This is a genomic window from Bacillus sp. S14(2024) (genome assembly GCF_050473785.1).
GTDB lineage: Bacteria > Bacillota > Bacilli > Bacillales > Bacillaceae_G > Bacillus_A > Bacillus_A yunxiaonensis.
In genome coordinates this window covers 5,001-235,686 of sequence record NZ_JBFLUP010000006.1, presented here as the reverse complement: position 1 = coordinate 235,686, position 230,686 = coordinate 5,001, and the positions used below count along the sequence as shown (strand labels likewise).

219 protein-coding genes, 4 tRNA genes, 2 pseudogenes and 1 riboswitch (2 of these 226 only partly in view) are annotated in these 230,686 nt (G+C 37.2%); of the genes and pseudogenes, 49 read left to right on the top strand and 176 right to left on the bottom strand.

Annotated elements, in window-relative coordinates:
* The 5 genes from AB1279_RS01420 to AB1279_RS01400 all read right to left on the bottom strand — a co-directional run.
* On the bottom strand, positions 1–215 hold the beginning of the coding sequence (locus tag AB1279_RS01420; RefSeq protein WP_429753065.1) for a sigma-70 family RNA polymerase sigma factor. The gene continues 262 nt to the left of window position 1, outside the view; only the first 215 of its 477 coding nucleotides appear in the window; the start codon lies at positions 213–215; its stop codon lies off the left edge, out of view.
* A gap of 241 nt (positions 216–456) precedes the next feature.
* The gene (locus AB1279_RS01415; RefSeq protein ID WP_429757587.1) at positions 457–1,137 is read right to left on the bottom strand and encodes a Yip1 family protein; all 681 of its coding nucleotides are present in this window, start codon (positions 1,135–1,137) and stop codon (positions 457–459) included.
* A gap of 267 nt (positions 1,138–1,404) precedes the next feature.
* Positions 1,405–2,604: an ABC transporter permease gene (locus tag AB1279_RS01410; RefSeq protein ID WP_429757586.1), complete on the bottom strand. Its 1,200-nt coding sequence runs from the start codon at positions 2,602–2,604 to the stop codon at positions 1,405–1,407.
* Positions 2,601–3,281 carry an ABC transporter ATP-binding protein gene (locus AB1279_RS01405; protein ID WP_429753059.1) on the bottom strand — a complete coding sequence of 227 codons (681 nt, stop codon included), beginning with the start codon at positions 3,279–3,281 and terminating at the stop codon, positions 2,601–2,603. The genes AB1279_RS01410 and AB1279_RS01405 overlap by 4 nt, the downstream gene beginning before the upstream one ends.
* On the bottom strand, positions 3,278–4,468 hold the full coding sequence (locus AB1279_RS01400) for an efflux RND transporter periplasmic adaptor subunit (protein ID WP_429757585.1): 1,191 nt from the start codon (positions 4,466–4,468) through the stop codon (positions 3,278–3,280). The genes AB1279_RS01405 and AB1279_RS01400 overlap by 4 nt, the downstream gene beginning before the upstream one ends.
* A 383-nt stretch (positions 4,469–4,851) precedes the next feature.
* On the opposite strand from AB1279_RS01400, the gene AB1279_RS01395 reads away from it, so the two are divergent.
* Positions 4,852–5,613 (top strand): LicD family protein, encoded by a 762-nt coding sequence (locus AB1279_RS01395; RefSeq protein WP_429757584.1) that lies wholly within the window; start codon positions 4,852–4,854, stop codon positions 5,611–5,613.
* Positions 5,614–5,654: 41 nt separating this feature from the next.
* On the opposite strand, the gene AB1279_RS01390 is transcribed toward AB1279_RS01395, so the two are convergent.
* The 5 genes from AB1279_RS01390 to AB1279_RS01370 all read right to left on the bottom strand — a co-directional run bounded on the left by AB1279_RS01390 (position 5,655) and on the right by AB1279_RS01370 (position 11,300).
* Entirely contained in the window at positions 5,655–6,347 is a 693-nt protein-coding gene (locus AB1279_RS01390) for a sugar phosphate nucleotidyltransferase (protein WP_429753056.1), read from the bottom strand.
* Positions 6,344–7,318, bottom strand: a complete 975-nt coding sequence (locus AB1279_RS01385) for a DMT family transporter (protein ID WP_429757583.1) — start codon at positions 7,316–7,318, stop codon at positions 6,344–6,346. The genes AB1279_RS01390 and AB1279_RS01385 overlap by 4 nt, the downstream gene beginning before the upstream one ends.
* 15 nt (positions 7,319–7,333) lie before the next feature.
* Positions 7,334–9,184 (bottom strand): NTP transferase domain-containing protein, encoded by a 1,851-nt coding sequence (locus AB1279_RS01380; protein WP_429757582.1) that lies wholly within the window; start codon positions 9,182–9,184, stop codon positions 7,334–7,336.
* A 324-nt stretch (positions 9,185–9,508) separates the two neighbouring features.
* A complete protein-coding gene (locus tag AB1279_RS01375; protein WP_429757581.1) occupies positions 9,509–10,297 on the bottom strand; it encodes an SGNH/GDSL hydrolase family protein in 789 nt (262 codons plus the stop codon).
* An 85-nt stretch (positions 10,298–10,382) separates the two neighbouring features.
* Positions 10,383–11,300 (bottom strand): LytR family transcriptional regulator, encoded by a 918-nt coding sequence (locus AB1279_RS01370; RefSeq protein WP_429757580.1) that lies wholly within the window; start codon positions 11,298–11,300, stop codon positions 10,383–10,385.
* 567 nt (positions 11,301–11,867) lie between these two features.
* On the opposite strand from AB1279_RS01370, the gene AB1279_RS01365 reads away from it, so the two are divergent.
* Entirely contained in the window at positions 11,868–12,851 is a 984-nt protein-coding gene (locus AB1279_RS01365; RefSeq protein ID WP_429757579.1) for an LCP family protein, read from the top strand.
* 173 nt (positions 12,852–13,024) lie between these two features.
* On the opposite strand, the gene galE is transcribed toward AB1279_RS01365, so the two are convergent.
* The 40 genes from galE to AB1279_RS01165 form a co-directional block, all read right to left on the bottom strand.
* Entirely contained in the window at positions 13,025–14,062 is a 1,038-nt protein-coding gene (gene galE, locus AB1279_RS01360) for a UDP-glucose 4-epimerase GalE (RefSeq protein ID WP_429757578.1), read from the bottom strand.
* Positions 14,063–14,128: 66 nt separating this feature from the next.
* Complete coding sequence (gene manA / locus AB1279_RS01355; RefSeq protein WP_429757577.1) at positions 14,129–15,073, bottom strand: mannose-6-phosphate isomerase, class I; 945 nt, start codon at positions 15,071–15,073, stop codon at positions 14,129–14,131.
* An 80-nt stretch (positions 15,074–15,153) separates the two neighbouring features.
* Complete coding sequence (locus tag AB1279_RS01350; protein ID WP_429757576.1) at positions 15,154–16,539, bottom strand: sugar phosphate nucleotidyltransferase; 1,386 nt, start codon at positions 16,537–16,539, stop codon at positions 15,154–15,156.
* A gap of 48 nt (positions 16,540–16,587) precedes the next feature.
* Positions 16,588–17,910, bottom strand: coding sequence for a UDP-glucose dehydrogenase family protein (locus AB1279_RS01345; RefSeq protein ID WP_429757575.1), 1,323 nt, complete (start codon positions 17,908–17,910; stop codon positions 16,588–16,590).
* 39 nt (positions 17,911–17,949) lie between these two features.
* Positions 17,950–19,191 (bottom strand): glycosyltransferase family 4 protein, encoded by a 1,242-nt coding sequence (locus tag AB1279_RS01340; RefSeq protein WP_429757574.1) that lies wholly within the window; start codon positions 19,189–19,191, stop codon positions 17,950–17,952.
* 98 nt (positions 19,192–19,289) lie between these two features.
* Positions 19,290–20,471, bottom strand: a complete 1,182-nt coding sequence (locus tag AB1279_RS01335; protein WP_429757573.1) for a glycosyltransferase — start codon at positions 20,469–20,471, stop codon at positions 19,290–19,292.
* A 133-nt stretch (positions 20,472–20,604) separates the two neighbouring features.
* Positions 20,605–22,155, bottom strand: a complete 1,551-nt coding sequence (murJ, locus tag AB1279_RS01330) for a murein biosynthesis integral membrane protein MurJ (protein ID WP_429757572.1) — start codon at positions 22,153–22,155, stop codon at positions 20,605–20,607.
* A gap of 1,512 nt (positions 22,156–23,667) precedes the next feature.
* Positions 23,668–24,816 carry a hypothetical protein gene (locus AB1279_RS01325; RefSeq protein ID WP_429757571.1) on the bottom strand — a complete coding sequence of 383 codons (1,149 nt, stop codon included), beginning with the start codon at positions 24,814–24,816 and terminating at the stop codon, positions 23,668–23,670.
* A gap of 33 nt (positions 24,817–24,849) precedes the next feature.
* Positions 24,850–25,974: a glycosyltransferase family 4 protein gene (locus AB1279_RS01320; protein WP_429757570.1), complete on the bottom strand. Its 1,125-nt coding sequence runs from the start codon at positions 25,972–25,974 to the stop codon at positions 24,850–24,852.
* 458 nt (positions 25,975–26,432) lie between these two features.
* Positions 26,433–27,509 (bottom strand): GDP-mannose 4,6-dehydratase, encoded by a 1,077-nt coding sequence (gmd, locus tag AB1279_RS01315; RefSeq protein ID WP_429757569.1) that lies wholly within the window; start codon positions 27,507–27,509, stop codon positions 26,433–26,435.
* Positions 27,510–27,539: 30 nt separating this feature from the next.
* Entirely contained in the window at positions 27,540–28,484 is a 945-nt protein-coding gene (gene fcl / locus AB1279_RS01310) for a GDP-L-fucose synthase (protein ID WP_429761268.1), read from the bottom strand.
* Between the two features lie 18 nt (positions 28,485–28,502).
* A complete protein-coding gene (locus AB1279_RS01305; protein WP_429757568.1) occupies positions 28,503–29,189 on the bottom strand; it encodes a sugar transferase in 687 nt (228 codons plus the stop codon).
* A 19-nt stretch (positions 29,190–29,208) separates the two neighbouring features.
* Positions 29,209–30,090 carry a UTP--glucose-1-phosphate uridylyltransferase GalU gene (gene galU / locus AB1279_RS01300; protein ID WP_429757567.1) on the bottom strand — a complete coding sequence of 294 codons (882 nt, stop codon included), beginning with the start codon at positions 30,088–30,090 and terminating at the stop codon, positions 29,209–29,211.
* 215 nt (positions 30,091–30,305) lie between these two features.
* Positions 30,306–31,073, bottom strand: coding sequence for a tyrosine-protein phosphatase (locus tag AB1279_RS01295; RefSeq protein WP_429757566.1), 768 nt, complete (start codon positions 31,071–31,073; stop codon positions 30,306–30,308).
* A 174-nt stretch (positions 31,074–31,247) separates the two neighbouring features.
* Positions 31,248–31,991, bottom strand: coding sequence for a YveK family protein (locus AB1279_RS01290; protein WP_429757565.1), 744 nt, complete (start codon positions 31,989–31,991; stop codon positions 31,248–31,250).
* 60 nt (positions 31,992–32,051) lie between these two features.
* Positions 32,052–32,726, bottom strand: a complete 675-nt coding sequence (locus AB1279_RS01285; RefSeq protein WP_429757564.1) for a CpsD/CapB family tyrosine-protein kinase — start codon at positions 32,724–32,726, stop codon at positions 32,052–32,054.
* A 370-nt stretch (positions 32,727–33,096) separates the two neighbouring features.
* Entirely contained in the window at positions 33,097–33,531 is a 435-nt protein-coding gene (fabZ, locus tag AB1279_RS01280) for a 3-hydroxyacyl-ACP dehydratase FabZ (protein WP_020061470.1), read from the bottom strand.
* Positions 33,532–34,070: 539 nt separating this feature from the next.
* Entirely contained in the window at positions 34,071–35,072 is a 1,002-nt protein-coding gene (locus tag AB1279_RS01275) for a rod shape-determining protein (RefSeq protein ID WP_336482203.1), read from the bottom strand.
* Between the two features lie 158 nt (positions 35,073–35,230).
* A complete protein-coding gene (gene spoIIID, locus AB1279_RS01270; RefSeq protein ID WP_020061467.1) occupies positions 35,231–35,503 on the bottom strand; it encodes a sporulation transcriptional regulator SpoIIID in 273 nt (90 codons plus the stop codon).
* 327 nt (positions 35,504–35,830) lie between these two features.
* Positions 35,831–35,965, bottom strand: a complete 135-nt coding sequence (locus tag AB1279_RS01265; RefSeq protein WP_195933967.1) for an ABC transporter ATP-binding protein — start codon at positions 35,963–35,965, stop codon at positions 35,831–35,833.
* A gap of 141 nt (positions 35,966–36,106) precedes the next feature.
* Complete coding sequence (locus tag AB1279_RS01260; protein ID WP_429757563.1) at positions 36,107–37,036, bottom strand: peptidoglycan DD-metalloendopeptidase family protein; 930 nt, start codon at positions 37,034–37,036, stop codon at positions 36,107–36,109.
* Between the two features lie 162 nt (positions 37,037–37,198).
* Positions 37,199–37,906, bottom strand: coding sequence for an ABC transporter permease (locus AB1279_RS01255; RefSeq protein WP_429754399.1), 708 nt, complete (start codon positions 37,904–37,906; stop codon positions 37,199–37,201).
* Positions 37,906–38,748: an ATP-binding cassette domain-containing protein gene (locus AB1279_RS01250; RefSeq protein ID WP_429757562.1), complete on the bottom strand. Its 843-nt coding sequence runs from the start codon at positions 38,746–38,748 to the stop codon at positions 37,906–37,908. Before AB1279_RS01250 ends, AB1279_RS01255 begins: the two co-directional genes overlap by 1 nt.
* A 233-nt stretch (positions 38,749–38,981) precedes the next feature.
* Positions 38,982–39,989, bottom strand: a complete 1,008-nt coding sequence (locus AB1279_RS01245) for a LytTR family transcriptional regulator DNA-binding domain-containing protein (protein WP_429757560.1) — start codon at positions 39,987–39,989, stop codon at positions 38,982–38,984.
* Positions 39,990–40,170: 181 nt separating this feature from the next.
* A complete protein-coding gene (gene spoIID, locus AB1279_RS01240) occupies positions 40,171–41,184 on the bottom strand; it encodes a stage II sporulation protein D (RefSeq protein WP_429753042.1) in 1,014 nt (337 codons plus the stop codon).
* A gap of 212 nt (positions 41,185–41,396) precedes the next feature.
* Positions 41,397–42,701, bottom strand: a complete 1,305-nt coding sequence (murA, locus tag AB1279_RS01235) for a UDP-N-acetylglucosamine 1-carboxyvinyltransferase (RefSeq protein WP_429757559.1) — start codon at positions 42,699–42,701, stop codon at positions 41,397–41,399.
* Positions 42,702–42,735: 34 nt separating this feature from the next.
* Positions 42,736–43,434 carry a YwmB family TATA-box binding protein gene (locus tag AB1279_RS01230; RefSeq protein ID WP_429754398.1) on the bottom strand — a complete coding sequence of 233 codons (699 nt, stop codon included), beginning with the start codon at positions 43,432–43,434 and terminating at the stop codon, positions 42,736–42,738.
* 69 nt (positions 43,435–43,503) lie between these two features.
* The gene (locus tag AB1279_RS01225) at positions 43,504–43,740 is read right to left on the bottom strand and encodes a DUF1146 family protein (protein WP_336482194.1); all 237 of its coding nucleotides are present in this window, start codon (positions 43,738–43,740) and stop codon (positions 43,504–43,506) included.
* Between the two features lie 286 nt (positions 43,741–44,026).
* Positions 44,027–45,547, bottom strand: coding sequence for an NADH-quinone oxidoreductase subunit NuoN (nuoN, locus tag AB1279_RS01220; RefSeq protein WP_429761266.1), 1,521 nt, complete (start codon positions 45,545–45,547; stop codon positions 44,027–44,029).
* Between the two features lie 9 nt (positions 45,548–45,556).
* Positions 45,557–47,062, bottom strand: coding sequence for an NADH-quinone oxidoreductase subunit M (locus AB1279_RS01215; protein WP_429757558.1), 1,506 nt, complete (start codon positions 47,060–47,062; stop codon positions 45,557–45,559).
* Positions 47,059–48,924, bottom strand: coding sequence for an NADH-quinone oxidoreductase subunit L (gene nuoL, locus AB1279_RS01210; RefSeq protein ID WP_429757557.1), 1,866 nt, complete (start codon positions 48,922–48,924; stop codon positions 47,059–47,061). The genes AB1279_RS01215 and nuoL overlap by 4 nt, the downstream gene beginning before the upstream one ends.
* Positions 48,925–48,953: 29 nt before the next feature.
* Entirely contained in the window at positions 48,954–49,268 is a 315-nt protein-coding gene (gene nuoK / locus AB1279_RS01205) for an NADH-quinone oxidoreductase subunit NuoK (protein WP_336482191.1), read from the bottom strand.
* Positions 49,261–49,785 carry an NADH-quinone oxidoreductase subunit J gene (locus AB1279_RS01200; RefSeq protein WP_429757556.1) on the bottom strand — a complete coding sequence of 175 codons (525 nt, stop codon included), beginning with the start codon at positions 49,783–49,785 and terminating at the stop codon, positions 49,261–49,263. The genes nuoK and AB1279_RS01200 overlap by 8 nt, the downstream gene beginning before the upstream one ends.
* Positions 49,782–50,201: an NADH-quinone oxidoreductase subunit NuoI gene (gene nuoI, locus AB1279_RS01195; RefSeq protein ID WP_336482189.1), complete on the bottom strand. Its 420-nt coding sequence runs from the start codon at positions 50,199–50,201 to the stop codon at positions 49,782–49,784. The genes AB1279_RS01200 and nuoI overlap by 4 nt, the downstream gene beginning before the upstream one ends.
* 24 nt (positions 50,202–50,225) lie before the next feature.
* Positions 50,226–51,227, bottom strand: a complete 1,002-nt coding sequence (nuoH, locus tag AB1279_RS01190; protein WP_336482508.1) for an NADH-quinone oxidoreductase subunit NuoH — start codon at positions 51,225–51,227, stop codon at positions 50,226–50,228.
* Positions 51,227–52,327: an NADH-quinone oxidoreductase subunit NuoD gene (gene nuoD / locus AB1279_RS01185; protein WP_429757555.1), complete on the bottom strand. Its 1,101-nt coding sequence runs from the start codon at positions 52,325–52,327 to the stop codon at positions 51,227–51,229. The genes nuoH and nuoD overlap by 1 nt, the downstream gene beginning before the upstream one ends.
* 5 nt (positions 52,328–52,332) lie before the next feature.
* Complete coding sequence (locus tag AB1279_RS01180) at positions 52,333–53,853, bottom strand: NADH-quinone oxidoreductase subunit C (protein WP_429757554.1); 1,521 nt, start codon at positions 53,851–53,853, stop codon at positions 52,333–52,335.
* The gene (gene nuoB, locus AB1279_RS01175) at positions 53,850–54,368 is read right to left on the bottom strand and encodes an NADH-quinone oxidoreductase subunit NuoB (protein ID WP_020061447.1); all 519 of its coding nucleotides are present in this window, start codon (positions 54,366–54,368) and stop codon (positions 53,850–53,852) included. Before nuoB ends, AB1279_RS01180 begins: the two co-directional genes overlap by 4 nt.
* On the bottom strand, positions 54,359–54,727 hold the full coding sequence (locus AB1279_RS01170) for an NADH-quinone oxidoreductase subunit A (protein ID WP_154710224.1): 369 nt from the start codon (positions 54,725–54,727) through the stop codon (positions 54,359–54,361). The genes nuoB and AB1279_RS01170 overlap by 10 nt, the downstream gene beginning before the upstream one ends.
* A gap of 247 nt (positions 54,728–54,974) precedes the next feature.
* Positions 54,975–56,183, bottom strand: a complete 1,209-nt coding sequence (locus tag AB1279_RS01165) for a methyl-accepting chemotaxis protein (RefSeq protein ID WP_429761264.1) — start codon at positions 56,181–56,183, stop codon at positions 54,975–54,977.
* An 858-nt stretch (positions 56,184–57,041) separates the two neighbouring features.
* On the opposite strand from AB1279_RS01165, the gene AB1279_RS01160 reads away from it, so the two are divergent.
* The gene (locus AB1279_RS01160; RefSeq protein ID WP_429757553.1) at positions 57,042–58,973 is read left to right on the top strand and encodes a diguanylate cyclase domain-containing protein; all 1,932 of its coding nucleotides are present in this window, start codon (positions 57,042–57,044) and stop codon (positions 58,971–58,973) included.
* A 104-nt stretch (positions 58,974–59,077) separates the two neighbouring features.
* On the opposite strand, the gene AB1279_RS01155 is transcribed toward AB1279_RS01160, so the two are convergent.
* The 16 genes from AB1279_RS01155 to AB1279_RS01080 form a co-directional block, all read right to left on the bottom strand.
* Entirely contained in the window at positions 59,078–59,479 is a 402-nt protein-coding gene (locus AB1279_RS01155; protein ID WP_429757552.1) for a F0F1 ATP synthase subunit epsilon, read from the bottom strand.
* A gap of 20 nt (positions 59,480–59,499) precedes the next feature.
* A complete protein-coding gene (atpD, locus tag AB1279_RS01150; RefSeq protein WP_429757551.1) occupies positions 59,500–60,894 on the bottom strand; it encodes a F0F1 ATP synthase subunit beta in 1,395 nt (464 codons plus the stop codon).
* A gap of 104 nt (positions 60,895–60,998) precedes the next feature.
* On the bottom strand, positions 60,999–61,856 hold the full coding sequence (gene atpG, locus AB1279_RS01145) for an ATP synthase F1 subunit gamma (RefSeq protein ID WP_429757550.1): 858 nt from the start codon (positions 61,854–61,856) through the stop codon (positions 60,999–61,001).
* A gap of 219 nt (positions 61,857–62,075) precedes the next feature.
* A complete protein-coding gene (gene atpA / locus AB1279_RS01140; RefSeq protein ID WP_429757549.1) occupies positions 62,076–63,584 on the bottom strand; it encodes a F0F1 ATP synthase subunit alpha in 1,509 nt (502 codons plus the stop codon).
* Between the two features lie 11 nt (positions 63,585–63,595).
* A complete protein-coding gene (locus AB1279_RS01135; protein ID WP_429753030.1) occupies positions 63,596–64,138 on the bottom strand; it encodes a F0F1 ATP synthase subunit delta in 543 nt (180 codons plus the stop codon).
* On the bottom strand, positions 64,135–64,644 hold the full coding sequence (gene atpF, locus AB1279_RS01130; protein WP_429753029.1) for a F0F1 ATP synthase subunit B: 510 nt from the start codon (positions 64,642–64,644) through the stop codon (positions 64,135–64,137). Before atpF ends, AB1279_RS01135 begins: the two co-directional genes overlap by 4 nt.
* 125 nt (positions 64,645–64,769) lie before the next feature.
* Positions 64,770–64,988, bottom strand: coding sequence for a F0F1 ATP synthase subunit C (gene atpE / locus AB1279_RS01125; RefSeq protein WP_251226953.1), 219 nt, complete (start codon positions 64,986–64,988; stop codon positions 64,770–64,772).
* A gap of 57 nt (positions 64,989–65,045) precedes the next feature.
* The gene (atpB, locus tag AB1279_RS01120; RefSeq protein ID WP_429757548.1) at positions 65,046–65,765 is read right to left on the bottom strand and encodes a F0F1 ATP synthase subunit A; all 720 of its coding nucleotides are present in this window, start codon (positions 65,763–65,765) and stop codon (positions 65,046–65,048) included.
* A 7-nt stretch (positions 65,766–65,772) separates the two neighbouring features.
* Positions 65,773–66,165: an ATP synthase subunit I gene (locus AB1279_RS01115; RefSeq protein WP_336482177.1), complete on the bottom strand. Its 393-nt coding sequence runs from the start codon at positions 66,163–66,165 to the stop codon at positions 65,773–65,775.
* Positions 66,165–66,389, bottom strand: coding sequence for an AtpZ/AtpI family protein (locus tag AB1279_RS01110; protein ID WP_429753027.1), 225 nt, complete (start codon positions 66,387–66,389; stop codon positions 66,165–66,167). The genes AB1279_RS01115 and AB1279_RS01110 overlap by 1 nt, the downstream gene beginning before the upstream one ends.
* Positions 66,390–66,860: 471 nt before the next feature.
* Positions 66,861–67,490 (bottom strand): uracil phosphoribosyltransferase, encoded by a 630-nt coding sequence (gene upp / locus AB1279_RS01105; protein WP_020061432.1) that lies wholly within the window; start codon positions 67,488–67,490, stop codon positions 66,861–66,863.
* A 515-nt stretch (positions 67,491–68,005) separates the two neighbouring features.
* Positions 68,006–69,247: a serine hydroxymethyltransferase gene (glyA, locus tag AB1279_RS01100; protein ID WP_429753026.1), complete on the bottom strand. Its 1,242-nt coding sequence runs from the start codon at positions 69,245–69,247 to the stop codon at positions 68,006–68,008.
* A gap of 192 nt (positions 69,248–69,439) precedes the next feature.
* Positions 69,440–70,012, bottom strand: coding sequence for a TIGR01440 family protein (locus AB1279_RS01095; RefSeq protein WP_429757547.1), 573 nt, complete (start codon positions 70,010–70,012; stop codon positions 69,440–69,442).
* 66 nt (positions 70,013–70,078) lie between these two features.
* A complete protein-coding gene (gene rpiB / locus AB1279_RS01090; protein ID WP_429757546.1) occupies positions 70,079–70,522 on the bottom strand; it encodes a ribose 5-phosphate isomerase B in 444 nt (147 codons plus the stop codon).
* 113 nt (positions 70,523–70,635) lie between these two features.
* Positions 70,636–71,076: a low molecular weight protein arginine phosphatase gene (locus AB1279_RS01085; RefSeq protein WP_429757545.1), complete on the bottom strand. Its 441-nt coding sequence runs from the start codon at positions 71,074–71,076 to the stop codon at positions 70,636–70,638.
* 279 nt (positions 71,077–71,355) lie between these two features.
* A complete protein-coding gene (locus tag AB1279_RS01080) occupies positions 71,356–71,853 on the bottom strand; it encodes a PTS sugar transporter subunit IIA (RefSeq protein ID WP_429757544.1) in 498 nt (165 codons plus the stop codon).
* A gap of 350 nt (positions 71,854–72,203) precedes the next feature.
* On the opposite strand from AB1279_RS01080, the gene AB1279_RS01075 reads away from it, so the two are divergent.
* Together AB1279_RS01075 and AB1279_RS01070 are read left to right on the top strand one after the other, a co-directional pair.
* A complete protein-coding gene (locus tag AB1279_RS01075; RefSeq protein ID WP_377880416.1) occupies positions 72,204–72,590 on the top strand; it encodes a DoxX family protein in 387 nt (128 codons plus the stop codon).
* Positions 72,591–72,767: 177 nt separating this feature from the next.
* Positions 72,768–73,376, top strand: a complete 609-nt coding sequence (locus tag AB1279_RS01070) for a flavin reductase family protein (protein ID WP_429753021.1) — start codon at positions 72,768–72,770, stop codon at positions 73,374–73,376.
* Between the two features lie 353 nt (positions 73,377–73,729).
* On the opposite strand, the gene AB1279_RS01065 is transcribed toward AB1279_RS01070, so the two are convergent.
* The 13 genes from AB1279_RS01065 to AB1279_RS01005 form a co-directional block, all read right to left on the bottom strand.
* Positions 73,730–74,290, bottom strand: a complete 561-nt coding sequence (locus tag AB1279_RS01065) for a manganese efflux pump MntP family protein (protein ID WP_429757543.1) — start codon at positions 74,288–74,290, stop codon at positions 73,730–73,732.
* Positions 74,291–74,347: 57 nt separating this feature from the next.
* Positions 74,348–75,391, bottom strand: coding sequence for an L-threonylcarbamoyladenylate synthase (locus tag AB1279_RS01060; protein ID WP_429757542.1), 1,044 nt, complete (start codon positions 75,389–75,391; stop codon positions 74,348–74,350).
* Positions 75,392–75,498: 107 nt separating this feature from the next.
* The gene (locus AB1279_RS01055; RefSeq protein WP_429757541.1) at positions 75,499–75,957 is read right to left on the bottom strand and encodes a mechanosensitive ion channel protein; all 459 of its coding nucleotides are present in this window, start codon (positions 75,955–75,957) and stop codon (positions 75,499–75,501) included.
* A gap of 52 nt (positions 75,958–76,009) precedes the next feature.
* A complete protein-coding gene (gene spoIIR / locus AB1279_RS01050) occupies positions 76,010–76,843 on the bottom strand; it encodes a stage II sporulation protein R (RefSeq protein WP_429757540.1) in 834 nt (277 codons plus the stop codon).
* Between the two features lie 184 nt (positions 76,844–77,027).
* Positions 77,028–77,876 carry a peptide chain release factor N(5)-glutamine methyltransferase gene (prmC, locus tag AB1279_RS01045; RefSeq protein ID WP_429757539.1) on the bottom strand — a complete coding sequence of 283 codons (849 nt, stop codon included), beginning with the start codon at positions 77,874–77,876 and terminating at the stop codon, positions 77,028–77,030.
* Complete coding sequence (gene prfA / locus AB1279_RS01040) at positions 77,876–78,943, bottom strand: peptide chain release factor 1 (protein ID WP_272189929.1); 1,068 nt, start codon at positions 78,941–78,943, stop codon at positions 77,876–77,878. The genes prmC and prfA overlap by 1 nt, the downstream gene beginning before the upstream one ends.
* 271 nt (positions 78,944–79,214) lie before the next feature.
* Positions 79,215–79,799, bottom strand: coding sequence for a thymidine kinase (locus AB1279_RS01035; protein WP_377880409.1), 585 nt, complete (start codon positions 79,797–79,799; stop codon positions 79,215–79,217).
* A 111-nt stretch (positions 79,800–79,910) separates the two neighbouring features.
* Complete coding sequence (locus AB1279_RS01030; RefSeq protein ID WP_000643433.1) at positions 79,911–80,156, bottom strand: type B 50S ribosomal protein L31; 246 nt, start codon at positions 80,154–80,156, stop codon at positions 79,911–79,913.
* A gap of 141 nt (positions 80,157–80,297) precedes the next feature.
* Entirely contained in the window at positions 80,298–81,569 is a 1,272-nt protein-coding gene (gene rho / locus AB1279_RS01025; RefSeq protein ID WP_154710256.1) for a transcription termination factor Rho, read from the bottom strand.
* A gap of 212 nt (positions 81,570–81,781) precedes the next feature.
* Positions 81,782–82,747 carry a class II fructose-bisphosphatase gene (gene glpX, locus AB1279_RS01020; RefSeq protein WP_377880407.1) on the bottom strand — a complete coding sequence of 322 codons (966 nt, stop codon included), beginning with the start codon at positions 82,745–82,747 and terminating at the stop codon, positions 81,782–81,784.
* 265 nt (positions 82,748–83,012) lie between these two features.
* Positions 83,013–84,302: a UDP-N-acetylglucosamine 1-carboxyvinyltransferase gene (locus tag AB1279_RS01015; protein ID WP_429757538.1), complete on the bottom strand. Its 1,290-nt coding sequence runs from the start codon at positions 84,300–84,302 to the stop codon at positions 83,013–83,015.
* Positions 84,303–84,564: 262 nt separating this feature from the next.
* Positions 84,565–85,422 (bottom strand): class II fructose-bisphosphate aldolase, encoded by an 858-nt coding sequence (locus tag AB1279_RS01010; protein ID WP_429753013.1) that lies wholly within the window; start codon positions 85,420–85,422, stop codon positions 84,565–84,567.
* 211 nt (positions 85,423–85,633) lie between these two features.
* Positions 85,634–86,002 carry a response regulator gene (locus tag AB1279_RS01005; protein WP_429753012.1) on the bottom strand — a complete coding sequence of 123 codons (369 nt, stop codon included), beginning with the start codon at positions 86,000–86,002 and terminating at the stop codon, positions 85,634–85,636.
* A 190-nt stretch (positions 86,003–86,192) separates the two neighbouring features.
* Between AB1279_RS01005 and AB1279_RS01000 the strand changes: the two genes are divergently transcribed.
* Positions 86,193–86,720, top strand: coding sequence for a DUF2529 domain-containing protein (locus AB1279_RS01000; protein WP_429757537.1), 528 nt, complete (start codon positions 86,193–86,195; stop codon positions 86,718–86,720).
* Between the two features lie 36 nt (positions 86,721–86,756).
* On the opposite strand, the gene pyrG is transcribed toward AB1279_RS01000, so the two are convergent.
* The 10 genes from pyrG to AB1279_RS00950 all read right to left on the bottom strand — a co-directional run bounded on the left by pyrG (position 86,757) and on the right by AB1279_RS00950 (position 99,085).
* Positions 86,757–88,364: a CTP synthase gene (gene pyrG, locus AB1279_RS00995; protein ID WP_429757536.1), complete on the bottom strand. Its 1,608-nt coding sequence runs from the start codon at positions 88,362–88,364 to the stop codon at positions 86,757–86,759.
* Positions 88,365–88,620: 256 nt separating this feature from the next.
* The gene (rpoE, locus tag AB1279_RS00990) at positions 88,621–89,160 is read right to left on the bottom strand and encodes a DNA-directed RNA polymerase subunit delta (protein WP_429757535.1); all 540 of its coding nucleotides are present in this window, start codon (positions 89,158–89,160) and stop codon (positions 88,621–88,623) included.
* A gap of 338 nt (positions 89,161–89,498) precedes the next feature.
* Complete coding sequence (locus AB1279_RS00985) at positions 89,499–90,143, bottom strand: TetR/AcrR family transcriptional regulator (RefSeq protein WP_429753008.1); 645 nt, start codon at positions 90,141–90,143, stop codon at positions 89,499–89,501.
* A 69-nt stretch (positions 90,144–90,212) separates the two neighbouring features.
* Positions 90,213–91,352, bottom strand: a complete 1,140-nt coding sequence (locus AB1279_RS00980) for an acyl-CoA dehydrogenase (protein WP_429757534.1) — start codon at positions 91,350–91,352, stop codon at positions 90,213–90,215.
* A gap of 14 nt (positions 91,353–91,366) precedes the next feature.
* A complete protein-coding gene (locus AB1279_RS00975) occupies positions 91,367–92,497 on the bottom strand; it encodes an acyl-CoA dehydrogenase (protein ID WP_429757533.1) in 1,131 nt (376 codons plus the stop codon).
* Positions 92,498–92,584: 87 nt separating this feature from the next.
* Entirely contained in the window at positions 92,585–93,436 is an 852-nt protein-coding gene (locus AB1279_RS00970; RefSeq protein ID WP_429757532.1) for a 3-hydroxybutyryl-CoA dehydrogenase, read from the bottom strand.
* A 17-nt stretch (positions 93,437–93,453) separates the two neighbouring features.
* Positions 93,454–94,650, bottom strand: a complete 1,197-nt coding sequence (locus AB1279_RS00965; protein WP_429753004.1) for an acetyl-CoA C-acetyltransferase — start codon at positions 94,648–94,650, stop codon at positions 93,454–93,456.
* Positions 94,651–94,758: 108 nt separating this feature from the next.
* Complete coding sequence (locus AB1279_RS00960) at positions 94,759–96,867, bottom strand: heterodisulfide reductase-related iron-sulfur binding cluster (RefSeq protein ID WP_429757531.1); 2,109 nt, start codon at positions 96,865–96,867, stop codon at positions 94,759–94,761.
* Between the two features lie 615 nt (positions 96,868–97,482).
* On the bottom strand, positions 97,483–97,617 hold the full coding sequence (locus tag AB1279_RS00955; protein ID WP_429757530.1) for a hypothetical protein: 135 nt from the start codon (positions 97,615–97,617) through the stop codon (positions 97,483–97,485).
* A gap of 49 nt (positions 97,618–97,666) precedes the next feature.
* Complete coding sequence (locus AB1279_RS00950) at positions 97,667–99,085, bottom strand: PepSY-associated TM helix domain-containing protein (RefSeq protein WP_429757529.1); 1,419 nt, start codon at positions 99,083–99,085, stop codon at positions 97,667–97,669.
* A 592-nt stretch (positions 99,086–99,677) separates the two neighbouring features.
* Between AB1279_RS00950 and cls the strand changes: the two genes are divergently transcribed.
* From cls to AB1279_RS00935, 3 genes are all read left to right on the top strand, one after another.
* On the top strand, positions 99,678–100,871 hold the full coding sequence (cls, locus tag AB1279_RS00945) for a cardiolipin synthase (protein WP_429757528.1): 1,194 nt from the start codon (positions 99,678–99,680) through the stop codon (positions 100,869–100,871).
* 22 nt (positions 100,872–100,893) lie between these two features.
* Entirely contained in the window at positions 100,894–101,847 is a 954-nt protein-coding gene (uvsE, locus tag AB1279_RS00940; protein ID WP_429757527.1) for a UV DNA damage repair endonuclease UvsE, read from the top strand.
* 85 nt (positions 101,848–101,932) lie between these two features.
* Complete coding sequence (locus tag AB1279_RS00935) at positions 101,933–104,623, top strand: DUF4084 domain-containing protein (protein WP_429757526.1); 2,691 nt, start codon at positions 101,933–101,935, stop codon at positions 104,621–104,623.
* 48 nt (positions 104,624–104,671) lie between these two features.
* Here the strand turns inward: AB1279_RS00935 and AB1279_RS00930 are convergent, their stop codons facing one another.
* Positions 104,672–104,818, bottom strand: a complete 147-nt coding sequence (locus AB1279_RS00930; protein WP_336482146.1) for a quorum-sensing peptide PapR — start codon at positions 104,816–104,818, stop codon at positions 104,672–104,674.
* A gap of 97 nt (positions 104,819–104,915) precedes the next feature.
* The gene (locus AB1279_RS00925) at positions 104,916–105,773 is read right to left on the bottom strand and encodes a helix-turn-helix domain-containing protein (RefSeq protein ID WP_429757525.1); all 858 of its coding nucleotides are present in this window, start codon (positions 105,771–105,773) and stop codon (positions 104,916–104,918) included.
* Positions 105,774–105,942: 169 nt separating this feature from the next.
* On the opposite strand from AB1279_RS00925, the gene AB1279_RS00920 reads away from it, so the two are divergent.
* The gene (locus AB1279_RS00920) at positions 105,943–107,703 is read left to right on the top strand and encodes a M4 family metallopeptidase (RefSeq protein ID WP_429757524.1); all 1,761 of its coding nucleotides are present in this window, start codon (positions 105,943–105,945) and stop codon (positions 107,701–107,703) included.
* A gap of 91 nt (positions 107,704–107,794) precedes the next feature.
* Here the strand turns inward: AB1279_RS00920 and AB1279_RS00915 are convergent, their stop codons facing one another.
* From AB1279_RS00915 to AB1279_RS00900, 4 genes are read right to left on the bottom strand one after another with little or no spacing between them, the layout of a single operon-like run.
* Positions 107,795–108,397: a response regulator transcription factor gene (locus AB1279_RS00915; RefSeq protein ID WP_429752992.1), complete on the bottom strand. Its 603-nt coding sequence runs from the start codon at positions 108,395–108,397 to the stop codon at positions 107,795–107,797.
* Positions 108,394–109,521 (bottom strand): sensor histidine kinase, encoded by a 1,128-nt coding sequence (locus AB1279_RS00910; protein WP_429757523.1) that lies wholly within the window; start codon positions 109,519–109,521, stop codon positions 108,394–108,396. Before AB1279_RS00910 ends, AB1279_RS00915 begins: the two co-directional genes overlap by 4 nt.
* A 1-nt stretch (position 109,522) precedes the next feature.
* Complete coding sequence (locus AB1279_RS00905; RefSeq protein ID WP_429757522.1) at positions 109,523–110,257, bottom strand: ABC transporter permease; 735 nt, start codon at positions 110,255–110,257, stop codon at positions 109,523–109,525.
* The gene (locus AB1279_RS00900; protein WP_429757521.1) at positions 110,254–111,156 is read right to left on the bottom strand and encodes an ABC transporter ATP-binding protein; all 903 of its coding nucleotides are present in this window, start codon (positions 111,154–111,156) and stop codon (positions 110,254–110,256) included. Before AB1279_RS00900 ends, AB1279_RS00905 begins: the two co-directional genes overlap by 4 nt.
* A 147-nt stretch (positions 111,157–111,303) precedes the next feature.
* On the opposite strand from AB1279_RS00900, the gene map reads away from it, so the two are divergent.
* Positions 111,304–112,098 carry a type I methionyl aminopeptidase gene (gene map, locus AB1279_RS00895; RefSeq protein ID WP_336482139.1) on the top strand — a complete coding sequence of 265 codons (795 nt, stop codon included), beginning with the start codon at positions 111,304–111,306 and terminating at the stop codon, positions 112,096–112,098.
* A gap of 131 nt (positions 112,099–112,229) precedes the next feature.
* On the opposite strand, the gene argS is transcribed toward map, so the two are convergent.
* From argS to AB1279_RS00865, 6 genes and pseudogenes are all read right to left on the bottom strand, one after another.
* On the bottom strand, positions 112,230–113,900 hold the full coding sequence (argS, locus tag AB1279_RS00890) for an arginine--tRNA ligase (protein ID WP_336482138.1): 1,671 nt from the start codon (positions 113,898–113,900) through the stop codon (positions 112,230–112,232).
* Complete coding sequence (locus tag AB1279_RS00885) at positions 113,900–114,337, bottom strand: DUF1934 domain-containing protein (protein ID WP_336482137.1); 438 nt, start codon at positions 114,335–114,337, stop codon at positions 113,900–113,902. The genes argS and AB1279_RS00885 overlap by 1 nt, the downstream gene beginning before the upstream one ends.
* 206 nt (positions 114,338–114,543) lie before the next feature.
* Positions 114,544–114,903, bottom strand: coding sequence for a YxeA family protein (locus tag AB1279_RS00880; RefSeq protein ID WP_429757520.1), 360 nt, complete (start codon positions 114,901–114,903; stop codon positions 114,544–114,546).
* 231 nt (positions 114,904–115,134) lie between these two features.
* Entirely contained in the window at positions 115,135–116,010 is an 876-nt protein-coding gene (speB, locus tag AB1279_RS00875; protein WP_429752986.1) for an agmatinase, read from the bottom strand.
* A 325-nt stretch (positions 116,011–116,335) separates the two neighbouring features.
* Positions 116,336–117,163 (bottom strand): spermidine synthase, encoded by an 828-nt coding sequence (gene speE, locus AB1279_RS00870; RefSeq protein WP_377880385.1) that lies wholly within the window; start codon positions 117,161–117,163, stop codon positions 116,336–116,338.
* Positions 117,164–117,348: 185 nt separating this feature from the next.
* Positions 117,349–117,573: pseudogene (locus AB1279_RS00865) on the bottom strand (MFS transporter); the annotation flags it as partial.
* Between the two features lie 191 nt (positions 117,574–117,764).
* On the opposite strand from AB1279_RS00865, the gene AB1279_RS00860 reads away from it, so the two are divergent.
* Together AB1279_RS00860 and AB1279_RS00855 are read left to right on the top strand one after the other, a co-directional pair.
* A complete protein-coding gene (locus AB1279_RS00860; protein WP_429757519.1) occupies positions 117,765–118,490 on the top strand; it encodes a glycerophosphodiester phosphodiesterase in 726 nt (241 codons plus the stop codon).
* A 79-nt stretch (positions 118,491–118,569) separates the two neighbouring features.
* Positions 118,570–120,627: a transglycosylase domain-containing protein gene (locus AB1279_RS00855; protein WP_429757518.1), complete on the top strand. Its 2,058-nt coding sequence runs from the start codon at positions 118,570–118,572 to the stop codon at positions 120,625–120,627.
* 76 nt (positions 120,628–120,703) lie between these two features.
* Here the strand turns inward: AB1279_RS00855 and AB1279_RS00850 are convergent, their stop codons facing one another.
* The 3 genes from AB1279_RS00850 to AB1279_RS00840 all read right to left on the bottom strand — a co-directional run bounded on the left by AB1279_RS00850 (position 120,704) and on the right by AB1279_RS00840 (position 122,908).
* Entirely contained in the window at positions 120,704–121,249 is a 546-nt protein-coding gene (locus tag AB1279_RS00850; RefSeq protein WP_429757517.1) for a GNAT family N-acetyltransferase, read from the bottom strand.
* A 458-nt stretch (positions 121,250–121,707) separates the two neighbouring features.
* A complete protein-coding gene (locus AB1279_RS00845) occupies positions 121,708–122,217 on the bottom strand; it encodes a YwhD family protein (protein WP_429757516.1) in 510 nt (169 codons plus the stop codon).
* A gap of 16 nt (positions 122,218–122,233) precedes the next feature.
* A complete protein-coding gene (locus AB1279_RS00840) occupies positions 122,234–122,908 on the bottom strand; it encodes a site-2 protease family protein (RefSeq protein WP_429752981.1) in 675 nt (224 codons plus the stop codon).
* 112 nt (positions 122,909–123,020) lie between these two features.
* Between AB1279_RS00840 and AB1279_RS00835 the strand changes: the two genes are divergently transcribed.
* Positions 123,021–123,209: a 2-hydroxymuconate tautomerase gene (locus AB1279_RS00835; RefSeq protein WP_336482126.1), complete on the top strand. Its 189-nt coding sequence runs from the start codon at positions 123,021–123,023 to the stop codon at positions 123,207–123,209.
* Positions 123,210–123,244: 35 nt separating this feature from the next.
* Here the strand turns inward: AB1279_RS00835 and AB1279_RS00830 are convergent, their stop codons facing one another.
* The 6 genes from AB1279_RS00830 to AB1279_RS00805 form a co-directional block, all read right to left on the bottom strand.
* On the bottom strand, positions 123,245–124,549 hold the full coding sequence (locus AB1279_RS00830; protein WP_336482125.1) for an HD domain-containing protein: 1,305 nt from the start codon (positions 124,547–124,549) through the stop codon (positions 123,245–123,247).
* A 139-nt stretch (positions 124,550–124,688) separates the two neighbouring features.
* Positions 124,689–125,630 (bottom strand): ABC transporter substrate-binding protein, encoded by a 942-nt coding sequence (locus AB1279_RS00825; RefSeq protein ID WP_429752980.1) that lies wholly within the window; start codon positions 125,628–125,630, stop codon positions 124,689–124,691.
* A 450-nt stretch (positions 125,631–126,080) separates the two neighbouring features.
* On the bottom strand, positions 126,081–126,869 hold the full coding sequence (locus tag AB1279_RS00820) for an ABC transporter ATP-binding protein (RefSeq protein ID WP_429757515.1): 789 nt from the start codon (positions 126,867–126,869) through the stop codon (positions 126,081–126,083).
* Positions 126,870–126,883: 14 nt separating this feature from the next.
* Positions 126,884–127,900, bottom strand: a complete 1,017-nt coding sequence (locus AB1279_RS00815) for a FecCD family ABC transporter permease (RefSeq protein WP_429757514.1) — start codon at positions 127,898–127,900, stop codon at positions 126,884–126,886.
* On the bottom strand, positions 127,897–128,943 hold the full coding sequence (locus tag AB1279_RS00810) for a FecCD family ABC transporter permease (RefSeq protein WP_413789183.1): 1,047 nt from the start codon (positions 128,941–128,943) through the stop codon (positions 127,897–127,899). Before AB1279_RS00810 ends, AB1279_RS00815 begins: the two co-directional genes overlap by 4 nt.
* Before the next feature lie 234 nt (positions 128,944–129,177).
* Positions 129,178–129,402, bottom strand: a complete 225-nt coding sequence (locus AB1279_RS00805) for a DUF1450 domain-containing protein (RefSeq protein ID WP_336482120.1) — start codon at positions 129,400–129,402, stop codon at positions 129,178–129,180.
* Between the two features lie 270 nt (positions 129,403–129,672).
* Between AB1279_RS00805 and AB1279_RS00800 the strand changes: the two genes are divergently transcribed.
* Together AB1279_RS00800 and AB1279_RS00795 are read left to right on the top strand one after the other, a co-directional pair.
* Positions 129,673–130,362: an RsfA family transcriptional regulator gene (locus AB1279_RS00800; protein WP_429757513.1), complete on the top strand. Its 690-nt coding sequence runs from the start codon at positions 129,673–129,675 to the stop codon at positions 130,360–130,362.
* Positions 130,363–130,691: 329 nt separating this feature from the next.
* A complete protein-coding gene (locus AB1279_RS00795; RefSeq protein WP_429757512.1) occupies positions 130,692–131,537 on the top strand; it encodes a lipoate--protein ligase family protein in 846 nt (281 codons plus the stop codon).
* 32 nt (positions 131,538–131,569) lie between these two features.
* On the opposite strand, the gene pta is transcribed toward AB1279_RS00795, so the two are convergent.
* On the bottom strand, positions 131,570–132,541 hold the full coding sequence (gene pta, locus AB1279_RS00790; RefSeq protein WP_336482117.1) for a phosphate acetyltransferase: 972 nt from the start codon (positions 132,539–132,541) through the stop codon (positions 131,570–131,572).
* A gap of 224 nt (positions 132,542–132,765) precedes the next feature.
* Between pta and hemQ the strand changes: the two genes are divergently transcribed.
* The 3 genes from hemQ to gerQ all read left to right on the top strand — a co-directional run bounded on the left by hemQ (position 132,766) and on the right by gerQ (position 134,577).
* Positions 132,766–133,509: a hydrogen peroxide-dependent heme synthase gene (gene hemQ, locus AB1279_RS00785; RefSeq protein ID WP_336482116.1), complete on the top strand. Its 744-nt coding sequence runs from the start codon at positions 132,766–132,768 to the stop codon at positions 133,507–133,509.
* A gap of 202 nt (positions 133,510–133,711) precedes the next feature.
* The gene (locus AB1279_RS00780) at positions 133,712–134,134 is read left to right on the top strand and encodes a cell wall hydrolase (protein WP_336482115.1); all 423 of its coding nucleotides are present in this window, start codon (positions 133,712–133,714) and stop codon (positions 134,132–134,134) included.
* Between the two features lie 26 nt (positions 134,135–134,160).
* Positions 134,161–134,577 (top strand): spore coat protein GerQ, encoded by a 417-nt coding sequence (gerQ, locus tag AB1279_RS00775; protein ID WP_429752972.1) that lies wholly within the window; start codon positions 134,161–134,163, stop codon positions 134,575–134,577.
* Between the two features lie 87 nt (positions 134,578–134,664).
* Here gerQ and AB1279_RS00770 read toward each other — a convergent pair whose 3' ends face one another.
* The 3 genes from AB1279_RS00770 to AB1279_RS00760 form a co-directional block, all read right to left on the bottom strand.
* A complete protein-coding gene (locus AB1279_RS00770; protein WP_429752971.1) occupies positions 134,665–135,033 on the bottom strand; it encodes a DUF423 domain-containing protein in 369 nt (122 codons plus the stop codon).
* Between the two features lie 62 nt (positions 135,034–135,095).
* Positions 135,096–135,377, bottom strand: coding sequence for a YwdI family protein (locus AB1279_RS00765; RefSeq protein WP_429757511.1), 282 nt, complete (start codon positions 135,375–135,377; stop codon positions 135,096–135,098).
* A gap of 6 nt (positions 135,378–135,383) precedes the next feature.
* Positions 135,384–136,376 carry a potassium channel family protein gene (locus tag AB1279_RS00760; protein WP_429757510.1) on the bottom strand — a complete coding sequence of 331 codons (993 nt, stop codon included), beginning with the start codon at positions 136,374–136,376 and terminating at the stop codon, positions 135,384–135,386.
* A 96-nt stretch (positions 136,377–136,472) separates the two neighbouring features.
* On the opposite strand from AB1279_RS00760, the gene AB1279_RS00755 reads away from it, so the two are divergent.
* The 3 genes from AB1279_RS00755 to AB1279_RS00745 all read left to right on the top strand — a co-directional run bounded on the left by AB1279_RS00755 (position 136,473) and on the right by AB1279_RS00745 (position 139,348).
* Positions 136,473–137,756 carry a purine/pyrimidine permease gene (locus AB1279_RS00755; RefSeq protein ID WP_429757509.1) on the top strand — a complete coding sequence of 428 codons (1,284 nt, stop codon included), beginning with the start codon at positions 136,473–136,475 and terminating at the stop codon, positions 137,754–137,756.
* 237 nt (positions 137,757–137,993) lie between these two features.
* Positions 137,994–138,815: a Cof-type HAD-IIB family hydrolase gene (locus AB1279_RS00750; protein WP_429757508.1), complete on the top strand. Its 822-nt coding sequence runs from the start codon at positions 137,994–137,996 to the stop codon at positions 138,813–138,815.
* A gap of 233 nt (positions 138,816–139,048) precedes the next feature.
* Positions 139,049–139,348, top strand: a complete 300-nt coding sequence (locus tag AB1279_RS00745) for a DUF3817 domain-containing protein (protein WP_429757507.1) — start codon at positions 139,049–139,051, stop codon at positions 139,346–139,348.
* A gap of 69 nt (positions 139,349–139,417) precedes the next feature.
* On the opposite strand, the gene AB1279_RS00740 is transcribed toward AB1279_RS00745, so the two are convergent.
* The 5 genes from AB1279_RS00740 to AB1279_RS00720 all read right to left on the bottom strand — a co-directional run bounded on the left by AB1279_RS00740 (position 139,418) and on the right by AB1279_RS00720 (position 143,920).
* Entirely contained in the window at positions 139,418–140,095 is a 678-nt protein-coding gene (locus tag AB1279_RS00740; protein WP_429757506.1) for a uracil-DNA glycosylase, read from the bottom strand.
* An 18-nt stretch (positions 140,096–140,113) separates the two neighbouring features.
* Positions 140,114–141,106, bottom strand: coding sequence for an ABC transporter permease (locus AB1279_RS00735; protein ID WP_429757505.1), 993 nt, complete (start codon positions 141,104–141,106; stop codon positions 140,114–140,116).
* Positions 141,099–142,016, bottom strand: a complete 918-nt coding sequence (locus AB1279_RS00730; RefSeq protein ID WP_429757504.1) for an ABC transporter ATP-binding protein — start codon at positions 142,014–142,016, stop codon at positions 141,099–141,101. Before AB1279_RS00730 ends, AB1279_RS00735 begins: the two co-directional genes overlap by 8 nt.
* Complete coding sequence (locus tag AB1279_RS00725; RefSeq protein WP_429757503.1) at positions 142,013–142,822, bottom strand: SGNH/GDSL hydrolase family protein; 810 nt, start codon at positions 142,820–142,822, stop codon at positions 142,013–142,015. The genes AB1279_RS00730 and AB1279_RS00725 overlap by 4 nt, the downstream gene beginning before the upstream one ends.
* A 120-nt stretch (positions 142,823–142,942) precedes the next feature.
* The gene (locus tag AB1279_RS00720; RefSeq protein WP_429757502.1) at positions 142,943–143,920 is read right to left on the bottom strand and encodes a LacI family DNA-binding transcriptional regulator; all 978 of its coding nucleotides are present in this window, start codon (positions 143,918–143,920) and stop codon (positions 142,943–142,945) included.
* A gap of 129 nt (positions 143,921–144,049) precedes the next feature.
* Here AB1279_RS00720 and AB1279_RS00715 point away from each other — a divergent pair, with 129 nt between their 5' ends.
* The gene (locus AB1279_RS00715) at positions 144,050–144,670 is read left to right on the top strand and encodes a YczE/YyaS/YitT family protein (RefSeq protein ID WP_429757501.1); all 621 of its coding nucleotides are present in this window, start codon (positions 144,050–144,052) and stop codon (positions 144,668–144,670) included.
* 3 nt (positions 144,671–144,673) lie between these two features.
* On the opposite strand, the gene thrB is transcribed toward AB1279_RS00715, so the two are convergent.
* The 5 genes from thrB to AB1279_RS00690 form a co-directional block, all read right to left on the bottom strand.
* The gene (thrB, locus tag AB1279_RS00710; protein WP_429757500.1) at positions 144,674–145,597 is read right to left on the bottom strand and encodes a homoserine kinase; all 924 of its coding nucleotides are present in this window, start codon (positions 145,595–145,597) and stop codon (positions 144,674–144,676) included.
* The gene (thrC, locus tag AB1279_RS00705) at positions 145,594–146,652 is read right to left on the bottom strand and encodes a threonine synthase (protein ID WP_429757499.1); all 1,059 of its coding nucleotides are present in this window, start codon (positions 146,650–146,652) and stop codon (positions 145,594–145,596) included. The genes thrB and thrC overlap by 4 nt, the downstream gene beginning before the upstream one ends.
* On the bottom strand, positions 146,652–147,947 hold the full coding sequence (locus AB1279_RS00700) for a homoserine dehydrogenase (protein WP_429757498.1): 1,296 nt from the start codon (positions 147,945–147,947) through the stop codon (positions 146,652–146,654). The genes thrC and AB1279_RS00700 overlap by 1 nt, the downstream gene beginning before the upstream one ends.
* Before the next feature lie 140 nt (positions 147,948–148,087).
* Positions 148,088–148,993, bottom strand: a complete 906-nt coding sequence (gene metA / locus AB1279_RS00695) for a homoserine O-acetyltransferase MetA (protein WP_429757497.1) — start codon at positions 148,991–148,993, stop codon at positions 148,088–148,090.
* Positions 148,974–150,269, bottom strand: a complete 1,296-nt coding sequence (locus AB1279_RS00690) for a bifunctional O-acetylhomoserine aminocarboxypropyltransferase/cysteine synthase (protein ID WP_429757496.1) — start codon at positions 150,267–150,269, stop codon at positions 148,974–148,976. Before AB1279_RS00690 ends, metA begins: the two co-directional genes overlap by 20 nt.
* 87 nt (positions 150,270–150,356) lie before the next feature.
* Positions 150,357–150,460, bottom strand: a riboswitch (SAM riboswitch).
* A gap of 414 nt (positions 150,461–150,874) precedes the next feature.
* Here AB1279_RS00690 and AB1279_RS00685 point away from each other — a divergent pair.
* A complete protein-coding gene (locus AB1279_RS00685) occupies positions 150,875–152,119 on the top strand; it encodes a chloride channel protein (protein WP_429752954.1) in 1,245 nt (414 codons plus the stop codon).
* A gap of 185 nt (positions 152,120–152,304) precedes the next feature.
* Positions 152,305–153,129: a pyridoxine/pyridoxal/pyridoxamine kinase gene (pdxK, locus tag AB1279_RS00680; protein WP_429757495.1), complete on the top strand. Its 825-nt coding sequence runs from the start codon at positions 152,305–152,307 to the stop codon at positions 153,127–153,129.
* Positions 153,130–153,220: 91 nt separating this feature from the next.
* Here pdxK and AB1279_RS00675 read toward each other — a convergent pair whose 3' ends face one another.
* The 8 genes from AB1279_RS00675 to AB1279_RS00640 all read right to left on the bottom strand — a co-directional run bounded on the left by AB1279_RS00675 (position 153,221) and on the right by AB1279_RS00640 (position 162,758).
* Positions 153,221–154,276, bottom strand: coding sequence for a diguanylate cyclase (locus AB1279_RS00675; protein ID WP_429757494.1), 1,056 nt, complete (start codon positions 154,274–154,276; stop codon positions 153,221–153,223).
* 195 nt (positions 154,277–154,471) lie between these two features.
* Positions 154,472–154,675, bottom strand: a complete 204-nt coding sequence (locus AB1279_RS00670; protein ID WP_336482094.1) for a YbdD/YjiX family protein — start codon at positions 154,673–154,675, stop codon at positions 154,472–154,474.
* Positions 154,668–156,743 carry a carbon starvation CstA family protein gene (locus AB1279_RS00665; RefSeq protein ID WP_429757493.1) on the bottom strand — a complete coding sequence of 692 codons (2,076 nt, stop codon included), beginning with the start codon at positions 156,741–156,743 and terminating at the stop codon, positions 154,668–154,670. The genes AB1279_RS00670 and AB1279_RS00665 overlap by 8 nt, the downstream gene beginning before the upstream one ends.
* Before the next feature lie 123 nt (positions 156,744–156,866).
* A complete protein-coding gene (locus AB1279_RS00660) occupies positions 156,867–157,583 on the bottom strand; it encodes a LytR/AlgR family response regulator transcription factor (RefSeq protein ID WP_429757492.1) in 717 nt (238 codons plus the stop codon).
* A gap of 155 nt (positions 157,584–157,738) precedes the next feature.
* Positions 157,739–158,938: an MFS transporter gene (locus AB1279_RS00655; RefSeq protein WP_429752949.1), complete on the bottom strand. Its 1,200-nt coding sequence runs from the start codon at positions 158,936–158,938 to the stop codon at positions 157,739–157,741.
* Between the two features lie 213 nt (positions 158,939–159,151).
* A complete protein-coding gene (locus AB1279_RS00650) occupies positions 159,152–159,892 on the bottom strand; it encodes a WecB/TagA/CpsF family glycosyltransferase (protein ID WP_429757491.1) in 741 nt (246 codons plus the stop codon).
* 274 nt (positions 159,893–160,166) lie between these two features.
* Entirely contained in the window at positions 160,167–161,282 is a 1,116-nt protein-coding gene (locus AB1279_RS00645; protein WP_429757490.1) for a glycosyltransferase family 4 protein, read from the bottom strand.
* Between the two features lie 87 nt (positions 161,283–161,369).
* Entirely contained in the window at positions 161,370–162,758 is a 1,389-nt protein-coding gene (locus AB1279_RS00640) for an O-antigen ligase family protein (RefSeq protein WP_429752946.1), read from the bottom strand.
* Between the two features lie 368 nt (positions 162,759–163,126).
* On the opposite strand from AB1279_RS00640, the gene AB1279_RS00635 reads away from it, so the two are divergent.
* The 3 genes and pseudogenes from AB1279_RS00635 to AB1279_RS00625 all read left to right on the top strand — a co-directional run bounded on the left by AB1279_RS00635 (position 163,127) and on the right by AB1279_RS00625 (position 165,305).
* A complete protein-coding gene (locus tag AB1279_RS00635; protein ID WP_429752945.1) occupies positions 163,127–163,759 on the top strand; it encodes a trimeric intracellular cation channel family protein in 633 nt (210 codons plus the stop codon).
* Between the two features lie 241 nt (positions 163,760–164,000).
* Positions 164,001–164,549: pseudogene (locus AB1279_RS00630) on the top strand (protoglobin domain-containing protein); the annotation flags it as partial.
* Between the two features lie 54 nt (positions 164,550–164,603).
* Positions 164,604–165,305 carry a methyl-accepting chemotaxis protein gene (locus AB1279_RS00625; RefSeq protein ID WP_429761262.1) on the top strand — a complete coding sequence of 234 codons (702 nt, stop codon included), beginning with the start codon at positions 164,604–164,606 and terminating at the stop codon, positions 165,303–165,305.
* A 64-nt stretch (positions 165,306–165,369) separates the two neighbouring features.
* On the opposite strand, the gene AB1279_RS00620 is transcribed toward AB1279_RS00625, so the two are convergent.
* On the bottom strand, positions 165,370–166,638 hold the full coding sequence (locus AB1279_RS00620) for a glycosyltransferase family 39 protein (RefSeq protein ID WP_429757489.1): 1,269 nt from the start codon (positions 166,636–166,638) through the stop codon (positions 165,370–165,372).
* 346 nt (positions 166,639–166,984) lie between these two features.
* On the opposite strand from AB1279_RS00620, the gene AB1279_RS00615 reads away from it, so the two are divergent.
* From AB1279_RS00615 to AB1279_RS00580, 8 genes are all read left to right on the top strand, one after another.
* Positions 166,985–167,497, top strand: coding sequence for an acyl-CoA thioesterase (locus AB1279_RS00615; protein ID WP_429752943.1), 513 nt, complete (start codon positions 166,985–166,987; stop codon positions 167,495–167,497).
* A gap of 217 nt (positions 167,498–167,714) precedes the next feature.
* Positions 167,715–168,443, top strand: coding sequence for a glycosyltransferase family 2 protein (locus tag AB1279_RS00610; RefSeq protein WP_429761261.1), 729 nt, complete (start codon positions 167,715–167,717; stop codon positions 168,441–168,443).
* A gap of 6 nt (positions 168,444–168,449) precedes the next feature.
* A complete protein-coding gene (locus AB1279_RS00605; RefSeq protein ID WP_429757488.1) occupies positions 168,450–168,800 on the top strand; it encodes a DUF2304 domain-containing protein in 351 nt (116 codons plus the stop codon).
* A gap of 1 nt (position 168,801) precedes the next feature.
* The gene (locus tag AB1279_RS00600; RefSeq protein ID WP_429752940.1) at positions 168,802–169,143 is read left to right on the top strand and encodes an EamA family transporter; all 342 of its coding nucleotides are present in this window, start codon (positions 168,802–168,804) and stop codon (positions 169,141–169,143) included.
* A gap of 34 nt (positions 169,144–169,177) precedes the next feature.
* Positions 169,178–170,461, top strand: coding sequence for an ArnT family glycosyltransferase (locus AB1279_RS00595; protein ID WP_429752939.1), 1,284 nt, complete (start codon positions 169,178–169,180; stop codon positions 170,459–170,461).
* 253 nt (positions 170,462–170,714) lie between these two features.
* Positions 170,715–172,169, top strand: coding sequence for an oligosaccharide flippase family protein (locus tag AB1279_RS00590; protein WP_429757487.1), 1,455 nt, complete (start codon positions 170,715–170,717; stop codon positions 172,167–172,169).
* A 226-nt stretch (positions 172,170–172,395) separates the two neighbouring features.
* Complete coding sequence (locus AB1279_RS00585; RefSeq protein WP_429757486.1) at positions 172,396–173,217, top strand: glycosyltransferase family 2 protein; 822 nt, start codon at positions 172,396–172,398, stop codon at positions 173,215–173,217.
* A gap of 668 nt (positions 173,218–173,885) precedes the next feature.
* On the top strand, positions 173,886–175,484 hold the full coding sequence (locus AB1279_RS00580) for an ABC-F family ATP-binding cassette domain-containing protein (protein WP_429757485.1): 1,599 nt from the start codon (positions 173,886–173,888) through the stop codon (positions 175,482–175,484).
* A gap of 272 nt (positions 175,485–175,756) precedes the next feature.
* On the opposite strand, the gene AB1279_RS00575 is transcribed toward AB1279_RS00580, so the two are convergent.
* Positions 175,757–176,449 (bottom strand): N-acetylmuramoyl-L-alanine amidase family protein, encoded by a 693-nt coding sequence (locus AB1279_RS00575; RefSeq protein ID WP_429757484.1) that lies wholly within the window; start codon positions 176,447–176,449, stop codon positions 175,757–175,759.
* Between the two features lie 160 nt (positions 176,450–176,609).
* Here AB1279_RS00575 and AB1279_RS00570 point away from each other — a divergent pair, with 160 nt between their 5' ends.
* Both AB1279_RS00570 and AB1279_RS00565 read left to right on the top strand, forming a co-directional pair.
* The gene (locus tag AB1279_RS00570) at positions 176,610–177,647 is read left to right on the top strand and encodes an acyltransferase (protein ID WP_429752934.1); all 1,038 of its coding nucleotides are present in this window, start codon (positions 176,610–176,612) and stop codon (positions 177,645–177,647) included.
* 293 nt (positions 177,648–177,940) lie between these two features.
* Positions 177,941–179,383 carry an ArnT family glycosyltransferase gene (locus AB1279_RS00565; RefSeq protein ID WP_429757483.1) on the top strand — a complete coding sequence of 481 codons (1,443 nt, stop codon included), beginning with the start codon at positions 177,941–177,943 and terminating at the stop codon, positions 179,381–179,383.
* A gap of 140 nt (positions 179,384–179,523) precedes the next feature.
* Here AB1279_RS00565 and AB1279_RS00560 read toward each other — a convergent pair whose 3' ends face one another.
* The 7 genes from AB1279_RS00560 to trhA all read right to left on the bottom strand — a co-directional run bounded on the left by AB1279_RS00560 (position 179,524) and on the right by trhA (position 186,712).
* Positions 179,524–179,619 (bottom strand): hypothetical protein, encoded by a 96-nt coding sequence (locus AB1279_RS00560; protein WP_429757482.1) that lies wholly within the window; start codon positions 179,617–179,619, stop codon positions 179,524–179,526.
* 53 nt (positions 179,620–179,672) lie between these two features.
* Positions 179,673–180,638: a peptide-methionine (R)-S-oxide reductase MsrB gene (msrB, locus tag AB1279_RS00555; RefSeq protein ID WP_429757481.1), complete on the bottom strand. Its 966-nt coding sequence runs from the start codon at positions 180,636–180,638 to the stop codon at positions 179,673–179,675.
* Positions 180,639–180,884: 246 nt separating this feature from the next.
* Positions 180,885–181,919 (bottom strand): AI-2E family transporter, encoded by a 1,035-nt coding sequence (locus AB1279_RS00550; protein ID WP_429757480.1) that lies wholly within the window; start codon positions 181,917–181,919, stop codon positions 180,885–180,887.
* Positions 181,920–182,268: 349 nt separating this feature from the next.
* Complete coding sequence (locus AB1279_RS00545; RefSeq protein WP_429757479.1) at positions 182,269–182,418, bottom strand: hypothetical protein; 150 nt, start codon at positions 182,416–182,418, stop codon at positions 182,269–182,271.
* A 245-nt stretch (positions 182,419–182,663) separates the two neighbouring features.
* Positions 182,664–184,697 (bottom strand): fibronectin type III domain-containing protein, encoded by a 2,034-nt coding sequence (locus AB1279_RS00540; RefSeq protein ID WP_429757478.1) that lies wholly within the window; start codon positions 184,695–184,697, stop codon positions 182,664–182,666.
* Between the two features lie 223 nt (positions 184,698–184,920).
* A complete protein-coding gene (locus AB1279_RS00535) occupies positions 184,921–185,553 on the bottom strand; it encodes an AmiS/UreI family transporter (protein ID WP_429757477.1) in 633 nt (210 codons plus the stop codon).
* A gap of 511 nt (positions 185,554–186,064) precedes the next feature.
* Positions 186,065–186,712, bottom strand: coding sequence for a PAQR family membrane homeostasis protein TrhA (gene trhA, locus AB1279_RS00530; RefSeq protein ID WP_429757476.1), 648 nt, complete (start codon positions 186,710–186,712; stop codon positions 186,065–186,067).
* 304 nt (positions 186,713–187,016) lie between these two features.
* Between trhA and AB1279_RS00525 the strand changes: the two genes are divergently transcribed.
* On the top strand, positions 187,017–187,577 hold the full coding sequence (locus AB1279_RS00525) for a DUF1836 domain-containing protein (RefSeq protein WP_429757475.1): 561 nt from the start codon (positions 187,017–187,019) through the stop codon (positions 187,575–187,577).
* A gap of 112 nt (positions 187,578–187,689) precedes the next feature.
* Here the strand turns inward: AB1279_RS00525 and AB1279_RS00520 are convergent, their stop codons facing one another.
* Together AB1279_RS00520 and AB1279_RS00515 are read right to left on the bottom strand one after the other, a co-directional pair.
* Positions 187,690–187,857, bottom strand: a complete 168-nt coding sequence (locus AB1279_RS00520) for a hypothetical protein (RefSeq protein ID WP_429761259.1) — start codon at positions 187,855–187,857, stop codon at positions 187,690–187,692.
* Positions 187,854–188,180, bottom strand: a complete 327-nt coding sequence (locus AB1279_RS00515; RefSeq protein ID WP_429761258.1) for a hypothetical protein — start codon at positions 188,178–188,180, stop codon at positions 187,854–187,856. The genes AB1279_RS00520 and AB1279_RS00515 overlap by 4 nt, the downstream gene beginning before the upstream one ends.
* A gap of 150 nt (positions 188,181–188,330) precedes the next feature.
* Here AB1279_RS00515 and AB1279_RS00510 point away from each other — a divergent pair, with 150 nt between their 5' ends.
* The 3 genes from AB1279_RS00510 (at position 188,331) to AB1279_RS00500 (ending at position 193,671) form a co-directional block, all read left to right on the top strand.
* The gene (locus AB1279_RS00510) at positions 188,331–190,223 is read left to right on the top strand and encodes a PhoX family protein (protein ID WP_429757474.1); all 1,893 of its coding nucleotides are present in this window, start codon (positions 188,331–188,333) and stop codon (positions 190,221–190,223) included.
* A gap of 300 nt (positions 190,224–190,523) precedes the next feature.
* Positions 190,524–191,879, top strand: a complete 1,356-nt coding sequence (locus tag AB1279_RS00505; protein WP_429757473.1) for a glycosyltransferase family 2 protein — start codon at positions 190,524–190,526, stop codon at positions 191,877–191,879.
* A gap of 136 nt (positions 191,880–192,015) precedes the next feature.
* Complete coding sequence (locus tag AB1279_RS00500; RefSeq protein WP_429757472.1) at positions 192,016–193,671, top strand: multicopper oxidase family protein; 1,656 nt, start codon at positions 192,016–192,018, stop codon at positions 193,669–193,671.
* A gap of 192 nt (positions 193,672–193,863) precedes the next feature.
* Here AB1279_RS00500 and rlmH read toward each other — a convergent pair whose 3' ends face one another.
* The 23 genes from rlmH to AB1279_RS00385 all read right to left on the bottom strand — a co-directional run bounded on the left by rlmH (position 193,864) and on the right by AB1279_RS00385 (position 212,540).
* A complete protein-coding gene (gene rlmH / locus AB1279_RS00495; RefSeq protein ID WP_336482056.1) occupies positions 193,864–194,343 on the bottom strand; it encodes a 23S rRNA (pseudouridine(1915)-N(3))-methyltransferase RlmH in 480 nt (159 codons plus the stop codon).
* A 59-nt stretch (positions 194,344–194,402) separates the two neighbouring features.
* Complete coding sequence (locus AB1279_RS00490; protein WP_098310129.1) at positions 194,403–194,588, bottom strand: CxxH/CxxC protein; 186 nt, start codon at positions 194,586–194,588, stop codon at positions 194,403–194,405.
* Between the two features lie 51 nt (positions 194,589–194,639).
* Entirely contained in the window at positions 194,640–195,833 is a 1,194-nt protein-coding gene (locus AB1279_RS00485; RefSeq protein WP_429757471.1) for a S1C family serine protease, read from the bottom strand.
* A 63-nt stretch (positions 195,834–195,896) separates the two neighbouring features.
* Positions 195,897–196,691 (bottom strand): MBL fold metallo-hydrolase, encoded by a 795-nt coding sequence (locus AB1279_RS00480; protein WP_336482054.1) that lies wholly within the window; start codon positions 196,689–196,691, stop codon positions 195,897–195,899.
* The gene (locus tag AB1279_RS00475) at positions 196,688–197,497 is read right to left on the bottom strand and encodes a two-component system regulatory protein YycI (RefSeq protein ID WP_429757470.1); all 810 of its coding nucleotides are present in this window, start codon (positions 197,495–197,497) and stop codon (positions 196,688–196,690) included. The genes AB1279_RS00480 and AB1279_RS00475 overlap by 4 nt, the downstream gene beginning before the upstream one ends.
* A complete protein-coding gene (locus AB1279_RS00470; protein WP_429757469.1) occupies positions 197,484–198,830 on the bottom strand; it encodes a YycH family regulatory protein in 1,347 nt (448 codons plus the stop codon). Before AB1279_RS00470 ends, AB1279_RS00475 begins: the two co-directional genes overlap by 14 nt.
* Positions 198,827–200,662: a cell wall metabolism sensor histidine kinase WalK gene (walK, locus tag AB1279_RS00465; protein ID WP_429757468.1), complete on the bottom strand. Its 1,836-nt coding sequence runs from the start codon at positions 200,660–200,662 to the stop codon at positions 198,827–198,829. Before walK ends, AB1279_RS00470 begins: the two co-directional genes overlap by 4 nt.
* Before the next feature lie 3 nt (positions 200,663–200,665).
* A complete protein-coding gene (gene walR, locus AB1279_RS00460) occupies positions 200,666–201,373 on the bottom strand; it encodes a cell wall metabolism DNA-binding response regulator WalR (protein WP_336482051.1) in 708 nt (235 codons plus the stop codon).
* Positions 201,374–201,531: 158 nt separating this feature from the next.
* Positions 201,532–201,604, bottom strand: a tRNA-Phe gene (locus AB1279_RS00455).
* 43 nt (positions 201,605–201,647) lie between these two features.
* Positions 201,648–201,723: transfer RNA gene (locus AB1279_RS00450), tRNA-Asp, on the bottom strand.
* 19 nt (positions 201,724–201,742) lie between these two features.
* Positions 201,743–201,814 (bottom strand) — tRNA-Glu (locus tag AB1279_RS00445).
* 12 nt (positions 201,815–201,826) lie between these two features.
* Positions 201,827–201,902 (bottom strand) — tRNA-Lys (locus tag AB1279_RS00440).
* Positions 201,903–202,065: 163 nt separating this feature from the next.
* Entirely contained in the window at positions 202,066–203,355 is a 1,290-nt protein-coding gene (locus tag AB1279_RS00435) for an adenylosuccinate synthase (protein WP_336482050.1), read from the bottom strand.
* A gap of 190 nt (positions 203,356–203,545) precedes the next feature.
* The gene (gene dnaB, locus AB1279_RS00430; protein ID WP_429752911.1) at positions 203,546–204,907 is read right to left on the bottom strand and encodes a replicative DNA helicase; all 1,362 of its coding nucleotides are present in this window, start codon (positions 204,905–204,907) and stop codon (positions 203,546–203,548) included.
* A gap of 27 nt (positions 204,908–204,934) precedes the next feature.
* Positions 204,935–205,381 carry a 50S ribosomal protein L9 gene (gene rplI, locus AB1279_RS00425; RefSeq protein ID WP_098310138.1) on the bottom strand — a complete coding sequence of 149 codons (447 nt, stop codon included), beginning with the start codon at positions 205,379–205,381 and terminating at the stop codon, positions 204,935–204,937.
* The gene (locus AB1279_RS00420) at positions 205,378–207,351 is read right to left on the bottom strand and encodes a DHH family phosphoesterase (protein ID WP_429757467.1); all 1,974 of its coding nucleotides are present in this window, start codon (positions 207,349–207,351) and stop codon (positions 205,378–205,380) included. Before AB1279_RS00420 ends, rplI begins: the two co-directional genes overlap by 4 nt.
* A 187-nt stretch (positions 207,352–207,538) precedes the next feature.
* Positions 207,539–208,477 carry a YybS family protein gene (locus AB1279_RS00415; RefSeq protein ID WP_429757466.1) on the bottom strand — a complete coding sequence of 313 codons (939 nt, stop codon included), beginning with the start codon at positions 208,475–208,477 and terminating at the stop codon, positions 207,539–207,541.
* Between the two features lie 202 nt (positions 208,478–208,679).
* Entirely contained in the window at positions 208,680–208,916 is a 237-nt protein-coding gene (gene rpsR, locus AB1279_RS00410) for a 30S ribosomal protein S18 (RefSeq protein ID WP_098310141.1), read from the bottom strand.
* Between the two features lie 44 nt (positions 208,917–208,960).
* Entirely contained in the window at positions 208,961–209,470 is a 510-nt protein-coding gene (ssb, locus tag AB1279_RS00405; RefSeq protein WP_336482046.1) for a single-stranded DNA-binding protein, read from the bottom strand.
* 31 nt (positions 209,471–209,501) lie between these two features.
* The gene (rpsF, locus tag AB1279_RS00400) at positions 209,502–209,789 is read right to left on the bottom strand and encodes a 30S ribosomal protein S6 (RefSeq protein WP_336482045.1); all 288 of its coding nucleotides are present in this window, start codon (positions 209,787–209,789) and stop codon (positions 209,502–209,504) included.
* Between the two features lie 342 nt (positions 209,790–210,131).
* Positions 210,132–211,232 carry a redox-regulated ATPase YchF gene (ychF, locus tag AB1279_RS00395; RefSeq protein WP_429757465.1) on the bottom strand — a complete coding sequence of 367 codons (1,101 nt, stop codon included), beginning with the start codon at positions 211,230–211,232 and terminating at the stop codon, positions 210,132–210,134.
* Between the two features lie 208 nt (positions 211,233–211,440).
* Positions 211,441–211,638 carry a DUF951 domain-containing protein gene (locus AB1279_RS00390; RefSeq protein ID WP_336482043.1) on the bottom strand — a complete coding sequence of 66 codons (198 nt, stop codon included), beginning with the start codon at positions 211,636–211,638 and terminating at the stop codon, positions 211,441–211,443.
* A gap of 20 nt (positions 211,639–211,658) precedes the next feature.
* Positions 211,659–212,540 (bottom strand): mechanosensitive ion channel family protein, encoded by an 882-nt coding sequence (locus AB1279_RS00385; RefSeq protein WP_429757464.1) that lies wholly within the window; start codon positions 212,538–212,540, stop codon positions 211,659–211,661.
* Between the two features lie 437 nt (positions 212,541–212,977).
* Here AB1279_RS00385 and yyaC point away from each other — a divergent pair, with 437 nt between their 5' ends.
* Complete coding sequence (gene yyaC, locus AB1279_RS00380) at positions 212,978–213,574, top strand: spore protease YyaC (RefSeq protein ID WP_429757463.1); 597 nt, start codon at positions 212,978–212,980, stop codon at positions 213,572–213,574.
* 17 nt (positions 213,575–213,591) lie between these two features.
* On the opposite strand, the gene AB1279_RS00375 is transcribed toward yyaC, so the two are convergent.
* From AB1279_RS00375 to rpmH, 10 genes are all read right to left on the bottom strand, one after another.
* A complete protein-coding gene (locus tag AB1279_RS00375) occupies positions 213,592–214,443 on the bottom strand; it encodes a ParB/RepB/Spo0J family partition protein (RefSeq protein WP_429752904.1) in 852 nt (283 codons plus the stop codon).
* Positions 214,436–215,197: a sporulation initiation inhibitor protein Soj gene (gene soj, locus AB1279_RS00370; RefSeq protein WP_429752903.1), complete on the bottom strand. Its 762-nt coding sequence runs from the start codon at positions 215,195–215,197 to the stop codon at positions 214,436–214,438. Before soj ends, AB1279_RS00375 begins: the two co-directional genes overlap by 8 nt.
* A gap of 251 nt (positions 215,198–215,448) precedes the next feature.
* Positions 215,449–216,297 carry a nucleoid occlusion protein gene (gene noc / locus AB1279_RS00365; RefSeq protein WP_429752902.1) on the bottom strand — a complete coding sequence of 283 codons (849 nt, stop codon included), beginning with the start codon at positions 216,295–216,297 and terminating at the stop codon, positions 215,449–215,451.
* Positions 216,298–216,543: 246 nt separating this feature from the next.
* On the bottom strand, positions 216,544–217,263 hold the full coding sequence (gene rsmG, locus AB1279_RS00360; RefSeq protein WP_429752901.1) for a 16S rRNA (guanine(527)-N(7))-methyltransferase RsmG: 720 nt from the start codon (positions 217,261–217,263) through the stop codon (positions 216,544–216,546).
* Between the two features lie 21 nt (positions 217,264–217,284).
* Positions 217,285–219,174 (bottom strand): tRNA uridine-5-carboxymethylaminomethyl(34) synthesis enzyme MnmG, encoded by a 1,890-nt coding sequence (gene mnmG, locus AB1279_RS00355; protein WP_429752900.1) that lies wholly within the window; start codon positions 219,172–219,174, stop codon positions 217,285–217,287.
* Positions 219,175–219,193: 19 nt separating this feature from the next.
* The gene (gene mnmE / locus AB1279_RS00350; RefSeq protein ID WP_429757462.1) at positions 219,194–220,570 is read right to left on the bottom strand and encodes a tRNA uridine-5-carboxymethylaminomethyl(34) synthesis GTPase MnmE; all 1,377 of its coding nucleotides are present in this window, start codon (positions 220,568–220,570) and stop codon (positions 219,194–219,196) included.
* Between the two features lie 505 nt (positions 220,571–221,075).
* Positions 221,076–221,693 (bottom strand): RNA-binding cell elongation regulator Jag/EloR, encoded by a 618-nt coding sequence (gene jag / locus AB1279_RS00345; protein WP_429752898.1) that lies wholly within the window; start codon positions 221,691–221,693, stop codon positions 221,076–221,078.
* On the bottom strand, positions 221,690–222,457 hold the full coding sequence (gene spoIIIJ / locus AB1279_RS00340) for a YidC family membrane integrase SpoIIIJ (RefSeq protein ID WP_429752897.1): 768 nt from the start codon (positions 222,455–222,457) through the stop codon (positions 221,690–221,692). The genes jag and spoIIIJ overlap by 4 nt, the downstream gene beginning before the upstream one ends.
* 39 nt (positions 222,458–222,496) lie before the next feature.
* Positions 222,497–222,862 (bottom strand): ribonuclease P protein component, encoded by a 366-nt coding sequence (rnpA, locus tag AB1279_RS00335; protein ID WP_429752896.1) that lies wholly within the window; start codon positions 222,860–222,862, stop codon positions 222,497–222,499.
* A gap of 77 nt (positions 222,863–222,939) precedes the next feature.
* The gene (gene rpmH, locus AB1279_RS00330) at positions 222,940–223,074 is read right to left on the bottom strand and encodes a 50S ribosomal protein L34 (protein ID WP_000831901.1); all 135 of its coding nucleotides are present in this window, start codon (positions 223,072–223,074) and stop codon (positions 222,940–222,942) included.
* A gap of 562 nt (positions 223,075–223,636) precedes the next feature.
* Here rpmH and dnaA point away from each other — a divergent pair.
* The 6 genes from dnaA to gyrA all read left to right on the top strand — a co-directional run.
* Positions 223,637–224,980 (top strand): chromosomal replication initiator protein DnaA, encoded by a 1,344-nt coding sequence (dnaA, locus tag AB1279_RS00325; RefSeq protein ID WP_429752895.1) that lies wholly within the window; start codon positions 223,637–223,639, stop codon positions 224,978–224,980.
* Between the two features lie 180 nt (positions 224,981–225,160).
* Entirely contained in the window at positions 225,161–226,306 is a 1,146-nt protein-coding gene (dnaN, locus tag AB1279_RS00320) for a DNA polymerase III subunit beta (RefSeq protein ID WP_429757459.1), read from the top strand.
* Between the two features lie 122 nt (positions 226,307–226,428).
* On the top strand, positions 226,429–226,641 hold the full coding sequence (gene yaaA, locus AB1279_RS00315; RefSeq protein ID WP_098310159.1) for a S4 domain-containing protein YaaA: 213 nt from the start codon (positions 226,429–226,431) through the stop codon (positions 226,639–226,641).
* Positions 226,642–226,653: 12 nt separating this feature from the next.
* Positions 226,654–227,781, top strand: coding sequence for a DNA replication/repair protein RecF (recF, locus tag AB1279_RS00310; RefSeq protein WP_429757461.1), 1,128 nt, complete (start codon positions 226,654–226,656; stop codon positions 227,779–227,781).
* A 38-nt stretch (positions 227,782–227,819) separates the two neighbouring features.
* Positions 227,820–229,742, top strand: a complete 1,923-nt coding sequence (gene gyrB / locus AB1279_RS00305) for a DNA topoisomerase (ATP-hydrolyzing) subunit B (RefSeq protein ID WP_429757458.1) — start codon at positions 227,820–227,822, stop codon at positions 229,740–229,742.
* 91 nt (positions 229,743–229,833) lie between these two features.
* Positions 229,834–230,686, top strand: partial view of a DNA gyrase subunit A gene (gene gyrA, locus AB1279_RS00300; RefSeq protein WP_429757457.1) — the start only. Its footprint extends 1,613 nt past the window's final position; only the first 853 of its 2,466 coding nucleotides appear in the window; it begins with the start codon at positions 229,834–229,836; the stop codon falls past the right edge of the window.

Here is a 230,686-nt window from a genome sequence, read left to right as displayed (position 1 = left end):
TTTAACCGTTCTAGCAAATAACCACGCACTGTTACAAGCGCATATGCTGGAAAACTTCCCTTCTCTTCATCATATTTGTCATACGCCCGCCAAAGCGCAATAAGCCCGCATTGGTAATACTCTTCATAATCTCGGTAAATACAAAGCTTCTTCATTTGATTTCTAATCATCTTCTCATACAATGCTACTGCCTCTGTAAAGGTAACTGGCTTCATGTTCAGCCCATTTCTAAAAGGCATGCCTCTTTGTTATTCCGCGGTACCTTTACCTTATAAGAAAATGGTATAACCTTCACCGCACTGCATTTCATGATAGGAAAATAGAATTTCAAATTTACCTACGTAGTATTTGAAATTCTGCTTAGATAAATTTGAAATTCATAGTAATTTTATCTTCGGCACCAATATACGACAAAAAAACGGCTCTAGATGAGCCGTTTCCGCTAATATTACTTATTTACTTCATCGTTGGAACTAAACCGCCAAGCGCTCCAAATCCCAATGATAGAATAAAGAAAATAATAACAAGAATCGTAGCTTGTTTCTTGCTTAAACCAGCTGTAATCTGTAATCCTAAGCCTGTTACAACCAATCCCCAAATCGTGAAGACTTCAAATGATTTTGCAATGCCGTGCACAACACCGCCGGCAGAAGAAAATATTGGTCCTAAACCTGTATACATTTCTTTACCCGTTCCACCAAGCACCAAAGCTAAAATATAATTTACAAGTAAACCCAGCAATGTAATAAAGCTTGTATACACAACAATTGTTAATAATTTCTTATAAGATGTATCATTGCCCATAAACATCATCAATACTTTATACACGGCTGCACTAATAAAGAATCCAATTATCATACCAATTAAGCCAAAAACAAATCCCATACCTAAACTTACAGCTAGTGGCGGAGCCGCAGCACCGAGCTTTGCATTCGTTTCAATTCCCTCTGGAGTTAGAGAATAAATATACACACCAAGTACAGCAACAATCCCAGCTAATACAGCTAATAGCCAAAATGCACCCCAAACCGCATTGCTGTGCTTCATTTTTTCAAACTGCAGTGCTGGTGATGTAATGATTCCAAATAATGATGGCTTCTCGCCGCTTACCTTTTGCGTATTTATATTTGGTTCCATAAAAAAACCTCCTTTATTTTCATACCCGTTCTAACGGGTGGGTAATCCCTACTTTTATCCCGCATTAACGGGCAGTGAGACCCCCACTCTAAGATTGAGAACAGCGATGAAGATAGGCGGGGGATAACTGCTGGCATGCGCCCGATTGGTGAGAGCTTTCCATCAGTGGGAGATAAAGCCCCCCACTGACGGAAGTTTCACTTTATAAATAGGAATTAACCACCCACCAGAACTGGGGGTTATAAAGAAATATCCAAGAGTCTTCTGTTATTCATAACGCAGCGCTTCGATTGGATCGAGTTTTGCTGCTTTGTTTGCCGGAATTAATCCGAAAATAATACCGAGCGTCATCGAGAATAGAACGCCGCCAAGCACGACTTCCCATGACACAAGCGGCGGCCATTTCGCAAAGCTAGAAACGATATAAGCGCCTCCATATCCAAGTCCAATTCCAATCAAACCGCCAAGAAGTGTTAACATCACAGCCTCGATTAAGAATTGAAGCAAGATTTTCCCGCGCGTTGCACCGAGCGCTTTACGAACACCAATTTCACGCGTACGCTCTGTAACAGATACGAGCATAATATTCATAACGCCAATACCGCCAACGACTAATGAAATACCAGCAATACCACCGATAATCATTGTCATGATACTTGTTACTTTCGAGATGCTTTCTTTCATTTTCTCAATATCGACAACTTCATACTTCCCTGGAATATCATCTGATTTTCGGTCATTTAAAACGCCAGCAGCTTTTTTTCCTACCGCTTCCATTTGATCAACATTTTTTACTTGTACTGCGATATTTTGAATTTCACTTTTCCCATATAGTGTTGGCCAAAGCGAAATCGGAATTAATATTTCCGACGGTCCCATGCCCATAAAGCTATTATCTGATTTATACACCCCGATAATTTGCAAGGGCTGGCCTTTTACCTCGATAATTTTCCCAACAGGATTTTCTTTCGGATAGAACGTATCCTTTGCTTTCGTACTAATCATCACAACGTTATTACCACGTTCAACATCTGATTCATTTAAAGAGCGGCCTTCAGTCAATTTGATTTTATTCACCGCAAAATATTCACTATCAAGTCCAATAATACTAGTCATGTCCTTTTTATCATTAATATCAAGTGGTTCCATACCCGTATTCGTCGTAACAACATGACTAATCTCTGGCACTTCTTTCAGTGCAAGAATATCTTCATCTTTTAATTCTGGACGTTGGCCAATCCCCATCGAATATGGATTATCGATATCCGCTTGAAACTGAAGTGGAATCACATTATTACCTATACCCGCAAATTGCGACTTCAGCATCGCTTCCCCGCCTTGCCCAATCGCAACGACAGTAATAATAGAACCAACACCGATAATAATCCCAAGCATCGTCAGTGCCGAGCGTAACTTATGAGCTAGAATAGAAGAAAGTGCAATTTTTATACTATCTAGTAAACTCATACGGCACACCTTCTATCTTCTGTAATTCTTCCGTCTCTAAGCACAATGCGGCGGGATGAATACGCTGCTACTTCCTCTTCATGCGTAACCATTACAATCGTGGTACCTTCTTTGTTTAGCTGGGTGAAAATATTCATAACTTGTTCACCCGATTTTGTATCAAGCGCACCTGTTGGTTCATCGGCCATAATAAATGTTGGACTATTGGCAATCGCACGTGCAATTGCCACGCGCTGCTTTTGCCCGCCTGACAATTCATTTGGCAAGTGATGCACGCGATCTGCTAATCCAACCTTTCCTAATGCCTCTAATGCTCTTTCGCGGCGCTCTGCTTTCTTCACACCGCCATATATAAGAGGCAGCTCCACATTTTCTACCGCCGAAAGACGAGGTAATAAATTAAAATGCTGAAACACAAAGCCGATATATTCATTTCGAATGAGTGCCAACTTTGACTCATCTGCTGTTAAAATATTCACGTCATTCAGGATATATTCGCCTTCTGTTGGACGATCGAGACAACCGATAATATTCATAAGCGTCGATTTCCCCGATCCAGACGGACCCATAATAGAAACGAACTCACCGCTATCAATCTTCAAGCCAATATCATGTAAAATGGGTACAGCTAAGCTCCCCTGATAATACGTTTTAGAAATATTGTTTAAAGTAATCATTTTTTCTTCACTTCCATTCCGTCAAACACTTTATCGGAAGGATTTTCAACCACCTTTTGTCCTACTGTTACGCCTTCAAGCACTTCCACCCAATCTCCGTCACTTGAACCTTTCTTCACCATTTGCTTGCGAAGCTTTCCTTTATCTTCTACATACACAAATGCATCATCTTTTTCCGCTACGATACTTTTACTAGGAACTGCAACCATTTTCTTATTCTCTAAATTTACTTGCAGTGATACATGATATCCTGGTGATAATCCATCTTGTGTATCGAGCGTTGCTTTATATGTATAATAAGACATATTTTGTCCTGCTTCTCCGCCTGCCATAGCTTGTGCATTGACGTCAGCACTTGTTGGATATTCGCTTACTTCAATAATTTTTCCAGTCCACTTTTTCTTTGGCGCTGCTTTTGCTGTCACTGTAATAGTTTGATCTTTTTGAATTTGTGATTTTTGCAGTTCAGTTAATGTTCCTTGGACTTGGAACGGATCTTTAGAGGCGATTTGTAAAAATGGCTTTCCTTGGCCACCCATTGCTTGCGTGGAACCTTGCGTTGCATCTTTATCAAGCTTTTGTACAACACCAGCAAAATTACTGTAAATCGTAAGTTCACCTTGTTTTTTCTTCAGCTCTTCCATGTGGAGGCTTCCTTTTTCTTTTTCAAGGTCTGCTGTTTTTTGCGTCATTTCAAGTTCACTTAATTGCGATTCTAACGGCTCAAGTACTGCTTTCCCTGCTCCGCTATCCTTCGCTTTTTTAATATCTTGTTTCAATGAATCTATTTTTTTCTTTCCTTGATCAGAGCGCATAGAAGCCATTTTTTGATCAATTTCTGCTTGTTGCATTTGCAGGTTAATTTCTTCATTATCGTAAGAGAACAACTTGTCCCCTTTTTTCACTTCTTGCCCTTCTTTTACAGCAATATCTTTTACTTTTCCTTTTGTCATATCAGCATAGAAACTTTCAATATTCCCTGGTTTCACTTGACCAGAAACTAATTTTGTATTATTCAGCTGACGTTCTGATACTTGTGCAAACTTAATATCTGATGCACTGCCTTTTTTCTTACTCTGTATAATGAAAATATTTGCAGCAGCAACGATTACAATAAGGGCAATAACTCCTATCACAATCCACTTTTTCTTTTTATTCGGGGTATGAACGGTGGTATCTGGTAACATATCTCTTCTCCTTTAATTTAATTTATTTATATAATAAAATTATATAAATTTTTCCAAAAACTATCAACAGACATCTGACGTTTTGCAAATTTCTATTACATAGTTTGACATTTCCATTATAATTGTAACAAATACTTTAATTTTTTGAAATTTTTATTTTACCATATTTTTGCACAAGATAAACCTTCCATCAAAGTTTCTTACATTCCCTCTCTTATTTTCTTAAACAAACGTTTGATTAATGACAAAATAACACAAAAATCTGCAATTTCTTCTTTCTGTTGCACAAGAATTTGCATTTGCGTTACACTTCTTATAGATATAAACTAGATTTTTGTCGAAACATATATAGAGAGAGCTTTCGGATAATGGAGGGACATAGGTTGAATACAGTTGAAAAAGATCCGCTGAAACAAGCGCAAGGTCTTATGCTTGAGATGATGGTCGCACTTCACGGTATTTGCGAAGCACATCAAATTCCGTACTGGCTGACAGACGGCACACTGCTTGGATCAGCAAGACATAAAGGATTTATCCCGTGGGACGATGATGCAGATATTGCTATGCTGCGCGAAGACTATGAGCGCTTTGTGAACGTTGTTGCCGCAAACCTGCCTGAGCCGTTCAAAGTAGAAACCGTAGAAGAAAACACGCAAGGAAAACATAACTGGCTGAAACTTATTTATTTAGATGGATTTGAATGGATTGATTGGGACGGTGTAAAGCGAAAAGGTCTTTCCATTGATATTTTCCCGTTTGATTACGTACATGAAACGAGTAAAGTTCAAAAATTTGTTCATCGCTTAGCGCGACTTGAATATCCAATGAAAATAAACGGCGTCAAAGACTTCATTTGCCGCACAATTAACAACATGCAAGTTCAAAAAATATATGCGAAATTCACCAAGAAATCCAACATCGTCACATACGGCGTAGAAACTCCATTCTTTGGCTGGGCCTATTTCGAGGTGGATAAAATCTTTCCGCTTCAAAAAGGAATCTTTGAAGAAAAATGGTTCCAAGTACCAAGCGATACGCATCAATACTTAACACTGTTGTATGGTGATTATATGAAGCCGCCAGCAGAAAGCGAGCGCCGCATTCATATGGGGAACCTGCAATTTACAGAAGAAAATACAAAATAAGCCGATTTCTCCTTGTGAGAAACCGGCTTTTCTTTCCTATACTATACTAAACAAGCAATCGCTTCTTCTACTTTCTCTAAATCCTGCACAGAATCAATTTCAAAGCTGTCATTGCTGCCAATTTTGTATAAGTGAACATTTAAGCTTTGAATATTATCTTTCACGATATTATCCCAGTACAGCTCGCTGAAATCGCCGTGCGCAACTACTTCTTCTAATTTCTTCACAATATATGCGCCGTCTTCTTCTGACCAATAGGAAATACCACATAAGATGTAGTCATTATCACCATCGCCAATTTCAATGTCATATACTTTGCGATCTTTATCGTGCTTAATAATCCATTCATTATGGAATTCACTCTTCTTCGCACTAAAGTACAAGGATGACTCTGGGTTTTCAATAAAGATATTGCGATGTAAATACACATCTGCATCCATCACATATGCATCTGCTAAATAGTCACGTACTAAGTACATTGTATAAATATTATTGTACACATCGTACTTATCATTATGCACAAGCTTGACGTTATATTTCTCCACAAGATAATCGAACTTCTCTGCTAAATAACCTGTTACAACAATAATCTCTTCTACGCCTTTTTCTTGTAAATACTCAATTTGTCTCTCTAGCATTGGTTTTCCGTTCACCTCTACTAGCGACTTTGGCGTTGTTAATGTTAATGGGCGCAGGCGCGTCCCCATGCCAGCAGCTAAAAGAATCGCTCTCATGCTGTTTCACCTCTATATTTCTTTGATTTCATAAATTCATCTGGATTTGCTACCGTTAAGATTGATCCGATCAAAATCGCTACGCAGCAAATAATAAGCTTCCACGAAAACGGTGATCCAAGCGCTACCATTGAAATGACAACTGCCCAGGCAGAATACGTAATATTCAGCGCCATCGCTCTTGTTGGACCAATTTCATGAATCGCTTTGTAATAGAACACGTATGATGCTGTTCCGACTAATGCAATGAACAGAATTAAAATAAACTCTGCACTCATGATGACTCCCTTTGTTAAGAAATGACCGCCAAATGCCGGTAAAATTACAAGACCGTACGTCGTTGCTGACACAAGCTGACGAATTTGCAGCGCTTCTTCTGGTGATACTTCTTCATCTTTCATACCGTATGCACAAATGACACACTCAAGGCCCCAGCCAACGGTACAAATTAATGCAAAGATAAATCCTAGCATATAATTGTCTGACGTAAAGCCATCACCAGTAAACCCAAGAATAATAATAAATACGATACTAATTAACAATCCAAACCAGTTCGATAAACGAAGGCGATCCTTCAAGAAAATAAACGCTAAAAATGCACCAATAGCTGGATAGATAGCCGAGATCGCTGCCGTATAGGAAGCACCAATATATTTAACAGCTAATACATAAAACGTCATCCCAATCGGTCCGCCCATAAGTGCGCCAAGTATAACGAAGCGGCCGCTTCTCGTTTTCAATTTCGAAAGGGCTGTCTTCAATTGTCCTTTCATCGCCATATACAGCATCATCCAAAGACTGGACATAAAATCATGTAAAAACGTACTTACCAGCGGCGCAAGAAAAATCACTTGCTCCGTTGCCATCATCAATTGTGATGATAACACAATTCCAATTAAAACTGTATCTAAAGCCCAAGCGAACCCAGAAAACAATCCATAAAATGCGCCTTTACTTCGCTTTATCCCCATGATGTTCCCCCTCCATTATGCTCCATAAAAGATTTGTATATGTTTCTTCGCACGGTTATAGCGGTCGATACCATACGTACCGAAATCGCTGCCCTTCGCTTCTTTAATATTCGTCCAAATGCTCCATAAGAAATCTTGGAAGATTTTATTCATTAAAATACGCGTCTTATGCTCTTCTTCTACATTTCCATTAAAATAGTAATCTAAAAATAACTCTTCCTCTTCTGGTGAGAAATCGCACTCTAAACTATGCGCTGCTAAATCCCACATTGGATCGTTCATACCGCCGTATTCCCAGTCAATTAAATAAATCTTCTCTTCCCCGCTCTTCACGAAGTTCTCAGGAACCGTATCATTATGACAAGCTGTCAATGTAACATTCATCTCTTCATACATCGCTTTTAGCTTCATCACAGCGCGCTTTACTTCTTCATAATCATCGAAATTACGACCATTTACTTTCTGTAATAAACCTTCATAATGTGCCATCTTCTCAAATACATTGAATGTATTGTGCATCACAGCACCAGATGTATGTAGCTGTTTTAGCACAGCCGCTGTTAACTGCATATTATCACTGCGCTTCGCTGTTTTCGGATTTAACGTTTCCGCATTCGGAATTAACTCCGCTACTTTTACGCCTGTTTCTTCATTAAAGTAAAGAAGCGCCGCATCGATGCCAAGTTCACTTGCTACATTCGAGTTCACCATCTCATCATGGCGACTAATCATCTCTTCCGTGCCGCTTCCTGGAATACGAAGTACATACTCCTTCTCCAATGCCCGCACTTTAAAGTTTGTATTTGTCATCCCGCCAAACGGCTGAATATCCGACACCTCTTCTGGTGAAATTTGAAGCGCTTCTGCAACGTGACGTTTAATTTGTTTCTCCTTAAACTCCGCTTCCTTTCGCTTCAACTGATGGTACACCTTATTTTGCACATGTTCATATTGCTCATTCGTATCAATTTCTGCCCACACAACACTTTGCAGCTTCACATATCCGATATCATACGTTCTCGCAACATCAAGAAGTAAATACTCATAGTTCACATACGAGTTTTTATTATGACGAAATGTCTCTAACATCTTCGCGAACACATCATAAGAAATTTTCGAAACACCAATCATCTCGCCATCAATACGGTTTAACTGATGAATATCCTTTGAAATCTTATACAAATGTCCGTTCTGAATCTCAACAAACGCCTCATCACCAGAGCCGCTTTCACTTGTAATTAATACGCAATCACGTTCTGGGTATTGCAGCACTTGTGAAATCGCGCGCTCTTCAATAACAATATCATCTTCAATTAATAAGAAATCATCTGTAATCAATTCACTCACACAAGCAAGCGATGCCATCGATCCCGTCCACTTATACTTATGGTTCTCTGTGAAATGCACACCACTATGATTCACCCAGTTCTCAAATGCTTCTGGCTGATACCCTGTCACAATAACAACCTTTTCAATTCCGTTATTTTGCAGTACATCCAAATGACGATCAAGAAGGATTTGCTCCCCAACCTCTAACAAACAAGATGGTTTACCAATTTCTTTTCGATTCCCAGCTGCCAAAATAACCGCTTGCGTCACTTTCTTATGACCTTGCTGCTGATGCATGCGAATCTTCTTTCCTTGAAACGCTGCAAGCTCCTTCTGTAAAAGCGCAATCCCTTTCTCATGCAAATAATAGCTCATACGCTTACCAGACTTCTTGCTATAAATCATCTCTTTTTCCGTTAAATCATTCATAATATAATTCACTTTACCAACCGAAATATGACAACGCTCCGCGATCTTCTTCTGACTCATCTGCGGCTCTTTATTAATAATCTCTAATATATTTAACACATGTTGCATACCGATAGCCTCCAACATTAAAAATGCGTTCAATTTTTGAATACATTAATTATATTATCACCGATGGGATACTATGTAAATCTTTTGTAAAGGAAATATTAGGATTGTAAAAACATTGAAAATACTTAATATAACGAGGAATTTATATAGAAGATATATAGTTTAAACAAACGTTTGATTAAAATGAGGAATTCCAGAAAAGCCCTCTATCCACTATTGGTTCTCCCTAAAATTTATAATATAAATTAGCATTCGCTCTTAAATTTTAGATTTTTGAAACAAAAAAAGTCACTTTAGCTACACTAAAATGACTTTCCCCACTTTCTATGATTTTGCAACAAAATAATTCGTCACATACTGTGCCCAAAGCTCTTGACCTTTCGCATTTGGGAAACCAAGCTCATCTTGTAAATATGGTAAAATGTCCTTTGTCATTGAATCAGGCCATACTTCCCAATGATTAATATACGTATAACCACCTTGCTCCGCAAACTGTTTCAAAGCAGCAACAAATGTCGGATACTCCTTCGCATTATACACTGGATTTGGCGGTTGAATTATAATCGTTGCATCCTTTGCACTCGCTTGCAATGCCCCTATAAAATTTTGTGCATTCGCGACAGAATTACCATTACCAATCTTCTTATTATCTGTAATAAAAGGCGGCTCAAATAGTACAACATCTGGCTTTAGATCAGCAATTTCTTTCGCTCGGCTCTTTGCAATGAGGTCTTCTGTACTTTCTCCCTTATACTCTTGAACTGTTACATTCCAAAGGCCTTGACCATAATTTGCATTTAAATTCGCCTTTACCTTCTCTGGCCAAGCATCCGGACTTGCAGAAGACGCTTCATCTCCAACAATCACAAGATTCACTGCTTTCTTCTCGCTAGCTGCTTTCTTCAACTTCTCTTTCACCGCAGTTGGTAAATTCTTCGCATACCCTTCATTAAAAGACACCTTTGTCTCTGTTTTCTTCGCAGCTTCCTCTTTCAGACTCACTTCTTGCTTCGTCGCCTTCGCAACCTTCTTATTCCAATACACCTTACCACTCACAACAGAAGCAATAAACAATATAAAAATCAAAAACACAAGCCAAACTCTCTTATCCATACATTCACCCCATTATTCATCTTATGCTACCTAATATTGGTGCAAAAATAAGCCCAACTACTATGTGAGTAGTTGGGCTTAAAATTTACTTCTTTGGTAATTCAAGATTTTCTCTTAATTTGTTAGAGATATCTTTACGTGTTTGATCTGTTACAAAATAGTACCAGATTCCATCCTCAGCCTTGTGGCCATCACCAGGAATTTGGACCTCTTCAACATTTTGACGAACATCTTTATAATTCTTTTGAATATCAAACATTTGCTCTTGCGTTAAGCTTGTCTTTACATTCTTTTGAATGGCTTGTAAGACACTGCCATAGTTTGCAAGGGAAGAAACATTTGCACCTTTTTTAATTACAGCTTGAATGACTTGACGTTGACGCATTTGACGACCAAAATCACCGCGCGGGTCTTCGTAGCGCATACGCGTATATTTTAAAGCCATATCACCATTTAGATGAATATCACCTTTTGCAAAATGTGTACCATCTGATGTAAAGTCTAAGTCATTATAAACATCTACACCATCAACAGCATCAACAATGTCTTTAAATCCAGCCATATTTACTTCAATATAATAATCAACCGGAACATCAAGAAAACTTTCTACTGTTTTCACAGCCATGTCAACTCCGCCAAATGCATATGCATGGTTAATCTTATCTTTCTTCCCCTTACCAATGATTTCTGTATACGAATCACGCGGAATACTTACGATTTTCATCGACTTTGTCTTTGGGTTTAAAGTAAATAGCATTAAAGAATCTGAACGTCCAACCTCATCTGTTCGTTGATCACTGCCCAGTAGCAGAATAGAAATAGGCTTGTGATCTACTACATCTACTTTTTCTTCACGCTTTTCTGATTTATCATGGTCTAGCGGCTTATGTACTTGCTCTAACGTACTAGAAACAGAAGAATAAATATGATAAGCGTATGCCCCGCCTGCAACTACTAGAACACCTACGATACCAAAAATCCAGAATAGAATTTTCTTTTTCATCTTTTGTGCCTTCTCCCCTTTCAATTGACAGGCTATTATAAATCCTCATTCGTCATAACATGTCACATTTTAGTATTTTATTACGCCACTTTTGCACCAATAAATTGGATGCTATTGATTTCCTACATAAAGCCTTCAGCCTATCAATCATGTTCCTTAACGAGTTGTTTGATGAATACGTTCTTTACAATCAACTCATTTATTTCAAGCAAGCAACGTGCCCTGTATCAAGGCTATTCTCTCTCTTGTATAATTGACTAAAATAACCATAAGCATACCGCTATTTGACTCCGTAATTCAGCATATGTAAACAAGCATGTATCAAATTCTAAATTTCATAAAATCATCTAAAATGTTTCAGATTCTCATCGCAACCTATTTGTTATTGCTAGAATATGTATGCGTGATTTTATATACAAAGGCAGGCTATTCTCTCATACATCGATAATAGTTTAAAAAATCAGAAAATTATATAGAAAAATCCCTTCATTATATAGTAAAATTATTTTATATACATCCTGCAATTTTTTTACATATCTAGATAACGAAAAAATAATGGGGGATTCTATGAAAACGGGAAAGAAACTAGGCAAAATTATTGGATTCAGCTTACTGGCAGTAATCATTATTGCTGTAGGAACAGGTGCTTATGCCTACAAACAATTGCAGCCTAAGAACCATTTCAAAACTGTTCCTGTAATAAATTCCAATCCTACTAAAAAAGCAGATTCAAGTCAAAACACAAAAGCACAAAACGTTGCCTTTAACATTTTATTAATGGGTTCGGATGAACGAAAAGGTGAAAATATTGGTCATTCCGATTCCATGATGATCGTCCATGTTGATTTAAATAAAAAAGAATACCATGCAATGAGCATTCCGCGTGATACACGCGTGCACCTTGACGACTACGGCTATACAAAATTAACAAGCGTTCAATACATCAAGCAAGCAACAGAAGGTCCGCAAAAAGGTGTAGAAGCTGCAATAAAAGCCATCACCGAATTAACAAACGTACCCATTAATTACTACGTAGAAACAAACTACGAAGGCTTGCAAGGAATGGTAGATGCTATTGGCGGCATTGAAATGAACGTGCCATTTGATGTGAAACTTACACATCCTTGGTACCCAGAAGATTACAATAAAGTAGTAAATGCCGGTACACAAGCAGCGGATGGCAAATTGGTAACAGAAGTTGTGCATGAACGCTACTCTCTTAAAAATGGCGAATATGACCGCCAAAGATTACAAGAAGAAGCATTGGTAGGAATCGCAAAGAAGGTTCTGCAACCATCAAACGTGACAAAAATCCCATCACTTGTAAAGCAAATTCCAAACTTCTTAATCGCATCCAATATGACGACAACAGATATGTTGAGCTTAGGACTGGCTGTAAAAGACTTTGATCCAGCCAAACAATTGCAATATCATCAAATTGGCGGAGAGTGGAAGACCATGTATGATGATATTTTAAAGAATAATAACGATGAATTGGTAATAGACAAAGGACAACTGAACCAAGTTGTTTCACAGTATTTTATGAATTAAATCACAAAAAAGAAGCTGCCTAAAAGCAAAGCTTTTGAGCAGCTTCTTTTCATATTACTTCTTAGACAGGCTAAGTTGTTCTCTTAATTCATTAAATAAAACTGGGTGAGTCTGGTATTTTACATAGTAGTACCATAAATAATAATCGTATTAAAAAAGAGCAATTTGCTAGATCACATATTTCCCCTAACAAACTGCTCTTCTTTATAACCGTTCTCGTTATTCGACTGCCATCTCCATGAATCCGCACACATTTCTTCAAGCCCCCGCTTTGCTTTCCAGCCTAATTCCCTTTCCGCTTTTGAAGAATCCGCAAAACATACCGCAACATCTCCAGGCCGGCGCTCTGTAAACTTATAAGGAATTGTTTTTCCTGACACTTTCTCAAATGCTTGTACCATCTCTAACACACTATAGCCATTACCTGTACCAAGATTATACGCCTCTACTCCCGTTGTCCGTAAAACCTTTTCAAGAGCTTTTACGTGTCCATTTGCAAGATCAACAACATGAATATAGTCACGTACACCTGTACCATCTTTTGTTGGATAGTCGCTACCAAATATACTTAACTCTTCTAACTTCCCAACCGCAACTTGCGTTACATACGGCATTAAATTGTTTGGAATTCCATTTGGATTTTCTCCAATACGGCCGCTTTCATGTGCTCCAAATGGATTAAAGTAACGAAGTAATGCAATGCTCCACTCAGAATCAGCTGCAGCAACATCGCGCAAAATCTGTTCAATCATTACTTTCGTTTGACCATATGGATTTGTAGCACTTAAAGGAAACTCTTCTGTAATTGGTGATGTTTCCGGCACACCATACACCGTTGCAGATGAACTGAAAATCATGTTTTTTACATTATGCTTCTGCATCACATCACATAGAATTAACGTACTTGTTATGTTGTTATGATAATATGTAAGCGGAATTGCGACTGACTCTCCTACAGCTTTTAGACCAGCAAAATGGATCACTGCTTCAATATCATTCTCCTTAAAAATCTCATCAATGGCCTCACGATTTAACAGGTTCTCATTATAAACCTTAAATGGTTTTTCTGTTATTTCTTTGACCCGCTTTAACGACTCTACTGAACTATTAGAAAGATTGTCCACCACTACAATTTCATATCCACTATTTAATAGCTCTACGCATGTATGACTACCAATGTACCCCGCTCCGCCTGTTACAAGTATTGCCATAACAATCTCCCCTTTCAAAATATTGCTCCACAAAAGCTAATACATGAAAAACTAATACGTTATATTCTATGGATGAGATGCGATAACTGTTATATTCCCTTTCAGCACAAAATTCCCTATCTCAGCAGGAAGAATAAAATGATTTCCCTTTTTCAGTAGAAATTCACCCTCTACTGTCGTCATAACAGCTTCACCTTCAATCACACTCACAAGTTGAAATGGTTTATCTTGTTGAAACGAAGCTTCTTCTTGCACTTCCCATTTATAAACAGAGAAATATTGTTCTTGTACAAACGTTGTAATCATCGCGCCATTGTTCTCGGCTACTTTCACTTCTACTTCATAATCTTGATGTGGAATCATAGATACTGAAACAGCCTTTTCAAGATGAAGTTCTCGTTTTTGACCATTAGAATCATTTCGGTCGTAATCATACACTCGATATGTCGTATCTGAGCTTTGCTGCGTCTCTAACACAATTGTTCCTTCACAAAGCGCATGAATGGTACCGCTTGGCACATAAAAAAAATCACCTGGCTTGATTGCCACGCGACGCAATAATTCATTCCACCTTCCTTCTGCAACAAGGCGCCGGAACTCTTCCTTCGTTCTTGCATAATGACCGTACACAAGCTCCGCATTCTCTTTACAATTAATAATGTACCAACACTCAGTCTTTCCAAGTTCCCCATTTTCGTACGCATGAGCAAACTTATCATCTGGATGCACTTGAACGGACAAATCAGTATTGGCATCTAATATTTTCGTTAAAAGCGGAAATTGTGTAGAGGAGTAATTGCCGAATAAATGACGATGTTCATTCCATAACTGTTCAAGTGTTGCTCCTTTATATATACCGTCTTTCACAACACTTAAACCATTTGGATGTGCGGAAATACCCCAGCATTCTCCAGTGAACTCAGAAGACAATTCATAATTAAATTGCTCTAATGACGTTCCTCCCCAGATTCTTTCTTGGAGAACAGGTTGTAAAAATAACGGTGATTTCATCGCTGCATACTACCTTCTTTCTGAATAATGGTTTCATTCCTTGATCCTTAAAAGAAAAAACCGCTAGAATACTCTAGCGGTTACATAATAACCTGTGCTTGTGATTGGTAATAATGCGTTAAAATATCATCCCAATTTGTATAAAGACGAACAAAATCAGTATCGACTACTTCTTTTCCTGTTTGCACCTCAATAAATTCTAACTCACTAATTGCACGAATCGCATGCTGCCGATTAACAGGGATATGAACAATATCTCCAGCTTTCACACGGCGAATATTCCCATCTAAAATAAGCTCACCTTCACCGCGAATAATTGTCCATACTTCATTTCGTAAATTGTGGTAATGATAGGTAGAGTTTTTATTTTCTTCAATACAAATGCGTTTCGTTACCATTTCTTCGTTTTCATATTTTGCATAGTCTAGTACCTTCGACCAACCCCAAATCCGTTCTTCATACATAGGTGGTTGATCAAAAGTACCAATTAAATCTTTAATCTTTGGGCTAGATGCTTTATCAGAAACAAGAATCCCATCTGGACTCGCCGCAACAACTACATCAGAAAGTCCGACTACAGTAATAGGAATCTCTAACTCATTTACAACATGAGTATTTTGAGAGTCTTCACTCATAATTCCCTTTCCCATTTGGTTCGTTGCCATTTCCTCCGTAAGAGTATTCCACGTACCAAGGTCTTTCCAGTATCCCTTATAAGGCAGCGCAACAATATGATTTACCTTTTCTACGACTTCATAATCAAAACTGATTTTCGGAAGCTGATTATACTGATTAGAGAGTTCGTGATAAAGAACGGAAAGGTTCTTCTCTTCTAATATATCGATTAAATATCTTAATTTGAACGCAAACACACCACAGTTCCATAATGCTTTTTGTTCCATTAATGTTACTGCTTTTTCTTCACTCGGTTTCTCAGTGAAACGTGCCACATTGAAGTGCTCTTGCGAAACATTCTCTCCTGTCGGCACAATATATCCATACTTAGAAGATGGATACGTTGGTTCAACCCCCATCAGAGCTAGGTCAGCACCCGAATCCTGCAGGGCAGCCTCTAAATCTTTCACTCGTTCAAAAAAGCTATCTTCTACATAAGGATCAACTGGCAACACAATAACCGTTTCATCTAAACTGGTATGTTGTTCAGAAAATAAAAAAGAACCGGCAAGTGCGATCGCTGGGAATGTATCCCTCCGCTCCGGTTCTACAATTAACGGTACATCTGTACCTAATTGATTATAAATCATTTCTGTTTGTGTTTTTGATGTAGCAATAACAGCTGAATCACTTAAACCAACTGATTTCAATTGGCCCCATACACGTTGCACCATAGATTGACGTGTGCCTTCTTTGTTTTCTAATACTTTTAGAAATTGTTTGGAACGTGTGTCATTTGATAGTGGCCATAGGCGTTTTCCTGATCCGCCTGATAAAAGAACTAACTTCACTATTCTATCTCTCCCTTCTGTAACAAATAAAAACTCTATATGAAATCCCTAAACTAACTGTCTTAAATTTTGTACACTATTTCGTCCAATTGAATAGTACTCTATTTCATGTTTCTTTACTTCTTTCAAGTCGAAGCAATTTCGTCCATCAAACACAATTGGTTGCTTCATAAACTGAGAGAAAGAAGCTACATCCAATTCCTTTACTTGCTGCCATTCGGTTACAATGAAAGCTACATCTTTATCTACTAAAGCTTCTTGAAGATGATCTGTAAATTGTACTGTGCTAGGAAGCAATTTCTTAGCATTTTCAATCGCAACTGGATCATATGCAGTTACTTTGGCACCCTCGCCAATCAATTCTTTAATAAGAACAACAGAAGCCGCTTCACGCATATCATCTGTATTTGGCTTAAATGCCAACCCTAATACAGCAACCTTCTTATCACGCAATGATCCTAATCTTGATTGTGCACTCTTTACTAGTTTATGCTGCTGTTTATTGTTAACTTGGACAACAGCTTTTAGAAGTGTAAAATCAAGATCAACATTAGATGCAATTTTGGTTAATGCTTTCGTATCTTTCGGGAAGCAAGATCCTCCGTAACCAATACCAGCATTTAAAAACATCGAGCCAATACGCTTATCTAGTCCCATACCATGTGCTACATCTTCAATATTTGCCCCAACTTTTTCACAAATATTTGCAATTTCATTAACAAAGCTAATTTTTGTAGCTAAAAATGCGTTAGAAGCATATTTAATCATCTCGGCACTGCGAATATCAGTCTTATAAACTGAAATCCCAAACGGTTTATTAATTTCTTCTATAACATTAGCTGCCTCTTCACTATCAGCACCAATGACAATACGATCACCGTTGAATGTATCATAAACAGAAGAACCTTCTCGTAAAAACTCTGGATTAGATACAACTTCTACCTTTATATCCTTCTTAAGGTTTTCTGTAATCAACTGTTTGATGTAATGGTTTGTTCCAACAGGAACTGTACTCTTCGTTACGACAATAATGTCATGATTTACATTAGGCGCAATATCTTTTGCAACTTGCTCAATATACGATAGATTAGCTGAACCATCTTCACGTTCTGGTGTACCTACCGCAATATAAATAACGTCAGCATTCACGAATCCTTCTTGATGACTTGTAGTAAAAAAGAGCCTATTCTCTTCAATATTTTGAAGCATAAGCTCTTCTAATCCTGGTTCATATATAGGAGAAATTCCTTTTTGCATACTTTCTACTTTTTTTGTGTCAATATCAATACAGGTAACTTCATGACCGATATGAGATAACGCTACACCTGTAACAAGACCTACATATCCTGTACCTACTACAGCAATCTTCATACTTTAAGCATCCCTTTCTTATTCATTATTAAAGTAACATTAGGATTCTGATATCTGCTTTAATAAGTTACGATATTTATTAATGGAAATCTCACGTTTTAGATTCTCATCTAAATACTCACGACCATTGAGTCCTAACTCTTTTATCTTATCCTTATCCATTTGATAAAATTGGTCGATTGTTTGAATAATCCCTTCATAATCTTGCGGTTCTACTACAATTCCAGAATTACTTTTCTCAATCAGCATTTGCGCTTCACTACCTTGCTCTAAAACACCTAAAATTGGTTTCCCAGCAGCCATTACTCCATAAATCTTACTTGGAACGGAAACACCTTTAATTCCTTTTTGATTAACAACTAAATGAACATCGGCAGCATTTAAAGAGTACTTGATGAACTCTTTCGGTTGATATGGTAAGAAGAACGCATTTGAAATTTTGTTGTTATGTACATATTCTTGCATGTCCTTCTTTACTGCACCCTCACCAATAAATACAAAAGCTAGATCTTTATGCTCCCTAAAATGCTCCGTGACTTTAATGATATTTTCAAGATCATAATATAAACCTACATTCCCTGAATACATAATAATAAACTTATCTTCTAAGTTATTCTCTTTCAAAAATTGTTGAACATGCTCATTCGTTTTATTCAAAGGAACAACTTCTTGCTCATTTGTCCAGTTATTAATAACAGCATAATTTGGGGCTTTCTTTCCACCAAATCTTTGTTTTAAAGTCTCACTCATATCATTACCAACAACAATGACACAATCTGCACAGTTACAATTTAACATGTCTATCTTTTTAGCAATCTTAAATATAGATTGTTTATCTGTATAACTTACCGCAGCTGCTTGTTCAGGATTAAAATCTTGAACATTATAAACATGCTTTGTTCTCTTTAGAAATTTACCAATTGTACCAATTAATCCACCTAAAACTGGCGGTTGTGAAATCGTATAAATAAGGTCTACGCCTTTTTCTTTTAAAAGTGCAATATTAGCTAGAATAAAATAAGAGAATATGTATTTCATTCGGCTCAGTTTAGAAGTTTTATCAACTTCAGGTAAACGAATTCGAATGATTTTCATATTCTCTAAACGATCTTCTTCAAATAATTTTTTTGTATTTACTTCCTCACCTGCATAATTAGGCTGAGCCGCAATAACAGTTATATCAAAATCATTTTGTAAATCTAGACAAAGCTCAGTCATTAGTTGGCCTGTAGAGGCGAAATCAGGGTAGAAATAATTAATTACAAAAACTATTTTTCTCATTTAATGTATCCCTCTTTATTCATGTAAAAGTATCTTGCTTATTCTAATTAAAATATTAAACAAATAATTTAAATTAACCGAAAAAACAATAGAAAGCTTTAATTACATATAATCGGGTTCATTTTGTCTTCCCACTGTAAATTTTGTTCAGCATATATCTTCATATTTCTCCTAAAATTTAATTCATCTAAATTATGATAAAATGCTATTAATTCTTCTATATTAACTGCAGATTCATCCGCTTTTATACGATGTACAAATTCCAGTTCATCAGGAAAATCTAAATCTTTTGCAGCAATAACAAAAGGAATACCCCTAGCACAGTATTCTCTATTTTTCAATGAAGAATCACCATATAACTCTTTCCGATGATTCCCTAAAATCCCTATGCCTATATCACTATGATTTAATATTACATCTAACTCTTGACCATTTTTTGATCCATGGAAAACTACATACTCTTTCAAATTATAGTAATTAACCATTTGTTCTAACTGCTCTTTTCCTTTCCCATCACCCACAATGTGGAACTTTACTTTCACTTGGTTAGAATTTTTATGATAATACTCATATAATCCTTTAATTACCCTATCATAGGCATGCCAAAAACCTATATTAGCAACACCCACTAGGTTGATTTCACTTTCTTGTTTTTCTCTCATAGTCATTGGGATATTATTAATATCAATTCCATTACGAATATATATTATCTCTATATGTTCATCTGTTATTGACTCATCTACAGATATAGCAACAAGCTTATACAGATATTTTTTTAATTTTGCAACCTGCTTTTTTTCAAAAATATATTTCACCTGATTAGAAATAGTTTTTTTCTCGGGTCTTATCCACGGTATATCAGGAAAATCTGGATATTCATAAAAAGTTTTAATCCCTTGTTGATCTAGATATTTTACTAATTTTACAAGGCTATTGGTCACTGGGATAATTCTCCGAATATAAACCTTATTAGGTTCAATAAGGTTTATAACTTTGTACAAGCCCAATAAATATTCACGAAATCGTAATAAATTTTTAGCTTTCATTAAAAGGAAGTTTGTTTCTTTAAAGCAAGAAAAATCAGAATATTTAAGAGAATATACTTTCTCTACCTTTTCTACACTAAATTCATATAATTCAGCGCTATCTTTACGTGAAATGTACAGATAGCTTTTACTCCCTAATTTAGATAACGCCCTACATTGAGCATACACTTTTTTTACAAAACCTAAACTCTCCGAATCCTCCCTAATAAAGGCAACATAAAGAATTTTTTCCATTTCCACCTATCCTTATCTAGTATGTAAGATTGAACTAATACACCAGTGTACTTTTAAACCTTATAATTAAACAAAAATTCATAGAACTTCTTAGATCATCTTAAATTTGTAATAACAGTAATCTATTAAACAACTAACTAACTGAAGATTCCGCTATATTTCTTTTATTTTTCGATATCTCAAAAATAATAGAAACCTCTCGTATTTCTAACTTTAATAAAATGAATACATAACATACACAAGCTATGCATATACTAATAATCAAAGCTATTATTGAATTAAATAAGTGAATAAAAATTAGACTTTCAAGACTAATACTAATGATAATTAACAAAACAGACGCTATTGTTATTTTAAAAACACTTTTTAACAAAAATCTATTTTCAAAGCCCGAAAGTTTTTTAGAAATGGATTTATGTAATAAACAAGTTGTCACTATAGACGAGACTGTTGTAGAAATCGCTAACCCTGCTATACCCACTCTCTCAACAATAAGTATGTTTATTACTATACAAGTAAAAACCCCTATTATACCATTGATCATAGGAGTTTTGCTGTCATTAAACGTATAAAAGACTCTATTGTATATGTCTCTTATGCCCCAAAAAATAATTCCGACAGAAAGATACGTTAAAGCTGTTGAAGTCATATGCACAGCTTTATCATCAAAAGCCCCTCTTTTAAAGATTAATGTTATCATCTCCTGACTATAAACCATCATAATTAGAGCAGAAGGGATCGTAATGATATTAATGATATTTATACCCTTATACACAAATTCGTTTAATTTTTGAGAATCTTGTTGTACTTTTATCGATGATAATAGCGGATAAATAACTGTAACAACAGCATAAGCAAAAATAGCATAAATACTAGTACTCAACTTAGTCGCAAAATCCATAGCAGCTATACTTCCTGCCGGAAGATAAGAGGCCATATATCTATCAACAAATGTATTAATTTGATTAACCCCACTTCCAATTAGAACAGGAAAAATTAATTGGAGTAGTTTTTTAAAGTTCCCATCTTTAAAACCAAAGTGAAACTGTATTCTATATCCCATCTTGATTAATGAAGGCATTTGTACGATAATTTGCAAACCGAAACCAATAACGGTGACTATCATTAATTCTTCAATATTAGCCTGGTTATTAAAAAGCAAATATACTATTATTGGTAGGTTAACAATAAACCCTACTAACGCAGGCACTCCAAACTTATTAAAAGTTTGAAGCAGTGCAGTATATGCACTATTTAAACTCATAAATAAAATATTCACTAAGCTATATTTTGTAAGATATAGCGTTAAAAAGTATTCATCTCCTGAGAAATTTGGAACTAATACCCTAACTATTTCCTCTGTATATGCAAATGCTAATAAACATAACACAATCATAATTATTAATAACGAAAAAATTGTTTGATTTGTAAATTTAAATACAGCTTCTTTACCCTTTTGTTTATAAATTGAAGTTAAAATAGGAATCATAGCAGTCGAAACTGCTATTCCTATAATGTTAAAAAAGATATTCGGTATAGTTAAAGCTACATTATAAGCATCTGTTAAATACGTGGCTCCAAACTTACTAGCAATCAATGCATCCCTAAAAAATCCACTAATTCTACTAAGTATGGTTATAATTACAATTACTAATGTAGATTTTATAACTTTTTCTTTTTTCATAATTTACTCCATTAAATTATTCAATTTGATAATTTTTCCATTTAATAAACCTATATCTTAAACAACTATATAAAATGTATTTATAAAACTATATTTCCTTCTATTTCGCTCGTTTTTTATACATATTCTTCATCGTACCTATAGCCATATTGTAAAAAAAAGTATATATACGTGTACGTTACTATACAATATAGGCCACTTAAATTTAAAAGATTATTTTCAAAAAAACAAATGAAGAGAAAAATCAAGAAGTACGTTGACATATAAATCTTATCTTTATAATCAAGAATATACTTATTTAATAAAAAGTAAATTGTAATCAGTAATGATACTAATATTAAAAGAGAGATCAACCCGTTTTGATACAGCGTGTAAATATACCCGTTGTCAATCACTCTAATACCTAAAACATCTATCTGTGAGTTTAAGTAAGCTCCATTACCAGTTAACACAGAGTCATTAATAACTAGTTGTTTCAACGCTAACTTAAAATAATCTAATCTAAAACTTAGAATATAATTTAGTTCATCATAACTATAATTCATGTAAATATACACACCGATACATGCTGTTATTACAATTGCAAATAAGTACTTTATTGGCTTAAAATATTTATTTTTAAAAGTCACTTTATAGATAAGAATTACAACAAATGCTATTAAAGCATATATAGACGTCCTGGTATCTGACTTTATTAAAAATGTTATAAAAAAAACTGAACAAACCAGATATCGCATATTAAATTTAAAATTATTCTTATATAGACTATAGAATACTAACATTAATCCTAAACAACTAAATGACCCTAATGTATTCGGTGTATCAAAAAAGAGTTTTAACCGCTCATCAACTCCATACCTAGCACCACCGCTATCCGTATATCCATATGGATTAATAATAAATGAAACTAGTATAGATAAAAATATGCTTATAATTAGTATTCTTGTATTAGATTTTAAACCAATAAAACTAATTAAATACGGCAATATAAAGAATGTAAGTATGAACAAGTATACTAATGACAAGTATTTAACTATGGAAACTGACTGATATTGTGAAAAAAACAACATTACAGCAAGTGTTACATACAAAATAAAATTCATAAAAATTACCGGTCGTACACTCACTCTATTAATCGTCAATTCCTTTTTGTTACAAACATACATTGCTATATAAATTAGAAGAAAAATAAAACTAATAAACCCTATACTTACATACCTCAAATTCCCCAGCAATGGACTATCATAAGATGACATTAAGAACAAGAGATAAAATATAAACAAAGCTGTTTTAACAAAAATATTCCTCATAGAGCCCACTCTCTTTAAACACATGTAATATAGACAAACTCTTTTTTAGTTAATAGTTGTCTCGAATAACTTTTTAAAATTTTTTGTGATTCAAATGCACATTCTACTTTTGTATGTATACTATTTTTTCTAAATTAGGATAATAATCATAAATTTTTGGGCATATGTTTTTTCCAACACTAAATTAAAAATTAAAAGTCGACTATACCCTTTTTAAAATTTTTTGTAATGAAGTTGCTAAGTCCATTTTAAATATTTCCAAATTATAATTTTCTTTTACATACTTATAATTTTTATCATATAAATTCATAATTTCATTTTTATCAATTTCTTGTGAGAGGTGTATCGCCTTTTCTATTTCTCCCATTGTAACGTCGTTCATTAAAACTCCTAGTTCCTTAACATTATTATCCGCTGCATACCTACTCACTATAGGAATTAAGCCTAATCTCATCATATTAATCACACTACCGGGTAATCCACCCTCACTACCTGATGGAAAGATAATAAATGCACACTTATTAGCAATCTCCAAAAGCTTTAGGCCATTTATAGGAATATATCCATGAAAATGTATATTTTTTGTTTCATGTAATTCTCTATGGAATACTTGTTCAAATTCCCTATCAACATTACCAATAACATGAAGATTCAAACTAGGATTATTCGAGAAAAATTCAAGTACTAGATCTAATCCTTTTAATATTGAACCATGGCTACCAAACCACAAATAATTTTGATTAGAACTGACTTGAGACTTTTGAGCAAAATCTAAATTTAAAAATTCAAAAGAAGATTGCCTGATTGGAAATATTTTCTCTTTGTATTGTTCTGGGTAAGTATCAATGGTTAAATCTGACCCAATTTGAATTACATAATCAGCTATATCTATACTATTATGTTCTCCTACTAATCGCTTATATGGAATATTCGATTGTTTCCTCTCATTTACATCATCCGTCCTAGAAATAACCATATGATTTTGATGAGAGTAATACGCTCCGGTTGCATAGTAAATTTTCAAAGCACTCTTACAAGATTGAGCCATTTCCCTAAAATTAGGTTCTATACCAAAGACAATTTTACATTGCTTTTGATATAGAGTTTCCTCAGAAAATTTTTTATCGAAACGCATATTTAAAGTATTATATCCTAATTCATTAAACGTCTCCCCTATTAGAATTGCTTCACGTCTATTTTGATGTTTTAACATATACTTACTATTTGATTTCTTCATATAAGGCTCAGGAATATACGATAAAAAAGCCCATAGTTTAGTAGGATCAATTTCATTAATGTGGTCTTTAACTTGATTAATATATATTCTTTTTAAATACGATGCTATGCTCATAAATTAACCCTCACTCAAGTAACAAAATAGTTTCTATTTTTTAAATTCTAAAAATCTATCTATATATTGCTTTGAAATAGTTTCAATACTATAATTTTCCCCTGAAAATTCTTGTGGTGGTTTAGCCATAGCTATATAAATTTTTTCAACCCATTCTTCAAGTGAAAAAGGGTCTTCTACATAAGTAGCCTGCATCTTCGAAACCTCAGGAATTGAAGTTACATTAGTTGTTATGACAGGGATACCTTGCATCAAGCCTTCTATAACAGGCATACCAAATCCCTCAAATAAACTTGGGAACAAAAATGCGAAAGCATTTGCATATAAACTATCTCTTTCCTCGTTACTGATAAATCCAGTCAGTATTACGTTACGTTCAATCCCTAACTCTTTAATCAATTCTATAAGATCTCTTTCTTGGCTTCCACCAACCCCAGAAAGCACAAGCTTTTTAGGTAATCTATCCATATCATCATCTACTATTTTTTTTATTAAATAAATAAGAGTTTTTAAGTTTTTATGAGGTAACATCGAAGAAACTGCATAAAAATATTCTTTATTTTTAATATTATATTTATCAATCCCAATTACAGTATCGTTGTGACTATTACTTATTTTAATTGGATTATAAATAACATCTATCTTAGAAGGATTAATATGCAATTTATCAACAATATCACCTTTTACAAATTTTGATATGGCAATTATTTTATTAGATGTTTGAGCTGCCCTTTTCCACGCAAATTTTAACCAAAGTAATTTCTTTTTAGTAAAGTATTCCGGATAGTGCAACGCTTGTAAATCATGAATCACTGTTATATACGCACATGACCCTTTATGTAATAAAGGTTTGCTATATACAGGAATAAACATACAATCTAATTCATTCTTTTTTGCATATTTGTCTAAAAATAAATTCTCCCATATTATCCTTTTAGCAACATCACTACTTTTAATATTACATATTACTTTTATAAATTTCTTATCATCTATATATGTTTCAAACGTCTCATGATTATCTAAAGATACAAATAGTACAAATTGATTAATCTCTTTAAATTCACCATTACTAAAACCATCCAATAGATTTCTAATATATGATTCAATTCCACCACTTTTACCAGGTTTAACCCAAAGTAAATTAATTCCTACTCTCATATATACCCCTTCTAATCATTTAACTTTTTGATATCTATTATCATATATACCAACTATTCAAAATTACCCTCTCTTTACCATTAGAACTTACTACTAAAAAATTAAATTTTGTTGAGCAACCTTCCTAATTAGTGAAGTTGTGTTAAATTTCTCATCAAACTACTTTTATCTAATCATCAACAAACTCCCAATCACAATATAAAAAATCACACCTATATAAAATATAAAACAAGCAAAGTCCTTATAACTTTAATGAATGTAAATAATAATCCATTGACTATATCATCTAGTATGGAAATAAACTTTTAAAAATCTTGGCGCTGGATACAAACTTTTATCAATTATAGCTGTTACACTTAAAATTGTGATTGAGTGTAATTACTAAGCTTCACCTCTAATCCGACTATGCAATTTGTACCAATGTAATAACCTATTAAATCTCTATCACTCTATCTAGATCAATCAAACATGGTCTTCAATTTATTTTCCTTCTCAATTTTCCCCATATCTTCCTCAACCATAATACGAACAAGCTCCTCAAAAGAAGTCTTCGTTGGATTCCAACCTAATAACGTTTTCGCTTTTGTTGGATCTCCTAATAATTGTTCTACTTCTGCTGGGCGGAAGAATTTAGGATCAACTGCTACAACTACTTTACCAGTTGCTTTGTTGATGCCTTTTTCTTCTATACCTTCTCCCACCCATTCCAGTTCAATGCCCACATGTTTGAATGCTAATGTTGTAAATTCACGAACGGTGTGCATTTCGCCTGTAGCAATGACGAAGTCTTCTGGTGTGTGATGTTGTAGAATTAACCACATGCATTCTACGTAATCTTTTGCATAGCCCCAGTCACGAAGGGAATCTAAGTTTCCTAAATATAATGTTTCTTGTTTTTCTTGTGCAATGCGTGCTGCTGCGAGTGTAATTTTTCTTGTGACGAATGTTTCTCCGCGGCGTTCTGATTCGTGGTTGAATAAAATACCGTTTACTGCGAACATGTTATAGGATTCACGGTAGTTTTTCGTAATCCAGAAACCGTAAATTTTCGCTACGCCGTACGGAGAGCGTGGATAAAATGGTGTTGTTTCTGTTTGCGGTACTTCTTGTACTTTACCGTATAACTCAGACGTTGAAGCTTGGTAAATACGCGTTGTTTCTGTTAATCCTAAGATGCGTACTGCTTCTAAAATACGCAATGTTCCTACACCGTCTACATCTGCTGTATATTCTGGTACATCAAATGATACTTTTACGTGTGATTGTGCACCTAAGTTATAAATTTCATCTGGGCGAATTTCACTAATTAAACGAATGACGTTTGATGTATCTGTAATATCACCATAATGAAGGTGGAAGTTTTCTTGATTATTTAATCCTTCCATTTCTTCATTTACTAACTGTTCAATACGCTCCATATTATAGGAAGAACTACGGCGAATGATGCCGTGTACTTCGTATCCTTTTTCTAGTAAGAACTCTGCTAAGTAAGATCCATCTTGTCCTGTTACGCCTGTAATAAGTGCTCTTTTCATACTGTCTGTTCCCCCAAGTAATGTAATTTATTATTTTCTTACGAGTTCTTTTTCAGTTTGTAAAAACCACTCATAAGCTTTCTTCAATCCTTCATCTAAAGAAGTCGTTGCTTTCCAGCCTAAAGAATTAAGTTTCGAAATATCTACTAATTTACGAGGTGTACCATCTGGTTTAGAGATATCAAAGCGAAGTTCACCTTCAAAGCTCACTGTTGCTTTTACTTTTTCCGCAAGTTCTCTAATCGATAAATCTTCACCTACACCAATATTTACAATTTCATTGCCTTCATAGTGGTTCATTAAGTAGACGCACGCATCTGCTAGATCATCAGAATACAAGAATTCACGAAGTGGTGTGCCTGTTCCCCATACTTCTACAAATTCAGCGTTGTTTTCTTTTGCTTCGTGGAACTTACGAATAAGTGCTGGCAATACATGTGATGTATGTAAATCAAAGTTATCGTTAGGTCCATATAAGTTTGTTGGCATGACAGAAATATATTTCGTTCCGTATTGGCGATTATACGATTGACACATTTTAATGCCCGCAATTTTTGCGATTGCATATGGTTCATTTGTTGGCTCTAATTCACCAGTTAATAAATATTCTTCTTTTAACGGCTGTGGAGCCATTTTTGGATAAATGCATGTACTTCCTAGAAATAGTAGCTTTTTCACGTCTGAGCGATATGCGGAATCAATTACGTTCGTTTGAATCATTAAATTATCACGAATAAAATCAGCAGGATATTCGTTGTTTGCGACAATTCCGCCTACTTTTGCAGCTGCTAGAAATACATAATCGATCTTTTCTTCTTTAAAGAACGTATCTACCTGTTGCGGATTACGTAAGTCTAGCTCTTTACTCGTTTTATATACTAGATTTGTATATCCTTGCTCTTGTAGTTTACGTAAAATGGCTGAACCGACTAAACCACGATGACCTGCTACGTAAATGTTAGAGTCTTTTTCCATCATTTATCTGACCCCTTTTCAAAAGGCATTATTTGATCCTAACAATACCTTTACTGTTTTTAAAACGATTTTGACATCATATAAAATGCTTCTATTTCGTATATACTCTAAATCTAGTTCCACCATCTCTTTAAACCCGACACTATTTCTCTCCGTCGCTTGCCAAAGCCCAGTACATCCTGGTGTAACCAGTAACCTCTGTTTATCGTAAGCAGTATATTCTTTCACTTCTCTCGGCAGCGGTGGACGTGGTCCTACTAAACTCATTTCACCTTTTAATACATTTAATAACTGAGGCAGCTCATCTATACTCGTTTTTCGAATGAATTTTCCAATCTTCGTCACACGCGGATCTTCTTTCATCTTAAACATCGCACCTGATACTTCATTATGTTTTAACAAATCCTTTAACTGCTCTTCCGCGTCTGTTACCATAGAGCGGAATTTATACATGTAAAATTCTTTTCCGTCTTTTCCAACACGAATTTGTTTGAAAAATACCGGACCTTTTGAGTCTTCATATTTAATAAGTAGCGGTATAATCACAAAAATAGGAAATAATAGTATAAGTCCAAATAAAGCTCCTATGAAATCGATGCAACGTTTCATGATTAAGTATCCTTTGCGAGCATTTACTTCTTCTCGAGTTAGCAATCTTTCTTTTTTTTTCGCCACATTCCCACTTGATACTTCCATCAAGTCCAATGCTCTCCCACCTCACTCCTTATGCATGCACGCTGCCTTCCCGCACCAATTCATTCATATATTTCATCAATTCTTCTTTTAATTCCTCATGCTGAAGCGCCATTTCAATTGTTGTCTTAATAAATCCAAATTTCTCTCCAACATCATAGCGAGTACCTTCAAAATCATAAGCAAACACCCGCTGAATTTCATTTAGGCGCCCAATTGCGTCGGTTAACTGAATTTCTCCGCCCGCACCTGTTTGCTGGTCTTCTAGGAACATGAAGATTTCTGGTGTTAAGACGTAGCGGCCCATAATGGCTAGATTCGATGGTGCTGTTCCTTGCGCTGGTTTTTCTACGAAGGTACGAACTTGATAGCGGCGGTCATTTTGCTGGATTGGATCAATGATGCCGTAGCGGTGCGTTTCGTTTTCAGGTACTGTTTGCACTCCGATGACAGAAGATTTTGTTACGTCATATTCGTTTATTAATTGACGTAAACACGGTGTTTCTGCTTGGACGATGTCATCGCCGAGTAATACAGCAAAGGGCTCATTCCCAATGAATTTGCGGGCACACCATACTGCATGTCCAAGTCCTTTCGGTTCTTTTTGACGTATGTAGTGAATATTAATCTTCGAAGATTCTTGTACTTTTTCAAGTACGTCATACTTTCCTTTTTCTAATAAGTTTTGCTCTAGCTCAAAGGAGTGATCGAAGTGATCTTCAATGGCACGCTTCCCTTTCCCTGTGACGATAATGATATCTTCAATTCCCGAAACAATAGCTTCTTCTACGATGTATTGAATGGTTGGTTTATCAACGATGGGTAACATTTCTTTTGGCATTGCTTTTGTCGCTGGTAAGAATCGTGTTCCAAGCCCAGCTGCTGGAATAATGGCTTTTCTTACTTGCTTCATTCTTAATCCCCCTAGCTTATATATCTAAATCACAAAAACTCTAGCTATAGCGTCCCCCTAAACAACCCCATAGCTAGAGCTTTTATTTAAAAATATTGGGCATCTAACCCACCCTCACATCATGCTCTCGACGACACGCGTCTAAGGTATTTTTACCCACAGCACAACCGAGTGCCTCCGTTGATAATGGTTAGGAGACATCACCAAACGATACGTTAAAACATGCCGAATAGTTTTTTACGGCGAATGCGTTCTGGACTTTCTTTATAAATAGAATTACCACTGATAATCAAATATGGATTTTCTTTGAAGTGCATGAGTATACTGGTGCCAAATTCTTTTCCGATGACATCATAGCCATCTTGGAGATGAAACGCTCTTGTTGTTGTGTTATGAGCATCAGATGCGATCATATGCGTTAAGTTGTGTTCGATGAGTTGCAGTGAAAATTTTTTGATTTTCTTTCCGAAGTTCCCAAGTAAGCTCCCTGCCGTTACTTGGGTGAGCACTCCTTTGCTGACGAAATTGTATAACTGATCAGGTCGCTCAATGAACTGTGCATTGCGCTCTGGGTGAACAATGATAGGGATTAATCCCTTCATTCGTAATTCGTACAGCATTTGTTCTGCATAACGTGGTACGTGATTGGATGGAAATTCAATAAAAATGTATGTATTCGTTTCATTTAATGTGACGATTTGATGCATTTCATAGTCTGTTAACAAATCACCGTATAAACGAATTTCTTGGCCTGGTAAAACCTTCAATGCCACATCACTTTCTCTCAATATCCCATTAAAATGTTTTACCAGGTTAAGAATCCCTATCCGTTCGTTGACATATACTCCATTTTGATGATGGGGAGTGGCGACAATGGTATGAATTCCTTCTGCGACAGCTTGCTTTGCCATTGCGATGCTTTCTGTTACGGTCTGTGGTCCGTCATCAACACCCGGTAAAATGTGACAATGCAAATCAATCATGCTTTTCTTCCTTTCCGAATTTATACATTCTTATATTCACATTTATATATGTAAATATGTTTAATCAGCTTGGAAGAGATGTGTACAGAGCACACACCTCTTTTGTTTGTACTGTAGTAAGAAGCCCCTTCATTCTTTTTGCTCTGACTGGCTATATGCGATGCGTTGATAGCATTAAGAACCAATGGAATGTCCCCTTACTTTCTTCGCTGCTGCTCCATATGCTTTTGGTTCTTTTCCTTCTTCATCCATACGAGCTATAATCCCTAATACAGGTAAGCCAAGTAAATCCTCAATATCCTCTTCTTTTTTCAATGTGTTATCTAAGTATTCTAGTAAGAATGCAAGACCGATAGAAGCCATGAATCCAACAACAAAGGCAATTGCAATGTTTAACGTTGGGCGCGGCTTAATTGGTGATTGATGCTCTACTACTTCTGCTTTCGATAATACAGTTACGTTATCGACACTCATAATTTTTGCTACTTCAGTTTGAAACACTTCTGCTGTTGTGTTCGCAATATCGCGTGCTACTTTCGGATCTTTATCTTGCGCTGTAACAGAAATGACTTGTGAATCTTTCTCATTTGTAACGTCAATCTTCTGTGTTAAATCTTGCGCTCCTGTATTTAACTTCAGTTTGTCTTTCACTTGATCTAAAATAACTGGACTTTTAATGATTACCTTATATGTATTTGTTAATTGAACATTGGTTTGTACGTCACTGATTTGCAGAGCTGCTCCTTCTTGCTTCTTCTGGTTCACAAGAATTTGCGTTGAAGATTGATAAATTGGCGTCATAAAGAAATAGCTTATAATTGCACTAATGATGGCTGCGCTAAATGTGATTGAAAGGATCATTACTAAACGTTTTCGTAAAATTTGAAATAACTCTTTTAAACTAATCGTTTCCTCCATAAGTTCCTCCATCTTTCAGTTTTTTACGTACAAAAGAAATCATTTTATGAAAATATGATATTAATAGTAGCCATATTTACTTTTCGATTCTTCTTTGGCATTTAAGATAACGCCTAATACCTTTCCAGATGCATGCTCAAGCACTTGTTTCGCTTTTACAGCTTTCTCTTTCTCTGTCGATTCGCTGCGCACGACAAGGATAATACCATCACATTGATTAGCAAGGATATGTGCATCTGTTACAGCAAGAACAGGTGGTGTATCGACTAAAATAAGATCAAATTGTTGATACGCCTTTTGCAGCACATCTTCTATCATCCGAAATCCTAATAACTCTGCTGGATTCGGCGGAAGAGGACCAGATGATAAAAACGAGACATTTTCCATATCCGTCTCTTGTACACATTTTTCTAAAGATGCTTGTCCGGATAAGACACTTGTTAAACCATAATAAGTATCTACTTGAAAAAGCTCGTGCAACGTTGGTTTTCGCATATCTGCATCAATGACGAGTACTTTTTTTCCTTGTTGTCCAAATACAACCGCTAAATTGGCAATTGTCGTTGTTTTTCCCTCTCCTGCACTTGGAGATGTAACAAGAATGGAACGGATGTCACTTCCAACTGTAGAAAAATGAATATTAGTTCGAATGTTACGATATTGTTCAGCAATTTGCGATTTTGGTTTTATATGTGTAATTAACTGACGAACTGCTTTTCCTCTTTTCGTGAACATAAACATCCTCTCTTCCTCTAGAACATTATTTACATTTTAAAATCCATCACCCTTAATGTTCTTATATAAGAACATTGTGTTATAAAAGTCCTTGTACATCACTCGTTCATAACCCAAAAAGCCTATTTTTCTTTTCTTATGAGAATATCGTTCTTTATAATGAATCGGATATACAAATCATACATAAAATATAATTATTTATCAACACGTTTATTTTTATATTTTCAGTATATTCTTTAAATTGTTGAGAAAACGCATTAAGATGTTATGTACAGCAGGTTTTATTCCATGAACTATTCTCACTTTAAAATATACACATAGTGAAATTTTTTCATAAAAAAGAACACTCTGCCGAGTGTTCTTTTTCAAATTATTCCTTTTTATCTCCAAGCGCAAATGTAATTTCCGCTTCACAAGCAATCTCGCCATTTACTGTTGCGACTGCTTTTCCTTTTCCAATCGGACCGCGTACGCGCGTCATTTCTACTTCTAAGCGAAGCTGATCCCCTGGGCGTACTTGTCTTTTGAAGCGGCAGTTGTCAATACCAGCAAAGAAAGCAAGACGGCCGCGGTTTTCTTCTTTCTTTAAAACAGCAATTGCTCCGACTTGTGCTAGTGCCTCAACGATTAATACTCCCGGCATTACTGCATAATCAGGAAAATGACCGTTAAAGTATTCTTCATTTGCAGATACGTTTTTAATACCAACCGCACGTTTTCCTTCTTCTACTTCAAGAACTTGATCAACAAGTAGAAATGGATAGCGATGCGGGATAATTTCTTTAATTTGCTCTATGTTCAACATTATGTATCGCTCCTTTTTTAGAAATTAGTCTTAGTACTTGGTTATATATTATTATCCCACTTTATTCATTGTTTGTCATTATGAAAAAAACGAAGCAGTCCTTCCTGCTTCGTGTCGCTTTAAAAAAATGCATATACTCTTTCTTTCCTACAAATTTTAGTATAACAGAAATAACTACGGTTGACATGGAGGCAGAAAAGAGCATATGCCCAAGTTAGGGGAAGGTAATATGCCGGGAGGCACATTACCTCATGTGTCGTATTCGGCTTCATTATAGTATAAGCGCTTCCAATATGGGAAATGGCAAATTTGCTAAAATATATCAGTAAAGGCTTATTTTTCTCCAATTTCCTTTATATTTCTACATTTTTCGCAAAAACTATATATTTTTAGAGATAAATATATAGTAAATCTTCTATCAGTGGTTTTTTCTTCATCTATCTTCTTCATTTCTCTTTGAATCTTGAGGCGGAGGGCTTGCTTTCCGTAACTAGCGAAATAAAAAAACGTTAGGCATATTGCCTAACGTTCGTTGTTACTTATAGTAAAGCGCGGCGTGGTAACTTGTCGATGTTCTCAAGCATGATACCCGTTCCAACTGCTACACAGTGCATTGGATTTTCCGCGATCAATACAGGTACTTTTAATTCTTCTGCAAGAAGCATGTCAATGCCGTGCAGTAGTGCGCCGCCGCCCGTTAAAATAACGCCGCGGTCGATAATATCAGCAGATAATTCAGGCGGTGTACGTTCTAATACACCTTTTGCAGCTTGTACAATAACAGCTGCGTTTTCTTTCAATGCCTCTGTAATTTCTTCAGAGCATACTGTAATTGTGCGAGGCAGACCTGTTACCATGTCACGGCCGCGAATTTCAAGTTCTTCACTGCGTGCACCTGGGAACACTGTACCTACTTTAATTTTAATATCTTCTGCTGTACGTTCTCCAATTAATAGCTTATACTTACGTTTAATATAGTTTAGGATCTCCATATCAAACTTATCGCCTGCCATTTTAATGGAAGAGGAGGTAACGATATCGCCCATAGAAAGTACCGCAATATCAGTTGTACCTCCACCAATATCCACAACCATATTTCCGCTTGGTTGGAAGATTTCCATACCAGCACCAACAGCAGCTACTTTTGGTTCTTCTTCTAAGTATACTTTTTTACCGCCCGATCTCTCAGCAGCTTCACGAATCGCTTTTTGTTCTACAGATGTGATGTTTGTTGGACAACAAATTAAAATGCGAGGTTTTGACAAGAAGCCTTTTACGTCTAGTTTGTTAATGAAATGTTTTAACATCGCTTCTGTAATTTCGAAATCAGCAATTACACCATCTTTTAGCGGACGAATCGCTACAATGTTTCCAGGTGTACGCCCTACCATGCGTCTTGCTTCTTCACCTACCGCTAATACTTTTCCCGTATTGCGGTCAATTGCCACAACAGACGGTTCATTTAATACAATCCCTTTACCTTTTACATGAATCAATACGTTGGCCGTGCCAAGGTCAATTCCGATATCTCTCGCAAACATTCCTGTGTTTTCCTCCTCAATATATAAATCAGGCTAAACCCGAATACTTTACACCTAATTTCTAATTTTAGCATACTCTTTGTAGAAACGTAATATTGAAGAAATGAATTCTACCTAATTTTTTCACCTTTTATTAGGAATGTTTGCTGATTGTCAGATTATTGACGCACGATTTTTTCTGTATCCTCTTTTTGATACTTTTGCTTCGTTGCTTCGCCGCCGCGGAGGTGGCGAATTGACTTATGATAATCAAGAATTTCCTTCACTTCATTTGCGAGCTCTGGATTAATTTCTGGTAAGCGTTCTGTTAAATCTTTATGCACAGTACTTTTTGATACACCAAATTCCTTTGCAATCACACGAACTGTTTTTCTTGTCTCCACGATATACTTCCCAATCTTGATTGTTCTCTCTTTGATGTAATCGTGCACACCACTCGCCTCCCTAAATTGGATGTGAGAAGGGTGAAATGAGACTCGCTGCATATGACTAGGCTGTACGTTCGAATGCTGTTTGTAAGCGTTATACTTCCTGGGATTTATAATAAAATGATCCACGATTTCTCACCTCAAACACTCTCTTTGCTTTGGTTTATACCATTCTATTGCCCGCATTGTATTTATATGCTACAAGTTCTGTATTTTTGCGGACTACATTGACAAAAATTACATTTTTTCATGAGAAATCTGTGAAAATGAAAGTTTTTCTTCCTATATAGGCCCTTTAAGGGGCAAAAAAAATGACGCCTGATGAAAGCGTCATTCTTCTTGATCTATATTTTCTTCCCAAAGGCTTTGACGGGGGACTTCTCTTTTGCTCGTAATTAAATAATATAATGAAAATAAAACAAACAATAAAATAAGTGCAATCGACAGAACAAATAGCAATGACACAGTAATCCCCTCCTTTTAGTAATATATATTCGAGAATTCTGTCCAATTTCCTTGCTGTTACAGGTTTTTTAAAGATATTAATTATTTTTATATAAAAATAAAACCATCAATCCTCGTATAGAGGGCTGATGGTTTCGTATATTACTCTCCTTGGTCAGCAGAAGAGCTATCATCTTGACTTGATGAGCTATTTGTAGACTTCTCGTCTTTTTGCTTGTCATTAGCTGAACCGTTTGTTGATTTTTCTTCTTTTTGCTTGTCATCAGCTGAGCCGTTTGTAGACTTCTCGTCTTTTTGCTTATCATTCGTTGCGCCGTTTGTTGATTTCTCTTCTTTTTGCTTATCATCAGTTGCGCCATTTGTTGATTTTTCTTCTTTTTTCTTTTCTTGCTTTTCAACTTTAATATCCGCAATAGACTTGTCGAAGTAATTCTCTGGGTTTACTGCAACGTTTTCTTTACGAACTTCGAAATGAACGTGATAGCCTGCTTCTTTGTTCATTTCACTTTGCCCTGCTTTTCCTAACACTTCACCTTGATTGATTTTCGCGCCTTTTTCCACTTTTGCACTGCCTAAGCTTTGATAAAACGTTGTAACGCCATTGCCGCTGTCAACTGTTACAACATAGCCAAGAAGTGGATCTTTTTCCGCTTTTGTAACGGTACCGCTTAATGCCGCTATGACATCAAACTCTTTCCCATTTTTTGCTGCGATATCAATTCCTTTATTCGCAGAGTATGTGTTGTTATAAAAGACAAGTGCTTGTTCTTGCTCTTCGGCTGCTGCTTTATCTTCGTAAAACTTCTTCTTTACAACAACGTCGGCTGCATTTGCAGCTGGCATCTTCACAACTTCTGAAGATTTTGTAACTGGCATTGTAGGAATTTCACTTACGTTTTGCGGCGCTGCTTGATTTTTATCAGGCGTCTTTTTCGTATTCGTTGCCTGATACCATAATGCAACTGTTAAAATTACCGCTGCACACACAATGTATAGTGTCGGGAATACCCAACGCTTTTGAAATAAATGCACTACTTTTCGAGAAGACTTCTTGTTTTCCCTCTCTCTCATTCTATCATCACCTCAGCAATCATTTTGAACAAGATTCATCCATCCTATACAATCTAAAACTGATTACTTTTCGACAAAATTTGTAAAATTATGCATCTGAATTACAAAATTTCCGAGGAAATGATAAAAAAAAGAAAAAACTGAGCCAAAATGCTCAGTTTTTTAGTCTAGTTGTTTCTTTTTGTAGACGAAGAAGCAAATCACCATCAGCGCTGCCATCCAAATGGCGTTATTAATTAAATGCTCTTGAATAGCGAAGAATTCCTTTCCACGCATTGCTTTATCGAGACCCTCTGTAATATGATTTGTCGGAAGAAGCCTAACCGTTTTTATTACAACTTCATTTTTTACAAACCCTTGTAACATCGGTCCCATCATAAACAATAAGAATACCGGCAGACCTATAATGGATGTCTGTGCAATATTTTGTGATAATAACCCAACAATTGTACCTAATACAATACATAACAATGTACCAAATAGAATAATTAGAACTAACATTCCAATGTTTCCTTTTAAAGTTCCTAAAATTAATAAACTAACGAAGCTTGCTGCTATGACGAATACTATCGTTAATATACTTTTCCCTAAAATAACTTCCAATGGATTTGCCGGTGATAACATCAAGACACGTAATGTATGCTTTTCCTTTTCTTCAGCAATAATAATAGCTTGCACATAACATCCTACCATTGTAAGCGTCATTGAAATCGTAAAACTAGCTAAAAACTCTTTCTGTGAACCCATATTACTATAGAAAAGAGAGAGTAGAATTGGCAGCAGCGCCATAATTAAAACTTGTGAATTCTTCCCTGCATCATATATTTCCTTCCGAACAATCGCCGAAAACCTCTTCATAGAAAATGTCATCATAATCCCCTCCCAGTTACTTCAATAAAAATGTCCCCTAACGTCGGCTCATAAGAATGAATTGATAGTAATTCACCTTTTCTCATCCATTCTGAAATACGTTTCGCTCCTAATTCATCTTTTTGCACTGTTTCTTTTTTCTTATCTTTTAACACAACTTCAATTTTATCTTTCGCATATTGCAGTCGTAAGTTTTCTGGCGTATCCAGTGCGACAATTTCCCCGCCGCATAAGAACGCGATGCGGCCGCAAAGTGTTTCTGCTTCATCCATATTGTGAGTCGTTAAGAAGATTGTCGTTCCTTCTTTATTTAAATCCCTTAAGATATTATGAATGTTTTGAACATTCACCGGATCAAGCGCTGATGTTGGTTCATCTAAGAAAAGAATATCGGGTTTATGCAAAATGGCCCTCGCTAGCGTCACGCGCTGCTTCATTCCTTTTGAGAGCTTTTTCACCTGCGTCTTTTTATCATCTAATAAGTTCACTTGTGCTAATACTTCATCGATTCGTTCTTTTTTACAATCGTATAAGTCACAAAATAATAGTAAGTTATCATAAATGCTAAGTCTTTCATATAAACCGCTATTATCTGTTAAAATACCAATTCGTTTATAATCAATGCTGCCTGGCCCTGTAATATCTTGTCCTAGCACTTTTACCGTTCCTACACTATGAAGTAACTGCGCAGTTAATATTTTTACAGTTGTTGTTTTTCCAGATCCACTCGGACCAAGAAACCCGAAGATTTCTCCTTTCTTTACTTCAATATTTACATTGCGAAGCGCTGTTTTGCTATCGAAGTTTTTCATCACATCTTTCATTTCAATTGCCAACGTCATTTCGTCATCCCCTTTGCTTTTCATTTATAGATAAAATGCGCTTTGGCGACTGGCTAGCCGCCTCCGCTTGTTTGTTTACGCTTTTCTTGAGTCAATCATATGAAAAACAAAAGGGTTTTGCAGTAAAATACCGGTAAAAGGAGTATTTTTACCGGTGAATGGCGCATAATTTCAGCTCATTGAAACACCATAAGAGGCGAGTGAAGTAATATCAGGGTTAACGCAACATACATTTACAGTCCAATTACATCTTTCAATTCATCCATTCTTCCTTTTGACAGCGGAATTGATGTTTTTCGTTCATCATCTAGGATTAAACTATAGCTGTTTCGCGTCCATGTAATCACTTCTCGTACACGTTGTAAGTTCACAAGGTAAGAGCGATGACACCTGAAGAATCCGAAGCCTTTTAATCGCTCCTCTAATTCACTTAACGTAAGTGCACAAGTAAAATCACCATCACGCACATGAATATGTGTAATTCCATTTTGTGTTTCAATAAATTGCATTTCCATTGGATCTAATAAAATAATTTTATCGTTTACTTTTGCCGGGATGCGTTCTAATTTCATTTGCGGAATCATTTCGATTACCTTTTCGTCTTCAGACTCTATCTGTTCTTCTTGTTCAATTTCCACTTTTTTCACGCCATCTGGATGTAATACGTACACGTCCTCCGTTAAAGATAAAGCATCTGAAAGAAAGGCAGAAGTAATAAAAACAGCTTTTCCCTGTTCTTTTAACTTCGTAATGACATTTCGAATAATAATTGTACTTTCAATATCTACGTTTTGTTCCGGTTCTTCCAAAATAACAAGCTCCGGATTATGTACCATACTTCTCCCAATATGAAGGCGGCGCTTTTCAGAAAAGGTTAGCTCCCTTATTCTTACCTCTTTTTTATCCAAAAGGCCCACAAACTGGACAACTTCATCTACCGATAATCCATTACCATACAATCCTCGCCAAAAAGTAAAGTAATCTTTTACCGTGAGTCGTTCGTACGCCTCATCATCTAAAAAACAAAAACCGATTCGAGAAAAAGAATGTTTCCCAAGCGGCTGGCCATCAAACAATACTGTCCCCGTCGATGCTTCTTCTTCTCCCATGATAATGCGGTGCAGCGTTTTACCAATATGATTATTGCATTGCAGCACAACACACTGCCCATTCTCAATTTCTAACTGAATAGATGGCAAAACATTCGTCTTTGCCAATTGGTTCAGTTCTAATAACGCCATCCTCTCACCTCTACTTTGGTTTTTTATTCCATTATATCAAACATCATTTGGAAAATTATGATTCTTTTATGCGGATTTTACATCACTTATCGGCGCTTTGATACCATTTAAAGACCATTCGACAAAATTAGAACTCCTCAGTCACGCACGAAAAAAAGCATAACGCTTCTGCGCTATGCTTTTACTTCTTCGCCGTTAATTTTCCCTCATACTGATTCAATGCTGAAATTGCCACGCCTTTATAATAATGTTCAACAATATCTGTATACGTCTTACCTTCCTTGGCCATTCCATTGGCACCATATTGGCTCATCCCAACGCCGTGACCATAACCTTTCGTTGTGACAATAACTTGGTCTCCTTGCTGCTTCCACGTAAAGTCAGAAGAACGTAAACCTAACTTATCTCGTACGTCTCTTCCCGTTAACATTTTCCCTTGAAATTCAACTTCCTTTACGCGCTTTCCTTCTGTACGTTCTTTAATGTTGCCAACATTACCATTTGCTAATACTTTCACGCCAAGGCGCTTTTGAAAGTCAGCAACAGTAAAGGTTTGTTCTTTTGGTGCTTGTTGATCCCACGGACTACTTACACTTTTTAAGTATGGATAGTCGCTGCCCCAATAATCTACGGCATTTTCTGTATAGCCATTACTTGTCGAGAAGAATGACGCTGTAATTGGACTCCCTTCATACGTTAAAACTTGTCCGGCTGTTTTCGATACCGCTTCTTCAATACGCTGCATTTTGCCTTCATACTCTTTTCCCCATTGTTCTTTTAGCTCTTCTTTATTTCTGTACACTTGATTGTCTACTGTATCTGTTACATCTGCTTTATTTTGAAGCTTTTGCCCGCTTAACATCCGCTTCACAACGAATGTACGTGCCGCTAATGCCTGTGCTTTTAATGCTTCTATTTCAAAACTTGCTGGCATTTCTGCAGCGACAACTCCGGCAACATAGTCTTCAATTCCAACAGTTTCAACCTTCTTTTGTTTGCTGCGATACACAGATACTTGCACATTTGTTTTTGTAGGAGAAGGAGCTTGCGCACTTTGCGCTGCTGGAGGAGCAGAAGGCGTATTATGCTTTTCCTCTTTCGCTTTTGCAAACGGAAAAACAAGCATGCTTGGTACGATAATCACTAACGCTACTAATAGCGTTACGATGACCATAATTGGTTTCGTAGTTTTCATTGCTTTCCTCCACTATGAAATTAGACTCATTTCATTCTTATGGAGTAAGACAAGCATTTAGAACAAGTTCTTTTTCTTCTTCCTAACATGACACGAATTTAAATTTTTAGAATATTTGTAATGAAACAGGCATAAATATTCTGTTTTCTGACTATAACAGTAACAATACATAAAAAAATAGCTTCCATGCCAAAGCATAGAAGCTATCCCTATTAAGCGTGAAGATCAGATACTTGTTGTTCTGCTACTTCTTCCACTTGTTCAGTTACACGTTCAATATCTGCACCTAATGCAGCTAACTTGCCATGGAAATTTACATATCCGCGGTCAAGATGTTTTAATTCTGTTACGCGCGTATGACCTTCAGATACTAAACCAGCTAAGATTAATGCTGCTGCAGCACGTAAATCTGTTGCTGCTACTTCAGCACCTTGCAGGTTACCTGGTCCATTCATAATTACAGAACGGCCTTCGATTTTAATATCCGCATTCATACGGCGGAATTCTTCCACATGCATGAAGCGGTTTTCGAATACTGTTTCCGTAATCATGCTTGTGCCGTTCGCTTTTAATAATAATGCCATCATTTGTGATTGCATATCTGTTGGGAATCCTGGGTGTGGCATCGTTTTAATATCAGCCGCTTTTAACTCATCTGGGCCAATAACGCGTACACCTTCGTTTTCCTCAATAATTGTAACGCCCATTTCTTCCATTTTCGCTGTAATAGAGCGTAAATGTTCTGGTACAGCATTTTCAATTAACACGTTTCCACCTGTAATTGCTGCTGCCACCATAAATGTTCCTGCTTCAACGCGGTCAGGAATAATTGAATGGTTTGCACCATATAATTTATCGACACCTTCAATACGAATTGTGCCAGTTCCAGCGCCGCGTACTTTTGCGCCCATTGCGTTTAAGAAGTTCGCTAAGTCTACGATTTCTGGCTCTTTTGCTGCGTTTTCAAGCACTGTTGTCCCTTCTGCTAATACAGCAGCAGACATAATGTTTTCTGTTGCCCCTACGCTCGGGAAATCTAAGTAAATTTTCGCACCTGTTAATCTACCGTCTACATACGCTTCAACAAACCCGTTACCAACTTTTACTTTTGCTCCCATAGCTTCAAAGCCTTTTAAATGTTGGTCAATTGGACGTGAACCGATTGCACAACCACCAGGAAGCGCAATGCGTGCACGACCATTACGTGCTAAAAGCGGTCCCATTACAAGAACGGACGCGCGCATCTTACGTACATATTCAAATGGTGCCTCGATGTTTAGTTCTTTGGATGCATCAATTGTTACCTCATTGTTTGCAAAAGATACTTCTGCATTCAAATGACGTAATACTTCATTAATTGTGTATACATCTGAAAGTTCTGGTACTTCAGATAGTACATTCTTTCCATCACTCGCTAATAGGGCTGCAGCGATTATAGGTAATACAGCGTTTTTTGCGCCCTCTACGCGCACTGTGCCGTTCAACCGCTTTCCGCCACGGACGATGATCTTTTCCAAGTTATTCCCCTCCGTGTCCTTTTTTCACATATATTCAATACTCAGAAGTTATGATCGGTGTGCCAACCACAATTGTATTCTTGTTGTTCGTAGAACGTATTGCTATTTGCACATTGATTTTCTCTTTATTTGTTGAAAGAGCGTCATTCCATTTTTTATTATATGCGGAGACTGACACAAATGCTCTTTCTTCTACTTTTTCAATCATTCTTGCTGAAAGATCTTTCAAAACTTCATTGGCTTTATCTTGCAAAACACCTTCAATCTTATCACTGAGCGCACCTTGAATACAAGTATAAATTTTTGGTTTTGTATTAAAAATTTTATTCGTTTTATCAATATATTTTGGGTCCCAATTTGCCCCGCTCACTTCATATATAATGAAAGTGTTTTCTTTAGTATTTTCCATTGTCCACGTAACTACTAGCCTTTCTTCATGAGAAGAAAAACTTTTTTGTGCTGTTGCTTTATAACCGTCCCTAGAGTGTTCAATTTTCCATTCTTCTACATTTGCACGTTGCTTAATTTGACTAAGTAACTCTTCAAACGTATGTATATTTGAAATTGTCTTTGTTTCCCGCGCTAACCAAGACCAATGCTCAACATCTGCACCATGTTTCTCTAAAGCTGCGATCATACTTTCCATTTTTTCCTGATCGCTAACAGGTTTCATTTCTCTATACCCAGCTAAAAATATAACAGCACTCACAACAATCAAAAGCACGGCTTGCATCTTTTTCACGTTCATCCCCTCCTAGTCCCCATTGTTGACGGAGAAGGATGGTTCTATACGTTGTACTTTTTACTTTACAAGGTACGTTAAACTCTTTGAATACCCTAAATAATCAAGGAAAAAGTTACTCACAGATGCACCGATGGCAATCGTTACAAGGATCATGAATACTCTCATTTGCAGTACTTTTCCTGATTTCATCAGGCGTTCTACGTGAAGGCCCTGCAGCGCCCACCACGTAATGGTAATAAACAGTAAATGCGACACAATCGCAATGAGTGCTTGTTGCCCTAAAATTTGCGCCATAGAAAATCGACCCCTTCATCCCGCTCTAACGGGCAGTAACTTTCGTATATCTTGATGCATAACTGCCCGTATGAACCCGATTGGTTCAACTAATCTTTTTGGAAAAAATCGTTCCCAAAAGATAGTTTCACTTTATCCCGCTCTAACAGGCAGTAATTTTCGCATATCCTGATGCATAACTGCTCGTATGAACTCGATTGGTTCCATCCACTTACTACTTGTATAGTAAACAAAAAATAACCAAAATAAAAAGTGTAGAGTACATGCTCTACACTTTCAATTTTTACTATTGTACCACGTTCCCAACAAAGAAGAAATCCTTCATAAGTGGAAAATAATCGTAAAAGAAATGGTATCCGATTGCTGGCAATATACCAAGCACGACTGTTGCAATTGCACAAAGGCTTACAACTATTTTCAAGTTAACCGGAAGAACGATACGCTCTTCACTTTCTGCGCGGCGGAAAAATATTTGCTGCAAAATGCGGAAATAATAGACGAACGAGATTACCGTTGTCCCCATCATAATTGATGCTAGTACGTAATGAGCCGGCTGGACGATAAAGGCTCCTAAAAAGATGTTAATCTTCCCAATAAATCCCGCTGTCCCCGGAATACCAGCAAGTGACAACATAAAAATTGTCATCATGACCGCTGCAAACGGTGATCGTTTATATAAACCTGCAAAAGCAGATACATTTTCTTGTCCCGTTTGTAAGATTATTCCGTGAATAATCGCAAATGCTCCGATATTCATCAGTACATAAGCAAGCATGTAAAACCACATGCTATCCATAAGGAATGGTGACAACGCTACGAACGGTACAAGTAAATAACCAGCATGCGCCACTCCTGAATACGCAAGCATTCGTTTTATATTGTACTGCTTTAAGGCAACACTATTTCCAATAATCATTGTGATACCAGCAAGAACTGCAATATAGATGCCCATATTACTTAATAGTGATGTTGTTTCATTTTGAACAGGAATTGCTGCGAAAATAACTAAGAAAATGCGAATAATCATCACAAATCCAGCAATTTTTGATACTGTTCCTAACAACGCTGTAACAGGCGTTGCTGCTCCTTCATACACGTCAGGCGCCCACATGTGAAATGGGACGGTCGCAATTTTAAAAGACAAACCGACAAAGAGCAGGATAAACGCAAGTGCCAGCAAAAGTTGTATATCACCGCTCACTCCTTGTATAAACAAACCCTGCATATCTAAAATATTTGTTGAACCTGTCAGTCCGTACAAATAACTCATTCCAAACAGCGTGATTGCTGTAGAAATACCACCATTAATTACGTACTTCATTGCCGCCTCATTCGAAGCTTTATTGTTCTTACGAATGCCGACTAAAATGTACGAAGACAATGATAATAATTCAAGGCCGATGAACAATGTAATAAAATCGCTGCTAGACGCCATAACCATCGCACCAAGAAGCGCCGTTAAAAATAAGTAATAATATTCTCCCAGGTCTTCAATCGGCTGCTTGGCATCGTCGCTCATTGCAATGAATAAAACGAGAAGACCGCCAAGCAATAAGAGTGTTTTAAATGCCTTTGAAAATCCGTCTAGTATAAATGATCCATCTAAAATCTCTCCGGCCGGTGCACCGTACAAAGTAACGAGCGCAACAAGTGCGAGTATAACAGTTCCAATTGCTCCGTACGATAAATTCCGGCGATGAAACGTTTGTTTCGCGAACAGATCAAGAAGAGATAGAAGAATAGCGCCGCCAATGAGGATGAACTCCGGCGTCATTAAATGCCATGATAATCCTAGTAATGTTTTCATATCCATCTTCTATCTACCCCCTAACGATTGTAATGTATCGCGAAGCGGTTCACCAAGTACATCTGGCAGAATACCAATAATGAGAATACACGCTAGCAAGATTACAACAGGAATATACTCCAATCCACGCATATCGCTTTTCGCTTCGCATTCCCTTTTTCCGAATGTAACTTGCATAACTGCCCGAAGTACATACACCGCTGTTAAAATAATGCCGATTGCTCCGGCCGCCGCTAAGATTGGATGTGCTTGAAACAAACCAAGAAACGCTAGAAATTCGCTCACAAACCCAGACATTCCAGGAAGTCCGAGCGAAGCCATGCTTCCTGCCAATAAGAAACCACTAAGGATTGGTACTCGCTTCGCTAAGCCGCCAAGTTTTGTAATGTCAGAAGTACCAAAGCGCTGCTCGATGATGCCAAGAAGGAAAAAGAGAAGCGCCGCGATTAAACCGTGGGAAACGACTTGAAACAATGCCCCCTTCATCCCCGCCGCGTTCAGCGCGGATAAACCGATCAGCACAATTCCCATATGTGAAATACTTGAATATGCGAGCACTTTTCGGAAATCTGTCTGAACAAGCGCCAGCAAAGCACCGTACAGTAGGTTGATAACCCCTAAAATCCCTAAGGCAAACGCAAACTTTTCAAACTGCTCTGGGAAAAGACCCATTCCAAAGCGGACAATCCCGTATGCCCCAATCTTTAAAAGAACACCTGCATGCAGCATAACAATTGCCGGGTGCGCTTGAACGTGAACATTTACCATCCAGCGGTGAAGCGGAAAGACCGGAAGTTTAATCATAAATGCAACCATAATGGCTAGAAATAACCCAATTTGCAAGGAATCTGGCAACAATTCACCGAATGCTGTCAATTTTCCTCTTACTAAAACGTCCTGTAGCTCTGCTATATTCGTTGTACCTGCCCTTGCAAATAAAATTGAAAAGGCAATGAGTAAAATCGCAGAACCAATGCCGTTATAAATTAAATAGCTGTACGCTGCTTTTTCACTGCTGAATTTGCCCCATTTACCAACGAGTAAAAACATAGCTGGCAATGTAATTTCAAAGAAAACGAAGAACAGCAGCAAGTTTTCCGCAGCGAAGACACCAAGCATTCCGATTTCAAGCATAAGCAGCAGCATGTAGAAACCTTTTACATGCTTTGTAATAGAAAACGCCGTAATGGCAGCTAATGTTGCTAACAATGCTGTCAAAAGCATCATAACGAGTGAGAAGCCATCAATACCCAGTTCATAATAGATCATAAACAATTCTTTCTCTATACCTGGAAAGTTTCCAAATTGAATCCACTTTACCTTTTCAGCAAACATCGTTAAGCTTTTTCCCGATGCATATGTACTCGCGATAAAGAGCGCGGAACCGAGGGGAAGTAATGTGCCAAGCAGACCGACAATCCTTGCCGCTCTCTCCTTCGTCTTCGGTACAAATGCCAACAGTATAATACATAACAGCGGGGAGAAAATGAAGAAAGATAATAGAAAGGAATTCATTGTCCATGCCCCCCTGTCAATAGCAGAATCATTACTAATGCAGCTAAACAAATAGCTGTAACTGTGCCGTACATTTGCACTTGCCCGTTTTGCAATTTCGAGAGGGCCGCGCTCACACCTCTTACAACACCAGCGATTAGCTTCGCGATTCCTTCGACAATGTACGTTTCAAAGAGGTTCAAAACATAGGCAATTCCTTTCACGAGCGGAAGCACTGTTACGCTATACAATTCATCAATATAATATTTCTCCTTCAGCAAGCTGTACATTGGAGTCTGCTCGCCGCCAATCCAATCACGGGAAATTGTGCGTTTTCCATATATTAAATACGCTAAGAAAATCCCTGCTAATGAAACGAACGTTGCCACAATCATGATCCAGGCCGGGCCATGAACTTCCCTCACCTGAAACGCTGCATCTTTTGTGAGCCAATCCCCAAGAAATGTTCCGAACCAAGGTGTATTCACATAACCTGCCACAACTGCCAAGACGCCAAGAACCATCATCGGCACTGTCATGACGCCCGGAGATTCATGCACATTTTTCTGCTCCCCGCGCGCCTCTCCCGTAAAGACAAGGAAGTAAAGACGGAACATATAGAAGGCAGTAAAGAAAGCTGCGATCACCGCAAGGACAAATAAAACGTAATTGCCGCGTTCCCACGTCGCCGCTAAAATTTCATCCTTACTAAAGAATCCAGAAAATAGGGGGACACCGCTAATTGCAAGCGTACCAATTAAAAATAATGAGCCTGTTATTTTCATCTTCTTAAACAAGCCGCCCATTTCTTCGATGTTTTGCGTATGTACGGCATGAATGACGCTTCCGGCTGCTAAGAATAATAACGCCTTAAAGAATGCGTGCGTCGTTAAATGAAAAACACCAGCCACGTATCCTGCTGAACCTAGTGCAAGCATCATATAACCAAGCTGACTCACCGTGGAATACGCTAACACACGCTTAATATCTGTTTGTACTAAACCAATGGATGCCGCAAAGATTGCCGTAACGCCGCCAACGATTGCCACAGTTTGCATCGCTGCTTCGCTCGCTGAGAAAAGCGGAAACATGGTAGCCACTAAATATACCCCAGCTGCAACCATCGTTGCTGCGTGGATAAGCGCCGATACTGGCGTTGGTCCTTCCATCGCATCTGGAAGCCACGAATGCAGAGGAAACTGACCGGACTTCCCAATGGCGCCGACAAAAATTAAAATCGCCGTTAGTGTAATCATCGTTCCTGAAATCTCTCCAGCTTGTACCGCCTTGAAGATTGCATCGTAGTCAAAGCTGCCAACTTGCCAGAATAATAGAATCATCCCGATAAACAAGCCGACATCCCCAATACGCGTCATAATAAACGCCTTTTTTGCAGCTGCCTTTGCCTCTTCTTTAAAGAAATAGAAACCAATTAGCAAGAAGGAGCCGAGCCCTACTAACTCCCAGAATATATAAAGCTGTAATAAGTTAGTTGAAATCACAAGCCCAAGCATCGCAAACGTAAATAACCCTAAGTATGCATAAAAAATATGGAACCTTTCATCGCCATGCATATACCCTTTCGAATACACATGAACGAGCAAGCTCACAAGTGTGACAATAAAGAGCATCAATGCGTTTAATGCATTTACTTCAAAGCCGAAGGAAATGTTCACATCTCCTATTTGTAGCCACGTCCATTGCTGTTTTACCGTTTCTGCCGATAGCCGTTCTATTAATACAAGTACCGCGCCCGCAAATGAAAGAAAAACGAGAAAGGTGCCAAGTAAGCCGCTTCCTTCTTTCAGCTTCTTGCCAAACATCACGAGTAAAACGAAAGATACAAGCGGGAAAAGCGGTATTATCCATGCATAATCCATCATTAGTTTCTCCCCCCTTTTCGGTCACAACATTAATGCTTTAATGAATCCATTTCGTCTGTATTCACCGTTGCGCGGTTTCTGTATAAAGCGATTAAAATTGCCAAGCCAACCGCAGCTTCTGCTGCAGCGACGGACATTGTAAACAGTGAGAAAATTTGTCCCTTTAAATTTGGAAACATCCCTAATTTACTAAAGGCAACTAAATTTAAATTCGCCGCGTTCAACATCAATTCAATGCAAACTAATACAATTACTGTATTACGCTTCGTTAATGCTCCAAATAAACCGATGCAAAACAGTATAATTGCAAGCGTCAGGTACGCAGAAGCTGGAATACTACTCATGCGAATCCCCCTCTTTCTCATCCTTCTTCGCAAGTACAATGGCGCCAACAAGTGCAACAAGTAACAAAATAGATGTTAATTCGAACGTTATTATATATTTCGAATACAACAATTTTCCAATCTGAAGTGTATTTTGCTCATGAAGTGCGATCCCATCTTGTACACGCCCATTCTCAAAATCCACATTATTCACTGCAAAATACATCACGGCACCGAATACCACAACTGCAAGAAAGACAAACAATTTCCGCCATCCAAAACGTATTTCTTCTTCATCATTATGCTTCGTTAACATAATGCCAAAAATCATAATGATCGTAATCGCACCGGAGTAAATCAAAATTTGGACAACCCCGACAAATTCTGCTGATAGCATAAAATACAGCCCAGCAATACTAAGGAACGTAAACACTAGAGCGAGCATCATATGCATCACTTTCGTTAAGTTCAGCATAAGTACACCGCCCATCACCGCAAGCAGGCCTAATGCTAAAAATGCTACTAACTCGCCATTCATGCTTTATTCTCCCTTCTCACGTTTTGATCATTTTCATCCAGCCACTGTAAATTTTTAAATAAATCATCACGCGAATATTCCGCCAGCTCAAAGTTATTCGTCATCACAATTGCTTCTGTCGGACAAACTTCTGTACAAAGATCACAAAGAATACAAATTTCAAAGTTAATATCATACGTATCTATGATCTTCCCTTTCTTCTCTGGATCCGGATGCTTTTTCCCTGTTAGTTGAATACAGTCTGTGGGGCAAATATTTGCGCATTGATTGCAGACAATACATTTTTCTGGATAAAACTTTTGAATACCGCGAAAGCGATCTGGAAGTGGTAGTGGCTGATTTGGATAGTCATACGTTACTTTCTTCTTACTTAAGTTACTAAGCGTATACTTTAAACCTTTAAATAATCCTTTCATTGTACTCCTACCCCCCTTTTTAGATTAGAAGAACAATTCTTTTATAAATGCAGCTAAGAAAATATTTGCAAGCGCTACTGGCAATAGTACTTTCCAGCCAAACTCCATTAATTGATCGCCTCGTATACGCGGAAACGTCACGCGGAACCATATTAACAGAAACACAACAGCGCTAAATTTCAACGCAAACCAAACGGCACCTGGAATAAAAGATAGAAACGGAATTGGCTGCCAGCCCCCTAAGAATAGTACCGTCATAAGCGATGCCATTCCAAAGAAATACACGTACTCAGAGAGCATGAAGAACGCCCAGCGGAATCCTGAATATTCCGTATGATATCCAGAAACAAGTTCCGATTCAGCTTCCGGTAAATCAAACGGCGTCCGGTTCAATTCGGCAACAGCTGCAATTAAGAATACGACAAAACCAACTGGCTGCACGAAAATGTACCAAACCCCTTTTTGCGCCTCGACAATTTCATTTAAATTCAAGCTGCCTGTTAGAAGAACTACTCCAATTACGCTCATAACCAGTGGAATTTCATAGGAAATCATTTGTGCTGCGGCGCGCATTCCTCCTAGTAAGGAGTATTTATTGTTAGACGCCCATCCCCCAGTAACAACGCCAATTGTGGTAATACCGGAGATGGCAATGTAGTACAGTAAGCCAACGCCAATATCAGCAAACTGCAATTTATCTGTAAACGGAATGACCGCTAGTACCATAAATGCCGGCGCAAACGCAATGACAGGTGCTAATATGAAGAGTGGTTTATCGGCAGCTTTCGGAATCGTATCTTCTTTTAATAGAAGCTTTAATACGTCCGCTACTGTTTGCAGGAGACCAAAACGGCCGCCTACTTGGTTTGGCCCTATGCGCCCTTGCATAAATCCCATTACTTTTCTCTCTGCTAAAATCCCATATGTAACAAAACCGAGAACGACAAACAATAGCAGCGTTGCTAATCCGAAAAAAATAAGAAAGTTGGTCCAGCTTGCGGGTGACGCTAAGAGGTTTTGTATCATCATCCATCAACCTCCCCAAGTACAATATCAATGCCGCCTAAGATTGTAATTAAGTTTGCGATATTCTCGCCTTTCAAAAGTTTCGGTAAGATTTGTAGATTATAGAAGGATGGACGGCGGAACTTTAAGCGGTACGGCTCTTTCTTTCCATCGCTCGCAATGTAACAGCCAATCTCTCCGCGCGGTGATTCAATTCGAACGAACGCCTCACCTTTTGGTGCTTTAATAATCTTCGGTACCTTCGCTAAAGTAGCTCCTTCTTTTGGAAACTGCTCTACCGCTTGCTCAATGATTTTCAGCGATTCTTCAATTTCCTCCATCCGGCAAATGTAACGATCCCAAGCATCGCCTACCTTACCAACCGGAACATCAAAGTCAAAGCGGTCATAAATCGAGTACGGTTCATCTTTGCGAAGATCCCATTTGACCCCAGTGCAGCGCAGATTCGCTCCGCTTAATGAATATTGCAATGCATCCTCTGCCAAGTAAATACCGACTCCCCTTACGCGGTTTAAGAAAATTTCATTGCCGCTCACAAGGTCGTGATATCCCTTTAGCTGCTCTCTCATATACGGAACAAACTCGCGCACTTTTTCAATCCAGCCATCCGGGGCATCCCACTTCACCCCGCCAACGCGCATATAGTTAAATGTTAAACGAGCTCCACATAATTCGTTCAGTAGGTTAATAATCATCTCCCGTTCGCGGAATGCATATAAGAACGGACTCACCGCTCCAATATCAAGTAAATTTGTCCCCCACCAAACGAGGTGGCTTGCTACGCGCCCGAGCTCCATTGCAAGTACGCGTAAATATTCAGCACGCTCTGGTATTTCTAATCCCATCATCGTCTCAACCGCGTGACAAATGACGTAGTTATTTGTCATCGCTGATAAATAATCCATTCTGTCTGTGTACGGAATTATTTGCGTATACTGCAAGCTTTCCGCAATTTTCTCTGTGCCGCGGTGCAAATATCCAATGACAGGCGTAGCTTCTTTAATGATCTCCCCGTCAATTTTAATAACGAGCCGAAATACACCGTGCGTACTCGGATGCTGCGGCCCTACATTTAAAAGCATTTCTTCTGTACGAATCATATTTGCTACACCTCCACATCAAACGGCTCATAATCTTTTCGCAGCGGATAGCCAATCCAATCGTCCGGCATCAAAATACGCTTTAAATTTGGATGCCCTTCAAACACAACACCAAGTAAATCATACGCCTCACGCTCCGGCCAATCAGCCCCGTTCCATAACGGTGCAATGGAAGACACTTTCGGCTCATCCCGGTCCAGCTTTACTTTTACCGCTACAGATTGCTTCTTACCATAAGAATATAAATGCACGTACACTTCCATATGCACCGTAAAATCTGTCGCATGCAATTCTGACATATAATCGAATGCAAATTCAGGATCCATCTTTAAAAACTCCATCACTTTATAGTAATGCTTCGGTTTCACAATGAGCGTTGGCACATCCTTGGACAATGTATTAATATAAAAATCTTCTAACACATCTTCACCAAATTTCGCTGTAATTGCCTGAACGTACGCATCTAAATATGGCTGGTTTCGTGATGTCTCTTCTACCTTCGGTTCTTCTTCCTCTTTCTTTCCTCCAGCCGCCCGGGCCTTTGCCGCTGCCGCCGCTTTCGCCTTTGCTGCCGCAATTGCTTTGGCCTTCTCATCACCTTCCGGAACTTCTTCTTGTCCCTTTTGCTTCGCTAACGCTGCCGCCTTCGCTTTTGCTGCTGCCACTGCCTTTGCCTTCGCTGCCGCAATCGCTTTTGCTTTCTCATCATCTTCCGAAGCCTCTTCTTTTCCCTTTTGCTTTGCTAGCGCCGCCGCTTTTGCTTTTGCTGCGGCTGCTGCTTTTGCCTTCGCCTCTGCGATTGCTTTTGCTTTCTCGTCACCTTCTGGTAGTTCTTCTTCCTTTTCTTTCTGCTTCGCTAATGCCGCCGCTTTTGCTTTTGCTGCGGCTGCTGCTTTTGCCTTCGCCTCTGCGATTGCTTTTGCTTTCTCGTCACCTTCTGGTAGTTCTTCTTCCTTTTCTTTCTGCTTCGCTAATGCCGCCGCTTTTGCTTTTGCTGCGGCTGCTGCTTTTGCCTTCGCCTCTGCGATTGCTTTTGCTTTTTCGTCACCTTCTGGTAGTTCTTCTTCCTTTTCTTTCTGCTTCGCTAATGCCGCCGCTTTTGCTTTTGCTGCGGCTGCTGCTTTTGCCTTCGCCTCTGCGATTGCTTTTGCTTTTTCGTCACCTTCTGGTAGTTCTTCTTCCTTTTCTTTCTGCTTCGCTAATGCCGCCGCTTTTGCTTTTGCTGCGGCTGCTGCTTTTGCCTTCGCCTCTGCGATTGCTTTTGCTTTTTCATCATCACTAGATGCTTGTCTTTCCGCTGCCTTTTGCGCCGCTAGTTCCTTCGCCCTTTCTTTCGCTTCTTCTGCCGCGCGGCGCTTTGCTTCTGCTGCATCTATTTCGCCCTCATTTGACAGCGCTTTCTCTTTTTCTTCTACAATAGGAATCTCATTTTCCTGACGTGCCGCCAGTCGCTTCTGCGCTTCTTCCTTTGCACGTTTTGCCGCTTCTTTTTTCGCATCATCTATATTTTTATCTTGGTCGCTCATTTATTCGTCACCTGCTTTCCTGTCTTTGCTTCGTAACGAATTTTCTCTTTTAATTTATTAATACCGTAAATTAACGCTGCTGGATTTGGCGGACAGCCAGGAATGTATACATCCACCGGTACGATTTGATCGACTCCTTTTACAACAGCATACGAATTCACATATGGTCCTCCCGCTGTTGCACAAGATCCCATCGCAATGACCCACTTTGGTTCTGGCATTTGATCATATAAACGACGAACGATTGGTGCCATTTTCTTCGTTACTGTTCCAGATACAATCATGACATCTGATTGACGCGGTGATGTACGGAAGAAAGAGCCAAATCGATCTAAATCATAATGCGAAGAGCCTACTCCCATCATCTCAATCGCACAGCATGCCAGTCCAAATGTCATTGGCCATAGCGAATTACTGCGAGCCCATCCCTTTACTTGTTCCAGTGTCGTAAAAAATATATTTCTTTCTAATTCAGCGCGTTCTTGTGGATGAATATCTTCAAAGTTTATAGCCATTGTAACACCTTCTTTTTCCAAGCATATGCAAGACCAATGAGTAACATAATAACAAAAATGAGCATCTCCACTAATGCAAATAACCCCAGCTTGTCATACGCTACCGCCCACGGATATAAAAATACAGTTTCTACATCAAAAATGACAAAAAGCAATGCAAAAATATAATAACGGGCATGGAAGCGGACGTTCGCATCATGAAACGGCTCAATTCCACTTTCATATGTTGTTTCCTTCGCCGCACTCGGTTTATGTGGACGCAGCAGCTTCCCCAATGTGAGTGCTACAATCGGCAGTAATATACCCAATAGCAAAAAAATGACGACAATCATATAACTATTTTCATATACATTTGCCATTGTAAAACTCTCTCCCCCCTCACAAATACAAGTTCACTTAGTAAACGTTATGATTGATTTGCACTATTTATTATTTTTTAATTTTTCTAAATAATGCGATTATAATTATTATATCAAATTTCAAATTCTTATGTCGATATATTGGAAAAAGGTAGAAAAGAAATACGGAAAAAGCCTGTTTCAGCACCCTGTGAACAGACTTTTTCCGTATTCATCCACACTATAACAATTACCCTAACTAATAAGGTTAAAATAAAATAAATTGATTTGTTTTTTGAACAAGCTCTTTTACATCCCGATCAATAACATTCACTTCAGTTACAAAGTCATTGATTTTTTCAGCTGTTGTTTGAATAATTTCATTTACTTGTTCTGTCGCCACAGCAGTTTCTTCACTCGCAGACATGACAGATAATGTTTCATTTTGAATAGATGTTTGTTGCTGCTGAATGGAATGAACACGATTTGTTACATTTTGGAGCGCTTCATTCAATTCATTCGTTACATTCTTTAATCCCTGCATTTGATTTTTTACTTCCTTGACCTGGTTATTTTGTTCGGCATATTTTTTTAAAGCGACAGTCAGTTCTAAATTAGCCTCTTCTGTTTCAGTACGGATATCTTGCGTTATTTTCTGGATACGGTCAGTGTGCTCTGCTGTTTTTTCAGCCAGCTTGCGAACTTCTTCTGCGACAACCGCAAATCCTCTTCCGCTTTCCCCCGCACGTGCTGCTTCAATGGAGGCATTTAAGGCAAGCAAGTTTGTTTGTATTGCAATATCGTCAATGGTTTGTACAATTTCTTCGGTCCCCTTAACACGCTCTAACAAGATATTCATTGTATTCCAGAATGCCTCAAAGCTCTTTCCAGTCACTTCACTCCGGTTCAGTGACTCTTGCAGAGATTGCTCCCCCTCATGGCCGGCTTTTTTCACAACTCCTGAAATAACATCCATCTGTTCAACAGCTTCTGCGACTCCCTTGACTTCTTGTTCAAAACTTTGAATATTTTCAGTCGTACGTTCCATAGACTGAACCGTATGGGTATTACTAGATGCTATTTCATCACTTGCAGCCAGTATCATATTATTCTGCTCTTGAAGATAGCGAGAAGAAGATACAAGATTACCGGATGCTTGTTTGACTGTCTGCGCCGTTGTCTGCACGTCATTGACTAAAGATCGCAAGTAGACCGTCATATGTTGAAATGCTCCTACAATACGCCCTATTTCATCCTCTCTTGTATATACAATGTTTGTATCCCGTAAATCCCCCTGTGCTATACGTGCGGCTGCTTGTTCTACTGCGCCGAGCGGCTTTAAGATACGACGAATAAATACAGTTAAGATAATAAGAGAGAAAACAAAAATCACTACGATAAATAAAAGTAATTTTGGAACATGTTCCTTGGCAACCTCTCCTGCAATATCTTTAACTTTAGACGCATCTATATCCATCCCAAGAGCACCAAGTACTTTGCCGCTTTTATCCTTAATAGGTACAATGACAGTCATATAATCTCCATACGTTTGGTCTTTAATAATACCAGTATGAATTGCTGTGCCCGACAATACTTGGTCTATATCGGGATAGTTCATGCTTGTCGCTTCTCCAATGGCAACTTGTATCTTTGAATCCTTTGGTTGTCCATCAATAATCATATATGTCTTGCCATTCTTAATTTCTAATGTATAAAGGTATAAAGCTCCATTGTTTTCACGAATCGTATTTAAACGATCGCGAATTTTCCAGTAAGTGTCATCTTTCTTTGGATTCTGCAGCCATTCTTTATAGGAATCTACGTCAAAATTCTTGGTAATTGCTTGTTCAATATTTATCCCAAATGTAGCAATACTGCTTTCAACACCACTTCTCAATATCACATTCGTAAAAATTCCAAATCCAATTACAAGAGATAACATAAGAACAACAGCTAAACTTATAATGCGACCTCGAATACTCATTTTTTGAAACATATTGTTCCCCCTTTTTCTGTTGACCGTGGATATTCATGAATTTTAGTCTAAACAAATCCCATTATTTTTATTTTACTATTTGTATATATAAAAATATACAATATAGGGAACGGAAAAGTATTAGCAATTTACTAAAAAAGCTTCACAGGTATGAGTCCTGTGAAGCTTTACTGCCTCTTTAAAGGTTGCTTATCTTTCATTTCACATCACAACCTCTAATTGAATGTATGTCTTAAAAAGACTATTCCTTTTAAAAGAAAATGGCATACTATAAATAAGAGAAAAAATGTTGTATGTTTATAACAAAAGCATGACATCTAACATCACAGGTGACTGATTATGACAAAAAATGAAAAAAACCATTTGTTTTTTCTTTTGGGTTCTTTATTAATTTATATAACTTCGCATTATATAGCTTTACAAATATGGGACGAGTCCTCGTTTCTTTTTCAAATGGAAACAAATATAACTACTCTCATCATTGATCTAGTGATATGTAGTTCTTTATTTTATTCTACTTCCCGCAAAAAAGGACACGCCTACAAGTTTTGGATGCTATTAGCAACCGGTTCGTTTTTTTATTTTATTGGCGATACAATTGTTGCGTATCAACGTTTAATTTTGCACGAATACAAAACATTTGCAGATTCATCAGATGCATTCTATTTATTATTTTTACTTTTCTATACGCTAGCTTTTTTCTATAAATGTATGCATGACCGCAAAAATTGGAAAAGAATGTTTATTTTATGTGATATCTGTATCCTCATTACAGCAATATTTACTTTAAACTATTATCTGTTCATCAAAAACGCTGTGAACCAAAATAAAATCTCTTTCATTTCTGAATTTGTTCAACTTGCGTATCCAGTTGCGAATTTACTATTTTTATTGATGGGAATTTGTTTATTATTTCGACCCGTAGCGATTACTTCCAAGCTAGTTATTTCATTGCTAAGTTGTTCGCTCATCTTATATGCATTAATTGACTCTACCTATGCGTACATTAAATATTTTTTACCACATGGTTCTACGTTTACCGTAGCACCCCTCTATCAAGTTATATTAGGGATAGTTGCAATCGCTTGTCTGCTTCATACAAACGAACAAAACAAATCTATGCAAGCTCTTTTACCTACCAAAATGGGCGAGATAATTCGGTTATCAATTCCTTATCTATCAGTTGCTGCATTAATTCTATTTACTTTATATGAAAACACCTTTTCACCCATTTTAGTGAAAGGAGTTTTCATAATGTTTTTCTTCGTACTCATTCGCCACCTGTTAGTGCGAAGCCAAAATGCACAACTATTACAAAAAGAGCAGCAGTTTAATCTGGAGTTAGAAAAACAAATTGAACTGCGGACAGAAGACTTAGTAAACAAAACAAACGCATTATTTCAAAGCCAACAAATGTTTAAATCATTATACGAACATCATCCCGATCCAATTTTCACATTAGATTTACAAGGGACATTTTTAAATATAAATAACGCTGGAATCACATTGCTTGGCTATCCAGCAGATGAAATTTTGCACAAATCTTACCATTCCCTTGTGTATGAAAAAGATTTGGAAACTATTGTGGACGTTTTTCGTTATGTGAAAAAGGGACATTCCGCAGCTTTAGATATACGCGCATATCATCAAAATAGAGATATTTATTATTTACATGTAACAGCGGTACCAATCATATTTAAAGAACAAATTATGGGTATTTATGTAATGGTAAAAGATATTACCGAAAGCAAAAAGCAGCAAGAACAAATTAATTTTTTAGCGTATCATGATACATTAACACAGCTTGCTAACCGTCGTGCATTTGAAGAGCAGCTGAATCATGCAATCATTCAAGCCAACAAAGAAAAAGCTCAATTCGCAATTATGTTTCTCGATTTAGATCGATTCAAAATGATTAACGATACACTGGGTCATAAAATTGGGGATCTTCTCTTAGTCGAAGTTGCAAAGCGATTGCAATATGCCGCTGGACAAAATAGCAAAGTGGCTCGGCTTGCCGGAGACGAATTTACGGTTCTAATCGAAAACTACGACAGTTTCTCAGAAGTTGAGACAATCGCAAATAACATTTTACAAGTTATAAATGAACCAATTCAAATAGAAAGTCACACATTACAAATTACACCAAGCATCGGGATCGCTGCTTATCCAGACGCGGGAGATGACGCTATATCACTTCTGCAGCATGCTGATATGGCGATGTATGAAGCAAAAAATAAAGGAAAAAACGGTATTTCAGTTTATCGGTGAATTGGCAAGAAAACCCAGCTGATAGGAAGCTTTCTTCACTAAGTTTCTTACTGCTAATAACTACAAAAAAGCCGCAAAGGTTTATCCCTTTACGGCTTTTTTCTTTACTTCATATTTGAAACGTTCAAACGGTTCACTGCACGTTGTAATGCCATTTCTGCACGTTTGAAGTCAACATGTGCTTGTTTATCTTGCAGACGTTGCTCAGCGCGGCGCTTCGCTTCATTTGCACGATGAATGTCGATATGACTTGCTGTTTCAGCAGATGGTGCTAATACTGTTACTTTCTCAGGGCGAACTTCGATAAAGCCACCGCTAACTGCCACGTAATCCGTATGTCCACCATTTTTCAAGCGAATTGCACTAATCTTAAGAGGTGCAACAGTCGGAATGTGACCTGGCAAGATCCCCATTTCCCCGCTCTCTGCTTTTACGCTTACCATCTCAACTTCATTTTCATAAACCGGTCCATCAGGAGTTACAATACTGACTGGAAATGTCTTCATAATTCGTCCCTCCTAAGGCCTTACGCCATCATTTTCTTCGCGTTTTCAACAACTTCTTCAATACCACCAACAAGACGGAATGCGTCTTCTGGAAGGTCATCATATTTTCCTTCTAGAATTTCTTTGAATCCACGAACTGTTTCTTTTACAGGTACATAAGATCCTTTTTGACCTGTAAATTGCTCTGCTACGTGGAAGTTTTGTGATAAGAAGAACTGAACGCGACGAGCGCGATGTACAACTAATTTATCTTCTTCAGATAACTCGTCCATACCTAAGATAGCGATGATATCTTGAAGCTCTTTATAACGTTGTAATGTTTGCTGAATTTTACGAGCAACTTCATAATGCTCTTCTCCAACGATTTCTGGAGAAAGTGCACGAGATGTAGACGCTAATGGGTCTACCGCTGGGTAAATACCCATTTGTGTTAAACGACGCTCTAAGTTTGTTGTTGCATCTAAGTGAGCGAATGTTGTTGCTGGTGCTGGGTCAGTGTAGTCATCGGCTGGTACATATACCGCTTGGATAGACGTGATAGACCCTTTATTTGTTGATGTAATACGCTCTTGTAATTGACCCATTTCTGTTGCAAGTGTTGGTTGGTAACCTACCGCAGATGGCATACGACCAAGAAGGGCAGATACTTCAGAACCAGCTTGCGTGAAACGGAAGATATTATCGATGAACAAAAGTACGTCTTGTCCTTGCTCATCACGGAAATGCTCAGCCATTGTTAAACCTGTTAGTGCAACACGTTGACGTGCTCCAGGCGGCTCGTTCATTTGTCCGAATACCATCGCTGTTTTCTTAATTACGCCAGAATCGCTCATTTCATGGTATAAGTCGTTACCTTCACGAGTACGCTCACCTACACCAGCGAATACAGAGATACCGCCGTGCTCTTGTGCGATGTTGTTAATTAATTCTTGGATTAATACTGTTTTACCTACACCGGCACCACCGAATAGACCGATTTTACCACCTTTAATATAAGGAGCTAATAAGTCTACTACTTTAATACCAGTTTCAAGAATTTCTACTTTTGTAGATAACTCTTCAAATGCAGGTGCTTGACGGTGAATTGGATCACGGCGTACATCCGCTGCTACCTCTTCACCTAAGTCAATTGCATCACCTAATACGTTAAATACACGGCCAAGTGTTGCATCACCAACTGGAACTGAGATTGCTTTACCAGTATCCTCTACTTCTACACCACGAACAAGTCCGTCTGTAGAAGACATTGCTACTGTACGAACTGTATTATCACCAAGATGAATTGCAACTTCTAAAGTTAAGTTAATTGCATCTTGTTTAATCTTAAGGGCATTGTAGATTTCAGGTAGCTTTCCGCCGTCAAACTTAACGTCTACAACCGGACCCATGATTTGCGTAACGCGCCCTTTATTCATCGGGTTCCCTCCTAGCTTTCTTTAAATTAGCCAGCTTTTCTACGAGCAGTCGGCTTTAATTTTTTTATATTTCACATCAAGACTATCGGTTCCGCTGTTTCTTTCTATTCTAACGCTGCTGCACCGCCGACGATTTCCGTAATTTCTTGCGTAATCGCTGCTTGACGAGCGCGGTTGAAAGAAAGTGTAAGTGTATCGATAACTTCCATTGCGTTGTCTGTAGCACTTTTCATCGCTGTCATACGCGCTGCGTGCTCACTTGCTTTGCCGTCTAGCAATGCACCGTACACTAAGCTTTCTGCGTATTGAGGCAATAATACTTTTAAAATATCTTCTTCAGACGGTTCAAACTCATATGAAGTTGTTGCTTTTTCAGATGCCACATCAGTAAGCGGTAAAATTTTCTTCTCCGTTACTTCTTGTGAAATCTTACTTACATAATGATTGTAGTAAATATACAATTCATCATACGCACCATCTGTAAACATAGAAATTGCTCTTGAAGCAACTTCTTTAATATCAGCAAATGACGGTTGATCAGATAATCCAATTACTTCATCAATGATATTAAAACCACGACGTTTTAAATAATCACGGCCTAGACGTCCTAGTACAATAATCGCGTACTGGTTTGCATCCATGTTATGACGCTCTTTCACTACATTGCTTACTGCACGTAAAACGTTACTATTATATCCACCTGCTAGTCCGCGATCCGATGTAATAACGATGTATCCTGTTCGCTTCACAGGACGCGCTGTTAACATTGGGTGATTTACCCCGCTACCTTGCGCTATGTCCGCTACTACTTCTTGAATCTTATTCATATACGGAACGAAAGATTTAGCATTTTGCTCTGCACGGCTTAATTTTGATGCAGATACCATCTCCATCGCCTTCGTAATTTGACTCGTTTTCTTTGTCGAGTTAATTTTTGCTTTTATATCGCGTAAAGATGCCACAGGTTTTCACCACCTTTTTTCCGGAAGTTGGCATGATTAGAAAGGCTCTCCGTTTGTTCATCTTTCTAATCTAATTAACAAGCTATACTTGTTCATGATTGAAGGAAAAGAATAGGTGCACCTACTCTTTTCCTCTACATATCCGTTAGCACTCTATGTAAGAGTTACCTGTTTATATAGAAGTGGAGCGGCCTAAAGAGCCGGCTCCGCTTTTTATTATTATTCAGATGCTACGAAAACTTTTTTGAAGCCGTTAATAGCTGCTGCCATTTTTTCGTCTTCAGCAAGTTTTGTTGTTGTACGAATTTCAGTTAATAATTCAGCAGCATTTGAATCTAACCAAGCATGGAACTCGTCTTCGAAACGAGTGATATCTGCTACTGGGATATCATCTAAGAATCCGCGTGTTAATGCGTAAAGAATCATAACTTGCTTCTCTACTTTTAATGGCTTATGTAAGCCTTGTTTTAATACTTCTACTGTACGTGCACCACGGTTTAATTTCGCTTGTGTTGCTTTATCAAGGTCAGAACCGAACTGAGCGAACGCTTCTAATTCACGATAAGATGCAAGGTCAAGACGAAGTGTACCAGATACTTTGCTCATCGCTTTGATCTGAGCCGCACCACCAACACGAGATACAGAAGTACCTGCGTCGATCGCTGGACGTACACCAGAGAAGAATAGATCAGATTGTAAGAAAATCTGTCCATCTGTGATAGAGATTACGTTTGTTGGGATGTAAGCTGATACGTCCCCTGCTTGTGTTTCGATGAAAGGTAATGCTGTTAAAGAACCAGCGCCTTTTGCATCACTTAATTTTGCCGCACGCTCTAGTAAGCGGGAGTGTAAGTAGAATACATCCCCTGGATATGCTTCACGACCTGGAGGACGACGTAATAGTAATGACAGCTCACGGTATGCAGCTGCTTGCTTAGATAAGTCATCATATACAACTAATACGTGTTTGCCATTGTACATGAACTCTTCGCCCATTGTTACACCAGCATATGGAGCTAAGTATAATAATGGAGCTGGTTGAGAAGCTGATGCAGTTACAACGATTGTGTACTCTAATGCACCATGCTTACGTAATGTTTCAACTACGTTACGAACGGTAGATTCTTTTTGTCCGATTGCTACATAGATACAAACCATATCTTGATCTTTTTGGTTCAAGATTGTATCAAGTGCAACAGCTGTTTTACCAGTTTGGCGGTCACCGATGATTAACTCACGTTGTCCGCGGCCAATTGGTACAAGAGCGTCAATCGCTTTAATACCAGTTTGAAGTGGCTCATGAACAGATTTACGGTCCATTACACCTGGTGCTGGGCTTTCGATTGGACGAGTTTTTGTTGTATGAATTGGACCTAAACCATCTACTGGTTGCCCTAATGGGTTTACAACACGACCGATTAATTCTTCCCCTACTGGTACTTGCATGATGCGACCTGTACGACGTACTTCGTCACCTTCACGAATTTCAGTATAAGGTCCTAAAATAATGATACCTACGTTATTTTCCTCTAAGTTTTGTGCTAGTCCCATAACGCCGTTAGCGAACTCAACAAGTTCACCAGCCATAACGTTATCAAGACCATGAGCACGTGCAATACCGTCACCAACTTGAATAACTGTACCAACATCGCTAACTTCGATCTCAGATTGATAGTTTTCAATTTGTTGCTTTATCAGTGCGCTAATTTCTTCAGCTCTGATGCTCATGCGCTTCACCCCTATCTATTCTTCATAAGTTCACGCTGGATACGTGCTAACTTTCTTTGTAAACTGCCGTCGTAAATGCGGTTTCCAATGCGTACTTTAATACCGCCTAGTAAATCTTCATCTACAACATTTTGAACGCGAATCGCATCTTTTCCTGTTTTCTTTGCAAATACTTCTGCAATGCTAAGCTTCTCATCTTCTGATAAAGAACGAGTAGAGTAAACAATTGCATCAGCTACGTTACGCTCTTCATTTGCAAGTGCAACATACGCATCTACAATTTCAGGTACTAATGTTTCGCGATGATTATCGATTAAAATATATAAAGTGTTTAAAATTGGTTGAGAAACAGTAGAAAACACGTTAGAAAGGAATTGTTTTTTCATTTCTTTTGAAATGCTTGGTTGTCCTAAAAAAGTATGTAGTTCGTTACTACTTACAAAAACACTTTGTACAAGGCGCAGTTCTTCCTCAAACATTTCTAGTACGTGTTTGTCTTTTGCGATTTGAAAAAGAGCGACAGCATAACGTTTAGCTACAATTTCATTGCTCATCGCGCTTCTCCTACCTCTTTAATATAATCGCGAATTAATTGAACTTGGTCTTCTTCTTTTAGTTCTTTTTGCATTACTTTAGAAGCAATTTGTACAGATAAAGAAGCAACCTGTTCTTGCAGAGCAGCAATCGCATGCTCTTTTTCGCGTTGGATTTCTTGTACAGCAGATTCTTTAATAGATACTGCTTCTTCTTTTGCAGCAGCAATGATACTTTCTTTTTGATCCTCTGCTTGCTTTTTCGCTCTCTCAATCAATTCTTGCGCTTCAACACGTGATTGTTTTAACATTTCACGTTGTTCTTCTACTAACTTTTTCGCCTCTGCATGGTTCTTTTCCGCAGCGTCGATTTCGCTAGAAATATGATTTTCACGTTCCTTCATAATTCCCATTAAAGGTCCAAACGCATATTTACGAAGCAATGCTAATAGAATTAGGAAAACGACTAATGTATAAAGCATTGTTCCGTATGGAACAGCAGCAGCTCCTAATAATAGAGTTGGCACAAGGATTCACTCCCTTCAAAATCTAAATTAAATAAATGAACAGACAAGTAATGTTTCATTCATAAAGCAATGGCGAAGAAGGTCCCAAAACGATCTTCGCCACTTATTGTAAGGGGAGCTATCCCTTATTTGTTTAATACGATGAATGCGATTACTACACCGATGATTGGAAGCGCCTCAACTAACGCTACCCCGATGAACATAATTGTTTGAAGAGTACCACGTAATTCTGGTTGACGAGCAACACCCTCAACTGTACGAGATACGATAAGACCGTTACCAATACCAGCACCTAGTGCAGATAAACCAATTGCAATTGCAGCTGCGATTACACCTAAACTCATTTTAAAAGTCCTCCTTTTTATCAATAAAAAATAAATTTTGTACTTACATTAAATATATTAATGGTCGTGGCTTACTTTATGAGCCATGTATACCATCGTTAACATTGTAAAGATAAATGCTTGGATAGCACCTACGAAAATACTGAAGCCCATCCATGCTAACATCGGCAGGACAGCACCTAACGCGCCAAACACACCGCTTGCACCTAACTGAGCAAGTAATGTTAATAAAATCTCACCGGCATAGATGTTACCAAATAAACGAAGACCTAACGTCAATGTATTAGCAAATTCCTCAATTACCTTTAGCGGGAATAAGAATTTCATTGGTTGAATATAGCCTTTTAAATATTCCTTCGTACCCTTCATCTTAATTCCATAGTAATGGGTGAGGATAACTACCATCACGGCCAATGTTAGAGTAACTGCTGGGTCAGACGTTGGAGATCTCCAACCTGCAAGGTGCTCACCACCCTCAGCAATCGTAATCATGAGCGGCAAACCGAGCATGTTTGCTACAAATATGTACATAATGAGCGTAACTCCAAGCGTTAAAAAGCGTCCGCCTGTTTGCCAATCCATCGTACTGCTAATCATACCCTTCACAAAGTCCATAATCCATTCAAGGAAATTTTGCATTCCTGTTGGACGCAAAGCTAAGCTACGTGTACCAATAACAGCGATAATAAATACGATTACTGCCGCAACAGTCGTCATCATAACAGCGGACAAGTCGAACGTTAAACCTAGAAATTCAACTAATTTACCGTGTTCCACTAGTAATTCACCTCTCTTCCCTGCTCTTATACTGTAAATAAAGAAAATCTATGATCATGACAAGATACCCTGTCAGCAATCCTACTCCTAAGCTCCACATCGCCATTAAATGTTGATATTTCGCTGCAAATAAAATTAATAGCCCTATCGCGGCTAATCTCGAATATGTACTCACTGCGGTCGCTTTATACTTTACATTCTCTCCTTGTGTAACGCGATCTAACAGCCTGTCCGTCTTGTGTGCAACAATGCGCAAACTAAGAAAACCGAAAATCGTTCCGATAATCAGCCCCAGAAAGACATCTTTGTATGAGGTAAAGCCCCATCCTAATACAAAGAGTGCGAGAAGGTTGTACATATATTTCTTTTGTCTTCGGACAAGTTCATGTACCTCTATCATCATTGCTCTCCTGAATAAAAGTGTCGAATGAGTCGAATCATAGCATAAACCCCTGTTCCAAGACCTAATAATAAACCGATTACTAGGAATAAAGGAAATGTTCCAAGCTTACTATCAATCCACTGCCCGCCAAAAATACCAACTAAAATAGCACCAACGAGCTGAGAAAGAATTCCAGTCATTAAAGCATATGCCTTAAATGGACTACGCTTGTTTTCTCCCAAGGATTCATCCCTCCATATGTAAAGCCTCATTCACTATGCGTTAATAATAACTCATGATTCTGTATAAATTCTACTCAAATAAGAAACTTAACTTTTTTGTCAAAGAATAGACGAAAAATTGTCAATGAAAACCCTATCATCTATCCCCGTTGTTAGCATACAATAGGGTATTAAACAGTGTCAACGTCAAATCGAAAAAAATCAAAAAATTTGAGTATTAGTCATTTATTGGCAGAAATGAAAACGTTCCCCTTCAAAATACTGTTAATAAATATCTAATTTCTAAACCTTCTCTCTTTATAATGGAAGAAAAAAGTTCACATTTTTGTCACCATTGTTTTTTCCTAATATAACGTTTAACTTCTGTAGTATAACTTTCTCAAGTAGGAAGTTTCTATATTATATGCAATTCGACTGTATGTTATGTTGCATATAAAAACAGACGAGAAGGCTTTCTTCTCGTCTGTTGTCTTACTTCGTTCCGAATAAACGGTCACCAGCATCTCCAAGGCCTGGCACAACATATCCATGGTCGTTTAACTTTTCATCTAATGCAGCAACGTAAATATCCACATCAGGATGGTCTTCTTGTATAACTTTTACCCCTTCTGGAGCACCAACGATACACATTAATTTAATATGTTTCGCACCGCGTTTCTTTAAAGAAGTAATCGCTTCTGATGCAGATCCGCCTGTCGCTAACATTGGATCAAGTACAATAAAATCACGTTCTTCTACATCAGTTGGAAGTTTCACATAGTATTCTACAGGTTGTAATGTTTCTGGGTCGCGATATAAACCGATATGACCTACTTTCGCCGCTGGAATTAATTTTAAAATTCCATCTACCATCCCTAAGCCCGCACGTAAAATAGGGATTAAACCAAGTTTCTTACCTGCAATCACTTTTGTTTTCGCTTTACTTACAGGTGTTTCAATTTCAATTTCTTCAAGTGGAAGATCGCGTGTAATTTCAAACGCCATTAAGCTTGCCACTTCATCTACTAGTTCACGAAATTCTTTCGTACCTGTATTCTTATCGCGAATATATGTAATCTTATGCTGAATTAAAGGGTGATCAAAAACATACAGTTTTCCCATGTGAATCTCTCCTTCAGATGATATTAATGCGTGAGGACACGCCTTTTTTTACACTATGTACGATTGTAAAGAAAACGCTACTAATATTCAAGGGTGAATTTGGTAAAATTTCAAACGTTTCTTCCTTATACAAGAATAGCTTTACCAATTATGGAAATGACATCCTTCATTATATTTTTAAAATGTATTCATGATTTGTATACATACATAGAACAATTTATATGTCCTTTTTCTTACATGTAATATTTTTGTAGAATAACTGTTGAATAATGTTTTTTATTTTCCTATTCAACTTAAACACATATGAAAGGTTTACCTTGTAAACGATGTTGTTCTTCTGAATTTAAATTTTTAATCTCCTCTATTAATTCTTTCAATGCCATTTCAAATCCTCTAAGCAATTGTATTCTCTTATTAAGATTACGAAACGTTTGTTTCTATTAAATATCAACAAAGTAATTAAACATAACCTAAAAAAAGCTGCTGAAACAATACGTTTCAACAGCTTTTTTCTATTATAGTTCTGTATACATTGGGAATTTATCTGTTAAAGCATTTACACGCACGCGTGCTTCTTCTAGTGCTGCTTCATTGTCATGATTTTTTAATGTGTAAGCGATAATGGATGCAATTTCATCCATTTCAGCAAGTCCAAAGCCTCTTGATGTTACAGCTGCAGTTCCAATACGAAGTCCGCTTGTTACAAATGGGCTCGCTGGGTCAAATGGAATTGTATTTTTGTTTGTTGTGATACCAACTTCATCTAATACATGCTCTGCAACTTTTCCAGTAATGTTTAAACTGCGAACATCAATTAAGATTAAGTGGTTATCCGTTCCACCAGAAACAAGTGTAATACCTTCTTTTTGCAAACCTTCTGCTAAGCGACTTGCGTTATTGATAATGTTTTGTGCATATGTTTTGAAGTCATCCTGCAATGCTTCTCCAAATGCAACTGCCTTTGCAGCGATTACGTGCATAAGCGGTCCACCTTGAATACCTGGGAAGATTGACTTATCAATTTGTTTTGCAAATTGTTCTTTACATAAAATCATACCACCGCGTGGTCCGCGTAATGTTTTATGAGTTGTTGTTGTTACAAAATCAGCGTATGGTACTGGATTTGGATGTAAGCCAGCTGCTACAAGCCCCGCAATATGTGCCATATCTACCATTAAATATGCGCCAACTTCATCAGCGATTTCACGGAATTTTTTGAAATCGATCACACGAGGATATGCGCTAGCACCCGCAACGATTAATTTCGGTTTATGCTCTTTCGCTTTTTCTAATACATCTTCATAATTGATGTGATGTGTATCAGGATCTACACCGTATTCGATGAAGTTGTATTGTACACCACTAAAGTTAACAGGGCTTCCGTGTGTTAAGTGACCACCGTGAGATAAGTTCATACCAAGCACTGTGTCACCTTGCTCTAGAATTGTGAAGTATACAGCCATATTTGCTTGTGCACCAGAATGCGGTTGAACGTTTACGTGCTCTGCACCAAAAATTTCTTTTGCGCGGTCACGTGCGATATCTTCTACGATATCTACATGCTCACAACCACCGTAATAACGTTTCCCTGGATAACCTTCTGCATACTTGTTCGTTAATACAGAACCTTGTGCTTCCATTACAGCTTGGCTTACGAAGTTTTCAGATGCAATAAGTTCAATTTTTGAACGTTGTCTTCCTAATTCTAATTCAATTGCAGCAAACACCTTTTCATCTTGACGTTTTAAATGCTCCATCAAAATCCCCCTTTTCTGAACGAATTACATCTATTCTTGACATTTTCTCTTTATTTTCAAAGAAAAAACGAAAATTCCAGTTGCAATTCTTATAAACCTTCATGTTTTCAACTACATTCTAACACGACTCTACACATGATAAAAGAAAAAAAAGACCGAATCCGGTCTTTTTTTTTACTGTAAATTTATGACTTAACTACAAGTAAACGTTTCCTCTTTTACCGCATATACTGCACGTGCCCCGCCAATTAACTTCGGACGTGTTTTTGCCATCGTTACATGCGCATGCCCAATTTCTTTTACACGTGTACGTACAGGAACCGCTACATGTTTTAAATGCATACCAATGAACGTATCCCCAATATCAATCCCCGCATCTGCTTTTACGAACTCTACGATAACAGGATCTTTCATATTATGATATGCATATGTTCCAAGAGCCCCACCTGCTGATCTGACAGGCGTAACATTTACAATTTCGAACTGGTGTTTCTCTGCGACTTCTCTTTCGATAACTAACGCACGGTTTAAATGTTCACAGCATTGAAACGCTAGTGTAATACCACACTGCTCTTGAAATTGTTTTAACGCAGAAAAAATCGCTTCCGCCACTTCCATCGTTCCCGATGTTCCAATTCTTTCGCCTAGCACTTCACTTGTACTGCAGCCCACAACAAAGATGTTTCCATTTCGCAGTGAAGCTTGCTCTTGAAACTCAGAAAGCGCTGTTTGCAGCTGCTCTTTTAATTGTAATATTTCATTCATTACGCTCTTCCTTTCGCAGGTAGGTTCAACAAATTATATTAACTCTTACTAGAAGTTAGAATACGATTACTTCGCTTCGTATGCTTTAATTTTCCCTACACGGTTCTCGTGACGGCCACCTTCATACTCCGTTGTTAACCAAATTTTCGCGATGTCACGTGCTAACCCAGCTCCGATTACACGCTCACCCATTGCTAACATGTTCGTATCGTTATGTTCTCTCGTTGCTTTTGCACTAAATGTATCATGTACTAATGCGCAGCGAATGCCATGTACTTTATTTGCTGCAATCGACATACCGATACCTGTTCCGCAAATTAAAATACCACGGTCCACTTCACCATTTGCAACCATTTCTGCCGCAGGGAATGCAAAATCAGGGTAATCTACAGAACCAGCTTCGCACTCACAACCTAAATCAATATATTCAATATTTAACTCTTCTAATAGACTTACGATTTCTTTACGAATATTCATTCCGCCATGATCAGATGCTACTACTACTTTCATTCTAAACCCCTCCAAATATAAAATGAACCGAACAGTTAACTCTATCTCAAACCTTTGAGATACAAGATCCGTTAAATCGAGATAATCTCCAATATCGTATTATACACGAAACATTAACTTTCTGAATGGTTTTTCAGCAAAGTTTGGACAAGTTGTTCCATTTCTTCCAGCGTTGCTTTATAAACAACAAGCGAACCACCAAAAGGATCAGAAATGTCCTTATTTGTACCTTCTACAAATTCATATAATGTATGCACTTTTCCGTTTACTCCTGGATGATGCGCTAGTAAAAGCTGCTTATGTCCCGTTGTCATTGTTAATACAACATCAGACCACTCTAACAACTCTTCCGTTACTTGCTGAGAAGCATGTGCAATTGAAATCCCTTTTTCTTCTAACGCACTTTTAGCATGCGCAGATGCATCGCTGCCTACCGCGGCAAATACACCCGCAGATTGCACTTCAAAATGCCTTTCTCCGTAATGCCGTAATAACGCCTCTGCCATCGGACTGCGGCATGTATTGCCTGTACAAACGAATAATACTCTCTTCACCAAACATCAACTCCTTATGATGAATATCTATGTTCATCATAACTCACAATGATGATGAAAAAAAGAAATGTATATACAGAAAAGCGCATTTCTTCTAGAAGAAATGCGCTCTCATTATGTATGTGAAACCCTATTTTCAAGTGACTACAATATAGTAACATAGAACAGGAAAAAATCTACTGCTATTCTTTCATTTTAATACCAGCCATTCCATCAGTAGAGGATGTAAAAAAGGAATCCACTTCAAATATGAAATGGATTCCTTATGAATCAAAACGATTATTTCATTGTTACTTTCATTACTGATGTTGAACCTTTTGTAGCTGCTACGCCGATAGTTGTTTCAATAGACTCTGTTGCATCTGTGTTTGTAATAACGATTGGTGTAATTGTGCTTTTTGCTTTTTCACGAATTAAGTCTAAGTCGAAAGAGATTAATTTATCGCCAGCTTTAACGGCTTGTCCTTCAGCTACATGTGCTTCGAAACCTTCGCCTGCCATTGTTACAGTTTCTAATCCAACGTGGATTAAGATCTCTGCACCGTTTTTCGATTTAATACCTACAGCATGTTTTGTATGGAATAATTGTACGATTTCACCGTCTACTGGAGATACTACTACACCTTCAGTTGGATCAATTGCAACACCATTTCCCATCATACGTCCAGCGAATACTGGATCTGGTACTTCTTCAATATTTTTCACTTCTCCAGTTAATGGAGCTACGATTGTTTCTGCATTTGTTTTAGAACCAAGGCCAAATAATTTTTTAAACATAGGATAATCCTCCTTATAATCCTTACTTATAATACATTTCATAGAACTCATTAGTTACAACTCAAATCTTTACTGGCGTAAGAACACTTTCGTTGTCAATCAGAACCCTATTGTATCGCCTTGCAAAATTCCAGTCAATTCAGACAGTCTGAATTTAAACGGAAAGAAGTTAACTTCTTCATTTCTATTTAAGCCTTTTTTCTTCAAGTTGTCTAGAGGTCTTAACAACATAATAATTTTTTACTTATCGTTTGTAAAATTTTTTGTTAAAGTTACTTGACTAAAGTAAGTAACTGTTTTATTATAACTTACATAAGATAAGTAAATAACTTTTTAGGAGGTATTATAAAATGATGAACATTGGTCTTCTTATTATTCGTCTTATTATCGGGGTTACATTCATGGGGCATGGTACTCAAAAATTATTCGGCTGGTTTGGCGGCTATGGTTTAAAAGGCACTGGCGGCTGGATGGAATCAATTGGCTTACGACCAGGAGTGTTTATGGCGTTTATGGCCGGAGCAACTGAATTATTAGGCGGTTTCTTATTCGCTGCTGGTATTTTCACTTGGGTAGGTGCTCTATTTATTGTTGGTACAATGTTAATAGCTATCTTCACAGTTCATGGTAAAAATGGTTACTGGGTTACACAAAACGGTTTTGAATATAACCTTATCTTAATCGCAGTTGCAGTTGGCGTTGCTCTTATTGGACCTGGCGCTTACACTTTAATTTAACCAAATACCTCGAATTCGAGATATTTATCAATTCAATCCCTCACAAATCATTGTGAGGGATTTTTTCATGACCTTTACAAAAATCGGCAGAAAAATATTTTTTCAGCAGGAGTTTTCCTCCTTTATCTTGTAAACAAACAAAGAAGCGTTATCGATATTAGAAGGGAGATTACATACATGCTGTCTATTAATCCAAATGAACAAACTGAAAGAGACAATTACAAATTATTAACAGGAAGCATTATTCCGCGCCCAGTTGCCTTCGTCACAACTGTTACCAATGATGGAGTACTAAACGGAGCGCCATTTAGCTACTTTAATATCGTTGCTGCTAATCCGCCTCTTATCTCCGTTTCTGTGCAGCGAAAAAATGGAGAGCCAAAAGATACAGCAAGAAATGCGATGGAAAAAGAAGAATTTGTCGTGCATATTTCTGATGAATCGTACGCGGAGGCTATCAATGAAACAGCAGCTAGCCTCCCGCCTAATGAAAGTGAAATTGAACTTGCAAAACTAACGCCAATTGACAGCGATGTCATTTCTGTACCAGGAGTAAAAGAAGCGAGCATCCGTATGGAATGCGTACTAGAGCGCTCTATTCAGCTAGGCGGAACAGAAGATTCCCCAGCATGCGATCTATTAATCGGACGCATCGTACGTTTCCATATTGCTGAGCACTTATACGAAAATGGACGTATTCATGCTGAAGGTTTAAAACCAATAAGCCGTCTAGCAGGACATAACTATGCAAAACTTGGAGAGCAGTTTGAACTTGTACGACCTTAATTAAAAGCGAAAGCGGCTTGCTTAGAACAGGAGGGGGATGGAGCTTCTGACATAGAGGCGCTATTTGCCTCGGCGGAAGACGCGAAGCCACCGACTGTTCTAGCCGCTGGAGCTGGATAGAATTAAAAGCGAAAGCGGCTTGCTTAGAACAAGAGGGGGATGGAGCTTCTGACATGGAGGCGCTATTTGCCTCGCCGGAAGACGCGAAGCCACCGACTGTTCTAGCCGCTAGGGCTAAATAGAACGAAAAGTGGAAGCACCGATATATTGATGTAACATCGACAAGTTTATTTATAAAGTAAAAGTCCAGCCAAAATAAATGGCTGGGCTTTCTTACATTGAATTCTCTTTATTTATAACGAAAATAATAATTTGATTCCAAATCCAACAAGTATAATCCCGCCAAGCACTTCCCCATACGTTCCAAGAACGCTTTGTGCTCTGCGGCCAATTAACAATCCGCCCCAAGTGAGCAGCATACTTACAACGCCGAATATAAGGATGGTTACAAACGTACGTGCTCCGTAAATACCAAGGCTTAAACCGACAGAAAAACTATCTACACTCACACTAAAAGCAAATAACAGTAAACTCCCGCCGGCAGGAACGCTCCTATACTCATCATCATGAGAGATTGAGCTATATACAATGTGAAATCCCAATCCCATTAATAAAATACTACCTATAATTGTAGTAATGGAGCCAAATTGCTCTGATAAAAAGCGGCCGAGCATGATGCCGATAAAAGGCATGATTATATGAAATATACCTATTATAATGCCTATATAAAAGATTTGACGCGGCTTAAGTGTAATCATCCCCATACCGAGGCTAACAGAAAACGCATCAAGCCCTAGCGCAAATGCCATAATAAAAAGCGGCAACAACTCGCTTAGAATATGTTCCATCGTCATAATGTCCCTCCTCGGACTTGCTACTTCAAAATATGCACGTCCGAGGAGAGATAGAATTTATTTTTCGAAGATGATTTGATGACCTGCAGCTTTCGTTAAACGATTCATGATTGCACTACCAATTCCATCGCTTGGGAACGACTCGCTAAAAATAATATCAACATCGTTCGCATCAAATGTACGCAATACGTCATAAAGCTTTGTCGCAACTGTCGCTAAATCACTGCGCTTTCCACAAGCGAGGACAACCTCCGCTTTATACACATGCTGATATTCCTCTGTTGTTAATACACCTACTTTATAACCCTCTTGCTCTTTGTTATCCACAAGTTGTTGAATAAATGCACGCGAACCTTCAACAATGCTAAGCGGCGCTTTCGGTGCATAATGTGTATATTTCATTCCTGGAGATTTTGGTTTTTCCGTTTCATCCTTTAATGCTGGATCTAACAAAACAGGTCCAATCACTTCTTCTAATTGCTCTTTCGTAATACCGCCTGGGCGCAAAATCGTCGGTATTTCACTCGTACAATCTACTACAGTAGATTCAACACCAACACCAGTTGCCCCGCCATCAACAATACCCGCAATTTTTCCATTTAAATCTTCATATACATGAGAAGCGAGCGTCGGACTAGGGCGGCCGGAACGATTCGCACTTGGAGCTGCTACCGGTACATTCGCCGCTTCAATAAGCGCCAATGCTACCGGATGATCCGGCATTCGAACTGCCACTGTATGTAATCCAGCTGTTACCTTTTCAGAAATGCCTTCTTTTTTCGGAAAAATAAGTGTTAATGGCCCTGGCCAGAAATGTTCCATCAATACATTCGCCACTGGCGGAATATGAGCCACAATGCCATCTAATTGTTCTTCCGTACCAATATGTACAATAAGTGGATTATCACTTGGTCTTCCTTTTGCTTCAAAAATTTTCGCAACAGCTTCGTCATTTAATGCATTCGCACCGAGTCCGTATACTGTTTCAGTCGGGAACGCTACTGCTTCATTTTCTCGTAATAAATGCGCTGCTTCTTGCAACTGTGGATAATCTTTTTTTATTTCCACAACATTATCCACAACCCACATTTTTGTATTCATTTCTTTCCACGTCCTTTTCTACCATGAAATACTTGTTATTTGTAGTTTACTATGAGATTTATCCAAAAGACAAATAAGATTTATCCACAAAATGTGGATAAATCAATTTAATCGGTGGATAACTTTGTGAATAGCTGACAATTTAGTATAATTACATTCGGCTGTTTTATATTTTCACAAAAATGTTCTAATGTCTGAATTCCCTCTGATACAGCATCCCTTTCCACAGCTTCAAATTGAAAAAACTGAAATATTGCAACTGACAGCGGACTGTTTGTGAGCAAATATAATTGCTCAATACTTCTCTCTTTAATATACTGCAAAAGTGTTTCGAAAAAATGCAAGAATGTAACGTTATCCACAGCGGGTGTGAACAAACAAGAACGAAGAAGTGCATCGTTTCCAATTTGCTCATATCCAATAGCTGCTTGAATTTGTCCCTCTTCTTCTAATATCATAAAGTTCTCATATAATTGATCTAATCGTTCTTCCTTCATATGAGCTTGTCCAAAAAAGGCCTGCAATCTTTCTACATCTGTTTTTGTAGCAAAACGTATTTGCTTCATACATAATCCCTCCCCATACTTTTATATATGAGGAGGGATTACCTTTTAGAACTTATTTGGAAAATAAAGATGTAAATGCTTCAACGATAAACAATTTTACCTTTGGTTTTTCTTCCGTTTCTTCCACTACCTTCACGTGCTCTTCTTTTTGAACTGTATGCGGTTCATCTTGCTTTACTTCTTCTTGTTCCTGTAATTCTTTCTCAACGCTGTTTTCGCGTACAGGTTTTGCTTTCACTTTTTGTTTAGGTGCAAGATTCGTCTCTTTCTTAGCTTTAAGAGATTGCTTTACTTCTTCTCTTACAACTTCCTTTTGCACATAATTTTCTTCTATATCGTCCTCATCAATTGTTTCTGCCTTTACAACCTTCTCTTCTTTCTTCACAGCTGTACCACTAGAGAAATCTAAGAAACACATTGGAGGAAATAATACGCACCACCAATTTGCACCTTCACCTTTACCAATTGTCACAAGTACTGCTTCATACTCTCCAGCCGGATAAATAAAGTTCCCATACAATTTCGTTGGAAATTTTATATGTTTATTAAACTGAACTGTAAAAGTTTCCTTACTTCCTTCTCGTTTCAACGTGTTCGCTACTGTTTTTTCAAGTTCTGGAATACGGCTTCGGATGATACGACGTGCGTCTTCAAACGATTTTAAATCTGCCACCCAGCTATCGATTTGTGCTTTCACTTCATCGCGCACTTTACGTTTCAACTCTTGATCTTCCTTCGAATCACTATTAGCCAAAATACGTAATCGAATCGCTTCTTTAGGAATCACGACAGGTTCCTTTGCATCAGCTTTCATATATCCAAAGTGCGCAATCATTTGTGCACCGATTAATAATAAAAGTAGATAAGCAATCGCTTGTTTTTTCATCCTATCTCCACCGCCCCTTCAGTAAAACAGTGTAGACAAGTTTTTTTCTTTCTAAACTACTAAATTCAGAATCTATTCAATTTTTAGGTCATGTCTACTGATATATCGGCCGTTATTTTCGATATATCAGTGGACCTAGAAGGAGCTGACAAAAGTCCATTTTCAGGTCAGCCCCTTGTTAAAATTACATTTCCGCAAAAACCATACGATCTTTTCCATTAATATCAAAGACAACCTCGACATGTGCATGCGGGAATGTTTCTTGCAGCAGGGCACGCACATCCTCCCCTTGCCCTACACCTACTTCAAAGGCAACAATCGCTTCTTCTTGTAGAACTTTTGGCAGCTCTTCCATAAAGCGTCTATAGAAATCAAGTCCATCTTCACCGCCAACAAGCGCACGCTTTGGCTCATGCTCTTTCACAACAGAAGAAAGCCCTCTCCAATCTTCTTCTGGAATATAAGGAGGATTCGAAACAACAACATCAAGCTTTTGCTTCGTTTCTTGAAACGGCGACAATAAATCACCGTGGTAGAACGTTACTTTTGCCTCTAATTCTGCTGCATTTTTCTGTGCCACTTCAATCGACTCCGGAGCAATATCCACTGTGTACACATGTAAGTGTGGATTTTCTAAAGCAAGGGTAATCGAAATCGCTCCGCTGCCAGTACCAATGTCCGCCACATGCACACGTTTATCTCCAAATTTACGTTGAATGCGTGTTAATACGCCTAGTACAAGCTCTTCTGTTTCCGGTCTTGGTATTAGTACCTCTTCATTTACGAAAAATGGCCGCCCATAAAACATTTCATGTCCAATTAAGTACTGAACAGGTATACCCTCCACATGCTTGTGGATAAAGTTTGTAAAAGTTTGCTCTTGTTCTTCCGTTAACTCTTCACGCATATTCATCATTAAACCTGTTCGATTCGTCTTTAATACATGACAAAGGACAATTTCTCCCGCATTTTCATCTCGCCCATTTTCTTGTAAAAAAGAAGAAGCCCATTTCAGGGCTTCATAGACACGCATTACTCAGCTGCCTCCATCTTTTGCGCCTGATCTTCCATCACTAAGGCATTGATGAAATCATCTAACTTACCTTGTAAGATTTGATCTAGCTTCTGAATCGTTAAACCGATTCGATGGTCTGTAACACGATTTTGCGGGAAGTTATACGTACGAATACGCTCAGAACGATCACCAGTTCCAACAGCTTGTTTACGGTTTTGATCGTACTCAGCTTGCGCTTCTTGTCTAAACTTATCATAAACACGTGCACGTAATACTTTCATTGCTTTTTCTTTATTCTTAATTTGTGATTTTTCATCCTGACAAGAAACAACTACACCAGTCGGTAAATGCGTTAAACGTACCGCTGACATCGTTGTATTAACACTTTGTCCACCAGGACCACTAGAAGCAAACGTATCCACACGAACATCTTTTTCATGAATATCGATTTCTACTTCTTCTGCTTCCGGTAATACAGCTACAGTTGCTGTAGAAGTATGGATACGTCCTCCAGATTCTGTTTCTGGAACACGCTGCACACGGTGCGCACCATTTTCAAATTTCAACTTTGCAAAAGCGCCTTTACCGTTGATCATAAAGATAATCTCTTTATATCCACCTAGTTCTGTATAGCTCGCTTCGATAATTTCAGTTTTCCAACCTTGCACCTCAGCATAACGGCTATACATACGGTATAAATCACCAGCAAATAACGCCGCTTCATCACCACCAGCAGCACCACGAACCTCTACGATAACGTTCTTATCATCATTCGGGTCCTTTGGAACAAGTAAAATTTTCAGACGCTCTGATAATTCTTTCTCTTGTCCCTCTAGCTCAGACACTTCTTCTTTTACCATTTCACGCATGTCAGCATCTAACTTCTCTTCTAACATCGCTTTTGCATCTCTTAATTGTTCACGAGTATCTTTATACTCACGGTACACCTCTACCGTCTCTTGTATATCAGATTGTTCTTTTGAATACTCACGAAGTTTGTTTGAATCACTTATAATCTCTGGATCACTTAAAAGCTCGTTTAACTTCTCATAACGGTCTTCTACAGCTTGCAAACGATCTAACACAATATTCACCTCAACATCCTAGTCTCTAATCTAATACAAATAGTATATGGTACATAACAAAAAAAACGCAAATTATATTTAAAAGCGCAGGCGGCCCGCTCAGAATGGGAGGAGGATGGAGCTTCTGACGTAGAGGCGCCCTTTTGCCTCACAGGAAGAAGCGAAGCCACCGACCATTCTTGCCGCCGGAGCTAGATATCATCTAAAAACGCAAACGGCTCATTCCGCTCCTACGTATTTTCTAAAAAAACCCGCTTTATGTAGCGAGTTTTTATCTCTGTTTAGTTGGCACAGCATGACAATGACGACAACGTGGTTCATATGATTCTGATGCAGCAACTAAAATAATAGGATCATCAAAAGACGCTGGTTCCCCGTCAATTAAACGTTGCGTACGACTTGCAGGAGATCCACACTTAGCACATACTGCTTGCAGCTTCGTCACATGCTCCGCAATTGCCATAAGCTGAGGAACTTGTCCAAATGGTAGACCACGGAAATCTTGGTCTAAACCAGCAACAATCACACGATAGCCGCGGTTTGCCAATTCTTGCACCACTTCCACAATGTCCCCATCAAAAAATTGCACTTCATCAATTGCTATAACATCTATATCTTCTGTTACATGCTCAAACATCTCTTTTGAAGCCGCAACAGGAACTGCTCTTACTTTCAATCCATTATGCGACACAACATCTTCTTCACTATAACGATTATCAATACACGGTTTAAATACAATTGCATTTTGCTTTGCAAATTGCGTCCGGCGTACACGGCGGATGAGCTCTTCTGATTTCCCTGAAAACATGCTTCCGCAAACCACTTCAATCCAACCGTCTTGATTTATTAAGTACATGAGAGCTCCTCCTTTCGTCTACTTATTCTTACTGTAAGTAGGTAAAGGTTTATATTTTCGCAAAAAAAACAGACAAGCGGATATATACACTTGCCTGCTTTATGTTTGTAATTACTTAAGGCCGTATTTCTTGTTGAAGCGATCAACACGTCCGTCTGCAGTAGCAAACTTCTGACGTCCTGTGTAGAATGGGTGAGAATCAGAACTGATCTCAACTTTTAATAATGGATAAGTGTTACCATCTTCCCACTCAACAGTTTCGTTAGAACCTTTTGTAGATCCGCTTAAGAATTTGAAGCCTGTGTTAGTATCCATAAATACAACTTTCTTGTAATCTGGATGGATTCCTGCTTTCATTCTTTTCATCTCCTTCCGCCCTGAATCATTTTCGAAACAGAGTTTTTTCATCGTTAGCTGCAATCACAACTATAATGATGAAACACACATGATGAAATTATAACAAGGCTATCTGCATTTTGCAACTACCTGTTTTTAGCATTACTTCATCGCGACGTATCTCTTTGAATCTTCAGGAATATTTTTTAGAAATTCTTCATTGGTCTTCGTTTGACGCAACTTGCGTAAGAAGCTTTCTATGAAATCTGGTGTATCTCTCATTGTTTTGCGAATACCCCATAACTTGTCTAAATGCTCTTTTGGAATTAATAGATCTTCTTTTCTTGTACCAGAACGACGCATATCAATTGCTGGGAAAATACGACGTTCTGCTAAAGAACGATCTAAGTGAAGCTCCATATTTCCTGTTCCCTTAAACTCTTCATAAATGACATCATCCATACGGGATCCTGTGTCAACAAGAGCTGTTGCTAAAATTGTTAAGCTACCGCCCTCTTCAATATTACGAGCTGCTCCGAAAAAGCGCTTTGGCCTGTGGAACGCTGCTGGGTCAATACCACCTGACAACGTACGTCCACTTGGTGGAATTACAAGGTTGTAAGCACGCGCTAAACGGGTAATACTATCCATTAAAATGATAACGTCTTTTTTATGCTCAACAAGACGCATTGCACGCTCTAGCACAAGCTCAGCCACTTTAATGTGATTCTCTGGAACCTCATCAAAAGTAGAGCTTACAACATCACCTTTTACAGAACGTTCAATATCTGTTACTTCCTCTGGACGTTCGTCAATTAAAAGTACAATCAGTTCTGCTTCCGGATGATTCGTTGTAACGCTGTGGGCAATCTCTTTTAACAGCATCGTTTTACCAGCCTTTGGAGGCGCAACAATTAGACCGCGTTGACCAAACCCCACTGGTGCAATTAAATCCATGATGCGTGTTGATAGTTTCTTCGTTTCTGTCTCCAATTTCATTTGACGATTTGGATATAACGGTGTTAACGCTGGGAAATGCACACGTTCTTTTGCTGATTCCGGATCATCCCCATTAACTGCTTCAACTTGCAACAATCCAAAATAACGTTCATTTTCTTTCGGAGGTCGCACTTTACCAGAAACTTTGTCTCCATTACGCAAATCAAAACGACGAATTTGCGAAGCTGAAATATAAATATCTTCAGAACTCGGAGAATAGTTGATTGGACGTAAGAATCCAAATCCTTCTGATTGAATAATTTCAAGTACACCTTCCATGAAAAAGAAACCTTCTTTTTCTGCTCGCGCTTTTAAAATTGCAAAAATTAATTCTTTCTTTGTTAACTTGCTGTAATAAGAAATCTTAAATTCTTTCGCAAGCTCATATAACTCTTTTAATTTCATGTTCTCTAACGCTGAAATTGTTAGATTCATTCAGACACCACACTTTAACATTATTCTCTTTTCACATGGGTAAGGGATTTTACGGAAGGCAAATACGTAATAATGAAAGGCAATACGTACAAGTAGGGTAATATTCACTATTGTAACCCTTTTACCTCATTTTAATCAATACGTTGCGAGACAAATACAAGAAGCGAAGACAATAAAATTTGTCTTCGCTCTACTCATCCTTTGTACACTTCTTACTTTATAACTAAGTTTGGTTTCTTGCTTAAGCTGTGACGCCCATCAACAAAGCGAACCGTCCCAGATTTCGCGCGCATAACAAGGGAGTGTGTTGTACCGATACTGCCTTTAAATTGAACGCCGCGCAGTAATTCTCCGTCCGTAACACCTGTTGCTGCAAAGATTGCATCGTCGCCTCTTACTAAATCTTCCATACGAAGAATGCGGTTAATATCATCAATGCCCATCTTTTTGCAGCGCTCTAATTCTGCTTCATTTTGCGGAAGAAGCTTTCCTTGAATTTCTCCGCCTAAACATTTTAATGCAACGGCTGCTAGTACCCCTTCAGGTGCACCGCCAGATCCGAATAAAATGTCAACGCCTGTGCGATCAAATGCTGTGTTGATTGCACCAGCTACATCACCATCATTAATTAATTTAATGCGAGCTCCCGCTTTACGGATCTCCTCAATAATCGCTTGATGCCGCGGTCTATTTAAAATAGTTGCTACAACATCTTCAATATCCTTGTTTTTTGCCTTTGCAACAGCGCGTAAATTATCAATAACCGGTGCATTAATATCAACAGCACCAACCGCTTCTGGACCAACTGCAATTTTCTCCATATACATATCAGGTGCATGCAGTAAATTTCCATGGTCTGCTACTGCAATAACAGCTAATGCATTCCATCCTCCTGCTGCAACGATATTTGTTCCCTCTAACGGATCAACCGCTACATCAACGCGCGGACCATATCCAGTTCCTAATTTTTCACCGATATATAGCATCGGCGCTTCATCCATTTCCCCTTCGCCAATTACCACGGTTCCTTTCATTGGTACTGTATCAAATACATCGCGCATCGCTGACGTTGCTGCACCATCTGCTTCATCTTTCTTACCGCGTCCCATCCAACGCGCAGACGATAACGCCGCAGCCTCTGTTACACGTACTAATTCCATGGATAAACTTCTTTCCACTGTAATCCCTCTCCTTTAAGCCGTAATATTTATATCGCGCTAACAGGCAGTAAGACTTCCACCTCAACATTCTGAGAACACAGAAAAGATAGGCGGGAGATAACTGCCGGCATGTGCCCGATTGGTTCTACTAACCATCAATGGAGAATCCCCCACTGATGGAAGTTTCACTTTATCTCATACTTAACGTTTAATAGAATTTTCACCTTATGCCGTCTTTACTTACTTTTTGTACACATATATCACTTTACCCATGTAAAGCTCTTTATGCATTTTTCATCTGTTCAATCTCTTGACTTGTCATTTTTTCACGCCAAATTTTCGCTCCAAGACCTCGAAGCTTATCTTCTAGATTTTCATATCCACGATCAATATGCTCTAGTCCTGTAACTTCTGTGATTCCTTCTGCCATTAAACCTGCAATTACAAGCGCAGCCCCGGCGCGTAAGTCACTCGCTTTTACTTTAGCTCCTTGCAGCGAAGCAGGGCCTGTTACGATAGCAGAACGACCTTCCACTTTAATTTGCGCATTCATTCTTCTCAACTCATCTATATGTTTAAAACGCGCTCCGTAAATGGTATCCGTTACAACTGCCGTGCCATTCGCTTTCGTTAATAACGCTGTAAATGGTTGCTGTAAATCAGTCGGAAATCCTGGATAAACGAGTGTTTTTACATCTACCATTTTTAACTGGCGACTCCCATTTACCACAATTTGATCATCGTGTGTATCTACTTTTACACCCATTTCTCGAAGCTTAGCCGTTATAGATTCCAAATGCTGCGGAATCACATTATCAACTGTAATTTCACCGCCAGAAGCTGCGCCCAAAATCATATATGTTCCAGCCTCAATACGATCAGGGATAATAGAATGGTAACAACCATGAAGCGATTCAACACCATCAATACGAATCACGTCTGTTCCCGCTCCTTTAATACGAGCACCCATGCTTGTAAGAAGCGTCGCTACATCAATAATTTCTGGTTCTTTCGCTGCATTTTCAATTACTGTTCTACCTTTTGCACGCACTGCGGCAAGCATAATATTAATTGTCGCACCTACGCTGACAACATCTAAATAAATACGCGCTCCCCTCAGTTCATCTGCACGTAAATATATTGCACCTTGCTCATTTGTTACATGCGCTCCAAGTGCTTCGAACCCCTTAATATGCTGGTCAATTGGCCTTGGTCCTAGATGACATCCACCAGGAAGCCCAATTACTGCTTTTTTGAAACGACCGAGCATCGCTCCCATTAAATAATAAGAAGCACGCAGTTTTTTTACCTTTCCATTCGGAAGAGGCATGGCTACCATTTTGGAAGGATCAATTGTCATTTCTTCATCTTGATGATACGCAACAGAACCACCGATTTCTTCCAATAAGTCACCAAGTATTTTCACATCAGAAATATTAGGTACACCACCGATTGTAACTGGTGTTTCTGCTAAGATGGTCGCGGGAATAAGCGCAACAGCACTGTTTTTTGCGCCGCTTACACGAATCGAACCTTGTAAAGGCACACCGCCTTCAATCAGCAACTTGTCCATTTTGGGCCCCCTTCTTGTGAATTCATCTCCCGTTCCAGCCCCCCACTATAACGGGTAATTTCACCACTTCGGATACGTTTTTACACGTATGAGTATATCCATGCTATTCGTTTCCTCTATTTTTACACAATTACAGAAATATTTCCTTTCAAACGCCTTAACAAGTAGAACATTTTCTATCCCACAAAATGTTCACGCTTTCATTATACAACGAAACGAAACCGTCTAAAAGGCTAGACGGTTTCTAAAAACATTTTTAGAATTATGCTTGACCGTTAGAACCAAATTCACGAATTTTACCGATTACAGTCGCTTTAATTGCTTCACGACCAGGTCCGATAAATTTACGAGGATCGTAAACTTCTTGGTCTTTATTTAATACTTCACGAACCGCTTTTGTAAACTCAATTTGGTTTTCAGTGTTTACGTTAATTTTAGAAGTACCTAAAGAAATAGCTTTTTTGATGTCAGCTGTTGGGATACCAGTACCACCGTGAAGTACTAAAGGTACACCAGTTAAGTCACGAACTTCTTCCATTTCTTTGAATCCTAAGTTAGGCTCACCTTTGTAAGGACCATGTACAGAACCTAATGCTGGAGCTAGACAGTCAATACCTGTTGCAGCTACTAGTTCTTTACATTCTTGAGGATCAGCGTAGATAACACCTTCAGCTACTACGTCATCTTCTTGTCCGCCAACTGTACCAAGCTCAGCTTCTACGGATACGTTACGAGCATGTGCATATTCTACTACTTTTTTAGTAGTTTCGATATTTTCTTCAAATGGGTGGTGAGAAGCGTCGATCATTACAGATGTGAAACCTGCATCAATTGCTTCTTTACATTTTTCAAAGCTTGAACCATGGTCAAGGTGAATCGCAACAGGAACAGTGATGTTCATTTCTTCGATTAAAGCTTTAACCATAGCTACAACTGTTTTGAAACCAGTCATATGACGAGCTGCACCCTCAGATACGCCTAAAATTACAGGAGATTTTTCTTCTTCCGCAGCAGCTAAGATAGCTTGTGTCCATTCTAAGTTATTCATGTTGAATTGACCAACTGCGTATTTTCCTTCTAGCGCTTTGTTTAGCATTTCTTTCATGGAAACTAAAGGCATGGTGAATCCTCCTAAAAAACGTTTTTTGTATCCGATAAGTTCTTATCGATGGTAGTATGACCACGACAAGGAAAAATATGTATAATCACATACCGGACTTTTTTCTACACTCCATAGGATACCAACTTGTACCCAAAAACTCAACTGCATTCACCTGCTCATCAGCCCATGAAAACGCTTTTTTCTGTATTTTTTAATAAAAAATTCACGATTACGCTTGTACCGTAATTTCTTTTCGCACAGCGCTGCGAATTTCATCAATATCAAACGGCTTTGCAAAGTGCATTAATGCACCAAGGTCTTTCGCTTCTTGAATCATATCTAATTCACCATAAGCCGTCATTAAAATCACTTTGATGTCTCGATTAATTTCTTTCACATGTTTTAAAATTTCAATTCCATCCATACCTGGAATTTTCATATCTAAAATAACTAAATCAGGACAGTCATTTTTCACAATATCAAGGGCTTGAAAACCGTTTGCTGCTTGGAATGTTTGATAACCTTCCTTTTGAAACACCTCGTGTAATAAAACACGAATGCCGTATTGATCATCAACGATTAGAATTTTCCCTTCCATGTTATCCAACCTTTCTATATAAATACAAAATTTATATTTCTCATATCTCTTTCGATTATTTTCGCTACTTTTTATCAAATTCCTTCCTATTCTTTCTTATTTTACCGCCTGTTATTTACTAGCGCTAGCACCTTTATGAAAAAATAAGCTATAATGAAAGCCGTCTAACACGTTAGAAAGGAGCATCCTTATGTTTAAAATTTTTTCCACTCAGCTAGGTGGCTATTTCACAAGAATTGCTCAGAAAGAAGAGATGAATATAGAAGATAGCGCTCGTTTACTTGCACAGGCATTAGTTGGAGATGGCCACATTTATTTGCACGGTACGAAAGAGATGGAAGGTGTAATTTGTGAGGCTTTATATGGATCCGAGCCTATGCAAAATGCAAAACGTCTATTTGAAGATGGTAAACAAGCAGACGTAACTGCCTCTGACCGCATACTACTTATCAGCCGCTTTTCCACAGATGAAGATATCATTTCATTAGCAAAACAGTTGCAAGAAAACGGTCATTTCATTGTTGGTATTTCTGCAAAACAAAAAGGCGAATTGTCACTAGAGCAATTCACCGATGCACATATCGATACAAAACTTGTAAAAGCATTAATTCCAGATGACGATGGCTCTCGCTATGGCTTTCCAAGTTTAATAACAGCTTTATTTGCATATCATGGATTAAAATTTACAATCGATGACATTATGAATGAATATGAGTAACAAAAAAGGCGCCCTATATAGGACGCCTTTTTCTTATTACTTACCTTCTTTATTAATAATAGAAGCTTCTACGAAGTCACGGAACAATGGTTGCGGACGATTTGGACGAGATACAAGTTCTGGGTGGAACTGTGATGCCACGAACCAAGGATGTTCTTTTAATTCGATAATTTCTACTAAACGGCCGTCTGGGCTTGTACCGGAGAAAATGAATCCTGCATTTTCCATATCTTGACGGAATTGATTATTGAACTCATAACGATGACGATGACGCTCATAAACAACTGGCTCGTTATACGCGTTGTAAGCATTTGTTTCTGGTGTAAGCTTACATGGGTATAGACCAAGACGAAGTGTACCGCCTAAATCTTCTACATCTTTTTGTTCTGGTAATAAATCGATAATTGCGTAAGGCGTGTCAGGATTGATTTCAGAAGAGTTCGCACCTTCTAATCCTAATACGTTACGTGCAAACTCGATTGACGCAAGTTGCATACCTAAGCAAATTCCTAGGAATGGAACTTTGTTTTCACGTGCATATTGAATTGCAGCGATTTTACCTTCAACACCGCGGTCACCGAAACCACCTGGTACAAGGATACCATCTGTATCGCCAACTAATTCTTTCACGTTTTCTGCTGTTACGTGCTCAGCATTTACCCATTTCACTTCTACATCTGTATCAAATTTATAACCTGCATGACGAAGTGCTTCTACAACAGAAATGTATGCATCTTGAAGCTCTACATATTTACCAACAAGAGCGATTTTTGTTTTCTTAGACAGGTTGCGTACTTTTTCTACTAATGCATTCCACTCTGTCATGTCTGCAGTTGGATTGTCTAGTTTTAAGTGATCGCAAACGATTTGGTCCATATTTTGCTCTTGAAGAGATAATGGAACTGCATATAATGTATCTGCATCACGTGCTTCAATTACTGCTTTTGGATCAATATCGCAGAATAACGCTAGCTTATCTTTCATATCTTGAGAAACAGGAAGTTCTGTACGAACAACGATAATGTTTGGCTGAATACCTAAGCTGCGAAGTTCTTTAACGCTGTGCTGCGTTGGTTTTGTTTTCATTTCACCCGCTGCTTTTAAGTACGGGATTAATGTACAGTGGATGTACATTACGTTGTCACGGCCAATATCGCTCTTAATTTGGCGAATTGCTTCTAGGAATGGTAGAGACTCAATGTCACCAACAGTTCCGCCGATTTCTGTAATGATAACGTCCGCATTTGTTTCACGACCCGCACGGAATACGCGTTCTTTAATTTCGTTTGTAATGTGAGGAATAACTTGAACTGTTCCCCCTAAATATTCACCACGACGCTCTTTTTGAAGAACAGAAGAGTAAATTTTACCTGTTGTTACGTTGCTGTATTTATTTAAGTTAATATCGATGAAACGCTCATAGTGACCAAGGTCTAAGTCTGTTTCTGCACCATCATCTGTTACGAAAACCTCACCGTGTTGGTATGGGCTCATTGTCCCTGGGTCCACGTTAATGTATGGATCAAACTTTTGGATTGTTACGTTTAGTCCTCTGTTTTTTAAAAGTCTTCCTAAAGATGCTGCTGTAATACCTTTTCCTAAAGAAGATACTACACCGCCTGTGACAAAAATATACTTAGTCATGAAAGTACTCCCTTCTAGTTTGCTGTTATATAATCACCGCTGCAAATCGCAACGTATGTAGATAACACTTACCTTATCTTATTGTTAGACTCTTTCGTTTTTCTAAACAAAAAACAAAAAAGAAAATTGCTCCCTTTATCACTGAAAGTAATAAGTAGGGAGCAATTTTCTTTTATATTTACACGTAAAAGTTATTATCGTCTTTTTTAAAGAGCCCAAAAATGATTCTACATGGACGATAATAAAAAGTCAAGGACTACAGTTCTTCCTCTTCTTCTTCTGATGATTCGTCGTATTCTAACTCATCGTCATCGGCGAAATCATCGTCGTCTTCTAGATCTTCAAGATCGTCATCGTCTTCATCCAGAATTTCATCAAGATCATCTACATCTTCTTCTTCTTCTTCTTCTTCGTCAAAGTCTTCATCTACCTCTTCTTCGAAGTCGTCCTCTTCATCATCGATGTAGTCATCTAGCTCGTCCTCTTCTACCTTACGCTTCTTCTTAGCTTTTGGTTGAGGTAAGATTTCTTCATCAATTTGCTCATATGGATACCATCCGCGTAGTCCCCAACGATTTTCTCCGAGATTGATAAAGCGCCCATCGATATTTAAATCTGTATAAAATTGTGCGATTCTCGCAGCAACTTGCTCTTCAGACAGTCCCAGTAATTGAGCAATTTCTTGAACTAGATCGTGAAAAGTTGTTGCTTGTTTTTTTTCCTCTAACAAGCTATGTACAGCTTCGATCATGGACAATTCTTTTAGCTCTTCTGGTGAATATTGCTTTAAATTCACTTATGCGGCACTTCCTTTCTTAAAATATATCCTAATTATATAAAGGCCTGTTCTAAAAAAATCCATACTATTCATTATAAACAAAACTTCACCAAATATGCCACAAAAAAAATAGGGAATCATAAAGTGATTTCCCTACATATTGAAGATTATTTCGCCTTTTATATGAATCCATTTTGATTTTTCGACATATAGATTACTGCTATGCAGAAAAAGGGAAGCCACTACTCGCTTTCTCCTTGTGTTTGAACTTCGCATGTGGCAGAAAGAATCCCTGACCGCTTCTATGCATGGCCAGAGCCCCTTGCCCACCTAAAAAAATGCTTTTATGTCGTTTTTTAATTTGGATTTATATGGCTTGGAATCATATGAGCACCGTTTAATACATAACGAATTTGCATTTCTGTATATTCTTCCAATGTATAGAGTTTCTGCAGCGCCCAGCGCCGGAATCCCCACATTTGTCCTTGAATAAAAATATTATGAGCAAGCAGTTGAATCTCTTTTTTTGTTAAAGTAAATACCTTATTTTGAACACATTGCTGCAAAATATCTTCAAACATCCCTACCATTTGAAATTCTTTCTCTAATACGTAAGGCAGCGATTCCTTTGGTAAAAAACGAACTTCTTGATACATAATAAGAACCTCTTCTTGCAGCTCATCCATAACTTTAAAATAATTTGTAATCGCGGCTCTTAAACTATCAACGCTGCCTTTTTCTCTGCACAGCACTTGCTCTAAGCGCTCTTTTACATGTTCGTAAATGCTATCGCACACTAAATAAAGCACATCATCTTTCGTTCGAATATATTCATAGAGCGTACCAATGCTAAAGCCTGCTGCTTTCGCGATTTCTCTCGTTGTCGTACGCGGAAACCCTTTTTGTTTAAAGAGCTGTACAGCACCTTTAATCATTTGCTCACGCCGAAGTGCAATAAGTCTTTCATCCTTCACAGACGCTTGTACATTGTGCTTAACCATCTCCTTCACCCCTTTTCCTGTCATTTTGCAGGAAGAAGCGTAGGAAATTCCCTACGCTTCTTCTAGATTCTACTTCGTTAACATACGTGAGATAACAAGGCGTTGAATTTCTTGTGTTCCTTCATAAATTTGCGTAATCTTCGCATCACGCATAAAGCGCTCAACTGGATAATCTTTCGTATAACCATATCCTCCGAATACTTGCACAGCATCGGTTGTCACTTTCATCGCTGTATCTCCCGCAAACAATTTCGACATTGCCGATTCTTTGCCATACGGAAGCCCTTCCGATTCAAGCCAAGCAGCTTGATATGTTAACAAACGTGCCGCCTCTATCCCCATCGCCATATCTGCTAGTTTAAAGCCAATCCCTTGCTGCGCGGCAATCGGCTTCCCAAATTGATGACGTTCCTTCGCATAATCAGCAGCAGCATCAAGTGCGCCTTGTGCGATACCGACTGCTTGTGCGGCAATACCATTACGGCCGCCATCTAACGTTTGCATCGCAATTTTAAAGCCTTGGCCTTCCTCGCCAAGTAAGTTCTCAGCAGGAATGCGACAGTCTTCAAATATAATCTCCGTCGTTGGTGAAGAACGAATACCCAGCTTGCTCTCTTTCTTTCCAACAGAAAATCCAGGCGCATCGCTTTCAACGATAAACGCGCTCGTGCCGCGCTGCTTTGATTCTGAATCTGTCAGCGCAAACACAACATAAATATCTGCAATTCCGCCATTTGTAATGAAAATTTTCGAACCGTTTAAAATATAATGATCACCGTCACGCTTTGCTGTCGTTTTCATTCCACCAGCATCAGAGCCTGAACCTGGCTCCGTTAAGCCGTAAGCGCCAATTTTCTTTCCTTCTGCCATTGGGCGTAAATATTTCTGCTTTTGTTCCTCTGTACCAAACTTAAAAATCGGCCATCCTGCAAGCGATGTATGCGCCGATAACGTTACACCTGTGGATGCACAAACACGTGACAGCTCTTCTACCGCAATCACATAAGCTAAGTAATCGCTTCCAATTCCGCCGTACTCTTCAGGCCACGGAATACCAGTTAAGCCAAGCTCCGCCATTTGATCAAATAAAGCGCGATCAAACCGTTCTTCCTCGTCGCGCTCCGCTGCCGTTGGTGCCACTTCATTTCTCGCAAAGTCACGAACCATTTTCCGAATCATTTCGTGTTCTTCTGATAGTTTAAAATGCATCTCTATTCCCCCCCTTACAACGCTCTGCTAATAACTAAACGCTGAATCTCACTTGTTCCTTCATAAATCTCACATATCTTTGCATCGCGGAAGAAGCGCTCAGCAGGATACTCTTTTGTATAGCCATAACCGCCAAGCACCTGCACAGCTTCAATTGCAACTTCTACTGCTGTTTTGGAAGCAAATAATTTAGCAATTGACGCTTCCTTCCCGCACGGTAAGCCTTGCGCCCTTAATGATGCTGCACGGTATACGAGTAGACGTGCTGCTTCAACAGATGTTGCCATATCTGCTAGCTTAAAACCTAACCCTTGCTGCGCAGCAATCGGCTTCCCAAATTGATGACGATCTTTCGCATAATCCGTAGCACATGCAAGCGCCGCTTCAGCGATGCCAAGTGACTGCGCCCCAATACCGATGCGACCAACATCCAAATTTGCCATTGCCACTTTAAAACCTTGGCCCTCTTCGCCAAGCAAATTCTCAGCAGGAACTTTCATATCTTCAAACGTTAATTGCACTGTACGAGAACCTAATAACCCCATTTTGTGCTCATCTTTTCCAACAATTAAACCCGGTGTATCTTTCTCAACAATAAATGCCGATATCCCGCGTGTACCTGCATCCGGATTCGTAGAAGCAAAGACAATATATGTATCTGCCTCGCCGCCGTTTGTGATAAATACTTTTGAGCCATTAATTACGTACTCATCACCGCGTCTAACTGCTCTTGATTTCAAACTTCCTGCATCTGACCCGGCACCTGGCTCTGTCAATGCAAACGCTCCTAAATATTCACCAGCTGCTAACTTCGGAATATACTTTTGCTTTTGCTCCTCTGTTCCAAAATATAAAATAGGGTTCGTTCCAACAGAGGTATGTACTGCTAAAATTACACCTATTGTAGCGCTTACTTTTGAAAGCTCATTAATTGCTAAAATATATGAAATAAAGTCCATTTCCGCTCCACCGTATTTCGCTGGAATTGGAATTCCCATTAGTCCAAGCTCGCCCATTTTCTTTAAGACTTCTCTAGGAAACACCCCTTGTTCCATAGTAGGAACAAAGGGAGCAATTTCCTTTTGAGCGAAGTCTCGAACCATTTTACGCATCATTTGTTGTTCTTCTGTAAATTGAAAGTTCATATGCTCCACCTCAAATTGTTTTATATAGTAATTCAACTATTTGGTAAGACCACTAGTGCATGCAAAGAGGTGCCCTACCGAAGTATATTATTCGTAAACGTAAAAGCCGCGGCCTGTCTTGCGCCCTAACCAGCCTGCGTTCACGTATTTACGAAGTAACGGACATGGACGATATTTGCTATCTCCTAATCCTTCGTGCAGTACTTCCATAATGTATAGACACGTATCTAAGCCGATAAAATCAGCGAGTGTCAATGGTCCCATCGGATGATTCATACCAAGCTTCATAACTTCATCAATTGCTTCTTTCGTTGCCACACCTTCATATAGCGTATAAATTGCTTCGTTAATCATTGGCAATAAAATGCGGTTCGAAACAAATCCTGGGAAGTCATTTACTTCAACTGGAACTTTGCCAATTTTCTTTGTAATATCTTCAATCGTTTCATATACAACATCCTCTGTTGCTAAACCACGAATAATCTCAACAAGCTTCATAACCGGAACCGGATTCATAAAGTGCATGCCAATCACTTTTTCCGGACGATTCGTAGCAGCTGCGATTTCGGTAATTGGCAGCGATGATGTATTTGTTGCTAAAATCGTATGTTCAGGCGCTAACTCGTCTAAATTCGCAAAAATTTGTTTTTTAATGTCCATTCTCTCTACAGCTGCTTCAATGACAAGATCTGCTTCTTTCACGCAGTCAAGTGTAAGCGTTGCTATAAGACGATTTAATGTTGCCTGCTTATCCTCTTCACTCATGCGGCCTTTCTCGACTTGCCTCGATAAATTTTTCGTAATAATCCCCATGCCGCGGTCTAACTGTTCTTGTTTTAAATCTTGCATATATACGTCATAACCTGCCATCGCACATACTTGTGCAATTCCAGACCCCATTTGTCCCGAACCAATTACAACAATGTTTTGTACCGTCATGTTTATAGCCCCCTTTTTTAGTGAACCTCAATCATAATTGCGTCGCCTTGACCGCCGCCGCTGCAAATAGATGCAATCCCGATTCCGCCGCCGCGCTGCTTTAACGCATGAATAAGAGTAACGATAATGCGCGCACCGCTTGCTCCGATTGGATGTCCCATCGCAACTGCTCCGCCGTTTACATTAATCTTTTCCGGATCAATACCTGCAATATTTGCACTTGCAATCGCTACAGCCGCAAATGCTTCATTAATCTCAAATAAATCAATCTCTTCTACTTTCTTACCTGTTTTCTTTAATAGCTCGTTAATGGCATAACCTGGTGTTCTCGGGAAATCCTTCGCTTCAACCGCAATCGCTGTATGACCTAAAATTGTCGCAAGCGGCTTTCTTCCCTCTTGCTTTGCACGCTCTTCACTCATTAATACAAGCGCTGCTGCGCCATCATTTAAACCTGGTGCATTCCCTGCGGTAACCGCTGCATTCTTATCAAATACAGGTTTTAATTTTGCTAGTTTTTCAACTGTTGTATCTTCGCGCGGCGCTTCATCGTGAGCAACAACTATTGGCTCGCCTTTTCGCTGCGGCACAGATACAGGTACAATTTCTTCTTCAAATCGGCCTTCCTTACGTGATGCAACGGCGCGCATATGACTGCGGCATGCCCACTCGTCTTGCATTTCGCGGGAAATACCATCTTCTTTCGCAACATCTCCGCCGTACACACCCATATGCACGCCAGAAAATGAGCACGTTAAGCCATCAGCCACGTTTAAGTCAACAACCTCGTTATGTCCCATGCGATATCCCCAACGTGCACCGCGTAAAATATATGGACTATTACTCATCGATTCCATACCGCCTGCTACAATTAACGATTGATCTCCGACACGAATAATTTGATCTGCTAATGTTACTGCACGAAGTCCAGAAGCACATACTTTATTGACTGTTTCTGTGCGCGTCTCCCATGGAATCCCTGCTTCTCTTGCCGCCTGGCGTGATGGAATTTGTCCCTGTCCGCCTTGAATAACCGCCCCAAATACAACTTCTTCAATATCACTTGCTGCAACATTCGCACGCTCTAATGCCGCTCCAATTGCAATTCCTCCAAGCTCCGTTGCCTTTACATCCTTTAAAGCTCCCCCAAACTTTCCAACAGGTGTTCTTGCAGCACTTAAAATTACTGTTCTTGTCAAAACATATTCCCCCATTTCTTCATTTTACGGCGTTGATTGAACGCTCGTTCAGTGCAGCTGTTGTGAGAAAGAGGTGCAACCTTTGCACCCCCTTTTTTCTAAAGTTGTACGAATTCTTACATGTTACATTGCTTCTTTCTTTGACCCGATGACAGAGCGCTCTAAAATCTCTGTTATATCAAGGGTTTGTACGCGTTCTTCTACTTCTTTTGCCTTCGTACCATCGCTGATCATCGTTAAGCAATACGGGCAACCCGTACCGATAATCGTCGGTGACGTAGCAAGTGCTTGCTCTGTACGTGCAACGTTAATACGAGAACCAGCAGTCTCTTCCATCCACATCAGACCGCCGCCCGCTCCGCAACACATTCCTGTTTCACGGTTACGCTCCATTTCAATGAGGTTCACGCCTGGAATCGCTTTTAAAATATTGCGCGGCGCTTCATACACTTCGTTGTAGCGTCCTAAATAACAAGAATCGTGATACGTAATCGTTTCTTCTACGCGGTGAACTGGTTTTAAGCGACCTTCTTTCACCCACTGTGCTAACAATTCTGTATGATGATAGACTTCTGCTTGTAAGCCAAAGTCCGGATACTCATTTTTAAATGTGTTATATGCGTGCGGGTCAATTGTCACGATTTTCTTGACGCCCGCTTTCTCAAACTCTTCAATATTCTTGTTCGCCATCTCCTGGAAGACAAATTCGTTTCCAAGACGGCGCGGTGTATCCCCTGAGTTTTTCTCTTTATTTCCGAGGATAGCAAAGGAAATACCAGCTTCGTTCATCAGCTTCGCAAATGATAACGCAATTTTTTGGCTGCGGTTATCATATGATCCCATAGAGCCTACCCAGAATAAGTATTCAAACTCTTCCCCTGCTTTCGCTTTCTCTTTCACAGTTGGAATGGAAACTTCTTCTTCCATCGTGCGCCAAGTTTCACGCTCTTTACGATTCAGCCCCCAAGGATTGCCTTGACGCTCGATGTTTGTCAGAGCACGCTGCGCCTCTGGATCCATTTTTCCTTCTGTTAAAACAAGATAGCGGCGTAAATCAATAATTTTATCAACATGTTCATTCATAACTGGACATTGGTCTTCACAGTTACGGCACGTTGTACAAGCCCAAATTTCTGTTTCTGTAATGACATCGCCAATTAAGCTTGAGTTGTATGCCAATGTTGCTGCAGATTCATGTTGTCCATCTCCAGCCGCCATCATGGCTAACTGATTACCTTTTGTATTATTAAATGCAACAGTTGGAACCCATGGTGCGCGCGATGTCACCGCTGCGCCTTTATCCGTTAAATGATCACGCAATTTTAAAATCAGATCCATCGGTGATAGCATCTTACCAGTGCCTGTTGCCGGGCACATATTCGTGCAGCGGCCGCATTCTACGCATGCATATAAATCAATAAGCTGCGTTTGTTTGAAATCTTCAATTTTTCCAACACCAAATGTTTCTTGTGTTTCGTCTTCAAAATCGATTTTTTCTAATTTCCCTGGGTTTGTTAAACGGCTAAAATATACGTTTGCTGGTCCTGCAATTAAATGTGCGTGCTTCGATTGTGGGACGTAAACTAAAAACGTTAATAAAATAAGTAGATGCAGCCACCACGCAAAATAGAACACAACAGTCGCAGCTGTTTCACCAATTCCAGAGAATAAGTAAGCGATTGCAGAAGCAATTGGTTCACTCCATGATAATTCCTCGCCATGCCAAATGATGCCCATTCCATTACCAAGGAGAACAGATAACATTAAGCCGCCGATAAAAATTAAAACGAGTCCCGCTTTAAAATTGCGTTTTAAGCGCACAAGTTTTTCAATATACCTTCTATAAAAAGCCCAAAAGACTGCGATTAAAATGATAAGTGTGACGATTTCTTGGAAGAATGTAAATGCAGAGTATAGTGGTCCAAGTGGAAGATGTGATCCTGGTGCTAAGCCTTTCCATATGAAGTCAATTGCTCCAAACTGGACAAGAATAAATCCGTAAAAAAACATAACATGCATGATACCGCTCTTTTTATCTTTAAGAAGCTTCTTTTGTCCGAAGACATTCCCCTTAATAAGATCCCATCTTTCTTTGAAGCGGCGATCAAATTCTACTTTCTTTCCTAATTGTATGTAGGTAATTCGCGTTCGTATGAGATATACAAATAAATATGCTGCATACGCGATGATGGCGATTGTCGCCAACCAATTCACAATTAATAAGCTATTCATGTTTCTGCCAACCCCTCTCCGTGTAATATCCCCTTTTTCGAATCTTCAAAAATAAATAATTTTCTGAATTTATAGTCCCTATTTCCATTATATGATGAGTGAGCATTCAGTCAACAGTTTTTTGTTATACAACAATTTATTTTTTCTATACCCTTTGTTATCAGACGACGCAAATTGGGGGAGTTGCATAATAAAATATCAATATCAAAACAAATCGTCGATGAGGACAACACAATAGGGATATTGAGCTTGTCGTTGTTATGTTTCCTGTTACATGATTTAGTTTCACTACAACATATCACTATATGTTGTATGGTCATACCTAGATAAAACAGGAACTTGTTTTGTTAATTTGGCATAGACACGAAATAGCAGTTGTGCAAATGGTTCTATCTTGTTTGAAAATCTAATCATTAAGGCGCCTGTTCTTCAGAATTTACAAACAACACCTTCCGATTCTCCGTGTTCACACTCCTTTTCGTGTAATCTTCTCTCATAATTGATTTCAATATATTTTTATACTTATATACGTAAAGCTAAAAGAATTTCACCCTTAATAAAAATGTCCGTAAAGCTTAACTTTTACGGACATTTAATACAAGTAATTCCTGCATTCTATTTCTTTATATGGCAAGATGGTGTAGATGTATCTTTCGTTTCCTGTGTTTTATTGGTGTGGCCCATAAACAGGTACACACCAATTGCTATTAAAACACCAGCTGCTATATAGGATAAAATTTTCTTTTTCATATATTCCCCTTCACTCTATAAGTACTCTAAAACAGTACGCTACAATTTATTATCCTACCCATTTTTTCACAGACGGTAGTCTCTTTATTACCAACCAATCCAGTGCAAGAGCAGCAAGTAATGAAGCACCCACTAACGGGAACACAATACCTAGTACAATAATAAGAACTGCTGTACCTTTCATTAATTTGAAGTTTTTTGGTAAAGAAGGAGCACCCAGCGTACCAGATGGCTTACGTTTCCACCACATCATAACACCTGTCAAAGAAATACCAATTAAGCCAAGACAGATAATGAGATCTAACAATTGGTTTGCTAGGCCAAAGTAATGCCCTTCATGTAATGCCACTCCGATAGAAATTGCTTTGGCCAGAATTCCATAATCCTTAAAACGCAAATCTGCCAGCACTTTCCCGCTATATTGGTCAATATGCAACGTTGCTTGTCCTTCTGGTTTATCAGGAGAAACAGTTACTGTGTATACGCCTTTTTCTCCTTTTGGAAAGGTAATAGAGTATCCTTTCCCTACTTTATTTTCATCTGCTATTTTCATGATTTGTTCCACAGAAAGAGGAGCTGCATCTACTTTAGACTCTGGAACGGGCAAATTTTCTGCAGCCCAAGGAACTTTCGCTATATCTTTAGACGGAACAGTTGAATTTGGTAAATTACCGTCCCATAATCCTGTGGGATATCCTGTATGTGTAGTTGTTGCAATCCGGTTAATGAAATCTCCCCATAATCCAGACCAAGGAAGACCTGTTAGTATAAAAATAGAGACAAATAAAGAGAACCAGAAAGCAGGAACAGAATGTAGATCCCTTAACATAATACGCTTTCCTTTAAAAAATCTCGGGATGAGCGTGCCGAAGATGGATTTTCTATTGCGTGGCCACCATAAATATAATCCAGTAATAAGTAAAATCATTGCCCAACAAGCAGCCATTTCTACAATTCGATCTCCTACTGTCCCTATCATAAGTTTACCGTGCAGGCGCTCCACTTCATTCATGAATTTCTCGTCATTCTTTAAGTTTCCTAAAATTTTTCCATTATAGGGATTCACAAATACTGTCATTGCTCTGTTTTTATCAGTGATTCCGACTTCTGCTGAACGGTCTGCTGCAAAAGAAGGTTTATATCGTGTGATAGACGCATCAGGGTAAGCTTTTTTAACAGCTTCTATTTGCTTTTCGGTTGTCATCTTTTCTTGCCCTGCTTGTACATAGTAATAATCTTTGTACATTACATTCTCAATTTGTGGCTTAAACAAATAAATGATACCTGTAATTGCCAATAAAATAACAAATGGAGCAAAAATAATACCGGCATAAAAATGCCAACGCCACACAGCACGATATAAAGATTGTGCCTTTGCAACCTCTGACTTATCTGCATTCTCTGTTGCAGAGTGGTCTACTTTTTGTTCTCCTGCAAGCATACTTTGTTCTCCCCCTATTTCTTTCATGTCCTTATTTCTCTTTACACATGTCATGAAGAATTTTAAATCGATTTTTAATATATATAATAGGTGTGAGGGATTTGTGAAAATTTGTTGAATTCATTTACAATTCTTCTACGTAGTTAAAAGAACTAACGAAACATATACTAAGTAAGAGTTTTGAGAAAAAAGTTTGTATTTAAATTTAAATGTCCTGTTTCAAAAAAACACCTGCAATGGTGGATATTTCTATTAAGAATAGTAATGGTTTAGTTAGGTGTATACAGCTGATTGAGGGGATAAATTTATGTTACGAAATTTAAGAGTGATTCACCGAATTGCTGGAATAATTGGGTCTTTGTTAGTTTTAATAATAGCGATACAGCATAGAAGGAACCCTTTCTCGTGAACAACTTACCAAATTTGTGTCATTCAACATTTTTACAATTCCCTTCTCTTCTTCACCTCCAGCTCATGAAAATAAAAAGTCTTCCCAGAATAGAATCGCTTTCCATGCTTTTGCTTACAATATAAGTACTATTTCTAAAACAACATGAGCCCTACTCTTATCGCTCGCGAATGTTGAAATAAAAATGAATATAGCGGAGGGAATGAATACATGAACTTTTTATTTCTCTTCCTTGTACTTATCTTACTGTGGTTAACTTTCGACTTTATATATGGAAGAAAACTTCATTTAAAACAACTTAAACCTCGTTCATTTCCTTTGCGCCATAGTAACTTTAAACTTTATACATATGGCCAAACATTATATAAGGAGCTATTTACTGATATACAACAAGCGAAGCAGCACGTACATATTTTATTTTTTATCGTAAAAAACGATGAGATTAGCCATACATTTTTACAACTTCTAATGGAAAAAGCACAGCAAGGTATTGAAGTTCGCCTTCTCCTTGATCGGATTGGCAGCCATCATTTATCAAAACAAACGGTTCATAAATTAAAACAACATGGCATACATTTTTCATTTTGTCATAAAATCCGGCTCCCATTTCTCTTTTTTTCCGCTAATCAACGGAACCATAGAAAAATTACGATTATTGACGGAAAAATTGGCTATATCGGCGGATTTAATATCGGCGAAGAATACTTAGGGCATAATACTGCACTCGGTCCGTGGCGTGATTACCATTTACGCCTTACTGGAGAAGGCGTACAAGACTTACAAACGCAATTTCTACACGATTGGCGCGATGATACAAATGAAGACTTATTGCATAAAAATCATTACTTTCCGATACTCGAAAAAGGAGAAACTTCTCATCAATTCGTACCAACTGATGGCGCTTATTTACAGCAAACATTTCTCGATTTAATTGAAAATGCAACAAAAGAGCTGTATATCGGTACGCCCTATTTTATCCCTGGGAAAAAGTTAATGAATGCATTGCTACGCGCAAAAAAACGAGGCGTTCGTATTACCATTCTCGTACCTAAAAAAGCTGATCATCCATTTGTTCGTGAAGCGAAACTCCCGTATTGCCGGCAGCTTATTAAAGCTGGCTGCCATATTTACGAATTTCAAGATGGATTTTTTCATGCCAAAATTGTAATGATAGATGGTTGTATTTGTGATATTGGAACTGCGAATTTTGATTTGAGAAGCCTATATCTGAACCATGAAATCAATTGTATATTATATGGCTCACCATTTTTAGAAGAAGTGAAGAAAGAAATTAATCAAGATTTAGAAGCTTCCGTTTTACTTTCAATTCAAGATGTTTCTCCTCACTCTCTTTTAGGCAAGGGAAAAGAATGGATTGGAACGGTCCTTGCCTTTTTTCTATAAATACATGAAAGGCGAGATACGTATGAAAATAAGATTGGGTTATGTCTCACATGCACTTGCATTGTGGGACTGTTCTCCTGCAAAAACGATGACATTTACAAGATGGAAACAAATGAACAAACAAGAACGTGATGAAAAGTTATATGAAGTAACAAAACAAAATATTTTGCATACATTACGTATCTTACACTACAATATCGCACATGAAATTAAATTATATCGTTTATCCTCTTCTATTGTTCCATTGGCAACACACCCTGAAGTAAAATTCGATTACATCTATACGTTTAAAAACTTATGGGAAGAAATGGGGGACCTTATTAAAAAACATCATTTGCGCGTAAGTTTTCATCCAAATCAATTTACATTATTTACGAGTGATAAGCCGCATATTACAACAAATGCTGTTCACGATATGACGTATCACTACAATTTACTAGATGCAATGAACATTGCAGATTCTTCTTACATAAACATTCATGTTGGAGGAGCATACGGAAATAAGGAACAGGCTTTACTGCGTTTTCATGATAATATCAAAAAGCTTCCTGCTCATATTAAAAAGCAAATGACACTTGAAAATGATGATAAAACATATACAGCGGCTGAAACATTAACTGTTTGCAAACGAGAACAAATTCCTTTTGTCTTCGATTATCACCATCATGTGGCAAATTCATGTGAAGATTCATTAGAAGTATTACTCCCATCTATTTTTGCAACGTGGAACCATACAAATACCGTTCCAAAAGTTCATATCTCTTCGCCAAAATCAGAAAAAGAATTCCGGGCACATTCTAACTATATTGATGTTCCATTTATTCAAAGCTTTCTATCCATAGCAAAAGAACTGAATCAAGACTTCGATATTATGATTGAAAGTAAACAGAAAGATTTAGCACTTTTCAAATTAACAGAGGATCTTTCAGCTATGAGAGGAATAAAACGACGGGGCGGCGCTACACTCGAATGGTGATTTTTTATCGTATCTTCATAATCTCTCAAATAAATTATATGTTATTATTTATATATAACACTTATAGTTGAAATGGAGTTATGTCATGCGACAGCAGAAAAAATATATCACTTTTGTTTCTATGTATATTCTTATATTTCTCATATGGATTTTAATAGTTCCTTCACATACTTCTAGTAAAGAATTGGGGATCCTTTTCTTTTTTTATTTTGCTGCTATAATTTCCTTTTTGGGACTATTAAAGGCAATTTATATTAGTAAAAGGCCAACAAAAACATTTTGGATACTCATTCTATGTACAGGTATATCCGGCTTCATAATGGAAATCACCTTATTTTTAAAAACCTTATCTATTTACGAACAAGAAGTTTTTTCTTACGGTGCTGTACCCTTCTTTCTTTTGCAATATGCTTTATTATTTATCGCTTTCAGCTATGAACTTATACATAAGCAACCAATAACTACATTTTTACGATTTCTATTTGATAGTGTGTTTATTATCATAATAACCATCTACTTTATGTTTAACATTATATTAGATATCAAAACTATAGATAATTTGTCTCTAAATATGCGGATGATGACCTTTTATTTCATTGTACAATCTCTCTTTGTGTATGCCCTAATTAGCTTTTGCAAAAGCGAACCGCGATACACAGCTAGTAGAAAGATATTAATCGGGGCGTTTCTAATCGCCCTTGTATACGGATATATATGTTTATATCAAAATGTTAGAGGAGTTTATCCTTCACATGAATTAACCTACTTTGTTCATACTACTTCTCTTTTATTAATTGGATTATCTAGTCTTCTATATAAACCAAAAGATACAACACTACAAGTAAATAGCGAGAAATACGATCGTTTCAATTATGCTCGTTTATTTCTTCCTTATGTAAGCATTCTTGCAACCCTATTTCTTACGTTATCTAATAATGTGAAAGGAAAAGAGCTATTCGCAGGATTAGTTATTCCTCTTACATTATTGCTCTTTCGGCAAATGCTTATGTGGAAAGAAAATAAAAAATTGTTATACACATATCAGAGTTTAAACGAACAACTAGAAGTAAAAGTAAAAGAAGGAATTCAGGCGCTTTCCAAGAGCGAACAACAATATAAGTCGTTATTTGAAGAACATCCAGATGCTGTTTTCTCACTCGATATGGACGGGAATTTTCAACATGCGAACTGGGCTTGTACAAACTTATTCGAATCTTACTATAACGAATTTATTGGGCATTCTTTCTTACAGTTCATTGTAGATGAAGATCGTTTTGAAGCACAGACTGCCCTGCACATTGCAAAAGAGGGACTTCCCCAAACATTCGAAGTACGAACATACACAAAAAAGGGGATATATCATCATTTGCATATCACATTAATACCAACAACTGTTGAAGAAAAAATTATTGGTATGTTTGGGATTGCTCGTGATATTACTGAGCTGAAAATAAAGCAACAACAAGTCGAACACATGGCATTTCATGATGCACTAACTGGGCTTCCAAACCGTAGGAAATTTGAAAAAGAATTATTAGAAGCTTTGCAAGATGCACGTAAACGGGATACTACTGTTTCTGTCTTATTTTTAGACTTAGATCGATTTAAGAAAATTAACGATCGACTCGGTCATGACGTGGGTGATTTACTCTTAATTGAAGTAGCCAATCGACTTCAGCGCTGTTTACGACAAAAAGATGTTGTTGCTCGTCAAGGCGGAGATGAATTTACAATCTTCTTACCGGATACTTTCTCAAAACAAGAAGCTTCTCTCGTAGCAAATCGCTTATTACAGGAATTAAACAAGCCGATTTCTATTAAAGAATACGAATTCACAATAACACCAAGTATCGGTATTGCAACTTATCCGTTTGATGGAACAAATGCTACGGAATTGATGAAACATGCTGATATCGCCATGTACCGTGCAAAAGCAGCCGGAAAAAACAAATTCACTTTCTTCTCACAGGAAATGAGCACTATTGAACATAAGGCATACTTTCTTGAAAATGAACTTATGAAAGCGCTAGAGCATAATGAGTTTTACTTACAATATCAGCCACAAGTAAATACAAAATCAAAAAAAATTATTGGATTTGAAGCACTCGTTCGGTGGAAGCATCCAAAACTTGGTATCGTTTCCCCTGCAGAGTTTATTCCAATCGCTGAGGAAACTGGATTTATTATCCATCTCGGGGAATGGGTTCTGCGCACTGCTTGTAAACAAGCAAAAGAATGGCATCAAAACGGATTTTCCCATCTAAAAGTAGGTGTCAATTTATCGCCGGCTCAGTTTAATCATGAAGATTTAATCTCAACAATCTCCCAAGTTCTGAAGGAAACACAATTGCCTCCAGAAGCACTCGATTTAGAAATTACAGAAAGTATTGCGATTAATAAAGAGCAAACGGTAATTGAAAAGTTAGAACAAATGCAACAACTAGGTGTTAAAATTTCAATTGATGATTTTGGCACTGGATACAGCTCACTATCTTATTTAACAAAATATCCAATTCATACATTGAAAATCGCACGTGAATTTATTAAAGAAATTGAAAACAATCCACTTGAAGAAGCAATTATGTCTTCAATTATTATACTAGCAAAGAATTTACAATTAACTGTAATCGCTGAAGGAGTAGAGACCACCAAGCAATGGTCGTTTTTAGGTGATAAACAGTGCGACCAAATTCAAGGCTTCTTAATTAGTAAACCTGTCTATGCCGAAGAAGTATGGAGATTGTTACAAAAAGAAATACAAGTTCAAAAAATCTAATCTACTAAAAAAACAATCGTCTAACCAAGACGATTGTTTCCTTTTATTTTAATGTTCAAATGGTAAGTCAGAAGCTAGCTGTACTACTTCACCATGATTTGTTACTGCTTGATTTTGATCTACTAACGCATCTCCAAACGAAATACCCGCTAACATTGCTAATGTCAATAAACTACCAATAAGAATTTTTTTCATAATTCCATCCCCATATCTTTTTATTTTAATATAACATGAAATATTATCCATATAAAATGCAATTATGCATATTCGATACTATTCAGTTTCACCCTTTTCACATATTCACCTTTTTTAGAAGAATGTCCTTATAAGTGTGTAAATCTAAAAGTTCAAAAAAGAAAAGAGCTTTTTCATAAGCTACCCTACTTTCATTTTCCGAGTACCCTAGTTTTTCAAGGCATTCTCCTTTTTGATAGTATAGCTGACCGATAAGTGTCATGTTACTAGTGCGGCATGATGTTTCAATTGCCTTTTCAACTTGGTGAAGCGCTTTCTTATACTGTTCATCTAAATACAATGCCTTCGCATAATTATAGCCAACTTTTATAGCAAATTCCTCGTTACTATGTAACGACTCCAGCTGTTTTAAAATATGTTGATAAAGTTTAATACTTTTTTGGAAATATTTATTTTCCGCATAAATACTTGCAATTGAATTTTCTATATATAAATTTTGAAATACATCTATACCTATCAACTGCTTATGTATTAATTTTTTTAATTCCAAAATGCAGTATTCATAATTCACTTTTTTTAACACATACGCCGATAAGTGATAGTGCCAAAGAAGAAACTGTTGAAATTCTGGATGATCTTCCTCTTTCTTTAGTTCATCCCATACCTTCTTATAAATTTCTTCGTATTTCTTTTTTTTGCATAACATTTGAATTTGATCTTTAAATTGTTTTTTTCGTTCAATATCAGAATAAGCGAGTACTTCATAAAAATGAATGATAGGTACTTGTAACTTCGCTGCAATTCCCTGAAGTATGTCCATGCTTGGATATACTACCCCCGATTCAATTCTACTTACTTCCGATTGATGACATATGTTATCAGCTAACTGCTTTTGTGTTAAACCTCTCATCATTCTAATCTTTTTAATTTCGGCTCCCAGTTTTTGTGCATGCATGTTAGCTCACCATCCTGTTTTATAACAATCTATTTTTAAAATAGGTCATACCACTACAATAATGCCATTTCGACAATTTCCGGTATGAAATATTGCATAATTTATACAAAATTCGGCAAATTCCCCTTACAATTCATCTCATACAAATACTAGATTAGGAGTGTTAGAGATGAATTACAAAAAAATTACTAGTGCCCTTCTTGCTTTCGGCCTGCTCTGTCCATTATCAACTGAAGCAATTCATGCTCAAGAAATTGATAAAAATCAAGTACAAGTTGAAGTTGCTCAGCCCGGCCTAACAATCGGAAAATTAACAGAACCTCAAAACGATACGAAAGAAAATATCGCAAAAAAGTACTTAAAAGGTGAAGTACAAGGTGCCAAAGCACAGCAAGAACAAGTTACCACTGAAAAAAGTGTTGATTTCCAACTTACAAACAAAGAAACAAAAGAAAATCAAACAGAAGTACGCCTTACTCAAACATATAAAAGTTATAAAGTATATGGACAAGACCTCATTGTAAAAGTAGATAAAAATGGAGTCATTACAACTGTCAGTGGTAAAGTTGCCCAAAATTTAGAAAAACAACCTAATCTTACTATAACAAATTTTTTGTCGAAAAATGAAGTAAAATCTTCCTTACGAAGCGCTCTCCAAATTCCAAACGATGCATTAGAAAAAGAATTCGCTAGCGAAACTGTTATTTATAAAAAACAAGACGGCAGCTACACATATGCAGATGTTATTACATTTACATACGAAAATAATGATCAAATCATTAGCGGTCACGCAATTATTGATTTAATCCATGGTGAAATGTTGTTCCAAGAAAAGATGATAAAAAATAAGGAACAGCAACCTGTTAAACAAGCCGCTGCTCCACAGTTATCCCTAGCAAAAGAGCAAGGAACTGGCGTAAACGCACTACTAGAAAATGTATTATTTAATATCGCGAAAGGATCTGATGGAAAATTTTATTTAGCTGATTTAACGCGTGGTAACGGTATTTATATTTATGATGCAAACTATGCAGATTCAAAAGGCGGGGATAATCAAGCAGGCTATCCCGGCACACTAGTTTCTAGTAAAACGAATACATTTGCTGATAAAGAAGCCGCTGGTGTTATGAAAAACATGAGTGCTATTTATGATTACTTTAAAACACAGCACAATCTAAAAAGTTATGATAATAAAAATACAAAAATTGTTGCAAGTGTGCACGGATTCGATTCTACAGAGGTAAGTGACGGTGTAAAGACAGACTATGTAAATGCATTTTGGCACCCAGCCTGGAACCAAATGGTGTTTGGTGATGGCTTAAATGGAAAATTGACATCCGCTATCGATGTAACAGCACACGAATTTGGACACGCCGTATTTAGCGGAACAACAAAAAATAACGTTGTAAAATATCCAAGCGATGAAACAAACGCATTAAACGAAGGTCTTGCTGACTTCTGGGGAACGCAAATAGAGTTTTATGTAAAGAAAGACAAAGGAAATTGGATTATGGGGGACACACTAGGTGGCCTAACAATTCGTGATATTCCGAATGAAATTGGTGATGGTGGTCAAAAACTATACACAAATTTACAAGACTTTTATAAAGATGGAAATAGCCAAGAATCTCACGTAAACTCAGGTATTATTAGCCACGTTCTTTATCAATTAGCAGAAGGAAAAACATATAACGGTGTAACCGTCACAAAACAAGGTAACGATAAAATAAGCAAAATTGTTATGCGCGCATTGCAAAACTATGCAACATCAGCAGAGGATTTCGAGTCTCTTCACTCGCACATTGTACAAGCTGCAAAAGATTTATATGGTAGCACAGCTGCAAAAGAAGTTGACAAAGCATTTCTAGCTCACGGTTACAAAGCCTTACCACAAACAAATAAAGTAATTGAAGTACAAAAAGGAAACTAAAAAAAGATGTTTACCGATTCACATTGGTAAACATCTTTTTTTCATCCCGCTATTGGCGGGCAGTAAGACCTCCACTGACGGAAGTTTCACTTTATATCCATCCCTTTTCTTCAGCAATTGTAATGGCCTCAATCCGATTTTTTGCATTTAATTTCGTTAACACATCAGAAATATAGTTTCGAACTGTTCCAGATGACAAGTATAGTGTTTTTGCAATTTCATTTGCCGTTTTTCCTTCTTTCGCTAACAAGAGAACCTCTTTTTCCCTATCTGTTAACGGATTTTGTTCTTGCCAAAGCCCAAACATGAGCTCAGGGGAAATTTCTCGTTTTCCATCCATTACATTTCGAATTGCAGCTGCAAGATCTTCACTTGGACTATCTTTTAATAAATACCCATGCACATTTGCTTTCATCGCTCGCTCGAAATAACCAGGACGGGCAAATGTTGTCAAAATCATAACTCTGCACTGTGACTGTTGCTTTTGTAACGTTTCAGCCACATCTAACCCGCTCTGAATCGGCATTTCAATGTCCATAATACTAACATCTGGCTGCAATGTTTCAATCAGCTTCAAAGCTTCTTCTCCATTTTCCGCCTGCCCAACAACTTCAATATCATCTTCTAAATCAAGCAAAGCTCCTAACGCTCCGCGAAGCATACGCTGATCTTCCGCAATGATGATTCGAATCATGCCCTCACCTCATCTTTACCTGTTCTTATAACAATTGGTACATGTATTGTTAACATCGTTCCATCATGAATATCATCTAACTCAAGTACTCCATCAATAAGAGCCAGTCGTTCCCTTATCCCAAGAATGCCATTCCCATCATGATTTTTTTGTAGTCCGATTCCATTATCCTTTACTTGCACAATCAATTTCCCTTGTGCTTCAAATAAAATAATCACGCACTTTGTTGCCTTACTATGCTTAACAACATTTGTTACCGCTTCACGTAAACACATTCCGACAATGTTTTGTTCTAGCGGTGATAATACATTCGTACTTATCTCCTGCTTCACTTCTAATGATATATTGGCTGCTTGGAGAATTACCTTCACCTGTTCTAGCTCTTCCTCTACTGTAATCATACGCATATCAGAAATTAATTCCCGTAATTGTTTTAACGCATTTCTTGATGTTTGCGTAATTTCCTTCGCCTCTAGACAAGCACGTTCTGGATTTTTCACAATAAGCTTCTCAACAAGCTGACTTTTTAGCGTAATAAGCGATAACGTATGTCCTAATGTATCATGTAAATCTCTTGCAATGCGCTGGCGTTCTTCTCGCTTCACTAGATCACGAATTTGTTCATTCGCTTCACTTAACTGCGTTCTTAATATTTTCTTCTGATTAAAATTCCGCATAGCAAATGGTGTAACAATCATTAAAATAAACATCGGGATGGCAGTTATAGCAGACGTGTTTGTAAACTCGCGCATGTTCACCAACACAAAGGAACCAATCATTACGATCAAAAGGAAAAATAACAAGCGAAATTGTTTTTTTGTCGGTGCAAATCCCATTGCATTTGCTGTATAAAATCCAAAGAAAATCATATATGGGTTATAAAGCGTACTAAACAAGAATGTAATTACAAGTTGAATACAAGCCCACATCATAAATGTCTTTGGTACAAAATAAAGCTGGCGGTATGCAATAACAAAGAGTACAAGCATCCCGCCTCCTAGTATCAATTTCCAACTTGATTGCCCTATTAAGTAATAAAGGGGAAACAACAAGTAAACGAGCCATATATAAGGGAACAACCCCATATGTTTTGGAAAAATTTCAAACTGCTTCTTTTCGATCATTTTATACCGCTTCCTGTCTCTTTCTTATATATATTGATAATACAACAAAAGCGATGAAATAACCTCCTAACACTGCAGCATTTTCCCAGCCAATTGCCTTACCAGCGACAATATCCCAAGCTCCGCTTCCGAAATGATATGTCGGTGTCCATTCTCCAATACTTCTCAACGTCTTTGGAAGTATTTCAATTGGCATCCACAAGCCACCTAAAATCGCTAAACACATATTTAACATATTCGCAAGTCCCATAGCAGCATCGGTCTTCTTAATAGCACCGATAATCGTTCCAATTGCTAGAAATGGTGTAACACCAATTAATAACCATAATCCAGCACCAATCCACTGTCCAATCGTTAAGTCTACATGGTTCATTAGTATACCTGAGGTGAAAATAACTGCGATTGAAAAAGCATTTACAGCCGTTTGAGCAATAATTTTTGCCGATAAATATACCCCTTCTGGCAGCGGTGTAATTTGTAAAAGCTGTGTCCATCCTTGCCCTTTTTCTTGTGATAAACGACCGCCAAAACCAAAGAGTGCTGACCCTACAATGCTAAACGTAGCCATTGAAATTAAATAGTGCGCTTTCCAAGCCCCTCCGTCTTGTGGGCCTGACACGACATTTGTAAAAATGTAATAAAACATAATTGGCATTACTAATGAAAATAAGATAAATAGTCTATTGCGAAACGTACGTAAGATTTCTATTTTACATTGCATCCAAAACGCTCTCATGCGATTTCCTCCTTCTGATTTGCAACAAACTGTTCAAAAGCTTCATCTAGGCTGCCGCGCTCAACAGCAATATCCATGACAGGCAAGTTTTTATTAAAAATTTCCCGGAGCGTAGCATCTGTATCATCTGTTGTCAGCACTACACGTTTTTCATGCCACCGGACACTTGTAACATGAGATAAACTTCGAAGCAGACTTGTTGGCATTTCCTCTTTTGCATAAAATGAAATTGTTTTTTGAGAAATTGTTGCTTTCATCTCATCTGGTGTTCCATCAGCAATCACTTTTCCATTTGCAAATAATAAAATTCGATCTGCTAGTGCATCTGCTTCTTCTAAATAATGAGTTGTTAAAATAATTGTTTTCCCTTCACTTGCTAAATTCCGAATTGTATCCCAAAAGCTTTTTCTAGACGTAATATCCATTCCTACTGTTGGTTCATCCAAGAATAGCAAATCTGGGTTTCCAGCAAGTGCAAGTGCAAAATTTAAACGTCTTTTTTGACCGCCGGATAACTTTTCACACCTTTGCTTTCTTTCTGATTCTAAATTCGATAGCTGAAGTAGTGTTTGTTTTTTGATTGGATTCGTATAATAACTACGGAACAAATCAATTGCCTCTTCCACAGAGATACTATCAATTACACTTACTTCTTGCAGCATTGCCCCAAGGCGATTGCGAACATCTCGGTGCTTTGGGCTCTTGCCAAATATAGAAACATTTCCTTCTGAAGGATCCCTTAATCCAAGCATCATCGAAATCGTTGTCGTTTTCCCAGCTCCGTTTGGCCCAAGAAGTGCAACAATTTGCCCCTTCGTTACTGTAAATGAAACGTTATTTACTGCTTTTTTATATTTAAATGTTTTTGAAACACCATTCACTTCAATTACTTGTTCCATTTCTCCACCTCCGTCGTTACTTATATTTATATTGTATAAATTGGAAGAGATGGAAAACAGTAAAAGACGTCATGACATGAATATGACAAATGTCAGGAAATCTTAAAATGAGAGGCTTACCACGCAAGTAGCAGGACAAAAACAAACGTGATACAATCATGTGAGATGTACATTCGAGGAAGGACAGTGGTTTTCATGATTATTCGTAATGAAAAAGATTTAGAAGGCTTACGAAAAATCGGCCGCATCGTTGCGCTTGCTCGCGAGGAAATGAAGAAACAAGCGAAGCCAGGCATGACAACGAAAGAGCTTGATTTAATCGGTAAGAAAGTATTAGATGAGCACGGTGCCATTTCTGCACCTGAAAAAGAATATGATTTTCCAGGCGTAACTTGCATTAGTGTCAATGAAGAAGTTGCCCACGGTATTCCAGGAGATCGCGTCTTAAAAGAAGGCGACTTAGTAAATGTAGATGTATCTGCAGCACTTGACGGTTACTACGCAGATACAGGTATTTCGTTCGTTCTTGGACAAGACGAAGCAAAAGAAAAACTTTGCGCTGCTGCTGAAAGTGCATTTTGGGCAGCTATGAAAAAAGTAAAAGCTGGCGCAAAACAAAATCAAATTGGTCGTGCGGTTGCCAATGATGCTCGTAAAAACGGTTTTACAGTTATTCAAAACTTAACAGGGCACGGCATTGGACTTAGCTTACACGAAGCACCAAATCACATTTTAAACTATTTCGATCCAATGGATAGTGCTCTATTAAAAGACGGACTTGTCTTAGCAGTAGAACCATTCGTATCCATGGGTGCAGATCATATTATCGAACGCGGTGATGATGGCTGGACATTTGTAACACCAGATAAAAGCCTTGTTGCTCAATGTGAGCATACAGTTGTCGTTACACGCGGTGAACCAATCATTTTAACACAACTATAAGAAAAAGCAGGATGTACGGAAATATTTCCGTACATCCTGCTTTTTTATTGTCTAGCTCCAGCGGCTAGAATGCTCGGTGGCTTCGCGCCTTCCCCCTCCCATTCTGAGCGAACCGCTTCCGTTTTTCTTTATTACATCTTCTCTGGTGCAGATACTCCAACTAATGCTAATGCATTTTGAAGCGTAATGCGTACTGCACGCATTAAGTCGTAACGAGCTTTACTTAACTCTAAGTTATCTTGGTTTAGTACTTTTTCTGCATTGTAGAAGCTATGAAGCGCTGCTGCTAAGTCAAATGCATAGCTTGTAATGCGGTGTGGCAGACGTTTTTGCGCTGCTTCTGCAACTGCTGCTGGGAATTCACCCAGTTTTTTTAGTAAGTCTACTTCTTTCTCAGAAGTAACAAGTTTATAGTTAACATCGCCGCCTGCAGTTAATCCAAGCTCTTCACCTTGGCGAAGGATGCTGCATACACGTGCATGTGCATATTGTGCATAGTATACAGGGTTTTCATTTGATTTTGATACCGCTAAGTCCATATCAAAGTCTAAATGAGAGTCACCGCTGCGCATTGCAAAGAAGTAACGCATTGCGTCCACACCTACTTCTTCCATAAGCTCACGAAGTGTAACAGCTTTACCTGTACGCTTACTCATTTTTACTTTTTCACCGTTTTGGTATAGTTGTACCATTTGGATAATTTCTACTTCTAATGTATCTTTATCGTATCCAAGCGCTTGAATTGCTGCTTTCATACGTGGAATGTAACCGTGGTGGTCAGCACCCCAAATGTTAATTAATTTCTCAAAGCCACGCTCTAATTTATCACGGTGATACGCAATATCTGGTGTTAAGTATGTGTAAGAACCATCGTTTTTAATTAATACGCGGTCTTTATCATCACCGTAAGTTGTAGAACGGAACCATGTTGCGCCCTCTTCTTCAAATACTTCTTCGCGCTCTTTTAACGCTGCAAGAGCTTCGTCAATTTTTCCGTTTTTGTATAGTGATGTTTCAGAGAACCACACATCAAATTTAACGCGGAAGCTTTCTAAGTCTTTTTGAAGTTTTGCTAATTCATATTTCAAACCGTACTCACGGTAGAATTCATAGCTTTCTTTTGCGTCAGCTTTTGCATAACGATCACCAAACTCTTCTGCTAGACGCTTTCCGATACCGATAATATCTGCACCATGATAACCGTCTTCTGGCATTTCTTTATCTAACCCTAACGCTTGCATGTAACGAGCTTCAACAGAAAGCGCTAAGTTATGAATTTGGTTGCCAGCATCGTTAATGTAATATTCACGAGATACATCGTATCCTGCTTTTGCTAATACGTTACATAACGTATCACCAACTGCTGCGCCGCGCGCATGTCCTAAGTGAAGGTCACCTGTTGGGTTTGCAGATACGAACTCAACTTGTACTTTCTCACCTTTACCAGTGTTTGTTTCACCATAAGCTTCGCCAGCTGTAATAATTGTTGGAATTAAATCTGTTAAGTAGCTGTTATCCATGTAGAAGTTAATGAAGCCAGGTCCAGCAATTTCGATTTTTTCAATAGAAGCTTTTGCTTTATCGAAGTTTGCAATTAATTCCTCTGCAATCATGCGAGGTGCTTTTTTCGCTACGCGTGCAAGTTGCATCGCCATGTTTGTAGAGAAATCACCGTGTGTTTTATCTTTTGGCGTTTCTAATACAACGTTTGGGATTTGTTCTTCTGTTGCTAATTCTGCTTTTACTACAGCAGCTTTAATTTCCTCTTTAATGAGTTCTTTTACTTGTTCTAAAGAGTTCATTATTTTGCCTCCTTGAGATTAATGGTAATTGTATATCGGCCTGCTTCTTGTTCACTTAGAAGCAATGCATACGTTAAAAAGAGTTGTCCCTTTTTCTTTTCTTCCGACCATTTAAAAAGGACGTTATCTGTTTTCGTTTGCAATGCAAACGTTCCAAGTTCACTCGTATACGTTCCTGTTGTCCATTCACCTTTTTTATGAGTTTGACGCATAGAAACAGCACCTGAACGCATAATGAGAACTTGATCATCTTGAATTTTAATAATTGTCTTCACTTCGCCTTGTTCGTTCGGCTCTTGAAACGTTACATATGTACTTTGACCTTTTACATAGTATAGACCATTTGCGTCAAAAGCAATAGTTTCCTTTCGCGCCCCTTCACGAATCTCCGTTACAAAGTGAACCTGTACTGGTAAGCCTGCAAGTTGCTTCTCCACGTCTTGCACACCTTTCGAAATGTTATAGATATTAAATATAGTTTATAATAAATCACTTTTCCTATCATATCAAAAAACAGCGGTGTCTGTCTGCTGAAATATTAGGAAACCTGTTGAAAGATGTAATGCAAAAAGCAATTTATAAAAATGTTGGTATCATCCTTGTAAAACAGAAAACCCAAGTTCAGTATGAACTTGGGTTTTCATTAGTTTTTCAATTTTTCTAGCACCTTTGCTGGTACTTCATTCTCTCGCAGTTCTGCCCACCCTTTCCCTTGGCTGCCTTTTGCATAGATTTTCAAATAGACTCCTTGACGAAGTTCACGATTTATCATTTTTTTCACAACTTGCTCATTTCCGTCCCTATCATACGCAGTAAATGTATACAAATACTTATCGCCTTTTTTCTCACCTTGACTTGTTACAGTATAATATTCCTTTACTTCCTTACTTGAGAAAAAATTATCTACAAAGGCTTGCACACCCTCTGTTTTTGATTGTAAGTAAAAGGCACCTGCACCGCCTAAAATAGCAAGTACTGCTGTAACTTTTAATATCATACGCATGAATCTTTCCACCTCTAACATGTATCCTTGTATAATGCTTCATTAAGTATAAAATCTACCAAAAATAGTCTCTATCGATTTCCCTTACATTTCTCTTACATCATTGTAAGGAAAGTAAACTGGAATATTTAGTGAAAATAAAAAGGCTATTTCGATATAATTCGAAATAGCCTTTTTATTTTGCTTACTGTTCATCTAGCTCTGGTGGCTAGAGTGACCGGTAGTCTAACTTTATTTTTGCACCCATCCAAGTAACATTTCACGCACAAATTTACTTGCTGCGACTGGTGTTTGGTCGCTGTGATCATATACAGGAGCTACTTCTACTAAGTCTGCTCCCACTACATTTATATTTGAATTTGCAATTGCAACAATGGAATCTAATAGTTCTTTTGATGTGATACCGCCAGCTTCTAACGTTCCTGTACCAGGAGCATGAGCTGGGTCTAATACGTCGATATCAATTGTGACATAGACTGGACGTCCTGCAAGTGTTGGCAATACTTTCTTTAATGGTTCTAACACATCAAATTTGTATAAGTTCATGCCAACTTCTTTTGCCCACTCGAATTCTTCCTTCATACCAGAACGAATACCGAAAGAATATACGTTTTCTGGGCCAATTAAATCACACACTTTACGAATTGGTGTAGAGTGAGATAAAGGCTCACCTTCATACGATTCACGTAAATCTGTATGAGCATCCATATGGATAATTGCTAAATCTGGATATTTTTTGGCCATCGCCTTAAAAATTGGCCAAGACACTAGGTGCTCACCACCAAGACCTAGTGGAAACTTACCAGCATCTAATAGTTTTGTTACATATTCTTCGATCATGTCTAAGCTGCGCTGTGCATTACCGAAAGGAAGCGGAATATCACCTGCATCAAAATATTTAACTTCCTCTAATTCACGATCTAAATATGGGCTATATTCTTCTAGTCCAATCGATACTTCACGAATACGTGCTGGGCCGAAACGAGAACCAGGACGATAACTTACTGTCCAATCCATCGGCATCCCATAGATAACAACCTCAGCATCTTCAAAACTTGGATGACTTTTAATAAATACTTTACCTGAATAAGCTTCATCAAAACGCATATTCTTTTTCCTCCTATCTGGAACTGAAGGTATCCCAACCTTTCATTTTGTCTCAAATTTGGAGCTGTTTTGCTCCTCTTTATCGATTTACCACGCTCTTCTTACACTGCTAAGAAGATTTTTTTACTTATAACAGCGTAAGCAGCTAGCTTATTCTGTCTTTTTATACCGTACACCTTAAGCGAGCTGCTTTCGCTTTTCTTATTGTCTAGCTCCAATGCCCAGGACCTCGTGTCTAAAAACCTCCGCACGAGAAAGTAAAAAATCACTTTCTGTGCGAAAGAACTTTAGTCAGTCGGTCCTAAACGGGGCATTTCCGCTTTTCTTACTTAATTAAATCCCCAACAAATTTCGGTAATACGAATGCTGCTTTGTGAAGCTCTTTTGTGTAGTATTTCGTTTCGATTTCGTGGAAACGCTCTTCACTTACTTCTAGTGGATCATGCTTCTTAGATCCGATTGTGAATGTCCAAAGTCCGCTTGGGTACGTTGGAATGTTTGCTGTATATAGACGTGTAATTGGGAAAATTTCTTTTACGTCTTTAAACACGTTTGAAATTAATTCTGGTGTGAACCAAGGGTTATCTGTTTGCGCTACGAAAATTCCATCTTCTTTTAACGCTTTAGAGATTCCAGCATAGAATCCTTTTGTAAATAAGTTTACAGCTGGACCTACTGGCTCTGTAGAGTCAACCATAATTACGTCATAAACGTTTTCGCTTTCAGCAATGTGCATGAAACCATCGCCTACTTTTACGTCTACGCGTGGGTTTTCTAATTCGCCAGCAATTTCTGGTAAGTATTTTTTAGAGTACTCGATTACTTTTCCATCGATTTCAACAAGCGTAGCTTTTTTCACGCTTGGGTGTTTTAATACTTCACGGATAACGCCGCCATCTCCGCCGCCAACAACTAGAACGTTTTCAGGGTTTGGATGTGTGAATAATGGTACGTGCGCTACCATTTCATGATATACGAATTCATCCTTTTGCGTTGTCATAACCATGCCATCTAAAATAAGCATATTGCCGAATTCTTCAGTTTCAACCATATCTAGCTTTTGAAATTCTGTTTGCTCCGTATGTAAAGTGCGGTTAATACGCGCTGTAATTCCAAAATGCTTTGTTTGTTTCTCAGTGAACCATAGTTCCATTGTACAATCACGCCTTTCGTTGCAAATTATAATGTGGACACCATTAATGTCCCCTAACAAAAATAAAACAAAACATGTAAAATGTATAGTTAAAAATAGTAAAAAGAACGTAAATATATTTCAAACGAGTCGTTTTCGTTCGTATATTTAGTCAATTATGTATAAAACAGTAAAAAAATCCTTTCCTAGGAAAGGGTTTTGCTCTCAATTTTTTCATTTGCTCGAATCGATAGACAAATCATCACACATTCAACTAATGCAACAATTCCCCCTACTAAAAACGGGCTTTGCGGTGAAACCAGATGACCAATAATTCCAGATAAAATCGGTGCAATTACCTCGCCCATCCAACGAACAAAGTTATATACACCAGATGAGATAGATCTTTCATAAGGTGAGATACCCATTACGCTTTTGTAAATTTTTTCTACCAGCATTGTGTTTTTGATCGCTCAGTTTCATAATTGAAGCAAAGTGAAACTTCTAGCAGTCGGGATTTTTTCATCTTCCACCTATCTTCTTCGCTTCTCTCTGAATCTTGAGGTAGGAGCTTACTACCCGCGAATAGCGGGATAAAAATGAATTATAAGGAGAATTTGTTATGAAACAACCACTTATTTTTGCGCATCGCGGTGTAAGAAGTACGCACCCAGAAAATACAATGATTGCTTTTCAAGAGGCAGAGCGTGTTGGCGCACATGGCATTGAGCTTGACGTACATATATCAAAAGATGGGGAAATTGTTGTCATTCACGATGAAACGGTGGACCGAACTACAAATGGAACAGGTCTTGTATATGAACAAACTGTCCAGCAATTGCAAGCACTCGATGCCGGCAGTTACAAAGATCCTTCCTTTCATGAAGCAAAAATCCCAACGCTACGCGAAGTGCTTATTTGGCTCTCTACAACAACAATGCAATTAAATATTGAATTAAAAACGGATGTTATTCGTTATCCTCGTATAGAAGAAAAAGTCGTCGACCTTGTTCGTGAATATCATCTATCTAATCAAATTATATTCTCTTCATTTAATCATGAATCGGTTGCCCTGCTTGCAGATTTAGCATCAGAGATCCCCCGCGCGATTTTATATGATGAACCGCTCGCAGATCCAATTGCTGAAGCAAAGAAAAGACAGGCACATGGTCTTCACCCAAACTTTGAATTACTTACAAAAGAGTTTGTACAAACGGCTCAACAGCAAGGATACATATTCCGCCCTTATACAATTAATGAATACAAAGACTTACAAAAGATGATAGATTACGGTGTCGATGTAATCATTACCGACTGGCCAACACGTGCTTTTGAGCTTCTTTCTTAATAAGAAGCTCTTTTTTTGTTTAAAAACAGCCAAAACCCTCAATACTAGTAAAAGTATGCTATGAGGGGTGACAAAAAAAATGGAACTTACAACAAATGAAAAACAAGCAAAATATAGACGCTTTTTCCTCACTGCACTGTTATCATGTGTTATTTTCTTTGTTTTTACTATTTTCATTGTCTTACTTGTTGCAAAAATTGCAGGACCACCACCTGTTGCAGTTCCGCAAACCACTATCTTTTATGCAAATGACGACTCTGTTATGGGGCAAAGTCACGGAGCGCAGGAACGCTATAATGTGTCACTCGACCATATTTCATCTTACGTGAGAGAGGCAACCCTTTCTATTGAAGATCAGCGCTTTTATAAACATCATGGTTTTGATATAAAGCGCATCGGCGGGGCAGTTATTGCTGACATTAAAGCGAGGGCAAAAGTACAAGGCGCAAGTACAATTACACAGCAATACGCCCGAAATTTATATTTGGATCATGATAAAACATGGAAACGAAAACTGTTAGAAGCGATGTACACCGTTCGCCTAGAAGTTAATTACAATAAAAATGATATTTTACAAGGGTATTTAAATACAATTTACTACGGGCATGGTGCGTATGGCATTGAAGCAGCAGCCCGTCTCTACTTTAATAAAAATGCTAAAGGTTTAAATTTAGCAGAAGCAAGTATGCTAGCAGGCATTCCAAAAGGCCCAAGTTTGTATTCTCCCTACTTACATGCAAACCGGGCCAAAGAAAGACAAGCTCTTATTTTAGATGAAATGGTAGAACAGGGGTATATCACAAAGAAAGAAGCAGCAGCGGCCAAAAAAGAAAAACTCGACTTGGCACCTCTTGAAAAAGAAGAAGTAGCAGAAATGGCACCTTATTTTCAAGATGCTGTACGAGCTTCTCTCATCAATGATGCTGGTCTCGATGAACAAACGGTAGCACGCGGCGGTCTGCGTGTATACACAACGCTAGATCCAAAGCTACAAACAATTGCGGAAAGTACAGTAAACGAAACCATTCCAAGTACAACGGAGATCGAAACAGCCATTGTATCCATGAATCCAAAAACAGGAGAAGTAATGTCCCTTGTCGGTGGACGTGATTATAAGAAAAGTCAATTCAACCGAGCGACGCAAGCGTATCGGCAGCCAGGTTCAACATTTAAACCCTTTTTATATTACGCAGCTCTTGAGCAAGGCTTTACACCAGTAACACGCTTAAAAAGTGAGGATACTGTATTCACATTAGGTGATGGTGTTTCAAAATATAACCCAACGAATTATAAAGGCTATTATGCAGATGGCTTTATAACGATGATGCAAGCACTTGCTGTCTCTGATAATGTGTACGCTGTAAAAACACATCTTTTCTTAGGTGAAGAATCACTTGTAAAAACGGCGAAGCAATTTGGAATTACAAGCGCATTAAAAGATGTTCCATCACTTGCGCTCGGAACATCTCCTGTAAAACCACTTGAAATGGTGAATGCTTACAGTATGCTTGCTAACGGCGGCAAACAAGTCAAACCAACATTTATTCGGCGCGTCGTCGATCATGATGGAAACATTTTGTATGATGCTCATTTAGAAAAGAAACAAATTCTTGACGAAAATAATGCCTTTGTAATGGAAGAGATGATGACAGGCATGTTTAATAAAAAGTTAAGCAGCTACGCCTCTGTCACTGGACAAAACCTTATTCCAAAATTATCCCGCACATATGCAGGAAAATCAGGTTCAACCGAGACAGATAGCTGGATGATTGGCTTTACACCGCAGCTCGTGACAGGTGTTTGGGTCGGCTACGATAAGCAAAAAACAATCTCTAACCCCGCTGAGCAATCTTATGCGAAAAATATGTGGGCAACCATTATGGAGCAAGGATTAGAGGACAGCCCGAAAAAAGATTTTAAACAACCAGCCAATGTTGTCGCATTAAACATTAACCCTGAAAACGGCAAGATCGCAACGAAAGGTTGCCCTACTTCTGTCAAAATGTATTTTGTAAAAGGTACCGAGCCGACGGAGTATTGTATGGATCATATAGATGAGAAAGATGAATTTGAAGCAGTGCTAAAAGAGAAGAAAAAAGGAAAAGAAAGCTGGTGGAAAAAGTATTTTCCTTGGTAATGAAATCGCGCAAAGGTTGCATTGCAAAAAGGGTGCAGTGATTCTCCTGCTCCCTTTTCTTTCTTAAAAAGTGCTCCTATTCATCGTTATCATTTACAATAGCTAACACTTGATGGTCTTCCCATCTTCCATTTATCTTTACATTTTGCTTTGCAATGCCTTCTTTATGAAACCCTGATTTCTCTAAAACTTTTATTGATCCTGTATTATGCGGCATAACTCCTGCTTCTAATCGATGGAGTTTCAGCTCATTAAACGCATACGATACAACCAGGCGAACAGCCTCTGTCATATATCCTTTTCCATTATGGTTTTTATCTAGATAATATCCAATATAGCAACTTTGTAAGGGGCCGCGCAGCACCTCTGTCAGTGTAATATTCCCAATTAGTTCTTCTGTTTCGATTACATAAATACCAAATGAGTACAGCTCATCAAGATCTTTCTTTTCCTTGTTCTTCCTAATTCGATCCAGTTGACCTTCTAACGTATAAAAATCACACTCTCTTAACGGTGTATACGTTTGAAAAAAATCTCGGTTTTTCAATTCCAAATCTAACAATTTTTCTGCATCATTATCTTCCAGAATCTTTACTAAAACACGACTTCCCTTTAATTCCAAGATGCGTCCTCCCCCTTATACCCTTCATAAAAATTTTCATATAAAATATGTTTTCTGACAAAATCTTTTATTTCCTGCATATAAGGTGACATTGCCCGCAAATAGCGGGATAAAGTGAAACTTCCATCAGTGGGGGTTCTTTTCATCCCCCACTGGTGGAAAGCTCTCACCAATCGGGCTTTTACGGGCAGTTATCCCCCACCTATCTTCTGTAAAAAAGCGGAAGCGGCTCGCCCAGAATCGCAGGACGTTGGAGCACCCGACAGAGAGGCGCTTTTTGCCTCGTCCGAGGGGGCGAAACGACCGGAGATTCTAGCCGCTAGAGCTAGACAGCGCTTTTCTCTGCACCTTAATATTGGGACTTACTGCCCGTTAATGCGGGAGAAAATACCGTTACCAACATTTCACCTATTTCAGAGCAAACAAAAAATCCCTTTCAACACGAAAGGGATTTCCTATTATTCTCCTAACAATTCACTACGTAATTTCTCACTAGAAAGATTCCATAGCTCCTCATTATGCTCTTTTAAGAATGTACCAAGCACTTTTTTAGAAGATTCATCCATATGATCAACCATAATGTGACGCTTTAATGATTTATCCATTTTATTTACGTGCTCAGGTAATGATTTATAGCCGCGGCGAATTTCACGGTCTATTGTCATTTCGCATGCCGTTACGCCAGCATAATATGCACCATTTGCAGTGCGCTCAATTGTTACCCAAACGAGCCAATATGGTTTTGCATTTGGTACTTCTTCCTTATTAGTTAAAAATTTAATTCCTTTTTCAGCAGCACTGCGTGCATGCATCGCACCGATATCAACAACTGCCGTTCCTTCTGTTACATCAATAATAACAGGAGAAATATTTTCTAGACTTAATGCACCTACCCCAAAACCACCATGTCCATCTGTAGAGTCATTTTTAATAATATTAAAGCCGATTTGTTTCTTCTTCTCTGCCATAGGAAATCCTCCTCTTCTAATACAATCCAAATAATGGTCCAATTATACTATGCAGCATACCTAAAACATACGGAATAACAACTTGGAAAATTGGCTGAATCGTATATCGATCTAACGGTGTAATTACAAGAATTAATAAAAAGATTGCGCCGTATTTTTCATATTGCGTCATTTTCGCACGTACATTTGTCGGTGCTAAATCTTCCACAACACGGTAACCATCTAACGGCGGAATTGGTAACAAATTGAAAATAAATAAAACTATATTAATCCCGATAAAAATTTGAAAGAACTGAAATAGTGTTTCTCCTACTGCTATTGGGAGTGCATCAATAACTCCAAACTTCAACAAACTATACCAAGCAATAAGCCCAAGGGCTCCTAATAGTAAGTTACTAAGTGGTCCAGCAATTGATACAAGAATACCAGCAAGACGCGGTCTTTTAAAATTATAAGGATTGACCGGTACTGGACGTGCCCAACCAAATCCGATTAATAATACAGCAATAATCCCGATTATATCTAAATGCGCCATTGGAGATAATGTTAAACGGCCTTGTCTTTTTGCTGTATCATCTCCAAATTTATACGCAACATAAGCATGTGCAAATTCATGTACTGACAAAGCTATCACAACAGCCATTGCCAATAACGGTAATTGGTACAGCGGATATGCAAAAAAGTGTTCCATACTTCCTCTCCCTCTTCATTATGTTAAAAAAGAAAAAAATTTCTTTTTCTGATTGTTCTGTTCAAGAATCCGTTATAATAGTACTGTAATCTACATAAAAGGAGCGATACATATGCCATACGTAACAGTAAAAATGCTAGAAGGACGCACAGAAGAACAAAAGAAAGCCCTTGCTGAGAAAGTAACTGCAGCAGTAAGCGAAACAACTGGTGCTCCTGAAGAAAACATCGTTGTTTTCATCGAAGAAATGTCTAAAAATCATTATGCAGTTGGCGGCAAACGCTTAAGCGACCAAAAATAATATTTGATACAGGAGAAACAGCCCTGCTGCTTCTCCTACTCTTTTCCTTCTAATAGACGAATAATCTTTTCTTTTACTTTTCCTTTTCGTCCGTCTTCATACAGTAAATCATGCGGATAGAATAGCTTTTGATCTGTTCTCTTTTTACCTGTAATTGCCTCAACAATATCCGACTCACGAGATAATTCACGCAGCTCTCCATTTGGCATAAGGAGTAAAATTGGCAGACGTTCTTCCTCTTCACCTGCACGGTAAAAGTCATACGGCAAGTCTGATGTGGAATCTACTACTAAATAATACTCTGGATCAAGTCCAATCTTCTTAAATAAACTATTTAATTCTACCCAATTGTTTAGTCCGTGCTTTTCTGTGAAATCTACACATTTGAACAAGTTACGGTTCATAAACCGGCGACATAAATCACTTAAAATGGCATCCTCTTCTTCTTGCCATACTTGGAAGTAATAATACATCACATTCTCGTCTAACTTTAAATAATCCTCCACCGTTACTTCTCCTTCGAATAAAGAGTAGAAATGAACCGGATGATATTTAAATGTATAGTACTGTTCATGCAACGCTTTCGCCCGGTGCAAAATTTTCGTTAAAATTACTTCAGCACTGCGCGTTACCGGATGAAAATACACTTGCCAGTACATTTGATAACGACTCATAATATAATGCTCGACAGCATGCATCCCGCTATATTTAATCACAACTTGATTGTTAAACGGACGCATTACTCGTAATATCCGTTCCATATCAAAGTTCCCATATTTCACACCTGTGAAATACGCATCTCGTAATAAATAGTCCATGCGATCTGCGTCAATTTGACTAGAAATCATACTGATTGCTAATTTATTAGTAGAAGTTTTCGCAATGACATCCGCTACCTTTTGCGGAAACTCATGATCAACACGGCTTAATACATCATGAATTTCTGTGTCACCGACAATAATTGCTTGTGTAAATTTTTCATGGTTTAACTCAAAGACTTTTTCAAATGAATGAGAAAAAGGACCATGTCCTACATCATGCAGAAGTGCTGCACATAAGCACAACAAACGATCTTCAGCGTTCCAATCCGGCCTTCCATCAAACACATCGTCAATCATACGGCGGATAATTTCATAGACACCTAATGAATGAGTAAAGCGACTATGCTCCGCACCGTGAAATGTAAAAAATGTCGTCCCTAGCTGCTTAATGCGGCGCAGACGTTGAAACTCTTTCGTCCCGATTAAATCCCAAATCACGCGGTCACGTACATGCACATATTTATGCACTGGGTCTTTAAACACTTTCGTTTCATTTAATTTGTCACTTACATATGCCATTAAAATTCACCGCCCTCCATTATACATTCTTATCTCTATTATAAACGAAAGGCGAAACAGAAAGAAATGAAAGACGGCATATTACTTGCATAAAAAGCAAATCACCTTCAAAAAACGAAGGTGATTTGCTCTATCATCATTATTTTTCTAAAATAAAATTAGATAATTCATCTAATAACATCTCTTTACCAAGTGGGAAATATGCTTTATTGAGGTCTTCGTTTTTAATCATATACACATGATTGTTTTTCACAGCATTCATGTTTTTCCAAATTGCTTCTTCTTGGAATTCTTTTAGACGCTGTGCTCCATCACCTGTTGTAAACACAAATAAAAAGTCTGGATTATAATCAATTAATGCTTCTTTTTGCAATTGTACTAACGGCTTGTCTGTTGGTGTACCATTAACTGCTGGTAATTTTAAATCTTTAAATAGAATACTACCGTAACCGTAATCACCGTATACACGGAATGCATTCGGATATGCAGCCATTACCATGAATTTCGCATCACCAGTTTTTGCAACGATTTTATCATGTAATTGGCCTGCTTTTTCATCATATTTCTTCAGCCATGCAGCTGTTTCTTTTTCTTTACCGAAGATTTTACCTACCTCTTCAAACTTTGGACGCCACTGATCTAATGGCGTACTTAACATGACTGTTGGTGCAATTTTAGATAATTGATCATAGATTTTTTCTTGACGATTGTTCACCAAAATTACATCTGGTTTTGCAGCAGCTACTGCTTCGATATTAATTTTATCGCCCCAAGCAGAACCAACTGCTTTCACATCTTTTAATTGATTTGCAATATGTGCATCAATTTTCTCTTGCGTCGTATTTGCTGTAATAACAGGCTTCATACCAAAGATTAATAATTCTTCTGTTGATCCGCTTAAATCAGCAATTCTCTTTGGGTTTGCAGGAATTTTAATTTCTCCTTTTGCATGTTTCACAACGCGTTCTTCACCTTTTGCATCTGCTTTCTTTTCTTCTTTCTTATCAGAAGAACATGCAGCGAATAATACAGAAGTAATAGCTAACAAGAAAACTAGTAGAGTTACTTTGATTTTCTTCATGATTCCCTCTCCTTACCTTATTGTAATTCTCACTCTAAATAGACAGTGCTACGAAACTCTTCCTTACAAAAGTTATTTTGTCAAAATAAGATTCATCACCAAAAGACGAGGGTGACTATAGATAGATGTACACGTAACGAAGAGTGGACGCTTTCCGCGGGCGAGAGCGAGCCTCCTCGGCAAGCCTGCGGGGTCTCACTTTCCTCGCTATTCCCGCAAGAGTCGCCACTCTCCGTTCCGTGTATTCAAAATGATTCATTTTCAAAAAATCAACCCCAAGTTGCGATAACGAACCCAAAATAACCATTTCTATAAAGTGAAACTTCCATTAGCGGGGGTTTTCTTTATCCCCCACTGATGGTTAGTTGAACCAATCGGGCTCTTACGGGCAGTAAATCTCCCACTCTATCGTCCGCCATTTACTGCCCGCTAGAACCAACTTAAGCCTGCTTACGCACTTGTTAAATTGTAAGTAAGACAAATTGGTTTGCCATTGACAGGACACCGAACCATTTGTGCTTCAATTTCAAACACTTCGCGAAGCGTTTCAGATGTCATCACCTCATCAGGCGTTCCTTGTTTCATCAAGCTCCCATCTTTTAACGCGATCATATAATCAGAAAAACGGGAAGCGTGATTCAAATCATGAATAACCATTACAATCGTCCGTCCTTCTTCTTCATTTAACTTTTTTAATAGGTTCAGTACTTCAAGTTGATGTGCCATATCAAGATATGTTGTCGGCTCATCTAGCACAAGCAAATCTGTTCCTTGTGCTAGCGCCATCGCAATCCAAACACGTTGACGTTGTCCTCCTGAGAGTGCCTCGGCTGGCCGATTTACAAACTCTCTCATGCCAGTCACATCAAGCGCCCAGCGAATGTAACGATAGTCTTCTTCTGATAATGTACCGAACCCTTTTTGATGCGGGAAACGTCCATATGAAACAAGCTCAAATACAGTCAAACCTGTTGGCACTTCTGCCGTCTGCGGCAAGATTGCCATCTTTTTCGCAATTTCTTTCGTCGGCTGTTTCTCAATTGCTTTCCCGTCCAAATAAACAGTGCCTCGTCTTGCTTTTAAAACACGGGAAGCTGTTTTAAGAAGCGTGGATTTCCCGCACCCATTCGGACCAATAATTGTCGTAATTTTCCCTTCAGGTATTTCAACAGATAACCCATCAATAATGAAATTTTCGTGATATCCAACAGATATCGACTCAACCGATAAAGATGGCATATAGATCGTCCCCCTTATCTTGTTTTTACAAGTAAATAAATAAAATACGGTGCGCCTATCACTGAAATGACAAGACCAACTGGTATTTCTGATGTTGTAAGTAAACTGCGTGAAAGAAGATCAGAAAACAATAGCAATAATGTTCCAATTAACGCAGCAGTTGGTAACATTATTTGATGCTTTCCGCCTACTAGGCGGCGCGCAAGATGGGGGGCCATTAATCCAATAAAACTAATTCCCCCCGCTACTGCAACAGAGGCACCAGCTAAACAAACAGCAATAAATAGTAACTTGCGGCGTTCCTTCTCAACGTTCAAACCGAGACCAATTGCAGCCGCATCTCCTAAATTCATTACATTTAATACATGTGCCTTCATAAAGGCAATCGGTAAGAAAATAAGCATCCACGGCAAAACACTTAATACAAACTTCCAATCTGTCCCCCATAAACTTCCCGATAACCAAATCGTAGCAAAGCGAAAATCATTCGATGTCATTTTCATCGAGAATACTAGACTCACAGCGCCAAACCCAGCTGCTACGGCAATCCCGACAAGAATTAAACGAATCGGAGAAACCCCGTTCTTCCAAGCGAGCACATAAATAATAACCGCCGCCAATATTGCACCAACTAAAGCAAAAAACGGCAAAATAAATACAGATAAAATGGAATGCATCGTTACTTTTCCAAAGAAGAAATAAACAAAGACTACAACTGATAATCCTGCTCCGGCATTAATCCCCATAATTCCTGGGTCAGCAAGTGGGTTTCGTGATAACCCTTGCATAATTGCACCAGATACTGCTAATGCTGATCCTACTAAAAGAGCAACAATCATTCTCGGCATACGAAAATCAAATAAAATTGTTGTTTGATCTTCTGCTCCAAGCCCAACGAGTGTTTTCAATACTTCAACTGGTGACATTTTGAATGTACCTGTATGTAAACTAATAAAAAATACTGTACAAATTAAAATGCTAATACTAGATAAAATTGAAATATTTCTTTTCGTTAAAATTCCTTGATTCACATTTTCCCTCTCCCTTCTTTACGTGCTAAGTAAAGAAAGAATGGTACGCCAACCATCGCTGTTACAGCACCAATTGGCGTTTCAAATGGCGGATTTATAACGCGGGAGATCATGTCGGCACACTCAATAAGCAAACCGCCTAAGACAGCAGAGCATGGAATCACCCAACGATAATCTGAACCTACAAGAAAGCGCGTTAAGTGCGGGATAACAAGACCAACAAACCCAACAGATCCAGCCATCGAAACTGCACAACCTGTTAACACAAGTACAAGGATGGTTCCGATAAACTTAATGAGCTTCGTATTTTGCCCCAGCCCAATAGCAATGTCTTCACCAAAACTTAAAATGGTAATATACCTTGCTAGCATAATAGCAACCATAAGACAAACGAGACCGACTGGAAGTAACATGTGTAAACTTGTCCATTTTACACCAGCAACACCGCCTGCATGCCACATACTAACTTCTTGCGCTAAGTTAAAATATAATGCAATTCCAGATGAGATTGCGCCTAATAAAGCACTAATCGCCGCACCTGACAACGCTAACTTAATTGGCGTTAATCCCCCTGGAGATGCTGCACCAATTCCATACACGATACTCGCACCAAATGCAGCACCAATAAAGGAAGCAATTACGAACATGAAATATGGCGAGTTTGGAAAGAATGCAAACATAATCGCAATTCCAAATACAGCACCATCTGTAATCCCCATAAGTGACGGAGACGCAAGAGGATTTCGTGTCATCCCTTGCATAATCGCACCTGATACCGCTAAAAACGCTCCAACAACTGCTCCTCCAATCGCTCTTGGAAGCCGCAACTCTTGAATAACATTATGGTATGTAATCGATTCATCAAACTGAAACACAGCTTGCCATACTGTTTTCAAACTAATATCGGCAGCACCAAACGATATAGAAGTTGCCATACTTAAAGCTAATAAAGCAGTCCCAACAATTAAAATCATTAAGGCAATAAGGGGACGGCTTTTTATCTCTTTTACGTCTACCAATTCTTCTTCGTAAAACTTTTTCATACTCGCTTCCATCTACAACATCCTAACTTTCAATATACATAAACAGTAATGAAATTCATTCTCATTATAAGGTAAAAAAGAAAATCAAGAACAAGTCTTGATTTCGATAATGATTATCAATATCATTCTACAAATTTACACTAAAATTTGTCAACCACTAATTTCGTTATACAAAACTTTTTTACGCTCTACAAAACTTTAATGTACAAAAAAAAGATACGACATCGTATCTTTTTACTTGTTTAATTTTGCTTCAATTTTTTTAATTAACTCATCTTCATTTGGTGCTGCAACTGGACGGTTATTTACAAATGCAAATGATTTCTTACGACCAGGACCGCAATACGATTGACATCCAATTTGAACATCTGCACATTCATCTATTTTTTTTAAACGCGGTACTAACGTCTTAATATTCGTTGCCTGACAATCATCACACACACGAAATTCGTTTCCCATTTTATATAACACTTCCTCTATTATGAAACTTTTCTCAAGTACATATAACAATAAACACTAAATGGTATTTTACCTTTCTTTTCGATGTGATGCAAGTTTTCTTCCTGCCACCAAATCAATCATATACTCCCGCTTTTTCACACAGCATATATAACCTATAAGCACACTTCCGCTCAAAATCTACCATAATTTTAAAAGCTTTGTATAAAAGCGATTTATTTTGTCCATTCTAAAAATAAGATATTGATAAAAAGAAAGGGAGATGAATCTATGAAAGTAAGACAAGATGCTTGGACTGAAGAAGATGATTTACTTCTTGCTGAAACTGTTTTGCGCCACGTTCGCGAAGGAAGTACACAATTAAATGCCTTTGAAGAAGTTGGTGATAAATTAAATCGTACCTCAGCAGCTTGTGGATTTCGTTGGAATGCTGTCGTGCGCTATAGTTATGATCAAGCATTACAACTTGCGAAAAAACATCGTAAGGATAAAATGCGTGCAAATGGCGGCGAACAGGCAAAAAAACGCCTTCTATATACACCACCGATTTCACCTACTGTAACAACTGATGAAAATATAACTATTGAAATTGAACAACCTATTCAATCTATTCAACCTATTCAAACTGCACAAGTAACGTCAACAACTTCTTCCATTGCTATGCACGACGTTATCCATTTTCTACAGTCACTTGGAACTTCTAATGTAAAAGTATCCGCGCTTGAAAGAGAGAATGAGAGATTGAAGCAAGAAATTGCCGAGTATATGCGAAGAAATGCTGAATTAGAAAAGAAAGTGGAAAAACTAGAACAGCAATCAACTACAGTTCAAGAAGATTACGAGACGCTGATGAAAATTATGAACCGTGCGCGTAAACTTGCATTAATGGACGATGAAGAGCGTACGCAAACCTCGTTTCGCATGGATCGAAACGGAAATTTAGAGAAGATTGCAGAATAAAAAGGATGCCATCATAGCATCCTTTTTATTCTGGTTTTTATCCCGCATTAACGAGAAGTGAGGCCCTCTACCTCAAGATTTAAAGAGAAACGAGGAAGATAGGTGAGAGATAACTGCTGGAATATGCAGGATTGGTTCACCGTTTGAAATTCTTCCATCTTAGATTCTCTACTAAAATCGCGATAACTCTCTTTTTTCAGATTTTCTTTTAACTCTAGTTTCTTCACATCATTTTCAATCCCTTCAGGTTCTTTTTGACAACATTCCTCTCTACCCTCTCTTTTTTGCTATAATAAATATTGTCATTTTATAGATAAGGGGTTATTTACATGAGCGATTCTCGTTCGATTTTATCTCAACCAGAGTGGCGCATTGTTGACCAATCAAGCTTAGGTCCACAATTCCACGCACTGCAGTCTTTCGCAATGGATGATACGTTATGTACAACAGTTGGAAACGGTACATCCGCTGCAACAATGCGCTCTTGGGTTCATCACAATACAATTGTTCTTGGCATTCAAGATACACGATTACCTTATTTAAAACAGGGAATTGAATTTTTAAAGAGTAAAGACTTCCATGTTATTGTTCGCAATTCAGGCGGGCTTGCTGTTGTATTAGATGAGGGTGTTCTGAACGTCTCTCTTCTATTCCAAGAAACAGAAAAAGGCATTGATATCGATCTTGGCTATGATACAATGTGGCATTTAATTAAAGAAATGCTAAAAGATTACGATGTTAATATTGAAGCAAAAGAAATCGTCGGCTCTTACTGCCCTGGCAGCTATGATTTAAGCATTGACGATAAAAAGTTTGCTGGTATTTCACAGCGCCGTATTCGTGGAGGCGTTGCTGTACAAATTTATTTATGTGCCACAAATAGCGGTTCAGAACGAGCTGCACTTGTTCGTGATTTTTATAACTTAGCCATTCAAGGAGAGGAAACAAAGTTTACCTATCCTGAAATTATTCCAAGTACAATGGCTTCCCTATCAGAACTACTTGGTAAAGACATTACCGTACAAGATTTGATGATGCGCCTTTTAAAAACATTACAACACTTTACACCACAGTTAACACCGTCGCAGCTTACAATAGACGAGATACCACTATACGAGCATCACTTACAACGTATTATTGATCGAAACAATAAATCACTTGGATTAGAAAACTAAAAAGCCCCGCAAATGCGGGGCTTTTTTCATGATTATAGCGCTTGAGCTGCTGTAATTAAAGCAAGCTTGTACACTTCTTCTTCGTTACAACCACGAGATAAATCATTTACTGGCATGTTTAAGCCTTGTAAGATTGGTCCTACTGCTTCGAAGTTACCTAAACGCTGTGCAATTTTGTAACCAATATTTCCAGCTTCTAAGCTTGGGAATACGAATACATTCGCGTCACCTTTAATAACAGAACCTGGTGCTTTCTTTTCAGCTACAGATGGTACGAATGCAGCGTCAAATTGGAACTCACCGTCTAATGTTAATTCAGGAGCCATTTCTTTCGCGATGCGAGTTGCTTCTACAACTTTTTCTGTTTCTGGAGATTTCGCAGATCCTTTTGTAGAGAAGCTTAACATTGCAACGCGTGGATCAATGCCGAATAATTCAGCTGTTTTTGCACTTTCAATACCAATTTCAGCTAAATCTTGGCTGTTTGGTGCAATGTTGATTGCGCAGTCAGCGAATACGTATTTCTCTTCTTCACGTACCATGATAAATACGCCAGAAGTTTTTGTAACGCCTGGTTTTGTTTTAATAATTTGAAGTGCTGGACGAACTGTATCAGCCGTAGAATGAGCTGCACCGCTTACTAAACCGTGTGCTTTGCCCATGTATACAAGCATTGTACCGAAATAGTTTTCGTCTTTTAGGATTTCACGAGCAGCTTCTTCTGTTGCTTTACCTTTACGGCGTTCAACGAAAGATGCTACCATTGCATCCATTTCTTCATATGTAGCTGGATCGTAAATATCAACGCCTGCTAATGTTAAGTTCATGCTAGCAGCTTTCGCGCTAATTTCTTCTTTATTACCAACTAAGATTGGTTTTACTAATTCTTCTTTTGCTAAACGCTCTGCAGCGCCTAAAATTCTTTCATCAGTTCCTTCAGGAAGTACGATAGAAATGCCTTTACCTTGAACTTTTTCTTTTACTGTTGTAAATAAATCGCTCACCAATAACCCTCCTACAAATTCAAATCCATATTTAAGAATACCGCTTTTTATCTATATTTTAAACTTATTGCTTCTAAAAAATAGGTAAAATGAAAATGATTATATTTTCTTAAAATTCCGCCATGAAATGTGACAATTTTGTGCTCCCAAGATTCCGATACATGCTTTTTCATCTATATATGATATAGTTAACGTGTAAAACTTGATTATTTGAGGTGAACCTAATGAGTGAAGCAGCAAAAACGTTAGATGGTTGGTATTGTTTACACGATTTCCGTTCTATGGACTGGGCGGCTTGGAAAACATTATCTAGTGACGAGCGTCAGCAAGCAATGTTCGAATTTTTAAACATCGTTGAAAAATGGAACAAAACAGAAACTGCAAAACAAGGTAGCCATGCACTGTATACAATCGTTGGGCAAAAGGCTGATATCATGTTCATGATTTTACGTCCAACAATGGAAGAATTAAATGAAATTGAAGCAGAATTCAATAAAACAACATTAGCAGAGTATATGCTTCCTACATACTCTTACGTATCTGTTGTGGAGTTAAGTAACTATCTTCCTGCTGAAGAAGATCCGTACCAAAATCCACAAATTCTTGCGCGTCTATACCCAACATTACCAAAAGCAAATCACGTTTGCTTCTATCCGATGGACAAGCGCCGCCAAGGTGATGATAACTGGTACATGTTACCGATGGAAGAGCGCAAAAAATTAATGTATAGCCACGGCAAAATTGGTCGTCAATATGCAGGAAAAGTACGTCAAATCATTACTGGTTCTGTAGGTTTTGATGATTATGAATGGGGCGTAACATTATTCGCTGATGATGTTCTTCAATTTAAGAAACTTATATACGAAATGCGCTTTGACGAAGTAAGTGCACGTTACGGTGAATTTGGAACATTCTTCGTTGGAAACATTTTACCAAGCGAGAAGGTCGCAAAATTTTTACATGTGTAAGCTAAAAAGGAACGATTTTCGTTCCTTTTTTTATACCCTACTAACACTCTCAGCTGAATAACCTCCTAACAAAACTAAAGATTATCCCTCATCACAAAACATGGCTTAGTTGTCATATCTGCCCTCTTTTTTTCATACGTATGAATTAGTGATTGTTCTACACTTTCTTTCCTCTAGCAGAGTAATAAGAGAGGTGACACAGATGGGTGTTATTGCCTATACAGAAGAACACTTAAAACTACTCGCAAGGTTAATGCGAGCAGAAGCAGAAGGAGAAGGGCCTAAAGGAATGCTTATGGTTGGAAATGTCGGCGTCAATCGCGTAAGAGGGAATTGCTTAGACTTTAAAAAGATTCGAAACCTTCGTCAAATGGTATTTCAAAGTCCTGGTGGATTTGAGGCTACACAAAAAGGTTACTTCTATCAGCGTGCCCGTGAAAGTGATCTCGCCTTAGCAAGGCGTACAGTTCAAGGTGAACGCTTCTGGCCTGCTAATTTTTCTTTATGGTTTTTCCGGCCGGTAGGTGATTGTCCGCCAACTTGGTTTAATCAAGAAAATTCTGGTCGTTTTAAAAACCATTGCTTTTTTCAACCAACTGGTGAAGACTGTCCAAGTGTATATTAGTGAACTGAAAAGAGGAGGGATTTTGTATGGCACAGCAACAAAACCCATACTATGGGGGAGGATTTTATCAACCATCTGGCGGGTATATGCAACCGCAACCTGGGCAGCAAATGCCAACACAGCAAACACAACAAACTGCTCAAGCGCAACTTGCCGCTTCTCAAGGCATGCTTCCACTTGAGCAATCGTATATTGAAAATATCCTTCGTTTAAACAAAGGAAAACCAGCCACTTTTTTCATGACATATGAGCGCGGCAGCACACTTGGTACACAATCCTATACTGGCATCATTGAGGCCGCAGGACGCGATCATATCATTGTAAGTGAACCTAAGTCGGGAAAACGTTATTTACTGCTTATGATCTATCTTGATTATGTAGAATTCCCTGGAGAAATCACCTACTTCCCAGGACAACAACCAGCAACTTATCCTCCAAGATAATAAGAAAAAGCTGGCAAATGCCAGCTTTTGTTTTATTTTTATCCCGCTATTTGCGGGCAGTGTTCCCCCACTGATGGAGGTTTCACTTTATAAACCTTTTACAACCGCAGTTCCTAGTAAAATCCAGCCTACAATAAACGCTACGCCGCCAAGCGGAGTGATTGGTCCAAAAAATTTCATGCCAGTTGTACTTAATGCATATAGGCTTCCGGAAAACAGAATAATACCTGCCACCATACACCAGCCTGCTGCGCTTACAAGAGAAGATTGAATCTTGTCCATTAACAAAGCTACAACAAATAATCCAACTGCATGAAACATTTGATACGTAACACCTGTTTTCCAAACTTCTAACATTTTCGCAGAGATTTTCCCTTCAAGTCCGTGCGCTCCAAATGCACCAAGCGCAACAGATAATGCAGCTGCAATACAACCTAATAAGAAGAAAATTTTCATTGGAATTCCCCTTTTTATTTTTATAATAAAAAATTTTTACACACAATCCAACTATTTAACTTTTAAAAATCAAAAAGAGAGTTTCCGTTTGCATCCTCTTCTTTTATATATACAGGCTCTCCTGAAAATGTAGCAGTTGGTTGAATCGGCATTTGCGGCGATATAACATGCGTTTGTATTTTCGGCTCAACATACGCAGGAGCTTCCGTCTGTTCTTCGAGCAATAAATCGCATAATGCGCGAACGACTAGAAGATGTTCTTTCGTTTTATGTGATTCGCTTCCTTTCGCTTTTGCAATTTCGCTTGCCATTTTATTCAAAATCTTATCACTAGATATTTGCATTCTTTATCACCTCGTGTATTGTAATTCTTTCTCAAATTGCTCCAATTTCTCTACTGGACCAAATACTATTATCATATCACGTTCTGCTAATTTTTCCGCCCCTGTTGGGTTATGAATAATATGTCCATCTCGTAAAATCGCTAAAATCGTAACATCAAAACGATTCCTTATATTTTCTTCCATTAATGTTTTTCCAATTAAGGATGACCCTGCAGCTATTTCAATTTCTTCAATAGCAAAATTCTGGTCCGTTCCATATAACACCGTATCTATATAATGGACAGTGAACGGGTTCGCAATTCCTTTTGCAATATGAATTCCCGCCATACTAGAAGGATTAATGACTTTATTCGCACCAGCGCGGCGTAATTTCTCTTCTGACTCTTGTTTTTCTGCCCGAGCTATAATTTTAATATTCGGGTTTAGGCCTCTTGCGGTTAATGTAATAAACACATTTTCTGCATCACTCGCAACGATTGCCACTAAACCAGCTGCCCTCGTAATACCAGCCTTATGTAACACTTCATCATCTGTCGCATCTCCGTGTACATATAAAAGCTTTTGTTCCGTTAATACGGACTCTTCTCTATCGACAACAATAAAAGGCGTATTTTTTTCCCGTAATTCTTGCACAACTTGCAAGCCAACCCTGCCGCATCCGCACACAATAATATGATCTTTTATTTCTGCAATTTGTTTCTCCATCTGCTTCCTCCGCACCGCCTGAAATAAATTCCCTTCAACAATCATAGCTGCTACTACCCCGATCGCATACGTCACAATACCAACGCCAAGCGGAATAATTAAAAGAGCAAAAATCTTCCCTGCTTTCGTTAATGGAACGGCATCTCCATATCCAACTGTTAATACAGTAATCATTGTCATCCAAAATGCTTGAAACATACTAATCTCTTCTATTATCATAAACCCGATTGTTCCAATAATTACAACGAAACACATACATATAATTGCAATAGTCAATTGTTTACGTGCACTCATGATATTCTTTCATCTCTTTTCTCTATGTTCAATCTTTGCCACAACAAATCAAATACATATATACTAGAAACGGAATACAAGAAAGAGGTCGATAAGATGAAAACATTGCTGTCTGCCTTACAATGGGCATTATTTATTTTAGCCGGTAGTCTTATTGTCCCGATTAGTGTTGCTGCTAGTTACGGACTTGAAGGGGCAGAGGCTATCGCTTTTGTACAACGAACATTATTTGTTCTTGGCTTTGCCGGCATATTACAAGCTGTATTTGGACACCGCTTACCAATTCAAGAGGGGCCTGCTGGACTTTGGTGGGGTATATTTTCGTTATACGCAAGCCTCGGAATTGTGTTATTTGGATCAAGTGGTGAAACACTTCGTGTACTGCAATATTCCTTTTTACTAAGTGGTCTCATTTGTATCCTTCTTAGTGTATTGGGACTTATCGATAAGCTCGTACGCTATTTTACACCAACTGTCGTCGGAACATATTTATTTCTTCTCGTTGCCCAGCTAAGCGGCTCCTTTTTGAAAGGGATGTTTGGTCTTGATGGACAACATAAAGAAATACAAGGAAAAGTACTTCTTCTTTCTCTCATTATTATTTTACTATCATTCTTTATTATGAAGCTACCTGTTCTCGGACAATATTCTGTTTTATGTAGTATCGTAATCGGTTGGGTACTATTTGCTTACTTCGGGCTCTCTAATCCGATTACACCAGTAAATGATATCATCCATCTTCCTTCTATCTTTGTTTTCGGTATGCCACGCGCTGAATGGAATATGGTTATTACTGTTATTTTCGTAACACTACTATTACTTACAAACATGCTTGCAAGTATTCGTGTTGTGCAACAAGTCGTTTCAAAACATGAAGAAACCGCAATGCAAAATCGTTTTAAACAAGCAGGGATTATTACCGGCATCAACCAGATTCTAGGGGGCCTTTTTTCAGCAATTGGGCCTGTTGCTATTTCTGGATCAGCTGGTTTTATTTCAACAACAAATATTTATAAACGATTACCGTTTATTCTAGGTTCAACCTTTATTATTCTTATTAGCTTATTTCCGAAAGTTACATCTTTCTTTGCAGCAATTCCAGTAGCTGTTGGTTATGCAGCTATTTATCCTGTATTTGCAAGCATGATTGGGCTAGCTTTTCGAGAATATGAAACTGTGAAAGATAAAGAGCGCTTATTCAAAGTTTCCGGTCTCGCTCTCTTTACCGGGATTGGTGTCATGTTTATCCCATCAGGATCCTTTTCTTCACTTCCGCCGTTTCTTGCATCCTTTTTAAGCAACGGCCTTGTACTCGGTTCTGTAATGGCCATTATACTAGAAGTTTTATTTTCTCGTTCAACGGGCAAACAAGCATCATAAATCTTAACAAACACCCTTCCTGCCTAGGCTAATTAAATAAATGGACACGAAATGTAAACCAAATTGGCAAACTTCAAGCATTGCAGTCTATTTTAAGTATTGTTACGATAATAGAGACATATACGAGCAGACAAGATTCTTCCTCTCGTATATGGATTCATACGGAATCGATTCCATTTACAAAGAAGTTCGATGCCTTATAATTTATGTTAAGTTCATACAGGAAGGAACATTCAAATGTCTTATAAAATGATTGTACTAGATTTAGATGATACATTACTTCGCGATGACCATACCATTTCACCGCGTACAAAAGAAGCACTGATGAAAGCACAAGAGCGCGGCGTAAAAGTTGTACTAGCTTCTGGCCGTCCAACATTTGCGATGTGGGCGGTTGCAAAAGAACTTAATTTAGAAGAATACGGAAGTTTTATTTTATCGTTTAACGGTGCAAAAATTATTAACTGCAAAACAAATAAAGAATTATTTAGCAGTACGTTATCACCTGAAATCGTTCATAATTTATACAAAACAAGCCAAAACGAGGACGTTTGGATTCATACGTACATCGGCGATGACATTGTGACAGAGGAAAATAATGAATATACAGAAGTTGAAGCTCATATTACGGGTATGCCAATTATTGAAGTTGATAGTTTTGTAGATGCAGTGAAAGAACCTGTTGTAAAAGTATTAATGATGGAAGCACCAGAACGCCTTGTAGAAGTTGAAAAAAAATTACAACAAGAACTGGAAGACCAATTAAGTGTGATGCGCTCAAAGCCATTCTTCTTAGAATTCACAGAAGCTGGCGTAACAAAGGGCACAAGCTTAAACCAACTCATCCAAAAGCTTAGTATTAAACGTGAAGAGGTTATCGCAATGGGCGATAGCTATAATGATCTAGCAATGATTGAATTTGCTGGCCTTGGCGTTGCAATGGGCAATGCACCTGATGACATTAAAGCCATTGCTAATTATGTAACAGACACAAACATGAATGACGGTGTTGCAAAAGTCGTAGAACAATTTGTTTTAAACAGTGAAGTGCTTGTGTAGAGCTGCTTGCTTGTTAAGGATTAGTTGAACGAACCATCTATAAAATCCTGCTGAAGTCAAATATTTCAGCGGGATTTATCTTTTATTTTATCAGCTTGTGAAGATATTTTGAACTTTACACTATTTCCATAGTGTAAAGTTCATTTTGGTTTATAATGGAGCAAAATAGACTATTTTATTCATAAAAAGAATACAAATTTACCATAGACAAGCTTATATAAGGAGGTTATTTTATGTTATCAACACCGATTGGACGTTTGAGAGTTATTGGATTACTTGAAGGAATTTCTTTTCTAATCCTTCTATTCATCGCAATGCCGCTGAAATATTTCGCGAATTTTTCAAAAGCCGTTACTGTAGCAGGTATGGCACATGGTGTCTTGTTTATACTATTCATCTACGCTGTCTTTCAAGTAACCACTATTCATCATAAATCAAAGTCATGGGTATTTGGTGCACTTGTTGCATCTGTTCTTCCATTTGGTACGTTCGTACTAGATGCGAAATTAAAAAAAGAAGAAGAAAATAAATAAAAAGCAGATCACTACAAATGTAGTGATCTGCTTTTGCACGTATAGATACCTAAATGAAAGAACTCTTATTTAGATATTTGGAATTTGCCAATTAGTCTCCTGCTCTCCTTTTTCTACTAAGAAGTTGTTTATTTTCGAAAATGGTTTGCTGCCAAAGAACCCTCGGCGTGCTGATAATGGGCTTGGATGAACGGATTCGATAATATAATGATTTGGATTTGTAATGAGCTTTTTCTTTGCCTGAGCAGGTCGTCCCCATAACACAAAGATAACTGGCTTTTCCCGTTCATTTAACAACTCAATAATCCGATCCGTGAAAATTTCCCATCCCTTTCCTTTGTGAGAATTGGCTTCTCCTTGACGTACAGTTAATACAGTATTTAGTAAAAGCACACCTTGTTCTGCCCATTTTACTAAATAGCCGTTATTCGGTATTGGGTAACCTAGATCATCCTGTAGCTCTTTGTACATATTTTGCAGTGACGGCGGCGTGCGTACGCCAGGTTGCACTGAAAAACTTAAACCGTGTGCTTGATTTGGCCCATGATATGGATCTTGTCCTAAAATAAGTACCTTCGTATCTTGATAGCTTGTATAATGCAAAGCATTAAAAATATCTTCCTGCTTCGGATACACAACATGTGTATGATATTCTTCTTTTAAAAATGATTGTAATTGTTGATAGTATGGTTTCTCAAATTCAGGTGCCAGTAAGGGTGCCCAATCATTCTTCAGCATTTGTTCCATTCTTTCACTTCCTATCGATTAATTGACCATATCTTGTTTTGTAAATACCGCAAAAGCAATAATAAGCGATACAACTGCCCATATTGTTAGATTAAGTAATGAAAAACTCATTGATAATCCCTGCAACGCGGGGAGCTGTCCTGATAAATAATCTGTTAATGATAAATTAACACTAAAAATATATTTTGCACCTTCCCAAGATGTTGCAAAATTATTTAAGATACCTCCAGCAATTAACGCTGCCAGCATAACCCCCATGCCAGCTGGTGTATTGCGAATCAGTACGGAAACCATAAATGAGATTGTGCCGACGACAACCGCAACAAACCAAGCAAGCCCGTAAGCCATAATAATATATTGCCACTGCGGAATAAGATGAACAAAGTTTGTGTTTAACGTATCCTTTTCAGTTACAAACCCTGTCAGCATTGGTAGGTTCCACCCCGAATAACCAAATACAATTCCTGATATTACGTAAGAAAGAATACCAACAAGCAATAAAATGAGCGAAATAAACAGCACCATCGTTACGTATTTACTTAAAAGAATTTTCCAGCGCCGAATTGGCCGAGTAAGGAGCATTTTCATCGTTCCGTCACTTCGCTCTCCCGATACGATATCAATTGCTATAATCATGACGAGAAGCGGAATAAATAATGTAATTCCTTGTTCAATAAACGCGCGTACAAATGTCGGTGCTCCTGGCGAGCTTGGATTAATATTATGCTCCAAATAATATTGCTGCTGTTCCACTCTTACCTTTAACCACGCTTTCCATTCTTCGGGAAGACGCGAATTATTTAAACGATTTTGTGAATCAACAATTTGCTGTTGCAATGATACTTTCCAATCACTTGTACCAAGACGTTTTATGGTCGTCTGTACTTCCCGATACTGTGCATAAACAAAAATTGGAATTAAAATTGCCAAAATGAGCATGACTACTACAATACGTTTCTTTCGATATATTTTCTCCGCCTCATTATAGACGAGGTTCGCAAATTCACGCATGCTGCTCCCCCTTTGTCAGTTCCATAAATAAATCTTCCAATGTAAATACAATTTCTTTTACACTATGAACGTCTACATCATGTTCTACTAATTTTTTATTATAAAAGCTTACACGTTCTTGATTCATACGGCATAATAATCGCCCTTCTTCTACTACAAGTTCTGTCACTTCATCAGATTCTTCAAGCAATGCCTTGGCTTTTTCAAGCGGTGTCACAACCCATTCCATGCGGCCACTCGCTTGCTTCACTAATTCTTCAACCCTTGCTACCGTAATCACTTTTCCTTTATTAATAATCGCAACGCGGTCACAAATCATTTGCACTTCACTTAACAAATGGCTAGAGATAAATACACTAATGTTTTCCTCTTTCACAAGCGTATGCACAAATTCACGAAGTTCTCGAATACCAGCCGGATCAAGTCCGTTTGTCGGTTCATCTAATATAAGTAGTTTCGGGTTCCCAAGAAGGGCCTGCGCAATCCCAAGGCGTTGCTTCATTCCAAGTGAATATGTTTTCACCTTATCATGAATGCGTTCATCAAGATGTACCATTTTTGCAATTTCTATAATACGCCCATCAGAAATCCCGCCTAGCATGCGAGCAAATTGCTTTAAATTTTCAAAGCCAGTCAAATATGTATACAGTTCTGGATTTTCAACAATACTTCCAATTTGCCTCATTGCTCCGCGAAAATTTTCTTTTATATCATAACCACCGATTGAAATTGTTCCCTCTGTTGCTTGAATAAGACCGACAAGCATACGAATCGTTGTTGTTTTCCCCGCTCCGTTCGGTCCCAAAAAACCAAATACTTCTCCTTGCTGTATATCAAACGACACATTTTCAACAAGCGTTTTTTTCTTGATTACTTTTTTTAAATTTCGTACAGACAACACTATCGTCATTTCTCTTCACCCCCAGCAAGCTTTAATTGACTCACAACATTTTGTAATAAACGATCTGCTATGAATGTATAGCCTGTTTCATTCGGGTGAAAGTGATCAGAATATAATAAATCCTTACCGCGATTTTGGAACATATCAAATGTCGGGACAACATATACGTTTTGATAATTGAGTGCAATTTTTTCTAATGACGCATTCCAATCAACAACAATCGAAGACGAGCCTTTTAAATCTTCCACATCTTCAAATGGATTATACAAACCAATCCAGAAAATTGGGCTGTTTGGATTTAACTGTCGCAGCTTGGATAAAATTTGCTTAGCATTATTTTGAAATGTTACTGTATCAGGATGATATGTAGTTAAATCAAGATTCCCAAGCGATTCCCATCCCGGAAATAAGTCGTTTCCTCCAATTGTCAGAACAAGCACATCAGCTTGCTTAATTGCATACTCGGCACCACCGCTTTCCATTTGTTTCAGTAAATCAGGCATTTTCGCTCCACTCACCGCTAAGTTTGTAAGCGCCACCTTTTGTTTGTATTTTGTTTGCAATTCATTCTTCATACGTCCAATATATCCAATACCTTCTTTATCTCCAACACCGCGCGTTAAAGAATCCCCTAAACTAACAATTTGTAACGTTCCTTTTTGTTGTTTCCCTTTTGCTTCTTTTTGCACGGCCGGAGTTAACTTAGAAGCTTTCGGATTTAGAACATCATTTGCACCGACAATAAAGCCGTAAGCAAATAAACAAAAAGATGCAAGTGTAACGAATAAAATAGCTTTCACAAATTTCTGTCTCATGCTAAAACCCCTTATCCCCTTATAGATTGACCATATTATACCAAACGAAAATTCGAAAAGCGATTTTCATCAGCCTACGAAAAAAGCACAATCACTTTAATGAAGATTGTGCTTTACTCCTTATGTTGTCAGTCTTTCCGTTAATTTCGCAAATAACTCAATTCTTTTTCCTTCTTTTTCTCTACTCGCAATTTGGTCATGCAAAATTGTAAATGCACCTGCACCAACCTCCACACTCGAATGAGCAATTGTTGTAATATCTAGTATCTCTGCAACTTGCTGATCATCACAACCAATAATCGTGATATCACCTGGAATAGAAAGGCCGCTTTTTTTGGCGGCTGTTACAATACCCGCTGCAATATGATTACAAGATACGAGAAGGGCTGTTGGACGCTCTTTCATATGAAGCAGTGATTGAACAACACGTGTCCCGTCCTCTATTGTAAAGCAGTCTACAAACTCCCACTCTTCTTTCGGCCTAACATGAACAGAGGATAAAGCGTCCCGGTACGCCTGTTTTCGATTTTGACTGTTGAAGCTATTACTTCGTCCAACGCAATAACCAATTCGTGTATGTCCCTTTTCTATTAAATATTCCATTCCTAGTGCAAACGTTTTGTAATGATCAATATGAATACTAGAAATTGTGCTTGATGCTGTATCTTCACACGTCACAATTGGACCAAATTTTGTGTACTTTTCAATCTCCTGACAGGCATTGATTTTCGAACATATAATGACTCCGTCTAATTTTTTCATCTTTAACATATTCAAAATCTCTATTTCTTTATCCGCGCTATAACCCGTTTGGCAGAGCATCATATTGTAATTATGTTTTGCAGCCTCTCTTGAAATACCTTCTATAATTGCACTGTAATATTGATTATTTACAAATGGAAGAAGCACACCAATAACATTCGTTTTTCCTCGTACTAAATGAATCGCATTCGAATTTTGCGTATAATTTAACTTTTCGATAATTGCTAATATCTCTTTTCGTTTTTGTTCATTTACATACGGATGATTATTTAAAACACGAGAAACAGTAGAAATCGAGACCCCCGCCATTTCTGCGATTTTTTTTATATTTGGCATCATACTCTCTCCCTTCCCACTACATATTAACGCATACAAAAAATTTTATAAATGGCTCCTTGACCTGGTAAGCTTTCCACATTATACCCTGTGATAGCAGACTAAATAAGAAAGGATTTATATTTTATTATGATTTTAAAATTAGAGCACATATTTTTCATAGGTGGATTACTATTACTTTCTCTAGGTATCAATATGATGACAACGATTACTTCATTTGGTCTTAGTCCGTATGATTCCCTTTTCATTGCCTTATATCAAAATTTTGGTTTAAGCATCGGCTCTTGGATGTTTATTATTAATTTCATCTTTACCCTTATCGTACTGTCTATGAACCGAAAGCGCATTACAATTGGTACAATCGTGACGATGGTGCTAATCTCCGTTTTTGTTGATATGATTGGCTCAGTTGCATTTATAATGGATGGCATTCGAGCTCTTCCGAAGTATATAACACTTATATGTGGAAATTTATTTGTTGGATCAGGTATCGGTATCTATGTTTCATCACAGCTTGGCACTGCGCCGCAAGAAGCATTTGTTTTAACAATCTCTGAAAAAACAAAGTGGTCCTTTCGAAAAACAGAAATTTCTCTAGCTTGTCTATTTTTAGTTGGTAGTTTCATGCTACATGGACCCATTTATTTCGGTACCATTATTCTATCTTTTACAACAGGCTGGATCATTCAAGCATTTATTCAAATCGGCTCAAAGGTATTACAAAGTTATCGTACGCAAGAAGCCCATTGAAAGTTATATACTTTCAATGGGCTTTTGTTGTTCATGTATAATATGAACCCCTTCGTTGACAACTTGAAGCGTTTCTACCACGCAATGACTAAAAATAGATTGCAGCCATACCTTCACTTCATCAGCACTTCCTTTTTTTACATAACAAAGCACAGTTGGCCCGGCACCGCTTAAAGAAACACCATATACATTCTCATGCTCTAATTCATGAAGTTTTTGTAATTCAGGAACGAGCTGCTTACGGTGAGGTTCATGAAACACATCCCGTTTCATCATTTCCCCAGCAAGCACCCAATCCTCTTTACATAAAGCAGCTACAAGCACATTGGCAACACCGCTGCCGCGAATACCGTCCATATATAACAACCTACTCGGAAGCACATCTCTTGCATGAACTGTTTTTAGTTCATATGAAGGAATAACTGCAACAAGTTCTATGTCATGAATGGGTTGTGAAACAAATGAAATATCTTTTCCATCATATGTTCCTACTATAAGTCCACCATATAATGCCGCTCCAACATTATCGATATGTCCTTCTATTTCCGTTGCAATTAATAACTTTTCTCTTCTAGATAAATGCAATTCACAGAGCTGATCGGCAAGTTCAATTCCGGCAATAATTGCCGAGGCACTGCTTCCAAGTCCCCTTGCTAATGGAATATCACTATCGAGATAGAGACTACAATATGGAAGCTCCTTATTATAACGAGCGGCTATTCCCCTAGCAGTCTCAATCAGTAAATTATTCTCATCTTCTGGAACACCTTGAAGAAGTGGTGTTTTCGCCTTGCACTCCCATCTGTAATGCGAAAATACATCTACCGTTAAATACTTACTTACCGCAAGACCAATTGAATCAAAGCCTGGTCCAAGATTTGCTGTACTGGCAGGCACACGAATTGTAAACAGGGGAGCCGCCTTCATCGCAGGACAGCTCCTTGAATGTGTTCAAATACAACTTTTTCATCATTTGGCAAAACAAGCGGCTGAATTTTTTTTGTATCAATTGCAATGTTAGGATCTTTTAAACCATTTCCTGTTAAAACAGCGACGATTTTACTTCCTTTTGTTATTTCTCCTGTTTGTACTTGCTTATAAATACCAGCAAGCGACGCACAAGAAGCAGGCTCTGCAAAAATTCCTTCATACTTGGCAAGCCATTCATAAGCCTGAAGAATTTCTGCATCTGTTACCTCATCAATTTTTCCATTTGAATCATGGGCAGCAGTAACGGCTTTATCCCAGCTTGCAGGGTTACCGATGCGTATTGCAGTGGCAACTGTCTCAGGATCTTCAATTTTATATCCGCGTACAATCGCCGCTGCTCCTTCCGCTTCAAAACCGCGCATTTCCGGTAAACCTGTACCATGCTTTTCGTTATACTCCGTAAACCCTTTCCAGTATGCTGTAATATTGCCCGCATTCCCAACTGGAATGGCTAAAATATCAGGCGCTTTTCCGAGTGCATCACAAATTTCAAATGCTGCTGTTTTTTGCCCTTCAATACGATACGGATTCACTGAATTTACAAGTGTAATGGGCGATGAATCACTTAACTTCCGCACCATTTGCAAAGCATGATCAAAATTCCCGTCAATACTAATAATCTCAGCTCCGTACATGACTGCCTGAGCTAACTTACCATATGCAATTTTTCCGTTCGGAATCATAACAATGCAAGATAAACCTGCGCGCGCTGCATAAGCAGCCGCAGACGCAGATGTATTTCCTGTTGAAGCGCAAATAACTGTTTTGCTGCCAGCTTCTTTTGCCTTTGCTACCGCCATAACCATCCCGCGGTCTTTAAAGGAGCCTGTCGGGTTTGCTCCTTCTACTTTCGCATAAACAGAAACACCCCATTTTTCTGAAAGGTTTTCTAATAAAATAAGTGGTGTATTTCCTTCTGATAACGAAAGCGCCGGCGTCTGATCAGTAATCGGTAAATATTCTTTATAAGCAGCAAGTAGTCCGTTCCACATTAGCGAGCATCTCCTTCAATACGGTAATTCGCTTTTACGCAATCCACTTCTTCGTACGTTTCTAACGTTTCTAAAATATACGCATAGTCTGCAAGGGATGCGCGATGGGTAACGATGACAATCTCAGCTGCCCCTTTCTCTTGTAATGGCATTTGAATAATCTTTTCGAAGCTTACACCGCGTTCAGAGAACAGAGATGTAATTTTGGCAAACACACCTACCTCATCTTTTACATGAAGGCGTAGAAACTTCTTCACATAAATTTCATCTTCCTCTTTTAACACTTTCTCATATTGCGGAGTTACAGCACTATTTCCCGTTACACCAAGACGTACATTTTTCATAACCGCAACTAAGTCAGATACAACAGCTGTTGCTGTTGGTAAACTTCCTGCACCTGGTCCGTAAAACATTGTTTCTCCTACCGCTTCGCCATATACATATACCGCATTGTATTCATTTTGAACAGCCGCAAGCGGGTGCGCATTTGGCAGCAGTGTTGGTTCTACTGTCACCTCTAACTTTTCGCCATCACGCTTCGCTACGCCGATTAATTTAATTGTATAACCTAAGCTCTTACTATATGTAATATCCTCTTCCGTAATGGATGTAATCCCTTTTACAGTCACATCATGAAGTTCTACATTTGTAGAAAAGCCCAGTGTTGCTAAGATCGTCATCTTTCGTGCCGCATCTAACCCTTCAACGTCTGATGTTGGATCTGCCTCTGCAAATCCAAGTTGCTGCGCTTCATTTAACACGTCTTCGTATGCTCTCCCTTCTTCAGACATTTTTGTCAAAATAAAATTCGTTGTCCCGTTCACAATTCCCATCATTTTCGTAATTCGATCAGAAGAAAGACCTTCCACAATGCTTCGCAAAATCGGAATACCGCCTGCTACACTTGCTTCATAAAACAAATCAGCTTGATTTTCTTTTGCCACAGTAAGAAGTTCTGCACCGTGAAGTGCCATTAAATCTTTATTTGCTGTTACAACGTGCTTTCCGTTTTGCAGCGATTGTAAAATATATGCTTTCGTATCTTCTATACCGCCCATCACCTCAATCACAACGTCAACATCTGGATTATTTATAATATCATCTGGATTTTTCGTTAATAATGTAGGGGTTACTTGGACCTCACGTTCTTTTTCTATGTTTTGTACTAACACTTTTGTTACTTTGACAGGACAACCAATTTGATGCGCTAAACGATCTTGATGATCTTCAATAATGCGCACCACACCGCTTCCTACAGTTCCAAGACCTAATAAGCCAACTCGAATTTCGTTCATAATACTGTCCACCCCTCTAAAAATTGTATTTAGGTGCCATTATATAAGGTAAAATTCAAAAAAACAATATATTTGGAACATTCCGAATAATAAAGGTTGCTCCTTACGAAGAAAACGCTACCAAGTGTTATATGGCTTCTTTACAAAATATAAGGGGTTTCTTGATACACATAGTAATTCAACCAATTTGAAAATAGTAAGTTCCCATGGCTACGCCACTTTACCACCGGTTTTTCCAATGGATTGTCATCTTTAAAATAGTTTTTTGGAATAGCAATATCGAGCCCTTTTTGTTGATCTCGCTCATATTCTTGCTTTAACGTCTCGCAGCTGTATTCGCTATGACCAAGAACAAAAATATGCTTTCCATCTTTATTCATAACAAGATGAACACCAGCTTCTTCAGATATCGCTAACATATCGAGTTCCTGTACTTTTTGGATATCAGATGCACGGACTTCCGTATGACGAGAATGCGGCGCAAAAAAGCTTTCATCAAAACCGCGTAACAGTTTCACATTCTCCTGCTGCACTTCATGCTCAAACACACCAAACATCTTTTGCTGAAGCGGATATTTTGGAACACCGTAGTGATAATACAACCCTGCTTGTGCTCCCCAACAAATGTGAAGCGTCGATGTAACATGCTTCTCCGAATAGTCCATAATTCGATTCAATTCTTCCCAATAATCCACCTCTTCAAAAGGAAGTGTTTCAACCGGAGCACCAGTAATGATTAACCCGTCAAATTTTTCCCCTTCAATATCTCGAAATGTTTTATAGAAACTTGTTAAATGCTCCTGTGCCACATTTCTTGATGTATGAGATTCCATATGAAGTAAATGTACATCGAGCTGAAGCGGCGTATTTCCAATTAAACGAAGCAACTGCGTTTCAGTTTCTTGCTTTGTTGGCATCAAATTTAAAATAGCAATCTTCAAAGCACGGATATCTTGTGTTTCTGCTCGTTCTTTCGTCATTACGAAAATATTTTCATTTTGTAATACTTTACGAGCGGGTAAATCTTTAGCAATGATGATCGGCATACTGTTTTCCTCCAGAAAGGGCTTCTGCTAAATCAACAATAATATCCGCCGCATCTTCAATACCAACAGATAACCGAATTAAATCAGGCGTTACACCTGCCAGACGCTGCTGCTCTTCACTAAGCTGACGATGCGTTGTACTTGCAGGATGAATCACACAAGTTCTTGCATCTGCAACATGCGTCACCAATGCTGCGAGCTTCACATTTGCAATAAATTGCTTAGCAGATTCAATACCTCCCTTTACTCCAAACGTTAAAACACCGCTCGCGCCTTTCGGTAAATATTTTTGTGCTAATGCATAATTTTCATTATCTTTAAGTCCTGGGTAATTGACCCACTCAACGCGTTCATGCTGCGATAACCACTGTGCAACAGCTAGTGCATTTTGACTATGACGCTCCATACGAAGATGCAACGTTTCTAAGCCAATATTACTTACATACGCATTGAATGGACTCATACAATTTCCATAATCTCTTAATAACTGTACACGAGCTTTCACAATGTATGCCGCTTGCCCGAACCTTTCCACATAACTCACACCATGATAACTTGGATCTGGTTCAACAAATTCAGGAAATTTACTCCAATCGAAATTACCGCCATCAATGACAATACCGCCAAGTGAGCTTGCATGACCATCAATATATTTCGTTGTAGAATGAACGACAATGTTTGCACCATGTTCAAAAGCATGACATAAATACGGCGTCGCTAACGTATTGTCGACGATAAATGGCACCTCAAGCTCTTTTGCCGCATCAGAAAACTCTTTAAAATTAAGAACATTCATCGCTGGATTTCCAAGCGATTCTGCATACACAAGCTTTGTTTTCTCATTTGCGAGGGCAACAATTTCATCAGCAGTTAAGTTTGGATTAAAGAAAGTAACCTCAATGCCAAGTTTCCGCAGACTAACTGCAAATAAGTTAAACGTACCGCCGTATACTGTTGATGAGCAAAGCAGGTGATCGCCGCTGCCGCAAATATTTAATATCGCTAACATAATTGCTGCTTGCCCTGATGCAGTTGCAACCGCACCGACGCCGCCTTCTAACTCTGTCAGTTTCTGCTCAAATGCTGCAAGCGTTGGGTTACCAATACGAGTATAAATATAACCTTCTGCCTCTAAATTAAAGAGAGCTGCTAAATCATCAGATGTATCATATTTATACGTCGTGCTTTGATAAAGTGGTAAAACACGCGGTTCACCATTTTTCGGCGTATAGCCGCCTTGAACACAAATTGTTCCTTTTCCCCTTGTATCGCTCATCTCTCAATCCCCTTTCTTAACATAAAAAAACTGCTTCTTTCCTAAATAAGAAAGAAGCAGTTTAGATAAACGCTCGACATGTAGCCTTTCTTATCGTTCAGGAAATACCTGCAGGATTTGGCACAATTCCGCTTTACGGCTGTTGCCAAGGTTTCATAGGGCCCGGTCCCTCCACCTATTCTTGATAAGACTTATGCAATTACCGTTGATTTTATAGCAAATATTTCCTAGTGTCAATCCATTTTTCTGAATCTTCACGAAAAATATAAATGAATTTAATTATTTATTACCAATATTCAAATTATATAAAAATAACATTAATGTTTCAAAAATAGACAAAAATACATTTTAAAAACTCCACTTACTATGTAAAATTAAAGAGTTACATTGCATTTTAGTAGCCATCGAAGCACATACAAAAAAGCAATTACACTTACAAATGTTTTACAGGTTCATAAAATAATAATGCTAATTTTTATAATGTATCTTGAACAAGTAGTTCCCTTAAAAAAATAATACGCATATTGAATTGGTTATCCAACTATTTCCGTATTAGAATCTCTTACTTTTTCATAATAGAATATAACATAAAGGAGGCATAAAGAATGACTATTAGGAGAAACATGCACTATTTACTCATCATGTACGGTATGTTTCTAGGTGCTATAGTTGGTGCTGTAGTCTGGTTATTTTTAGTTGTCACAAATGCTGGAATTCAGCTTGTTTGGGGATATTTACCTAAAGAATTGGGATTACCTCCTTATTACACAATTTGTGTAACAGTAATTGGCGGTATTTTTGTCGGCCTGTCACAGAAATACTTCGGTACATACCCTCGTTTAATGCCAGAGACCATGGCTGAATATAAGAAAACAGGCAGAATTGAGTACCAATTTGTGCATAAAGCTACGTTAACAGCTGTTATTGTTTTAGTATTTGGCGCAAGCTTAGGACCAGAAGCAGCACTTGTTGGGATTATAGGTGGCCTTTGTACGTGGGTTGGTGATCGCTTTAAGTTTACTTTAAAAGGAATGCATGAACTAACAGAAATTGGGATTGGCGCTGCTTTAAGTGTTATTTTTAATGCACCGCTATTCGGTTATTTAGCTCCAAACGAACATGAGGATACACAAATCACTGAAGCTTTTAAAGGGAAAAAGACTATTGTATATCTTGCTACTACTTTCGCTGGTTTTTCTGTTTATTTATTGCTTAGTCAGTTCGATAATCGAGGATCTTTTATTGTTAAGTTTGGAGAAGGATCTTTTGCTCTCCATGAATGGATTGCCTTTCTGCCTCTTATTTGCATAGGCGCTGGTGTAGGCTATTTTTATTTCAAAGTGGAACATATATTAGAAAAAATAGTACGGCCTTTTCAAGAATATAAGCTAACATTAGCAATTATAGGTGGTATTCTTTTAGGGATTGCAGGAACTATACTTCCGTATACACTATTTTCAGGAGAACACCAATTAAAAGAATTAGTAAATGAATGGACAGAATTATCATTTGGGATACTGCTTCTTTCAGGGATTTTAAAGTTATGTATAACGGCAGTTTGTTTAACTACAGGTTGGCGTGGCGGACATATTTTCCCAATTGTATTTGCTGGTGCAAGTATTGGATATGCTGTGGCTACTGTCATACCGTCGTTAGATCCAGTTGCTTCTGTAGCTATTGTAACGACAGCCATTTCAAGCTATGCAGTACGAAAACCAATCGCTATTACATTATTATTACTTATGTTCTTCCCAATTAATTTATTGTTACCAATGATTGGAGCTGCAATGATTGGTAATGCATTTCCACTTCCTAATCATAATGAACAAGAGGAACTAGTACAAAAATAAAATAGTAAAATAAAGTGAAACTCCCATCAATGGGGGTTTTTCTTTATTCCCTCCTGATGAAAGGCTCTCACCAATCGGGCTTTTACGGGCAGTTCAAGTAACTTTTTCGCTTTGTACTTATTCATAACATTGATATAATGGATAAAAATGTAGTTTTCATTATATTACTTGAGGGGGCTTTCGCAATGACATTAAACAAAGCACTTACAATCGCTGGTTCTGACACAAGCGGCGGTGCTGGTATGCAAGCCGATTTAAAAACGTTCCAAGAGCTTGGTGTATACGGCATGACAGCTCTTACAACAATCGTGACAATGGATCCACATAACGGATGGGCACATAATGTATTCCCAATTCCAGCGTCTACATTAAAACCACAATTAGAAACGACAATTGAAGGCGTTGGCGTTGATGCATTAAAAACAGGTATGCTTGGATCTGTTGAAATTATTGAGCTTGTCGCTGAAACAATTGAAAAACATAATCTACAAAACGTAGTAGTAGACCCTGTTATGGTATGTAAAGGGGCAGATGAAGCGCTTCATCCAGAAACAAACGAATGCTTACGCGATACGCTCGTTCCAAAAGCATTGATTGTAACACCAAACCTATTTGAAGCGTATCAACTAAGCGGCGTAAAAATTAACTCACTTGAAGATATGAAGCAAGCTGCTGAAAAAATCCATGCTCTAGGTACAAAATACGTACTTATTAAAGGTGGCAGCAAGCTAGGTTCAGAAAAAGCAATTGATTTATTATACGATGGAGAAACATTTGAAATTTTAGAATCTGAAAAAATTGAAACAACATATACACACGGCGCAGGTTGTACATATGCTGCTGCAATTACAGCAGAGCTAGCAAAAGGAAAATCTGTAAAAGAAGCAGTACAAGTAGCAAAAGAATTTATTACTGCTGCAATTTGCCACTCATTCAAATTGAACGAATATGTGGGACCAACCCATCACGGTGCATACCGTAAATTTGGAGCTGGAAAAGAGCTTGTATAAAGCGAAACTTCCATCAGTAGGGGGTCTTACTGCCCAAAAGTAGCGGGATAAGAACAAAAAATAAAGTCGTCCATAGTGACGACTTTATTTTTCATGAAACAGCATTCACTTGATTTCTTCCATTTCGTTTGGAAGAGTATAATGCATCATCTGCAAGTTGAATAAATTGCTGTGGTGAGTCTACATAGATTGAAGCACCTACTGAAATCGTGATATGTAAACAAATATCATTTGGTAATCGAAACACATGCTTCTCTACAGCTGCTCGAATTCTTTCTCCTATATCCACAGCATATTGTAATGTTGATTTTGGTAATAATAAAGCGAATTCCTCTCCGCCTTTTCGAAATACTAAGTGTGGGAATGGAGAACTATTCTTTAAAATTGCCCCTAATTGCTGTAAAACTTCATCACCGGCAGGGTGTCCATACTTGTCATTCACATCCTTGAAATAATCAATATCTACCAGCAATAAACAAAGTGGATTGTTATTTTTTTTCTTATCCTCAATATTTCTATTCAATTCCGTATCAAATTTACGAACATTTCCTAATCCAGTTAAAGGATCCATTGTTGCATACTGTTTCATCTTACGAAACAATTCGTTTGACTGCAAAGCATAATGTGCACTTAAAAAAGTCATATATCCTGTCATAATGCTAACAACTAAATATAAACCTAGGACAAGAACATCTTTAAAAACAATATAAATTCCAATCGATGAAACTGTTAAGCAATAAACATGTAACCAAATCCACTTTTTGAAAACAGAAATACGAAACATTGAAATAATCGTACAACCTATACCTGTTAACAAAACTACATACACACCTATTTGTGCTCCTACTGAATAACCCGTTAACAATAAACGTACAATTAAAATAATGATGGAAGCTAGTAAACTTGCAATAGGTCCTCCAATAATTGCAGCTAATATAATAGAAAGATATCGTAAATCTAGCATCACATCCTCAATATGAACACCAAACTTCATAAGCAGGGCACCTAAAGCTCCCATTACAATACCAACAAAACATTTTACTTCAAATGATAGCGGCTCTTTTAATGAAATATTTTTAAAAAGTTGAGCACCAACGAAAATAAAAGAAAGAATAATAGTTGTATTAATAAATAGATCATTTAGCATAAAAATATACCCGGCCTTTCTACAACTTGACAGTTCACATAAAACTTTCATCTCTATCCATTTTGAGTACCCTTTTCCTATTTACTATTGTATATTATATTCCTATAATTCCCAAACTTTTCTTTATATGTTTCACGTGAAACTTTGGAATAAAAAAAAGAGCGAGATATCGCTCCTTTTTATACTATATTCTCTTTAACAGCATCTCGAAACTTTACCGCCCTTCGCATTAAATCTTGCTTCTTGCGCTTCAGCAAAAAATTGTTTTCGAGATAATACAATTTCATTGGGATGTTGTTGTTTCATATGAGCAACATACTTCTCATAGCTTGGTACACCAACAAGCAAACTAATAAACTGTTTTCGGTATCTCCACATGCTTATTATCGTTTTAAGCATAATGCTGTACCTCACTTTCATCGCGTGGAACATACGCCGCTTCTTTTAATGGAGTTGCTTTATTGTTCAATACTTGTATCCATATTCTAATAGCCGATATCAGTACCGCGATTACAACAAGCATAAAAATTCCACAAAGCGCCGCATCAATATAATCATTAAGAATAATTTGTTTCATTTGTGCTACGTTTTTCGCCGGTGCTAATAGTTTCCCTTTATCCAGTGCACTTTGGAACAATTTTGCATGAGAGAGGAAGCCAATTTTCGGATTCTCATGAAATAACTTTTGATAGCCAGCTGTCATTGTAACAATCAATAGCCACGTTGTCGGAATGAGCGTCACCCAAACATATGCCTTTTTTCCCATTTTAAACAAAATAGTCGTTCCAAGTAATAATGCAATCCCAGCTAACATTTGATTTGCGATTCCAAAGAGCGGCCATAGCGTATTGATACCACCAAGCGGATCAATTACCCCTTGATATAAGAAATATCCCCATCCTAGCACACACAGCGTTGTTGCAACAATATTGGAAAGCATAGAATCTGTTTTTGCAAATGGTTTATAAACGTGCCCTAAAATGTCTTGAATCATAAACCGGCCAACACGTGTTCCTGCATCAATAGTTGTTAAGATGAAGAGCGCTTCAAATAAAATTGCAAAGTGATACCAAAATGCCATTAATGCTTTTCCGCCGATTACTTGAGAGAAAATATGAGCCATCCCAATCGCGAACGTCGGTGCCCCGCCTGTACGAGATAATATCGTTTGTTCTCCAACGTTTACAGCTAGTTCTTTCAGCTCATTTGGCGTCACAGTGAACCCCCAAGAACTAATTACTTGTGCTGCCTGTGTTACATCCGTTCCAATGACTGCCGGAGGGCTATTAATTGCAAAGTATGTACCTGGCGTTAGTACACAAGCTGCAATCATTGCCATCGCTGCAACAAATGATTCCATAAGCATAGCACCGTAACCAATTGGCTGTGCATGTCCTTCCCTTTCTATCATTTTCGGGGTCGTACCAGAAGAAACAAGTGCATGGAAGCCAGATACAGCTCCGCAAGCAATAGTAATAAATAAGAAAGGGAATAAATTTCCTGCAAATACTGGGCCCGTTCCATCAATAAATTTTGAAACTGCCGGCATTTGTAAATCTGGTGCAACAATCACAATCCCAAGCGCTAAGCCAACAATTGTTCCAATCTTTAAAAACGTACTTAAATAATCACGCGGTGCAAGTAATAACCAAACAGGCAATGCAGAAGCAATAAATCCATAAATAATAAGCATAATTGCAATTGTTTCACCTTTAAATGTAAACATAGTAGCAAGCGTTGGATTTTCTGCTACATACTGACCCGCTACAAGCGATAAAAGAAGTAAAATAATACCGATAACTGAACCTTCTCCAACACGACCTGGACGAATGTAACGCATATATACACCCATTAAAATTGCAATTGGAATTGTTGCGGCAATCGTAAACATTCCCCATGGGCTTCCTACAAGAGCTTTCACCACAACAAGAGCTAATACCGCTAATAAAATAATCATAATTCCCAAAATACCGATCATCGCGATAAAACCTGTTACTGGACCAATCTCTTCTTTAATCATTTCACCAAGCGACTTCCCGTTGCGACGCATAGACGCAAATAAAATCACGAAATCTTGTACAGCTCCAGCTAACACAACTCCAACAATAATCCAAAGCGTTCCTGGTAAATATCCCATTTGTGCAGCTAAGATTGGACCAACTAACGGCCCGGCTCCAGCAATTGCAGCAAAGTGGTGCCCAAATAAAACCCATTTATTTGTCGGAACATAATCTTTCCCATCATTCAAAAGCTCTGCTGGCGTTTTTCGATTGTCGTCCAATTCAAAAACTTTTCTGGAGATAAATCTACTATAAAAGCGATATGCGACAGCATATACGGAAACAGCGGCAACAAGCAACCAAACTGCATTAATTGTTTCACCGCGAGATAACGCTAAAACAGCAAATCCAGCTGCTCCTAAAGCCGTAATCACACCCCAAAGTAAAATAGATTTCCATGCTTTCACCAAAAATCCCCCCTAATGTTATGCCTTAGAGGGAATTGTACTAAATTTTCAGAATAGTTAAATATAATATTCCTTATGATGAAGGTTTTTTATTTTAACATGTCCAAATTCTTCCATGAACTGTTACAACTCAATTTTATTTCGAAGTCGTTTTACATAATTTCGACTAACAGGTATCGGCTGGTTATCATACCTTTCCAAATATAAGTTATACGTTCCGTTATAATAAGGCTTCAATTCACACACATATATAACGTTAATGAGATAACTTTTATGGACACGTAAAAAATCGTATACCGCTAACTTGCCTTCTAATTCTTGCAATGTATACGTTGAGATATATTGATTATCAGTTGTGTAAATTGAAACTGTTTTATTTTCTTTATTCTTACTTATGTATACAATATCGTCTGGAAGAATATATGCAATTCCTTCATGACATTCAATCGGAAGCTTTTGCAATCGATTCTTCTCTCGTGTTACTTTTTCTTGTTCAATACTATGCAATAAAAACTGCAAGTCCTCCTGCTCAAATGGTTGCAATAAGTAGTAAAAAGCGTGAAAACGAAATGATTTAATTGCATCTTTCATATCGTTTCCTGTAAATATAAATTTTGTATGTAATGTTAATTGACGCAGCAATCCTGCGACTTCAAAACCAGTTGCATCTGGTAATTGTGTATCTAAAAAAATAAAATCTGGCGTATACTTTTTCGCTATCTGTAGTGATTCCATTCCTGTTTTCGCTTCAAAGCATTCCAAATTGTTTACATGTTCTTTGAAAAAATGTATTAATTGTCCTCTGTTTTCTTCTTGTTCATTTACGATTAAAATTTTCATGTCTGCCCAACCACCTAATCCTTTTGTCCATACGCCTTGTTGTATACATTCGCTTTTTTCGAAATAATCCCTTTTTATAAACCATTTTTCTATCAAATATAGCATGTTTTTGTCAGAAAACAACGAAAAGGAAGCTTTACACAGCTTCCTTTTCATTATATTAATTCTTGTTGTTTTGTTTCCTTTCCAAGCACAAGCACAGCAAGAGCACCAATTACAATAGCTGCACAAAAGATCGTAAAGACAAAAGAAAGAGAAGCATGCATGGCTACGAGATAACCAACTAATAACGGCCCTAAAATACCACCGATGCGGCCAAATGCCGCTGCCATACCAGCTCCTGTACCACGAATAACTGTCGGATACTGCTCTGGTGTATACGCATATAATGCTCCCCAAGCTCCTAAATTAAAGAAAGATAGCAACATACCTGTAATCATTAATGTGAGAAGTGAGTCTGCTGCCCCGAAGAAATATGCGCTGCACGCTGTTCCAAGTAAGTATGTGATTAACACAAACTTTCGGCCAAAACGTTCAATAAACCAAGCAGCTGTAAAATAGCCCGGAAGCTGTGCAAGTGTCATAATTAATACGTATTCAAAGCTTTTAATCAAGCTAAATCCTTTTAATACTAGTACACTTGGAAGCCAAAGAAACATTCCATAATAAGAAAACACAACACAAAACCATAAAATCCAGAGCATAGCAGTCGCTCTTCTGTGCTCCTGAGACCAAACAGCCTTTATGTTTGCAAATACAGATTGTTTTTGTTGTACTTTTTGAAATTGTGGTGAATCTGGCAAACCCCAGCGTAAATATAATGCATAAAAAGCTGGAATTGCACTTAAAACCATCGCTATTCGCCAACCGTATGTCGGAATAACAAAATATGAAATAAGCGCAGCAATTAACCATCCACCAGCCCAAAAGCTTTCTAATAAAACAACAATTTTACCACGTTCATGCGCTGCAACACTTTCAGATACAAGTGTTGATGCAACAGGTAACTCTCCTCCGAGTCCCATTCCAATGAGAAAACGAAATACAAGAAATACAGTTAATGTTGTTGATAAAGCCGTTAAACCACTACCAACAGAAAATAATAATAATGTAATAATAAAAACAGATTTACGACCAATTTTATCTGCTAATATTCCAAATATAAGTGCTCCAACTGCCATTCCAATGGAGTTAATACTCCCTATCCATCCCATTTGCTGTGCACTAAGCTGCCATTCTTTTTGTAAAGCAGCAATAATAAACGAAAGAATCCCAACATCCATTGCATCAAATAGCCAACCAAGCCCAGCAATTCCGAGAAGCTTTCGATTCGAGATTTCTGTAACTTTCCCCACTAGAGGTCCTCCTTACAAAGCTGTCTTTACACATCATTTTACATATGTATATTACATAAGTAAAATACTTTTTTCATTACATACTAAAGAAGACAAACTATCTACATAAACCTTATCTTTCCCATGAAAAAACACTTCATACATAGGCGTTTTTTCATGGGAAAGATGCATCACGCATACAGACTTGTATAGAAAAAAGGCAGCAAAATATCGCTACCTTTTCGAACGAACCACTTCTTTTAAAAATTCAACTAATACAAGCTGACGACGCCAGCGTGTTGGATTGCTGCATAAACGATAAAACCATTCTAAATGAATAGCTTGAATCCATTTCGGGGCACGCTTTACTTCTCCTGCCCAAACATCAAAACTTCCCCCAACACCAACAGCTACTTTTGTATTTAAACAATGTTTATTATGCTGAATAAAATTTTCTTGTCTTGGGAATCCAAGTGCAACAAGCAAAATATCTGGTTTTGCTTCTTGAATACGCGCAATAATTTCTTCTTCTTGCTCTTGTTTAAAATATCCATCTTGTGTACCGACAATAGATACTGCTGTATATCTTTCTGTTAAAGTTTGAGCGGCTTTTTCTACAACGTGCGGCTTTGCTCCAAGTAAAAAGACAGATATCGATTTCTTCTCTTGTGATAATGTTTTAAATAAATCACTCATCAAATCAAAACCTGCTACACGCTCTTTTAACGGTGTACCTAGCATGCCGCTTGCTTTTACAACGCCAATGCCATCTGGTGTAATAATATCTGCCTGAAGAAGCGTTTCATGGAATTTAGCATCTTTTTTTGCACACATCACAATTTCAGGGTTTGCCGTTACAACTTGAAATGTATTCTCGTGTTCCTTTTCTAGTTGCTGCATCATATATCGAATTGTTTCTTCCATGGTCATCGTTGAGAAGGGCACGCCTAAAATATCAATTGTTTGCACTGCCATACTTAAAATCCTTTCTATTTCAAATATCTTTTCTATTTCTATAAGGTTCAAACGAGCAATTCAGCTTCTCTGATTTAGCTAAATGTGTTACTGCCTGTTTGAGCGGGGTAAAGTGAAACTTCCATCAGTGAATGCTCCTCTCACTGATGGTTAGTTGAACCAATCGGACTCTTACAGGCAGTTCAACTTCCCTGATTTAGCTAAATATGTTACTGCCTGTTTGAGCGGGGTACCATCAGTGAACATTTTCACTAATGATTAGCCCTGCTAATCCCTAGAATTTCACATGATCATTTAGAAGCCTTTCATACGCTTTATGTGTATCTTCATACACCTTTCGTAAAGAAAAATGAGAAGACGCATGCATATACAAACGCTCACCCATCTCCGCCAATTCACCATTCTTCCATTTTTCATACGCTTCCTCTAACGCATGAGCAAGAGCTGAAGCATCGCCAGTTGGAATGATCCAGCCATATGTCTCATCAACAATGAGCTGTGACATATCACCAACATCTGTAGCAATAGAGGTTAAACGTTGGTTTGCAGCTTCTAATAAAACGAGCGAGAAACTTTCACTATGAGATGTGAGTAAATTAATATGTGCCGATGCATATAATTCTTTCACATCTTGACGATGTCCTAAAAATAGTACTTTATCTTCTATTCCTTTTTGTTTCACCATTTCTTTTAATTCATTCTCAATCGGTCCATCACCAAGTAACAATACTTTTATATTTGGAATCGTTATGTTTTGCAATGCCTCAAATAATATTTCATGTCCTTTAACTGGATGAAGGCGCGCAACTTGAATTGCTGTAAATACGTCTGCTTGTATACCGAATTGTTCCTCTAAATTATAAGGATTTGCTGGTGTAGGATCATATTCAATTCCATTATAGATTGTACAAATTTTCTCCTCTGGTACACCTAGTGTTACCGTATTTCTCTTAAAACGTTCTGTAATTGCAAAAAACAAATCAATCTTCTTAAACGAACGTAAATTTAACTTTGTAAAAATCCAGCCTTTTAAACCACGTTGCATAAAATCCAGCGTTGGATCGCTGTGAACTGTTGTAACCCACTTGGCATTGATCTTTCTTCTTAATAGGGAAAGATAAAAATTTGCTCTTGCTCCGTGTGTATGGACGATATCAAAACGTCCTTCATTAATAAAAGAACGTATTTTTGAAAGAATAGATATATCATAACGAGATGATTGTAAAAAAACGTGTACTTTTATCCCTAACGCTCTCGCTTCGTTTGCAATTGCCCCTTCTTCAAATACTGCTAATTCTACTTCATCTTTCGGAAATTGCGACAAAAGTGAAATAATATGCGTTTTTCCGCCGCCTGTTTCTGCTCCAGCATTCATATGTAACACTTTCATCTTTTTCTTCCTCCATCAATATATTTTCTCCTTGTTTTACTATAACAAAAAATAAAAGCTAACATAATGCTAGCTTTTATTTTTCCATCATTCTATTTCTAAATCAACGATTAAATATGCTAATAATACAGCAAAATAAATACTTACTCCTGGTGCTGTTAACACATGGCCTGCTGTAAAAGCGATTCCTAACGCTAACGCAAGACCAGCAGCTAACAATGCATACTTGACCGTAAACACGTCACGAAATCTAGTTATTAACACCATTACTATTCTCAAACCATAGTATACAAACGGAATCATAAGAAAAATGAAACCAATGATTCCAAATGCATAGAACCAATCATGGAAGTCCATTTCAATTAATTTTGGATATTCTTTAAAGTTTCCGCCATATCCCATACCGAGTAACTTTTGAGACATAGGTGCTTGTTTATAAAAATCTACATACATCTGTGCAAATAGTTCACGTCCGCTAAAAATAAGAGCTTGTGTTTCAGCTTTCTTCTCTTCTTCTTTTTCTTTTTTAATCTCTTCTTTTGTCACATGCCCTTTTTTATGTTCTTTCACTTGTTCTTGTTCTTTTTGAGCTGCTTGCTTTTGTTCAAAAATTTGAACGTGAAGTCCCATATTTTTATATATTGGGGAGAATGGCATATATCCTAATACCCCCGCAAATACAACTGTTGCAATAAAACCATTTAACAAATATGGCTTTTTCTTACGATCTTTACGTTGTAAAAATGCTTGCACAAAGCACATAAAGATAGCGATAGCAAATGTACCTAAAATAGATCCAAGTCCCACTTTTGTACCGACCGCAAATAGTGAAAATATCATTAAAAGAGACGGAATCCAAAAATAACTCTTTGCTAGACTCGTTGTTTTTTCGATAGAGTATAAAATTACTATCGGGCAGATGATTGCTAAAATAGATCCAAGTTCATTCCCTGCATAAAACCAACCACGGGAGCCTTCTTTTACAAATTCATAACTATTGTAATCCGTTCCGCTTGCGATAGACACGACCATAATCACATTCATAATTAAAGCTGCATATGCAATATAATTTCTCATCTTTGTATGAATTGTTTCTTTCATCTTTAATGACTTAAATACAAGAATATAACAGCTTATCATAACAAATGGGTATAGCGCCTTTGCAATAAATTTAATATCCTCCATTTGTAACATCGGATGTTTGACCATTTTATTATTTATAAAGCCTAATCCAAGAACAATTCCTAATCCGAGTAAATATATAACATATTTTCTATTTTCCCTAACACGCGCTTGCATGAGAAGATAAATACCGCCAAGAGCCATAACGAATAAGCGCGATATAATTCCAATCGTCGCATCAATTTTGAGCACTAAAATGCAAAGTGATGTCAGCAAGTCTATAATTGGCTGCAATATAATAAAAATCAATAGAAAGTGCTCAAATTTATAGCTTAAACTATTGTTATTTAACATCTTTAACCCCCATAAATATTGTTACTGTAATCTAAATAATAAGTATTTGTAAATATCCTAACTCGTCCCAAATATTTATTATAGCATAATTTATCAATGGACTAAGTAGTATTTTCTTATCATTTTAGTCAAATGACGAAATATTCTATAATACTATTTTTATTTATCCTGCTATTCACGGGCGGTAAGACCCCCGCTTATAGAAGTTTCACTTTATGCCCCTCCCTTATTGTTAAATGGCATTTTCAAACGCTTTCTTTCCGTATTTCTTTACTTTTTTTACATGTAGCGAAACAGGAATTGTTATTTTCATAACTTTAGTGTATATTCTTTGCTTGGAACATCATTAGAAAGAAGGGATCGGAGCGATGTTTTTAATTGACGTATTTACATTTCTCGGCATTATCGCAGCTGCCATTTCTGGTACATTAGTAGGTTTAAAAAAAGAACTTGATTTATTTGGTGTCCTTTGTTTATCTGTAGCAACTGCACTTGGCGGCGGGATAATTCGCGATGTTATGATTGGAAACTTACCTCCAGTTGCATTTGTTCAACCCATTTACTTTTTCATTAGTATCTTAGCAGCATTATTTACTTGTATGTTTTTTGAACGGATTCATAAATTACAAGTTGTTATTATGCTCTCAGACGCTGTTGGTTTAGGCGTATTTACTGCAATCGGGGCAAATGCAGCCATTACCCATCATATGAATGCTTCTTTCTTAGTTGTTTCTATGGGAGTCATTACAGGCATTGGCGGTGGCATTTTGCGCGATATTTGCGCTCAAGATATCCCATATGTCTTTCGTAAAGAAATTTATGCAATTGCCTCCATTCTAGGTGCAATTAGCTTTCTTATTACGTATGAAATGGGATCACACGTATTAGCTTTCTATGTTTGTTTATTTGTAACATTTACTATACGTGTTGTAACTTTTATCTATAATGTACATTTTCCAGTCTTTTTTAAGACGCATGCAAAAATTCATAAAGGGAATTGATATATTTTCATAGAAAAGGGGATTCATGGTAGAGTTCTCTTTTTTTATGCTATTAACATCTCTTAAATTTTATATAACAATATAGAGAAAAATAAAAAAAATAGCTATAATAAATGAAATACCAACATTGCAAGCGCTTTATAGGGGAAACTTCTATCAGCAAGGGCTTCCATATTTATATTTTGAGATGGAATCTTACTGCTCCGGGATAATAGGATAAATATATACAGGGGGAACAATTATGCTAAGTCTTTTTAAAAAGGAAAGTAGTCAAACAAAAGAAAAGAGTATAAAAGAGAAAAGTAAAGGTCAAACAGTAACATTTCTTGTACCCACAGATTCTGATTTAGCAGTACAGATGGAAATGCTGCATGTAGCAAAAGAGGATTTGCAGATTATAAAAGTACTACAACCTTTTATTTATGAACAACTTGATTGGATTACAAAGAAATTCTATGAGAATATTACAAAACAACCACACCTCATACATATTATTGAAAAATATAGTTCCGTTCAAAAATTACAAGCAACATTAAAAAAACATATTGAACAATTATTTAGTGGCAATATTGACGAAGAATTTATTCAACGTCGGGTTCAAATCGCGCGGAGACATGTAAAAATTGGTTTACATAGAAAATGGTATACATCTGCATATCAAGAATTATTCCGTTCCATTATTAAAATTCTAGAAGAAAAATTCACAAAAATTGAAGATTTCAGCTGTGCTGTTCACGTACTAAACAAACTCTTTACACTCGAACAGGAGATTGTTTTAACAGCATACGAACAAGAATATGAAGCAATTCGAAAAAAACATGAACAAGAAAAAGAAGCTGCCCAAATGACAATTAGTCATATTGCTCAAGAACTTGCTGCTGTATCAGAAGAAACAGGCGCTTCTATTCAGCAATTAACAACACAATCAGAAAACATTATTGATATTGCAAAAACAGGTACATCATTAGCAATACAATCAGAACAAAAAGCAACTCAAGGAAAACAACAGCTTCATATTCAAAATCAACGAATGGAAAGCATGCAAGGCAATATGCAAACAATTATTCAAGATACACAAGAACTACTAGTTATTTCGAAAAAGATTAACGAAATTATTGATATTGTAAAATCGATTGCGGATCAGACAAATTTACTTGCTTTAAATGCAGCGATTGAATCTGCACGTGCAGGTGAATTTGGAAAAGGATTTGCCGTTGTAGCAGGAGAAATCCGCAAGTTATCTGAGCAAACAAAAGAATCCATTTCAAATGTAACGAAGCTTGTTGAAAAAACAAATGAACAAATTACACACGTTTCATCTTCTGTTGAACAAATTAATAACCTTGTCTCTGAGGGAACAAATAGTATGAATGAAACGGATAATTATTTTGAAGAAATTGTAAACGATATGTTTAACTCAAAAGAACAAAATCAAAAAATTGAAAGTGAACTTGAATTAATTACACATGTGATAAAGACAATTGAAGATGCATCTGCAAAAATGGCCTTAACAGCTGACAATCTAATGTCCGAATTAAACCGATAAGTGCAACTCCCAAAAGATTTACAATATACAATAATAAAAAAAGAATCCTACTTAGAGGATTCTTTTATTTTTTAAAAAATAGCTTTTGACAATATTGATATACTATATATACTCCATAGCTTTGCAATATCAATAAACTAGGGACTAGTATGCTATCATATACAATACGCGTATTCATAAATCTTGCAAATAAATAACCTACTATAATGAACAGAAACAACATATAGCTTCCATTTCCCGATTTTTGAAATAGAAGATGTAACATAGCAATTGCTACAAATATTGTAATCATTATATATATAAGGTATCCACCCTTTATAAGAGTGCTTTTTATTTCTTGTTTCTGTAATTTCCCTAAACTCTTTTGAATAGAGGCAAACCGATCCATCTCTATTTCTTTCAACTTTTTATTTATAAGATCCACCGTATACTCTTTTTTCTCCCGTTCTGTTGTTTTTTCATTTCCTCCTACTAATACAGATTGAACATACCAGTCATTTGTAAATGTATATTGTAAACTACTTGACTTTGCCAACGCGTAACTTACTCCGTACTGGACACCATAAAATATAACGCATACGCCTACTATTTTAAGAAGCATTTTTTTTCTTTCTGCACTTTGTAAAACTTCCACCACTACAAGGTACATAACAAGGGCTATAATCAAAAATAAACCTAACGGACGAATCATATTACTAAAAGCAAATAAAGAAGCGGCCACTCCCCACATATACGAGTGACTTAAACCTTTATGTATAAGTAAGTAACATGCAAAATAAAATAAACATGTTGCTAAATATTCATTTGTTAACACGGAACAAAGTACAATATTAGGAATATACACAGCATACAACATAGCTGCAATTCGGCCGCATTCTTCATGAAATAGCGTAGAAGCAAGCTTGTAAATAAAAAAAGCTGTAGCCCCGCAATATAAGATATTACATATCTTTAATACAAACATTGCATCTCCAAAAAGACGAATAAAAAGGGATTCGTACATAATAAATGGTGATTGTACAAAAGCTTCTAGTCTACTAAGGCTAGTATTTCCTTGCCCAATTTGCTTAGCAGCCTCATACATCACCTTCGCGTCACCTTCAGGCGGGGCTCCCATCGACACAATTGCTAGAAAGCGAAGTACCACAGTACAGGAAATAAGAAAAAGAATAAATTGTTTACTTGTAAATCGATATTGTAAAATAGATGTAGCCAGCAAAATTAAAATGATACAAACACCTAATACAATTACTAAACTGGAAGAGTTTATATCAAAAATATTGCCTACCTCTTCAAAAGAATACCAAAATGAATATAAAAAAAAGAGGAACATGAGTCCAACTACTATCTTGTTAAAAAAAGAATGAAAGCCTATCTGTATGTTACTCATAATCCTATTGTATAGCACCTCTTTTTCCCTTTGTTAAAGGGTATATATTCCCTTTAACTTTATATTTTTAACAAAACGATTTTATCACGAATAAAAGGCGTGCTGGTAGCCTATTTCTATGACAAAGCTAGTAACATCACATATTCCCCCTTGCAATGTAAGCGAAATCTCTTTTACACTACAATCTATATAGAGTGAAACTTCTGTTCACTAATTATTATAAATAATGAACAGAGCAAATCGAGTTCTTATGGATATCATTAGAACAAAACAAACAGGAGTAGATAATATGGAAAAGAAATTTATGAGAGAATCCAGAGCGATAAAAACAACACGTGTTTTTCCAAATGACTTAAACAACCATCAGACATTATTTGGCGGAAAATTATTAGCAGAAATTGACAGTATTGCTTCTATCGCAGCTGCACGCCATAGCCGTAAGCACTGTGTGACAGCTTCTATCGATTCTGTTGACTTCTTAACACCAATTCATCAAACTGATTCTGTTTGCTATGAAGCATTCGTTTGTTATGCAGGAAGATCTTCTATGGAAGTATTCGTAAAAGTCGTAGCAGAGGATTTATTAGCCGGCGACCGTCGCATTGCTGCCACTTGCTTCATTACTTTCGTAGCATTACAAGACGGAAAACCATCCTCTGTACCAGGTGTAATTGCTGAAACAGAAGAAGAGCACTGGCTATATAATACAGGTGCCGAACGTGCCGAAAAACGAAAAATGAACCGATCAAAAAGTAAAGAAATGGCAGAAGTGCTAACTATTCAAAAACCGTGGAATGTATAAAGTTAATTTTTTCAAAAATATAATCTCTTTTGGTGAATATGCCCTAATCATATTCACCATTTTTTTGTTCCAAATAGTAGAAGTACACTTTTCGTGCTTTAAAAAATCACATAGCTTGTTCTTTATTTTGTTATACTTTTAATGATATATTAAATAAAGTGTGTTTAAATCAAGCTATTTATTACTAGAATTATTTTATATAAAGGATGGTGCAATGATGTCTATTGAGGTACCAATTTCTATACCCAAAACGTTAATTATTATTCCTGCCTATAACGAGGAAGAAGCCATTGGGGACACATTACAACGACTATTGGAGCTAAAAAAGCATTTCATCCAATTAGATATTTGTGTTATTAATGATGGCTCACGTGACCGAACATCAGAAATTGTAACAAATTTTTCCGTTAACATTGTAAATTTACCCTATAATTTAGGTATTGGCTCCGCGGTACAAACTGGATATAAATATGCCGATACGCATGGTTATGACATTGCAATTCAATTTGATGCTGATGGCCAACATAATCCTGAGGACTTATACAAAATTATTCAACCTATTGCTGAAAATAAATGCGACATGGTACTGGGTTCCCGATTCACCGAGAAAACAGCTTATAAAGGCAGCATCTCTCGTAGAATTGGGATTTTTTACTTCACGGCATTATTAAAATTGTTAACAAAACAAACTTTTATGGATCCAACATCTGGTTATCGCGCTATAAACCGGAAAGTAATTGAAATTTTTTCTTGTAATTATCCAAAAGATTATCCCGAACCAGAAGTTTTAATTCATTTAAAGAAAAAAGGGTTACGTATTAATGAAATCTCTGTCAATATGCAAGAAAGACAAGGAGGAGAATCTTCTATTACCCCTTTAAAATCTATATATTATATGATTAAAGTAAGCTTAGCTATACTTATGCAAAAAATTGTAAAGGGTTGATCATACATGCCGATAATTACCTTTTCGTTCATTTTTATTGTTTTATTATTTTTTCTTATTATTAGCTCCATTCGTCGAGGAATGTTAGAAACAAAATATTCTATTTTATGGATTTTTGTTTGTATATCCATGGCCATTTTAAGTTCTACCACTAAAATAATAAACTGGGTTGGAAAACTACTTAAAGTAGAATATCCACCTTCCATTTTATTCTTATTTGGACTACTATTTTGCTTTATTTTAATTTTTGATTTAACGCGAAAATTATCTAAACAACATCATCAACTCGTAACGTTGACACAAGATTATGCGTTATTAAAACAAAAGTTAGAAAAAGAGAAGGAGCAAGCAGAATAGAATGTACTATCTCATTTTACTTTTAAATGTATGTTTACTAGTTAGCGGCCAAATTTTATGGAAACTATCTCTTCAAGGTGTTACAGAGTGGAACTTGAATACTGTTTTCAAAGTAGTCTTCTCCCCTTATTTTATAGGAGGAGGAATTCTTTATGTATTAGCAACCGCTGTTTGGATTTTTATTCTTTCAAAAATTCCTTTTAGTATTGCTTATCCTCTACAAAGTATGAGTTATATTGTAGGAATGTTAGCTGCATACTTTGTATTTAAAGAGCAAATCGAATTTAATCAATGGTTCGGAGTTGGCCTTATTATTTTAGGGGCTTATTTTATCGCAAAATAAGACACAAGATTTTTAAGAAAGGAACATCATAATAATGAAAATAAATAATTTACATAAAATATATAAAAGTCCCTTATTATACATTTTAATTTTCGCCTTAGCGATCCATATGTATTTTTTAATAAAGAATCCTGGATCAGTATTCCATGAACCTGAAATTTATGGAAAAGAAGTTGCTACTTATGGCTCTCTTGATGCGTCTAAATATGCAAAAATGGCTTGGCAATTGCTACATGATGGCATATATGGTTATGCAGAAACAAAACCAAATGCTTTTGTTACACCAGGACAACCATTTTATTTAGCTGCTATATTTCAAATTTCTGAGTGGATACATGTCGATCACTTATTACTTGCAAAATTGACGAACATGTTTCTTAATTTAGGAATAATAGCAATTCTTTACGCGATTTCCAAAGTGTTATTTAAAAATACATATATAGCGATTATTTCTAGCCTTTTATATACAACTTATTTTTCATCGTATCACTTTTTCAGAACAACGTTAACTGAAATACCATCTATGTTTTTCTTTATGCTCTCTATACTGATATTCCTATTAGTATTACAAAAAGATTCATTTCGATTACATATCATATTTGGAATCGTTGCTGCTATTACACTAATGTTTCGCCCAACGCCAGCTCCATTACTCCTTATTGCATGGGGCATTGTTATATACAATCATGGATTAAAGAAAGCTATTAAAATCGGGTTCATTTGGTGCATCGGCCCACTATTAATTATGGGTCCTTGGATTATTCGTAACTTTATTGTATTTGGACATGCCTATCTCTTTTCATCTCATGCAGGAGATCCCTTACTGTCTGGGGCAAATCCGTTTAATTTTTATAATGAGGACAATATGATACAAGATATGTTAAACGCAGGCTACTCCTTATCATCGGAAGATAAAGCAGCTTATGCAAAACACTTAATTAAAGAAGGATTTAATAATGATTTTGCTCTGTGGTTCTCATGGTTTACTGTCGGGAAGACAATTACTTTATTTAACAATCCCGATGGAACTTATCTATATTGGAGTTATTTCAAGCCCTGGGTGATAGACGCTTTTAAAAATCAACATTTATTTGTTGTTCTAACTGGCTTATTAGGTTCAATCACATTAAGAAAAAACAAGAAGGTCCTTCTTTTCTCAAGTATAATATGGGGATATATTGCGCTCTCAAATATCTTTTTAGTTATACTTAGATACGGTTTCTTTATCATTCCATGTATATGTATAATAAGCGGATGTTTTCTAGTTTACTCTTTTAGTACAATCTATAGAAAATTAACTACGCTAAAAAAAGCGTAACATTCCCCCCCTCTTCTTACGAACATATGCTAGGAAGGGGGGATAATTGATTTTAAAAATCCACATGCGTTACACTTATATTTGTGCCCCTCCCCCTAATTATCTTACATAAGAGACACATACATGTTAATCTTCTACATATTTTCATAAAAAATTTGCTCATAACATGAAATAAATCGTATAATTACAAAATGTGTAATGGATAAAACACAAATCATATACTCAATAAAATTATGTATAGAAGGGTCTAGTTATGCAAAAATCACTATTTAAAAACATTTTGTATAAGATTACACTGAATGTCTTTAACGTTATTCTCCCCCTACTCGTTGGACCATACGCTTATCGGGCACTTGGAGCCGATTCAATGGGGACTGTAAACTCGGCTGATACAATTTTCAATTACTTTTTTATTTTTGCCGTATTTGGTATTTATCAATATGGATTAAGAGAAATTAGCTTAATAAAAAATGATAAAAAGAAAGTAAGTCAGCTTTTTACAAACCTTTACCTTATTAACTTAACAACAAGCTTGCTTGCTCTAGCAGCCTTCTTATTATTTAGTTACATCGGTTATGGAAATGAGAAAATATTCCCTGTTTTAGTTATTTTCGGATTTAACTTCATTGCAAATATGTTCTATGTAGAATGGGTAAATGAGGCTCATGAAAATTATGATTTTATTGCAATAAAAACGATCTGTGTCAGATTAACTTACGTTGTGCTATTATTTATAATCGTTCATAATGCGAATGACTATAAACAATTTGCAGCATTATTAGCTCTTTCAACATTTTTAAATCATTTTTCCAGCTTTGTATACATTAAGCGGAGAATAAAATTTGATTTCTCTAATATTAGAATCGTTCCGCACTTAAAACCATTACTATTAGTTGTTATTTTTTCAAACGCAAATATCTTGTATACACAATTAGATCGCTTTTTACTTTTCCAACATTTGGGTGCGAAATATGTCGCTTATTACGTAATGGCTTTTCAAATGATGACGATTATTAATACGCTCATGGTTAGTGTTATTCAAGTTACGATCCCTAGATTATCTTATTTATCTGGAAATGCCGATGAAAAAGAATATGAAACATTATTAAATAAAATTTCAAAAGTATATTTTATTACACTCTTCCCATCTGCAATTGGTCTTTTTCTAATTGCCCATGCAGCTGTCGTTATTTACGGTGGAGCGGAATTTGCATCTGCTGGGAATACATTATCTATTTTCGCTCTATATATGGTTTCCTTAGGCATCGAGTCGATTCTATCGAACCAAATTATTTATGTGAAAAAGAAAGAACATATTTTAGTTCGCTTTTTATTCATATGCGGTTTCACAAACCTTGTATTAGATATCTCATTAATTATCTTTCATGTCTTCACACCAGCAACTGCTATTTTCACAACAACGATGGCAAACTGCTTATTAATTGTTTTAGAATATATATATGTGAAGAAGAAATTAAAAGTAAATTACAAATTGTTTGATATGGGTAAATTAAAATATTTATTCTACTCACTAACATTTATTCCGTTAACATTTCTTGTAAAGATGTATTTCAAAAATACACTATCATTTGCTGTTATCACAATTGCGATAAATATATTTGCTTATGCCCTTATCCTATTGATAACAAAAGATGAAATTCTCTTTATGTTTTTAAATAAAATAAAATTAAAATTTAAAAAAGCGTAATAAAGTGAAACTTCCATCAGTGGGGGGTTCTTCATCCCCCACTGATGGAAAGCTCTCACCAATCGAGCTTTTACGGGCAGTTATCCCCCACCTATCTTCTTCGATTCTCTCAACCTTGAGGTGGAGGGCTTACTGCCCGTTAATGCGGGATAAATTATGAGGAAAGGATACTGTATCTTTTCCTCAATTCTCATGCAAACGAAACTTCTTAAAGGAGCTGTTACGATTGAAATTCTCTTTAATCATGGCCACTTGCGGCAGACGTGATGATATTATAGATTTACTAAAATCGTTAGAAAAGCAAACTTACAAAAACTTTGAACTCATTGTAGTCGATCAAAATGATACACCAATCTCTGATTTATTTGAGGACTATAAAGAAAAATTTCCAATCAACTATATATACACACCGATCAAAGGACTATCTCGTGCACGTAACACAGGATTAAAAGTAGCTGATGGCGATATTATTGCTTTTCCAGACGATGATTGTATTTACGAAATAAATGTATTAGAAAGCATCCAAGAAGCGTTTGAAAAAAATAAAGACATTCACTTTATCTCTACTAATACAACAAATGTAGAAGGGACAGGCTCTTTAATACACGCACCAGAAACGGATATCATTTTAAATAACAAATATGGCTTCATAGGACCTTCCTTTACATTATTCTTCACGAAACAATTTATACAAGATGTAGGCACATTTGATGAAGACTTAGGAGTTGGATCAGGAACGATTTATGGAGCTGGTGAAGAAACGGACTTTGTACTTCGCGGTATGAAGAGTGGATATACAGGTGTATTTAAGAAAGACCTTTTCGTATATCACCCAGTAAAAGAAGAAGTCATTAATGAGCAATCATTAAAAAGAGCAATTTCCTATGCTGGAGGTTTCGGCAGAGTCATCCGCTTGCATTATGGATTCCCTTATTTTTTACGTGCCATTGCTGCTGCTACATTCCGTACAGTACAAAACATCTCTAACGATAAACGAAAATTCCATGCAAATCGCTTAAAAGGAATTATGAGAGGGTACTTTAAATAAAGTTCAACTTCCTTTCATGGATTCTTTTCCCATGAAAGGTTAGTTGAACCAATCGGGCTCAAACAGGCAGTCTAACTTCTCTGTTTTAGCTAAACATATTACTGCCTGTTTGACCGGGATAAAGTGAAACTTCCATCGTTGGGGGGCTTACTACCCGCGAATAGCGGGATAAAAGAAAAAGCAACTGGTCCTGCGTTGGACAGTTGCTTTTTCTTTATAGGGTTTCAACTTACAAAAAACAAGGGGATTTTTTATAATCTCCAAACAATTGATGAATAACATAATGATTATCATCTTGGTATAAAGCACGTATTATCGTATTTATCATTATATTTATCCATCTATACACTGTTTATATGACCTTGTTAACGAAAGTGTATAATATATAAAAGGGATCAACTATCGATTTATCTTACAATAAAATTACATTATTGTAAGGTACATCGATAGTTACAACAATTCATATTTTTCCTTAGTACAACATAAAGTGAAACTTCCATCAGTAGGGGGTTTCTTCATCCCCCACTGATGGAAAACTCTCACCAATCGGGGTCTTACTGCCCACGAGTAGCGAAATAATTTTTCCCATAAAGTTACATCTCCTATTCATACGGAATACGTGATAATTTAAAGTTAAAAGATAGCTTTATATTTAAGAATTTAGTATCATGATTCAAGATACTATTTCAAACAGGGCGGAGGACACTATGAGCTTATTAACAGTTGAAAGCCTAGGTCATACCTTTGGCGATCGTACATTATTTAAAGATGTATCAATGCGTTTATTAGCAGGAGAGCATGTTGGCTTAGTCGGCGCAAACGGCGTTGGTAAATCAACATTTATGAATATTATTACAGGGCAACTTATTCATGATCAAGGACGTGTAGAATGGACACCAGGTACGCATTACGGATATTTAGATCAGCACACAATTTTAACGCCTGGAAGAACTATTCGTGACGTATTAACAGATGCGTTCTTACCGTTATTTGAGAAAGAAAAAGAGTTAAATACAATTACTGAAAAAATGGCAACAGCATCACCAGAAGAATTAGAAGTACTACTTGAACAGATGGCAGAAGCGCAAGATGCACTTGAAGCAGGCGGTTTCTATTTATTAGATATTAAAATTGAAGAAGCAGCACGCGGTCTTGGAATTGATGCAATTGGTTTAGATCGTGATGTTTCGGCATTAAGTGGTGGACAACGCACAAAAGTATTGCTTGCTAAACTATTACTTGAGCAGCCAGAAGTACTATTACTCGATGAGCCGACCAACTATTTAGACGTTGAACACATTCAATGGTTAACAAACTATTTAAAGGAATATCCACATGCGTTCCTTTTAATTTCCCATGATACAGAATTTATGAACAAATGTGTCAATGTTATTTTCCATCTGGAATTCTCAAAAATGACACGCTACACAGCAACATATGAAAAGTTCTTAGAACTAGCAGAAATCAACAAAAATCAACATTTACAAGCATATCAAAAACAACAAGAATTCATTAAACAGCAAGAAGATTTTATCGCACGAAATAAAGCGCGTTACTCAACGACAGGACGTGCAAAAAGCCGTCAAAAGCAGTTGGAGCGTATGGAGCGTATTGATCGTCCAGAAACTGCTATGAAACCTGAGTTTTCTTTTAAAGAGTGCCGTGCAAGCAGCCGCTTTGTCTTCGAAGGCGAAGATGTAGAAATTGGCTACACACATCCTCTATTACCAAAATTAACAATGACAATTGAACGTGGTGAGAAAATTGCCATTGTCGGATGTAATGGGGTCGGAAAATCAACATTACTCAAAACGATTCTTGGAAAAATTAAACCGCTAAACGGAAAAACAAGTCTTGGTGATTTCTTAGAGCCAGCTTATTTTGAACAAGAAGTAAAAGCAGAAAATATTACACCAATTGATGATGTATGGAATGCGTTCCCACACTTAGACCAACATCAAGTACGCGCAATGCTTGCGAAATGCGGTTTAAAAAATGAGCATATTTCTCGTCCATTGAGCCAACTAAGTGGTGGTGAGCAAGCAAAAGTTCGTTTATGCAAATTAATGGCAACAGAAAGTAACTGGCTATTATTTGATGAGCCAACAAATCATCTTGACGTAACAGCAAAAGAAGAATTACAACGTGCTATGAAGGCATATAAAGGCACAATCGTTCTTGTTTGCCACGAACCAGACTTTTATGAAGGTTGGATTACAAAGGTTTGGAACGTAGAAGAATGGGCAGAAAAAGCTGCACAAAAATAAAGTGAAACTTCCATCAGTGGGAGTATTGCTGTCCGCGAATAGCGGGATAAAGTGAAACTTTAATCAGTGGGGGTTTTCTTCATCCCCCACTGATTATTAGTTGAACCAATCAGGCTTTTACGGACAGTTTATCTCCCACCTAACTTCTTTGCTTTCACTGAATTTTGAGGTGAGAGTATTACTGCCCGTTAATGCGGGATAAAAAAATGCCTCTTGTATTAGGAAAATTATCCTATACAAGAGGCATTTTTTATATTCAATTAAGATGAGGCTTATTCAGAATACTGCCAAACTCCTTTATTATTGAAATAATTCCATTTACCATCAATAGGCCACCAACTTGTTACCATGTAATAGTAGTCTGGGTGTAAGTAATACCATACCCCACCATCTTTTAACCAGCCAGTATGTCCTGTTCCATTTGCATTGAAATACATCCAGCCAGCTCCGTCATGTACCCAGCCTGTTTTCATTGCTCCGCTTTTCGTATCTAAATAATATAAATTATATCCATCATGCACTTCACCTGTGTGCATAAAACCTAGTTCTTGATCTAAATAGTACCAACTTCCGCCATTAAAGAGCCAGCCCCTTTTTAGTACTCCACTTGGTTCAAAATAATACCATGAATATCCATCAAAGAACCAGCCTGTTTTCATTGCCCCGCTTGTTCCATCTAAATAATATGTATTGTAACCATCTTCAAGCCAACCTGTTTGCATATACCCTGTTGACTTATCCATGTAATACCATTGCCCGCCATCTTTAATCCAACCAGTTTTTTTCATACCATTTTCATAATAAAACCACAATCCATAATCTTTTACCCAGCCGCTTTGATTTTGCGCAACTTGTTGCACTGTTCCTGCTTTACTTATGCCTTCAGCTTGTACATTTTCTCCATATAAAGCAGTCAGCATGAATAGACTAGCAAATAAATAGATTGAAAATATTTTTTTCTTCATCTGACAATCCCCTAACAAAATGATTATTATTTCTTCTTATTTTATCAATATTCACTTGGCAATTCTATCTTTTTCACGAAATGAGACTATTTTATGCTACATTTATACTTAATGAATAATCGCTATTTTAAAGATAAAATTTATTTGGAGGAGTAAAGTTATGAAACGAGTTGTATATCTGGATTGGTTACGCATTATTGCCACAATCGCTGTTATCACAATCCATGTTTCTGCCTCAGTTGTAACAATGAATTTATATGATCATGACCAGTCATTCTGGCTAGTAGGAAATCTATTTGAAAGCCTCTCGCGCTTCACTGTTCCTATGTTTGTTATGATTAGCGGTGCATTATTATTAAGCGGTTCGAAGGACATTGAATACAAGCAATTTCTTTGGAAACGTGTAAATAAAGTATTTATTCCTTTAATTGGATGGAGTATTATTTACTTCATATACTGGTGGTATTTCCGCGGTGCTTTTGATTTTTCTATTAAAACTTTCATAAAAGCATTCCTAAAGAATGGTATTAGCTACCATCTATGGTTCCTTTATATGATAATAGGTTTATATTTGATTACACCATTAGTGAAAATTTTTGTGAAGCATGCTTCTCGAAAAGATATTCAATATTTTCTACTTCTTTGGCTCTATGCATCTATTATTGTAAAATGGATGAATCATTCCTTTGGTTATAGCTTTAACGTTGAATTATATTATGTATCAAATTATGTAGGTTATTTTATCCTAGGATACTATTTAGCAAATTACGAAATCACACCAAGATGGAGAAAATTAGCTTATATAGGGGGGCTACTAGGGATATTTGCTACATTTGCATTAACGTATTACTATACAAGAAAAGCCGGTGGGCAACTGGATGAATACTGGTATGAATATTTCTCACCTAACGTATTACTCGTGTCAATAGGACTGTTCATCTTTGGAAAATACAACATATCACGCAGAAAAGAGCGTCTATCTCCTATCGGAAATATCATCAATGAAACAAGCTTTGGTATTTATCTTGTTCACATGCTTATACTTGTTGTTTTTGAACATAATCTGTTCCAAACTATTGGAAATACAATGCACCCAATCTTCTCTATCCCTTGTAAGGTGATCATTACATTAGTCATAAGTACCATGATTGCATGGGTTTTGAAAAAGACCCCAGTTCTAAACAAACTTGTTCCATAAGTACACAAATAATCGTAAATGAAATTTACTATATGCGTAGGCTGTTGGGAGTTTTTTCTTAACAGCCTATTTTCACATTTGTACCGCTAATACCCTCTCAACGATAGACGTTATATAAAACAGAACTGTAAGTAAAAGACTATGTGACTTCAAGCCCTTTTTTGAAAAACATTTTTCCTGACTATAAAAAAACAGTATCCTTATATATGTATACTTTTTTACACATACCGCTAAGAATGTAAGTAATTGATTTACCTTAGAAACTCACGGTGATAAGGAGTGTCAAAAAATCTATGTTAAATATACGATGGAGCCGATTAAGCCATTTGTTAGGAAAATTCTTAATTGTATTGTGTCTTATCATTTTTGCCTTTGCTATATGGAACTCTTATTGGGCTATAAAAGAGGTTTTACAAGTTAGAACCCTTATAAGTGGACCCATTATTATATCCATTATGGCTCTACTCATCTTACTAAGTTACCTCGCTAATAAATTTCTCTCTCGGGTTACTTTTATTCTTTTATTAATAGTTTGCGCTTTTACGATTCGATTTATTTGGATTATTAAGATCCCTACACCTCTTGAATCTGACTTTGCAGTCATGTATGAGAGTGCTGTACAAGCTGCTAAAGGCGATTTTAGTTTTACAACTTCCTCCTACTACACCACATGGGTGTATCAACTAGGATTTACAATGTATGAAGCTTTTGTTGTAAAATTATTTGGTGACAGTACGTTCATCTTAAAGCTTTTAAATATCTTGTATTGCACAGGAACTACACTATTTGTATACGGCATTACATCAAAAGTTTTTAATGAGTGGTCTGGGCGTATTGCTGGGATCTTATATGCCTTCTATATTCCGAGCATTGTCATGAGTTCTATATTAACCAATCAACATCTTGCCACATTTCTATTTTATTTAGGCTTCTACTTATTAGTAACAAAAGGATTAAGTAGTAAGTATATGTGGACTTTCATAGGAGCTATTCTATCATTTGGCGATGTAATGCGTCCTCTAGGTATGCTCATTTTATTAGCAGTAGCAATTTACCTCTTCCTTGATGGCTTTCTTGGAAAAGATAAACAAACAATGTTCAACACAACAAAGAAATTTGTTGGTATCATCATTGTCTTCTATACTGTTCATTATCTTATAAGTGCATCTTTTATGGCAGCAGGAATTACAAAGTATCCTTTATCAAATCGTGATCCTCTTTGGAAGTTTGTATTGGGCTTTAATTACGAAACAAAAGGAACATACTCAACTGAAGATGCAAATCGTGTTATGAGCCTAGAGATAGGTGAAGAACGGACAGTAGAAGAAAAGAAGATCATTAAAGAACGACTTGCAGATAAGGAAAAAGTGTTAGAGCTCTTTGGAGATAAATTCGCCTATATGTGGGGAGATATTGATGCTTCTGGTTACTGGAGCTTAGGTCAGCTAAATAAAGAGAATTTAAAAGATAAATCTATGGAATATGAGAAATACATATACGTTGCCACTATGCTATTTGGCCTGGTTGGATTACTATCTTTGCTTGTACAAAAAGAAAAAAATCTTCAATATACCTTATTCTTACTTCTTATTATTGGGTATGTATGCGTTCATTTCCTAATTGAAGTGCAAACAAGATACCGTTATTTCATCATCCCGAGTTTTTTCATTATTCAAAGCTATGGTATATACATTACTCATCAATTGATACAAAAGATGTTCATATCAAAAAAATAATATGACTCTAAAACAATACGAAACACCCATTTTCTTACTAATATTAAGAAAGTGGGTGTTTTCATTTCCCGTTAAATTAGTACCTCCCGTCCATCATTTAACCAACCTGTCTTTAATACACCATTTGGAAGTACATAATTTCAATATTTACCTCTTAAAAACCAATCCGTTTGCATTGCACCGTTACTACTAAAATAATAATTATAGTTACCGATGTTAACTTTACCTTTTTCCATTAATTATGGGTTTTATACAGAAATTAAACAAAAAAAATAACCTCAAAATGAGATTATTTTTTATTTCCAAATAAAATTAGAAAATCCCCGTATCCTTCTTTTTCTAAATCCTCTTTAGGAATAAAGCGCAGTGCAGCAGAGTTAATACAATAGCGTAAACCATTTGGTCCTGGGCCATCCGGGAATACATGTCCTAAATGAGAATCCGCATCTTTGCTGCGCACTTCCGTTCTCGTCATATTATGGCTTACATCCATTTTCTCTTTTATACTTGCTGATAACATCGGTTTTGTAAAACTGGGCCATCCACAACCACTATCAAATTTATCTAATGAACTAAATAAAGGTTCTCCTGAAACAATATCAACGTAAATACCTTCTTCTTTATGGTTCCAATATTCATTTTGAAAAGGCGGTTCTGTACCATTTTCTTGCGTAACATAAAATTGCATCTCTGTTAAGCTTTCTTTTAAATGAGAATTATCCTTGGGCCAATGTTGTTTTATAAATGCATCACGCCCAGATCCTTGACGATATAATGCATATCGAAACGAATTTTTTTTATGATAACCTTGATGATATTCTTCAGCAAGATAGAATGTTGTAGCCGGTAAAATTTTCGTGACAATTGGCTTTGAAAATCGCCCACTTTGTTCTAAATCAAGTTTAGATGCTTCGGCCTTTTCACGCTGTTCTTCACTATGATAAAAAATGACTGTTTCATATGATTGTCCGCGATCATGAAATTGGCCCCCAGCATCGGTTGGATCAATTTGTTGCCAATATAAGTGCAGTAATTGTTCATATGGCATACGATTCGGATCAAAAGTAATTTGTACGGCTTCATAATGTCCCGTTGTCTCTGAACAAACTTCTTTATACGTTGGATTTTCCTTATGACCACCTGTATACCCAGACACAACCTCTATAATGCCATTCATCTCTTCAAATGGCGATACCATACACCAAAAACATCCTCCAGCAAATGTTGCAAGTTCATATTTCTCGTTTACAGCCATTTCTTCACCCCTCTATCTTTTTCTTACAGTATGGCATATTGAAGTATAAATTATAAAGTGGAACTTCCATCAGTGAGAGCTTTTTTCCTCCCCTGCTGATAGAAAACTCTCGCTAACCGAGCGAGCGCATGCCAGCAGTTATCCCACACCTACCTTCCTTATTTTCTCGAGGCCTTGGAGTAGCCCGGCTAATAGCGGGATAAACAAAAAAGCATCGGAAACGGATGCCTTTTGTTTAACAGTTATTTATTTCCCATTTACAGGCTCTTCTTTCTCATCACTCGTTACTTCAAGCACATCTAGTAAAAACATAAAGATTGGGATCCCTATAATTAATCCCCAAACCCCTAAGAAATGTTCAGAGAAAATTAAAATCATGAATGTATAAAAAATAGGTAAATTTGTTTTCTCTGACATAAACTTTGGATTTAAGAAATAACTTTCAATTGCATGAATGACTGCCACCATAATTAAAATGTATAAGACATATACCATGCCACCGATATTGTAAGCAATTATACAAAGAGGGAATAGTGAAATAATTACACCCGCAACAGGAATTAAACCCAATAAGAAAATCATTAAAGCTAATCCGAGCAACTGCGGAAAACCTAAAATCCAAAGCGCGATAACAGACAACACACAATTTACAATAGCAATGAGGAATTGTGCTTCAATCACTTTTCCAAATGAGCGAGCAAATTTCCTTCCAAAATATTCAATTTCATTGTAAAAAACAGCCACTTTACTGCCTTTAAACTTTGATGTAAACGCAACAATTCTTGATTTTTCTAGCAAGAAAAATAAGCTTAAAATGAGTGAAAGTAAAACTTGCAAGCTTACTTTCCCAATGTTTGCTAACGAACTATAAATGATGTTCACGCCTTGATTGACATACTTTGATAATTCTATATGATCAATTGCAGAAACTAAATATCTAATTATTTCATTATCAGGTGGATTTCGTACAAATACATTAAACTGATACACGAGCTGTGTAATTTGTATCATTAGAACTGGTACATATTTGTATAATGTGATAACAATCCCACTAACTAATGTTATGTATAGAAATGCAATAATTATTTTTCTATTAATCGGTAAAAAATGTTCCAGCTTGCGAGAGATAAATTTTTGAAACCGGTCCATTAAATACGTAAAAATAAATGTAATTAAGATTAAATTAAACATACTTTTCAACCCATATAACACAAGCACAAGTAACCCTAATATAACTAACCTCTGAAATCCTTTACTTTGAAACAGGTTTTTCATTTGCATAATCGAAGCTTAATCTCTCCTGTCCTTATAATTCATACTAATTTCATTTTACAATATAAAAGGTACTTTCAGAACGAATTCTTGTAAACTGAACAAAAAGTTTTACTGGTAAATTCCAATTAAAAATATGTTATCTAAATCAATGTAACATAAAAAAGCAAACTATTAATAAAAATCTGTTTCTATTAATAGTTTGCTATCTTTATAAAAAGCTCATTCATATAAGGTGAAACTTCCATCTTTTATCCACCCCGTTTGCATTACACCTGTTTCAGGGTGTAAATAAAACTTACTTCCATTCAAATCAGCTTTTTACAAGTACATTATTTTCGTAATAGTACCTTTTACTTTACTCTTCAATCCATCTCTGTTTTTGTGCCGTTCCATTATTAGGACTGATTGTTTTAGCAGATTTTCCCCCGATTGTATCTGCTAATGTATGTAATGGAAATAGTATTACAATACATGCGAAAAATAAATTGAGAATACACTTCTTCAAATATACTCAACCTCTCTTTTCTCAAAATCAATTTGTAATTCAACCTATTGTTTCTATTTTACCATATTATTACATAAGGAAATGAAATGCTTTTTATTTCATTTCCTTATGCAAGCCATGCTTAATCCTATATATCCTTTGTGAGCTAGGAATCTTACCATCTTTAATTTGAAATAAAAAAAGAAAAGAATGTTATTCATTCTTTTCTCCCTTACATAATATATTCTAAACTATTAAGATACTTTTTATGGACGCCATACACCTGTATAATCAAAGTAATAGTATTTTCCGTTTATTTCCAGCCAACCTATTTGCATTGCGCCACTACCAGCTAAATAGTACCAACTGTTTCCGCTTTGCAGCCAGCCTGTTTTCATCGCCCCATCTTTATCTAAGTAGTACCACGTATTTCCGCTTTGTAGCCAACCTGTTTTCATCGCTCCGTCTTTATCTAAGTAGTACCACGTATTCCCACTTTGTAACCAGCCTGTTTTTACTGCTCCATTACTGTCTAAGTAATACCATGTACCTTCAATCCGTAACCAACCTGCTTTCACTAATCCGCTGCTATCTAAGTAATATTTCGTATTACCATCTTGGATCCAACCCGTTTGCATCATTCCATTACTGTCTAGGTAGTATCTCATGTTCCCTTCTTTTACCCAGCCTGTTTGCATAACCCCATTTTTGTCTAAATAATACTTAGAACTTCCATATGAAAGTACACCCGTTTGCATAGCTCCGTTCCCTGCAAAATAGTACCATTTTCCATTCAAGTTAAGCCAACCTGTTTGCATCATACCTGTATCCGTAGCATAATACCATTTCCCATCAGATTGAATCCAACCTGTTTTCATCGCTCCATCTTGTCCTAAATAATACCACTTCCAAGTTTGCTCAACCCAGCCTGTTTGCATAACTCCATCTTTATCTAAGTAGTACCATTTTCCATCAGATTGAACCCAACCTGTTTTCTTTTCACCAGTGGCTTCATCTAAGTAATACCATTTTCCATCCCTTTGGATCCAGCCTGCTTGTTTTGTTGCCGTACCTTGAATAGTTAAAGAATTACTAGATTCATTGCCCCATGCATCTACTGCTACAATTTCAAATTGATAATTCGTATTAGGCTTTATATTTGGAATGGTTGCCGAAACCCTGTTATTTTTTGCGTTTTTATCCCAAAACTTCACATATGTAGTTTGTATCTTTTTACCGTCTTGTTTAATGTAGTATTTATCAATTTGCGTATTATCAATTGCAGGATCCCACGAAATCGTCATTTCATCTCCGACTATATTTTCAACTTTTATATTCGCATGATCCTGAAAGACAGGTTTTTCTGTATCATCAATGGTCTTCTCGTAAGGTACTTTTATTGTATATGAATTAACCCATGTATGATTACTAAACTCTCTTGCTTTTATTTCTACTTTATCATCATAAACATTAACAAGTAGTCCTTGTGAAGATTTATCTGGACCATACCCACCTTCATACAAAGTATTGGCAATTGAACTTGTATTCACCATCGTGAATCCATCTTGATATGCCGTTTTTGCATGATCAGCCATATAATGTAAATGACCAGAGAATAAAATTACTTGCGGGTATTTTTTTAATAAATTAGCTAATCTACCATCTCTTAGGCCACCGCCCCACTCATCACTACCATATACTGTATCATCAATAGGTTGATGTAAAAAAACAAATATTGGCTTTTTCGGGTCAGCTTGAACTGATAATGTTTTTTCTAACCATTTGTACTGTGCATCAGAAATGATCGCATAATCATTCTCGTTCATTTCTTCTCCGCCAAGTGAAATAAAATGATACCCTTCTATCCATTTATCATAATAAACACCCGACATGCCTGTTTTATTAACAAATCGATCTGTTAATGTTTTATTCGTAATCCAAGGCTTAGGCCAAAATCTCATTTCAAATAACTCATGATTCCCAATTGAAAGCACTTTTTCCGCATTTGGGTTCATATTCGTATTTAAAATTCTATTAAATTCATCATACTGCGAATCAAGTCCCTGATCTGTTAGATCACCAACAACAGCCAAAGCTTTATAGTTAGGAGCTAATTCCTTATACTCCTGTAATGCCTTAGCAAAATTATCAGCTTGATTTGCACCAGAAATATGTGTGTCACTCATTACTGGTATTTGTAATTTAGGAACTTCATTTTTTTCCGCTGCAAAAGCAGGGGTTTGTGAAAACCCAATTACACACGCTGCAGTTACTAAACAGCGAGAAATTATCTTTTTCATTCTATCCATCCCTCGTCCCATAATTTTAAATATTGGTAAATATAACCTCCCTTATTGTAAATCTTTTCTTTTTATATAGTAAAGATAATGTGTAATAATTAAATTTTTCTGAATTGTAACAAGGTTAAAAAGAGGACAAAAAAATCCCTCTCATGAATTAACTTTTCATTTCACACTCATTAATTCATAAGAAGGTTATAAGGCGCCCACTTAAAGCTATTGATTAATAGCTCGTGTGCGTATCTATATTTTTATGAACAGCATTTACATTTCCCTTCACCTTAAACGTACAAACACAGAAATATATAATCGAAAGAATCGATATACATATCCATAAGTTATATACATAAGAATTTCCCCATACACCTACCAAGGAAAGAAGAGCAGGACAAGTTAGTGTAACCCATGACTGTACAAAAGCTATTTTTCCAATATAATGATTGATATTCTTTTTCTGTACATTAGAGATAAAGAATAAAAACCATAGAAACGCCCACATCAGCCAAGTTAACGCATTAACGATATCATGAAAATGTATAATAGCCACAATCATGTAAAATAATGCAATAATCGCTACCCAAAGAGAAAACCAGCCTAATCCATCACCTTTTAACCCTACAATGAAGGTAACTCCTACATATAAATAAGTTAAACCAAATAAAAAAGTAGCTGCATATAAATACACTGTCCAATTACTTTGATCGGATACTACAATTAAATAAAAAGGAATAATAATTTGCAGTATACCTACAAATAAATTAAAAACACCAATACTCTTTTCTTCCGCTTTTCCTAGCATTACAAGGCTGTTTAAAAAGAGCGTTGCACCGGAAAGTAATAATCCAACATCACCCATATATATTCTTGTGAAAAACAAAGCCGTTTTTCACAACGATACCTCCTTACATTATACATTCGTTTTTTGATAGTTTTAACAATAAAAAGCAGTTCCTCTTCTCCAACAACATGTAGCAGAGGAACTGCTTGTATTTTAAAAATTTTACAACGGATAATACATTTTCACTTAAGCGCTTCCAAAATGAAAAGTATGCATTAATTTATGAAAACGATATCAATATAATAACAGCATTCGTTATAAAAATAAATGCTAAAAAAAATAGTATATAACCCACAAAATACCTTTATTTATAAAATCATTACAATCAGAGGGCATTTCTATCAGTGAAGGGAGTAATCCTCCACAAATAGCGGGATAAAAATACGACTCTTTTTAACGAAAAAACTCCTATCTTTTTTCCTTAGATAGGAGTTTTTTATGTGTAATTTGAAATGTTCCCCATATATACAAAAATTCATTAAGCTGTAAAGTTTCTTATCGAACATTAATTTTTATTTATATTCAAATACTAAATTACGTAGAAGTAAACACATAAAAAGTGAGCAAGGCTACCTAGTAACACAAAAATATGAAAAATTTCATGATGACCCATATATTTAAATTCCAACCATTTCGGTTTTGCACCATAAATAAATCCGCCAATCGTATAAAATACCCCTCCTAGTATCAATAGCACGAGACCATTTGTACTGAGATTTTCTGATAATGGAGCAAAAAAGAATATAATTAGCCATCCCATTAAAAGATAAATAGATGTCGATAACCACCTAGGACAACTAAACCAAAACATTTTAAAAATAATTCCGCACACAGCGGTTGCATACACCAATATGAACAATAGCAAACCTTTTTCGGCTTGTAACGTAATTAAACAAAAAGGTGCATATGTACCTGCAATTAAAACAAAAATCATGGAATGATCTAGTTTTCTAAAAAAGTAAATGACACGATTGCTTGCAACAACCATGTGGTATACAGTGGATGCAGCGTAGAGAATCATCATCCCCAACCCAAACAAAATGACTGCTGAAATTGTAGTGACAGACGGCATTTCTATAGAAACTTTGACTAACATAGCAAGAAGTGCGACGAATGATAAAATTGCACCTCCAAAATGCGTAAATGCATTAACCGGTTCTCTCACATAAGAATTCACATTAACAACCCCCTATATAATCACACATAGTTTTAATAACTACATGTAATTATATAACTATCATTTATAAAGGTCAACATTTACAAGTAATATGTTTCATAATACTATAATTAAATATACAGGAATAACCACAGAAAGTTATAATCACTAATAAAGTGAAGCTTCCATCAGTGAGCATTTTTTATCACCCACTGATAATTAGTTAAACCAACCGAGCATATGCCCTCACCTTGTTTCCCATAACATTGAGGTGGGCACAACAGCATAAAAATTTACATCATTCCTATAAAAGTGAGGGTTTCATATGGAAAATATAAAAGATTTACTAGAAACATTACATTTAGAAAAAAAAATTACACTTGAAGATATCCCTAATGTAGATTTATATGTAGATCAAGTCGTTCAGCTATTTGAAAATAGCTACAACATGACAACTAGAAATGAAGATGAAAAAGTACTAACGAAAACCATGATTAACAACTATGCAAAAGGAAAACTGTTTTTTCCTATTAAAAATAAAAAATACTCTAAAGAGCATATAATCTTAATTAGTTTAATTTATCAGTTAAAAGGGGCACTTTCTATTAACGACATAAAAAGTTCATTAGTTGAAATTAATGAAAAATTAGTACACGAGGACGATTTTGAACTAGATGCTCTGTATAAAGGTTACCTCCATCTAACAGAAACAAATATCAAAAACTTTAAAAATGATGTAAACAATCGAGTAGATGAAGTGAAAGCAGAAACTGCTATCTTCGAAAATGAAAATTTTGAGAAGTTTTTATTGCTTACATCTTTCGTAACCATGAGTAATATGTATCGACGTTTAGCAGAAAAAATAGTGGATGAAATAAAATCATAACTTCTTGTATCCAAAAATGAAAAGCAGGCCGTTTCCATACTTCTTTTGAAACTACCTGCTTTTTAATATTTTATAAACTCATTTCCATTTTAATTAAGCTTTATTAGCTCTTCTATCTTATCCATGCACCATTCGAACCTAATTTATAACCATCTATCCTCGTATTATACGCCATTTCTCCACTGCCATAGAAGTAATACCACGTATTATCTAGACTTAACCATCCTGTTACCATGGCGCCACTTTCATTTAAGTAATACCATGTATTACCTGATTTCAGCCAGTCACTTCTTTACCTGTAATAGGAGAATAATAATACCATTTTTCGTTAATTTGTTGCCAACCTGTTGGTACCCCTTCTGTTTGAAACTCCATTTCAATATCATTTGGTAACTGCATTCCTAAATAGCCTGATACAGCTTCCTTTTTTATTGTAAGTGTGTATGTTGTATCTCCTTTAAAAAGTTCCGGTTTAATCGTTAATACACCATCAACTACCTCATTGTGTATCTCTAGAAAACCATCAGGGCCTTTTACACTGATTTTCGCAGCATCTTTAAGAGTAATTGGTTGATTAAAAGCCAGCTTAAATACACTTTCTATCGGTACATTCTTAACGCTATGATAAAAATCATTATATAAATTTATTGTTACTTTAATAAATTCTCAACACTGAGGGATATTCCTTAATACCCTCTTAACAATTCAATGATTTAATAAAATTATCAAAAGTTTAGGGGGAATCAAATTATTATGAAAAAAATAGTTTCAGCTGGTCTTTCTATGGCTATAATGGCTTCTGCTGCCGTTCCGACTTTCGCATCCGATTTTGATCATGATTCTAAGTCTCAAAAACACAATCAAATAGAGCGCGTAGAATTTACTTCTATGAAAGCCCCAACTACTATTGAAAACATGGTCAAAACTTATTCAGAAGCTAAGGTGAAAGTCACCTATAAAGACGGCAGTGTAAAAGAAACTCCTCTTGATTACAAATCTCTTTTTTTATCCAAAGATAAAATTGTAAAAAATAAAGGCGAAATGATCCCCGCTGGCACTCCTATTGACGCAAAAGGGAATCCGATTGTCGATAAAAGTATTCCGTACAAACCTTCTTATTTTATTTCTGATGCACCTGACTCCAATAGTTTAATTACGATTTCTGGAAAATCTTACATTATCTCTCATTATGAATATGATTCAATAGATAATGCAGGAAACTCAATTTCTGGCCTCCCGGCATCCATGACTCTTACACAAGTTGATCAAAATAAAAAAACTGGCGAACTAACTGTTAATAACGCCAAAAAAATTGATTTTTCAAACGTAAATGGTCTCTGGACTCCATGTAATGGGACTACAACAGATTGGAACACTCATCTTGGCTCAGAAGAATATGAACCTGACGCACGCTCATTTGAAGATCCTACATCCAGTTCTTATAAAGCTGTTACAAACTTTGCTAACTACTACTTTGGTGATAAATCTAAAGCAAATCCTTATTTTTATGGCTGGATTCCTGAAATCTCCGTCAATGCACAAGGAGAACCTTCCGTTGTCAAACATTATAGTACAGGAAGATTTTCTCATGAACTAATGCAAGTTTTACCCGATGATAAAACAGCAATATTTGGTGATGATGGCGTAAATACAATGATGTTTATGTATGTGGCAGATAAAAAGAAAGATTTCTCTGCAGGAACGTTATACGCAGCTAAATTTAAACAAACAAGTACTGAAAATGGCGGTGCAGGAAATTTAGAATGGATTAAGCTGGGGCATTCAACTGATAAGGAAATAAAAGCTATTATTGATAAAGGCGTTAAGTTCAGTGATATTTTTGATACAGCAACTCAACCTACTGCTGGCTATACGGCGATCAAAACATCAGCAAATAAAAATGTCGAGTACCTTAGAGTAAAACCTGGGATGGAAAAAGCAGCTGCATTCCTAGAATCTCGCAGATATGGTGCTATATTAGGTGCAACATCTGAATTTAATAAAATGGAAGGAATCGCTGTCAATGAGAAAGATAAAAAAGCGTATATCGCTATGTCCTATCAAAATGGCAGCATGCAAAAACAAGAAGGTAGCATTCAAGACGATATTCAGCTACCCGCTATTAATTCTGGCGTAACTTGGCAAATAGACTTAAACGAAGAGCAAAAAGATAACAGCGGCCGTCACATCGAGAGCGAATTCGTACCCGCTAGTATGAAAGGACTTATTATTGGAGAAGATTTGAAAGCTCCAGATGCCTACGGAAATACAGCTGCACCAGACAAAGTAGCAAATCCTGATAACTTAACCTTCTCAAATGATTTAAACACGTTATTCATTGGAGAAGACAGCTCCATGCACACAAATAACTTTGTATGGGCTTATAACGTTAAAACTAAGCAACTATCAAGAATCCTTTCAGTTACTGCTGGTGCAGAAGCAACAGGATTAAGAGCAGTTGATGATGCTAACGGCTTCCGTTATGTCTTAAGTAACTATCAGCATCCAGGTGAAGACCTGGAAGGCAAGCAAATTACAGCCGTCGACAAAGCTAAATTAGAAGAAGCGATGAAACAAGGCATAGGCATTCAGGAGACCGGAGGAGTTGGCTACATATCTGGACTACCTTTTGGAAACAAAAAATAAGAAATCTGATAAAATTAAACTCCCCTCAGTGGGAGTTTTTCTTCATCCCCCACCTATTTTCTTCGTCTAAGTTACTTATTGAATCCAGAACTGTTTAAATATCTTACACCTATTTAATTCTAATACCTTAGTTAATGTCTTCTTTTCATATGGTATATAAATAATAAGAGAGAATGAATATAGAAATATTGGAAATAACTTGATACAATTATGCCTAATATCCATAATCTACGATATTTAAACCATGGATACCTCACATAAAACGTTTATTCAAATAAAATCGATAGAGGAGAAAATAAAATGGATCCAGTGACAAATCAGGAAACTCTACAAAATATGAAACCTAAAGAAACAAAAAATTTATATATCCCAATTAAAAGTAAGTTTTATATCAGTCATATTGTAGCGTTCATATGGATGTGTTTATCTATTTGGTTTTCTATACCGTGGGTAAAAGACTTGGGCTTCTTCATAACTGTCCCATTTGCTATTCTTATTATTGCAGGAATTGCCTATATACCTGGTTATATGAACGCATTTATGGTGTCTAGTTTATTACTTGATAGACAGCCCCCATTAAAAGATCCTAATCCAATCCCCCCCCTTACTATACTTATAGCATGTTGGAACGAAGAAAAAGGAATTCTGGATACGATTCGCTATATTGCAAATCAGGATTATCAAGGAAAGGTAAATATTATTGTAATTGATAATAACTCTACAGATAAAACCGCAGAAATGGCTAAGGTTGCAGGGAAGAAATTTAATTTAGATGTAACAATTGTTCATGAATCTACTCCTGGCAAAAACCATGCCTTGAATACGGGTTTCTCATATGTAAAGACAGACCTTGTAATTACATTAGATGCAGATACGTTACTACATAAATCAGCCATTCGATATATTGTTGCCCGAATGATGTCGGCCCCACAAGATGTATGCGCAGTTGCTGGCAGTGTACTTGTTCGTAATAGCCGTGGTGGTTTTTTAGCTAAGATTCAAGAATGGGACTATTTTTTGGGAATTGCCAGCGTTAAACGACTACAAGGGCTATTTCAAGGCACTCTAGTAGCACAAGGAGCTTTTTCACTTTATAAAACAGATTCCGTTCGTGCAGTAGGAGGGTGGCCAGACGCTATTGGGGAAGATATTGTATTAACATGGAAGTTTTTATCCAATAATTGGAGAGTTTATTTTGAGCCGCTTGCTGTCGCTTTTACTGATGTACCAGAATCATTGGAGCATTTTTGCAGACAAAGAAGCAGATGGGCAAGAGGGATGATAGAGGGCTTAAAATTAGTAAAACCATGGGAACATCCTATTTCTTACGTACGCTATCTCACAGGATGTAATATTATTATGCCGTATTTGGATACAGTGTATACTTTCTGTTGGTTGCCAGGTCTTATTCTTTCATTTTTTGGACACTATTGGATTGTTGGTCCTACAACCTTATTTGTCTTACCTTTAACTATTTTACAAAATTATTTTATGTATCGATATCAAAAACGCATTTTTAAAAATCTTGACTTAAAAATAAGAAAAAATAATTTAGGGTTTCTAGCTTATGTTCTAATTTACCAGATGATAATGAGCCCAGTTTCAGTGTGGGGTTATATTCAAGAAGGATTAAATCTAAAAAGGGTTTGGAAATAGTTCCAAACTCTTTATTTTTTTACAACCCAATCCTTTTCCGTTCATTTCCTATTAGAAATTCGTCTATACCCACTTCAATTAAATTCATATTATATATAACAAACAATATTTGATTCTTTAAAAAGGAGGCAGTTAATTGTCTTTAAAAAAATTTGTAGATGCATTACCAATTCCTCCTGTCTTAAAACCAGAAGGTACCCATGATGGAATCCCATTCTATGAGGTAGCGATGAAGCAAGTCAAACAAAAATTACATCGTGATTTGCCGCCGACTACCGTCTGGGGTTACAACGGTATGTACCCTGGACCAACATTTGAAGTAGAAAGAAATCACCCTATTTTTGTAAAATGGAAAAATAAATTACCTTTTGAACACCTGCTGCCCGTCGATCAAACCGTTCATGGTGCGCAACCAGACAAACCTCCTGTTAGGACGGTTGTCCATTTACATGGAGCTCGGGTTCGTCCAGAAAGTGATGGATATCCTGAGGCATGGTTCACAAGAGATTTTCAAAACGTTGGACCGACATTTGTGAATAAAGTCTACTACTACCCAAACTGTCAACGTCCTACAACACTTTGGTATCATGATCACGCCATTGGAATCACTCGTTTGAACGTTTATGCAGGCCTTGCGGGCTTCTATCTTCTCAGGGATGAAGAAGAGAAAAAATTGTGTCTTCCTAGTGGAAAATTTGAAATTCCACTAGTCATCCAAGATCGTTCGTTCTACGCCAATGGTGAGCTATTCTATCCATCCCAACCAGGAAATATGGCGCCCCCAGCCCCGCAGCCGCCGCCACCAATCGATCCTACATTACCAAATCCATCAGTCGTCCCTGAATTTTTCGGTAACACAATTTTAGTCAACGGAAAAGTATGGCCTTATCTTGAAGTTGAGCCACGAAAATACCGGTTCCGCATTCTAAATGGCTCCAATTCTCGTTTTTATCGTATGCAGCTAAGCTCTGGGCAAAATTTTATCCAAATTGGTACGGATGGAGGACTTTTGGAAAAACCAGTCCCAGTGTCCGAAATCATCCTTGCACCTGCGGAACGCGCCGATGTCATTGTAGATTTTTCAAACCATAACGGTCAGAGTATTATTTTAACAAATGACGCACCAACCCCATTCCCTGATGGTGAAAGTCCTTCTGAAGATCTAAGGCAGATTATGCAATTTCGCGTCAAACAAACATGCTGCAGACCTGACAAAAGCAAAATTCCACAAAAATTGAGTTGCTTGGAGCACCTAAATCCCCAGGATGCTGTAATTACACGAAAAAACACTTTACTTGAAGCTACTGATAATTTTGGACGCCCTATGCCATTATTAAATAACATGGAGTGGGATCAGCCCATTACAGAAACCCCGTATAATGGAACGATAGAGATTTGGGAGCTGTACAATACGACACCAGACACTCACCCGATTCACTTGCACCTCGTCAATTTTCAAATTTTGAATCGTGCTGTATTTACTGGTGATCCAAATGGTTCTAACCTAAAAGTAGGGCCGCCAATACCACCCGATTTAAATGAGAGAGGATGGAAAGATACTGTTCGTGCCAATCCCGGAGAAGTTACCCGAATTATTGCACGTTTTGGTCCATTTACAGGAACCTATCCTTGGCACTGCCACATTCTTGAGCACGAAGATTACGACATGATGAGACCCTACGAGGTTCTAACTAATCCTACCTTTAATCCATGTGAACGAGTTTCAGAACAATGCAGTGATAACTCCTTTTCTCAATGCTTTGACTGTCATAAACACCGTAAAAACAAATGACAGTAAACAAAACCGATGCGATGATGATTGAATTCAATATTCAAATTTAGTTACACATTTTTTAGCAACGACCTAAAAGGGTTCCATTTTTTATTCTTTTTAAGTCTTAAAACAAAAAAGAAGAGAAATCATTATTCCTTGATTTCTCTTCCCTCTTTCATTCAGTTGATACCCTTGAATAAAGAACTTCATTTACTTATGATACGGTTCATTACGATTAATTCGAAACGCTCTATACACCTGCTCTACCAGTACCAAACGCATCAACTGATGAGGCAGCGTCATTTTTGAAAACGACAATGACTCATTAGAGCGCTTCATTACTTCTTGGCTTAGCCCAAGCGATCCTCCAATAACAAATGCCACTTTACTTTTTCCATATGTAGCAAGGCGATCTAAGTTTGCAGCAAACTCTTCTGATGATTTTTGCTTTCCCTCAATTGCTAATGCAATTACATGCGTATCATCAGAAATTCTATCTAAGATACGAATTCCCTCTTTTTCTTTTACCATTTGCATTTCTGCTTCACTTAAATTCTCCGGTGCTTTTTCATCTGGTAACTCAACAATCTCCACTTTTGCATAGGCCGATAATCGTTTTAAGTACTCTTCAATGCCTTGTTTTAAATATTTTTCTTTTAATTTTCCGATTGAGATAATTAAGATATTCACATATATTCCCCACCTTACAAACACATTATCCACAGAAGTTATCCACATATCCACATTTATCATCCACATATTGTGTGGGAATCTGTGTTCGATACAACATATGTCGCCTTATTTTGACAAAATTCACACGTTTTTTGCTCATTATCTTTATTATCCACAGTGTGGATAAATGGTGGCACTTCACATTCATCCACAATAATATCTAACGCTAATTCCACATGTTCTAAACAACAAGGTAATTTCATAATTTCACCTCACTTATCCACAACAGAAAACAGGAGGGGCTGCCTCCTGTTTTAATACTGCTGACTGCCTAATTTTATAGTTGTTGTTTCTCGTTTTGCACCACGATAATATGTGACTGTCATTTTATCATTAATTTTCTTATTGTATAAGATTTTTCGGAATGCAATAATATCTTGAACTGCTTTTCCATCCACTGCTACAATGACGTCATATTCGTGTAAACCTGCATCCACACCAGGAGATGGGCTTTTCACATCTAAAATACATACACCTTCTGTTATATTAGATGGAAGATGTAATGTTTTATCCCAATAATAATTTGGAATTTCATTTAAAGACCTTAATTCAACTCCAACGTAAGGTCTTCTTACTTTCCCATACTTTTCAAGCTCATTCATAACTGGAACAGCTCTTGTGATAGGAATTGCAAGTCCAATTCCCTCTACCTCTTTTGCAGCAATTTTCATGGAGTTGATTCCAATAAGCTGCCCTGCTTCATTTACAAGAGCCCCGCCACTATTACCTGGATTAATGGCTGCATCTGTTTGCAATACTTCCACTTGCCAATCATAATGCCCATCTTGATCTAAATCAACCGGTACAATGCGTTCATTTGCTGAAATAATCCCTTGCGTTACAGTACCTGAAAATTCTAAACCAAGAGGGTTCCCAATTGCAAGCGCAGCTTCACCACGTTTTACTTTCGTAGAATCACCAAGTTCAATGACCTTTTTCGCATATTTTTCATCAATTTGTAAGACAGCTAAATCAGTTACAACATCAGTTCCTAAAATCTTTCCAGGAACCTTTTTTCCATCACTCAAACTTACTTCAATGCGATTTGCTCCCGCTACAACATGATTGTTCGTTACAATATATGCGTTTCCTTTTTCCTTCTTATAAATTACACCAGATCCTGTTCCTGCTTCGGAATCTGCTTCTGAAAAATTATCACGCTGAATATTAATAACACCCACAACCGCTTCTGAAGCACGATCAACAGCTTTAACAAAGCCATCTCCTGTATTCACAACCTGAGGAGCAGACTGTGCTATATACTGTTTCTCTTCACTTGCTTCAGTTTCTCTTGTTGTAGTCCAACCTAGTTTTGAAAACGTTGGAATCGCAAAAGCAAATAATGTAGCACCAATGATAGTTCCCGCTACACCAGAAATAAAAATATGTTTATGCTTTTGCTTTCTTTTTCGTTTCATCTGAACATCTTCTTCATCAATAAAGGACATTTATGCTCACCTAGCCTTCCGAAAGCATTTATATTCTCCTTTATTGTTTACCAAAATGAAGAATTATACGTATTGAATTTTAGTTGGCGTTTTGGGATCTGTATCGTGCAGCTGAAATGCTTCTCCTACAGCAAGTCCTTTTTCTTCAAGCACTTGCTCAACAGACATACGGGCAAGTTCTTTCATATTATTGTCTAAACTAAGGTGAGCCAAATAAATATGCTTCGTTTCATCCGTAATCACATCAGTCATCGCAAGAGCTGCATCTTCATTAGAAACATGTCCTACATCACTCAAAATTCTTCGTTTAATGCTCCATGGATAACGCCCCATTCGTAGCATTTCAACGTCATGATTACTTTCAAACACAAAAGCATTAGCTCCCTTAATAATTCCTTTCATTCGGTCGCTAACGTATCCCGTATCTGTAATAAGCGCTAACTTCCTTCCATTATGATGAAACGCATAAAACATTGGTTCAGCAGCGTCATGTGAAACACCAAATGATTCCACTTCAATATCTCCAAATGTTTTAATTTCTCCAATTGAGAAAATAAATTTTTGCTCCGTTGGAATATTACCGATTAAATGTTCCATCGCGTTCCATGTTTTCTCATTTGCATAAACAGGCAAATGATACTTACGTGCTAGCACACCTAGTCCTTTAATATGATCGCTATGTTCGTGTGTGACAAGAATGCCAGATATGTTATTTATATCTATTTCAGCTTGTTGAAACAAGGCTTCTGTTGCTTTTCCGCTTAGCCCTGCATCTACTAATAATTTTTGGCGTTCTGTCCCTACATACAGCGCATTTCCCGTACTGCCACTTGCAAGTACACTAAAATGCAAACTCATTTATCTTCACTCCATTGTTCATTTTCCTTGCCTAATTTAATAATTTGTCCTTCTATTGCATTTACAAAGTAATCTAACTTATCTGTGTACAAATTCCATGTTGGAACGAGAACTTGTATATTTGAAGAAGAAGGAGCTACCACTGTTGCATATCCTAATTTTGCCCCTTTTATATGACTCCCTTGCTTCAATTCAATTTTCGTATACAACGTTTCTAATGCATTTCGAGCAGAAATAATATCTAACTCTTTATTTTGGTCTCCCATCTCTTTAAATTCATATAGCATTGTTTGTGTATACGATATAATTTCTTTCTTTTCATTTAGTTCGGCAACAATCATACCATGTTGATTATAAAATAGCGGCTTGTCCTTATATTTTTGAAAAAAATACACTTTTGATCCTTCCGCTTTTCCTGCAGCACTGTATTTTTGTCCATCAATTACATAAGAACGCAGAAATTCACTATAATTATCACTTGTTGTTGCTTTTGCATTCCAAAATGGCTCTTTAAGCTTACTTACAATGGTATTAGAATCTTGTAAAAACACCGTTTGATTTTTTAAAGAATGTATATCTTCATTAGAGAAACTCTTATTTTTTGCCATAATATACGTATCTTTCGTCGGTTCTTTCGGCAAATCCTCAGATGTAATTTTATCTGCTTTCAATTGTTCTTCAATATTCGTTTCCGTCATATAATCAAGTTGATCACTATCTTGTTTTTGAACGAACTGAAAAACAAGGAAGAGATCTAAAATGAAAAAGGTAACAATAAAAATTGTTTTAATCCTATTCCAATCCAATGAGCTCTCCCCCTTTCTCCACACTCCATTCTAAAACTTTATCATCTTCACCATATACCACATACCAAATAGGTTTTAAATTTACTGCAGCAATGTTTTTTCCGTTCGGCCCTGCTCCTGGCTCTGGTGTAAGCTTATATCCTAAACGAATATCTTGAATTAATTTCATATCCACCTTTTTATTTTTCTCTAAAGATTGTATCAACGTCTTACCATCTGGAAGAGAAATTGTTTGATCATCGCCATACTTTACTTTCGATAACTTAAACAATGGACGCTTATACGAAATTAATTCATCTACACCCCACACTTGTTCCAATGTTGCCATACCACTTTCATTAAATACAGGTAAGCTATCAACATATAAACGATACGTTGTTTTTCCTTTTGTGGAATTCATATAATCAAAACGATAAGCACCTGTTAAACCACCATGACTATTAATAAAATCAAAGCTGCGTTGAACAAGCGTACTTCCATATATATGTGATTGGTCTGATATAGCTGAATTTGTGTACTGCAACATTTGCTTTTTCTTTAATACTTGCATAAGACGAATTCCATCTGTATACGTGTCTTCTTGATCATCGGACATTTTTTTTACATAACGAGGATCTGTAAATAATGAATTTATAAATATATCCTCAGGTATATTACTTATTAAATACACGATACTCTGCTTGTCCGTTTTCGTATCTGGCAAAAATATCTCTCTCGTATCACTTAATTCGTATTGAGAGTAGTCCCTTGCTTTAGCTGCAAATTGATCACGCGCTGTGTCAAGCTCTTTAACCGAAATCCCTTTTAATACCATATGATATACTTTGCGATTTTCATACGAAACGAAATATACAGGAATATTACCGTCCCGGCTTCCTTGAAGATCAATCAGTATACGATCAAAGCTATATGAATCTGGAACCTTTTCTTTAATTGTAAAAACGTCTTTCATAGAATCTAAAGGTATATGGGTAGGAAAAATCATTTCAATCTTATTTTTACCACGAACAAAGGAGAGGAATTGATGTTTTGGGATATCATTTGATATATCCCTAAAATCATACAATTCTCCTCTCTCAAGTAATTTATACAATGGATTAATACTGTCTATATCCTCACTTCCAAGATGCGTATTCTCTTTATGAAAAAGAACTACGGAAGGAAAAATTACATTCGTAAGACTCTTCTGTTCCATCTCTGCATTATCTTGTAAATATTTTGCATTTTGCAACTTGCTAGAATCGGGTACATAGGTCCATAAATTAAAAGTAAGAAATACACTAATAACAACCAAATTAATTAGCAAGATTGATTTTAAATTCTCAATATTCATCCCCAGTCATCCTCTTCTTCCTTTTCCATTGGAAGCGTGAAATAAATGGTTGTCCCTTTTCCTTCTTCACTTTTCGCCCAAATTGATCCGCCGTGGGCTTGAATCATTTCCTTGGCAATTGCTAGACCTAATCCCGTTCCACCCAATTTACGCGAACGAGCCTTATCAACACGATAGAAACGTTCAAAAACCTTATCAACATTCTCTTTTGGAATTCCCATTCCTTGGTCACTAATGCTTACTTCTAACATATCTTCTCTTTCTCGTAACCGATATGTCACTGTTCCACCTTCTGGAGAATACTTTAATGCATTTGAAATGATATTATAAAGAACTTGTGTAATTTTATCTTCATCGATTTCAATAAAACGTGATTTCTTAGAAAATGAACGATTAAAAGATACGTTTTGTTCTTTTGACATCTCAAAACGGTCAATGATATTACTAAAGAATTGTGTAAAGTCCACCCATTCTTTCATTAAACGATATTCTGTACTATCTAGTTTTGAAAGCTGTAATAATGCATTGACCAGTCGAATCATTCGCTCCGTTTCTTCTTGTGTTACCTGTAAGAATTGCGGTGCAATATTCGGATCTTGCCATGCCCCCTCACTCAATGCCTCTAAATAGCTTCGCATCGTTGTTAATGGTGTACGAAGTTCATGCGAAACGTTTGCTACAAACTCACGGCGTTCCCCATCAATTCGCTCTTGTTCCGTCACATCATATAACACTGCAATGAAACCGTTCACTTTTCCATTCTCTTTTTGAATAACAGAAAAGCTAGCTCTTAGAATATACGGCTCATCTCTTGTACTAAAATCTAAAATAACAGAATCTGGTTCTTCATATAAATTATCTAATGTGTATTCTTCTTGAATGCCTAATATTTCTAAAATAGATTGATCTAACGCTGTTTCACGTGAAACATTTAGCATTTTTTCTGCTGGATCGTTTAATAAGATAATATCCCCTTTTCGATCTGTTGCAATTACCCCATCTGTCATATGAGATAATACAGACGAAAGTTTTCTTCTCTCACTCTCCATAGAAGAACGAGCTTGCTGCAATTTCTTAGATAAGTTATTAAATGCTAATGCTAACTGACCGATTTCATCATTGCCATTTACTTTTACTTTACGAGAGTAATTTCCCTTTGCCATTTCAATGGCTTGCTTTCTCATATCTGAAATTGGTCTTGTAATGGTTTGCGCCAATAAGATACCTAGTACAGCCGTTACCAACAATGCAATAACCGTTCCCGTTGCAAAGATTTGATTAATAAGCTTCATTTGTTTATAAACATCTTCCATAGAAGCAACAATATAGATTACAAAAGGTTTCTTATTATTTCCTTGAACAGGAGTAGCAACAACTTGCACACGATTTCCTGTACTGCGGTCTATTTCCATTTTTTCAACAGTTTTTTCTTGCACTAAGGCTCGCTTTACCAGTAAATCTGTTGTTTTTTTTCCGACAATACCTTGATTATATTGATGTGATGTCGCTAATACACGACTACTCTCATCAATTACCCGAACTTCTTGAATATCAGCTTTTCGATCAGAAGAAAAATCTTCTATACTCGTTTTAATCGCGTCTTCAAGAGTGGGATCTTTTGTTTTATCTCTTTCTTTCGCAAATTCCTGCTTTAAATTGTAAGCGAGTAAGTTCGTTCGTTGTGTTAATGATTCCTTAAAACTCTTCACAAGATTCTTTTCTAACTCACGAACGAAATAGACACCAATAATTTGCATTGCCATTAAAATTAATAACATGTAAATTAATACGAATTTTAAATGAATAGACTGAAAAAAACCAACTTTCTTCATATATTACTCCTGCTCTGGATCACGTAAGTAATATCCAACACCGCGTCTTGTCACAATTAAAGTCGGATGACTTGGATTATCCTCAATTTTCTCACGTAAGCGACGAACAGTTACATCTACTGTACGTACATCACCAAAATAATCATAACCCCAAACGGTTTGTAATAAATGCTCACGTGTCATAACTTGTCCTAAATGCTTCGCTAAGTAATGAAGTAATTCAAATTCACGATGTGTTAGCTCAATGCTTTCCTCACGTTTTGTTACACTATATGCGTTTGGATTAATCACAATTGGGCCAATAATCATCTCTGTATTTTCTTCTTTTTCAGCTGTTCCACCTTGTTGATGACGACGTAAATTCGCCTTTACGCGCGCTAATAGCTCACGCGTACTAAATGGTTTTGTCACATAGTCATCTGCACCCAGTTCCAGTCCAAGAACCTTATCAATTTCAGAGTCTTTTGCTGTTAACATAATAATCGGCATTTCATGATTTTTTCGTATTTCTCGACAAACCTCTAAACCATCTTTTCCCGGTAACATAATATCTAATAAAACCATATCCGGTTGTTCTTCATTTGCTTTTTCAATTGCTTCATCGCCATCGTGTGCCATCACAATTTCAAAACCTTCTTTTTCCAAGTTAAACTTTAAAATATCTGCAATTGGCTTCTCATCATCAACGACTAAAATTTTCTTTCCCATCATTTTAGTTTCCTCCTGCATATTTAATGCCTTCCTTACAGAAAAGCCCCTAGCTTCAACTGCTAGAGGCTTCCTCATTCTATTGTAAAAGAACTACTCTCATTTGTAAAATTGAACAATATAAAAAGGATATTAAGTGGGCCCACCTAATATCCTGAGAGTGGCTCGGGACGGAATCGAACCGCCGACACGAGGATTTTCAGTCCTCTGCTCTACCGACTGAGCTACCGAGCCAAAACATATATATAAAACCACTAATTGTGGTATTAAACAAAAGTGGCGGTCCCGACCGGGGTCGAACCGGCGATCTCCTGCGTGACAGGCAGGCATGTTAACCACTACACCACGGGACCAAAATAATATATAAAGAAGTGACCCGTACGGGATTCGAACCCGTGTTACCGCCGTGAAAGGGCGGTGTCTTAACCACTTGACCAACGGGCCACGAAAATAAAATGGTGAGCCATGAAGGACTCGAACCTTCGACCCTCTGATTAAAAGTCAGATGCTCTACCAACTGAGCTAATGGCTCATACTCACCAATGTCATGTTTCGTGACGACAAGAATTATAATATCATAAGGTGTTTTATTTTTGCAATACTTTTTTTCATTTTTTTATAAAAACATGAAAAAAGAACTCATTTGAATATGAGTTCTTTTTTCAATATACCGTACTTTTAAGAAAAAAACAAGATTATAGGCCGTATACGTTACGAACAATGTTTGTTTGATTACGGTCTGGACCAACAGAGAACATAGATAATGGGATACCTGTTAATTGAGACACACGCTCTACATAATGTCTTGCATTTTCAGGAAGATCAGCTAATGTTCTTACACCTGTAATATCTTCTGTCCAGCCTGGAAGCTCTTCATATACTGGCTCGCATTTTGCTAAAATGTTTAAGTTTGCTGGAACTTCATCAAGAATTTCTCCGTTATATTTATATCCAATACAGATTTTCAAAGTTGGAATACCTGTTAATACGTCGATAGAGTTTAAAGATAAGTCTGTAAGACCACTAACGCGACGAGCATGTCTTACAACAACGCTATCGAACCAACCAACGCGGCGTGGACGACCTGTTGTTGTACCATATTCACGACCAACTTCACGAATTTGATTGCCGATTTCATCATGTAACTCAGTTGGGAATGGGCCATCCCCTACACGGCTTGTATATGCTTTACATACACCTACAACGCGGTGAATTTTAGAAGGACCAACACCAGAACCAATTGTTACACCACCAGCCACTGGGTTAGAAGATGTAACGAATGGGTACGTACCTTGGTCGATATCAAGCATAACGCCTTGTGCACCTTCAAATAATACGCGGCGACCTTCATCTAATGCATCATTTAAAACAACAGATGTATCACATACGTATTGCGCAATTCGTTGTCCATACTCATAATATTCTTCAAAAATCTCGTCAGCATTGAAGCCTTCTGCATCGTACATTTTTTCAAATAAACGATTTTTTTCTGCAAGGTTGCGCTCTAGCTTTTCTTTAAATGCTTCACGATCTAAAAGGTCTGCCATACGAATACCAACACGAGCTGCTTTATCCATGTATGCAGGGCCGATACCTTTTTTCGTTGTACCAATTTTATTATCACCTTTACGCTCTTCTTCTAACTCATCTTGTTTTAAATGATAAGGTAAAATAACGTGCGCACGGTTACTGATACGTAAATTATCAGTGCTTACACCACGATCATGTAAATATTTTAATTCCTCAAGTAATGCTTTCGGATCTACTACCATACCGTTTCCGATAACACAAATTTTTTCTTTATAAAAAATACCAGATGGAATTAAGTGCAATTTATACTTAACACCGCCGAAAACGATTGTATGTCCTGCGTTATTTCCACCTTGATATCTTGCAACTACTTCCGCATGTTCAGAAAGAAAATCAGTAATTTTACCTTTTCCTTCATCGCCCCATTGTGTTCCTACAACTACTACTGAAGACATTATTCAAGCACCTCCGCAATTTTCAAACGAACTTTTCAAACAATATAATTGTACCAAAATGCAAAGAGAAGTCAATTTAAAAACGAACATTTTTTTCACTTTTATCCCTTTTGTTCGTAAGAAATATTTTTCACAAACAAAAAAGAAGCACATTTTATTATAAGAAATGTGCTTCTTTTTTATACCTTCACTAAGCTGGCGGTGCATGGCCCTCATCAAAACGTCGTTCTAAGTTTACGAATTTGTTAAATTCCTTCACAAACGCCAGTTCAACCGAACCTACTGGACCATTACGCTGCTTAGCAATAATAATTTCAATTGTATTTTTATTTTCTGTTTCCCGGTCATAGTAGTCTTCACGATATAAAAAGGCTACTATATCGGCATCCTGCTCAATACTCCCTGATTCACGAATATCAGACATCATCGGACGCTTATCTTGACGAGACTCAACACCACGAGAGAGCTGAGATAAGGCAATCACTGGAACTTCTAGTTCACGAGCGAGCCCTTTTAGTGTACGAGAAATTTCTGATACTTCTTGCTGACGGTTTTCACCCGATTTCCCACTACCCTGAATAAGTTGTAAATAATCGATTAAAATCATTCCGAGACCGTGTTCTTGTTTCAAGCGTCGGCATTTTGCCCGAATTTCACTAACGCGAATCCCCGGTGTATCATCAATAAAAATACCTGCATTTGAGAGACTCCCCATCGCCATCGTCAATTTCGCCCAGTCATCTGAAGTTAAAGATCCTGTACGAAGACGCTGCGCATCAATATTTCCTTCTGCACAAAGCATACGCATAACGAGCTGATCGGCTCCCATCTCCAAACTAAAAATCGCAACATTTTCATCCGTTTTCGTAGCAACATTTTGAGCAATGTTTAAAGAAAATGCTGTTTTCCCTACAGATGGACGCGCTGCTACAATAATTAAATCATTACGCTGGAAACCCGCTGTCATACGATCTAACTCTGTGAAACCAGTTGGAATTCCTGTAATTTCACCTTTTTGATTATGCAGTAATTCAATTTTATCGTAAGCTGCCACAAGAACATCTTTAATATTTTGAAATCCCTTTGTGTTCGTACGCTGAGATACTTCTAATATTTTTTTCTCTGCTTCATTTAACAGGCTCTCTACATCATCTTCTCGTTCATAACCATCCGACACAATATGCGTTGCTGTTCGAATAAGCCGGCGCAAAATCGATTTTTCTGCGATAATGCGCGCATAATATCCAACATTGGCAGCTGTCGGCACAGCTTCCGCTAGTTCAGCTAAATAGGAAACACCGCCGATTTCTTCTAACAAATTTTGATCAGCAAGAGCTGCTGTTGCAGTAACTAAATCAATTGGCTCTCCTTTATCAGAAAGATCAAGCATCATTTGATAAATTTTTTGATGTGCCGTTCGATAGAAGTCTTCTGGCATTAGCATTTCCGAAGCTGATGTTAATGCTTCTTGATCAAGAAAAATAGCCCCTAAAACGGCTTGTTCAGCCTCAATATTATGCGGAGGGGTACGATCAGCAAATACGTCACTCATACGCAAACCTCCTCTTTAATCTTTTGTTTATTGTTCAGTAACATGTACTTTTACTGTCGCCGTCACTTGTGGGTGTAATTTCACAGTAACATTCGTATATCCTAACGCACGAATTGCGTCATCCATCTCAAATTTGCGTTTATCAAGTTTAATGTTATGAGCTTTTTGTAAGCCATCTACAATTTGTTTACTTGTTATAGAACCAAATAAACGGCCACCTTCACCTGATTTCGCTTTTAACTCTACTGTTAATTTTTCTAGAGTTTCTTTTAATTCCTTGCATTTTTCAAGCTCTAATTCTGCATCTTTTTCTTCCTTGCGTTTCTTCGCATCTAATGTTTTCACATTTGCGTTTGTTGCTTCAACTGCAAGACCTTGTTTTAGTAAAAAGTTATTCGCATAACCGTCTGGTACGTTTTTTACTTCCCCTTTTTTACCTTTACCTTTTACGTCTTTTAGAAAAATTACTTTCATGATTGTGTTCCTCCCTCTAAATACTCATTTATAACAGATTGTAGTTTTGCTTCTGCTTCATCAATCGATATGTCTTGCATTTGCGTTGCGGCGTTTGTTAAATGACCGCCCCCACCTAAATGCTCCATAATAAGCTGTACATTTACCTCTCCTAAAGAACGTCCACTAATACCAATAACAGTTTCACTACGCTGTGCAATTACGAAAGAAGCGACTATTCCCGTCATTGTCAGCAATGTATCAGCTGATTGTGCAATTAAGACTTGATCATAAAACCCATCGCCATCTACCTTTGCAATCGCAATTCCATTTTTATAAATGTACGCATTTCGAATTGTTTTTGCAATCTGTAAATAATGCTCCATATCTTCTTTTAATAACTTTTGTACCAATACAGTATCTGCACCATGTGAACGAAGATACGAGGCTGCATCAAATGTGCGTGCTCCAGTGCGGAATGTAAAACTCTTGGTATCCACAATAATGCCCGCAAGTAAAGCCGTCGCCTCTAGCATATTCATTTTTAAGCGCTTAGGCTGATATTCCAACAGCTCTGTTACAAGTTCTGCCGTAGAAGATGCATATGGTTCCATATAAACAAGCAACGGGTCCTCAATAAAGTCCTCACCGCGGCGATGATGGTCAATTACAACTACATTTTCAATCTTATCAAGCAACTTTTTTTCCATGACCATGGACGGCTTATGTGTATCCACTACAACAAGAAGCGAATCATCATTTGCAAATTCAAGCGCCTGCTGCGGTGTAATAAAGCGCGACCATAATTCCTCGTGCTGCTTAACTTCGTCCATTAAACGCTTAATTCCTTTATCAGAATCATTTTCATCTAATACGATATATCCTTGGCGTTCATTCAGCTGTGCTACTTTTAAAATCCCAATTGCAGCTCCGATTGCATCCATATCCGGTGCCCGGTGCCCCATAATAATGATATTGCTGCTTTCTAACACAAGATCTTTTAGAGCATGCGAAATAACGCGTGCACGTACACGAGTGCGTTTTTCCACCGGATTCGTTTTCCCACCATAAAACTTTACTTTTCCTGTAGCTTGTTTAATTGTCACTTGATCTCCACCTCGTCCAAGTGCCAAATCAAGACCTGATTGCGCCATAGCCCCAAGCTCTGCTAGCGATAAATCACCAGAACCAACACCAATGCTCAATGTAAGAGGAATATTTCGTTTAGACGTTTCTTCACGTACTTGGTCTAAAATATCAAATTTCCCTTTCTCCATTTGCGCTAAAATACTTTCATTTAACACAACGAAAAAACGCTCAGATGAAGCACGTTTCAAATAAGCTCCATGTTTCACAGCCCATTCATTCAACAAAGATGTAACATGGCTTGTAATGTTTGTACGCAATTGATCATCTAGTCCTTGCGTAACTTCATCATAGTTATCTAAATAGATGACAGCGAGTACCGTTCTTTGGTCTTCATACATTTTCTCAATCTCTGTTTGCTCTGTCACATCAAAGAAATAAATTAACTTTTCTTCTTTCCTGGCAAACACACGAAATTTCCGATTGTTCAAAGATACAATATCATTAGCTGTTTCACCTTTTGTAAATAGAAGTAGGGTCTCTGATAGATCATACAGGTGCCATCCAGCTAACGAATGCTGCCCTAAACAGGAAGATAAATATGGGTTTGCCCAGTCGATTCCATAATCCTTATTATATAGTAAAATTCCAATTGGCATTTGATTGAAAGCCTCATTACTTACCTTTTTAACTCTTGTAATCGTATCATTCGTATATTTTTCAAAACGTTTTTGAAATGCAAGCTCAAATTTAATAGTAAAAAATAAAACAATACAAAAGACAACGAAGGAAATCATCCCCGTCAACCAATGAAAATAAACGAGAATTGTAATGAGTACAAACGCTAGAAATGCCAACACATAAACAGGATACAAAAACCGCTGTTTCTTATAAAATTCAGGCATATATACAACTCCTATAAAGTGAAACTTCTACCAGTCAGGTCTTCATTCCTCTACTGATATTTAGTCAAATCCACCAGACTTATCCCCATTTACAGAGTCTTACAGTCCCATTACGTGCAGGATAAAGGTTTATACTTTTATGTTTCGTTACAAAAAAATGCTTATAAAAAGCACTTTTTTCAACTACTTATTTTACCTGTACTTTCGACCGTAACGAAAAGCCTAAATCAATTATACCTAAGATTGTCACAAGAGGGAACAAAACTGGTACAAACAAACCTACAACAAAAACTAAGATTAGAATAGCCTTATTATATCCTTTTGCATTTGTAAAAAAAGCAAGGAATGAAAAACCTTGAAACAGCAGTAACAAGGAGAAAATTGCCGATAAATTTAAAAACGCCATTTCTAAATATGATCCCGCTTCTATTTTTGTAAAAGAGGAAAGTAAAACAACAACGACGTATAACCAAACAATATTCTTAGGAATTTGTATATCACGAAATTTCGGCCAAGATTCCGTCGTGTACTTTAATCGTTTTAAGACACGATTAGAAATTAAAATTGTAATCCAAGAATAAAAAAGTGATCCCATAGCAAGTAAAGTTGGTGCAAGCAAACGAATTGTATTACCCACTTTTTTCAATTCAGCTAGTTGCTCTTCATTTACAGGTGTACCTGCCATTTTCATAAATTTCTCGCTTTGTTCCATGGATTGCTTAAACATGTCTTCCATTTGTTTAATAAAATCGATATTAAAAAACTTCACGCTGACAACATACAGCAATACAAAACTTACAAGATATACAAGTGTCCCTACTAATAAAATTTCAATAATACTCTTTTTCTTTTTATACATATGTCCTAATACAATACCTGTTATTCCGAACATAATTGTATTCACAATACTAAGAGGCGAACTAACAATAAGTGTTACAAGCATCGCTGCTCCTAATAATATAAAAGCACTACTTAATGGATATCTTATCGTAAAAATAAGAAATGGTAACGGCAATGCAAATATACATATAATCCCTAAAATAGGCATATACAGAGAAGCAAGAAGCAAGACAGCATATAAAGCAAGTAAAACCGCTCCTTCTGTAATGAGTCGTGTGCGCTTCATTATTCACACCTTCTTTCTTATAAAGTGAAACTTCCACCATGTTTTTTACCCCCTGCCGATGGCCCCCAATCGGGCACATGCCAGCAGTGTTTCTCTTTAAATCTTGAAGTGTGGGCCTTACTATCCATTAATATGGGATAAAAAAGAAAAGAATAGCAAAATGCACAGTAGAGTGTCACTCTACTGTGCATTTCATGCGTTATTATTCACCAACATATGGTAAAAGTGCCATTTGACGAGCACGTTTGATTGCAACTGTTAATTTGCGTTGGTATTTTGCGCTAGTACCTGTTACACGACGTGGTAAAATTTTACCGCGCTCAGATACAAAGCGTTTTAATAAATCTACATCTTTGTAATCGATATTAGTGATACCGTTAGATGTAAAGAAACATACTTTACGACGTTTCGCACGTCCACCTTTGCGTCCACCTGCCATGTTCATTTCCCTCCATTCTGTTTTAAAATATTCGTTCTATACCATTAAAATGGTAAGTCATCATCCGAAATATCGATTGGTTGACCTACATTTGCAAATGGATCGTCATTTCTAGTAAAACCAGCATTATTGCCATTGTTACCAGATTGACCAAATGGGTTTTGAGAGCCTTGATTTCCGAATCCTGCTCCCGATGGTTGCTGATTGAATGAACCGCGTTGCTCACCACCGCTATTACGCGGTTCTAAAAATTGTACGTTCTCCGCTAGAACTTCTGTTACATATACACGCTTACCATCTTGTCCATCGTAATTACGAGTTTGAAGACGTCCATCTACGCCTGCTAAGCTACCTTTTTTCAAAAAATTTGCCACGTTCTCTGCTTGTTTACGCCATATTACACAGTTAATAAAGTCAGCTTCACGCTCACCTTGCTGATTCGTAAATGCGCGATTCACAGCTAACGTGAAAGTAGCTACTGCAACACCGTTTGGCGTGTAACGTAAGTCAGGGTCCTTAGTTAAACGACCAACGAGTATAACACGATTCATCAATCGAACCACTCTCCCTATATATCTTTAATGATTATTCTTCGTTTTTAACAACGATGTGACGAATGATATCTTCGCTGATCTTAGCTAAACGATCGAATTCATTAATCGCTTCTGGATTAGAATTTACGTTTAAGATCATGTAGAAACCGTCACGTAAGTCGTTGATTTCGTAAGCTAAACGACGCTTACCCCAATCTTTTGTGTTAATGATTTCTGCACCATTTTCAGTTAAAACGCCTGCAAAACGTTCAACTAAAGCTTTTTGAGCTTCTTCTTCCATGTTTGGACGAATGATGTACATGATTTCGTACTTTTTCATTACACTTTCACCTCCTTTTGGTCTAAACGGCCCATACTGGGCAAGGAGCAATTAATTTATAGTAATTACTCACGAGTTTAGATTATATCATAGTAAGTTAGAGGAAGCAACTCACGGAAACATAAAAAACTTGGCAAACCTAATGAATTTGCCAAGTTAAATACTTTATCCCGCTACTCGTGGGCAGTAGAATCCCCACCTCAAGATTCAGAGAAAGCGAAGAAGCTAGGTGGGGGATAACTGCCCGTAAGAGCCCGATTGGTGAGAGCTTTCCATCAGTTGGGGATGAAGCCCCCCACTAATGGAAGTTTCACTTTATTTTTTTCCTAGGAAATAAAAAAATTATACATTAAAGCGGAAGTGCACAACATCTCCGTCTTTCATAACGTATTCTTTTCCTTCTAATCGTACTTTTCCAGCTTCTTTGGCAGCTGTCATAGAACCATTTTCCATTAAGTCATCATAAGATACTGTTTCTGCACGAATAAATCCACGTTCAAAATCTGTATGAATGATTCCAGCACATTGCGGTGCTTTCATTCCTGTTTTAAATGTCCAAGCACGTACTTCTTGTACACCCGCTGTGAAATAAGTAGCCAACCCTAATAAATCATACGCTGCACGAATTAATTGATCTAGACCAGATTCTGCAATGCCTAGTTCTTCAAGGAAGACTCTCTTTTCTTCTTCATCTAACTCAGCAATTTCTGATTCAATTTTTGCGCAAACAACAATTACTTGAGAGTTTTCTTTTGCAGCAAATTCTTTTACAATTTGTACATATTCGTTTGCAGATGGATCCATTACATCATCTTCACCAACATTTGCTACATATAACATTTCTTTTACTGTTAATAGGTGAAGACCTTTTACTACTTTCATTTGCTCTTCTGTAAATTCAACTGTACGAGCTGGTTTTCCTTCTTCAAATGCTTCTTTTAAACGAACTAAAATTTCGTGTTCGAATGCAGCATCTTTATCTTTTTGCTTCGCTAATTTTGCCACGCGATCAATGCGTTTATCAACAGATTCTAAATCCGCTAAAATAAGCTCTAAGTTGATTGTTTCAATATCTGAAATCGGATCTACCTTACCCGCTACGTGTGTAATATTTTCATCTTCAAAACAACGAACTACTTGGCAAATTGCATCTACCTGACGAATATGGGATAAGAATTTATTTCCTAATCCTTCACCTTTACTCGCGCCTTTTACAATACCTGCAATATCCGTAAATTCAAATACAGTTGGCACTGTTTTCTTTGGTTCAACAAGTTCTGTTAATTTATTTAAACGATGGTCTGGAACTTCTACAATTCCAACGTTTGGATCTATTGTACAGAATGGATAGTTTGCAGATTCCGCACCTGCTTGTGTAATTGCATTAAATAATGTTGACTTACCTACGTTCGGTAATCCAACGATACCAGCCGTTAATCCCATATTCTTCACTCCTATGTCTCAATCTTCCATCATTATAGATAGTAACGAATAAAATGACAAGCTTCATACAGTTTCATAAAATGAAACTGTATCAAGTAGAGAAGGCACTTTATCCCGCACTGATTATTAGTTAAATCAATCGAGTTTTTTCAAATATTACTAGCGAAAAAAAATAAACAGCTGCATCAGCCACTGTTTATTTTTTCATCTATTCTTCATGCTTTATAAGTATTTTCTTCACCTTACGATCAAATTCTCTCCGAGGAATCAGTACCGAATGGTCACACCCCTCGCACTTAATACGAATATCCATTCCCATGCGAATAATCTTCCAACGATTTTCACCGCATGGATGGGCTTTTTTCATTTCTACTACATCGTGCAAGTTATATTGCTTTTGCTCCATGCTCTAAACTCCTCTCACTGCTAATTTGCCTTTTCACTCATCAGCTCTTCACGGTTATATAGAACCATACGTGGATATGGAATTTCAATACCATGTAAATCAAGACGATTCTTAATTTCTTTACGAAGCGCTCTCGCTACTACAAAATGTTGCATCGGTTCTACTTCAGCTGTAACCCTTAAAACAACTTCTGATGCCGCCAAACTCTGTACACCTAATAATTGCGGACGAGCAACCATTTGCTCATACCTTGTTGGTAATTCATCCAATAACTTTTCAAGAACTTTTTCTGCATGTTCAATATCACTTTCATATGAAATAGATACATCTACAAAGGCAACACTATTAGTAACAGAGAAATTTGTTACTTCCTTAATATTTCCATTTGGAATAATATGAATTTCACCTGTCCATTTCTTCATTTTTGTTGTACGCAATCCAATCTCTTGAATAACTCCTTCAAATTGCCCTAAGCGTACATAGTCTCCTACTGAAAATTGATCCTCTAATAAAATGAAGAATCCCGTGATAACGTCTTTGACTAAGTTTTGTGCACCAAAACCAACCGCTAAACCAACAACTCCTGCACCGGCTAATAGTCCTTTTGTATCAATTCCAAATACCCCTAAAATAGCGATTATTACAACGAAAAAGATAACATACGTAAAAATATTTTCTAATAATTTTGCTAACGTCATCGTTCTTCTTTCAGAAATTTGAATTGGTGATTTTGTCTTTATTTTGAAAGCATTACTGATAATTGCCCTGCCAATTCGAATAACTATACTTGAAATAAGAAAAATAAGTGTAATTTGCAGTAAACCAAGACCAATATTTTCCCACAATCCCATATCTAACAACCAGTTTGTAAGTTTTGTATATAAGTCGTGAAGTCCTTTCATCGCGACCTACCTTTCTACCTCATATTCATTATTTATTGTAACAGAATTTCTCCTATATTTTACGAAAAAAGTTCTTTCATACGCTTTTATTTTCACACTCTATAAGGTATAAAATAACAACTTTTTTTATATACTAGTACTAGTATTCTTTAGGCTACATGACATACTTCACAAGCATTCATATTTTATAAGGTATCTAGATACAAAAATATACATTTCTTTCTACTCATAATTCACCTTTTTACAACAGAATGCCATCTCCACCAATAGGTAAAATTAGGAATATTTCTCAATTTCTTCTTAACATAATAATGAAGTTCCCCTAACAATAAAGGCAATATAAGTCATACATTCAAAAGAATGTATGACATGCAATCGTTTTTAGGAAAATCAAATTCATATGAATTCGATAAATTCTATTAAAGGATGGATGCTTCGTGAATATCGGAAGTTTTCGCTTACCTTTTTTTGAAAAAGATTCGCAGCAGGTTATGCATCATGATGCAAATTGCAATCAAACAATTAGCAGTTTTCTGCTCTCTCATCTCCCAATCGAAACAAACCCTCTACTTATTATACTTTGTATTGGGACAGACCGATCAACAGGTGATGCATTAGGCCCCCTTGTTGGTTCAAAACTACAAGATTATAACATTCAAAATTTTCATTTATACGGAACATTAGAATCACCAGTCCATGCTTTAAACTTAGAAGAAACGATTACAGAAATACACAAAACATTTATGAATCCCTTTATTATCGCAATTGATGCATGTCTAGGAAAATCTCAAAATATTGGTTCCATTACAATTGGAAAAGGACCTAGTAAACCTGGAGCCGCTATGAATAAAAAACTCCCTGCAATTGGTGATATGCATATCCATGGCATTGTAAATTTAAATGGATTTATGGAATTTTTTGTACTGCAAAACACAAGATTAAACCTTGTTATGAACATGGCTACCAGCATTGCGGAAAGTATTATTGAAACAGATAAAAAACTTGCTGTAATGAAAAAAATAAACCATCTATAAGTAGAGATGGTTTATTTTTATTGTTCTCCTGCTAAAAGTTCTAAAATACGTTGTAAATCACCCTTATTGAAAAATTGAATTTCAATTTTTCCTTTTTCTTGCTTCGTTTCTTTAATTTTCACAGCAGTTCCAAATCGCTCTCGTAACACCGTTTCTTGCTCCTCGAAAAAGATATTTCTCTCTGGTTTTTGTTTCTTTGTTTCACGTGAAACATATTCATTCATCTGCTGAATAATTTGTTCTAACTGCCGGACATTTAATCCTTCTTTTTCAATTCGTTGTAATAAACTATTGATTTGTGTTTTATCTTTTAAAGCAAGCAATGTTCGTCCATGTCCCATAGAAATCGTTCCATTTGAAATCATCTCTTGTACAAAAGGTGGGAGGGATAGTAAACGAATGTGGTTGGCAATATGTGGCCTACTTTTCCCAAGCCGCTTTGCTAACTGTTCTTGCGTTACCTTAAGTTGTTCCATGAGCATTTGATACGCTAACGCCTCCTCAATAGGCGTTAAATCTTCACGTTGCAAATTCTCTAATAGCGCAAGTTCCATCATTTGTTGCTCATTTAAATCTCGAACAACAACAGGAACCGTTTCGAGATTTGCTTCTTTAGCGGCACGAAATCTTCGTTCTCCTGCAACAATTTCATATCCTTTAATACTTTTTCGAACAATAAGCGGTTGTAAAATTCCATGTTCTTTAATGGATGATGCTAGCTCTTGAATTGCTTCCTTGTGAAAATATTTACGCGGCTGATATGGGTTAGGACGTAATTCGTTTACTTGCAATTCTTGAATTGTTTCTTCCTCTTTCACATCCAAATCTGGAAAAAACGCATTAATCCCTCTTCCTAGTCCTTTAGCCACCTGCAATCACTTCCTTTGCTAAATCTAAATACACTTCCGCCCCCCTCGACTTAGCATCATACATCATAATTGGTTTACCATGACTCGGCGCTTCACTTAAACGCACATTACGCGGAATAATCGAACTATATACTTTATCTCGGAAATATTTCTTCACTTCATCAATTACTTGTAACCCTAAGTTTGTACGAGCATCCAACATTGTTAGTAAAACACCTTGAATTGCTAAATTTTTATTTAAATGCTTTTGTACAAGGCGAACTGTATTCAACAATTGACTTAACCCCTCTAAGGCGTAATACTCACATTGAACAGGAATAATAACAGAATCTGCAGCAGTTAATGCGTTAATGGTTAATAAACCTAAAGATGGGGGACAATCAATAATAATATAATCATACTCATCACGAATTGGCTGCAGCGCACGCTGCAGGCGAACTTCCCGGGAAATTGTCGGTACAAGTTCTATTTCAGCTCCTGCTAGCTGAATAGTAGCGGGAAGCACATCTAGATTTTCAGTTGCTGTTCTCTTTATAACCTCACGAACATCTGTATCTTCTACAAGCACATTATAAATACATTCATTTAAATCTGATTTTTCAATTCCGACTCCTGTCGTTGCATTCCCTTGTGCATCAATATCAACAAGAAGTACTTTTTTTCCTACTTGTGCCAATCCAGCTCCTAAATTTACCGATGTTGTTGTTTTTCCAACACCACCTTTTTGATTAGCAATGGCAATGATTTTCCCCATGATGTCACCTACTTTCAACCTTTCTGTCTTATTCTACAAATGATTGTTTTTATTTTAACATGAAACAATCCTGTTTCTTTTGTTTCTGTATATTAAACTTCAAAATTTATTTACAAACTCCTTCTTAATTTTAAAAGAAAATATAGTACTTATAAAGTGAAACTTCCATCAGAGAGGTCTTACATTAATACGTGACAAAACAAAAAGACCTCTTCCAACGTTGAGGTCTTTTTTCTATGTTTCTATCTTTCTTACTTCTTTTTTGGAATTTTAATTGTAATTTGATAGTATTCATCAAATTCTTCTTCTTCCGAATTCACATTCAAGCCGCTATTCGCAACCATTTGTAAAGATTGACGAATTGTATTCATTGCAATACGCATATCGCGACTTACTGCTTTTTGCTTTGCTTTTCGTTTCGGCTTCGTTTCTTCTAACAATTTAGCAATTCGATCTTCTGTTTGCTTCACATTAAATTGCTTTTCAATAATTTCTTGTAAAACTTTTAATTGAAGCTCTTCATTTTTAAGCGGAATAAGGGCACGAGCATGACGTTCTGTAATACTCTTCTCTAATAACGCTTGTTTAACATCTTCTGGCAACTTTAATAATCTTAGTTTGTTTGCAATTGTAGATTGCCCTTTACCTAGTCGCTGCGCTAGTGCTTCTTGCGTTAAATTATGTAATTCAATTAACTTTTGATAAGCAACAGCCTCTTCGATTGCCGTAAGTTCTTCTCGTTGCAAATTTTCAATCAGGGCAACAGAAGCGGTCTCAGTATCATTCAAATTTTTAACAATAGCCGGGACAGTTTCCCATCCTAATTTTGTTGCAGCCCGAAAACGTCTTTCACCAGCAATAATCTCATATTTCTCTTCTTCATACTGACGAACAACAATCGGTTGAATTAATCCATGCGTATGAATTGTAAGAGCGAGCTCTTCAATACGGGCATCATCAAAAATTGTACGTGGCTGATAGCGATTTGGAACAATTTTTGATAACGAAATTTGCTTTATCTCTTCATGGCTTTCTTCTTGTAGTGCTAATTCAGCCTCTTTCTCTCCAAAGCCAAATAAACGAGAAAACGTGTTTCTCATACATATTCCACCACCTTTGAATCCTATTGAATACTCTATACAAAAATGTTTCATGTGAAACATTTACGTCTTTATTCCGCTCTAACGGGCAGTAAGTCCCCGCCTCAATATTATGAGGATCCAAAAAAAGGTGGTGGATAACTGCCTGTAAAAAGCCCGAATCGTTCAACTAACCATCAGTGATGATAAACAAACTTACTGATAGAAGTTTCACTTTATATAACTTAATCTTACGTCTAATAAGATTTATTTTTCAATAGGTAATTTATTCGGTGTCCCTGGCTTACGCGGATATTTATTTGGTGTTTTTCTCTTTTTCTCAATCAATAAGATGTTACGTTCGCTTTCCTCAAATGGTAATTGGAACGTAGCAATTCCTTTCAATTCACCACCAAGCACTTGCAGAGCATACTTGCCATTCTCAATTTCTTCGTTTGCGGCCGAACCTTTCATTGCAATAAATGTTCCCCCTACTTTCACAAGCGGTAAACACAATTCACTTAAGACAGAGAGACGGGCAACAGCGCGTGCCATTACAATATCAAAGGATTCACGTACACCTTCTTTTTTTCCAAATGTTTCAGCACGATCATGACAAAACGCTACGTCAGTTAATTCTAATTTTGTTGCTAAATGATTTAAAAATGTAATACGTTTTTGCAAGGAATCGACAATTGTGACTTTTAAATTTGGAAAACAGATTTTTAAAGGGATGCTAGGAAAACCCGCTCCTGCACCAACATCACAAACAGAAAATGGCCTTGAAAAATCATGATAGAAAGCAGCTGTAATAGAATCAAAAAAGTGCTTTAAATATACTTCTTCCTTCTCTGTAATTGCTGTTAAGTTCATTTTTTCATTCCACTCAACTAACGTCTCAAAATAGATTTCAAATTGCTCTAACTGCCTAGCAGAAAGAGTAATACCTCTTTCTACTAGCATAGATTGAAATTGTTCTATATTCATCTCGCTATATCCCCTAACTATTTATTTGTTCGATACTCGTGCAATTTTTCCTTGTTCTATATACACAAGTAAAATGGAAATATCAGCTGGATTTACCCCGGAAATACGAGATGCTTGGCCCATCGATAGCGGACGGACATCCTTTAATTTTTGACGTGCTTCAGAAGCTATTCCAGAAATTGCATCGTAATCAATATCAACCGGAATTTTTTTACTTTCCATACGCTTCATACGATCTACTTGTTGTAAAGATTTTTCAATATACCCTTCATACTTAAGCTGAATCTCAACTTGCTCTGCCACTTCATCGTTAACCTTTTCTTCACTTGGAGCAAGAAGATGAATATGCTCATACGTCATTTCTGGACGGCGTAATAAATCACTCGCACGTATACCATCCTTTAGTTCACTTCCGCCAGCTCCACGAATTAACTCTTGTACTTCAGGACGCGGCTTAATAATAATACTCGATAAACGTTCTTTTTCTTTTTCAATTTGCTCTTTTTTTACTGTAAAACGTTCATAACGCTCTTCTGGGATTAAACCAATTTCATGTCCAATTTCTGTTAAACGAAGGTCTGCATTGTCATGACGTAATAATAAGCGGTATTCTGCACGAGATGTTAATAGGCGATATGGTTCATTTGTACCTTTTGTTACTAAATCATCAATTAAAACGCCAATATACGCATCTGAACGATTTAAAATCACTTCTTTTTTACCTAATGAACGACAAGCCGCATTAATACCCGCCATTAAACCTTGACCTGCTGCTTCTTCATAACCAGATGTTCCATTAATTTGTCCTGCTGTATATAAATTTTCTATTTTCTTTGTTTCAAGCGTTGGCCATAGCTGCGTTGGTACAATTGCATCATACTCAATTGCATATCCCGTACGCATCATTTCTACGTTTTCTAAGCCAGGAATGGTCTTTAACATCTCACGTTGTACATCTTCCGGCAGACTTGTCGATAGACCTTGTACATATACTTCTTGTGTATTTCGTCCTTCTGGCTCTAAGAAGATTTGATGACGTGGTTTATCGTGGAAACGGACAACCTTATCTTCAATTGAAGGACAATATCTCGGACCTGTTCCTTTAATCATGCCAGAATACATAGCAGAACGATGTAAATTTCCATCGATTAAACGGTGTGTTTCCTCACTTGTATATGTTAACCAACACGGAATTTGATCCATGATGAACTTCGTTGTCTCGAAAGAAAATGCACGTGGTGTATCATCACCTGGTTGAATTTCTGTTTTGCTATAATCAATTGTATTACTATTTACACGTGGAGGCGTACCCGTTTTAAAACGCACAAGCTCAAATCCAAGTTCTTCTAGGTGCTCCGATAATCTCACTGATGGTTGTTGGTTATTTGGCCCACTTGAATATTTTAAATCTCCAACGATAATTTCACCGCGTAAAAACGTACCTGTTGTAATAACAACTGTTTTCGCTGTGTATTCCGCTCCCGTTTGTGTAACAACACCTTTACATACGCCGTCTTCTACAATTAAGCGTTCAACCATAGCTTGACGCAATGTTAAATTTGGTGTTTCTTCAATTGTTTTTTTCAATTCATGTTGATACGCAAATTTATCTGCTTGAGCACGAAGCGCACGTACTGCCGGACCTTTTCCTGTGTTTAACATACGCATTTGAATATGCGTTTTATCAATGTTTCTTCCCATCTCACCGCCAAGCGCATCTATTTCACGAACAACAATTCCCTTTGCAGGTCCACCAACCGAAGGGTTACACGGCATAAACGCAACCATATCTAAGTTAATTGTTAACATTAATGTTTTTGCTCCCATACGAGCTGCTGCTAAACCAGCTTCACACCCCGCATGACCTGCACCGATTACAATAACATCATAAGAACCAGCGTTGTATCCCATTTTCCATTCCTCCTTACGATTACTTTCCTAAACAAAATTGGGAGAATAACTGATCAATTAAACTTTCGTGTACAGTATCTCCCGTAATTTCACCAAGGATTTCCCACGTTCTTGTTAAATCAATTTGCACCATATCAATTGGTACGCCGCTATGAATAGCCTCGATTGCATCGCCAATCGTCTTTTCTGCTTGTGTTAATAAACCAATGTGACGCGCATTCGATACATATGTCATATCTGCCGCTTCAATTGCTCCTTCAAAGAAGAGATCAGCAATTGCCTGCTCTAGCTCATCTACACCTTTTTCTTCGATTAAAGTCGTTGTAATAACACGAGCTGAACCAGCCAATTGTACAACGCGCTCCATATCAATTTGCTGCGGCAAATCTGTTTTATTTACAATGACAATAAAGTCTTTTCCTTGCACTGCTCGGAATAATTCTTCATCTTCGTTTGTTAACACTTCGCTATAGTTTACAACTAGAAGAACTAAATCTGCTTTATTCATCATCTCTTTTGAACGCTCTACACCTATTTGTTCTACGATATCCTCTGTTTCACGAATTCCAGCTGTATCAATCAATTTAAGCGGTACACCGCGCACGTTCACGTATTCTTCAATAACATCTCGAGTCGTTCCCGCTATATCCGTTACAATCGCTTTCTTTTCTTGTACAAGACTATTTAATAAAGATGACTTTCCAACATTCGGTCTTCCAATAATAGCCGTTGCAATTCCTTCACGCAAAATTTTTCCTTGCTTTGAAGTTTGCAGTAACTTCCCAATTTCTGATCGAACGTATTCCGCCTTCTCAATTAAAACCCCGTGCGTCATTTCTTCTACATCATCGTATTCCGGGTAGTCAATATTCACTTCTACATGAGCTAATGTTTCCAAAATTTCTTGACGCAGACGACCAATTAATTTTGATAAACGACCTTCCATTTGGTTAATCGCAACATTCATTGCACGATCCGTTTTCGCACGAATTAAATCCATAACCGCTTCTGCTTGCGATAAGTCAATACGTCCATTTAAAAAAGCACGCTTTGTAAACTCCCCTGGCTCTGCCAACCGAACACCTTGCGATAAAATAAGTTGTAATACTTTATTTACAGAAACAAGGCCACCATGACAATTTACCTCAACGATATCTTCACGCGTAAATGTCTTTGGTGCCCGCATAATTGAAACCATAACTTCTTCAATAACCTTATTTGTATCTAAATCCACAATATGCCCATACTGAATTGTATGAGATGGCACTGTCGTTAAATCTTTCCCTTTAAAAATGCGATTTACCTTCTCTACCGCATCATCTCCACTTACTCGAACAATGGCAATTGCACCTTCCCCAAGAGCTGTGGAAATTGCAGCAATTGTATCAAATTCCATGTCCTTTCACCTCACTTGCTTATTTCTCTCTATATTCAATACGATTTTTTCTTTCACTAAATTATTAGGATACCATAACGAAACTGTGTAAAAAAGAATAATAACTTATTTTATTATGTCCTCTCATAAATCGCACTAAACTTATACACAGTGGATAAGTTTAGTGCGATTTATTTATCCACAGACAAATTCCTGTCTTCACATTTTATCCCGCTATTCGCAGGCAGTAAGCCCCCCGAGTGAAGCGAGGAAAATAGTTCCCGTAAAAGCCCGATTGGTGAGAGTCTTCCATCAGTGGGGAATGAAAAAAAAACCACTGATGGAAGTTTCACTTTATCCAGTAAAAAACCGGCACTCAAATGAGTTACCGGTTTATCCCGCTCTAAAGGACGGTCTCCCACCTCGATTTTCTAAGAAATTCAAAGCAGATAGGCTGCCCATAAGAGCCTGATTCGTTTAACTAGCCAACCGTTTAGGTTACATCTCTCAGGCTGGAAGTTTCACTTTATTTCGGAGATACGACAACATGTCGATATGGTTCTTTCCCTTCAGATGTTGTGATCACATATGGATGATTCGCAAGTGCTTGATGGATAACTTTTCTTTCAAAAGAAGGCATTGGTTCTAACACGATTCTTTTTCTCGTATTACTAGCTTGCTTTGCTAATCGAAGTGCAAGTGACTCTAACGTATCTTTTCGTTTATCACGATAATTTTCAGCGTCAATTGTTACACCAATATATTGTTTCGTGCTACGATTCGCAACAAGCTTTGTTACATATTGTAAAGAATTCAGTATGTGCCCTCTTTTTCCAATTAATATACCGACCTCACTACCAGAAAGTGTAAAATGAACGTCGCGTCCTTTTACCTCTTTTCCAACAGTTACATCAACATCCATTTCTTTTATGATACTTTTCAAGTAAAGTTCCGCTTCTTCTACAGGATCTTTTTTTACAAAGACCTCTACAATAGCAGGACGCCCTCCAATGAAACCGAGAAAAGCTTTTTTCCCCTCATCAATAATGTGTATCTCCACTTTATCTTTTGATACTTGTAATTGTTCTAATGCGGATTGCACTGCCTGTTCGACTGTTTGTCCTTTAGCAGTAATCATACTCACTTACTTGATCCTCCTGCCTTACTAGCCTTAATATCCGGCCCTTTGATCAAATATGTTTGTAAAATACCGAAGATGTTACCTACTACCCAGTAAAGAGATAGTGCAGCCGGGAAATTAATTGCGAAAACTAAAATCATGATAGGCATAAGCCAGATCATCATTGCCATTTGCGGATTTTGTCCAGCAGTACCAGCCATTGCAAGCTTTTGTTGAATAAACGTCGTAATCGCTGCAATAATTGGAAGAATATAATATGGATCAGCATGACCTAAATCAAACCATAAAAAAGTATGTTGTTTAATTTCTGCTGTTCTCATAATTGCATGGTAAAATGCAAATAAAATTGGCATTTGAATAAAAATTGGTAGACACCCAGCCAACGGATTTACACCATGTTTTTGATACAATTGCATCATTTCTTGTTGTAATTTTTGCTGAGTCGCTTGATCTTTAGAGCTGTATTTCTCTTTTAGCTTTGCCATTTCAGGTTGCAATGCTTGCATTGCTTTCGTACTCTTCGTTTGCTTAATCATTAATGGTAATAACGCAAAACGAATAATAAGAGTCGTGACAACAATCGATAAACCATAGTTATTGCCAAATAATTTTGCAAAATACGTGATTAGCTGAGAAAGTGGGTATACAAAATATTCATTCCAAATTCCCGTACTTTGCGGTGTAATCGGCTGATTTGTTTGATTACAGCCAGCAGAAATTGCCATTACAGCAATAAGCATGACCAGTAAACTTATCTTTTTTTTCACAGCCTGCTCCTCCTTGTTTAGGTATGTATATAGTGTAATTCATTTTCCTCTTATTTCGCTACTTTTTGCCAGTTTTACTCCCGAGCGGTGCAGAGCGTGAATTAAGCTTTTCTTTAATTGTTCATAGTCCATTTCTGAACAAGGCTTCCTTGCTATTATAACAAAATCTTTTCCAGAATCTATCTCATCTTTTAACTCCGTAAAAGCTTGACGAATCATTCGTTTAATTCGATTACGCATGACCGCATTCCCTAACTTTTTACTAACAGAAAGACCAATTCGAAAATATGGTTGATCAGGCTTCTCTAATTGGTATACAACAAATTGACGATTAGCATTTGATGTCCCCTTTTGAAAAACAGCTTGAAATTCCTCATTCTTCTTTACACGATTCTTTTTCTTCATATCAATTGAACACTCCTGTATTTCGCCAGCGGAAAATTCATAATTACTAGAAAAAAGACCACTGAACGATCAGTGGCCTACGCAGATAATACTTTTCTACCTTTACGACGACGAGCTGCTAGAACTTTACGTCCGTTCGCTGTGCTCATACGGCTACGGAAACCATGTACTTTGCTGCGCTTACGTTTATTTGGTTGATAAGTTCTTTTCATTATATGACACCTCCCTGAGGAATAACTGTTAAAGACAGTCCTATAAATTATAGTTAATTTGGTAGGAGAATGTCAATGCTTCTCAAAATTTTAATAAAATATTCATTTTCTACCTATTCACAACGTTGTTCACAATACATTCTATCGGTTGTGGATAATTTTTTTCGCCACTTTTTTATATCCACAATTCATTTTTTGTTTTTACACAGTATATCGTATTGTGGACAAGTTTATTCCACAAGGTATTGATTTTGTGGATAACTTTTTGAAATACATTGCTATTGCTATCTTTTTTTGATATTATAGTTGTGTTTTCACCTTGGACAAGTTTTCCACAATTATCATTTATCCACAATTTGTGAATAACTTGTGGACATGTATAAACACATGTGTACAAGAAGTTTTCCACAATGTGTTTTTTTGTCGAAAACTCTATCTCGTATTTAAACCGATTTTTCACTTTTAAAAAGTGTTACGTATAAATATACAGTGTTGTTTTGTTAGGTTATACAAACATTAAACACTTGGTTTGCTGATCATCTTTTGTAAAGGAGGGACAACTTTGGAAAACATTTCAGATTTATGGAATAACACCTTAAAAGAACTAGAGAAAAAAGTAAGTAAGCCTAGCTACGAAACATGGCTTAAATCTACAAAAGCTTATTCTTTAAAAAAGGACGTTTTAACTATTACAGCTCCAAATGAATTTGCGCGTGATTGGTTAGAATCTCACTATTCAGAACTTATTTCGGAAACAATCATTCATTTAATGGGCGCGGAACTTGAGATTCGCTTCATCATTCCACAAAGTCAAACAGAAGAGGAATTTGACTATCCTCCTGTTAAAAAAGATAAAACAATGCATGATGAACCTAATCATTTCCCGCAAAGCATGCTTAATCCAAAATATATATTTGATACCTTTGTAATCGGTTCTGGCAATCGCTTTGCCCATGCAGCTTCGTTAGCCGTAGCTGAGGCGCCTGCTAAAGCGTACAATCCCTTATTTATTTACGGGGGAGTTGGGCTCGGGAAAACGCATTTAATGCATGCAATCGGTCATTATGTCATCGAGCATAATCCAAACGCAAAAGTTGTTTATCTGTCATCTGAAAAATTTACAAATGAATTTATTAATTCTATTCGTGATAATAAGGCCGTTGATTTTCGTAATAAATATCGGAACGTTGATGTTTTACTTATAGATGATATTCAATTTCTTGCTGGAAAAGAACAAACACAGGAAGAGTTTTTCCATACATTTAACGCGTTGCACGAAGAAAGTAAGCAAATTGTAATTTCAAGTGATCGTCCGCCAAAAGAAATTCCTACACTAGAAGATCGCTTACGTTCGCGCTTTGAATGGGGACTCATTACAGACATTACTCCTCCAGATTTAGAAACAAGAATTGCGATTTTACGCAAGAAAGCAAAAGCTGAAGGTCTGGATATTCCGAATGAAGTTATGCTCTATATCGCAAATCAAATTGACTCTAACATCCGTGAATTAGAAGGTGCTCTAATTCGTGTTGTAGCGTATTCGTCTTTAATTAATAAAGATATTAATGCAGATTTAGCTGCTGAAGCACTAAAGCATATTATTCCAAATTCCAAACCGAAAATTATTTCAATTTATGACATCCAAAAAGCTGTAGGGGATGTTTATCAAGTGAAATTAGAAGACTTTAAAGCAAAAAAGCGTACAAAATCGGTCGCTTTCCCTCGACAAATTGCAATGTATCTGTCTCGTGAACTAACAGATTCATCTTTACCAAAAATCGGTGAAGAGTTTGGAGGTCGTGATCATACTACAGTCATTCATGCACACGAAAAAATTTCCAAACTGTTAAAAACGGATGCACAATTACAGAGGCAACTTGAAGAGATTCACGATATTTTAAAGTAATATGATGTGAATAACGTGAATAACTTTCCTTATTTTACACACAGTCTATCCACATGTAGATAGACTGTTTTTCCGTATTCTAAACGAGTTATCCACATATCCACAAGACCTATTACTATTACTACTAATTTTTATTATTATTAAATAAAATCAATTTTATATTTGCCGGAGGTTTTCGTTATGCATTTTTCAATTCAAAAAGATTACCTTGTCAGAAGTGTACAAGATGTAATGAAAGCTGTTTCCTCTCGTACAACAATTCCGATTCTTACAGGGATTAAAATCGTAGCAAATGAAGAAGGTGTTACATTAACGGGTAGCGATGCTAATATATCGATCGAATCCTTTATTCCAATTGAAGAGGATGGAAAAGAAATTGTAGAAGTCCTACAATCAGGAAGTATTGTTTTACAAGCAAAATATTTTAGTGAAATTGTAAAAAAATTACCGAAAGATACAGTTGAAATTTCTGTCGAAAGTCATTTTATGACGAAAATAAAATCTGGAAAGTCCGAGTTTAACTTAAATGGTTTAGACTCAGCTGAGTATCCATTGTTACCACAGATTGAAGAACATCATGTATTTCAAATTCCAACAGATCTGTTAAAACATATGATTCGTCAAACTGTTTTTGCTGTATCTACATCAGAAACACGTCCAATCTTGACAGGTGTAAACTGGAAGGTGTATAACAGCGAATTGATTTGTATTGCAACAGATAGTCATCGTTTGGCGCTGCGCAAAGCGAAAATTGCAGGACAAACTATTTCGAATGAATTTCAAGCAAATGTTGTTATTCCAGGAAAAAGTTTAAATGAGTTAAGTAAAATTCTTGATGAATCAGAGGAAATGGTAGATATTGTTATAACGGAGTATCAAGTGTTATTCCGGACGAAACATTTATTATTCTTCTCTAGACTGTTAGAGGGTAACTATCCGGATACAACAAGACTAATCCCACCAGATAGTAAAACGGATATTTTTGTAAATACAAAAGAATTTTTACAAGCAATTGATCGAGCTTCTTTATTAGCAAGAGATGGACGTAATAATGTTGTGAAATTATCAACTTTAGAAGATCAAATGTTAGAAATTTCATCGAACTCTCCAGAAATCGGGAAAGTAGTAGAAGAAGTTCAATGCGAGAAAATTGAAGGTGAAGAGTTAAAAATCTCCTTTAGTGCAAAATATATGATGGATGCATTAAAAGCATTAGATAGTACAGAGATTAAAATTAGCTTTACTGGTGCAATGAGACCATTTTTAATTCGTACAGTGAACGATGATTCCATTACTCAATTAATTTTACCAGTACGTACGTACTAAAAAGATAGGGTTACTAGTGTAGATGTACTGGTAACCCTTTTGATTTTTCCCTATTACTTTCCTAATGCTTGTTTATTTAGTACAATGAAAGAATGAACACTTTTAGAAAGTGAGCGATTTGTATGAAACATATTCAAATTTCGACAGAATATATTACATTAGGACAATTTTTAAAACTGGCTGACGTGATTGATACAGGCGGAGCGGTAAAATGGTTTTTACAAGAGTATGAAGTGTATGTGAATAAAGAGCCTGAAAATAGACGAGGCCGAAAATTATATACAAATGATATTGTTGAAATTCCGGGGATCGGAACATTTCAAGTTCAAGGATAAAGGGGGATCCCTTTGTATATTACAGAATTACATTTACAAAACTATCGCAATTATGAGCAATTAGATCTTTCCTTCGAAGATAAAGTAAACGTAATTATTGGTGAAAATGCGCAAGGAAAAACAAATTTGATGGAAGCGATTTATGTATTAGCGATGGCTAAATCTCATCGAACTTCTAATGATCGTGAACTTATCAGATGGGATGAAGATTGTGGTAGAATAAAAGGGAGACTGCAAAAACGAAATAACTCTTTGTCCTTAGAACTAAACATTTCCAAAAAAGGAAAAAAAGCAAAGTTAAATCAACTTGAGCAACAAAAATTGAGTCAATATATTGGCGTAATGAATGTTGTTATGTTTGCTCCTGAAGATTTAAACCTTGTAAAGGGAAGTCCTCAAGTACGAAGACGTTTTTTAGATATGGAGCTTGGGCAAATAGCTCCTGTATATTTGTACGAATTAAGTCAATACCAAAAAGTTCTTACACAGCGTAATCATTTGCTCAAAAAAATGCAAGGCAATAGTCCAAATGATGAAGCTATGTTAGATGTGTTTACACTTCAACTCGTTGAACATGGTGTAAAAGTATTAAAAAAACGTTTTGAATTTTTACGTTTATTACAAGAATGGGCAGCTCCAATCCATCGAGGAATTAGCAGAGGACTTGAGGAGCTAGAAATAGTCTATAAACCAAGTGTTGATGTATCAGAATCCATGGATTTGTCGAAAATAAAAGAAGTATACTATGAAAGTTTCCAATCTGTGAAACAACGTGAACTCTTCCGTGGCACAACCTTAATTGGGCCTCATCGTGACGATTTACAATTCTTCGTTAATGGTAAAAATGTTCAAGTCTTTGGTTCGCAAGGGCAACAACGAACGACCGCACTTTCCCTAAAGTTAGCTGAAATCGAATTGATTTATTCAGAAGTTAACGAATATCCAATCCTTTTATTAGATGATGTGTTATCGGAACTAGACGATTATAGGCAATCACATCTGCTTAATACGATTCAAGGAAAGGTGCAAACGTTTGTGACAACGACAAGTGTTGATGGAATTGAGCATGATACATTAAAACAAGCAAAAACAATTCATGTAACGAACGGCACAGTGGATTGTGGAGAAGAAGACAAATAGCTTCTGTCTAAATGGAAAAGTAGGTGATCTTTGTGTCAATGGAACAAAAACAAATACAAGAGAATGCATATGATGAAAGCCAAATACAGGTCTTAGAAGGACTAGAAGCAGTTCGGAAACGTCCGGGAATGTACATTGGTTCAACAAGTGGAAAAGGTCTTCATCACCTTGTATGGGAAATTGTTGATAACAGTATTGATGAGGCATTGGCAGGGTATTGTGATGAAATTAATGTCTCTATTGAAGAAGATAACAGTATTGTAGTAAAAGATAATGGTCGTGGTATTCCAGTTGGGATGCATGAGAAAATGGGTCGTCCAGCTGTAGAGGTTATTATGACGGTTCTTCATGCAGGTGGTAAATTCGGCGGCGGCGGTTATAAAGTTTCTGGGGGCTTACATGGTGTAGGTGCTTCTGTCGTGAACGCATTATCAACGGAATTAGAAGTATTTGTTCATCGTGACGAGCAAATCCATTATCAAAAGTATGAACGTGGTATACCAGTTGCGGATTTAAAAGTAATTGGAGATACAGATCATACAGGAACAATAACGCGCTTCAAGCCAGATGCAGAAATTTTTACTGAAACAACTGTATATGAGTTTGATACATTAGCAACTCGTTTAAGAGAGCTAGCATTTTTAAATCGTGATATTAAATTAACAATTGAAGATAAACGTGAGCATAAACAAAAGAAAGAATTCCATTATGAAGGCGGAATTAAGTCTTATGTTGAGCATTTAAATCGCTCTAAAGAACCAATACATGAAGAACCAGTATATGTAGAAGGTTCAAAAGATGGAATTCAAGTTGAGGTTGCTCTTCAATATAACGAAGGATATACAACTAACATTTATTCATTTACAAATAATATTCATACGTATGAAGGTGGTACGCATGAAGTAGGATTTAAAACAGCATTAACACGTGTGATTAATGATTACGGTCGGAAAAATAATATTTTAAAAGATGCTGATAGTAATTTAACAGGTGAAGATGTTCGTGAAGGTTTAACGGCTATTGTGTCCATTAAACATCCAAATCCGCAATTTGAAGGGCAAACGAAAACAAAACTTGGAAATAGCGAAGCGAGAACAATTACGGAATCAGTTTTCTCTGAAGCATTTGAAAAGTTTTTACTTGAAAACCCAAATGTTGCTCGAAAAATTGTAGATAAGGGAACGATGGCAGCACGTGCACGTGTAGCAGCGAAAAAGGCTCGTGAATTAACACGCAGAAAAAGTGCGCTAGAAGTATCAAGCTTACCAGGAAAACTTGCAGATTGTTCTTCTAAAGATCCTTCTATTAGTGAAATTTATATCGTAGAGGGTGATTCAGCGGGTGGTTCAGCAAAACAAGGCCGAGATCGTCATTTCCAAGCAATTTTACCGCTTAAAGGGAAAATTATTAACGTCGAAAAAGCTCGTTTAGATAAAATTTTATCAAACGATGAGGTACGTACAATTATTACTGCGCTTGGTACAGGTATTGGCGGAGACTTTGATATTGAAAAGGCGCGTTATCATAAAGTTATTATTATGACTGATGCTGATGTCGACGGTGCTCATATTCGTACCCTATTATTAACATTCTTCTATCGTTATATGCGTCAAATTCTTGAGCACGGTTATGTATATATTGCACAACCGCCATTATATAAAGTGCAACAAGGTAAGCGAGTTGAGTATGCTTACAATGATAGAGAACTTGAAAATATATTAGCGGAGCTTCCGAAACAGCCGAAACCAGGTATTCAACGCTATAAAGGTCTTGGAGAAATGAATCCAGCGCAGCTATGGGAAACAACAATGGATCCAGAAGTACGTTCACTTCTTCAAGTTTCGCTTCAAGATGCAATCGAAGCAGATGAAACGTTTGAAATTTTAATGGGTGATAAAGTTGAACCACGTCGTAACTTTATCCAAGAAAATGCAAAATATGTGAAAAACCTTGATATTTAATGAATGATGACAGGAATCGGAGTATTCCTGTCTTCTACGTATAAATGAACATGATATATCGATCGGAAATGTAATGAGGAGGTGCTGGTTGATGTCAGACAACCAACAACAAGGCCGAATTCGAGAAATTAATATTAGCCAGGAAATGCGTACCTCGTTTTTAGATTATGCGATGAGCGTTATCGTATCTCGTGCACTGCCAGATGTTCGAGATGGGCTAAAACCTGTACACCGCAGGGTTTTATATGCAATGAATGACTTAGGGATTACTGCTGATAAGGCGTATAAGAAATCAGCCCGTATTGTCGGTGAAGTAATTGGTAAGTATCATCCGCATGGTGACTCAGCGGTATACGAGACAATGGTACGAATGGCGCAAGACTTTAGCCAACGATATATGTTAGTAGACGGCCATGGGAACTTTGGTTCTATCGATGGAGATTCAGCAGCGGCAATGCGTTATACAGAGGCAAGAATGTCCAAAATTTCTATGGAGCTATTGCGTGATATTACGAAAAATACAATTGATTATCAAGATAACTACGATGGTTCTGAACGAGAACCGATTGTATTACCAGCTCGTTTTCCTAACTTATTAGTAAATGGTACAACTGGTATTGCGGTTGGGATGGCAACAAATATTCCTCCGCATCAGCTTGGGGAAGTAATTGATGGAGTATTAGCGTTAAGTCGTAATCCAGAGATTACAATTGGTGAATTAATGGAGTATATTCCGGGACCAGATTTTCCTACATTTGGTCAAATCCTTGGTCGAAGCGGCATTCGAAGAGCTTATGAAACGGGACGCGGCACAATTATGCTTCGTGCGAAAGTCGAGATTGAAGAGAAGGCAAACGGAAAGCAATCTATTATTGTAACTGAGCTTCCGTATCAAGTAAACAAAGCGAAGTTAATTGAGAAAATTGCGGAGCTTGTTCGTGATA

Excerpts from the sequence above, each read along its gene's own strand:
- AB1279_RS01415 (WP_429757587.1), bottom strand. The coding sequence starts at position 1,137 with ATGGAACCAAATATAAATACGCAAAAGGTAAGCGGCGAGAAGCCATCA.
- AB1279_RS01410 (WP_429757586.1), bottom strand. The coding sequence starts at position 2,604 with ATGAGTTTACTAGATAGTATAAAAATTGCACTTTCTTCTATTCTAGCT.
- AB1279_RS01405 (WP_429753059.1), bottom strand. The coding sequence starts at position 3,281 with ATGATTACTTTAAACAATATTTCTAAAACGTATTATCAGGGGAGCTTA.
- AB1279_RS01400 (WP_429757585.1), bottom strand. The coding sequence starts at position 4,468 with ATGTTACCAGATACCACCGTTCATACCCCGAATAAAAAGAAAAAGTGG.
- AB1279_RS01390 (WP_429753056.1), bottom strand. The coding sequence starts at position 6,347 with ATGAGAGCGATTCTTTTAGCTGCTGGCATGGGGACGCGCCTGCGCCCA.
- AB1279_RS01385 (WP_429757583.1), bottom strand. The coding sequence starts at position 7,318 with ATGGGGATAAAGCGAAGTAAAGGCGCATTTTATGGATTGTTTTCTGGG.
- AB1279_RS01380 (WP_429757582.1), bottom strand. The coding sequence starts at position 9,184 with ATGCAACATGTGTTAAATATATTAGAGATTATTAATAAAGAGCCGCAG.
- AB1279_RS01375 (WP_429757581.1), bottom strand. The coding sequence starts at position 10,297 with ATGGATAAGAGAGTTTGGCTTGTGTTTTTGATTTTTATATTGTTTATT.
- AB1279_RS01370 (WP_429757580.1), bottom strand. The coding sequence starts at position 11,300 with ATGAAAAAGAAAATTCTATTCTGGATTTTTGGTATCGTAGGTGTTCTA.
- AB1279_RS01365 (WP_429757579.1), top strand. The coding sequence starts at position 11,868 with ATGAAAACGGGAAAGAAACTAGGCAAAATTATTGGATTCAGCTTACTG.
- galE (WP_429757578.1), bottom strand. The coding sequence starts at position 14,062 with ATGGCAATACTTGTAACAGGCGGAGCGGGGTACATTGGTAGTCATACA.
- manA (WP_429757577.1), bottom strand. The coding sequence starts at position 15,073 with ATGAAATCACCGTTATTTTTACAACCTGTTCTCCAAGAAAGAATCTGG.
- AB1279_RS01345 (WP_429757575.1), bottom strand. The coding sequence starts at position 17,910 with ATGAAGATTGCTGTAGTAGGTACAGGATATGTAGGTCTTGTTACAGGT.
- AB1279_RS01340 (WP_429757574.1), bottom strand. The coding sequence starts at position 19,191 with ATGAGAAAAATAGTTTTTGTAATTAATTATTTCTACCCTGATTTCGCC.
- AB1279_RS01335 (WP_429757573.1), bottom strand. The coding sequence starts at position 20,471 with ATGGAAAAAATTCTTTATGTTGCCTTTATTAGGGAGGATTCGGAGAGT.
- murJ (WP_429757572.1), bottom strand. The coding sequence starts at position 22,155 with ATGAAAAAAGAAAAAGTTATAAAATCTACATTAGTAATTGTAATTATA.
- AB1279_RS01325 (WP_429757571.1), bottom strand. The coding sequence starts at position 24,816 with ATGAGCATAGCATCGTATTTAAAAAGAATATATATTAATCAAGTTAAA.
- AB1279_RS01320 (WP_429757570.1), bottom strand. The coding sequence starts at position 25,974 with ATGAGAGTAGGAATTAATTTACTTTGGGTTAAACCTGGTAAAAGTGGT.
- gmd (WP_429757569.1), bottom strand. The coding sequence starts at position 27,509 with ATGAAAAGAGCACTTATTACAGGCGTAACAGGACAAGATGGATCTTAC.
- fcl (WP_429761268.1), bottom strand. The coding sequence starts at position 28,484 with ATGGAAAAAGACTCTAACATTTACGTAGCAGGTCATCGTGGTTTAGTC.
- galU (WP_429757567.1), bottom strand. The coding sequence starts at position 30,090 with ATGAAGCAAGTAAGAAAAGCCATTATTCCAGCAGCTGGGCTTGGAACA.
- AB1279_RS01295 (WP_429757566.1), bottom strand. The coding sequence starts at position 31,073 with ATGATTGATTTGCATTGTCACATTTTACCGGGTGTTGATGACGGACCA.
- AB1279_RS01290 (WP_429757565.1), bottom strand. The coding sequence starts at position 31,991 with ATGGAGGAAACGATTAGTTTAAAAGAGTTATTTCAAATTTTACGAAAA.
- AB1279_RS01285 (WP_429757564.1), bottom strand. The coding sequence starts at position 32,726 with ATGTTCACGAAAAGAGGAAAAGCAGTTCGTCAGTTAATTACACATATA.
- fabZ (WP_020061470.1), bottom strand. The coding sequence starts at position 33,531 with ATGTTGAACATAGAGCAAATTAAAGAAATTATCCCGCATCGCTATCCA.
- AB1279_RS01275 (WP_336482203.1), bottom strand. The coding sequence starts at position 35,072 with ATGTTTGCGAGAGATATCGGAATTGACCTTGGCACGGCCAACGTATTG.
- AB1279_RS01260 (WP_429757563.1), bottom strand. The coding sequence starts at position 37,036 with ATGAGAGAGAGGGAAAACAAGAAGTCTTCTCGAAAAGTAGTGCATTTA.
- AB1279_RS01255 (WP_429754399.1), bottom strand. The coding sequence starts at position 37,906 with ATGACATTTTCTATGAAGAGGTTTTCGGCGATTGTTCGGAAGGAAATA.
- AB1279_RS01250 (WP_429757562.1), bottom strand. The coding sequence starts at position 38,748 with ATGACGTTGGCAATTGAAATGAAAGATGTGATGAAAAACTTCGATAGC.
- AB1279_RS01245 (WP_429757560.1), bottom strand. The coding sequence starts at position 39,989 with ATGGCGTTATTAGAACTGAACCAATTGGCAAAGACGAATGTTTTGCCA.
- spoIID (WP_429753042.1), bottom strand. The coding sequence starts at position 41,184 with ATGAAAACTACGAAACCAATTATGGTCATCGTAACGCTATTAGTAGCG.
- AB1279_RS01230 (WP_429754398.1), bottom strand. The coding sequence starts at position 43,434 with ATGCAAGCCGTGCTTTTGATTGTTGTGAGTGCTGTTATATTTTTAGCT.
- AB1279_RS01225 (WP_336482194.1), bottom strand. The coding sequence starts at position 43,740 with ATGGCGCAAATTTTAGGGCAACAAGCACTCATTGCGATTGTGTCGCAT.
- nuoN (WP_429761266.1), bottom strand. The coding sequence starts at position 45,547 with ATGAAAACATTACTAGGATTATCATGGCATTTAATGACGCCGGAGTTC.
- AB1279_RS01215 (WP_429757558.1), bottom strand. The coding sequence starts at position 47,062 with ATGAATTCCTTTCTATTATCTTTCTTCATTTTCTCCCCGCTGTTATGT.
- nuoL (WP_429757557.1), bottom strand. The coding sequence starts at position 48,924 with ATGATGGATTATGCATGGATAATACCGCTTTTCCCGCTTGTATCTTTC.
- nuoK (WP_336482191.1), bottom strand. The coding sequence starts at position 49,268 with ATGAGTAGTATTCCAGCTTCTGCGTACCTGACGCTTGCAATTATACTG.
- AB1279_RS01200 (WP_429757556.1), bottom strand. The coding sequence starts at position 49,785 with ATGAATGGCGAGTTAGTAGCATTTTTAGCATTAGGCCTGCTTGCGGTG.
- nuoI (WP_336482189.1), bottom strand. The coding sequence starts at position 50,201 with ATGAAAGGATTATTTAAAGGTTTAAAGTATACGCTTAGTAACTTAAGT.
- nuoH (WP_336482508.1), bottom strand. The coding sequence starts at position 51,227 with ATGATACAAAACCTCTTAGCGTCACCCGCAAGCTGGACCAACTTTCTT.
- nuoD (WP_429757555.1), bottom strand. The coding sequence starts at position 52,327 with ATGATTCGTACAGAAGAAATGCTTTTAAATGTAGGGCCGCAGCATCCG.
- AB1279_RS01180 (WP_429757554.1), bottom strand. The coding sequence starts at position 53,853 with ATGAGCGACCAAGATAAAAATATAGATGATGCGAAAAAAGAAGCGGCA.
- nuoB (WP_020061447.1), bottom strand. The coding sequence starts at position 54,368 with ATGGCTATAAACTTTGAAGATATTCATCCACAAGAACGCGCTGAATTA.
- AB1279_RS01170 (WP_154710224.1), bottom strand. The coding sequence starts at position 54,727 with ATGGCAAATGTATATGAAAATAGTTATATGATTGTCGTCATTTTTTTG.
- AB1279_RS01165 (WP_429761264.1), bottom strand. The coding sequence starts at position 56,183 with ATGGATATAGATGCGTCTAAAGTTAAAGATATTGCAGGAGAGGTTGCC.
- AB1279_RS01160 (WP_429757553.1), top strand. The coding sequence starts at position 57,042 with ATGACAAAAAATGAAAAAAACCATTTGTTTTTTCTTTTGGGTTCTTTA.
- AB1279_RS01155 (WP_429757552.1), bottom strand. The coding sequence starts at position 59,479 with ATGAAGACATTTCCAGTCAGTATTGTAACTCCTGATGGACCGGTTTAT.
- atpD (WP_429757551.1), bottom strand. The coding sequence starts at position 60,894 with ATGAATAAAGGGCGCGTTACGCAAATCATGGGTCCGGTTGTAGACGTT.
- atpA (WP_429757549.1), bottom strand. The coding sequence starts at position 63,584 with ATGAGCATCAGAGCTGAAGAAATTAGCGCACTGATAAAGCAACAAATT.
- AB1279_RS01135 (WP_429753030.1), bottom strand. The coding sequence starts at position 64,138 with ATGAGCAATGAAATTGTAGCTAAACGTTATGCTGTCGCTCTTTTTCAA.
- atpE (WP_251226953.1), bottom strand. The coding sequence starts at position 64,988 with ATGAGTTTAGGTGTAATCGCAGCTGCAATTGCAATTGGTTTATCTGCA.
- AB1279_RS01115 (WP_336482177.1), bottom strand. The coding sequence starts at position 66,165 with ATGATAGAGGTACATGAACTTGTCCGAAGACAAAAGAAATATATGTAC.
- upp (WP_020061432.1), bottom strand. The coding sequence starts at position 67,490 with ATGGGAAAACTGTATGTTTTTGATCACCCTTTAATTCAGCATAAGATT.
- glyA (WP_429753026.1), bottom strand. The coding sequence starts at position 69,247 with ATGGAGCATTTAAAACGTCAAGATGAAAAGGTGTTTGCTGCAATTGAA.
- AB1279_RS01095 (WP_429757547.1), bottom strand. The coding sequence starts at position 70,012 with ATGAATGAAATATTACAATTAAAAGAGCAGCTGCAAACAGCGCTTTCT.
- rpiB (WP_429757546.1), bottom strand. The coding sequence starts at position 70,522 with ATGAAAGTAGTAGTAGCATCTGATCATGGCGGAATGAATATTCGTAAA.
- AB1279_RS01080 (WP_429757544.1), bottom strand. The coding sequence starts at position 71,853 with ATGTTTAAAAAATTATTTGGCCTTGGTTCTAAAACAAATGCAGAAACA.
- AB1279_RS01075 (WP_377880416.1), top strand. The coding sequence starts at position 72,204 with ATGATGAACATTGGTCTTCTTATTATTCGTCTTATTATCGGGGTTACA.
- AB1279_RS01070 (WP_429753021.1), top strand. The coding sequence starts at position 72,768 with ATGCTGTCTATTAATCCAAATGAACAAACTGAAAGAGACAATTACAAA.
- AB1279_RS01065 (WP_429757543.1), bottom strand. The coding sequence starts at position 74,290 with ATGACGATGGAACATATTCTAAGCGAGTTGTTGCCGCTTTTTATTATG.
- AB1279_RS01060 (WP_429757542.1), bottom strand. The coding sequence starts at position 75,391 with ATGAATACAAAAATGTGGGTTGTGGATAATGTTGTGGAAATAAAAAAA.
- AB1279_RS01055 (WP_429757541.1), bottom strand. The coding sequence starts at position 75,957 with ATGAAGCAAATACGTTTTGCTACAAAAACAGATGTAGAAAGATTGCAG.
- spoIIR (WP_429757540.1), bottom strand. The coding sequence starts at position 76,843 with ATGAAAAAACAAGCGATTGCTTATCTACTTTTATTATTAATCGGTGCA.
- prmC (WP_429757539.1), bottom strand. The coding sequence starts at position 77,876 with ATGCGTGTCTATGAAGCCCTGAAATGGGCTTCTTCTTTTTTACAAGAA.
- AB1279_RS01035 (WP_377880409.1), bottom strand. The coding sequence starts at position 79,799 with ATGTACTTAATAAATCAAGACGGTTGGATTGAAGTGGTTTGCGGAAGC.
- AB1279_RS01030 (WP_000643433.1), bottom strand. The coding sequence starts at position 80,156 with ATGAAAGCAGGAATCCATCCAGATTACAAGAAAGTTGTATTTATGGAT.
- rho (WP_154710256.1), bottom strand. The coding sequence starts at position 81,569 with ATGAATCTAACAATTTCAGCGTTAGAGAACATGAAATTAAAAGAGTTA.
- AB1279_RS01015 (WP_429757538.1), bottom strand. The coding sequence starts at position 84,302 with ATGGACAAGTTGCTGATTGAAGGCGGTGTGCCTTTACAAGGTTCGATT.
- AB1279_RS01010 (WP_429753013.1), bottom strand. The coding sequence starts at position 85,422 with ATGCCTTTAGTTTCCATGAAAGAAATGCTAAACAAAGCGCTAGAAGGA.
- AB1279_RS01005 (WP_429753012.1), bottom strand. The coding sequence starts at position 86,002 with ATGGAAGGGAAAATTCTAATCGTTGATGATCAATACGGCATTCGTGTT.
- AB1279_RS01000 (WP_429757537.1), top strand. The coding sequence starts at position 86,193 with ATGTTTAAAATTTTTTCCACTCAGCTAGGTGGCTATTTCACAAGAATT.
- pyrG (WP_429757536.1), bottom strand. The coding sequence starts at position 88,364 with ATGACTAAGTATATTTTTGTCACAGGCGGTGTAGTATCTTCTTTAGGA.
- AB1279_RS00985 (WP_429753008.1), bottom strand. The coding sequence starts at position 90,143 with ATGGTTAAGCACAATGTACAAGCGTCTGTGAAGGATGAAAGACTTATT.
- AB1279_RS00980 (WP_429757534.1), bottom strand. The coding sequence starts at position 91,352 with ATGCATTTTAAACTATCAGAAGAACACGAAATGATTCGGAAAATGGTT.
- AB1279_RS00975 (WP_429757533.1), bottom strand. The coding sequence starts at position 92,497 with ATGAACTTTCAATTTACAGAAGAACAACAAATGATGCGTAAAATGGTT.
- AB1279_RS00970 (WP_429757532.1), bottom strand. The coding sequence starts at position 93,436 with ATGACGGTACAAAACATTGTTGTAATTGGTTCGGGACAAATGGGGTCT.
- AB1279_RS00965 (WP_429753004.1), bottom strand. The coding sequence starts at position 94,650 with ATGGGGGAATATGTTTTGACAAGAACAGTAATTTTAAGTGCTGCAAGA.
- AB1279_RS00960 (WP_429757531.1), bottom strand. The coding sequence starts at position 96,867 with ATGAATAGCTTATTAATTGTGAATTGGTTGGCGACAATCGCCATCATC.
- AB1279_RS00955 (WP_429757530.1), bottom strand. The coding sequence starts at position 97,617 with ATGAAAAAGAAAATTTTATCCTATATAGCAGCTGGTGTTTTAATAGCA.
- AB1279_RS00950 (WP_429757529.1), bottom strand. The coding sequence starts at position 99,085 with ATGAAAGAAATAGGGGGAGAACAAAGTATGCTTGCAGGAGAACAAAAA.
- cls (WP_429757528.1), top strand. The coding sequence starts at position 99,678 with ATGAACTTTTTATTTCTCTTCCTTGTACTTATCTTACTGTGGTTAACT.
- uvsE (WP_429757527.1), top strand. The coding sequence starts at position 100,894 with ATGAAAATAAGATTGGGTTATGTCTCACATGCACTTGCATTGTGGGAC.
- AB1279_RS00935 (WP_429757526.1), top strand. The coding sequence starts at position 101,933 with ATGCGACAGCAGAAAAAATATATCACTTTTGTTTCTATGTATATTCTT.
- AB1279_RS00930 (WP_336482146.1), bottom strand. The coding sequence starts at position 104,818 with ATGAAAAAAATTCTTATTGGTAGTTTATTGACATTAGCAATGTTAGCG.
- AB1279_RS00925 (WP_429757525.1), bottom strand. The coding sequence starts at position 105,773 with ATGCATGCACAAAAACTGGGAGCCGAAATTAAAAAGATTAGAATGATG.
- AB1279_RS00920 (WP_429757524.1), top strand. The coding sequence starts at position 105,943 with ATGAATTACAAAAAAATTACTAGTGCCCTTCTTGCTTTCGGCCTGCTC.
- AB1279_RS00915 (WP_429752992.1), bottom strand. The coding sequence starts at position 108,397 with ATGATTCGAATCATCATTGCGGAAGATCAGCGTATGCTTCGCGGAGCG.
- AB1279_RS00910 (WP_429757523.1), bottom strand. The coding sequence starts at position 109,521 with ATGATCGAAAAGAAGCAGTTTGAAATTTTTCCAAAACATATGGGGTTG.
- AB1279_RS00905 (WP_429757522.1), bottom strand. The coding sequence starts at position 110,257 with ATGAGAGCGTTTTGGATGCAATGTAAAATAGAAATCTTACGTACGTTT.
- AB1279_RS00900 (WP_429757521.1), bottom strand. The coding sequence starts at position 111,156 with ATGGAACAAGTAATTGAAGTGAATGGTGTTTCAAAAACATTTAAATAT.
- argS (WP_336482138.1), bottom strand. The coding sequence starts at position 113,900 with ATGAACTCTTTAGAACAAGTAAAAGAACTCATTAAAGAGGAAATTAAA.
- AB1279_RS00880 (WP_429757520.1), bottom strand. The coding sequence starts at position 114,903 with ATGCGTATGATATTAAAAGTTACAGCAGTACTTGCTATTTTAGGCGGT.
- speB (WP_429752986.1), bottom strand. The coding sequence starts at position 116,010 with ATGCGTTTTGATGAAGCTTATTCAGGTAAAGTATTTATTAAAAGTCAT.
- speE (WP_377880385.1), bottom strand. The coding sequence starts at position 117,163 with ATGGAACTATGGTTCACTGAGAAACAAACAAAGCATTTTGGAATTACA.
- AB1279_RS00860 (WP_429757519.1), top strand. The coding sequence starts at position 117,765 with ATGAAACAACCACTTATTTTTGCGCATCGCGGTGTAAGAAGTACGCAC.
- AB1279_RS00855 (WP_429757518.1), top strand. The coding sequence starts at position 118,570 with ATGGAACTTACAACAAATGAAAAACAAGCAAAATATAGACGCTTTTTC.
- AB1279_RS00845 (WP_429757516.1), bottom strand. The coding sequence starts at position 122,217 with ATGGCAGAGAAGAAGAAACAAATCGGCTTTAATATTATTAAAAATGAC.
- AB1279_RS00840 (WP_429752981.1), bottom strand. The coding sequence starts at position 122,908 with ATGGAACACTTTTTTGCATATCCGCTGTACCAATTACCGTTATTGGCA.
- AB1279_RS00835 (WP_336482126.1), top strand. The coding sequence starts at position 123,021 with ATGCCATACGTAACAGTAAAAATGCTAGAAGGACGCACAGAAGAACAA.
- AB1279_RS00830 (WP_336482125.1), bottom strand. The coding sequence starts at position 124,549 with ATGGCATATGTAAGTGACAAATTAAATGAAACGAAAGTGTTTAAAGAC.
- AB1279_RS00825 (WP_429752980.1), bottom strand. The coding sequence starts at position 125,630 with ATGAAGAAAATCAAAGTAACTCTACTAGTTTTCTTGTTAGCTATTACT.
- AB1279_RS00820 (WP_429757515.1), bottom strand. The coding sequence starts at position 126,869 with ATGCCATCTTTATCGGTTGAGTCGATATCTGTTGGATATCACGAAAAT.
- AB1279_RS00810 (WP_413789183.1), bottom strand. The coding sequence starts at position 128,943 with ATGAAAAAGTTTTACGAAGAAGAATTGGTAGACGTAAAAGAGATAAAA.
- AB1279_RS00805 (WP_336482120.1), bottom strand. The coding sequence starts at position 129,402 with ATGGGAAACGAATTTCGTGTGTGTGATGATTGTCAGGCAACGAATATT.
- AB1279_RS00800 (WP_429757513.1), top strand. The coding sequence starts at position 129,673 with ATGAAAGTAAGACAAGATGCTTGGACTGAAGAAGATGATTTACTTCTT.
- AB1279_RS00795 (WP_429757512.1), top strand. The coding sequence starts at position 130,692 with ATGAGCGATTCTCGTTCGATTTTATCTCAACCAGAGTGGCGCATTGTT.
- hemQ (WP_336482116.1), top strand. The coding sequence starts at position 132,766 with ATGAGTGAAGCAGCAAAAACGTTAGATGGTTGGTATTGTTTACACGAT.
- AB1279_RS00780 (WP_336482115.1), top strand. The coding sequence starts at position 133,712 with ATGGGTGTTATTGCCTATACAGAAGAACACTTAAAACTACTCGCAAGG.
- gerQ (WP_429752972.1), top strand. The coding sequence starts at position 134,161 with ATGGCACAGCAACAAAACCCATACTATGGGGGAGGATTTTATCAACCA.
- AB1279_RS00770 (WP_429752971.1), bottom strand. The coding sequence starts at position 135,033 with ATGAAAATTTTCTTCTTATTAGGTTGTATTGCAGCTGCATTATCTGTT.
- AB1279_RS00765 (WP_429757511.1), bottom strand. The coding sequence starts at position 135,377 with ATGCAAATATCTAGTGATAAGATTTTGAATAAAATGGCAAGCGAAATT.
- AB1279_RS00760 (WP_429757510.1), bottom strand. The coding sequence starts at position 136,376 with ATGAGTGCACGTAAACAATTGACTATTGCAATTATATGTATGTGTTTC.
- AB1279_RS00755 (WP_429757509.1), top strand. The coding sequence starts at position 136,473 with ATGAAAACATTGCTGTCTGCCTTACAATGGGCATTATTTATTTTAGCC.
- AB1279_RS00750 (WP_429757508.1), top strand. The coding sequence starts at position 137,994 with ATGTCTTATAAAATGATTGTACTAGATTTAGATGATACATTACTTCGC.
- AB1279_RS00745 (WP_429757507.1), top strand. The coding sequence starts at position 139,049 with ATGTTATCAACACCGATTGGACGTTTGAGAGTTATTGGATTACTTGAA.
- AB1279_RS00740 (WP_429757506.1), bottom strand. The coding sequence starts at position 140,095 with ATGGAACAAATGCTGAAGAATGATTGGGCACCCTTACTGGCACCTGAA.
- AB1279_RS00735 (WP_429757505.1), bottom strand. The coding sequence starts at position 141,106 with ATGCGTGAATTTGCGAACCTCGTCTATAATGAGGCGGAGAAAATATAT.
- AB1279_RS00730 (WP_429757504.1), bottom strand. The coding sequence starts at position 142,016 with ATGACGATAGTGTTGTCTGTACGAAATTTAAAAAAAGTAATCAAGAAA.
- AB1279_RS00725 (WP_429757503.1), bottom strand. The coding sequence starts at position 142,822 with ATGAGACAGAAATTTGTGAAAGCTATTTTATTCGTTACACTTGCATCT.
- AB1279_RS00720 (WP_429757502.1), bottom strand. The coding sequence starts at position 143,920 with ATGCCAAATATAAAAAAAATCGCAGAAATGGCGGGGGTCTCGATTTCT.
- AB1279_RS00715 (WP_429757501.1), top strand. The coding sequence starts at position 144,050 with ATGATTTTAAAATTAGAGCACATATTTTTCATAGGTGGATTACTATTA.
- thrB (WP_429757500.1), bottom strand. The coding sequence starts at position 145,597 with ATGAAGGCGGCTCCCCTGTTTACAATTCGTGTGCCTGCCAGTACAGCA.
- thrC (WP_429757499.1), bottom strand. The coding sequence starts at position 146,652 with ATGTGGAACGGACTACTTGCTGCTTATAAAGAATATTTACCGATTACT.
- AB1279_RS00700 (WP_429757498.1), bottom strand. The coding sequence starts at position 147,947 with ATGAACGAAATTCGAGTTGGCTTATTAGGTCTTGGAACTGTAGGAAGC.
- metA (WP_429757497.1), bottom strand. The coding sequence starts at position 148,993 with ATGCCGATCATCATTGCTAAAGATTTACCCGCTCGTAAAGTATTACAA.
- AB1279_RS00690 (WP_429757496.1), bottom strand. The coding sequence starts at position 150,269 with ATGAGCGATACAAGGGGAAAAGGAACAATTTGTGTTCAAGGCGGCTAT.
- AB1279_RS00685 (WP_429752954.1), top strand. The coding sequence starts at position 150,875 with ATGACTATTAGGAGAAACATGCACTATTTACTCATCATGTACGGTATG.
- pdxK (WP_429757495.1), top strand. The coding sequence starts at position 152,305 with ATGACATTAAACAAAGCACTTACAATCGCTGGTTCTGACACAAGCGGC.
- AB1279_RS00675 (WP_429757494.1), bottom strand. The coding sequence starts at position 154,276 with ATGCTAAATGATCTATTTATTAATACAACTATTATTCTTTCTTTTATT.
- AB1279_RS00670 (WP_336482094.1), bottom strand. The coding sequence starts at position 154,675 with ATGCTTAAAACGATAATAAGCATGTGGAGATACCGAAAACAGTTTATT.
- AB1279_RS00660 (WP_429757492.1), bottom strand. The coding sequence starts at position 157,583 with ATGAAAATTTTAATCGTAAATGAACAAGAAGAAAACAGAGGACAATTA.
- AB1279_RS00650 (WP_429757491.1), bottom strand. The coding sequence starts at position 159,892 with ATGGCAGTGCAAACAATTGATATTTTAGGCGTGCCCTTCTCAACGATG.
- AB1279_RS00645 (WP_429757490.1), bottom strand. The coding sequence starts at position 161,282 with ATGAAAGTGTTACATATGAATGCTGGAGCAGAAACAGGCGGCGGAAAA.
- AB1279_RS00640 (WP_429752946.1), bottom strand. The coding sequence starts at position 162,758 with ATGTTAAATAACAATAGTTTAAGCTATAAATTTGAGCACTTTCTATTG.
- AB1279_RS00635 (WP_429752945.1), top strand. The coding sequence starts at position 163,127 with ATGTTTTTAATTGACGTATTTACATTTCTCGGCATTATCGCAGCTGCC.
- AB1279_RS00625 (WP_429761262.1), top strand. The coding sequence starts at position 164,604 with ATGACAATTAGTCATATTGCTCAAGAACTTGCTGCTGTATCAGAAGAA.
- AB1279_RS00620 (WP_429757489.1), bottom strand. The coding sequence starts at position 166,638 with ATGTTCCTCTTTTTTTTATATTCATTTTGGTATTCTTTTGAAGAGGTA.
- AB1279_RS00615 (WP_429752943.1), top strand. The coding sequence starts at position 166,985 with ATGGAAAAGAAATTTATGAGAGAATCCAGAGCGATAAAAACAACACGT.
- AB1279_RS00610 (WP_429761261.1), top strand. The coding sequence starts at position 167,715 with ATGTCTATTGAGGTACCAATTTCTATACCCAAAACGTTAATTATTATT.
- AB1279_RS00605 (WP_429757488.1), top strand. The coding sequence starts at position 168,450 with ATGCCGATAATTACCTTTTCGTTCATTTTTATTGTTTTATTATTTTTT.
- AB1279_RS00600 (WP_429752940.1), top strand. The coding sequence starts at position 168,802 with ATGTACTATCTCATTTTACTTTTAAATGTATGTTTACTAGTTAGCGGC.
- AB1279_RS00595 (WP_429752939.1), top strand. The coding sequence starts at position 169,178 with ATGAAAATAAATAATTTACATAAAATATATAAAAGTCCCTTATTATAC.
- AB1279_RS00590 (WP_429757487.1), top strand. The coding sequence starts at position 170,715 with ATGCAAAAATCACTATTTAAAAACATTTTGTATAAGATTACACTGAAT.
- AB1279_RS00580 (WP_429757485.1), top strand. The coding sequence starts at position 173,886 with ATGATTCAAGATACTATTTCAAACAGGGCGGAGGACACTATGAGCTTA.
- AB1279_RS00575 (WP_429757484.1), bottom strand. The coding sequence starts at position 176,449 with ATGAAGAAAAAAATATTTTCAATCTATTTATTTGCTAGTCTATTCATG.
- AB1279_RS00570 (WP_429752934.1), top strand. The coding sequence starts at position 176,610 with ATGAAACGAGTTGTATATCTGGATTGGTTACGCATTATTGCCACAATC.
- AB1279_RS00565 (WP_429757483.1), top strand. The coding sequence starts at position 177,941 with ATGTTAAATATACGATGGAGCCGATTAAGCCATTTGTTAGGAAAATTC.
- AB1279_RS00560 (WP_429757482.1), bottom strand. The coding sequence starts at position 179,619 with ATGGAAAAAGGTAAAGTTAACATCGGTAACTATAATTATTATTTTAGT.
- msrB (WP_429757481.1), bottom strand. The coding sequence starts at position 180,638 with ATGGCTGTAAACGAGAAATATGAACTTGCAACATTTGCTGGAGGATGT.
- AB1279_RS00550 (WP_429757480.1), bottom strand. The coding sequence starts at position 181,919 with ATGCAAATGAAAAACCTGTTTCAAAGTAAAGGATTTCAGAGGTTAGTT.
- AB1279_RS00540 (WP_429757478.1), bottom strand. The coding sequence starts at position 184,697 with ATGAAAAAGATAATTTCTCGCTGTTTAGTAACTGCAGCGTGTGTAATT.
- AB1279_RS00535 (WP_429757477.1), bottom strand. The coding sequence starts at position 185,553 with ATGGGTGATGTTGGATTATTACTTTCCGGTGCAACGCTCTTTTTAAAC.
- AB1279_RS00525 (WP_429757475.1), top strand. The coding sequence starts at position 187,017 with ATGGAAAATATAAAAGATTTACTAGAAACATTACATTTAGAAAAAAAA.
- AB1279_RS00510 (WP_429757474.1), top strand. The coding sequence starts at position 188,331 with ATGAAAAAAATAGTTTCAGCTGGTCTTTCTATGGCTATAATGGCTTCT.
- AB1279_RS00505 (WP_429757473.1), top strand. The coding sequence starts at position 190,524 with ATGGATCCAGTGACAAATCAGGAAACTCTACAAAATATGAAACCTAAA.
- AB1279_RS00490 (WP_098310129.1), bottom strand. The coding sequence starts at position 194,588 with ATGAAATTACCTTGTTGTTTAGAACATGTGGAATTAGCGTTAGATATT.
- AB1279_RS00485 (WP_429757471.1), bottom strand. The coding sequence starts at position 195,833 with ATGTCCTTTATTGATGAAGAAGATGTTCAGATGAAACGAAAAAGAAAG.
- AB1279_RS00480 (WP_336482054.1), bottom strand. The coding sequence starts at position 196,691 with ATGAGTTTGCATTTTAGTGTACTTGCAAGTGGCAGTACGGGAAATGCG.
- AB1279_RS00470 (WP_429757469.1), bottom strand. The coding sequence starts at position 198,830 with ATGAATATTGAGAATTTAAAATCAATCTTGCTAATTAATTTGGTTGTT.
- walK (WP_429757468.1), bottom strand. The coding sequence starts at position 200,662 with ATGAAGAAAGTTGGTTTTTTTCAGTCTATTCATTTAAAATTCGTATTA.
- walR (WP_336482051.1), bottom strand. The coding sequence starts at position 201,373 with ATGATGGGAAAGAAAATTTTAGTCGTTGATGATGAGAAGCCAATTGCA.
- AB1279_RS00435 (WP_336482050.1), bottom strand. The coding sequence starts at position 203,355 with ATGTCTTCAGTAGTAGTTGTAGGAACACAATGGGGCGATGAAGGAAAA.
- dnaB (WP_429752911.1), bottom strand. The coding sequence starts at position 204,907 with ATGAGTGACGTATTTGCTGATCGTACCCCTCCGCATAATATTGAGGCT.
- rplI (WP_098310138.1), bottom strand. The coding sequence starts at position 205,381 with ATGAAAGTAATTTTTCTAAAAGACGTAAAAGGTAAAGGTAAAAAAGGG.
- AB1279_RS00420 (WP_429757467.1), bottom strand. The coding sequence starts at position 207,351 with ATGCCTGAATTTTATAAGAAACAGCGGTTTTTGTATCCTGTTTATGTG.
- AB1279_RS00415 (WP_429757466.1), bottom strand. The coding sequence starts at position 208,477 with ATGAAGCGCACACGACTCATTACAGAAGGAGCGGTTTTACTTGCTTTA.
- rpsR (WP_098310141.1), bottom strand. The coding sequence starts at position 208,916 with ATGGCAGGTGGACGCAAAGGTGGACGTGCGAAACGTCGTAAAGTATGT.
- rpsF (WP_336482045.1), bottom strand. The coding sequence starts at position 209,789 with ATGAAAAAGTACGAAATCATGTACATCATTCGTCCAAACATGGAAGAA.
- ychF (WP_429757465.1), bottom strand. The coding sequence starts at position 211,232 with ATGGGATTAACGGCTGGTATCGTTGGATTACCGAACGTAGGTAAGTCA.
- AB1279_RS00390 (WP_336482043.1), bottom strand. The coding sequence starts at position 211,638 with ATGGAGCAAAAGCAATATAACTTGCACGATGTAGTAGAAATGAAAAAA.
- AB1279_RS00385 (WP_429757464.1), bottom strand. The coding sequence starts at position 212,540 with ATGAAAGGACTTCACGACTTATATACAAAACTTACAAACTGGTTGTTA.
- soj (WP_429752903.1), bottom strand. The coding sequence starts at position 215,197 with ATGGGGAAAATCATTGCCATTGCTAATCAAAAAGGTGGTGTTGGAAAA.
- noc (WP_429752902.1), bottom strand. The coding sequence starts at position 216,297 with ATGAGAAACACGTTTTCTCGTTTATTTGGCTTTGGAGAGAAAGAGGCT.
- rsmG (WP_429752901.1), bottom strand. The coding sequence starts at position 217,263 with ATGAATATAGAACAATTTCAATCTATGCTAGTAGAAAGAGGTATTACT.
- mnmG (WP_429752900.1), bottom strand. The coding sequence starts at position 219,174 with ATGGGATACAACGCTGGTTCTTATGATGTTATTGTAATCGGTGCAGGT.
- mnmE (WP_429757462.1), bottom strand. The coding sequence starts at position 220,570 with ATGGAATTTGATACAATTGCTGCAATTTCCACAGCTCTTGGGGAAGGT.
- rnpA (WP_429752896.1), bottom strand. The coding sequence starts at position 222,862 with ATGAAGAAAAAGAATCGTGTAAAGAAGAATGAGGAATTTCAAGCTGTT.
- rpmH (WP_000831901.1), bottom strand. The coding sequence starts at position 223,074 with ATGAAAAGAACTTATCAACCAAATAAACGTAAGCGCAGCAAAGTACAT.
- dnaN (WP_429757459.1), top strand. The coding sequence starts at position 225,161 with ATGCATTTTTCAATTCAAAAAGATTACCTTGTCAGAAGTGTACAAGAT.
- yaaA (WP_098310159.1), top strand. The coding sequence starts at position 226,429 with ATGAAACATATTCAAATTTCGACAGAATATATTACATTAGGACAATTT.
- gyrB (WP_429757458.1), top strand. The coding sequence starts at position 227,820 with ATGGAACAAAAACAAATACAAGAGAATGCATATGATGAAAGCCAAATA.